Genomic DNA, 224,046 nt, shown 5'->3' with positions numbered 1-224,046 from the left:
CGTGTCCTTTTCGATCCGCTCGACCGGCTGGCCGGTGGCGTCGGCAAAGATCTGGTTCAGCCGGTCGCGCATCAGGCGCACCTGTTCGGCCTGGATCATCATGTCCGACGAGGTGCCGCCGATCCCGCCCGAAGGCTGGTGGATCAGGAAGCGCGTGTTGGGCAGGCAGTAGCGGTTTTCCTTTTTCGCCGCGACAAAGATCAGCGCGCCGGCGGAGGCCACCCAACCCGACCCGATGGTGCGGACATTGGGGCGGATGAACTTGATCACGTCATGGATCATGTCGCCCGATTCCACATGCCCGCCGGGGGACGAGATCAGCATGTTGATGGGCTTGTCGCTGTCTTCCGCCAAGGCCAGCAGATGCGCCACGGTGCGCTGCGCCAGCTTGTCGTTGATGGTGCCCGCGACGATCACCGTGCGCGACTTGAAGTACAGCTTGCCGATCTTGTCGCCTTCGGGCAGGCCCAGGCCGCCGTCCTTCTCGCCCTCGTGGCGCCGGTCGTCTTCCTCGGGTTCGTCGTCGTCGTCATCGTCCAGCCACTGGTGACGCATCGGCCTGCTCCTTTTATTCCTCATGGCGACGGCGGGACCATGGTCCCGCCGTTCCTTTACCTATGCAGGGATGAACGATCAGTAAAGGACGACCGAGCGGATCGACTCGCCCTTGTGCATCAGGTCGAAGCCCTTGTTGATGTCCTCCAGCGGCATGGTGTGGGTGATCATCGGGTCGATCTCGATCTTGCCGTCCATGTACCAATCGACGATCTTCGGCACGTCCGTGCGCCCCCGCGCGCCGCCGAAGGCCGTGCCCTTCCAGACCCGGCCCGTGACCAGCTGGAACGGACGCGTGCTGATTTCCGCGCCTGCCGCCGCCACGCCGATGATGACCGACTGGCCCCAACCCCGGTGCGTGCATTCCAGCGCGTCGCGCATCACCTTGGTGCTGCCGGTGGCGTCAAAGGAATAATCCGCGCCGCCGATCTGGTCGAAGGGGGTCTTGGTCATCTCGACGATATGAGGGACGATGCCGCCGTCTATTTCCCTGGGGTTGACGAAGTGGGTCATGCCGAAGCGTTCGGCCATTTCCTTCTTGTCGTTGTTCAGATCGACGCCGATGATCATGTCCGCGCCCGCCAGCCGCAGGCCCTGGATCACGTTCAGCCCGATGCCCCCCAGGCCGAAGACCACCGCCTTGGCGCCGATTTCCACCTTGGCGGTGTTGATCACCGCGCCGATGCCGGTGGTCACGCCGCAGCCGATATAGCAGATCTTGTCGAAGGGCGCGTCCTCGCGCACCTTGGCGACCGCGATTTCCGGCAGCACGGTGAAGTTCGAGAAGGTCGAGCAGCCCATGTAGTGATGGATCGGCGTGCCGTCCAGCATGCTGAACCGGCTGGTCCCGTCGGGCATCAGGCCCTGGCCCTGGGTCGCGCGGATCCGCGTGCACAGGTTCGTCTTGCCCGACAGGCAGGACGCGCATTCGCGGCATTCCGGGGTATAAAGCGGGATCACGTGGTCGCCCGGCCTGACCGAGGTGACGCCCGGCCCGACCTCGACCACGACGCCCGCGCCTTCATGGCCCAGGATCGCCGGGAACAGCCCTTCGGGGTCGTCGCCGGACCGGGTGAATTCGTCGGTGTGGCAGATGCCGGTGGCCTTGATCTCGATCATCACCTCGCCCGCCTTCGGGCCTTCGAGGTTCACCTCCATCACTTCCAGCGGTCGGCCAGCCTCAAGGGCCACGGCGGCACGGGTTCTCATCGTCAGTCTCCTATCCGTTCGGGCATTCTGTAAAGCCACAGGGGCCGCAAGGCGGCCCCCTGGTTGTGCGTGGGGTTCGCTTGTCCCGTCAAGCCGCCAGCTTGCCCGACCGCTTGGCGACATGGGTCGCGATGGCGTCCATCAAGGGCGGCGACAGCGCGTCATAGGGTTCCAGCCCCAGTTCGCGCAACCGCGCCCGGATGCCGTCCATCCGGGACGGATCGACGCCCGATTCGATGACGCTGCTGACGAAGGCCGCGAATTCCGGGGCCGACCAGCCGGCTTCGTCCGACAGTTCGGTGTGGACGAAATCTAGGCCGTAGAACGGGTGGTCCTTGTTCTCGATCCGGCCATACATGTGGACGCCGCAGCCCGTGCAGGCGTAACGTTGGATCGGCGCGTCCTTGTTGACCACCTGCAGCTTGTCGCCGTTTTCCAGAACCTGGACCGCGTCGCGCGACACGACGGCCACCTGGCTGAAGACCGCCCCGTCGGGCTTCCAGCATTTCGTGCAGCCGCAGACGTGGTTGTGCGCCGTCTGCGCGCCGACCCGGACCTTGACCGGGTTGGTCGCGCATTTGCAGGTCAGAACCCCGCCTGAAAAACTGGGATTGCCTTGCTTGATGCCGTTGTCCACGGCGGGGTGTATCTTCACCCCATCAGTGCTGGCCATGGTCCTTCCCCTCCCGATGAACCGAACGTGATGTCACCGTCGCGCCATCGGGAGTTTTCGGCAAGTCAGCGGAAGGTTGTAGCAGCCGCTTCAGCCGGCAGGCGTGGACGACACGCCGACCTTGGCCGGGCGCAGCAGCCGGTCGTGCAGGCGGAAGCCGTTGTCCATCACCTGGATGATCTCGCCCCGGTTGGTGCCGGGAACGGCGGCCTCGAACATGGCCTCGTGTTCGGACGGGTCGAACCTGTCGCCGGGCTTGGGGGTGATCACGGTGATGCCGTGCCTGGCAAAGACGTTGGACAGCTCGCGCAGGGTCAGTTCCACCCCCTCGATCAGGGCGGCGGCCGCGGCGCGCTGTTCGTCGCCCGCCGCATCCAGCGCGCGGGTCAGCGCGTCATGGACCGGCAAAAGGTCGCGGGCCAGGCGCGATCCGCCATATTGCTCGGCCTCGCGGCGGTCCTTGTCGGCGCGCTTGCGGGAATTCTCGGCATCGGCCAGGGCGCGCATGAACTTGTCGCGGAATTCGTCGCGCTCGGCCTGAAGCGCGGCGATCTCGTCCGCGGGATCGGCCAGCGGATCCGCCAGGATGTCGTCAAGGGGCTGTTCGTTTTGCTCGTTCATGGTCTTTCATCCTTTCCGGCCGGACAGAACCCGCCCGACCAGTTGCGCCGTGTAATCGACAATCGGCACGATCCGGCCATAGTTCAGCCGCGTCGGACCGATGACGCCCACCGCGCCTACAATCTTCCGGTCGGCATTCATATAGGGGGAAACCACCAGAGCGGAACCCGAAAGCGAAAAAAGCTTGTTTTCCGACCCGATGAAAATGCGCACGCCGTCGCCCTTTTCCGCCAGTTCCAGGAATTCCACGATGTCGCGCTTGCGTTCCAGGTCGTCGAACAGCACCCGGATGCGGTCCAGATCCGCGGCCTCCTGGTCCAAAAGGTTGGCGCGGCCCCGCACGATCAGGCGCGGATCGGTCGATTCGCCGTCCCACAGCGCCAGCCCCGACTGCACCAGTTCGGCCGCCAGCACGTCCAGTTCCTGTCTGCGCGCCGCGATTTCCCGCCCGATATGGCCGCGCAGTTCCGACAGGGTCTTGCCTTCGGCCATGGCGTTGAGGAAATTCCCGGCCTCTCGCATGGACGACGGCGTCTGGCCCACGGGCGGGGTGAACAGGCGGTTTTCCACATGCCCGTCGGCAAAGACCAGCACCACAAGCGCGCGGTCGGGACCCAGGCTCACGAATTCGATATGGCGGATCGGCGCCTCGTGCCGGGGCATCAGCACCAGCGACGCGCCGCGCGTGATCGTGGACAACGCCGTGCTGACCCGGTCCAGCAGCACGCCGGTGTCGGGATCGTCGTTGCCCAGCGTCTGGTCGATGGCGGCGCGGTCATGGGCGCTGACGGTATCGACCTCCATCATGCCATCGACGAACAGCCGCAGCCCCTGCTGCGACGGCATCCGCCCGGCCGAGGTGTGCGGGCTGTCCAGCAGCCCCATCAGTTCCAGATCCTGCATGACGTTCCTGACGGTCGCCGCGCTCAGCTTTTCGGACAGGGCGCGGGTCAGGGTCCGGGACCCCACGGGTTCCCCGGTTTCCAGATAGGTTTCGACCACGCGGCGAAAGATCTCGCGCGAGCGGTCGTTCATGTCCTGCAGGGGCGTCTTGTGGTCCATGTCCCTCGCGGGGTTGCGTGATGGGCCGCTGGGGCGGTATGGGGCGGGGGTCTTCGCGAAAAGGAAAACCCATGCGCCCGTCTGGCCGGAATCTAAGCCAAATGCGTCCGATTTCAATCGAAACCGGCGTGATGGCCCATGCCGAAGGGTCGTGCCTGATCCGCGTCGGCAAGACCCACGTCCTGTGCACCGCCTCATTGGAGGAAACGCCGCCGCGCTTCCTGAAGGGCACCGGCCTTGGCTGGGTGACGGCGGAATACGGGATGCTGCCGCGCGCCACCAACACCCGCAACCGGCGCGAGGCCGCCCAGGGCAAGCAATCGGGCCGCACCCAGGAAATCCAGCGCCTGATCGGGCGGTCCCTGCGCGCGGGCGTGGACCGCAGCGCCCTGGGCGAACGCCAGATCACCATCGACTGCGACGTGATCCAGGCCGACGGCGGCACCCGCTGCGCGTCCATCACCGGGGGATGGGTCGCGCTGCGGCTGGCGGTGAACAAGCTGCTGAAGGCGGGCGCGATCACCAGCGATCCGATCATGGATCATGTGGCGGCAGTCAGCTGCGGCATCTATGCGGGCCAGGCTGTCCTGGATCTGGACTATGCCGAGGACAGCGAGGCCGGGACCGACGGCAACTTCGTGCTGACAGGCGCGGGCCGTCTGATCGAGGTGCAGATGTCGGCCGAAGGCGCGACGTTCTCGCGCGACCAGATGGGGCAGCTTCTGGACCTGGCCGAGGGGGGCATGGCCGACCTGGTCGCGGCCCAGAAGGCCGCCGTGGCATGAGGCGCTTTGACGGCACCCGCCTGCTGGTCGCCACCCACAACGCGGGCAAGCTGGACGAGATGCGCGCCTTGCTGGCCCCCTATGGCGTCGAGGTCGTGGGCGCGGCGGATGCGGGCCTGCCCGAGCCGGAGGAGACCGAGACCACCTTCGTCGGCAACGCCCGCATCAAGGCCCGCGCCGCCGTTCAGGCGACCGGCCTGCCCGCCCTGTCGGACGACAGCGGCATCTGCGTGGATGCGCTGGACGGCGCGCCGGGCGTGCATACCGCCGACTGGGCGGAAACCGGCCAGGGCCGCGACTTCCGCATGGCGATGAAGCGCACCTGGGACGAACTGGAGGCGAGGGGCGCCCCCGCCCCCAGGACCGCGCAATTCCGCTGCACGCTGGTGCTGATGTGGCCCGACGGCCATGACGAGGTCTTCGAGGGCGTGTTGCCCGGTCAGGTCGTCTGGCCGCCGCGCGGGGTTGAAGGCCATGGCTACGACCCCATCTTCATGCCCGACGGGCACGGCGTGACCCTGGGGGAAATGCCGCCCGCGATGAAGAACAGCCTCAGCCACCGGGCGCGGGCGGTGGAGCGGATGATAAGGGGCAGCTTTGCATAGGATCTCGACCGGATCGCCTTTCGAGGCGGCCATGGGCTATAGCCGCGCCGTTGTTAAGGGCGGTTGGTGCTTCGTGTCGGGCGTTACCGGTTACGATTACGCCACCATGACCATGCCCGAGGATCCGGCCCGGCAGGCGCGCAACTGCTTCGCCACCATCTTCAAGGTTCTAAAGGAAGCGGGCTTCGTCCCGGACGACATCGTGCGCGTGCAATACACCGTCACCGACGCCGCCCTTGTGGACGCGATCACCCCCGCCCTGGGCGAGGCCATGGGCGCCATCCGCCCCGCCGCCACCATGGTCGTCGCGGGCCTGATCCGGCCCGAGATGAAGGTGGAAATCGAAGTCACGGCGATGCGCGCATGATGATGCCGGGGCCGGACAGCTTTGCCGAGGACTGGCGGGCGGGGGGTTTCGGCCTTTACGTCCACTGGCCCTTTTGCGCGGCCAAGTGCCCTTATTGCGACTTCAACAGCCATGTCGCGCCCGCCGTTGACCAAGCCCGCTGGGCTGCTGCCCTGTCGTCGGAAATCGCCCGGCTGGCGGGGGAAATGCCGGGGCGGCACCTGGGCAGCATCTTCCTGGGCGGCGGCACGCCGTCGCTGATGGAACCCGAAACGGTGGATGCCGTGCTGCGCGCCGCCCGCGCCGCCTGGGGATTTGCCAACGACATCGAGATCACGCTGGAAGCCAACCCTACCAGCGTCGAACGGGGCCGCTTCCAGGGCTTTGCCGAGGCGGGCGTGAACCGGCTGTCCATGGGGATCCAGGCGCTGAACGACGCCGACCTGCGCCGTCTGGGGCGGATGCATTCGGTGGCCGAGGCGCGCGCGGCCTTCGATGTGGCGCGGTCTTGCTTCGACCGGGTCAGCTTCGACCTGATCTATGCCCGCCAGGTCCAGACGCGGGACGCCTGGCGCGCGGAACTGCGCGAGGCTCTGGCAATGGCCGTGGATCACCTGTCGCTGTATCAACTGACCATCGAGCCGGGCACCGCCTTCGGCGCGCGCGCTGCGGCGGGCAAGCTGCGGGATCTGCCCGACGACGATCTGGCCGCGGACATGTATGGGGAAACGCAGGACATCTGCGAGGCGGCGGGGATGGCGGGCTACGAGACCTCGAACCACGCGCGTCCGGGTTCGGAAAGCCGCCACAACCTGGTCTATTGGCGTCAGGGCGATTGGGCGGCGGTCGGTCCCGGTGCGCATGGGCGCGTCACCCTGCCCGGCGGGCGTTACGCCACCGAGGCGCACCGGGCGCCGGGCGCCTGGCTGGATGCAGTCGAACGCCAGGGAACGGGCGAGTCGCTGCGCGAGTTGGTGCCGATGGACGAACAGGCGACCGAATATCTGCTGATGTGCCTGCGATTGAGCGAAGGTCTGGACGAGGCCCGCTATGCCCGCCTGTCGGGCGCCCCCCTGGATGAAGGCGCGATCACCCGGTTGGCCGAGCTGGGCATGGTGGAACGGCAAAATGGACGGCTGCGCACTACCCGCGCGGGCCGCCCGCTGCTGAACGCCATCCTGCGCGAACTGGCGGCCTGAGATGCGTCCCTTGTGGTATGCCGCCGGACTGATCGCCCTAGCCCTGGGCATCATCGGCATCGCCCTGCCCGTCCTGCCCACCGTGCCCTTCCTGCTGCTGGCGGCGGCGGCCTTCGCGCGCAGCAGTCCGCGCCTGGAACGGCGGATCCTGAACCACCCGACCTATGGACCCCCCGTGCGGGCCTGGCGCGAACGCGGCGCGATCAGCCGGCTGGCGAAGATCTGGGCGACAGTGGCCATGGCCTGCGGGGTGGGCTTCAGCCTGTTCGTCGGAATGCCGCTGTGGGTCGTTGCCATGCAGGCCATGATCTGCACCGCCATCGCCGCCTTCGTGGTGACGCGGCCGGAGGCCTGACCCATGACCCCCCTCCCCCTCGCCGACCAGATCGCCGGCCTGGACGCCGTCGCTCTGGCCCGCCGCCTGATCGGCGCGACGCTTCTGGTCCGCGGCGCGGGCGGCACCATCATCGAGACCGAGGCCTATGGCCGCGACGACCCGGCCTCGCACAGCTTTCGCGGCCCGACAGTGCGCAACGCCTCGATGTTCGGCCCGGCGGGGCACGCCTATGTTTATCGCTCCTACGGCATCCACCTGTGCCTCAACGTCGTTGCCCGCCCGGGCGAAGCGGTGCTGATCCGCGCCCTGGTCCCCACGACCGGCGTGGATCTGATGGAAGAACGACGCAACAGCACCCTGCTGTGCAACGGTCCCGGCCGCCTGACCCAGGCCTTGGGCATCCGGCCCGAGGATGACGGCGCCCCCTTCGACGGCACGGACCTGTCCATCACCCTGTTCCCGGCCATCCCCGCCCTGCTGGCAGGCCCGCGCATCGGCATCAGCCGGGCGCAGGATCTGCCCTGGCGCTTCGGCCTGGCGGGCGCCCGGGGCCTCAGCCGCCCCTTTCCCCCGCAGGCGGTCAACCCGTGACGGGCCGGTCCACCATCACCAGCCCGTCATCGGCCAGGGGCCGCTGCAATGCGCGGGCGACGGACCAGTCGGCCGACATCCACATCTCGATCTCGTCCGGCTCCGTCAGGATCACCGGCATGGCCTTGGGGTGGATGGGTTCCACCACCCCGTTCGGCTCGCAGGTGAGAAAGGCGAACAGCTGATGCGCGCCCGGGCGCGGGGTCTTCATCGACCCGCGGGTGCCATGCCACGGCGTCCAGATGCCCGCGAAGAAGAACAAGGGCTGCGTCTCGTCCGTGGCAAACCAGTGCAAGGGCTTGCGCTTCGTCGCCGGGTCGGGCCTTTGCGCGTATTCGGAAAAGGCCGTCGCGGGCACCAGGCAGCGGTTCCCCACCCCCAGCCAACGCCGCCAATGCGGGCTGGCGGTGTTGCGGATGTTGGTCACGCCCGTGTCGGGCGCGTCCCGCCCCTTCAGGAACTGCGGCGGCGTGGGCATTCCCCAGGTCAGCCGGGCCAGTTCGCGCCCCTGGGCCGTGTTGCGCACCACCGGGGCGGGACGGTCGGGATAGATGTCGAGACCGGGTTCCAGGTTGCCCAAGGCATCGCGCAGGACGCCGGCGATGTCCCGGATCGCCTGCTGGTTGGTGGTCAGGTTATACAGGTTGCACATGGCCGGACTCCTTGGGTTGCGACCCCATAACGCGGGCCGTCCCCTGTGCGTGCCGCGCCCGCCGCAGGATCAGTCCGCGGTCTGGAAGCTCAGCAGATCCGCGCTGATGGTGCAACGCAGGCCGTCCGGCGCATAGTCCGTCACCACCTCGCAATCGGCGGTGCCCGACAGGCCCGCCTCGATCAGGCGCGAACCCGACCCGAAGCTTTCGGGCTGGCAGACCGGGGGACCGCCCTCCTCGGTCCAGGTCAGCACGAAGCGGTCGGTGCCGCGGGCGGAGCGGGCGGTTTCCCAGGCGATGCGGACGGTTCCGGTGTCGCCCGACAGCGCGCCGTATTTGGCGGCGTTTGTCGAAAGCTCGTGCAGGATCAGCGACAGCGACAGCGCGGGGCGCGCGGCGACGGCCAGGGCCGGTCCCTCGGCCCGCAAGCGCGTCCCGCCATGGTCGTGCAGCACCAGGACCTTCTGGACGATCTCCTCGACCGTGGTGCTGCTTGTGCGCCCTTCGATCAGGATGTCGTGGGCGCCCGACAGGACCCGGATCCGCTCGCTCAGCACCCTGGTGGCCGAGGCGAGGTCGTCGGCCGACCGCAGCGTCTGGTTGACGATGGCCTGGATCATCGCCAACTGGTTCTTCATCCGGTGGCTCAGCTCGCCCAGCAGCATCTGCCGCCGCTGATCCTCGTCCACGCGTTCGGTGACATCGATGGCCTGGACGAAGATGCCGTTGATCGTCCCGGAATCGTCGCGGATCGGGTGATACAGGAAATCCAGGAAATGCTGCCGGGGCGTGGCCTCGGGATGGCTTTGCAGCGCGATCGGGATATGGCGCCCGACATGGGATTCGCCGGTCCGGTAAACCCGGTCCAGGATGTCGATGAAGCCCTGGCCCACCACCTCGGGCAGGGCCAGCCGCACGGGCTTTCCGATCACGTCGCGGTTGCCGACAAGCCGCAGGTAATCGGAATTGGCAAAGCGGAAGATGTGGTCCGGCCCGCTGAGAAGCGCCACCGCGCCAAGCGCCACCTCGAAGATCTGCAGGAATCCGCTGCGCTCGACCCGTTGGGCGTCGCGCAGGGCGACGGCGCGGGTGGTTTCGGTGCAGGGGCAGAACATGCCCAGCACGGCGCCGGACCGGTCGCGCACGGGCGTATAGGAAAAGGCGAAGTTCGCCTTTTCGGGATAGCCGTTGCGGTGCAGCGTGAACGCGATGTCCTCCATCGAGGTGCTGATGCCGTCATAGGCCGCCGCGATGATCGGCTCGATCCGGTCCCAGACATCGAACCACAATTCCCGGAAGGGCCGGCCCAGGGCGGCGGGATGGCGCTGCCCGCACATGGCCGCATAGGCGTCGTTGTACAGCGTGATCCGCTGGGGTCCCCAGACGATCAGCATCGGCTGGGCCGACACCAGGGCCATGCCCACCAGCACGGCCAGTTCGTCCGGCCAGCCCGACGGGAGGCCAAGCGGATTGCAGGCCCAGTCCAGCCCGCGCAGCAGCGCACCACATTCTCCGCCGCCTTGCAGGATCGGCTCTTTCTCGGCGTCCGTCATGTCACACTGGAAATCGAACGTTTTCCGTTTCCTAGACGGGGTTTCGGCCCGCCGCCACTAAACTTTTCTTAGCGGGACCTTGGCCCTGGCGGGATGCCGCCCCGGCGGCCCGGAAAGGACCGGTCCGAAAGGGGCGCCGGCGGCCCGCCGCGGTCTTTGCGGCAGCCGCCCTTTCCCGGCACGGCCGGGCGGACCGGTCGAAGGGGAAAACCGCCGGCAGGCAACCCGGATCTTGCGCGCGCATGACGATAACGCCGATGTCAGGGAACGCTTGGTCCGGACTCTCGTTGTGTTGCGCAGGCTACGGGGGAAAGACATGCCCGAGGATCAGAAAACCACATTCCTTCCGATCATCGAGGAGACGGTGTCTCTGACGACCCGGAAGGTTGCGACCGGACGGGTGCGCATCGCCACCCGGACCGAGTCCGTCGACCAGGTCCTTCCTGCCCACCTGTCCAGCCTGGATGTCGAGGTGGTCAGGGTTCCTGTCGGTCGCAAGATCGAGACGGTGCCGCAAACCACAACCGAGGGCGACCTGACCATCATCCCCGTGGTCGAGGAGCGGCTTGTCGTCACGCGGGAACTGTATCTTCTCGAGGAGGTTCATGTTCGCCGCGTCGAAAGAACGGAAACCGTCGAGATACCGGCGACCACCCGTCGCCAGACCGTCCAGATCGACCGTCTTCCGCCCCAGGGCGAGGACGCAGATCCGGCCCAATCCCAAAACAAGGACGATCAAGATGACCTATGACAACGAAGTCGGCACCACTGGAACGACCTCCGTTTCGGCCCTCTTTGACAGCGAGGCGGATGCGCAGCGTGCCGTTGACAGGCTTGTGCAGGCAGGCATTTCCCAGGGCAATATCCGCATGGTGGCGGGCGGGTCCGGCACGGGCGCGACCACCGGCATGGGCACGGCGGCCATCACCGGCACGGACAATCGCGACAAGGGCTTCTGGGACAGCCTGGGTGACTTCTTCTTCCCCGACGAGGATCGCTATGCCTATGCCGAGGGGCTGTCGCGCGGCGGCTATCTGGTGACGGTGACGGGCCTGTCCGCGTCCCATTACGACACCGCCCTGGACATCCTGGACGACGAGGGCAGCATCAACCTGGACGAGCGCGAGCAAAGCTGGCGTTCGGAAGGCTGGGGCGGCTACGAATCCAGCACCTATGCCGGCGGAGCCAGCACGCCCACGATGACCGGCTATGAAGGCGCAAGCCTGCAGACCGACCGCGATGTCACGCGCGATCTGGACACCACGCATGGCGACGAGACGATCCCGATCATCGAGGAACGCCTGCGGGTCGGCAAGCGCGAGACCGCCCATGGCCGCGTCCGCGTCCGTGCCTACACGGTCGAGCAGCCGGTCAATGAAAGCGTCGATCTGCGCGAGGAGCGCGTCGAGATCGAGCGCCGCCCCGTGGACCGCCCGCTCGAGGCCGGGGACGTGGCCTTCCAGGACCGCACCATCGAGGCCGAGGAATACCGCGAGGAAGCCGTGGTCCAGAAGGAAGCCCGCGTGGTCGAGGAGATCGGGTTGCGCAAGACCAGCGACACCCATCGCGAAACGATCTCGGACACGGTCCGCCGCACCGAGGTCGAGGTCGAGGATGACCGGACGGCCCTGGATCGCACCGATCTGGACCGCAACAAGACCTGACGGCCTTCTTGCCGCATTCACGGATCCCCGCGCCTTGGCGCGGGGATTTTTCATGTCTTGCCGTTGTCCAGGCCCGCGACCGGACAGCCGCGCCGGATCAGGATCAGCCCAGGCCCAGCTTGCCGCGCAGGGTTGCCAGATCCTCGGCCAGCGTGTTGACCTTGGCCGACAGGATGTTGCGGTCGCTGTCGGTCAGCTCCTCATAGGACACGAAGCCGCCCTCGGGCGTCTCGTACTTGGCCAGCACCTCCCTGACCGCCTGGAAGTTGCCGTCCACCTTGGCGACGAAATCGGCCTCGCCGTCCGCGATCAGGGGGCGGAACAGCGTGTAGATCTTTTCCGCGCCCTCGAAATTCGCGTCGAAATCCCACAGGTCGGTGCGGCTGTAGCGGTCTTCCTCGCCCGAGATCTTGGTGGCCGCGACCTCCTCCATCAGCACGGCCGCGCCGCCCACCACCACTTCGGGCGGAAAGGTCAGCGCGGTGATGCGGCTGTCCAGTTCGCGGATGTCGGCCAGCAGGCGGTCGGCATGACCCTCCAGCCCCTGTGTCGAGCCTTCGGACCACAGCCCGTATTCGATGCGGTGAAAGCCGGTAAAGCCCGGGTCCTGTTCGGCCTTTTCATAGTCGTCGGCGCGGGCGTCGATCGACACGTCCAGATCCGAGAACAGCTCGGCGATGGGTTCGACCCGCTCATAGCTGGTGCGGGTCGGCGCGAACAGCGCCTTGGCCTTGTCCAGGTCGCCCGCCTTGATCGCGGCCGTGAAGGCCTCGGCATCGCTCACCAGTTGCGCGGTGTTTTCGGCCACGAAGATCTTGTAGTCGGACAACGGCCCGACAAGGTCCAGCGACGGGTCTGCCGCCAGCGCGGGACCGGCAAGCGCAAGGCCCAGGGCCGTGCTGCGAAGGAAGGGGGAGATCATGGCGTGTTCTCCGGTTGGGATCGTCCAGGGGGTTGGCTGGGCGGTCAGGTCCGCCGGGCTGCATCGACAAGCGCCCGGCCCAGATAATCCGCCTTGTCGCGGACCCCGGGCAGGGCAAAGAAATACCCGCCGCCGACGGGCTTGACGTACTCCTCCAGCGGCTCGCCGTTCAGGCGGTTCTGGACGGCGATGAAGCCCGCTTCCAGGTCGGCCTGGTAGCAGATGAACAGCAGGCCCTGGTCCAACTGGCCGTTGGGCAGCACGCCGCGCGAATAGTTGAAGGGACGGCGCAGCATCAGGTGGCGCTGGCTTTCCGCATCGCGCGGGTTGGCCAGCCGGATATGGGCGTCATGCGGGATCGCGCGCCCTTCGGGATCGGCGGCATAGTCGGGCACGTGGTGTTCGGTGGCGTCGGGGTTGTCCAGCGGCGCGCCCGACATCTTGGTGCGGCCGAAGATGCGTTCCTGTTCGACCAGCGGCGTGCGGTCCCAGCGTTCCACCATGTTGCGGATGATGCGCACGGCCTGATAGCTGCCGCCTTGCGCCCAGCCGGGTTCATGCGGCCCCGTGGTCCAGACGATCCGGTCCATCAGCGCCGCATCGTTTGAATCGGGGTTGGCCGATCCGTCGCGGAAGCCCAGGAAGTTGCGCGCGCTTGGCGTGGCGCCACGGGCGTCGGCGAGGACGGGGGGCACGTCGCCCTCGACCATCCAGCGCAGGACCAGGAATTCCGACAGGGTCTTCACAATGTCGCGCAGGGCGTGGATGGTGCTGTCGGGGTGATTGGCGCAGAACTGGATCGACAGGTCGCCATGGCACAGATCCGGGTCCAGCGCGTCGTTCGGAAACTGCGCCATGCGCTGCAACCGGGCGGGCTTCAGGCCGGCAAGCCAGGGCCGGTTCTCGAAGAGGGACGCGCCCAAGGCCACGGTGATCGTCAGGTTGTCGGGCTGGATCACCGGTCCCAGCAGGCCGGAATCGGCGGGGGGCAGGGCCGGATCCAGGTCGGGGACCGGGCCGCCTTCCGTCAGGAACCGCGCCCGGTCGGTCAGAAGCCGCAGCATCCGTTCCAGATCGTCCAGCGAGGTCGCCACCACGTCGAAGGACGCCACCAGCCCGTTTTCCGGGCGCGGCGTGGTGATGCCCGCCTGATGCGGCCCGTGGAACGGCACGCGGCGGGCGGTGTCGCGGGGTTCCGCCGCGGGCGCGTCGCTGACCTGGGGCACGGGGCCTTGCGCCCGCGCGGCCAGGGCAAGGCCGCTGGCGCCCAGGGCCAGAAGAACGGCGCGGCGGTTGGGGGCAAGGTGGCGCATCTCAGTTGATCCCGATCACCGGCTGCATCCGGTCCAGCGCCGTTTGCAGCGCGGTCAGCGACCCGGCCAGTTGCTGCCGCCGGTCATCCGTCACCTGGTCATAGGCGGGCCAAGCGTCGCCCTGCTTCAGGCTGGCCAGATCCCGTTCCGCCTTGTCCTGCGCGGCGCCGATGTCGCCTTCCAGGCCCGGATCGACGCCCGCCAGGACCGGCCGCAGCAGGCCGGTCAGCTTGCCGATCCCGTCCAGGCTGGCCTGCAATTCGTCGAGGTCGTTTCCGGCATAGCGGTTCTCGCCCGCGGGAACGTGGGCGGTGGCAAGCTGGCCCGCCATCGCGCCGGGCAGGCCGATCAGCAAGGCCGGGTCGATCTCCACCGCCTTCAGGCGGGCGGACAGATCCGTCAGGTCGGCCACCAGCCGGTCGGCAACGGGTGCCAGGCCGTCGGTGCTGTTCTGCCCGAACAGCCCGTATTCCAGCCGGTGATAGCCGGTAAAGCCCGGGTCGCCTTCCTGCCCCGCCAGATAGACCGCGTTCGGGTCGATGGCGTTTTCCAGATCCGCCATGCGCGAGGCCAGCGGCTCGATCTGGCGATAAGGGATGCGGGCGGCCTTCCACGCGGCCTGCGCAGCGGCCAGATCGCCCGCCGCGATGGCCTCGCGCAGCGCCTCGGCCGCCTTCACGGCCTTGGCGGACTGCAGGACCAGATAAACGCGGTATTCCGACAGCGGCCCCAGGAACTTGCGCAACGTTACCTCGGACGCGGCCACCGCCGCCTCGTCCGAGGGGGTGACGTGCAGCGTGCCGCGCGGGTTCGACAACAGCCCGCAGGTGATGGCGTAATCGCCGGGCGCAAGCTGCACGGTCAGGGTCTGGCGAAAGCCGGGGGCGATGTTCTCGCGCTCGGCCACGACCATCACGCCGTCGAGGATTTCCCATTCGATCGGGCGGTCGGACGCGTTCACGATCCGGAAGCTGCGGTTGCCGCCGGGGACCGTGATGTCCCGCGGATCGCAGGTCTCGGCGCCGACGCTGACGGTCATGTCGGCCGGGGCCTCGGGGTTGGCGGCGGCATTGCGCTGCGTGGCATACCAGAAGGCGCCGCCGCCCGCGACGACCAGCATGGCGGCGGCTGCGACGGCAAGGCCAAGGCCCGTGCGGGGGGGATGCGTGTCGGTCATGATCAGGTCTCGGCCGGTTGGCGCCGTGGCGCGGCGCGGGGCGCATCGGGGCGCAGGAACAGGAACAGGGTCACGGCCAGAAAGACGGCATAGACCGCGGCCTCGCCCAGGGTGGGCGCCTCGCGATAGCCCAGGATGCCCGCCAGCACCGTGCCCAGCGGGCCGGTTTCGGGCAGGACATGGCTGATGTCATAGGCGCGCGCCTGCAGGCCGTTCCAGATCCCGGCCTCGTGCAGGGCCTTCAGCGACCCGGCCAGCAGCCCGCCGGCGACCAGCAGGATGAAGACGCCCGTCCAGCGGAAGAAGCGCCGCAGATCCAGCCGCAGCGCGCCCGCATAGATCGCCCAGCCGATCCCGGCGGATGCAAGCACCCCCAGCAACGCCCCCAGCGGCGCCATGGCGTCGCGGCTTTGCTGGAAGATCGCCAGCAGGAAGAAGACCGATTCCAGCCCCTCGCGCGCGACGGCCAGGAAGACCATGCCGATCAGCGCCCAGGCACCGCCCTGCACGGCGGCATCGACCGAATCGTGCAATTCGCCCTTGATCGACCGCGCGGCGCGGCGCATCCAGAAGACCATCCAGACCAGCACCGCCACGGCCACGAAGCCGATCACGGCCTCGATCAGTTCCTGCGCCTTTTGCGGGAAGGACGCGCTGGCAAGCTGCAGGGCGGCGCCCGCGAACAGGGCGGTGGCGACGGCCAGGAAGATGCCGATCCAGACGGCGGGCAGCCAGGCGGCGCGGCCGGTCTGGCGCAGGTATCCCGCGATGATGCCCACGATCAGCGCGGCCTCCAGCCCCTCGCGCAGCATGATGAGAAAGGGTGCGACCATGGCGTCTCCTCCGCTGTGTCGCGGCGGCACCGGGGCAGATCTCCGGCGGCGCCGTGTCGCGGCATTATCCTGACGGGCCAAGGCTGCCCGCCCGGCGTTCACTATGCGATCTGTCGCACAAGTCAATCCAGATTGATTGCATCAGGTATTGAATGGCGCGGGCTTGCGTCCTTTCGACGCAGGCTGCGGCAGTCCGCGGCGGATCAGTCCCCTGCCCCCGGACCCTGCAGGCCGGGCGGCGGCACGGAATCGGCATCCGGGTCCCTGCCCTGCCTGCGGTCCAGAAGGCGCATGATGGGCGTCACCGTCAGCCCGTGCATCAGGACGGACAGAAGGACCACCAGACCCACGATGGCCCACAGCCGCTCGGCCCCCGCGACCTCCATGTGGTTCAGGCCATAGGCCAGATAGTAGAAGGATCCCACCCCCCGGATGCCGAAAAAGGCGATGGTCAGCTTTTCGGCCCGCGCGGCGGGGAAGCCCCAGAGGCCCGCCAGCCCCGTGACCGGCCGGATCACCAGCAGGATGACCCCCGCCGCCGCGACATCCGCCCAGGACAGCCCCTCCAGCAGGCCCCGGGCCAGCGCGCCCCCGAACAGCAGCAGCAGCACCATCATCGCCAGACGCTCGATCTGTTCGGTAACGTCGTGCATCTCGCGGTGGAAATCATGGCTGCGATGGGCATGGCGGAAGGTCAGGGCGGTGACGAAGACCGACAGGAAGCCATAGGAATGGATGATCTCGGTCAGGCCATAGGACACGAAGGTGGCCGCCAGCGCGATCAGCCCGTCGCCGGTCTGCGCAAGCTTGGTTTCGGCCGGGATGCGGAAGGTGACCCAGCCGAAGGCCCGGCCGATCAGCCAGCCGCCCGCGACGCCCGCGCCGATCTCCCACAGGACGTTGTAGGACAGCCATTTCGCGGCCCAGGGTTCGCCCGTGGCGGCGGCCAGGGCCAGGGCGATGGCCAGATGGACAAAGGGAAAGGCCGCGCCGTCGTTCATGCCCGCCTCGGAGGTGAGGCCGAAGCGCACTTCGTCCTCCTCGCCGCTCTTGGGCGGGCCGACCTGCACGTCGGACGCGAGGACCGGATCGGTCGGCGCCAGCACCGCGCCCAGCAGCAGCGCCACGGGCCAGGGCAGGCCCAGCCATGTCCCGGCCAGAACCGTGATGGCCACGATGCTGAGCGGAAGCGTGACAAGGATCAGCCGCCAGGTCACCTCCCAGCGGCGCAGTCCGAACACCCGGTCCAGCTTCAGCCCCGCCCCCATCAGCGCGATGATCACCACGAATTCGGTGAAGCGTTCGGTGAACTCGGGCCAGTCCAGGGGCGAGGGGTCCAGCCCCACCCCCGGCCACGAGAACAGCGCCGCCCCCAGGCCGATGCAGACGATGGGCAGCGACAAGGGAAGCCGCCGCAGCGCCAGGGGCAGCCAGGCCACCAGGGCGATCAGGAAGCCTGCGCCGGTCAGGACCAGAATGTAAGGGTCGGGCTGGAGAAAGCTTGCCATCGCCATCAACGCGGGCCGGCGGGTTTTTGCTCCCGCCGGGAAAAGCCGGCCATGCCGATCCTGGTGCCGGAGGCGGCCGTCTCGCCAAACTGTGACCGCTCGTGGCGTGACTTGCGGCCTTGCGCGCCGTTATCTCGGATCGTCATGACATCCTGCGTGGAGAGCCGATGGACGACCCCCTCGCGACGGCAGACCGTTCCGGCGACCGCTATGCGCGGGAACTGGAACGGCATCTCGATTGGCTCGATACCTTCAGCTCGACCGCGCTTGGCGTGCTGGCGGCGGCATCGGGGATCTATACCTATCTGGGGGTGCGCACGCTGCTGGACGATCCGGGCGTCTGGACGACCTTCGCGGCGCTGTCCTATTCCATCGCGGTGTCCGTGGGGATCTTCGTCTTCTGGTCCTACATGCTGCGGCTTTTGCCCGCCGTGCGGACGGCCTCGGCGCGCGGCGGGCTTTTGCTGACCATGGCGCTTGGCTGCGTCGCCATCATCGCCATGTCGTCCTGGCTGAACGCCGCCGCCCTGGCCGGGGGCGCGGCGGTGGAAACGCACATGGCGGCCACCGTGCAGCAGTATCAGGCCGCCCTGGAACGCGCCCATGCCAATGCGGTCGCGGGCCAATCGCTGTCGCGCGACGTGGCCCGGGTGCGCCAAAGCTTTTCCGACCTGTCGGAACAAGAGGCGGGCGGCACCCTGTCGGGCTTTTCAGGGCGCGGCGCGGTGTTCCGCGTGCTGACCCAGAAGGGGTCCGAGCTTCAGGCCCTGGAAGACCAGATGACCGGCGTGACCCAGCCGATCGAGGAGGCCTTTGCCCAAGGCAACACCGTCCTGGCCCGGATGCGCAGCCTGTCGGTGGAACCCGGCGGGATCGAGGCCCGCACCGTCCGCTTTTCCGAGGATGCCGTGCAACTCTCCGGCCTGATCACCCAGATGCGCCAGTTGAACCCCGCGCCGCTGGTCGCGCGGGCGGCGCAGGATCTGGCCGACGCGGTGGTCCTGCCCGAACTGGACGGCGGCACGGCCGACGTGCGGGCGGGGCAGAACAGCACCATCAGTTCCGTCCTGTCGCTGGTGGAACAGCGGGCCGCCACCCTGACCACGGCGGCGAACGAGGTCCTGGCCCTGCCGCAGCCGTCCGAGGCGATCTATGCGCCCATGTCGGCGGCGGATGCGGTGATCGCCTATGCGGGCAATTTCATCCCGGCCTGGGCGGGCGCGATCTCCATCGACCTGCTGCCGGCGGTGCTGGTCTTCATCATCATGGTGGTGCAATCCGCGATCCGCGGCGGGCGGGGCGAGACGCTGACCGACGACCGCATGACGGTGGGCGAATTGCGCGCGGCCCTGGCGGCGGCGGATCTGCTGCGCCAGCCCGCCGGACCCGCACCCGCCGATCCGCCGCGCGCGCTGATCCGGCCGGGGGAATAGCCGTGGGGCTGTTCTCGACCCCGCAGGGGGCGATCCGGGCCGTGCTGCTGTCGCAGGTGCTGATGGGGGGCGCGATCGTGGCGCTGGATCTGCGGGGCACGCCCGGCACGCCCGCGCCGGGCCTGTTCGCGCCGCCCGCCCAGGGACCGGCGGTCCGCCCTTATCGCCCCGACCTGCGCGCCCCCGAACCCGGCGCGCCGGCCATGCGGCCCATGCCCGAGGCGCTGGAGTTTGCCGCCGAAGGGGACGCGATCCGCATCGCGGGCCAGATCGCACCGGGCGATGCCGACCGCTTCGCCACATGGCTGGACCGGAACCGGCCTTCCGGGACGCGGGTGTCGCTGGACAGTTCGGGCGGGTCGGTCGGCGATGCCCTGGCCATCGGCCGCACGATCCGCGCGGCGGGATACGATACCGAGGTCGCGGACGGCGCGGTCTGCCTGTCGGCCTGCCCCTATATCCTGGCCGGCGGCACGAACCGGCAGGTCGCGCCGACCGGGGTGGTCGGCGTCCACCAGCACGATTTCGGCAAGAACACGATCCTTCCCGCCTTCATGGCCATCCGCGACGTGCAGCGCGGACAGGCGGGGGTCATGGATTACCTGGCGGACATGGGCGTGGACCTGCGGCTGATGTCATACGCCCTGCGCACCCCGCCCGAGGAGATCAACATCCTGACCCCGGACGTGATGGCCGACTTGGGGCTGGTCAGCGGCTAGGGTGTTGCGCGCAGCGGCGGCGCGGGATGGTTCCGTGCCGTCCCGTTGTCCTACCCCATGACCTTTGCCAGCGCCCCGTCGATGGCATCGGTGATGCGGTCGATGTCGTCCGGGGTGGCGATCAGGGCGGGCGACAGGCACAGCGTGTTGTTCAGCCCGGGCAAGGACCGGTTGGTGGCGCCGATGATCACGCCTTGCGCCAGGCACTCGGCCACCACCGCCTGCACGCGGCGCTCGTCCAGCGGTTCCTTGCTGGCGCGGTCCGCCACCAGCTCGGCCCCGCAGAACAGCCCCTTGCCGCGCACGTCGCCGATCACCGGATGCTTGTCCTGCAAGGCCCGCAGGTTGGCCAGCACCCGCGCGCCCATGGCGGCGGTGTTCTCCAGCAGCCCCTCGTCCTCGATGATGCGCATGTTTTCCAACGCTGCCACCGGACCCGCCGTGCAGCCCCCGAAGGTCGAGATGTCGCGGAAGTAGCCCATCGGGTCCGAGGCGTCGTCCTTGAACTGCTCGAACACGGCTTCCGTCGTCACCGTGCAGGAAATCGCCGCATAGCCCGAGGCCACCCCCTTGGCCATGGTCACGATGTCGGGCCGAATGCCGTAGTGCTGGTATCCGAACCAGGTGCCGGTGCGGCCAAGCCCGCAGACCACCTCGTCGAGGTGCAAAAGGATGCCGTACTTGCGGCAGATCTCCTCCACCCGCGGCCAATAGCCCTCGGGCGGCACGATCACGCCGCCGCCCGCGGTGATCGGCTCCAGCACCAGGGCGCCCACGGTGTCGGGACCCTCGCGCAGGATCACCTCCTCGATGGCGTCGGCGGCCCGCTCGCCATAATGTTCCACGTCCCACTGCGCCCGGTATTCGAGGCAATGGGGCACCCGCACGAAGCCGTCGGGGTATGGCCCGTATTGCGCCGCCCGCTGGTCCTGCCCCGAGGTCGCCAGCGTGCCGATGGTGGTGCCGTGATAGTCGCGGTCGCGATACAGGATCTTCCACTTGCGCCCGCCGTGCTGGCGGTGGGCGATCTGGCGGACCATCTTGTAGGCCTTCTCGTTGGCCTCGGAGCCGGAGTTCGAGTAATACACCCGGCTCATCCCCGGCATCTTCCGGGTCAGCCGTTCCGCGAACAGCGCCGCCGGCACGTTGCCTGCCGCCCCCGCGTAGTAGTTGAGTTTCACGAGCTGGTCGCGCACCGCATCGGCGATGGAGGTGCGGCCGTAGCCCACGTTGACCGTCCACACGCCGCCCGACACCGCGTCCAGGTATTCGCGCCCGGTCACGTCCCACAGCCGCATCCCCTTGCCTTCCACGAAGACGCGCGGATCGGCGGTCTCGTATTGCTTGTGCTGGCTCAGGTGGTGCCAGACATGCGCGCGGTCGGCCGCGACAACGTGGGACAGGTCGTTCGGGGGAAGGTCGAGGGACATCGGAAAGCTCCGGGGGTGAAGGCGCGGGTGGGCCGGGCGGTGCGAGGCAGAATCCACGAAACCCCGTTCCCCCGCAAAACGCAAGAACCCTTGGCAGGACAAGCCCCCCTTGAACGCTCATCCGGCCGGGTCCGCGTCGCGCAAGGCCGCGATCACCTCGGCGTCGGCGACCTGCGCGAAATCGCGGTAATGCAGCCCGACCGCCCGGAAAGGGTCGGGGATGCGCAGGCAGATCACCTCGTCGGCGGCGGCCCGCAGGCTGTCCAGGGCCTCGCGTGCCGCCACGGGGACGGCCACCACGATGCGGGCGGGATTCTGCCGGGCCAGTCCCAGCAAGGCCGCCCGCATGGTGGCACCCGTGGCGATGCCGTCATCGACCACGATCGCCAACTTTCCCGCGACCGGAACGGGTTTCCGCCCGCCCCCGTAAAGCCGCCTGCGCCGCTTGATCTCCTCCAGCAGGCGCGGCACCTCGGTCTCCAGATAGCTGTCGGGCGCGGCAAGGCGGGGCGGCACGTCGCGGTTCATCACCACCTGCGGCTTGTCCCCGTCCACGACCGCGCCGATGGCGAATTCGGGATTGTCCCGCGCCCCGATCTTGCGCACGAACAGCAGATCCAGCGGCGCGGCCAGCATCCGCGCCACCGGCAGCGCGACCGGCACGCCCCCGCGCGGCAGGGCCAGGACCACGCAATCCTGCCCCTGACAGGACATCAGGCGGTGGGCCAGCAGCGCCCCGGCCTCGGCGCGGTCGGCAAAGAGGCGGTCGTCCAGCCCACCCATCCTACAGGCCAAAGGGCCAGGTGTCGGGCACGTCGTCATGGCGGCCCCCGTCGCCCGCGCCGGCCAGCGCCTGCGTCCGGTCGAACCAGATCCAGCCGTCGTATTGCCGCCCGGCTTGGGCCTGCATGTAGTGGCTGAGCCGTTCGCTTTCGGGGCGGTAGATCACGCCGATGAAGCGTTGCAGCAAGGGCTGCGACAGTCGCGCGGCCAGATCGCCGTCGCGCCGGAAATCCAGCAGGAAACGCGAGGTCCCGCTGTCATGGCACAGCCGCTCGAAACTGTCGGGGCGCGAGGGCCGGACGGTCTTGACCTCGGCGTCCTCGTCCCAGTCGGATGCGGCGGTGACCGTGCCATGGTCGGTGCCAAGGCCCACCAGCGCCACCTGGTCGCCCCAGCGTTCGCGCGCCAGCTGGCCCAGGTTGTGTTCGCCCAGGCGGCTGCCCATCTCGGTCTGGCGGGCGTCGCCGACATGCGAGTTGTGCGCCCAGACCACCGCCCTGGTTCCTGCCCCGCCCGCCTGCAGCAGATGGTCCAGCGTGTCGGCCATGTGGCTGTCGCGCAGGTTCCAGGATTCCGCCCCGCCCCCGTACATGACGCGGTAATAGCGTTCGGCCGTCGCGACAAGCCGGGCGTTCTGCGCCGCATCCAGCTGGTCCCGCCCCTCCAGGGCGCGGGCCAGCAGATCGCGGCATTGCTGGACGACCGCCTGTTCGCACTTGTGATAGCCCGATCCTGCCAGGCGGCCATAGGCGGCAGGCTGTTCCGTCCAGGGTTCCAGGCAACCATAGCGCCCGCGCGCAACCGCGGCGGCCTCGGGGTCGGTGTTGTCCAAGTAGTCCAGCACCGCCCGGATCGAGGCGGAAAGGTTGTACATGTCCAGGCCGTAAAAGCCGACCTGATCCCCGGGGTCGCGGCCCCGGTTCCAGTCGCGCATCCAGTCCACCAGCCCCGCGACCGGGGCATTGCGCCACATCCAGCGCGGAAACCGCTGAAAGGGTTCCTCGGCGCCCTTGCGCGGGGGAAGGCCGCGGACATGGCGGTCCAGGACCGCCGCGTCGGGCCAGTCGGCCTCGACCGCGACGATCCTGGTGCCGTGCCGTTCGATCATGCGGCGGGTGATGGCGGCGCGGGCCGCGTAGAATTCCGCCGTGCCGTGGCTCGCCTCGCCCAGCATCAGGATGCGGCAATCCGCCCATCGGTCGGCGAATGCCGCAAAGCCGTCATCGTCGGGCGGCGGCAGCGGGATGCAGCCGCCGGCGATGGCCTGGGCAAGGTCCCCTGCGGGCATCTAGCCCTGGCCTGCCTCGTCCTCGTCCTTTTGCGCCTCGCGCTTGTCCGAGGCCTTCAGGTCGGGGCGCGGGTCGAAATCGGGATCCGCATTGGTGGTGTCCACGCGCTTTTCGATGATGCGCTGCTGCTGGTCCTTGGTCTTCCTGCCGACCATGGGTTCCTCCTCTGCGCTACGTGTTGGTGCGGCCGCGCTGGTTGGGATCGACGCCGCCCTGCGGGGTGGTGTCGTTCAGCACGTCGCCTTCGACGGTGTTGTCGCCGCCGATGGGCGGATCGCCGGGACCCGGCAGGCCCTTGGACTGGCCGATGCCCGGATCCTCATGCAGATCCTTGTCGGTGGGCTGGTGGGTCTTGGGATGCTTGTTGGACATGGCCTAGTCCTCCGCATCGCCGTCGCGGTTGCCGACGTGGTCGTGCAGCTGCTCGGTCTCGACATGGCGGGAATCGAGGCCCCGCTGGTCGGAATGGCGCGACTTGTCGCGGTTCGACAGGATCTCGTTGTCGGGCAGCTGGTCGGGCATGTCGGGGGCCATGCCGCCGGTGCCGTCGCCCTTGCCCTGGTCCTGCTGGCCCGCGCCGAATTTCTTCTTGCTTGCATGTGCCATTCCGGGTCCTCCGTTTCGTGTCCGTGGTGGCGTCAGGGAAAACCGGCTGGCGCGGGGATTGTTCCACGGCCGGGCGGAACCCGGGCCTTTGCCCGCCGTTACCGAGGCATGTCACACCTGCCCCACCAGACCGCCCCCGACGACCCCGCCGCCCAGACCGAAGGGCTGGAGCGGATGGACATCGACGCCGCCAAGGCCGCCGCCCGGCATCGCCATCACCCGGTGGTCAGGACCCTGGGCACCTTCAGCGAACTGGCCGACCAGATGCAGCTGACGGCGCTGTGCGGGGCCGTGGTCGCGGGCGGCGTGCTGAGGGGGCGTGCGGATGTCGCGCGCACCGGGCTGCGGATGATGGCCGCGCATGTGCTGGCCAATGTCGTCAAGCGCCGCATCAAGAACCGCTTGCGCCGCACCCGCCCCGAAAAGATGGTCAAGGAACGCGATTACCAGTTCGAGGTCGGCGAGGCCGAGGGCGGGCACGAGACCTCGTTTCCGTCCGGGCACACGGCGGGGGCGGTGGCGGTGGCCCGGATCGTCGCCCGCGACTGGCCCGCGCTGGCGCTTCCTGCCGCCGGCTGCGCCGCGCTGATCGCGGCGGTGCAAATCCCCCGCGCCAAGCATTACCCCGTCGATGTCATGGCAGGCGCGGCCCTGGGTCTTGCGGCAGCCTGGGCCGTCGATCGCCTGCTGCCCGGCACCACCTATCATTCGCAACGCAAGGAGGATTGAATGTCCGACAACGCCACCACGTCCGTCTCGGCCCTGTTCGAGACGCGGGAAGCCGCCGATTACGCCATCGAGCATCTGGTCCAGCAGCACGGGCTGAACCGCGCCGACATCTTCGTCGAACCCGCGGGCGACGACAACACGGCGGGCAACCGGATTTCGGGCGGGGATGCCAACAAGGGGGATGATGCGGGCGACGACGCCCCCCTGCGCGGCGCGCTCAAGGTTTCGGCCGACGTGGCGCAGGACCACGCCGGGATCGTGGAAGGCACCTTCCGCGAGATGGGCGGGCAGGACATCGCGCGGCGCTGACGGGCGCCGCGCGCTGCCCCCTTGCTTGTTCCCGGACTTACTTGTCCCCCGACACGAACCTGTTGAACCGGCTGGTGTCGCCCCCGGCCGTTTCCTCCTGATACAGGAAGCTCAGCCCGTTCTCGTCGAAGATCTCGAAGAATTCTTCCCACGAGATCTGCGTCAGCCCTTCTTCCGGCTCTCCGAAATCGATGCGCAGGATGCCGCCTTCGCCCTTGGTGTCCACCATGGCGGGGTGGCCGTCGCGCGCTTCGGCCCATTCGCGGATCGTGTCGTGGTCCTGGGTGGTGTTCGATGTGGACATGCCATCCTCCTTGGGTTTGCGTCGCGGATCGAACGCCCGGGGTCCGCAGCCGTTCCGCCGGCCGAAAGCGGGGCTGACAGGGAACGCGGCGCGGCCTTGGTCGTTGAGGCACAGCCAGCCGCCCTGCCAGCACGGGAATCTCATGCAGATCACGCTTCACCTAAACGGCACGTCCCATCCCCTGGACGTGGATCCGCGCACCACGCTTCTGGATGCGCTTCGCCATCACCTGGGCCTGACCGGCACCAAGAAGGGCTGCGACCACGGCCAATGCGGCGCCTGCACGGTGCTGATGGACGGGCGGCGGATCAATGCCTGCCTGACGCTGGCCTGCATGGCGGAAGGTCACGACATCACCACCATCGAAGGCCTGGGCACGCCCGGCAACCTGTCGCCCCTGCAACAGCAGTTTCTGGACCATGACGGCTTCCAGTGCGGCTATTGCACGCCCGGCCAGATCTGCTCGGCCACGGGAATGCTGGACGAGATCGCGGCGGGCTGGCCCAGCCATGCCTCCGACACGCTGGACGGCCCGTTCGCGCTGACCCATGCCGAGATAGCCGAACGGATGAGCGGCAACCTGTGCCGCTGCGCCGCCTATTCCAACATCGTCGCGGCCATCCGGCAGGTCGCCCAGGGCACCGGGCGCGAGGACGCGGCATGAGGGAATTCGCCTTTCACCGCGCCGCGTCAGTGGCGGATCTGCCCGCCGGGGCCACGATCATCGCGGGCGGCACGAACCTGCTGGACCTGATGAAGCTGGAGGTGATGGTCCCCGAGGCCCTGGTGGACATCACCCGCCTGCCCCTGGACCGGGCCGAACCCGAGGGCGAGGACCTGCGCATCGGCGCCCTGGTCAGGAACAGCGACCTGGCGGCGCATCCGACCGTCCGGCGCGATTACCCGGTGCTGTCGCGCGCGCTGCTGGCAGGCGCCAGCGGGCAGTTGCGCAACATGGCCACGACCGGCGGCAACCTGATGCAGCGGACGCGCTGTCCCTATTTCTACGACCGCCGCATGGCCTGCAACAAGCGCGACCCCGGCGCGGGCTGTTCGGCCATCGGCGGCGTGACGCGCAACCACGCGATCCTGGGGGCATCCGACCACTGCATCGCCACCTATCCCGGCGACATGGCCGTGGCGCTGCGCGCGCTGGACGCGGTGGTGGAAATCGACGGTCCCCGTCCCCGCCGCGTTCCCCTGGCGGATTTCCACCTGCTGCCGGGCGACACCCCGCATGTGGAAACCGTCCTGCAACCGGGCGAGATCATCACCGCCGTGATCCTGCCCGCCCCGGTCGGCGGCCAGCAGCGATACCGCAAGGTGCGGGACCGGGCGTCCTATGCCTTCGCGCTGGTGTCCGTGGCGGCGATCATCGGCATGGAGGGGGGCCGCATTGCCCATGCGGCGCTGGCCTTTGGCGGGGTCGCGCACAAGCCCTGGCGCGACCCGGAGGCCGAGGCCCTGCTGATGGGCCGGGAACCGTCCGACGCGCTGTTCCATGAGGCCGCCGAGATCCTGCTGCGCCCGGCGCAGGCGCAAGGCGAAAACCGGTTCAAGATTCCCCTGCTGCGCCGGACGCTGTTGGCGACGCTGCGCGATGCGACCGGAATGGAGACCCAGGCATGACACGGCACCTGCGGGTCGATGGCCCGAACCACGACGACCGGCTGGACCACATGGCGCAAGGCGTGATCGGCCAGCCCCTGAACCGGCTGGAAGGCCCGCTGAAGGTGACGGGCCGCGCCACCTATGCCGCCGAGGCCCGGCCCGAGGGCATGATTTACGGCGTGCTGGTCCAGGCCGCGATTCCGGCAGGCAAGGTGCTGGAGATCGGCGACGCGCCCGGCGCCCTGGCGGTGATCCAGGACAAGCGGATGATCCGCTACGGCGCGCAGGGCATGGACGAGAAGGGACCGACCTCGGGGCCGAACCAGGTCGAATACATGGGCCAGGCCATCGCCCTGGTCGTGGCCGAAACCTTCGAGGCTGCCCGCCATGCGGCCCAGAACCTCGCCATCCGCTACAAGGCCAAAACCGTCCCGGTGAACCCCGAGGCGGTCACGCCCGAATTGCCGCCGAAAAAGCAATCGGCCGTGGGCAACGTGGACAAGGCCATGCGAAAGGCGGCCTTTTGCGTCGATCAGGTCTGGCACACGCCCGCGCAGGTGGCCGCCGCCATGGAACCCCATGCGGCGATTGCCGAATGGGACGGCAACAGCGTCACCATTCGCGCGGGGCTGCAGATGCTGTCGTCGAACCGCAAGCAGATGGCCGACGCCCTGGGCATCCGGGAAAGCAGGGTGCGGCTGCTGGCGCCCTATGTCGGGGGCGGCTTCGGGTCGAAACTGGGCATCAATGCCGAAGCCGTCGCTGCCGCCATCGCCGCCAGGGAACTGGGCCGTCCGGTGATGGTCGCCATGACGCGCCAGCAGGTCTTCGATCTGGCGCATCGCCGGTCGGAAACGCGCCAGCGGATCCGCCTGGCCTGCGACGCGGACGGGCATCTGTCCGGCATCGGACACGAGGCGCTGGTGTCCAGCCTGCCCGGCAGCGAATTTTCCGAACCCGTGACCCAGGCCACGCCCTTCACCTATCAGGCCGCGCATCGGCAGATCGTCCACGCCGTCGCCCGCATCCACCGCAGCCCCGCCGGATCGGTCCGCGCGCCGGGCGAGGCCGTGGGCGTCACCGTCTTCGAATGCGCCATGGACGAACTGGCCGAAGCGGCAGGCATCGACCCGGTGGACCTGCGCCTGAAGAACATCCCCGATGTCGAACCCACCACGGAAAGACCCTTTTCCAGCCACAAGCTGGCCGAGGCCCTGCGCGAAGGGGCGCGGCGCTTTGGCTGGGCGGACCGCCGGCCCACCGGCCAGCGGGTCGAGGGCGAATGGCTGATCGGCATGGGCATGGCGGCGGCCGTGCGGGTCAACATGCTGGTGGAATCGCGCGCCCGGGTGACGCTGGTGCAGGACGGCCATGCCATCGTCGAAACCGACATGACCGACATCGGCACCGGCACCTACACGATCCTGGGCCAGCTTGCCGCCGAGATGCTGGGCCTGCCCGCCGACCGGGTCGAGGTCCGGCTGGGCGATACCGATTTCCCGCCCGCCGCCGGGTCGGGGGGATCCTTCGGGGCGGCGTCCAGCGGCAATTCGGTCTATCTCGCCTGCGAGGAGATCCGCAGCCGGATCGCCAAGGCCATGGGCTGCAACGAGGCCGACCTGACCCTGCAGGACGGCATGGCGCGGGCGGGCAATGTGGTCCGGTCCCTGGCGGAACTGGTCGATGGGACCATCACCGCCGAAGGCCATCTGGAACCCGGCAAGACCGAAAAGTCGCACCGCCAGGCCACCTGGGGCAGCCACTGGGCCGAGGTCGCGGTGAACCGCTGGACCGGAGAGGTCCGCGTCCGCCGCATGATGGGCGTTTTCGCCTGCGGGCGGGTGCTGAACGAAAAGACCGCCCGGTCGCAATGCCTGGGCGGCATGACCTTCGGCATCGGCATCGCCCTGACCGAGGCCATGGAGCATGACCCGCGCGATGGCCACGCCGTCAGCCACGACCTGGCGGAATACCACATCCCCACCCACGCCGATGTCCCCGCCTTGGAGGTGCATTTCCTGCCCGAACGCGATGCCTATGTCGGTCCCCTGCAGGCCAAGGGATTGGGCGAACTGGGCATCTGCGGGGCCGGGGCGGCGGTGCTGAACGCGATCCACAATGCCTGCGGCGTCCGGGTCCGCGAATTGCCGGCCACGCCCGACAGGATCATCGCCGGTCTGGATCCCTGATGCGGACCGAGCCTGCGCCTTGCACCCGAAAGACGGGGCTGTCCGACGATCCCCTGGCGGCCGCGCTGGACTGCCCCGATCCCGTGCTGGCGATCATCACCGGCATCACCGGCCCGTCCTATCGCCCCCTGGGCGAGATCATGGGCTTTTGCGGGGACCGGCAGGTCGGTTCTCTGAGTTCGGGTTGCATCGAAACCGACCTTGCCCGCCACGCCCGGCAATCCTTGCAAGACGGGCCGCAGGTGGTCCGCTATGGCGAGGGTTCGCCCTGGTTCGACCTGCAACTGCCCTGCGGCGGCGGGCTGGAGATCACGCTGGTCCCCCGCCCCTGCCCCGGGCTTCTGGCCGACATCGCCAAGGCCCGGGCCAGCCGCCACCCCGTCGGCTTGTGCATCACGCATGACCTGATGCTGCGCCGCTGCGATCCCGGTCCGACCGGACCCATGGCGGAGGGATTTCGCATCCTGCTGGTTCCCCCGCCGCGCTTCCTGATCTTTGGCCAAGGTCCCGAGGCGGTCGTCTTCGCGGGCCTTGTCCGGGCCGCGGGCTATCCGCATCTGCTGCTGGCCCCCGACCAGCAGACCATCGCGCAGGCCGAGGCCGCAGGCACGCTTGCCCGGCTTCTGCATTGGCCTGCCCTGCCGACGGACCTGGACATCGACGACCGCAGCGCCGTGGTGCTGTTCTTTCACGACCACGATTGGGAACCGCCGATCCTGGCCCGCGCCCTGAAGTCGCCGGCCTTCTATATCGGCGCCCAAGGGTCGCAGCGCGCGCGGGACAGGCGACTGGCAAGCTTGCACGATCACGGCGTCCGACAGGGGTTGGAGCGTCTCAGGGGACCCATCGGCCTGATCCGCTCGGCCCGCGATCCACGGACCCTGGCGGTCTCGGTCCTGGCCGAGGTGCTGGAGGCGGCTGCGTGACCACGGTCGTGCTGCTGGCGGCGGGGCGTTCAAGACGGTTCGGCCCGGATTGCAAGTTGCAGGCGCCTTATCGGGGAAAGCCGCTGGTCCGTCACGCGGCCGAGGCCATTCTTGGGACGGGCCTGCCTGCCGTCGCGGTGATCGCCGATCCGGCTGTCGCGGGACTGCTGCCCGAATTCAGGCTGGTTCATGGCCGCGGGGTTCAGTCGGACTCGGTGCGGCTTGGGCTGCGGCATGTGGCAGACGAGGCTGCGCTGATCGTTCTGGCGGACATGCCGCATGTCACCGCAGACCTTTTGCAACGGATTGCCACCTCACGCGCGCCTGCCGCCGCCACGGACGGACACCGGATCTGTCCCCCGGCCCTGCTTCCGCGGTCCCTTTTTCCACAGGTGCAGGCGCTGACAGGCGACCAAGGCGCCGGCGCGCTGTTGCGATCCCTGCCCGGCTTGCACCGGATCCATGTGAAGCCCGAGTTCCTGAGGGACGTGGATGTCCCTGACGATCTGCTTTCCAGTCAGGACCGGCTGGCACCGCCCAGGATCTGACAAAGCCTGTCCAGCTGTTCCAGGTCGCGGTAGCTGATGACGACCGTTCCGCTGCCGGAAGGCATGTGCTTGATCGTCACCGCCATCTTCAACTGCGCCGCCAGATCGGCCTCGAGCGCACGCGTGTCCGCATCCTTGGTGTCCCTGTGCAAGGTCTTGGCCTGATCTCCAGAATTTGGGTCCTTGGCCTGTTTGCGCACAAGATCTTCTGTTTCGCGGACGGAAAGACCGTTGTCGATGACCCGTCTTGCCAGCGCCGCCGGGTTGTCCGCAGTGATCAGGGCGCGGGCGTGACCGGCGGACAGTTTTCCGTCCTTCAGGTATTCCTGGACCTGATCGGGCAGGTTGAGAAGACGAAGCAGGTTCGCGATATGACTGCGGCTCTTGTTCAGGGCTTCGGCCAGCTTTTCCTGGGTATGCCCGAATCGGTCCATCAGCTGGCGATAGGACGCGGCTTCCTCGATGGCGTTCAGGTCGGCGCGCTGGATGTTCTCGATGATCGCGACTTCCAGCACCTCGGTGTCGGACAGGTCGCGCACGATCACCGGAAGTTCGTGCAGCTGGGCCATCTGCGCCGCGCGCCATCGCCGTTCACCCGCGACGATCTGGTAAAGCCCTTCGTCCTTCGGATGCTTGCGCACGATCAAGGGCTGCAACACCCCCCGCTGCCGCAACGATTCGGCCAGTTCCTGCAAGGATGCCGCATCGAAACTGCGCCGGGGCTGATCGGGGTTCGCGGTGATCTGCTCGATCGGGATCAGGGTCCGATCCTTTGCCGGCTTCGTGTCCGCTGGTCCGTCCAGATCCAGATCCGCCATCAGGGCGGAAAGCCCGCGCCCCAAGCCGCGCTTGGCAAGTTTGCTGTCGGACATCAGGCTTCCTCTTTGACGAGTTTCAAGCGGGCCGCGAATTCGCGTGCGAACTGGCGATAGGCGGCGCTGCCCTTGGACGCGGGGTCATAAAGCAGCACCGGCTGCGCGAAGGAGGGTGCCTCGGACACGCGGACGTTGCGGGGAATGATCGTGGGAAAGACCAGATCCCCCAGGGTCGCGCGGGCATCGGCCTCGACCTGCTGGGACAGATTGTTGCGGGAATCGGACATCGTCAGAAGAACGCCGTTGACGCGCAAATCCGGGTTTCCGCCTTGCCGGACATGCTTGATCGTGGTCAACAGTTGCGAAAGCCCCTCGAGGGCGTAGAATTCGGCCTGCAGCGGCACCAGAACCCCATCGGCAGCGACCATGGCATTCAGCGTCAGAAGCCCCAGGGCCGGGGGGCAATCGATCAGGATGATGCTGCCTTTCGGCGCATCCTGAAGCTTGCGGTGCAAGAGCCTGGTGCGGTCCCTGGTCTGTGCCAGATCCACATCGGCCGATGACAGGTCGGAGGTCGCGGGAACGATGCTGAGGTCGGGAATATCCGTGGCCATCAGGCAATCGGTCAGGGACTCTGACCCGGCCAGAAGGTCGTAAACGGTCCTTTGACGCTGCTCGACACCGATCCCCAGACCTGTCGAGGCATTGCCCTGCGGGTCCAGATCAATCAGGATCGTCGGATGACCATCCATCGCCAGGGCCGCGCCCAGATTGATCGCGGTTGTGGTCTTTCCGACCCCACCCTTCTGGTTGGCGATGGCAACGACGCTATTGTGCGCCATGAGAGACTCCGCTTACTTCCAAGATCGCCGCGCCTTCCTGAGTCCGGCTGGGATGGGCAACACAGTCAAAGACCCACTCGGTCCGGGCATCTTCGACTTCGCCCTGCCATTGACGGCCCTTCATCAGAAAGGCCGTTCCCGTCGGCGCAAGATGCAGGTGAAGGTATGCCATAAGCTGCCGCAGGGGAGCAAGGGCTCTGGCGCTGACATGGGCAGCATTCAGTGGCGGCAAGGTCTCAACCCGCCGAGAGACCACCTTCACCCTGGTCAAATCCAGTTCGCGGACAACCGTGCGCAAAAAGGCAGCCTTCCGCTGGTCGCTTTCGACAAGAGTGAAGGAGATGTCCGTGTCGGCCTTCGCGATGGCCAGCACAAGGCCAGGCAATCCCCCTCCGCTGCCCAGATCGACCCAGTGTCCCGTGCCGTCCTGGATCAGATCCGCGACCTGAAGACAATCGTCGATATGCCGTGTCTGCAGCTCGCTCAGCGAGCCTGGCGCAACCAGATTGATGCGGCTGTTCCAATGGCGCAGCAGTTCTGCATAGGCCTGCAACCGAGAGGATGTTTCACGTGAAACACTCATGCCCGTTTCTTGCGGGCTGATCGCGTGGCCGCCAGCAGAAGGGTGAGGGCGGCCGGTGTCATCCCCTCGATCTTGGCGGCGGCTGCCACCGAGGCCGGTCGTGCGGCGACAAGCTTTGTCTTCAGTTCGTTGGACAGTCCAGGCAAGCCGGCATAGTCGAAGCCATCATCCAGAAGAATGGCCTCATCGCTGCGAAGCAGAGCAGCATCCCTGGCCTGGCGATCCGTGTATTGATGATAAAGCGCATCATTCCGAAGCTGTTGCATCGTGTCCCGAGAGATATGGCCCATCGACGGAACAAGCCGCGCCAGGGCTTCGGAAGACATGTCCGGCTGCCCCAACAGCGCGAAGGCCGATCGGGGCTGGCCGTCCTGACGGACGGCGATTCCGGCCTTGATCAACGCCGTGGGCGTAAAGGTTGTCGCCTCCATCACGGCCCGGGCTTTTTCATAGTTCTGCTGCCGGGTCACGAACATCTCTCGCCGTGCGTCTCCGACACAGCCCAGACGAATGCCAAACGGCGTCAGCCGCTGGTCGGCATTGTCCGCACGCAGGCTCAGACGAAACTCTGCCCGGGAGGTGAACATGCGATAGGGTTCCGTCACCCCCCGTGTCGTCAGGTCATCGATCATCACGCCGATATAGCTGTCGGCCCTGCTGAAAACCGCAGGTTCTTGGCCCTTGGCGGCCAAGGCAGCATTGATCCCTGCCACCAGACCTTGTGCAGCCGCTTCCTCATACCCCGTGGTGCCATTGATCTGTCCGGCCAGATACAGACCCGGAACGGTCTTCAGGCGCAGCGTGGGTTCAAGCGCGCGCGGATCGACATAATCGTATTCCACCGCATAGCCGGGCTGCAGGATCTCGGCACGTTCCAGGCCAACGATGCTTCTCACGTAATCCAGCTGCACGTCCGCGGGCAGGGATGTGGAAATGCCGTTCGGATAGACGGTATCGTCATCCAGCCCTTCCGGTTCCAGGAAGATCTGATGAGACTCCTTGTCCGCGAACCGCAGCACCTTGTCTTCGATCGACGGACAATACCGAGGTCCCCGCCCCGCGATATGCCCGCCATACATGGCGGAACGGGACAGGTTCTGCCGTATGATCTCGTGCGTCCGGGCGTTCGTATGCGTGATGCCGCAGGAAATCTGCCGGGCCTGGACCCCTGTGCTGAGATAGGAGAACAGCGTGGGGTCCTCATCGCCTGGTTGGACCTGAAGGCTGTCCCAGTTGATGGTCCGGCCATCCAGACGTGGCGGCGTTCCCGTTTTCAGGCGGCCCAACAGCAGATCATATCGTTGCAGAGAGGTGGCCAGACGATTGGACGCCTGGTCTCCCCACCGTCCTGCCGCTCGGCTCACGTCGCCGATGTGGATGACGCCGTTCAGGAATGTCCCGGTCGTGAGGACGACCGCAGAGGCCGTCATCACCGAACCATCCGCAAGTTCGACGCCCGAAGCTGCCGCATCGCTTCCGGTCAAGGCCGCGACTTCGCCTTGAATCAGGTCTAGACCGGGACTGTTGGAAACGGCCTTGAAGGCTGCCGCGCGATACAGCTTGCGGTCCATCTGGGCACGGGGTCCCTGCACGGCAGGACCCTTTTTCCTGTTCAGCAGCCGGAACTGAATGCCGGCCTGATCGGCAATGCGCCCCATTAGGCCATCCAGCGCGTCGATCTCGCGCACCAGGTGCCCTTTTCCCAATCCGCCAATGGCAGGGTTACAGGACAGGGTCCCGATATCCTCCTTGCGCATGGTCACCAATGCTGTCCTGGCCCCCAGGCGAGCGGAAGCGGCAGCCGCCTCGAGACCCGCATGACCTGCGCCAATGACGATCACATCATAATGTTTCACGTGAAACACCTATTTCCCGATACAGAAGGAGGTAAAGATGACCTCCAGATAATCCTCGGCGCCGATTCTGCCAAGCAAATGATCGAGAGACGCCGCCGCCTGGCGGATCGCTTCGGCAAGCAGTTCCGCTTCAAGGCCATGAACATCCTCAATTACTGCCCGTGCCGCCAACAGGGCGTTCAGTTGCCTTTCCCGACTGATCAAGGCGGCACCCGCTGCCTTTTGTGACAGGATGTCGAAGATCCCGTCCAGGACCTGATCAAGTCCTGTCCCCGTCACCGAGGACACCGAAAGGCCGTCCACATGCGGATGCAAGTCGGCCTTGCTTGCGACGACCAGATCGCCGTCTTGCCAAAGGCTGCTGTCGGCCTTTCCATGTGGCGACAGGTGCAAGCGCAGATCCGCGGCCTCTGCCCGATGGCGCGCCCGGTCGATGCCGCGGCTTTCCAGTTCATCCCGGGCATCTCGCAAGCCTGCCGTGTCCAGCAGCGTGACGGCCAGCCCGCGCAGATCCAGGCGCAGTTCGATGATGTCCCGCGTCGTGCCTGCGATGTCCGACACAAGGGCGACCTCGCGACGCGCTATGCGGTTGATCAGGCTGGACTTTCCGGCATTGGGAGGACCGATGATGGCGACTTCAAAACCGTTGCGGACGCGTTCGGCCGCGGCATAGCCGCCGATCTGAAAATCCAGTTCGGCCTTGAATTCGTCCAGCAGTCCAAAAACCTCGTCCGGCACCTTCTCGGGAACGTCTTCGTCGGCGAAATCGACGCTGCTTTCCACCAGGGCGCTCGCCCGGATCAGCAACGAGCGCCAGCCATCGGCCTTGCGCGCCAGTTCCCCATGGCTCATCCGCAAGGCGGCAAGGCGTTGCGATTCGGTTTCGGCGGCCAGAAGATCGCCCAATCCCTCGACCTCGGACAGATCCATCTTGCCGTGCAAGAAGGCGCGCCTGGTGAACTCTCCGGCTTCAGCCATCCGCAGACCCTGCGCCCTCAGCACCTGTCCCAATCGCCTGACGATGACCGGGGCGCCGTGCAGGTGGATTTCCACGACCTCTTCGCCCGTGAAGCTGCGTCCGGCCTCGAACCACATGACCAGGGCGCGGTCCAGAAGATCGTCGCCATCCAGGATTTCGCGCAGATAGGCATGGCGCGCCTTTGGCAAGGGTCCCGCCATGCGTTCGGCCACGGACTTCGCACCCTCTCCGCTGATGCGGACAACGGAAACGCCACCCCGTCCCGACGGGGTGGCTTCGGCATAGATCAGGTCCATGGCGGTCCCGTCAGGCGTTCATCGAATCGAAGAATTCCGCATTCGACTTGGTCTGCTTCAGCTTCGAGATCAGGAACTCGATCGCATCCGTCGTGCCCATGGGGTTGAGGATGCGGCGCAGCAGATAGGTCTTTTGCAGATCCTTCGAATCGACCAGCAATTCTTCCTTCCGGGTGCCGGACTTGAGGATGTCCATCGCCGGGAAGACGCGCTTGTCGGCGACCTTGCGGTCCAAGACGATCTCGCTGTTGCCGGTGCCCTTGAATTCCTCGAAGATCACCTCGTCCATGCGCGATCCGGTGTCGATCAGCGCGGTGGCAATGATGGTCAGCGATCCGCCTTCCTCGATGTTGCGCGCCGCGCCGAAGAACCGCTTGGGCCGCTGCAAGGCATTCGCATCGACGCCGCCCGTCAGCACCTTGCCGGAGCTGGGCACGACCGTGTTGAAGGCCCTACCAAGTCTTGTGATCGAATCCAGCAAGATCACAACATCTCGTTTGTGTTCCACAAGACGCTTGGCCTTTTCGATCACCATCTCGGACACGGCGACATGGCGGCTGGCGGGTTCGTCGAAGGTGGACGACACCACCTCGCCCTTGACCGACCGCTGCATGTCGGTGACTTCCTCGGGGCGTTCGTCGATCAGCAGCACGATCAGATAGCATTCCGGGTGGTTGCGCGCGATCGAATGGGCGATGTTCTGCAGCAGCACCGTCTTGCCCGTGCGCGGCGGGGCCACGATCAGCGACCGCTGGCCCTTGCCGATGGGCGACACCAGGTCGATGATCCGGGCGGAGCGGTCCTTCAGCGTGGGATCCTCGATCTCCATCTTCAGCCGCTCGTCGGGATAGAGGGGCGTCAGGTTGTCGAAGGCCACCTTGTGGCGGGCCTTTTCGGGATCCTCGAAGTTGATCTTCTCGACCTTGGTCAGGGCGAAGTAACGCTCGTTCTCGCCGGGGGCGCGGATCACGCCTTCGACCGTGTCGCCGGTGCGCAGGGCGTGCTGGCGGATCATGTCGGGGCTGACATAGATGTCGTCGGGACCGGGCAGATAGTTGGCAGCCGTGGACCGCAGGAAGCCGAAGCCGTCCTGCACGACCTCCAGCACGCCGTCGCCGCCGATGTCGAAGCCTTCCTCGGCATGTTCTTTCAGGATCGAGAACATCATCTCGCCCTTGCGCATGGTCGAGGCGTTCTCGATCTCCCATTCCTCGGCCAAGGACAAGAGTTCGGCCGGGCTTTTGGCCTTGAGTTCGGACAGGTTCAGGCGTTCTTCGGTCATGGTGTCACCGCGGATCCCGCACGGGCTGGCCGCGCGGCTGGATGGAATGGGAATCGGGAATCCCCGTGCCGGACGGCCGGGCTTGCTGCCCACATAAGCGGCGGCGACCGCCGAGTCAACGACGGCCCGTCAGAACTTGACGATCACCGACAGCACGATGCCCGCCATCAGCAGCGTCGGCACCTCGTTCATCATGCGATAGCGCCGCCCGGGATGGCCCCCCCCGGCCAGCAGGACGCGCCGCTGGCCCGCGCACCACATGTGGAACCAGGTCATCCCCAGCACGCAGGCAGCCTTGGTCCAGGGCCAGACCATCGACCAGTCCACGATGCCGGGCGTCAGCACCAGGGTCAGCCCGCTGATCCAGGTCGCGATCATGGCCGGGTTCATGATCAGACGCAGAAGCTTGTCTTCCATGATGACGAAGCTGCCCGATGGCTCGGGCGCCTGTCCCCGTTCGGCGTGATAGACGAACAGCCGGGGCAGATAGAACAGCCCGGCCATCCAGGAAATCACCGCCATGACATGGAACGCCTTGGCATAGGGATAGAGCGGCGCAAGCCAGTCCGTCATCGGCACCCTTCTTAATAATAAAGAGAAGAATAAAGGATGATGTTGATGTAGGGCCTGTGGACAAAAGGATAAAGAAGAAATCCCCCGATCCGCCCACGATGACCGGCCTTGTGGATAAGATCGGGATTAAGGCCCCGAATAATACGAAAATTACATGAAATCAACAGCATGATATGTGGATAAATATGGGGATCGTCAGCCTGCTGGTGACTTCTCCACAGATCTGCCGTTTGCAGCCTTCGGGTTATCCACGTGTGGGCCGAACGTCCGCGTCCGGGGGGAGTTCCGGGCCGGTTTTCCTGGCGCCTTGCGGCGTGGCCTGCTGCCCCCATGATTCGACCCGATTCCCCCCGGATCTTGTCCACAGGCCCGCCAGACCTGCTTAATTGTCGCAAAAGACTGCTTTTTTCCGCCGCCCTGCCGCCCTAGTCTGCCTCCAAGGACAAGGACGCATCATGACCGACGAACAGCCAAGCCGCCCCGCCCATGTTCCGCTTGCCGGGGTTATCGGGATGCCGATCGCGCATTCCCGCTCGCCGCGCCTGCACGGGCACTGGCTGCGGCGCCATGGCATCGCCGGTTATTACATCCCCATGCCCGTCATGCCCGAACATCTGGCCGAGGTGCTGCGCGCCCTTCCCCGTCTGGGCTTCGTGGGCGTCAACGTGACCATCCCGCATAAGGAGGCCGTGCTGACGCTCGCCGATGCCGTGACCGACCGCGCGGCGCTGATCGGGGCGGCCAACACGCTGATCTTCCGCCCCGACGGCAAGATCCATGCCGACAACACCGACGGCTACGGCTTCATCGCCAACCTGCGCCAGAACGCGCCCGACTGGCAGGCCGATGCCGGTCCTGCCGCCGTGATCGGCGCGGGGGGTGCGGCGCGGGCCGTGGTGGCCTCGCTTCTGGACAGCGGCGTCAAGGAACTGCGCATCACCAACCGCACCCGCATCCGGTCCGAACAGATCAAGGCGGAATTCGGCGCGCGGCTGGTCGTCTATGACTGGGCGCAGGCGGGCAACATGCTGGAAGGGGCGGCCACCGTGGTCAACGCGACCTCGCTGGGGATGGAGGGCAAGCAGCCCCTGCGCCTGCCGCTGGACGCGCTGTCGCCCGACGCCCTTGTCACGGATCTCGTCTATACGCCCCTGATGACGCCCTTCCTGCTGGACGCGCAGGCGCGCGGCTGCCGGGTGGTCGATGGCCTGGGCATGTTGCTGCACCAGGCCGCGCCGGGGTTCGAGCGCTGGTTCGGACGCCGCCCCGAGGTGGACGACGACCTGCGCCGGGCCGTGCTGGAATGACCTTCCGCCTGGGCCTGACCGGCAGCATCGGCATGGGCAAATCGACCACCGCGCAGATGTTCCGCACCCTTGGCCATCCGGTCTGGGACGCGGACGGGGCGGTCCACCGCCTCTATGCGCCCGGCGGCGCGGCGGTAGGGCCGGTGGCCACGGCCTTCCCAACGGCGCTGCGGGACGGCGGCATCGACCGGGATGCGCTGAAGGCCGCGATTGCCGGGGATCCGGCCGCGCTGGACCGCCTGTCGGCCATCGTGCATCCCATCGTCGCGGCCGACCGCGAGGCCTTCGTGGCCCGCCATGCCGATGCGCCCCTGGTCGTTCTGGATATTCCGCTGCTTTACGAAAACGGCTATCAGGCGCAGATGGATGGCGTGGCGGTCGTGTCCGCCGATGCGGACACGCAGCGGCGGCGGGTCCTGGCGCGGCCGGGCATGACGGAGGACCTGCTGGCCCTGATCCTGTCGCGGCAGATGCCGGATGCCGACAAGCGGGCGCTGGCCGACTGGATCATCCCGACCGACAGCCTGGACGCCGCCCGCCAGGCCGTGGACCGCATCGTGAAGGAGATTGCCCATCGTGCGTGAGATCGTGATGGATACCGAGACCACCGGCTTCGATGCCGACAAGGACGACCGCATCGTCGAGATCGGCGGGATCGAGCTTGTGAACCACCTGCCCACGGGGCGGACCTTTCACGTCTATATCAACCCCGAACGCCCCATGCCCAAGGAGGCGTTCGAGGTGCATGGCCTGGGCGACGACTTCCTGCGCGACAAGCCGAAATTTGCAGACATCGCCCAAGGCTTCGTCGATTTCATCGGCGACGATGCCCGGCTGGTGATCCACAATGCCAGCTTCGACATGAAGTTCCTGAACGCCGAACTGCGCCGCATGGGCCGCCCCCCCCTGCCGTGGTCGCGCGCCCTGGATACCCTGGCGCTCGCTCGCGAGAAATTCCCAGGCTCTCCGGCCACGCTGGACGCGCTGTGCCGCCGCTTCGGCGTGGACAACTCGAACCGCCAGCGGCACGGCGCGCTTCTGGACAGCGAACTGCTGGCCGAGGTGTATCTGGAGCTGATCGGCGGCCGCCAGCCGGACCTGGTGCTGGACCAGCCCGGACGCGGCGCGACCGCCGGCCCGCAAGGCGCAGGCAGCGGTCCCCGCGCCCCGCGTCCCGCCCCCCTGGCCCCGCGCCTGACCCCCGCCGAGGCCGAGGCCCATGCCGAATTTGTCGCACGGCTTGGCGAAACGGCGGTCTGGGCGCGCTATACAGGTTGACAGTTCCGCCCGCCGGTGACGCCATAAGGGCCAGTCCGGCCACAAGGGCGCCATCACAAGGGCGAAGGTGCGATGCTGACCCTCCTGCGCGAGATCTGGGCCTTCGTGGCGGCGGTTCTGGAACGCATGGACAAGATCCACATGGGCCTGATCGCCGCGGGCGTGGCCTTTTACGCCATGTTCGCGGTCTTTCCCGCCCTGGCCGCCATTGTCGCGCTGTGGAGCCTGTGGTTCGATCCCGCCGTGATCATGACCTATCTGGACGTGGCGCATGAATTCCTGCCCGAGGGCGCGGCCGACCTGATCGACGCGCAGGTGCTGTCGCTGACGGCGGCGGGGCGGACCTCGGTCGGCTGGGCATCCTTCGTGTCCTTCATGGTGGCGACCATCGCCGCGCGCGCGGGGGTCGAGGCGGTGGTGGGCGGGCTGAACGCCGCCTATGGCGTGCGCGGCCATTCCACCATCTTCAGCTTCGTGCTGGCCTATGCGCTGACCCTGGCCATCGTGGGCATCTCGCTGGCAGGGCTGGCGACCATCGTCCTTGTGCCGATCCTGCTGAATTTCCGGGTCTTCGAACAGGTGCGCGGCTGGCTGGTGGCCGGCCTGCCCTGGGGGGCGATGTTCCTGATCGTGATCCTGGGGATCGGCATCCTGTACCGATACGGTCCCAACGTGAAGACGCCGCGCACCCCGGTCTTTACCTGGGGCGCCTTTTTCGCGGCCTTCCTGTGGGCCGCGGCCTCGGTCGCCTTTTCCGCCTATCTCAGCAGCTTCAACAGCTACAACCGCATCTACGGATCCATCGGCACGGTGGTGGCGCTGCTGATGTGGTTCTATCTGGCCGGGTTCTCGGTCCTGCTGGGCGCCTTGATCAACGTGGAACTGGCCCGCCGCCGCCGCGTCCGCGCCGCGCGCGAGGCCCGGGCGTCCTTGATGACGGATGTGAAAAAGGCGGCGGAATGACCCGCCGCCCCCATCCGCAGGAACGCCGCCTTACGCCGCGTCCAGCCCCTCGGTCGAGGCGAAGAACATCGCCTGGCTGACGGCGGACCGCACCTGTTCCTCGTTGTAGGGTTTCGAGATCAGGAAGGCCGGTTCGGGCCGTTCGCCGGTCAGCAGCCGTTCGGGGAAGGCTGTGATGAAGATCACCGGGATGTCGCCCAACTCGCGCAGCAGCTCGTTCACGGCGTCGATGCCCGACGATCCGTCGGCCAGCTGGATATCGGCCAGGATCAGGTCGGGGCGGGACTGGCTTGCCAGTTCGATCGCGGCGGAATGGGTGCGGGCCACGCCCGTGACCTCGTGGCCCATGGCCTGCACGATGCCCTTCAGGTCCATGGCGATGATCATCTCGTCCTCGATCACCATGACCTTGCCGCGCAAGGACGCGCTCATCTCGGACATCGCGATCCCGACCAGCTCCTCGGCCTCGGCCGCGTCGATCTGCATCACGCGCCCGATCTGGTCATAGCGCAGTTCCTCGATCGTGCGCAGCAGCAGGGCCTCGCGCGAATTGGCGGTCAGGCCGCGCAAGTGGTCCTGGGCGCGCATCTCGCGGGCGCTGCGGTCGCCGTCGTCCACCGGCTGGCCCGAGCTTTGCCAGATCGCGTGGAAGGTGCGGAACAGCCCGATGCGGGTATCGTCTTCTTCTTGCAGGATCGACCGGTCAGACAGGATGGCTTCCAGGGTGGCTGCGGCATAATTGTCACCGGCGCGCTGGCTGCCGGTCAGCGCACGCGCATAGCGGCGCAGATAGGGCAGCTCGCGCCCGATGGATTGGGCCAGGTCGGCTGACGACATATCTCTCATCCTTCGCATTTCGCATATTGCGCGGAACCTATCCCAACCCCTACAGGTTGGACAACGTGCGCACAAGATTTCCGGGACTAACAAAGTAATGACATCGAAGCGAGATGATCGCCGCAAGGCGGCAGTCGAGAAGCAGATCGACGAGAATCTGCGCCGCGTCTATGAACAGGACGTGACCGAGCAGATTCCCGACCGTTTTCTTGCCCTTCTTGACCAACTGCGCGAGCAGAAGTGACTTCCTTGCAAACCCGACGGCGCGACGGTGGACGGTGACAGTATGAAGAAATCCGCGATGACGGATCCGCGCGACCAGCTGGTGGACCACCTGCCGGCGCTGCGCGCCTTTGCCTTGTCCTTGACGCGCGAAGGGGCGGCCGCCGACGATCTCGTCCAGGACACCATCGTCAAGGCCTGGACCAACATGGACAAGTTCCAGGCCGGCACCAACCTGCGCGCCTGGCTGTTCACGATCCTGCGCAACACCTTCTATTCGGCCCGCCGCAAGACCAAGCGCGAGGTCAGCGACAGCGACGGCATCCATGCCGCCCGCCAGGCCACGCGCCCCGAACATGACGGGCGTCTTGCTCTCAAGGATTTCCGGGTGGCCTTCGCACAGCTGCCCGACGAACAGCGCGAGGCGCTGATCCTGGTGGGCGCGTCCGGCTTTTCCTACGAGGAAGCGGCCGACATGACCGGGGTCGCCATCGGCACCGTCAAGTCGCGGGCCAATCGCGGGCGCCGCAAGCTTGCGGAACTTCTGCATCTGGAAAACGGTGAGGAACTGGACATGACCGATCAGGCGACCCTGGCCGTGATGGCGTCCAGCCACACCATCGCCCGCTAGGGCCTGCCGGTGTTCCGGCGGATCAGCGACCGTCTGGACTTCACGCGCAAGCTGGGATTCCGGCTGGGCGCCCTGCTGTCGGTGGCCATCCTGCCCCTGGGCCTGATCTCGCTGATCCAGAACTTCAACCTGGTGGCCGAGGCCGAGCGCGGGGTCGAGATCGCGCTTCTGGGCCGCACCGCCTCGACCGCGGCGGGGGAACGGGCGCTGTTGCAAAGCGCGCTCGGATCGGCGGACGCGCTTGGTCCCGCCGTGCTCGAGGCGCTGGACCGCCCCGAGGTCTGCTCGGACCTGATGCGCAACTTCATCGAACGCAGCGCCACCTATGTCTTCGCGGGCTTCGTGCCCCTGGACGGGATCAGCACCTGCAATTCGGCAGGGCTGGCGGAACCGCTGGATCTGCGCGGGTCCGAGGGCTTCAGGACCTTCATGTCCCAGCCGGGCGTCCGCATCACCGCCATCGACCGGGGCACGGTCAGCCGCCGCCCGGTGGTGCTGGTGATGCAGCCCTTGTATCGCGACAGCCGGATGCTGGGCTATATCGGCCTGTCGCTGACCAACGAATTGCTGCGCTCCACCCACAACATCAGCTTCGGCAGCGACGGCGCCCGGATCGTCACCTTCAACCAGCAGGGCGAGATCCTGACATCGGACACCGACGCCCAGACCAGCGTCCAGGACATCCTGCCCCAGAACGTGGAACTGGTCAGCCTGCTGTCGCGGACCGAGACGACCTTCCGGGCGCGCGCCGGCAACGGCCAGATGCGCATGTTCACCGTGGTGCCCGCCATCCCGGGGCTGGTTTACGCGCTTGGCAGCTGGTCGCCCAAGACCGCAGGCGTCGGGCTGTTCCAGTTGTCGCGCTTCGGGGCGGTGACGATCCCCATGGCCTTGTGGCTGGTATCGCTGGCCGTGGCCTATTTCGCGGTGTTCCGCATGGTCTTGCGCCACATCACCGTGCTGCGCAGCCAGATGCGCCGCTTTGCCATCGGCAACCGCACGGAACCGCCCCCCGTCCTGACCGATGCGCCCACCGAGATCTGCGATGTCAGCCAGACCTTCCACAACATGGCCCGCATCCTGATCCGCGACGAGGAAGCGATGGAGGAAGCGGTCGCCGAAAAGACCGTCCTGCTGAAGGAGGTCCATCACCGGGTCAAGAACAACCTCCAGCTGATCGCGTCCATCATCAACATGCAAAGCCGGGTGATCGACGATCCCGACGCGAAACGGGTGCTGCGGTCCGTCCAGGACCGCGTGGCCGCCCTGGCGACCATCTATCGCAACCTTTACCAGGCCGAGCATCTGGACGCGGTCGAGGCCGGGCGCCTGATCTGCGACATCATCGGCCAGATGGTCAATGCCTCGGTCGAACCCGGCAGCCCCCTGCGGATCGACACCCGTATCGAAACCCTGATCCTGCTGCCCGACCAGGCGGTGCCCTTGTCGCTGCTGGCGACCGAGGCCTTCACCAACGCGCTGAAATACGCAGGCACCGCGCCGGGCGAGGACGCGCCATGGGTCAGGGTGGATCTGGCCGCCGTCGCGCCGGGCAAGGCGGTTCTCGAGGTCGCCAATTCGATCGGCCAGGATTCCTCCCGCTCCGAGGGGACCGGCCTGGGCAGCCAGCTGATCGAGGCCTTCACCACCCAGCTTGAAGGCGAAGCCAGCGCGGGGGTCGAGGGGAACAGCTTCGTCCTGCGCCTGCACTTCGCCATCGAGCGCGCCAGCACCCTGGCCGAGGGGCGCAACGTGGTCCTGACATCGGCGGCCCGGCCGGGGGCGCGCCATTAGGGGGATAGCCTGCGCCGCCACGATGCCGCTTGCACGGAGCGGCGGGGTCATTATCTTGCAGGACATGGATGCGCAGGGCAGCTTCGATCTGACGACCGGCCGGGGGCTGATGGCCTGCCCGCGCTGCGATGCCCTGCATGTCGAGGAAGAACTGCAACCCGGAGAAACCGCGCGCTGCATCCGCTGCGGCGGCGTGCTGGCCAGGCCCCGGGGCGGGGCCTTCGGCCAGCTGATCGCGCTGGCCTTCACCGCGATGGTGCTGATGATGGGGGCGGTGTTCTTTCCGTTCCTGGAAATCTCGCGCATGGGGTTCGGCAACGCCACCTCGCTGTTCGGCGTCGCCATGGCCTTTGCCGACGGGGTGCTGCTGCCGCTGGTGCTGGCGGTGCTGACGATGATCGTGGGCCTGCCGGTACTGCGGTCCTTTCTGCTGGTCTATACGCTGGCCCCCCTGGCCCAGGGCCGCGCGCCTTATCGCCACGCCGCCCGCGCCTTCCGCTGGTCCGAGGAACTGCGCCCCTGGTCCATGGCCGAGATCTTCGTGATCGGCACGGCGGTGGCCCTGGTCAAGGTGGCGGGGCTTGCGACCGTTCATCTGGGTCCCGCCTTCTGGGCCTTTTGCGCGCTGATCCTGGTTAACCTCGCCTCGCGCGGGTTCATGTGCCAGACGACCATCTGGGACGCCATCGAGGATGCGGGCCTGAAGACCGACGGGCGCGAAATGGCCAAGGGCCGCGCCCCGTGACGGATGCCGCGCCGACCGCCCCCGTGATGACCGCGCATCGCGCAGGCCTGGTCGGTTGCCGGTCCTGCGGCCGCGTCTGGCCCGAGGATCAGGAAACCTGCAACCGCTGCGGCGCGGATCTGGTGCCGCCCGACCGCCGCGGGCTGCAAAAGGTCTGGGCCTGGTGGCTGGCGGGCCTGATCATGTATGTTCCGGCGAACCTGTTCCCGATGATGCGGACCCAGACCTTTGCCGGGCTTCAGGGCAGCACCGAGGCGACGATCCTGGAAGGTGTGGTCGAGCTGATCCATTACGGCAACTACGACATCGCCGCCATCGTCTTTGTCGCTTCGATCATCGTGCCGATCGCCAAGTTCCTGTCGATCGCCTGGCTGGCGCGGGTCGCCGGCCAACCCGCGACGGTCGAGCAGGCCCATACGCGCCTGAAGATCTACGAGGTGGTGGAATTCATCGGCCGCTGGTCGATGATCGACGTGTTCGTGGTGGCGATCCTGTCGGCCCTGGTGCAGCTGGGCTTTGTCGCATCCATCCATCCCGGACCTGCCGCCGTGTCCTTCGCGCTGTCTGTTGCCTTCACCATGCTTTCCGCGCAAAGCTTTGATCCAAGACTGATCTGGCGCGGCTTGCCGCTGCGCAGCCGGACGGACACGGACGACAAGGGGCAGGACTAACCAGACGATGACCGATCAGCCGCCGCCGCCGAGACCGGCAAGTCCCGCGCGAAAGACAGCCGTGCGTGCAGCCCAGGCCGGGATCAACGTGATCTGGCTGGTGCCGATCATCGCCCTGATCGTGACGCTGGGGATCGCCTGGAACGCCTATGCGGGCCGGGGCACGACCATCAAGGTCGAATTCGCCGATGCGACCGGCGTGACGCCGGGCGAAACCGCCCTGCGCTTCCGCGAGATCACCGTGGGCCAGGTGGAATCCGTCACCTTTACCCCCGATCTGGCCCGCGTGGTGGTCGAGATCCGCGTGGACAAGGACGTGGCCCCCTATATCGACAGCGACGCGGCCTTCTGGATCGTCCGCCCCCAGGTCTCGGCCCAGGGGGTGACGCGGCTGGATACGGTGCTGACCGGCTCCTTCATCGAGGGTTACTGGGACGCGGCGGTGTCCGCCCCGCAGGACCGTTTCGTGGGCCAGGAACGCCCGCCCCTGGTGCGCAGCGACACGCCCGGCACCTGGGTCACGCTGGCCATGGACAATGCCGACGGCATCAGCGAGGGCGCGCCGGTGCTGTATCGCGGCGTGCAGGTGGGCCGCATGGAAAACCTGCGCCTGGCCGAGACCGAGGATCAGGTCATCGCCGACGCCTTCATCGAGGCGCCCCATGACAGGCGGCTGACCACCGCGACGGTCTTCTGGGACACCTCGGGCTTTTCGCTGTCGCTGGGCGCCTCGGGCGTGTCGCTGAACGTGAACTCGCTGTCGTCTGTCCTTCAGGGGGGCGTGGCCTTCGACACCCTGGTCAGCGGCGGCCAGCCGGTCGAGCCGGGCCACGTCTTCGCCCTGCAATCCGACGAGGACACCGCCCGCAACGACATCCTGGCCAGCGACAATGCCGAACCGCTGCGCATCGCCATGCTGATCGACGATTCCCTGCGCGGATTGGAAAAGGGCGCGGACGTGCAGTTCCAAGGCCTGCGCGTGGGCCAGGTCACGGATCTCGCGGTCACCCTGGACAATGGAACGGACAAGATCCGCCAGGTCGTGACCATGGCGATCTCGCCCTTCCGGCTGGGCCTGGCCGCGGACGCCACGCCCGCCGACGCCCTGGCCTTCCTGCAGGAGGCGGTGGCCGGCGGCTTGCGCGCGCGGGTCGCCAGCCAGGGCTTTCTCGGGACCTCGCTGATGGTCGAACTGGTGGACATCCCGGATGCCCCGCCCGCCGTCATCGACACCAGCGCCGAACCGAACCCGATCATCCCCTCGGTCCCGGGGGATCTGGAGGATTTCACCGCCAGCGCCCAGGGCGTCCTGTCGCGCATCGGCAACCTGCCGCTGGAGGAAGTGCTGCGGTCCGCGACCGACATGATGAACAGCATCACCGCCATCGCCAGTTCCGATGACACCCGCGCCATTCCCGAAAGCCTGCGCGAAACGCTGGACCAGGCCCGGGGCGCCGCGACCGACATCGGCGGCATGGCCCGCGAGTTGCGCGAAGGCGGCACGGCCGAAAACCTGGCCCGGCTGATCGACGAGGCCGCCGCCGCCGCCGAGGCGGTCAAGCTGGCCGCCGCCGACGCGCCCGCCATGGTCGAGCAGATCGACGCCGCCGCCAATGCGGTCGAGGAATTCGGCTTTGCCGAAATCAGCGCCCAGGCCGAGGGGATCCTGGCCGACCTGCGCGCCATGCTGGGCAGCGAGGATGCCGAGCAATTGCCGCGCAACCTGTCCGACACGCTGGAGGCGGCTTCGGGCCTGCTCAACGACCTGCGCGACGGCGATGCGGCGGGCAGCCTGAACGGCGCGCTGGACAGCGCCAGCACCGCCGCCGACCAGGTCGCCGCATCCGTCCAGCGGCTGCCGCAGCTGATCGGGCGGCTGGAAGCCACGGCGGCGCGGGCCGATTCCGTGCTGGCCTCCTATGGCGACCGATCCGCCTTCAACACCGAGGCCGTGAACATGCTGCGCGAACTGCGCCGCGCGACCGAGGCCTTCGGGTCGCTGGCACGCCTGATCGAACGCAACCCCCGTGCCTTCATTCTGGGACGATGACATGACCCGCAGCCTGCCTCTTGCCCTTGCCTGCCTTGGCCTTCTGGGACTGTCCGCCTGTTCCAACCCGGAAAGGACCGCGCGTTACCTGATCGACCCGCCAGCGGGCGAACAGGTGCCCAACCGCCTGGGCAGCGCGGAACTGAAGGACGTGTCCCTGCCCGAATACGCGTCGGGGCAAGAGGTCGCCTTCCAGACGGAAGACGGCGCGGTCCGGTCGAACCCCCGCAACGTCTGGGCCGACAACCCGCAGCGCGCCTTCACGCAGGCCTTGGCGCGCGCGATTTCCGACGCCTCGGGCGCGACCGTGATCGGGGAACCCTGGCCCCTGGCCGAACCCCCGCAGCGCCGGCTGGAGGTGCGGGTGGAAAAGGCCCTGGCCCAGGCCAACGGCACCTATCGCCTGTCGGGGCGCTATTTCGTGTCCGACGAGGGCAGCGGGGGTGCCAACCACGCCCGCAGCTTCGACATCGCCGTGCCCCTGGGGGGAACCGGGGCGGCGGCCTCGGCCGCGGCGGCGTCCCGGGCCATCGCCCTTCTGGCGCGCCAGATCGCCACCCTGTCGGGACCGGGCCGCACCATCGCCACCACGGCGCCCGCCGATCCCTTTGCGCTGGATCCGCTGTTCTGAGCGCAACGGATTTGGCGGACGGGCTGAAACCCGTCCGCCAAACACCCGCAGGCAAAAGAAGCACTGGTTACGCCAGGGAACCCGACGGGTCGGCCCGGTCCCGGTAATCGCCGGGACGGGAAACGGGATCGTCGCAGGGGTCGGCACGTCCCATCACGCGGACAATGACCGGCAGGACATAGTGGTCGAAACAGCGGCGATCCGGGGCGAAGGCACCGGGCTTGCCGATGCCTCCGCAATCTTCGCAATCCTCGATGCTGCCCCAGCAATTGGGGCAGGCACCCAGGGCGCAGGCCAGCATCTCGACATGATCGACGAGAAGCCGGTTTTCCTGCTCGAGCCGCCGGAACGCGGCCCAGCTTGGGCGGTCGGGGTCAGCGAGAGGAGCACCGCCCCCTGACCGCCCGGTTATTGCCGTTCTCAGGTCCTGCTGCATGTCGTGGTCCGGTACATTCTGCACACCCCCCGGTCCACCGCCCAAAAGCTGAAGCGCGGCAATCACGTCGTTGAAATTCGGAATTGTGTCACCCGGCATGTCCGTCTTCCCCGTTGCTGCCTTTGTAAGCCGTCATCCCGTGCGACCGATGATCGCTTGCAATGGACTCACTATCGGGCAAGGCCGTGAAACGGGCGTGAATCCGCAGGCGCGGTTTCCGTGAAAAAGATGTCCCGAGGGGGCTAGAAATCGCGAAAATGCGCGGCAAGGGGCAGGATGGGCGGCTGGCCTTGCGTCCCGAACTGCTGCTGGGCCTGGTTGCGAATCGCCTGGCGACCCTCAAGCGCCGCTCCGCCGGACAGCTGCACGGCCAGCCAGCGCGCCAGCTGCGGCGCCGCCAGCGAGGTGCCCGATGCCAGTGCAAAGCTGCCGCTGCCTCGCCCGCGCACGATCATCGAGTCGCTGTTGACGCTGCGGTCCACCGGGGCCAGGCAGTCGCCCGGCTGCCCGTCGTTCAGCAGCGCCCCATAGGCGGTGTCCTGTTCCGTGTGCCGATAGATCGCCCCGGCGCGCAGCGTCCGGCTGCCGGTCGCATAGCTGTTGACCGTGCCCTTGCGGATCACCAGGGGATCGCCGCCGTTTTGCGCGTCCGTCAGGATCGGAAAGCCTGCCTCGGTATGGCTGCGATAGGCGGGATCGCGGAACCAGCTTTGCCGCGCGCCCCGGCGAAAGCCGCGGATCACCTCGTCGCGCTGCGCCGTCACGTCATAGATCGCGTCCCCGTGGCTGCCCGCGATCTCGACCCGCCATTCGCCGGGCGGGGCAAAGGGTTCGCCCAGCCTTTCGGGGCAGGTGGGCGTCGCGATCACCGCGATGCCGTCGCGCCAGCGCCCGTCGGGCAGCAGATGCGGCGTGTAATAGGCGCGCGCCAGGGGCATTCCCTTCCCGTCGGACAGGACCGAGAACTGCCAGGGCAGCGTGAAGGCGGTGGTCGCGGGCGCATGGCCCGGCAGGGTCAGCGTCACCTGCAACGCGCCCTTTGGGGGATGGTCATGGGGCGGACCCCAGATCTCGATGGCGTTGATGGTGGTGTCGTCGGGGGGCAGGCGCCAGCCGACCTGTTGGCCCCGCCGCAGCCTGGCGCGCAGGCGGCTCTGGCGGTGGTTGCCCATGGGCAGCACGAACTGCACCGGTCCCAGATCGGCGGCCTGGGTGGCGGACACCGCGTCCATGAACCGCTCCAGCAGGGTCGAGCCGTCGCGCGGCCCCGCCGTCAGCCCCAGGCTGAGATTGATGACCACCGGCAGGCGGACATCGCCGGTCGAAAGGCCGCGCCGCGCCTCGATGAAGCGGCACAGCCGGCGGGCGCGGTGGATGATGAACAGCATCCCCGTCAGGATCGGGACCGGCGCCAGCACGCCCATGGAATCGGCGATGATGCGCGGCGGCAGGCAGACCGCGATCACCGGATGGTTGCGGGCCTGCGGATCGGCCGGATCGAAGCCCGCGGCCAGGGGCGCCACGGCCGCGCCATGGCCCGTCTCGAAGGCGCCGGACGGCGGGCCGGGGCGGGTCAGGTCCACGGCGCCGGTCAGGCGATAGATCGCATCCTCGTTCCTGGTCTCTCCGCTGGCGGCCCCGGCCAGCAGCGCCGACAGTTCCGCCCCCCGCCATTCCGCGCCGGATGGCAGGTCGTCCCCCACGCCCGGCCGGAACCGCGCGTCCTGCATCCAGACAGAGGCCATCCGGCTGACATGGCCCGGCAGGGTGAAGCACTGGTGGACGAAGGGGATCCCGTCGTCGATGACCCCGATGATGCAGCCCTTGCCGGGATCGGGCAGGGCGCTGTCCGAAAGATAGGCCAGCGCCGGGTCGGCCAGGTCGTCGTCGCTTGCCATCCGGCGGTCGGTATTGGCCGCATCCCCGGACAGGACGCCTGCCGGATCGTTCAGGAAATCCTCGAACGCGGTGACGATGCCGTTCGCAAGCGCCATCATCGGAAGCTCTGCTCGATCAGGTCGCGCAGCGCCCGTTCAAGCTGCCGGGGCAGGTCGGCGCCGTCGTCCGGGCCATGGGGGTCGCGCGCGGGAACCTGTTTCCGGCTGGCGCGCAGGTCATAGAGATAGTGCAGATAGGGTGAAAGGCCGGGGCGGTATTCGTCATGGGCCGCCCGTGGCTCGGACCAGCGCGGGGGGTCTTGGGGTGTCAGCTCCATCGTGTCTGCCATTCCTGCTCGGCGCGCCGGCACAGCGATTGCCACAAGGGCGCCGGGCGCACCGCCGAGCCGTCGGCGGGAAATTCCGCCGCAGGATCGCCGCCCTTCACCATCTGGTCCAGGATGCCGTAATGAAAGTCGCGCGGCTGGTCCGCGTCGCGGAACGCCGTGCCGTCGAAGCCGGCCGAGCCGACCGTGCCGCCCTGCCCCCGCGCCATCAGATAGCGCCCCAGCTGGATGCCCAGCACCGCGCCCGCGGCGCTGTCGGCGGGGAAATGCACGCCCGCCACCGTCCGGTTGATGGCGATGCGGCAGGCCAGCCGGTAAAGCTGGCTGTCGCTGATCACGGCGGCGCCCGGATCCATCAGCTGCGCCAGCATGGTCGCCACCGTGAACAACTGCGTGGCATGGCCGCTGGGCAGGGCGGGGTGGCCCGGCTCGGCGATCATCGGCTGGATGAGGGGGCTGAACTGCGAGGGCCGGGGGCAGCCAAGCGCGATCTTCACCCGCATCACCACCGGCGTCACGATGTCGAGACCCGTTTCCAGCATCTCGATCACCGCGGGGGCACGGGCCGGGGTGAGGGGCAGGATGCTGGCGACAAAGGGGATCAGAAAGGCGCGCTGCACCAGGATCTCGGCCAGGCGGTCGGCGCGCAATTCGGCATAGGCCGCGACCAGGGGCGCGGCATGGCCGAGATCGGCGACCTCGGGGCGGGCGATCCGGGCCAGGGGCAGGTGCTTGATCGCGCCGCCCCCGGCCTTGCGCCGCAGCACCGTGACCGCGCGTGCGGTGGCGCGCTTGGGGCTGTAATCCTCGACCTGGAAGGCGATGTCCTCCAGCAGTTCGGACAGCAGGACGGCGCGGCGGAATTCGGGGTCCATCCGCCGCAGCCGCTCGGCAGGTTCCAGCGTCGCCTCCTGTCCGGCCTGGGGGGCGATGGTTTCGGTGCCGACGATGGCATCGCGGCTTCGCATCAGGGCGGCGGCCATCAACCCGTCATTGGCGGATCGGCCCGATGCACCCTCGCCGTGCTCGCCATGCTCGCCGTGTTCACCGTGCTCGCCGTGTAGCAGGGACATGGCTCGACCTCGTTGACCAAAGGAATCGAAAACAGTGTATCTTTGCCGCAAGGGAAAGCGTAACAACGAGTTCGGAATTTACCTACAGCTTTGTTTTGATGCAGTCGCTGACGCTTCGCCTCATGGGGCCGGTCGAACTGGTCGGGCCGGGAAACGTGCGCCTGACGCCGCGCGGGATGCGCGCACGCGGGGCGCTGGCGGTCATGGGCAGTGCTGTGGCCATGCGGGTGTTGCGCGCGCGGCTGCAGGATCTGCTGTTCAGCACGCGCGAACCGGACCATGCCAATGCCAGCCTGCGACAGGTCCTGCGCGAAATCCGCATCGGCCTGGGCGACGCGCGCGAGGCATTGGTCAGCGGGCCGGGATGGGTGGGGCTGGACGCGCGCATGGTGCGGCTGGACATGACAGCCCGGCCCGGTCCCGACGGGCAGATGCCGGAATTCGCCGCCGACCTGGACATTCCCGACCCCGAATTCGAGGACTGGCTGCGCGACGCGCGGATGCACGCCGAACAGGCCGTGACGCCTTCCGCCCCCGAGCCGTCGCTGCTGCCGGTCCTGCTGACCGCCGAGCCGGTGTCAAGCGATCTGGAAGCCGGCGTGATCGCGGCCATGGTGATGGGCGAGGCTGCGGGCCGGGTGTGTGACCTGGTGCCCATGGTCGCCATGCCCGACCGCGCCGATCCGGGACAGGCCGCCATCGTGCTGTCCTCCGTGGCCAATCGCCTAGGCCGGGACATTCACCTGCTGGTCAAGCTGAGCCACCGGCCCAGCGGCCGGCTGTTCTGGTCGCACAAGTTCGTGCTGGACGCGGACAACCTTTCTGCCTCGATGAACGATTGCATGGCGCAGATCTGCGTGGGCGTGATGCGCGTGCTGGAGGCCGTGCGAACCCTCGATGCGGCGCTTGGCGTGTCCTTCGCGGATGTGTTCAGCTTCAGCCAGGCGCGGTTGCACCGCGCCGAGCAGGCGCTGGCGGGGATGAACGACGGTGTCAGCGCGTCCCTGACCATGGCGCTGCGAGCCTGGGTGCTGACCACCCAGGTCTTTGAACGCCTGGTCCCCGATCCTCAGGGCAGCATCCAGCAGGCGCAGGAACTCGCGGTGAAGGCGCGCGAGGCCGATCCCTACAGTGCCACCGCCCTGGGTGTCGGTTCGGTCGTCGAGGGGTATATGAAGCACGGCCAGGTCAGCTTCTGGCTGGCACAGCAGGCCGTGCAGATGGACGGGCGCAACCCTCTGGCCCGCTATGCCTATTCGCGGGCGCTGACCGACCTTGGGCGCCACAAGGAAGCGCATGGCGAAGCGCAGGCGGGCCTGGCCGAGGCGCTGTCGGTCCTGAACCCCGCCACCTGGCAGATGCGCATGGGCATTGCCCTGACCCGCCTGGGCCGCTTCGACGAGGCCGAGCAGCGGTTCGACGCCGTCCAGCAGTTCGCCCCGGAAAACCGCCCCTCGCTGCGCTTCCTGGCCGCCCTGCGCTATCACCGCCATGACGAGGCGGGCGCCTTGGCGGCCCTGCAGGCCCTGCGCAAGGTCGAGCCGGGGTTTTCGCTGGATCTGATGGCCAGCGACACCTATCCGGTCGCCACCCTGCGCCAGGGCGGGTTGCTGGGCATCACCCGGTCGGGGCTGATCTAGGTCCCCGGGCCTTCCTCGGCCAGGATCCTTTCGGCCTCCTCGACCATCGGATTCCAGTCGAAGCGCGCCACGATGATCCCGTGGTCGTTGAAGCCAAGACGCGTCCGTTCGGCCTCGGTCGCGGTCAGGTGGTCGTTCAGGACGCGCATTTCCCGGAAGGACCACCGGCGGATCGCCGAATGGTCGTAAAAGGCATCCGACACCAGGATGTGGTCGAGCGACTCCATCTGGTTGCGGAAGACATAGGTGTAATAGACGTGCCGGAACGACCGCAGCTGTTGCAGCTTTTCGACCGTGTAAAGGCCCCGGTCGGATTTCCGGCCCGCCGTGCTTTTGGCAAAGAAGCGATAGCCCGGGTTTCCCGTCAGCAGTTCGGTCGAAACCGATGTCGTGCCGTCGTTCAGGTCGCCCAGCACCACCACCGGATCGTCGTTCCCGCGCATGGCGTCGTCCAGGATGGCGCGCAAGGCCCCGGCCTCGACCATGCGGCGGACGTGCGAAACCACGGTCTGCGCGATGAACCGGTGCCGGCGCATCACGGGGTTGTCGTCATCGCCCCGCAGCGTCGTCGGTCCCTTGGATTTCAGGTGCGCCACAAGAACGGTGATGTCGGGCGTGCCGGGGGCCTTGTTCACCAGGACGCGCAGCAGCGGGCGCGAAAAGCGGCGGATCGTGACGCTGACCGATTCGGCGGCGTCGCGCGCTTCGCGCAGATCGACAAAGCGGGCGTCGGCGGGCAGGTCCTCGATCCATTCCGGTGGGCCTTGCAGCATTCCCCTGCGCACCGCCAGGGCGACCTGGATGCCCGGCGGATCGGTCGTGCGGGCGACCAGGTCATAGCGGTTCTTCAGGGCGGGACGGTCGAAGATCTCGGCCAGGGCCTGCGCGTCCCAGCATTCCTGAAAGCCGATGATGTCGGCGTCGATGTCGTCCAGGACGCGTTCGGTGAATGCGATCTTCGCGTCGTATTGATCCCGGGTCCAGCCGTCGCCGTCATGGATCGGCTGGCCGGGCAGGTTGAGGTTCAGAAGGTTGAAATTGGCGATGCTGATGTCTTTTTGCGCCATCGGGATGCCCGTTCGCCGAAGAATGGTCTGAGCATACCATGAAATCATGCCGTAGGGTGCGTGCTCGCACGCACCGCCCGCGCCTCTGGTGCGTGCAAGCACGCACCCTACACCATTGCCGCCTCAATCTCCCCATGCAGCCGCGGCCCCGCGACAATCATCCCGTCCACCATCGCGCGCGGGCTGTTGAAGCGCATCGGGTGGCCGTGCCGGTCGGTGGCGACTGCCCCCGCGCGTTCGGCGATCAGGCTGCCCGCGGCGATGTCCCATTCCCAGACATGGCGCACCGACAGGGCGGCGTCGAACCGCCCCTCGGCCACCAGGCACAGCCGCCAGGCGAGCGAGGGGCGGAACTCGCGGCGGAAGGGCGGCGTCCGGCCGTTCTTCCAGTGCTCGGGTTCCGTCGCGGACTTGTAGGTCAGCACGCGCGCGCCCGCCATGCCCTGAGCGGTGGGGCGGATCGGCTTGCCGTTCAGCAGTGCCGGGCCGTCCGCATGGGCGGTGAAGGTCAGGTTCATCGCGGGCAGATGCACGACCGCGGCGGTGATCCGGTCGCCCTGGGCCACGGCCAGCGAATGGGCGAAACCCTCCTGCCCGGCGATGAAGGCGCGGGTGCCGTCGATGGGGTCGATGATGAAGCAGCACCGGGCGTCCAGGCGCGAGGCATCGGCCTCGCTTTCCTCGGACAGCCAGCCGTATTCGGGGCGCGCGCCCGTCAGCAGCGTTCGCAGCGCGTCGTTGACGGCCAGATCCGCCTCGGTCACGGGACCCGCGTCGTCGGGCTTGTCCCAGGCCTTGGGCTGCGCGCGCCAGAAGGACAGCGCGATGGGTCCGGCGGCCTGCGCCGCCCGGACCAGCAGCGCCAGATCCGCCTCAGGCCCCGGCAACGGTCATCCCCCCGACCAGAAGGCTGGGCACCTCGGCCGCGCGCCAGGGCAGGGCGTCGTTAGCGGCCACCAGCGTCATCAGCATCTCGCGCAGGTTTCCCGCGATGGTGCATTCGTTGACCGGATAGGCAATGCGGCCCCCTTCCACCCAGAACCCCGCCGCGCCCCGCGAATAATCCCCCGTGGTCCCGTTGATCGAGGCCCCCAGCATCGACGTCACGATCAGCCCCGTCCCCATCCGCGCGATCATGTCGTCGGGGGTGGCGGACCCCGGCGTCAGGATCACGTTGCTGTTCGTGGGCGAAGGCGCGGACGACATGCCCCGCGCGGCGGATGCGGTGCTGTCCATCCCCAGCTTGCGCGCGGTGGCCAGATCCAGCGTCCAGCCTTGCAAGACGCCGCCTTCGACGATCTTTCGGGGACGGGTCGCCAGCCCCTCGGCATCGAAGGGGCGGGACGAGGGATAGCGCGGGCGCAGCGGATCCTCGATGAGGTCGAAGCCCTCGGGCAGCACCGGCTGGCCCAGATCCTTGCGCAGCCAGCTTGCGCCGCGCGCGACCGCCGCGCCGTTCACTGCCGACAGCAGGTGCCCGATCAGCGAGGACGCCACGCGCCGGTCATACAGGATCGGAAAGGCCCCGGTCGGCGGCTTCCTGGACCCCGCGCGGGCCAGCGTCCGTTCGGCGGCAAGGCGCCCGATCTCCTCGGGGGCGGGCAGGTCCTCGGCCCAGACCCGCGATTCCCCGGCATAGTCGCGTTCCATCCCCAACCCCTCGCCGGTGATGGCGACGGTCGAGATCGCGTGCGTCGTGCGCCCGTAACCCCCCGAAAACCCGTTCGAGGCCGCAAGCCACAGATACCGGCGGCTGAAGGCGGCGTTCGCCGATTCGACCTGGGAAATGCCCGGCATGTCGCGCGCCGCAGCCTCGGCCCGCAGCGCCAGGTCCTGCAGGTGGTCGGGCGAGGGGTCGGGCCGGTCATCGGCGATCTGCAATCCTTGCGCATCGCGTTGCCGCGCCAGCTGGTCGGGATCGGCCAGGCCCAGGGTGTCATCGACCGGCGCCTCGCGCGCCATGGCGACGGCGCGTTCGGCCATTTCGATGATCGTGGCCGGGCTGTAGTCGGATGCCGAGACGCTGGCCTGCCGCCCGCCGACCAGCACGCGCAGCCCGATCTCGATTCCCTCGGCCCGGTCGGCATGTTCCAGGACGCCGCCGCGCATGTCGATGCTGGTGGACTGGCCGCTCATGGCCAGGGCGTCGGCCCCGTCCGCCCCGGCCCGCCGGGCCGCATCGACCAGCGATTCGGCCAATGGTTGCAAATCCACGGGTGACATCGCTTCTCCTTCAACTCGTCCGTCTGTTGTGCGGCGCATCAGGGCGGGCCGCAAACGAAAAAGGCCGGGACATGCGCCCCGGCCCAAGCCGTGTGGGGCGAAGGCCCTACTTGACCTGCTGGCCGTTCACAAAGATCGAACCGCCCTCGCGGAACTCAACTTCCGAACTCAAACGGTCGGCGTTGCCTTCGGCGGGCTTGGCGAACAGTGCCAGCATCATGCGAATATTCATCATGACTTCACCTGAAACCCGCTTAGAGCGACACACTGTAGTGCTGCCAGTAGTTTCGCACTTGGTTTCAACTTCATCGGTGCCTTCAGGGACAACGACCTCCATTGCCTCAAGTTTTTCCAGCAGACCATTCACCCCTTCAAAACTGCCGTTCAGCTTGCCCACGGGCTCGTTGGGGTTGTCGCCGAATTCCAGCGCGCCGGTGATGTCGGCCCTGGCGCCCACCGCATCCAGCGCGACCTTGTTGACGGTCAGCGTCCGCGGGGTGAAGGGGGCATCCGGCGGCGTGGCGGCATCGGGTTGAGCGGTGGCCGGGTCGAACAGATCCTGCGCCACCACCGCATCGCCCGACAGATCCACGGTCAGGCTGGCCGGGTCGCGCGGCAGCTGGCTGTCGGGGTCGAACAGGTTCCAGATGCCGTCGGCGAAGGTCAGCCCTTCCAGCGCATAGGCGAACCGGAAGGGCTGCGCCGCGTCCGCCTTGCTGACCGGGATCAGCAGGTCGAAGCTGGTGCGCTCGGTCCCGTAGCTGAGGGGAAAGGGCAGGCTGCTGACGGTCATCTCGACCTGGGTCCCGGCGACGGCGCCCTTGTAGCCAAGGCCCTGCCGCGACATCTGCAGCGCGGCATTGCCTGCCCCCAGGCTGGCCTTGCCCTGGCCGGTCTGGTCCTGGCCTTCCTCATCCTTGCCCGCGAAGTCGAAATTGGCCTCGGCCGCCTCGAACCCGAAGTTGCCCTGGAAATCCAGGCCAGCCGCCAGGGCCTGCGCCATCTGCGTGCCCAGATCAAAGCGTTCCGCGGGCGTCCTGGCGGTGCCGGTGCTGGACAGGCCCGTCAGCCTGGCCTGCACGTTGACCTTGCCCCCGCCGGTGCCGTCCGCTTGCGCAGGGGCATCGCCGGCGATCCGCATCGCCGCCTCGGATGCCTTGATGTCGAAGCTGGTCTCGGCCCCCTCGCCCGCCGCGGCATGGCGCTGGCTGCCGGTGACACCGGTCAGGGTGCCGGTCACGGGCATCGTCGCGCCGGTTTCCGGGTCAACCGGCATCGTCAGGTCGAAGGCCACGGACGGATAGCTGAACTCGTACAGCATGTCCCCGGGCGTGCCGGACACGACCGTCTCGTTGCCGGGAACCTTGATGGTGCCGGTGGCGGTCATCTCGACCATTTCGGGCGCGGCAGGGGCGGTCTCGGCCCCGGTGCCATCGGCAGGGGCCTCGGCCGCCTCGTCCTCGGCCGGGACGCTGAAGGTGCTGTCCAGCGCCACGTCGCCCCCGATCGCCATGCGCACCTTGGCATCGCCGGTTTCCTGGAAGGTCAGTTGCGGAACGGTGATGGTGGTCGCGCCGCCCTCGTTCCGCATCGAGAAGACGGCGTCCCGGACGGTCAGCGTGCCGCCCGCGTCCTCGGTCTTGCCGGTCACCTCGTAGCCAAGATCGGCATAGGTTTTCTGCAGGTTTTCCCAGACCTGGGCCGGGGTGACATCGGCCAGGGCGGGCGCGGCGATGCCGAGCGCCAGGACCGAGGTTGCGAGCGTGCGGAACATGCCAGGGACCTTTCGGAAAAACCGTTGCTTGCGGGATTTGTGGCACAGCCGCCCCCGAACGCCAAGGGAGCAATCGCGTGATCGGCTTGGCCCGGGCGCGGAACATTGTTCCGCCCTGGCCGTTTCCCGGCATCTGCCGTCCCGGACCGGGTGCCGGCGCATCCACGCCATGAAGATCAAGGAGTTCTTGCCCATGCGCGCCACCATCCTGTCCGCCGTCCTTGCCGTGACGACCGCCCTGCCCGCCGCGGCCGACACGATCCGCGTGGGCATGTCGGGCGGATACTTCCCCTTCACCTTCACGCGCGCCGACGAATTGCAGGGCTTCGAGGTGGACCTGATGAACGCCGTGGGCGCCATCACCGGGGATCAGATCGAGTTCGTCACCATGTCATTCTCCGGCCCGATCGGCGCGCTGGAATCGGGCCGCATCGACACGGTCGCGAACCAGATCACCATCACCCCGGAACGCGAGGCGAAGTTCGCGTTCACGCAGCCCTACGTCTATGACGGCGCGCAGGTGGTGGTGAAGGCGGGCAACGAGGGCGCGATCACCGGTCCCGAAAGCCTGCGCGGCAAGTCGGTCGCCGTGAACCTCGGCTCGAATTTCGAGGAACTGCTGCGCGCCCTGCCCTATGCGTCGGAAATCGACATCCGCACCTATGAATCCAACATCGAACAGGACACCGCGCTTGGCCGGGTGGACGCCTTTGTCATGGACCGCGTGTCCTCGGCCCAGGTGATCAAGGAAAGCCCCCTGCCCCTGGCGCTGGCGGGCCAGCCCTTCAGCGAGATCCGCAATGCCCTGCCCTTCCGCAAGGACGAGGCCGGGCTGGCCCTGCGCGACAAGGTCGATGCGGCGATCACCACGCTGAAGGACAACGGCACGCTTTCCGAAATCTCGCGAAAGTGGCTGGATGCGGACGTGACGAAGCCCCTGGCCGCCGCTGAATGAGGGGGCTTGATACCGCCTACATGGGGGACCTGGTGCCGGTCATCCTCGGCTATGTTCCCCTGACGCTGGGCATGGCGCTGGTCGCGATGGCGGCGGCGCTGGTGCTGGCGGCGGCGCTTGCCATCGTGCGCGTGCTGCGCGTGCCGGGGCTGGACCAGGGGGTGGCGGTGTTCATCAGCTTCTTTCGCGGCACGCCGCTGCTGGTCCAGCTGTTCCTGTTCTATTACGGCCTGCCGCAGCTGGTTCCGGCGCTGACCAGCATCGACGGGGTCACGGCGGCGGTGATCGGCCTGACGCTGCATTTCTCGGCCTACATGGCCGAAAGCATCCGGGGCGCGATCCTGGGCGTGGACCGCAGCCAGTGGGAAGCCGCGCAGTCGATCGGCATGACGCAGGGCCAGCTTTTGCGCCGGATCGTGCTGCCGCAGGCGTCGCGCGTGGCGGCGCCGACCCTGATGAACTATTTCATCGACCTGATCAAAAGCACCTCGCTGGCCTTCACCCTGGGCGTGACCGAGATGATGGGCGCGGCGCAAAAGGAAGCGGCGGGCAGCTTCCTGTATCTGGAAGCCTTCCTGGTCGTCGCGCTGATCTACTGGATCATGGTCGAGGCGCTGTCCGTCGGGCAACGCTGGATGGAACGCCGTCTGGGACGGGCAGTGGCGCGATGAAATGCGAGATCGACATCAAGGGCCTGGTCAAGCGGTTCGGCGCGAACACCGTCCTGGACGGCATCGACCTGTGCCTGAAGCCGGGCGAGCGGGTGGCGATCATCGGCCCTTCGGGGACCGGCAAATCGACGCTGCTGCGCTGCCTCAACTGGCTGGACCGGCCCGAGGGGGGGCGCATCACCCTGGGCGACCTGTCGGTCGATGCGGCGCGCGCCACGCGCGCGCAGATCCTGGGGCTGCGGCGGCGGACGGGGTTCGTGTTCCAGAACTATGCGCTGTTCGCCAACAAGACCGCGCGGCAGAACATCACCGAGGGGCTGACCACCGTGCGGGGCTGGTCCAGGGCCAGGGCCAATGCCCGCGCCGATGAAATCCTGGCCCGGATCGGGCTGGCGGACCGGGGCGACAGCTATCCTGCCGCGCTGTCGGGCGGCCAGCAGCAGCGGGTGGGCATCGGGCGCGCCATGGCGCTGGACGCGGATCTGCTGCTGTTCGACGAACCGACCAGCGCGCTGGATCCCGAATGGGTGGGCGAGGTCCTGGATCTGATCCGCGCCATCGCCGACGGCCGCCAGACCATGCTGATCGTCACGCACGAGATGCAGTTCGCGCGAGAGATCGCCGACCGCATCGTCTTCATGGAAGGCGGGCGGATCGTGGAACAGGGACCGCCCGCGCAGATCTTCGGCGATCCCCGGGACGACCGCACCCGCGCCTTCCTGCGCCGCGTGGGCTAGCGCAGGCCCGCCGTCCGGTAATACACGTCCACGTCGCGGGCGGTGTCATAGCCGATGCCCGAGGCGATGATGCAGCTCGTGTCGTCCTTGCGCGGCGCGACCAGCGTCCAGGTGCCCATCTGGTCCGAGGCCCACAGCTCGGTCGCCGCATGGCCGTCGCCCGGGACGGGGGCTTCGTTGAAATCGTGTCGCAGGGTCTGGCGGATTTCGGCATCGTCGGCGCAATAAGGCTGGTCGCCGACCGCCATGTCCGAGGTGGGCAGATCCTGCGCCTGTTCCAGCAGCGTGGCGGTATCGACGCCGGCCATGGCGGACCAGGCCTGGACCGGCTGGTCGGGGCGGGTCGCCGCAGCGGCGGGCATGGCCATCGCGGCCACGACGCTGCCGGCCATGGTCAGGCAGGCGATGCGGTTGGCGATGCGGGTCATGATCAAGGCCTCTCATCCAGTATTTGCTGGGGGAAAACGTGTGATCACAGCGCAAGGTTCCCCCCTTGCCCGTGACGCGGCGTTGCGCCGCCCCCGGAAACCGGGCATTTCTGTCGGGGAATGAAGGACTAAGACGACAGGAAGGACGGTCTGACAATGGCGATACTTCTGGGCGATGTGGGGGGCACGAACGCCCGCCTGGCCATCGCGCGGGGCGGCAGCATCGACCCGCAGACGGTGACGCGGTTTCGCGGCGACGATTACGCCAGCTTCGACGACGTGGTCCGCCAGTTTTTGCAGGAACAGGACCAGCCGCGCATCCATGCGGTCTGCGTGGCCGTGGCAGGCCCGGTCAGCGGCGGGCGGGCGCGCCTGACCAACCGGGACTGGGATTTCGACGGGGACCGGCTGGCGCGGCTGACGGACGCCGACCATGTCCGGCTGATCAACGACCTGACCGCGCTTGGCTATGCCACCCCTTCGCTGGGGAATACGGGGGTGGCGGCCTTGCGTCCGGCGCCTGCGGACCGGGCGCGCAACGGGCAGGCGCTGGTCGTGAACCTGGGCACCGGCTTCAACGTCTGCGCCGTGCGCAAGCTGCCCGGCGGCGCCATCGCCGCGATGGAGGCCGAGGAAGGCCATACCCACCTGCCCGCCAACATCTATCGGCGGCTGCTGGACATCGTCGGTCCCGATGCCGCCGGGGGCTTCACCTCGACCGAGGAAGCCTTTGCCGGGCGCGGGCTGTCGCGCCTGCACGCGGCGCTGACGAACACGGTCCCCGTCCCTGGTGAACAGATCGACCGCGCGGCGGACGCGGGCGACCCGGCGGCCAACGCGACCTATGACCTGTTCACCGAACTGGTGGGGCTTTTGTGCCGCGAACTGGCGCTGCGCTTCATGCCGCTGGAAGGGCTGTTCCTGGCGGGCAGCGTGGGCCGCAGCATCGCCGACCGGATGGACCGCTTCGAGGCCGCCTTCCTGGCAGAACCCTTCATGCGCCACATCCCTGAAAACACGCCGATCTTCCTGATCCGCGACGACATGGCGGCCTTGCAGGGCTGCCTGGCCGCGCTGTCCTGACGGCAACAGGTCACGGAAAGCTGATCCGCTGCCGCTTTTTTGCCCATGATTCGCTGGATTTGCAGGGGCGATCCTGTTCAAATGCCCCAAAGCAAGAATACACAGGGCAGGAACGATGCGGGCATATCTGCGGGCGGCGCTGGTGGCATCCACGGTCGCAGGCTTCGGAGGCGCGGTCTGGGCGCAGTCCTCGAACCCCTTCTCGGGGCTGTTCGGCGGCCGGGACGAAACCGAAGGCCCCGTGTCCCTGCGCTTCCAGGTCCAGGGGGACGAGGGTCTTGACCGGACGCTGCGCAACACCTCGCTGATTTCGGGGGCGCTGTCGGAAGGACGCACCACCGGCCAGGACGTGCTGGCCGCGGCGCGGGCCGATTACGCGCGGATCCTGGGCAACCTGTACGACCAGGGCTATTATTCCGCGATCATCAACATCACGCTCGACGGGGTCGAGGCGGCGGAAATCGCGCCCCTGGACGCGCCCGCGACCGTGGGCCAGGTCGTGGTCGCCGTCCAGACCGGTCCCCGGTTCCGCTTTTCCCGCGCGGCCATCGCCCCCCTTGCGCCCCGGACCGATCTGCCCGGCGAATACCGGCAGGGCCAGGTCGCGGGCACCGGCACGATCCGCGCCGCCGCCACCGCAGGCGTCCAGGGGTGGCGCCAGGTGGGCCATGCCAAGGCCGAGGTCGCGGGGCAAGAGATCACCGCCGACCACGTCGCCAACGCGGTGGACAGCCGCATCGACCTGGCCCCCGGTCCAGGCGTCACCTTTGGGCGGCTGAACATGCGCGGCTACGACCGCATGAAGCCCCGCCGCCTGGCCAAGATCGCCGGCCTGCCCGAAGGCGAACGCTTCGATCCCGACGAGGTCGAGGATGTGCGCAAGCGCCTGCGCCGGTCGGGTGTCTTTTCCGCCATCACGCTGGAAGAGGCCGAGACGCTCAACCCCGACGGCAGCATGGACATCAACCTGACCGTGGTCGAACAGAAGCCCCGCCGGATCGGCGCGGGGTTCGAGATCTCGACCAGCGACGGGGCGATGCTGTCGGCCTATTGGATGCACCGCAACCTGCTGGGCGGCGGCGAACGGCTGCGGGTGGATGCGCGGGTCAAGGACATGGGGTCCGACACCAGCGGCCGGGACGAGGAGGTGACGGTGCGCATCGACCGCCCCGCGACCGTCACGCCCGACACCACGGCTTACGTCCTGACAAGCCTCGCCCGGATGCGCGAGGAGGATTACGACGAGGATACCGGCGCCATCGGCCTGGGCTTCAACCACATCTTCAGCGACCGCTTCACCTTCGACACGGCGGTGCAATACCAGTTCTCGCGCGTCTATGACGAAGGCGGCGAGGAAACCGACTTCAAGGTCCTGGCCTTTCCGACCAGCGTGATGTGGGACGCCCGCGACAACGAGAACAACGCCCGGCGCGGCTATTACCTGCAGGGCGATGCCACGCCTTTCAAGGGCTTCGACGGCACTGATTCCGGCCTCCGCGTCCTGGGCGAGGGCCGCGCCTTCCATTCCCTTGGCGCCGGGGACCGCTTCACCCTGGCAGGCCGCGCCCGCATCGGCAGCGTCCTGGGCAGCGACATCGAGGACACGCCGCGCAACTACCTGTTCTTTTCGGGCGGCGGCGGCACCGTGCGCGGCCAGCCCTACGAATCCCTGGGCGTCGAGGAAATCCAGGGTCCGAACGGTCCCATCAAGACCGGCGGCATGAGCGTGGCGAGCCTGTCGGCCGAGGTCCGCTTCCAGGTCCGCGAAAGGATCGGCCTCGTGGCCTTTGCCGATTACGGCGAGGTCTGGGCCGAGGACGCGTGGTCCGGCACCAGCGAAGGACACTCGGGCGCGGGGATCGGCGTTCGCTACGATACGCCCATCGGGCCGCTGCGCTTCGACGTGGCGGGACCCACCGGCGGCGACACCGGCGAGGGCGTGCAGCTTTATCTTGGACTGGGGCAGGCTTTCTGATGCGCACACTCTGGCTGATCGTCTTCGCGATCCTGTTCCCGCTGTCGGTGATGGCGCAGACCGCCGCCGAGATTTCCGCGCAGGAAAGCGACGACCGGGGCTTCCTGACCCGACTTCTGGAACGCAACCTGTCCGGCGCGGGGCGCGAGGTCGTGATCGACGGGTTCAATGGCGCGCTGTCGTCCCGCGCGACCTTCCGCCGGATCACCATCGCCGACGGGCAGGGCGTCTGGCTGACGCTGAACGACGGCGCGATCCAGTGGAACCGCTCGGCCCTGCTGCGCGGCCGGATCGAGATCGCGGAACTGTCGGCCCGCGAGATCCTGCTGCCCCGCCTGCCCCAGGGCGAAGAGCAGGTCCCGACCGCCGAGGCGCGGGAATTCACCGGCTTTGCCTTGCCCGAACTGCCCGTGGGCATCAACATCACCCAGATCCGCGCCGACCGGGTGGAACTGGGCGAACCCGTGATCGGCCTTGCCGCCGCGATTTCCATGCAGGGCGGCATGAGCCTTGCGGGGGGCGAGGGGCAGGCCAAGCTGGCGATCCAGCGGCTGGACGGGCCGCGCGGCACCTTCAACCTGGACACGGGTTTTTCCAACGCCTCGCAGATCCTGCGGGTGAACCTGACGCTCGACGAGGCCGCCGACGGGCTGCTGGTCAACCTGATCGACCTTTACGACAAGCCCTCGATCGTGGCCGAGATCAGCGGCGAAGGCCAGATCAAGGATTTCGGCGTCGACATCAAGCTGGCGACCGACGGCCTGCCCCGCGTGACGGGGCGCGTCAGCGCATCGGGCGCACCCGATGCCGCAGGCAATCCGGGCACGAATTTCCGCCTGCAACTGGGCGGCGACGTGGCCTCGCTTCTGGCGCCGGAAAACCGCACCTTCTTCGGTCCCGACGTGCAACTGCTGGCCGAGGGCTGGCGGGGCGAGGATGGGCGTCTGGCGATCCCCACCCTGAACCTCGCGACCGAGGCGCTGACCCTGGACGGCGATCTGGCCGTCAACGCCCAGGGCGCGCCGCAGAACGCGAACCTGCTGATCACGCTGGGATCGGACGCGGGCGCGGCCCAGGTGCCGGTCCCCCTGCCCTTCGCGGGCGAGGATACGACGGTCGAATCGGGCCGTCTGGAACTGCAATACGACGCGGCCCGGGGCCAGGGCTGGACGCTGAGCGGCCGCGTGGGCGCGCTGGATCTGGGCCAGGTGTCGCTGGGCGCAGTGCAACTGGACGGATCGGGCGCGGTGGTGCTGGACGGCGGCAGCCTGCGATCCGTGAACGGCGGCATCCGCTTCGGCTCGCGGCAGATGGTGTTCACCGATGCGGGGCTGGCCCAGGCCATCGGCCCGGAAATCACCGGCAGCACCAGTTTCGACTTCACCCCCGGCAACGCGGTGGAATTTTCCGACCTGTCGCTCAGCGGTCCCGATTACGGGTTGCAGGGCATGTTGCAGCTGTCGGGCCTGAGCACCGGCTTTGTCCTGTCGGGCAACATGCAGGCGCGCTATGACGACCTGAGCCGGATGTCGACCCTCGCGGGCCGCGACCTGTCCGGGCGGGCCGATGCCAGCGCCATGGGCTATTTCAACTTTCTGGGGGGTGACTTCGCCATCACCTCGACCGTTGCGGGGACCGACATCACGGCCGATCAACCCCAGCTCGACCGTCTTCTGGCAGGCCGGTCCACCATAAACCTGCGGGCACGGCGCGACCGGACCGGGATCAGGCTGACCGAACTGTCCGTCAACGCGCAGCGCCTGACCGCGCAGGCCCAGGGCTTCGTGAACAGCCTGTCCAGCGACGTGACCGCGACGATCTCGATGCCGTCGCTGCAGGACGCCGATCCGGCCTTCTCGGGGGCGCTTGAAGCCCAGGCGAAACTGTCGGGACCGTCCGACGCCCGCCAGCTGACCGTCAGCGGAGAAGCCGCCGACCTGCGCATCGGCATCGAGACCCTGGACAACGCCCTGGAAGGCCAGACCACCCTGACGGTCCTGGCCGCCGAGAAGCCCGAGGGGTTCGCGGTCGAGGTGTTCCGCATCGCCAACCCGCAAGTCCGCGCCGAAGGCCGGGGCAGCTTCGCGGCAGGCGCGCTGGATGCATCCGTCGATCTGTCGGTGCCCGACCTGTCGGCGATCCGGCAGGGCTGGACCGGCGGGTTCGATGCCATGGCGCGGCTGTCCGAACAGGACGGCACCCGCTTCATCGACATGACCGGATCGGGGCAGAACCTGTCCCTGGGCGTCCAGAACGCGGATGCCGCCCTGACCGGCACCACCCGCCTGCGCGTCCAGGCCGAGGAAAGGGACGGCACCGTCACCCTGCGCGACGTGGAACTGGTCAACGACCAGATGAACGCCCGGGCGCGGGGGGTTTACGGTCCCGGCGTGACGGACATCTCGGGCGATGTCCGCGTGGCCTCGCTGGCCCCCTTCGGTCCCGGCTGGCGGGGCGCGCTGAACCTGACCGGCAGCTTCCGCGAGGCGGGCGACGGCGTCCGGCGGCTGGACGTGTCGGGCACCGGGCGCGACCTGGCCTTCGGGCAGGCGCAGGTGGATGGCGCGCTTGCGGGCGAAACCCGGCTGGCGGTGACGGGCACCGAGAGGGGCGGCGTCTTCACCATCGGACAGGCCCGCATCGACAACCCCCGCCTGAACGCCACGGCGACGGGAACGGTCGGCGGCGACCGGACGGACGTGACGGCGCAGGTGAACGCGCAGGACCTGCGGTTCCTGGGTAACGGCATCAGCGGCGCGCTGAACGCGAACACGCGGCTGGTCCAGCAGGCAGGCACCCGGCGCATCACCGCCACCGGAACGGCCAACGGGCTGTCCCTGGGCCAGCCGCGCGTCGATCCGCTGCTGCGGGGCCAGACCGGCTTCGATGTCGCGGCCACGCAGGGGCAGGCCGGGATCTCGTTTCAGCGGCTGAATGTCCAGAACCCGCAACTGTCGATCCAGGCGGATGGCGACACCGCCAGCGGCATGAACGTCACGGCGCGGCTGGCCGACCTGGGCCTGTTGCAGCCCGAATTCCCCGGTCCCGTGCAGGCCAGCGGAACCATCCGGGAAGACGGCGCGAATTTCGCCGTGAACCTGACCGCCACGGCACCGGGCAGCACGCGGTTGCAGGTCTCGGGTCGCGCCGCGCGCGATTTTTCCACCCTGGGCCTGCGGATCAACGGCAGCAGCGACGCCTCGATCGCCAATAGCTTCATCCGCACCCGCAGCATCGAGGGGCCGTTGTCCTTCGACCTGGCCATCGACGGCGCGCCGTCCCTGCAGGCGGTCAGCGGGCGGGTCCGGCTGACGAACGGGCGGATCGCGGATCCCGGCGTCGGCATCCGGCTGGAAGGCGTGAATGCCACCGCCGATCTGGCAGGCGGGCGCATCACGGTGGATGCCGGGGCCGATGTCGCAAGCGGTGGCCGCGTGCAGGTCAGCGGGCCGGTCGATCTGGCGGGCGGCACGCTGGATCTGGCCATCGTGCTGGACCGCGTCGTCGCGCGGGACCCGAACCTGTATCAGACCGAGATCAACGGCCGGTTGCGCATGTCGGGCCGCAATGCCGACGGCCCGCTGATTTCCGGCACCATCGACCTGGGCGAGACCGAGATCCGCATCCCCTCGACCGGGCTTGGCGGGGCCAAGGCGATCCCCGACATCAATCATGTCGGCGACACGCGGCCCGTGCGGTCCACCCGCGCCAAGGCGGGGCTGGAGCCTTATCCCAGCACCGCCTCGCGCGAGGCGGGACTGGCCGGGCCGCCCTCGACGCCGCCCGCCGCCCCGCCGCGGCTGGATCTGGTCATCAACGCGCCGAACCGGGTCTTCGTGCGCGGGCGCGGGGTGGACGCGGAACTGGGCGGATCGCTGCAGGTGCAGGGCACCACGCGCAACGCCATTCCCATCGGGCACCTGGAACTGATCCGGGGCCGCGTGGACCTGCTGGGCAAGCGGTTCGACCTGACCGAGGGGCTGGTGGAACTGCAGGGCAGCCTGATCCCCGTCATCCGGCTGGTGGCCGAAACCGAACAGGGCGGCATCACCACCCGCGTCATCATCGACGGAGAGGTCCGCGACCCCGAGATCACCTTCGAATCATCCCCCGAACTGCCCGAGGAGGAGGTGCTGTCCCAACTGCTGTTCGGTCAGGGTCTCGACAACATCAGCCCGTTGCAGGCCGCCCAGCTTGCCAATGCCATCGCCGTCCTGGCCGGGCGCGGGGGCGCGGGGATCATCGGCAACCTGCGCAACCAAGTGGGCCTGGACGACCTGGATCTGGCCACCGACGACGAAGGCAACGTGCAGGTCCGCGCGGGCAAATACCTGTCCGAGAACCTTTACACGGATGTCCAGGTCGGCGCGGACGGCAAAAGCTCGTTGAACCTGAACCTCGACGTGACGAATTCGCTGACGGCGCGCGGATCGGTGGGGACCGAAGGCGACAGCACCCTGGGGATCTATTTCGAGCGGGATTACTGACGGGGGCGGGCAATCGCGAAAGGAACTTTTCACCTTTTTCGCGTTAGGATTGCATGACCTGCCCTTTTTCGCCACCTGCCGAGGTCCGCCATGTCCCATGCCAGCGCCGACGAGCGTTACTTCGCCACCCTGGTCAACCAGGCCCGCCGGGCCGAGGGGCTGGCGCCGCTGACCCTGGAAAAGCGCCTCAACGATTCCTCGGGGGCGCATAGCCGCTGGATGCTGAACGCGGATGTCTTTTCCCACACGGGGCAGGGCGGATCCTCGGCGCGCGAACGGATCGAGGCTGCGCGCTTCGATCTGGCCGGGTCGTGGATGACGGCCGAGAACATCGCCTATGTCAGCATCCGGGGCGAGGGCGACCTGCGCGACGAAATCCGCCAGCTGCACCAGAACCTGATGAACAGCCCGGGCCATCGCGCCAACATCATGGGCGACGCGGCCTTTGTCGGCATCGGGCTGGAGGTCGGCTTCATGACCGTCGGAGGCCGCGACTACAAGGTGCTGATGGCGACGCAGAACTTTGCCGACACCGACGGGCAGCTGCGCCTGGACAACGGCAGCTTCCTGCGGGTGGCCGAGCCGCAGCCGAACACGGCCATGCAGACGCGGGCGGCCTGGGAACAGGGCTTCGACGGCCGGGCCTTTGCGGCCGACGCCCCGGGTACGGCGCGCAATGACGATTACCGGCTGGGCGCAGGGAACGATTCGGTTGCCGCCGGGGATGGCAACGACTGGGTGGCGGGCCGGGCGGGCAACGACATCCTGCGAGGTGCGGCAGGGCATGACCGGCTGATCGGCGCCGGGGGGTCCGATGTCCTGGACGGCGGCCCGGGGAACGACACCCTGCAGGGCGGCGACGGGCTTGATCGTCTTTCCGGCGGGACCGGAAACGACATGCTGTGGGGGGATGCGGGCAATGACAGCCTGTGGGCGGCGGATGGCAGCGACCGCCTGCTGGGGGGCTTGGGCAACGATGTCCTGGCCGGCGGGACCGGCAATGACTGGCTGAGCGGCGATGCGGGCCACGACACCCTGTCGGGCGGCGAGGGCAACGACATGCTGCGGGGCGGCGCGGGCCGTGACCTGCTGAACGGCGGGGCAGGGGCGGACAGCTTCGTCTTTTCCATCGGCAGCGGGGCCGACACGGTCCAGGGCTATCAGCACGGCATCGACCGGCTGATCATCGACGCCGACCGGCTGGACGCCGATCCGGCCGTCTTCATGCGCGATCACATGGCCCGGACCGCGGCAGGCATCGTTATCGACCTTGGCGGCGGCGACCGGATCCTTGTCGCGGGCCAGACCCTGACGGTGGAGGGAGTGGCCAACGACATCTTCGGGTTCTGACATCGCCCCGCTGCATGGGCGAAATGCCCGCCATGACGATGGCGGGCAGACTCGTTAAGCCGTTGCACGGAAGCGATTTCACTTCGCGCAGCCAACGTGTGACGACTTGCCGGGTTCCGGCGGATCCGGCGGGCTGACGAAAACGTCAACCCCCTGGCAACCGTCCCGCGAATTGACAAGCGCAGGCCGCCGGGGCCTGTTGCGGGCACATGCCACGACAGATCAGGACAAGCCCGATGAGCATCGAACCCGGCAGCACCGGCCACTTCGCGACCCGCAACGCCCAAGGCTACATGACGCAGCTTTGCAAGCATTTCGCCCACAAGATCCCCGCCACGGTTCAGGGGAACGAGGGCCTCATCACCTTCGAGATCGGCCAGGCGCGGCTGGTCGCTCGGGACGGGGATCTGCAATGCACCGTCGCGGGCGCGGATGCGGCGGCCGTGGAACGCCTGCAAGGCATCATCGACAGCCATCTGGCGCGCTTCGCCTTTCGCGAGGCGTTCACCCGGATGGACTGGCAGCCTGCAGCCTGAAGGCCATGTCCGGCTGCCGCCGGCCCGGTTCCCGAAAGGCAAAGGGGCACCCGGCGGGTTCTGCCGGATGCCCCTTTTGCCTGCGGGAAAGCCGCGCCTCAGCCTTGGGACAGGATCGCCTCGACCACGCGGTCGGCGGCTTCCTCGGCCGAGAGGGCCACGGTGTTGACCACCAGCTCGGCCTGTTCGGGCGCCTCGTAGGGGCTGTCGATGCCGGTGAAGTTCTTCAGCTGGCCGGACCGCGCCTTCTTGTAGAGGCCCTTCACGTCGCGCTGCTCGGCCACCTCCAGGGGCGTGTCCACATAGACTTCCAGGAATTCGCCGGGGGCCATCATGTCGCGGACCATCCGCCGTTCCGCCCGGAAGGGCGAGATGAAGGCCGTCAGCACGATCAGGCCCGCGTCCGTCATCAGCTTCGCGACCTCGCCCACGCGGCGAACGTTTTCCACCCGGTCGGCATCGGTGAAGCCCAGGTCGCGGTTCAGCCCGTGGCGCACGTTGTCGCCGTCCAGCAGGAAGGTGTGCTTGCCCATCGCGTGCAGCTTGCGTTCCACGATATTGGCGATGGTCGATTTGCCCGAACCCGACAGGCCGGTGAACCAGACGACCTTGGCGCGCTGGTTCTTCTGCGCCGCGTGGGCGTCACGGTTCACGTCGGTCGATTGCCAGTGGATGTTCTGCGACCGGCGCAGCGCGAAATGCAGCATCCCGGCGGCGATGGTGGCGTTCGTCATCCGGTCGATCAGGATGAAGCCGCCCAGGTCGGGGTTGTCGCCGTAAGCCTCGAACGGGACGGGCCGGTCGGTCGAGATGTTGACCACGCCGATGGCATTGAGGCCCAGCGTCTTGCTGGCCAGATGTTCGGTCGTGTTGACGTTCACCTCGTATTTCGGCTCGGTGATGGTGGCGCTGACGGTCTGCGTGCCGATCTTGAGCAGATAGGGACGGCCCGGCAGCATTTCGGATTCCGCCATCCAGACCAGGGTGGCCTCGAACTGGTCGGCGACCTCGCAAGGCGCGTCGGCCTGCACGATCACGTCGCCGCGCGAACAGTCGATCTCGTCCGTGAAGGTCAGGGTCACGGACTGGCCCGCGACGGCCTGGGGCAGGTCGCCGTCGAAGGTCGCGATGGACTTGACGGTCGTGACCTTGCCCGAGGGCAGGACGCGCACCGGATCGCCGGGATGGACGGCGCCCGCGCTGATCTGGCCCGCGAAGCCGCGGAAATCCAGGTGCGGGCGGTTCACCCATTGCACGGCCATGCGGAACGGGCGGTCCTGCATCGCCGTGTCGTTGACCGGCGCTTCCTCCAGATGGCCCAGCAGCGTCGGTCCCTGGTACCAGTGCATGTCCGGGCTTTTGCTGACGATGTTGTCGCCCTTCAGCCCGGAAATCGGGATCGGCAGGAAGCTGTCCATGCCGATCTGCTTGGCGAAATGGCTGTATTCGGTGACGATCTCGTAGAACCGCTCGGCCGAGTAATCGACCAGGTCCATCTTGTTGACCGCCAGCACGACATTCTTGATGCCCAGCAGGTTCACCAGATAGGAATGCCGCCGGGTCTGGGTCAGCACGCCCTGGCGCGCGTCGATCAGGATTACCGCCAGGTCGGCGGTGGATGCGCCCGTGACCATGTTGCGGGTGTATTGTTCATGGCCCGGCGTGTCGGCCACGATGAACTTGCGCTTGTCGGTGGCGAAGAAGCGATAGGCCACGTCGATGGTGATGCCCTGTTCGCGTTCCGCGGCCAGGCCGTCGACCAGCAGGGCGAAGTCGATTTCCCCGCCTTGCGTGCCCGACACCTTGCTGTCGGCTTCCAGCGAGGCCAGCTGGTCCTCGAAGATCATCTTGCTGTCGTAAAGCAGCCGGCCGATCAGCGTCGATTTGCCGTCATCGACCGACCCGCAGGTGATGAAGCGCAGCATGGTCTTGTGCTGGTGCTTCAGCAGATAGGCGTCGATGTCCTGGGCGATCAGGGCATCGGTGACGTAAACGGGATCCTGCGCGTTCATCAGAAATACCCCTCTTGCTTCTTCTTCTCCATGGACGCGGCCTGGTCCTTGTCGATGGCGCGGCCCTGGCGTTCGGACGTGGTGGTCAGCAGCATTTCCTGGATCACCTCGGGCAGGGTGCTGGCCTCGGATTCCACCGCGCCGGTCAAGGGATAGCAGCCCAGCGTGCGGAACCGGACCGACCGCATCTGCGGGGTCTCGCCGTCCTTCAGCGGGAAGCGGTCGTCATCGACCATGATCAGCAGCCCGTCGCGTTCCACCACCGGGCGGGGTTCGCTGAAATACAGCGGCACGATCTCGATGCCTTCCAGGTGGATGTATTGCCAGATGTCCAGTTCCGTCCAGTTCGACAGCGGAAAGACCCGGATCGATTCGTCCTTGGCCTTGCGGGTGTTGTAAAGCTTCCACAGCTCGGGCCGCTGGTTCTTGGGATCCCAGCGGTGGTTCGCGGACCGGAACGAGAAGATTCGTTCCTTGGCGCGGGACTTTTCCTCGTCGCGCCGCGCGCCGCCGAAGGCCACGTCGAAGTTGTATTGGGTCAGCGCCTGCTTCAGCCCCTCGGTCTTCCACATGTCGGTGTGCATGGGGCCGTGGTCGAAGGGGTTGATGCCCTGTTCCATCGCCTCTGGGTTGTGGTGGACGATCAGGTCCATGCCCGCCGCCCGGGCCGCGCGGTCGCGCAACTCGTACATCGCCCGGAACTTCCAGGTCGTGTCCACGTGCAGCAGCGGAAAGGGGGGCGGCGCGGGGTAAAAGGCCTTGCGCGCCAGGTGCAACATGCAGGCGGAATCCTTGCCCACCGAATACAGCATCACCGGGTTTTCGGCATTCGCCACCACCTCGCGCATGATGTGGATGCTTTCGGCTTCGAGACGCTGCAAATGCGTCAGGGTCGCCGGGGCAAGGCCGGTGCTGGAATGGCTGTTCATGGCATCAACTCTCTTTGCATGGCGGCACGTGCTGCCCGAGTCAGGTCGGGCCACGCTATCGGCCAGCCCCGCCCCAGATGCAAGTTTAGAGTGTATTGCAAATCAGCATTTCCTGCAGATTTGCCGTCGTCAGGAACACTGTTCTGCCGCCGTGCCCAATGCCAGACCATCGACCACGGCGGTGAAGGCCTCGGACCGGCGGATCCGGGCGCCGGGCAGGTGCCGGGCGGCCAGATCGGACACGAGTCCCATCAGGCTGGACCCGCCGACCAGCACCACGCTGTTGATGTCGCCGGGCGACAGGCCCGCGCGGGCCAGCGTGTGGGCCAGGGCCTGGTCCAGGGCGCGGCCATGGTCCTGCAAGGCGTCGCTCAGGGAGGTGCCGCTGATCGGCGCGGCCAGGCCCGGCTCGATGAAGCCCATGGCGATCCGCGTGCCGGTGCCGCCGTTGGCCGCGATCTTGCCGCGTTCCACGGCGAATGCCAGGTCATGGCCCAGCTCGTCCCGCAGCACCGCGACCAGCCGGGCCAAGGCCGCCGGATCCTCGGCCAGCCGCGCCATCTGCTGGGCCTGCCTGCGGTTTTCGGGCGTATAGGCAAAGGGGATATGCGCCCAGGACGCCAGTTCGGCATAGATCGCGTTGGGCACCGGCAGCAGGCCCGGTCCCATCTCGCGCCGCAGCTGCGATCCGTGTCCCAGAAGCGGCATGGCATGGGTCAGGGACAGGGCCTGGTCGAAATCGGTGCCGCCCAGCCGGATGCCGTGGCTGGCGAGGATCCGCACCCGCCCGCCCTCGGCCCGATAGACGGAAAAATCCGAGGTGCCGCCGCCGATGTCCACGATCAGCCCGGTTTCACCCAGGGCGCCCCCGCCGTGGCAGGCCAGCGCGGCGGCCTCGGGTTCGCGCAGGAAGGCCACGTGGTCGAAGCCCGCGGCGTGATAGCAGGCGCGCAGGTCGGATTCGGCCCGGGCGTCGCGGGCGGGGTCGGGATGGAAACGGACCGGCCTGCCGGACAGGGCATGGGTGAAGGTCCGGCCTGTCGCGGTTCCAGCCCGCTGGCGCAATTCGGCTAGAAAGGCGGTGATCACCTGCGCCAGGCTGCGCCGTTTGCCGCCGATCAGGCGGGATTCGTGCAGCAAGGGCGTGCCCAGAACGCTTTTCAGCGCGCGCATGTAGCGGCCTTCCTCGGCCCCGGTCAGGGCCTGTGCCGCGGCTTCGCCGATGCGCATCGCCCCGCCGCGTGCGGGAAAGAAGACCGCGGTGGGCAGCGTGTCCGCCCCGGCCTCGATCGGAACGCGCCGCACCGCGCCGTCCTCCAGGATCGCGGCGGCGGAATTCGAGGTTCCGAAGTCGATGGCAAGGATGGACATGCGGCGGTCCCCGGTCAAAGCCCGGTGGGCTAGCCCGTCGCACCCCTGCCTGCAAGGGCCGGCCGGTCGATTTCCCGCAAGACGGGTTGACGCGGCGATCAACAATGCAACAGTCAGGCACACAGCGGCTAACCGAAGGAACGGGCGCCAAGGCATGATCGAACCCCATCACGCAACCCCAAGGCGTGACGCGCCCGAGCCGGACGAGCCGGTGACGCCCTTTCCGCTGATCAGCGACATTTCGGCCGCGCGATGGCTGCTGGTCTTCATCATCGCCGCGGCGGCCTATTTCTTCCACGGCTTCCTGGTGCCGGTGCTGGCGGCGACGATCATCGCCTTTGCGAGCTGGCCCCTGTCGCGCAGCGTCCAGCGCGGCCTGGGCATCGACCGCACCACGACCGCGGCGCTGTTCGTCCTGGTGATCGTGCTGTTCCTGGTCGTGCCGGTCGCGATGGCGCTGCTGTACGCGTTCCGCGAATTGCAGCAATGGATCTGGTGGGTGTTCGCCGTGAACGCCAACGGCGCGCCCACGCCCTCGTGGATGGTGGACCTGCCGCAGATCGGCGACTGGATCGACGAACAATGGTCCCGCCATATCGGCCGCCCCGGCGCCATCGCCGAACTGGTGCAGCTGACCAGCGGGAACACCATCGCATCCATCTATCGCAGCGTGCTGGCGGCGGGGAACGTGGCCTTCCACCTGGCGCTGAACCTTTTGTTCATGCTGATCGCGCTGTTCGTGTTCTATCGCGACGGCCACAAGATCGCGGGCCAGATCGACATCGTGGGCGCGCGCATCCTGCCCCGCCGCTGGGAACGGCTGTCGCGGGTGGTGCCGCTGACCATCAGCGCCACCGTCACCGGCATGGCCCTGATCGCCATCGGCGAGGGGGTCGTCCTGGGCATCGCCTACTGGATCGCGGGCGTGCCCTCGCCGGTGACGCTGGGGGTGATAACCGGCGTCATGGCGCTGATCCCGGGGGGCGCGCCCTTGTGCTTCACGCTGGTGTCGATCTACCTGGCGGCCAGCGGATCGCCCCTGGCGGGCGTGTTGCTGTTCGTCTGGGGTTCGGTCGAGCTGTTCGTCGTGGACAAGACCATCCGCCCCGTGCTGGTCGGCGGCCCGGTCAAGATGCCCTTCCTGCCCACGTTCTTCGGGCTGGTGGGGGGCGTCAAGACCATGGGCATCGTGGGCCTGTTCGTGGGTCCGGTGCTGATGGCGCTGCTGGTCGCCATCTGGCGCGAATGGCTGCGCGAAATCCGCACCCCTCCGCAAGGCCCTTGATCGGCGGGCCGGGCTGAATATGATCCCGGCCATGGCGTGTGCTGCGTGCGCCCAGGGACCACCCCTGAATACGGAGACTGGTCGCAACCGTTTCTGACAAGGGGGCTTTCATGGCAGGCCGCATTCAAAACACCATCCGCAAGTTCCTGGACAACGGCACCGCCGGGGGGCTGCTGCTGATCGCGGCGGCGGTGCTGGCGCTGGTCGTCGCCAACTCGCCGCTGGCGGGCGGCTATTTCCACGCGCTGCACGCTTATGTCGGGCCGCTGTCGGTCGCGCACTGGATCAACGACGCGCTGATGGCGCTGTTCTTCCTGATGGTGGGCCTGGAGATCAAGCGAGAGATGGTGGACGGCCACCTGTCGTCCTGGCCGCGCCGCATCCTGCCCGGGGTCGCGGCGGCGGCGGGCATGGCGGTGCCGGCGCTGGTCTATCTGTTCTTCACCGCGGGGACCGAGGCCACGCGGGGTTGGGCGATCCCGTCGGCCACCGACATCGCCTTCGCGCTTGGCGTGATCTCGCTTCTGGGGTCGCGGGTGCCCACCTCGCTCAAGGTCTTCCTGGCGGCGCTGGCGATCATCGACGACCTGGGCGCGGTGGTGGTGATCGGGCTGTTCTACACCACCGGGCTGTCGCCGGTCGATCTGGGCGTGGCGGCGGCGATCTTCGCGGTCCTGGTGATCCTGAACCGCGCGGGCGTCTGCCGCCTGTGGCCCTATCTGATCCTTGGCGCGGTCCTGTGGTTCTTCGTCTGGCGGTCGGGGATCCACGCGACCATCGCGGGCGTGGCTCTGGCCCTGACCGTGCCCCTGAAGCGCACCCCCGCCACGCCCGAGGCGCGCGGGTCCGAAAGCCCGCTGCACCAGCTGGAACATGCGCTGATCGTGCCGGTGTCATTCGTCATCATCCCGGTCTTCGGCTTTGCCAATGCGGGCGTCAGCTTCGCGGGCGTGGGGGCGGACGCGCTGCTGGCGCCAGTCACGATGGGGGTGGCCGCGGGCCTGGCCCTGGGCAAGGTCGTGGGCATCTTCGGCGCGGTGGCGATCCTGGTGCGGCTGGATTGGGCGGATCTGCCCGCAGGCGCAAGCTGGCTGCAGATGCTGGGCACCGCGCTGTTGTGCGGCATCGGCTTCACCATGAGCCTGTTCATTTCGCTCCTGGCCTTTGCCGACCCGCTGTTGCAGGACGAGGCCAAGATCGGCATCCTGCTGGGATCGCTGATTTCCGGGCTTGCAGGCTATGCGGTGCTGCGCTTCGCGAAACGCGAGGCGCCGCGCCGGATGCAGCCCGCGCGCTAGGGCCGGAAGGGCAGTCACTCCAGGACAGGAACATCATCGACACGGGCGGGTGCCACCAGAGACGGTGCAGCCCGCGACCACGAGAGGCCAGCGCCCGACCTGGTGGGCGTGAAGCGCCCGCCTGGGGCGGGGCGGGCGCTGGCCGGGCTTTTGAAGCCCGGCGGTTCAGGCGGCAACGTCGCGAGGTGGCGAAGGCGATGGCCTTCGCCAATCGGGGTCGGGGTGCCGACAAGGATGTCGATCCGTCTAGACCGGCCAGACCGCCAGGATCAGCGGCACCCCGGTCAGCACCACCAGCACCGACAAGGGCAGGCCCAGCCGGGGATAGTCGCTGAAGCGGTATCCCCCCGGCCCCATCACCAGCGTGTTGCACTGGTGCCCGATGGGTGTCAGGAAATCGCAGCCCGCGCCCACGGCGACGGCCATCAGGAAGGCCTCGGGCGCATAGCCGAGCGTCCCCGCGAAGGTCACGGCGATCGGAGCCATGACCAGAACGGTGGCCGCGTTGTTCAGGAACGGCGTCACCGCCATGGCCGCCACCATGATCAGCGCGACCGCCCCCCAGACCGGCAGGCCGGTCGCCACGTCCGACAGCCAGGCGCCGATCAGGTCGGTGCCGCCGGTGGTCTGCAAGGCCCCGCTGACCGGGATCAGCGCGCCCAGCATGATCAGCAGCGGCCATTCGACGGCCTCGTAGGCGCGTTCCGGGCTGATCGCGCCGGTCACGATCATCAGCACCGCCGCGCCGAAAAAGGCGATGGCCACCGGCACGAGGCCCGCGGCGGTCAATGCCATGGCCGCGCCCAGAATGATCAAGGGCAGCAGTTCCTTGCGCACGCTGCCGATCTGCAGGCTGCGTTCCGCCAGGGGCAACAGGCCCAGCGTGCGGATGCGGTCGGGCAACAGCTCGACCGGGCCTTGCAGCAGCAGCACGTCGCCCGCCTGCAGCCGGGTCTTGGACAGCCGTTCCGTCATCCGGTGGCCCGACCGCGACACGGCCAGCAGGCTGATGCCCTGTTCGTCGAACAGCCGGATGCTGCCCACGCTTTGGCCGACCATGGACGATTGGACGGTGGTCACCGCCTCGATCACGCCGATCTTGCTGGCGGGCAGTTCCAGCTTGGACGCCGTGTCATGCCCGGTCAGTTCCAGCCCGCCCCGGGTGACGGCGCGTTCCAGCCCGTCCGGCTCTCCGCGCAACAGCAGGATGTCGCCCGATTCGATGGCGGTGTCGAACAGCACGACCTTGCGCCGCTCTCCGCCCCGGATCAGGCCGGTCACGGTGATCTCGGCATCGGCCATGCCGATCAGCGCGCCGACCGTCACGCCCACCGTGGCCGATCCTTCCGGCACCCTTGCCTCGGTGTTGTAGTCGCTGATCTTCACCGCCTCGCCCAGGGACGCGGTGGCCCGCCTGTCGGACGGCAGCAGGCGCCAGGCGAACATCAGGAAGAGGACGCCCACCGCCGACAGGCCAAGGCCCACCGGGGCGAAGTCGAACATGCGGAAGGGCTGGCCGGTCATCTCCTCGCGCACCCCCGACACGATGATGTTGGGCGACGTGCCGACCAGCGTGATGAGACCCCCCAGAAGCGAGCCGAAGGACATGGGCATCAGGTACAAGGACGGCGACTGGCCGGATTTCCGCGCCATCTTCAGCGCGGCGGGCATCATCATCGCCAGGGCGCCGATGTTCTTGACCAGCGACGACAACAGCGTGACCGTGCCCACCAGCACCAGAAGCTGCACCCCCATGGTGGTGAACTTGCGCACCAGCCAGCGCAGCACCGCCTCGATCAGGCCCGACCGCGACACGGCGGCGCTGACCACCAAGGCGCTGCCCACGATGATGACGATGTCGTCGGAAAAACCGGTAAAGGCGTCGTCGGGCGAAACCGTTCCCGCCAGCAGGGAGGCCAGCAGCGCCAGCATCGCCACCACGTCGTATCGAAGCCTGCCCCAGATGAACAAGACCATCATCACGCCGACGATGGCGAAGGCAAGCATCTGCTGTGTTGTCATGGAAAGCCCTTCCTTGCGCCCCTTGCGCAAAAGGGCCACCGCAAAACCGATCCGGGAAAGGATTGGTTGCCCCGCGGAGGGGCGCGAACGGCAAGATTTTTCTCCCGGGCGCCGGGGACCGGGAAAGACGCCGCCCCCGTTTCCAGGGGCGGCGGTCCGGCGTCATGCGACCAGGGGCTTGCGGTTCCGGTGGTGCCTGATGGCCAGCTTGCGCCCCATCCGTCCCGAGGTCAGCATCCGGGCGCCGGGCCGTTCCGTGCCTTCGCGCAGTTCGGGGAAGATCGCCAGGATCTCCTCGCGCGCGGCCGGCCCGACCGAGTCCAGCGCCTGCGCGCCGGTGTGCAGGGATTCGGTCTCGGCCCCGTTCGAGATGACGATCTGGTGGTCGTCGAACAGGAAGTGGACATAGGTGACGCGGTCCAGGTCATCGGCGATGTCGATCCCGTCCAGCGTCAGCAACTGCTTGGCCGCGACCAGCACCTCGGGGGCGCCGAACATCTTCTGCGCGATCCTGGACCGGACCAGGATGCGGTGCTGGGGCGACACGACCAGATCGGCCTGCGGGATGCCCGCGCCAAGCGCGCCCTTGCGGATGCGGACGGGCCGCAACTGGGGCCGGGCGGCCAGGTCGGCGCCGTCCAGGGTGCGCCGCCCGATCCAGCGGATCGGCTGAAGCCCGGCATCGCGCGTTTGCACCAGGGTGCCCACGGACAGATCGCCCGCGCGGACCGGCCCGCCCTGCGTCTCGATCAGGACATCGTCGGCAAAGCAGACGACGTTGACGGTTTCCAGCGTCAGTGCGGTGCCCGCGACAGCCGCGCCGCCATTCTGGATCCGCAGCGTGAAGGTGCTGCCGAACCCGTTGGCGGTGTTGATGTCGTTCAGCGTGCCGTCGGCCTGGTCCGCCCGCAACCAGCGCAGCGGCGTCTTGTAAGGCTGCTCGCCCGCCGCGGTCCGCGCCGCGTTGATGATCGCCAGGTTCGCCACGTTGTAATAGCCCGACAGATCGGCGGTGTCGGTGCCGCTGCCGGGATTGCCGCCCGTCGTGCCGAAGTCCGAGATCAGATCTCCGTTCCCGACGATGAAGCGGTCGAAGCCATCGCCGCCCGTCAGCGTGTCGGCGGTGTCGTCATCGGCAAAGGTCCCGCCCGACAGCGCGCCGCCGCCCAGCACGTCGTTTCCGGCGCCGCCATTGACCGTGTCGCTGCCCGTCCCGCCGGCCAGGCTGTCGGTCCCGAAGCCGCCGAAGACCCCATCGGCATCGGCGCCGCCGTCGATGGTGTCCGCGCCGCCTGCGGTGTTCGTGCCCAGGCTGTCATCGCCGTAAAGCGTGTCGCTGCCCGCGTCCCCGGCAATGGAGTCCGCGCCCAGGCCGCCAATGACCGTGTCGTTTCCGACACCCGCCAGCACCCTATCATCGCCCGCGCCCGCGTCGATGGTATCCGCGCCGCCCGTGGTGTCCGTGCCCAGCGTGTCGTCGCCGAAGATCCGGTCGGTCCCGTCGCCGCCGCTGATGCTGTCGCCACCCGCGCCGCCGACCAGGATGTCGGCATCGGCGCCGCCCAGAAGAACATCGGTCCCGGCGCCGCCCAAGAGCGTGTCCACACCGGTCCCTCCATCCAGCGAGTCATTGCCGGTGCCGCCATCCAGCGAGTCATCGCCTGCATCGCCCAGGATGCTGTCGTCGCCGCCGCCGCCATAGGCGGAATCGTTTCCGGCCCCGCCTTCGAGCGAGTCGTTCGCCCCGTCGTCCCCGGTCGCCTGGCCGTAGCCGTAAAGAAGGTCGTCCCCGTCACCGCCCCGCACGCTGTCGGCGCCGTTGCCGGCATAGACCGTGTCGTTGCCCAGTCCGGCGCGAATGAAGTCCTGGTTGCCGGTCGTCCCCGGCAGGATCGCGTCATTGGCGTCGATCCGGTCGCCCGAGCCGTCGATATAGCTGTCGCCGATCAGATCGTTCCCGTCGCTGCCATCGACATAGCCATCCTCGAAGGGCAGGGCGACGCGGGAGGTCGAAATGCCGGTGAAGCTCGTGTTGTATGTTCCGTTCGCGGGAATCGTGATGTTCGAGATCGGATATTCGACCAGCTGTGCCTCGCCCGGCTGCTGGTTCGTGGAAGCAGGGGGCAGCAGGAACGTGTCGCCGTTGGCCGCCTGGAAGATCCGCAACGTGACGTTGTTCAGCGTGCGGGTGCCGCCGCCGTTCAATGTCTGCACGATGCTGGCATTGGTCACGAAGAAGATCGAATCGGCCGGCTGCGTATAAGTCGTGTCGCCGATCCGATAGGTGACATCGTCGGTCGTGGCCGTATTGTTCAGGGAGACCGCGGCGTCATTGTTGTAGTCGTTCAGGGTAACCCGCGTGCTTTGTGCAAAGATCGGATTTGCCGATGTCCCGAAGGTCCTGCCGTTCATGATCGCGGCGTTTTCGGGCGCGGTGTTCGTTTCGTTGGGATCGGCATCGGGCAGCCTGCCGAGATAAAGCGCGGTGTAAGTGACGCTGGCCATTCTCTACTCCTGATCCTGGGATTGAATGAAGCTGCGATGGCCCTCGTGGCGGGGCGCAAGCACGGGGCAACCCGTTCGGTTGCCGGACTGAATGGGGTTGAATGCGTTAAGCATCGAACGATCCTTTGATGGAGGTCGAGGTGACAGATGCGGAGAATGGCGAGAGCGTGTCTGTACCATGGAAGCGGCAGAAATTAACCTTTTACACATCCTGAAGAGGAAACAAGGCAAAATTTCGCTCAAGGGTTGCGTTACTCTGCGTAAAACATGCGCTGGTCCGCCATTTTCCGGCCTGGCCCCTGCAGCTTTTCCCCTCGAACACCGCATTGATTCCCGCCCTTGCGGGTTCTATGCCGTCGCTGCAAGGACCCCTGCCGCTTGCGGAGCGCCCAAGGCCCGCCGCCACCGCGGATCCAAGGAGAATGACATGGACGACAAGACCCCCGGTGCAGGCGCGCTCTGCCCCATCCAGGCCAGCGGCAACCGCAACACGCGGGCCAAGGCGCGGTCGCATCGCGACTGGTGGCCGGAACAGCTGAACCTGAAGATCCTGCACCAGAACAACGAACAGTCCAATCCGCTGGGCGCGGATTTCAACTATGCCGAGGCGTTCCGCACGCTGGACCTGGACGCCGTCAAGGCCGACCTGCGGGCGCTGATGACCGACAGCCAGGACTGGTGGCCCGCCGACTGGGGGCACTATGGCCCCTTGTTCGTGCGCATGGCCTGGCACAGCGCGGGCACCTATCGCACCGCGGACGGGCGCGGCGGCGCGCGGTCGGGGGCGCAGCGGTTCGCGCCCTTGAACAGCTGGCCCGACAACGTGAACCTGGACAAGGCCCGCCGCCTGCTGTGGCCGATCAAGCGCAAATACGGCAATGCCCTGTCCTGGGCCGACCTGCTGATCCTGACGGGCAACGTCGCGCTGGAATCGATGGGCTTCAGGACCTTCGGGTTCGGCGGCGGGCGTCCCGATGTCTGGGAACCGGCCGAGGACATCTATTGGGGATCCGAGACCGAATGGCTGGCGACCTCGGACAAGGAAAACAGCCGCTACAAGGGCGACCGGGAACTGGACAGCCCGCTGGCCGCCGTGCAGATGGGCCTGATCTACGTGAACCCCGAAGGTCCCGACGGCAAGCCCGACCCGGTGGCCGCCGCGCGCGACATCCGCGAGACCTTCAAGCGCATGGCGATGAACGACGAGGAAACCGTGGCCCTGATCGCCGGCGGCCACACCTTCGGCAAGACCCATGGCGCGGGCGAGGCCAGCCATGTCGGCGCCGATCCCGAAGGCTCGGCCATCGAGTTGCAGGGCCTGGGCTGGACCAGCAAGCACGGCAAGGGCCATGGCGCGGATGCGATTTCCTCGGGGCTGGAGGTCGTCTGGACGCAGACCCCGACGCAGTGGAGCATGGGATTCTTCAGGAACCTGTTCGGATACGAATGGGAACTGACCAAGTCGCCCGCAGGCGCCTGGCAGTGGAAGCCCAGGGACGGCGCGGGCGAGGGCACGGTGCCTGACGCCCATGACCCGGACAAGCGCATCGCCCCGTCGATGCTGACCACCGACCTGTCGCTGCGCGAGGATCCGGTCTATCGCGAGATCTCGCTGCGCTTCTTGGACAACCCCGACCGGTTCGCCGATGCATTCGCCCGCGCCTGGTTCAAGCTGACCCATCGCGACATGGGTCCGAAGGTGCTGTACGAAGGTCCCGAGGTTCCCGCCGAAGACCTGATCTGGCAGGATCCGGTTCCCGCGCCTGACCATCCGCTGATCGACGCAGGCGACGTGGCGGCGCTCAAGGCGCAGGTGCTGGCGTCCAGCCTGACCGGGCCGGAGCTGATCGCGACGGCCTGGGCTTCGGCGTCCACCTTCCGGGGTTCGGATTATCGGGGCGGCGCCAACGGCGCGCGGATCCGGCTGGCCCCGCAAAAGGATTGGGAAGCGAACCAGCCCCAGCAGCTGGCCCGCGTTCTGGCGGTGCTGGAGGGCATCAAGGCCGGATTCGACGCCCAGGGCGCGAAGAAGGTCTCGATGGCCGACCTGATCGTGCTGGCGGGCGATGCGGCGGTCGAGGCCGCGGCCAGGGCCGCGGGCTTTGATCTGTCGCTGGACTTCATCCCCGGCCGGGGTGATGCCACGCAGGACCAGACCGACGTGGAAAGCTTCGACTGGATGGAGCCGCTGGCCGACGGGTTCCGCAACTATCAGCGCCAGCAGTTCAACGTCCCCGCGGAAGAACTGCTGGTGGATCGCGCGCAACTGCTGACCCTGACCGCGCCCGAGATGACGGTGCTGGTGGGCGGGCTGCGCGCGCTGGACGCCAACTGGGACCACACCGATCATGGCGTGCTGACGACCCGTCCGGGGCAGCTGACGAATGATTTCTTCGTCAACCTGCTGTCGATGGACACGGTTTGGAAGGCCCGGGACGACACGCAGATGGTCTTTGACGGCACCGACCGCCGGACGGGCGCGCCGCGTTGGACCGCCACGCGGGTGGACCTGATCTTCGGGTCGAATTCGCAACTGCGCGCGATTGCCGAGGTCTATGCCCAGGACGATTGCCAGGGCAAGTTCGTGCGCGATTTCGGCAAGGCCTGGTCCAAGGTGATGAACGCGGACCGCTTCGACGCACGGCGCCAGTTGGACCCGGCGTGACCGGACCGGGCGGGATCAGGAAACGCATCGCGTTTCCCCCGCCCGCTTCCCGACCTTGCCACCAAGGACGGTGCAGCCCCGCGACCACGGAAGGCCAGCGCCCGCCTCGGGGCGGGGCGGGCGCTGGCCGGGCCTTGAAGGCCCGGCGGTTCGGGTTGAAATGGCATCGCGTGGCGAAGGCGATGGCCTTCGCCAGCCAAACCTGCCCTATTCGGCCGCCATCCTGTGCCGCCCGATGGGCAGCATCATCGGCCGCCCCGAGATCGGGTCGGGAATGATCCGGCTGTCCAGCCCGAACACCGCCCGCACGTTCCCCTCGGTCAGCACGTCCTCGGGCGTGCCCTGGGCGTGCAGGGTGCCATTCGCCATCGCCACCAGATGGTCGGCATAGCGCGCGGCCAGGTTCAGGTCGTGCAGCACCATCACCACCGTGGTGCCCCGCCGGTGGTTGAGGTCGGTCAGCAGGTCCAGAACCTCGACCTGGTGGCTGATGTCGAGGAAGGTCGTCGGCTCGTCCAGCAGCAGCAGATCCGTTTCCTGCGCCAGCGCCATGGCGATCCAGACCCGCTGGCGCTGCCCGCCGGACAGTTCGTCCACGGCGCGCTCGGCCAGGTCCAGGGTCCGGGTGACCTCCAGTGCGGCGGCGACGGCCTCGTCATCCCCGCGCGACCAGCGGGACAGGAGGCCGTGATGCGGGTGGCGGCCCCGGCTGACCAGATCGGCCACGGTGATGCCTTCGGGGGCTGTGGGCGATTGCGGCAGCAGGCCCATGACCTGCGCGACCCGCCGGGGGGCCATCCTGTGGATCGCCTTGCCGTCCAGCAGCACCTGGCCCGCGCGCGGGGCCAGCAGCCGCGACATGGCGCGCAGCAGCGTCGATTTCCCGCAGGCATTGGCGCCGACGATGGCCGTGATGCGGCCCGGCAGCACCTCCAGATCCAGGCCTTGCAGGATCGTCCGGTCGCCATAGCCCGCGGTCAGGTTCCGGACGGAAAGGGTATGATGGCTCACAACGATCCTCCGGCACGGTTCGCGCGCACGATCAGGTAAAGGAGATAGGGCGCACCCAAGGCGCCGGTGACGACACCCACCGGGAACCGCGCGGGCAGCAGGAACTGGCCCGCGTAATCGCCCCCCAGCACCAGAAGCGCGCCGACCAGCCCCGCCGGGATCAGCACCGACCCGTTCGGTCCCAGGATGCGCCCGGCGATGGGACCGGACAGGAACGCCACGAAGGCCACCGGCCCGGTGATCGCGGTGGCCACCGCGATCAGCCCCACGGCGGCGATGATCACCAGCATCCGCGTCAGGGCGACATGGGTGCCAAGCGCGGCGGCGGTGTCGTCGCCCAAGCGCAGCGCCTCCAGGTCGCGGCTGCGGCTGACCAGCAGCCCGCCGAAGACGGCCAGCGACACCAGCAGGGGCAGGGCCTGCGACAGTTGCGCGCCATTGACGCTGCCGGTCAGCCAGCGCATCGCCTCGGCCAGGTCCCAGGACGGGGCGCGCGACAGGGTATAGGCGATGAAGCTGTCCAGCATCGCCGACACGCCGATGCCCACCAGGATCAGCCGCGTGCCCGCGACGCCGCCCTTGGAGGACAGGCCATGGATCGCCAGCGCCACGGCCAGTCCGGCGGCGACGGCCAGGACAGACAGCATCGGCCCGTCGATCCCCAAGACCACGATGCCGAAGACCGCCGCGGCACTGGCGCCCCGGCTGATGCCGATGATGTCGGGGCTGGCCAGCGGGTTGCGCAGCATGATCTGGAAGGCCGCGCCGCCCAGGCCGAAGGACAGCCCGGCCAGGACCGACAGCACCGCGCGCGGCAGGCGCAACTGGCCCACGGTAAAGGATGCGCCGGGTATCTCCTGACCCGCCAGCACGCGCAGCACGGTGTGCGGCGGCACGAAGGACCGGCCCAGCATCAGGGTCAGCGCGAAGCCCGCCAGCAGCAGGGCCAGCGCGCCCGCGATGGCGGCGCTGCGGCGGCGGGCGCGCTGCCTGCGGCCCGTGGCGACAAGGCCGATGGCGCTCATAGGTCCCGCACCCGGGCGCGGCGCACGATCCAGATGAAGAAGGGCGCGCCGATGAAGGCGGTGACGATGCCCACGTCAAGCTCGCCCGGGCGGGCGATGATGCGGCCCGCGATGTCGGAGCCGACCAGCAGGCAGGCCCCCGCGAGGGCCGAGAACGGCAGCAGCCAGCGGTGATCGACGCCCATCAGCAACCGGCACAGATGCGGCACGATCAGGCCCACGAAACCGATCGGCCCGCAGATCGCCGTGGTCGCCCCGCACAGCAGGACCGCCCCGACCGCCGCTATGCCCCGCGCCACGGCCACCCGTTCGCCCAGGCCCGCCGCCATCTCGTCCCCCAGGGCGAGGGAGTTCAGGGTCCTCGCGCAGCCCAGGCCGATGGCGAAGCCCACCGCCAGGAAGGGCAGGACATGGGCCATGCGCCCGAAGGTCGCCCCGCCGACGCCGCCGATCTGCCAAGCGTGCAGCCCGCCCGCGATGTCGCCGCGCGACAGCATCACCGCCAGCACCAGGGACGCGAAGGCCACCGAGGTCGCCATGCCCGCCAGCGCCAGCTTCAAGGGCGTCGGTCCCCCGCGGCCCAGCGATCCGACGGCATAGACAAAGACCGCCGTTCCCCCGGCGCCCGCGATGGCCACCCAGACATAGGCCTGCATCGAGGCGATGCCGAACCAGGCCACCGCCACGGCGACCGCCAGGGATGCGCCCAGGTTCACCCCCAGGATCCCCGGATCGGCCAGGGGATTGCGCGTGACGCCCTGCATGATCGTCCCCGCCACTCCGAGCGCCGCGCCCGCCAGAGCCGCCAGCACCGTGCGGGGGATCCGCGCGGCGACAGTGGCCTGGCCGATCGTGTCCACCTGCCCCCGCAGCGCGCCCGCGATGTCATCCCACCCCACGTCCCGCGTGCCGACGGCCACCGACAGGACGCACAGCGCCGAAAGCCCCGCCAGCATCACGGCCAGCCACAGCCAGCGGACACGCTCCGGACGCCGCGCGGAACCGGGGCTGGCCGCGGCCACCGTCACGGGGATTTCCGCGCGGCCTCGGCCAGCAGCGCGACATAGGCGTCCAGCACATAGGGCAGCGACAAGGGCGTGGGGTTGGCGGCATTGCCCAGGGGATCGTTGCCCAGCATCACGACGGCGCCGTGCGCCACGGCGGGCATGTGCGCCATCAGCGGATCGGCCTTCATCGCCGCCAGCAGGTCCGGCCCGCCATAGGTCACGACGATGTCCACGTCGTCGAAGGCGTCGATCCGCTCGGCGCTGACGGAGCCGAAGAACTGCCCCGGCCGGGTGGCCTCGGTCACGCTGCGGGGCATCGCCAGGCCCAGATCCGCGAAGAACTTCACCCGCGTGTCATGGGCGCTGTAGAAATTCACGACCGACAGGTTGGTGGTGTCCAGGTGCGTCACGAACATCGCCGTCTTGCCCCGCAACTGCGGGTGACGGGCGACGGCATCGGCGATCCGCGCTTCCATCCGGGCGACCAGGGCTTCGCCTTCGGCGGCCATGCCCATGCCGGCGCCGTTCATGCGGATCATCTGGCGCCATTCCGTCGTCCAGGCGCCATCGGGATAGGCCACCACCGGCGCGATCCGGGACAGCGTGTCGTAATCGGCCCGGGTCAGGCCGGAATAGGCGGCCAGGATCACGTCGGGTTCCGTCGCGGCCACCGCCTCGAAGTCGATGCCGTCGCCCTCGTCGAACAGCACCGGGGTGCCGGCGGCCAGTTCGGCCAGCCTTTCCTCGACCCAGGGCAGCACGCCGTCGCCGTCGTCATCGCCGTAATTCGCCGCCGCCATCCCGACCGGCACGACGCCAAGCGCCAGCGGAACCTCGTGGTTGCCGGAATTGACGGTGGCGATGCGCTGCGGCTTGTCCGCGATGGTGGTGGTGCCGAAGGCGTGGGGGATGACCAGGGGATAATCCTGGGCCAGGGCGATGCCCGCGCCAAGAAGCCAGGCCAGCAGGGCGGCAAATGGGCGAAAAGGGGTCGGCATGGGATCTCCGATCGCGGCAGGACTGCGGATTGCCCGGCGCCCCGCCGCGCCGTCAAGGCTGTCGGGCAAGGGGGCGAGGGTTGCCTGGCAGATTTCCATGGAATCTGACAAAAAACCTTGGAATATACAATACAGCCCTGGCCGCGCCGCATAAGACGCGCCTCGGCACCTCCGCCGGGCCAGTCCCGGCGGCCGTTTCCGCAAGCCATCCGCATCCCGGACAGCCAGCGTTCCGACGACATCTCAACCTTGTGGAACCAGTCCCATGTCCATCGACAAGATCGCCGATCCCGGCGCCTGCCGCACCCTGACCGCCCTGCTGCTGGGCTGCACGGCGCTGATCGCATCCCCGGCCCTTGCCCAGGACAGCGGAACCGGGGATGCCCCCTATCGCCTGTCCCCGATCCTGATCAATGCCGACGCCCCGGCGGATGACGACGCGAATTCGATCGTGGCGACCGAATTGTGGACCGGGGGCAAGGTGGCGACCAGCATCCTGGACACCCCGGCCTCGGTGTCCGTGATCACCGAAAAGGAAGTCCGCGACCGCCGCGCCACCACGCTGGAGGAGGTGCTGAGCTATTCGGCGGGCATCCATACCGACTATTACGGCACCGACGACCGCAACGAATACTTCCTGGTGCGCGGCTTCCAGGCCACGACCTATCGCGACGGGTTGACGCTGGGTTCCATGCGCAGCGCGCGCGAGGAACCCTATGCGTTCGAGCGGACCGAGGTGATCCGGGGCGGCAACTCGACCCTGTTCGGCACGTCCGATCCCGGCGGCACGATCAACTTCGTGACCAAGCAGCCGCGCTTCGAGCGGTTCGGAGAGGTTTACGGATCCGTGGGATCGCCGCGCAACGCGGAATACGGCTTCGACGCGGGCGACGTGCTGAACGCGGACGGGACGCTGGCCTATCGCCTGACGGGCAAGGTTCAGGACGGTGAACGGGATTACGACCATTCGCGCAACGATAGCCGCTTCCTGATGGGCGGGTTGTCCTGGCAGCCCACGACGGCGACCAAGCTGAGCGTGGTCGCCGATTACCTGAAACGCGAGAACACCCCCAACAGCGGCGGCTATCCCAAGGATCGCGAATACGACCGGGACGAGTTCTTTGGCGAGCCGGACTTCAATTATCAAAACGTCGAACGCGCCAGCATCACCGGCCTGCTGGAACACGACTTCGACAACGGCCTGAACCTGCGCGCGAACCTGCGCTACAGCGACCTCCAAAGCGACTTTGGCTATGTCTATCTGTCGGACACGGCCGACCGGGTCGGAACGGTCGTGGACCGCTTCTATTTCGGCGGCGACAACACTGCCGAGGAACTGATCGGCAACGTCATCCTGCAATACGACCGCAGCTTCGAGCGGTTCGACACCAGCACCCTGGCCGGGCTGGAGTTCCGCGACGCGACAACCACCAGCGCGCCGTTCTTCGGGACCTATACCCCGATCGACATCGCGAACCCGGTCTATTCCGGCGCGCCCGGCAGCCTGGCGGCGCCCTATGAACTGCGCGACAACGACTACAACACCCGATCGCTGTTCGTGCAGCAGAACCTGTCCTTCGACGACCGTTTCATCGCGACGGTGGGCCTGCGCCACGACTGGCTGGACATCACGGAAACGCTGAACGGCCTGCGCTCCAGCGACGATTTCTCGGAAACCTCGATCCGCGGCGCGCTGACCTGGAAGGTCAACACCGAGGTCTCGGCCTATGCCAGCTATGTCGAATCCGTCGCCCCTCCGGGCGTGGGGGTCGAGCCGGAACGGGGCGAGCAGTATGAACTGGGCGTGAAGTATCAGCCGCTTGGAACTGATGCGCTGCTCTCGGCCTCGGTCTATGACCTGCGCAAGAACAACGTCACCGTGGCCGTGGTCCAGCCCGACGGCACCATCACCCGCGAACTGGTGGGCGAACAGCGGGTGCGCGGCATCGACCTGGAAGCCAAGGCGGAACTGGCCAGCAATGTCGATGTGATCGCGTCCTATTCCTGGATGAAGTCCGAGGTCGTGCGGTCCGGACCCATCCGGGGCGTCGAGGTGGAAGGAAACGAGTTTTCCGAGGTGCCCCGGCACATGGCCTCGCTGTGGCTGACCTATACCCTGCCGGGCAACGAGGCGCGCGGCGACATGACCTTCGGCCTGGGCGCGCGTCATGTCGGGTCGTATTACTTCGCGATCTCGAACGACACGGGCAAGGCTGATTCGTCGGTCACCCTTGACGCGGCGTTCAACTATCAGGTGCAGGACAACACGAACCTGGCCGTGAATGTCGGCAACCTGCTGGACGAACAGCATGTCGTCGGCAGCGGCACGGCGGATTACTACAATCCGGGCCGCAGCGTCGCTGTGACCCTGCGCCACACCTTCTGAAGGCGCGCGTCACCCCGCCATCCGCATCCGCCGCCACGCGGCGGGTGTTTCGCCCGCGACCTGCCGGAAGGCGCGCGTCAGGTGCGCCTGGTCCGAAAAGCCCAGGCGGGCCGCGACTTCGGCCAGGGTCAGGCCGGTTTCCGCCAGCAGGCGTTGGGCCTGGGCGATCCGCTGGCCCCGTTGCCATTGCAGGGGCGTGTGGCCGGTCGTCTGCTTGAAGACCGCCGCGAACCAGCTTTCCGACAACCCGACCGTCGCGGCCATCTCGGCCACGGTCATGCGCCGGTCGGGCCGGGCCGTCAGCGCCGCCGTCAGCCTGCGCATCTGCGCGGGCGTCAGCCCGCCCGAGGCGCGGTCCCGGCCTTGGGCGGGGATGTCCAGAAGCCCGGTCGCGATGCTGCCCGCCAGGCTTTCGGCAAAGACCGGATGGCGCGCGGGCCGCGTCACCTCGTCCACCAGCAGCCCGGCCAAGGCCGCCAGGGCGGGAACATCCTGGACCTCGACGGGGCGGCGCAGCACGGACAGCGCGTCGGACGCGCCCAGCGACGGAGACAGCAATCGCAGCAGCCGGTCGCGGTGGACATGCAGGTCGAGATGCGAAAACCGGTGCGCCCCGGTAAAGCGCGACCATAGCGGCACGCCCGCCGGGACATACAGCGCGCGCATCATCGGCCTGCCGTGGCCCGCCATGGCGTTGTCGCGGTTCGACATCAGGATATGGGACGACACGTCGTCCAGGAAGAACACGATGCGCGGATCGGGCGACAGGTAATAGCCCCGGGCGCCCGCCTGCCCCTCGGCCTGCCAGAAGACGCCTACCATGCCGTCGAGGCCCCGCCAGCGGACCGGCACGGTCGCCCGGATGCCCTCGGTCCGGCAGGTCATCCTGTGCAGATAGCTCATGGGCGTGGACGGTTTCCGTATTGTTGACTGAATTTGTTCAGTATAAGAAAACCCCGATCATGGAAAGGCCCGTGTCATGTCGCACCTGCGCAGCCACCGCAATTTCGGCACCATCCCGCGCGCCTCGGGCGCGGCTGCGGCGGCGCTCAAGGCCCGCGCCGCCGCGTGGGAGGTGCCGCTGGTGGAATCGCCCGAGGCGCTGAGCCTGTTCGTCTGGGGCTGCGAACTGCGCCTGGTGCCGGGGGGCGACGAGGTGCGCATCGAACTGTCGGCCCCCGAGGCGCGGCTGATCGGCAATCTTCAGGACAGCGCCACCGAACTGTTCGCCGAGGCCGGGCTGGAGGTCGCCTGGGACCGCGTCGATGCGGGCGCGTTGGCGCCGGGCCTGTCGCCGATGCGCGTGCGGTCGGTGACGCAGCGGTCGCCGGGCTTCATCCGGGTGCGGCTGGCCGGGCCGGATGCGGCGCGCTTCGGAGCCGGCAGCCTGCATTTCCGCCTGCTGCTGCCCCCGGCGGGGCGACCGGCGGTCTGGCCCCGGACCGGCGCCTCGGGGCGGACGGAATGGCCGGGCGGGGCGGATGCGCTGCACCGGCCGGTCTATACGGTGGCGGCGCAGGGGGACGACTGGCTGGACTTCGACATCTTCCGCCATGCGGGCAGCCCGACCTGCGATTGGGCGCTGTCCGGGCCGGAAGGGGCCGAGGTCGCCATCATCGGTCCCGGCGGCGGCTGGTGCCCCGAGGCGGACCGGCTGCACCTGTTCGGGGACGAAACCGCGCTGCCCGCCATCGCCCGGATGCTGGATCTGGCAAGGGGCGAGGTTTCGGCCCATGTCCGTGCGGGCTTTCCCGACCTGGGACCGCTGGCCGCCGATCCGCGCGTGACCCGCTGCGACGACCTGCTGGCGGCCCTGGCCGGGGCCGACCTGGGCCAGGGAAGCTTCGTCTGGTTCGCGGCCGAGGCAGGGCAGGCCCGTCAGGCGCGCCAGCACCTGATCGCGCGCGGCATCGACCGCAAGGATTTCATGGCCGCCGCCTATTGGGGTTAGGCCGCCAGCCGGGCGTAGATGCCGCCCCGGGCGATCAGGTCGGCGTGGCTGCCCACCTCGGCAATCCGGCCCGCCTGCATGACCACGATCCGGTCCGCGTTGCGGATGGTGCCCAGCCGGTGCGCGATCACCAGCGTGGTGCGCCCCACGGCCAGCGCGTCCAGCGCCGCCTGGATCTCGCGTTCCGTCTGGCTGTCCAATGCGCTTGTCGCCTCGTCCAGGATCAGGATCGGGGGGTTCTTCAGGAAGGCCCGCGCGATCGCCACACGCTGCTTCTGCCCGCCCGACAGCATCACGCCCCGTTCGCCGACGATGGTGTCCAGCCCGTCGGGCAGGCTTTCGATCATCTGGGTCAGCTGCGCCTGCGCGGCGGCCTGGCGGATCTCGTCGTCGCTCGCGCCCAGGCGGCCATAGGCGATGTTCTCGCGCAGGGTGCCGCCGAACAGGAACACGTCCTGCGACACAAGCCCGATCTGCCGGCGCAGGCTGTTCAGCCGCATCGCGGGCAGCGCCAGCCCGTCCACGGTGATCCGGCCCCGCGTCGGTTCGTAAAACCGCGGCAGCAGCGCCAGCAGCGTGGTCTTGCCCGCGCCCGAGGGGCCGACAAAGGCCACGGTTTCGCCCGCGCGCACCTCCAGGTCGATCCCGTCCAGGATGGTGCGCCCCTCGTCATAGGCGAATCCCACGTCCTCGAACCGGATGTCGCCGCGCAGGGCCGGGGCCTCGACGGCATCCGGGGCGTCGGCGATTTCCGGCTCGGTCGCGAGCAACTCCTGATAGCGGCGGAAGCCTGCGATGCCGCGCGGATAGGTTTCGATCACGGCGGCGATCTTTTCCAGCGGGCGATAAAAGACGCCCACCAGCAGCAGGAATCCCACGAAGCCGCCGGTGGTCAGCTCGCCCCCCAGCACATAGCCCGCGCCGACCACCATCACGATCACCTGCACCAGCCGCAGGCCCATGTATTGCAGGGCGCTGGACGCGGCCATCACGCGATAGGCGTCCAGTTTGGCCTGGCGGTAACGGGCGTTGTCGGCGGCGAACAGGTGGTTCTCGTGCGCCTCGTTGCCGAAGGCCTGGACCACCCGGACGCCGCCCAGCGTTTCCTCCAGCCGGACGTTGAAATCGCCCACGCGGGCATAGATCGCGCGCCAGGTCTGGGTCATCCGCCCGCCATAGACGATCACCAGGGCCAGCATCGCGGGCACGATCAGCGCCACGATCACCGCAAGCTGGGGGTTCACCCAGAACATCAGCGCGAAGGCGCCGACAAAGGTCATGATGGCGATGAAGGCGTCCTCGGGGCCGTGATGGGCGACCTCTCCGATCTCCTCCAGATCGCGGGTCACGCGGGCTGTCAGCTTGCCGGTGCGGGCGCGGTCGTACCAGCGCCAGGACAGCCGCGTCAGGTGGTCGAAGGCGCGGGCGCGCATTTCCGTCTCGATGTTGATGCCCAGCTTGTGGCCCCAATAGATCACCACCGTCAGCAGCCCCGCGTTGATCGCATACAGGACCAGCAGCCCGATGGCGGCGGCGACCGTCAGGGTCCAGTCGCCCTGCGGCAGCAGGTGGTCGATGAAGGCGGTGACGGCCAGGGGAAAGGCCAGCTCCAGCAGGCCCGACAGGACCGCGCAGCCGAAATCCAGCCAGAACAGGCCCATGAAGGGGCGGTAATGGGAAAAGAACTGCCGCAGCATCGGGGTTTCCTTCGGGCGGGAATGGCCGGGGCCGGGCGGCCGGGATGCCGCGCGCCGCGTCATGCCACACGGTGCCGCCAAGCGCCAGACGCCTGCCCTTACGCTAGGCCGTGCAGCGCCTTGGGCCTTGGCCCGCCGGTGGCCCAGTCCAGCAGTTCGGCCGTGTGGACGACGGGAACGCCGGTGCCCGATCCGATCTGCATCATGCAGCCAATGTTCCCGGCGCTGATGACCTGGGGCTTGGTGGCCTCCAGCGTCGCCACCTTGCGGGCCTTCAGTTCGGCGCTGATGGCGGGCTGCATGAGGTTATAGGTGCCGGCCGATCCGCAGCAGATATGGCTGTCCCTGGGTTCCAGCACGGTGAAGCCCGCATCCGCCAGCAACTCCTTGGGCGCGGCCTTGATCCCTTGGCCGTGCTGCAAGGAACAGGCGGCGTGATAGCCGACGCGCAAGGGCGGGGCGTGGGTCGCATCCGTCAGGCCCAGGTCGGCCATGACCTCGGTGATGTCCTTGGCCAGGCGCGCCACGCGGGCGGCGTCGGCTTCCAGCGGGCCGCCCGCGAACATGGGACCGTAGTCCTTGACGGTCGTCCCGCAGCCCGAGGTGTTGATGACCAGGGCGTCCAGGCCGTCGCCGTTCACCTCGGCCATCACGGCGCGGATGTTGGCCGCGGCGAAGGCGTGGCTTTCGCCCGTGCGGCCCATGTGATGGGTCAGCGCGCCGCAGCAGCCCATGCCGCGCGGGATCACCACGTCGCAACCGTGGCGGCGCAGCAGGCGGACCGTGGCGTCGTTGATGTCGGTGTTCAGCGCCCGCTGCGCGCAGCCCGTCAGCAGCGCCACCCGCTTGCGGCGCGGTCCCTGGGCCGGAAAGACCTGCGGGCGGTCGTTGAGGCTGGGGGGCGGGACGCTGCGCGGGGCCATGTCGAGCATGGCCCGCAGCCGCGGGTCGGGCATCAGGCGGCGCAGGGGGCGGCCCAGCTTGGCCCCCCGCAGCGCCAGCCGGAAACGGCCGGGATAGGGCAGGATCTTCGCCAGGAGCCAGCGCAGAACGCGGTCGGGCAGGGGCCGACGATAATGGGTTTCGATGTATTCGCGCGCGTGATCGACCAGATGCATGTAATGCACGCCCGAAGGGCAGGTAGTCATGCAGGACAAACACGACAGGCAGCGGTCGATATGCTGGACGGTCTTGGGATCCGGCACCCGGGCGTTTTCCAGCATGTCCTTGATGAGGTAGATGCGCCCGCGCGGGCTGTCCAACTCGTCGCCCAGAACCTTGTAGGTCGGGCAGGTGGCCGTGCAGAAGCCGCAATGGACGCAGGTGCGCAGGATCTCGTTGGAACGGGCGGTCAGCGGGTCGGCAAGCTGTTCGGCGGTGAAGGTGGTTTGCATCTTACGCGTCCATCAGGCCGGGGTTGAGGATGCCCGCCGGATCAAACGTCCGCCGCAGCCCGTCGTGCAGGCGCGCGACGGCCCCAGTCAGCGGCGGGAAGGCCGGGCCGGTCGCGCCGTCGCGGCGGACCAGCGTGGCATGGGGGGCAAGGCCGCGCGGGTTGCCGGGGCCGCGATACCAGATCAGCCCGCCGCCCCAATCCAGCGAGCAGTCCCCGCCCATCGCCCGCAGACCCTGGCAAAGGCTAGGGGCATCGGTCGGCTTGCACAGGATCCGCCACAGCGGCCCGCCGCCCGCGAAATGCGCCACGTCGCGGATGGCGTCCCACGGGGCACCCTCCATCACCTGCGGCTGCCAGTCGGCCAGCAGCGCCAGCAACCGGTCGCGGCGATAGGCAAGCTGGCCTTCCAACCCCTCGACCCGCAGATAGGCGGTGCCGCCGACATGGGCCGCGCCCGAGACCTCGAAGGGGGTGGACAGCGCCGCCGTGAAGATGCGCAAGGCCGTGGTCTCGGTCACGCCGGGGAAAACCAGCGTGGTTCGGGCGGGAGACAGGGGCAGGGTCTTCAGCACCACCTCGGTCAGGACGGCCAGGGTGCCATGCGATCCGGCCAGCAGCTTGGACAGGTCAAGGCCGGTCACGTTCTTCATCACCCGCCCGCCGTTCTTCAGCACGCGCCCCCGCCCATCGACAAAGCGCACCCCCAGCAGGTGGTCGCGGCAGGCGCCCGTCAGCAACCGGCGCGGGCCGCTGGCATTGGCGGCGACCACGCCGCCCAGGGTGGGCGTGCCGTTGCCGCCCAGGACGCCGCGCAGGTCGGGCGGCTCGAAGGCCAGCGCCTGGCCCTCGGCGGCCAGCATTTGTCGGACTTCGGGCAAGGGGGTGCCGGGGCGGGCGATCAGGGTCATCTCGCCCGGGGAATAGGTCACGACGCCGGACAGGCGCGACAGGGACAGGGTTTCCGCGAGAAACGGATTTTCAATCCGCGTGCCGCCGCCCGCGATGCGCAAGGGGGTGCGGCGGGCGTGGCAGTCGGCCAGGATCTCCGAAACCTCGGCCTCGGACGTGGGCGCAAGATCCAAAGCGACGGTCATTCGGCGGCCCTCGCCCGGTGTGCCGCGCTGGCCTCCAGCGGAAAGACCTTGGCCGGGTTCAGCAGCCATTGTGGATCGAACACGTCCTTGACCTGCATCTGGATCGCCAGGTCGCCCGGCGCATACTGGTCGCCCATCAGGTCGCGCTTTTCGACGCCCACGCCATGTTCCCCGGTCAGGCAGCCGCCGACGGCGACGCAAAGGCGCAGGATGTCGGCCCCGAAGGCCTCGGCCCGTGCCAGATCGCCCGGCTTGTTGGCGTCGAACAGGATCAGCGGGTGCATGTTGCCGTCGCCCGCGTGAAAGACGTTCGCGACCTCCAACCCGTGCTGGCGCGACAGCTCGCCGATGCGGCGCAGGGTATGGGGCAGTTGCCCCACCGGCACGGTGCCGTCCAGGCAGATGTAATCGCCCAGCCGGCCCATCGCGCCGAAGGCCGACTTGCGGCCCTTCCAGATCGCCAGCGCCTCGTCGGCGTTGCGGCTTTCGCGGAACTCGACGGGGTGCAGCGCGTCCGCGATGGCGCGGATTCGGGCGATCTGGTCGTCGATCTCGGCGCGCGATCCCTCGACCTCGACGATCAGGACGGCGGGGCAGTCGGGATAGCCCGCCTTGGCGAAGGCCTCGACCGCGCGCAGGCAGGGTTCGTCCATGTATTCGATGGCGACCGGCAGAACGCCCGAGCGGATGATCCGGGCCACGCATTCGCCCGCCGTTTCCGCCGAATCGAAGCCGATCAGCACGGGGCGCGCGCCTTCGGGGCGGGGCAGGATGCGCAAGACGGCCTCGGTCACGACGCCAAGCTGGCCCTCGGACCCGCACAGGATGCCCAGCAGGTCCAGGCCCATCGGTCCCATCTCCGGCCCGCCCAGTTCGACGACCTCGCCCGTGGTCAGAACCACCGTCGCGCCCAGCAGGTTGTTGGTGGTGACGCCGTATTTCAGGCAATGCGCCCCGCCCGAGTTCATGGCGATATTGCCCGCGATGGTGCAGGCCAGTTGCGAGGACGGGTCGGGCGCGTAGAAGAAGCCATGCGGTTCCAGTTCCGCGCTGACCGACAGGTTGGTGACGCCCGTCTGCACGCGGATGAAACGGTTGTCCGTGTCCACCTCCAGCACCTGGCAAAGGCGCATGGTGCCCAGGATCACGCAATCGGCGGTGGGCAGCGCGCCGCCCGCCAGCGATGTCCCCGCCCCGCGCGGCACCACCGGCACGCCCATGTCGCCGCAGACGCGCATCACCGCCGCGACCTCCTCAGTGGAACGCGGCAGGACCACGGCCAGCGGCGGGCAGCGATAGGCGGTCAGCGCGTCGCATTCATAGGCGCAGGTTTCCCGGGGATCGTCGATCACCGCATCCGGAGGCAGCACCGCGCGCAGCGCCGCCACGATCTGCGAAGCCTGCGCAAGGACGCGCGGATCGGGCGCCGGCATGGCGATGGACATGTCTCGTGCCTCCCTGTTCCCCAACCGTGGTAAATTAAATTGACCAAGCCTGTCAATTGCGATGAGATGGCCGCGACAACAAGGGCACGTCCATGACCGATTTCTCCATCCGCCCCGAACGCGCGGCCGAGGCCGTGGCCCGCCATGTCGAGACGCTGATCCTGGAAGGCTCGCTTGCCCCCGGCGAAGGCTTGCTGCCGGAACGCGATCTTGCCGCGCGGCTGAACGTCTCAAGGCCCACGCTGCGAGACGGCTTGAGGCTGTTGCAGGACCGCGGGCTGCTGGTGGGCGAAAAGGGCCGGGGGTTGCGCGTGGCGGCCCTGGGGCGGGCGGCGATCACCGATCCGCTGCTGGCGCTGCTGGCCCAGCGGCCCGAGGTCGAGGACGATTACCTGGATTTCCGCGACGTGATGGAAAGTCATGCGGCGGGTCTGGCCGCCGCCCGCGCGACGCCGCTGGACCGCGACCGCATCCGTGCCGCCCTGGACGGGATCGAGGCCGCCCATGCCGCCGCCAACCCCGACGACGAGGCCGGGGCCGACGCCGCCCTGCACCAGGCCATCTACGAGGCCAGCCACAACCTGGTCCTGCTGCAGATCATGCGGGCGCTGTCGGACAGCCTGCGCAGCAACGTGGCCGCCAACCGGGCGCGGATGTTCACCCTGCCGCAGATGCGCGACCATCTGCGCGACCAGCATCGCGGCATTGCTGCGGCGATCCTGGCGGGCGATGCCGATGCGGCCCGGGCGGCGGCCCATGCGCATCTGGCCTATGTCCGCCAGGCCGCGCGCGACCTGGCCTGCGCGCAGGCGCATGGCGAAACCGCCCGCCGCCGCCAGTCGGGCGGGGGCCTGGGCCAGCGGGGTGCATGATGGAGGCGCATGACGATCCTGCCGCCTTCCTGCGCGCCCTGTTCGACCGTGCGGTCGGGGCCGCCGACCCGATGCGGATGCTGGCCGCGCATCTGCCGCCGCGCCCCGAGGGCCGGGTGGTGGTCATCGGCGCCGGCAAGGCCAGCGCCCGCATGGCCGAGGCGGTCGAGACCGCCTGGGGTCCGTGCGAAGGCCTGGTCATCACCCGATACGGCCACGCGCGCTCCTGCAAGGGCATCGAGATCGTCGAGGCTGCCCATCCGGTCCCCGATGCGGCCGGGGCCGGGGCGACGGCGCGGATGCTGTCGCTGCTCGGGGGTCTGGGGCAGGGGGACTTCGTGCTGGCGCTGATCTCGGGCGGGGCCTCGGCCTTGCTCTGCGCGCCGGTCCCGGGCGTGACGCTGGCGGAAAAGCAGGCGGTGAATGCGGGCCTTCTGGCCTCGGGGGCGCCGATCGGGCAGATGAACACGGTGCGCAAGCACCTGTCCCGCGTGAAGGGCGGTCGACTGGCGGCGGCGGCCTGGCCCGCGCGGATGCTGGCGCTGATGATTTCCGACGTGCCGGGCGACGATCCGGCCTTCATCGGGTCGGGACCGACGGTGGGCGATGCATCCATCCCCGCCGACGCGCTGGCGGTGCTGGATCGCTGGCAGGTTGCGGTGCCCCCCGGCGTGATCCGCGCGCTGCAAGGGCGCAGCGGCGTCGTCCCGCCGGGCGATCCGCGCCTGTCGCGGGTGGACAACCGCGTCATCGCCGCCCCCGCGCAGTCGCTGGCCGCCGCAGCCGAACTGGCCCGTGCGGCAGGATGCCAGGTCGAAACCCTGGGCGACGCGCTGGAGGGCGAGGCGCGCGAGGTGGCCGCCGCCCATGCCCGGCTGGCCCTTGACCGGCAGGCCGCGCGCAGGCCGGGCGATCCGCCCCTGGTGATCCTGTCGGGGGGCGAACTGACCGTGACCCGCCGGGGCGAGGGCAGCGGCGGGCCGAATGCGGAATATTGCCTGGCGCTGGCCCTGGCGCTGGACGGTGCTGCGGGGATCCATGCGCTGGCCTGCGACACCGACGGCATCGACGGCGCGGCCCCTGTCGCGGGCGCCGTGATCGGTCCCGACACGCTGGTCCGGGCCACGCGCGCCGAGGCTGCCCAAGCCCTGATCCGCAACGACGCCCACGGCCTTTTCGACCGGATTGCGGCTCAGGTCGTCACGGGACCCACCTTGACGAATGTGAATGATTTCAGGGCGATCCTGATCCTGTAATCGCCGTCTGACCGGTCAATGAAAAACTTTCGATCTTTCCTTGGGGAAATGTCGCCTGCTTGACACTTCGCCCGCGGCAAAGGGTTTATCGGTCGGGTGCGCAGTCGTGGTGCGTAAAAATCTGGGTTGAGTACGAGTTCAGGCTATCCCGCCGCATCCTTGATGCGATGGCCCTTGCAGGCTCGGGATAGCCATTTTCGTTGTTCCCTCGGCATCCTTTCTTGGTTTACTTCAGCGTAAACTGGCTGTGGATGGACCGATTTTAACGATGACCGACGTTTCGGATTATGCCCACCTGCTCGACGCGCCGATCCTGTCCGGCCTGTCGCGGGATCGGAAACACGCGCTGCTGGCATCCTGCACGGTGCGCGTCCTGAAGACCCCCGGCTATCTCCTGCGCCAGGGGGAACCCACGACCGGCAGCTATTTCATCGCCTCGGGCCGGGTCGAGGTCTGCTATGTCGATGCGTCCGGCAACCAGGTGATCGTCCACATCGCCACCGCAGGCGAGATGCTGGGCGAGGTCGAGGCCCTGTCGGGCAGGCCCTGCGCGGCCAGTTGCCTGACGCTGACCGAAACGACGGTGCTGTTCTGCCCGGCCAAGGCGCTTTATGCCCATATTCCGCCGCAGATCCTGATCCCGAACCTGTGCACGCTGCTGCATGACCGTCTGATGCGCGAGAACCGCAACCGGATGGCGGATCATTATTACAGCGCCGATCAGCGGATGCGGCTGTATCTGCGCCAGCTGACCAGCGATTCGGACAATGCCGTGCGCATCAGCCAGTCGCAGCTGGGCGTGGTCATCGGCTGTTCGCGCCAGACCGTGAACAGGATGCTGGGCGACTTGCGCGACGAGGGCATCATCGAGCTGGGCCGCAACGCCGTGCGCGTGCTGGACCGGGCGCGCCTGGCCGACGGCGCCCCGGCATTGGAGTAATCAGCGCAGGTCAGCGATGACGCGGCCATCGTTGGGCAGGCTGCCGGGCGCCACCACCTCGACCGAGCCTTTGAGGCGGGTGATCTCGGCCAGCTTGTCGGCCAGGGGGGCGGCGGCATGGCTGTCGGGGTGTTCGGCCAGCAGGTGCATCCGGTCCTGTTCGCCCGCCCGGGTGATTTCCAGCCGCAGCCTGTGGCAGCCGGGGACGGCGCGCCCGATGGCGGCAATCTGTTCGGGGCGCACGAACATGCCCTTGACCTTGGCGGCCTGGTCGGCCCGGCCCATCCAGCCCTTGATGCGGCGCGCGCCCGTGGCGCCGGGGATGATCGCCGACATGTCGCCCGTGGCGAAGCGCAGCAGCGGGTAATCGGCGTCCAGGCGCGTGACCAGGATCTCGCCCACCTCGCCGTCGGGGACGGGATCGCCGGTGCCGGGGCGCACGATTTCCACGATCGCGCCGTCGTTCAGCACCATGCCTGGCCCGCCGTCCTCGAAGGCCACGATCCCCAGGTCGGCGGTGCCGTAGCATTGGCTGACCGCCACCCCGCGCGCCGAGAGTTCCGCGCGCAGGGATTCCGGCAGGGCCGCGCCCGTGACCACCCCGACCTGCAGGCAGGAACGGTCCATCCCGCCTTCGTCCGCCTTGTCCAGGATGATCTTCAGGAAATCAGGCACGCCCACATAGACGCGCGGGCGGTATTGCCGGATCGCCACCAGCTGATCGGCGGTGTTGCCGGGACCGGCGGGAATGACGGGGCAACCCAGGGCCTCGGCCCCGGCCTCGAAGATGAAGGCGGCGGGGGTCAGGTGATAGGAGAAGGTGTTCAGGATCACGTCGCCCGCCCGCACCCCCGCCGCCGACAGCGCCGCCGCCGACCCCCACCAGTCGCGGCCCCGCCCCTCGGGGTCGAAGATCGGGCCGGGCGACACGAACAGGCGCCGCAGCCCCGAGACCTGTCCCCCGGTCAGCCCGCCGAAGGGCGGCTGCGCGGCCTGCATGGCGACCAGATCCGACTTGCGCAGCACCGGCAGGCGCGCGAGATCCGCCAGGCTGTCCAGGGGCGCGTCCGGCAGGTCCGCCCAGCGGTCTTGCGTCGCGCGCATCCGCGCCAGTTGCGCGTTCAGGCGGGCCAGCGGGCCGCCCGCGTCGGGAAGATCGGCAGTCATGGGTTTTCCTCAGGCCAGCCAGCGTTTGCGCCGGCGATAGTGTTTGACGTTGCGGTAATCGGTATGCCCCGCCCCGCCCAGATAGAAGTCCTGCACGTCGGGGTTCGATTTCAGCGTTTCGGCGGATCCCGACATCACGACCTGTCCCTGTTCGATCAGATAGGCGCGGCTGACGATGTCCAGCGTGGCCGCCGCGTTCTGTTCGACCAGCAGGACCGACATGCCCTGTTCCGCATTGATCGTGCCGATGATGCCGAAGATTTCCTGCACCAAGAGCGGCGACAGGCCCAGCGACGGCTCGTCCAGCATGATGAGCCGGGGTTCCGTCATCAGCGCCCGGCCAATGGCCAGCATCTGCTGTTCGCCGCCCGACAGGTATCCGGCCTTGGACTTGATGCGTTCCTTGAGGCGCGGGAAATAGGCATAGACCTGTTCGCGCAATTCGTTGAAGCGCGCCATGCTGCGCCCGCGATAGGCGGCGATCAGGTTCTCGTCGGGCGTCAGGTGGCCGAAGATGCGCCGGCCTTCCAGCACATGCACCAGGCCCCCCGCCACCCGTTCCGGCGCGCCCAGGGGCAGGATGGATCGGTCGCCCCAGCGGATCTCGCCCCGCGTGACCAGCCCGCGCTCGGGACCAAGCAGCCCCGAGACGGATTTCAGCGTCGTCGATTTGCCCGCGCCGTTCGATCCCAGAAGGGCGACCATCTCTCCCTCGCCCACTTCCAAGGACACGCCCTTGATGGCCAGGAAGACCTTGTCATAGATGACCTCGACGTTTTCCAGGATCAGCGCGGGCATGGCGTCAATGCTCGGCCGCGTATTTGGCGGCCGATTCCTTGATCACCTGGCGGATCAGGTCGGGGTATGACGCCTTCCATTCGCTGACCGGCACCCATTTCTCGCCGTCCCATTCCGACACGCGGCCCGCGCCGCCGCCCTGGTGATCCTCGGCCGTGTAGGTGACGGGGGGCATCAGGCCCTCGGCATCATAGCCCGCGATCTTCTCGAACCCCGCCTTCAGCGTCTCGCCCGTCAGTGGCCCGCCGCTTTCCAGGCCAAGCCGCGCGGCCTCGACCGCGACGGCCATGGTCGCCACGCCCAGGTTGTAATAGCTGTTGCCGACATTGGCCTGATCGCCCGCGCCCTTGCCCGCGTCGATGACCTTTTCCTGGATGCGCTGGATGATCGGGTGGTCGGTGCCCGCCGCCGTCGCCTCGAACCGCTTCACGCCCTTCATCTGCGGGCCGACGTTGGCGGCGTCGGTTTCGGCCAGCCAGATCACCGAATGGATCTGTTCGGGGGCGATGCCGTTCTGGATCGCGGTGCGGACCGACACGGCCTGCCCGCCGCCCGCGCCCCAGATCAGGACGTAGTCGGGGCGGTAGCGCCGCACCTCGGACCAGGCGGCGGACTGTTCGTTGCCGGGCGAGGCATAGGGGAAGGCCTGGAACTCGAACTTTTCCTGTTCGGCCAGCGCGGTCAGGATCGGGCCGGGTTCGCGTCCGAAGGGGCTGTCGATATGGACGATGGCGATCTTTTTCCCTTCCAGCCCGCCGGTGGTCTTCATGTGTTCGATCAGGGCCGCGGCCTGCGCCCAATAGGTGGGCAGCATCGGGAAGACATAGGGAAAGACCGTCCCGTCGGATGCGTCGCCGCGCCCGTGGGCGGGGGTGATGACCACGTTCCTGTCGGCCTGGGCCTGGTCCAGGATGGCGGCGGAGACCGGCGTGGACAGGAAGTCGAACAGGATCGCGCCTTCCTCCTTGGCGCGGTTATAGGCCTCGATCCCGCGCTGCGGCTGGTTGCCGGTGTCGCGCACGATGGCCGTCACCGTGTTGCCATCGCCCAAGGCGCCTTCGGCGTTCGCCAGCGCCAGGTAATCCTGCTGGCCCTGGTTGTACTGCCCGGTCACGAAGGTGTAGACCGCCGTGAAGTCCTGAAGCAGCCCGAACTTGACGTCCTCGGCCGCCACGGGGGCGGACAGGCCAGCGACCAGGGCCGTGGTCAGCGCCAGCTTGCGCAGAAAGGTCATGTGTCTTCCTCCCATCATTTTCCCCCTCCCCAGGGGTTCAGCTTCTGGCGTGGCGGAACGGCCAGACCAGGAAATACTTGCGGATGTTGTCGTAGATCTTCGCCAGGCCCAGCGGTTCCAGCAGCAGGAAGCCGATGATCATCGCGCCGTAGATCATCAGGGGCAGGTGCGACAGGAAGTTCTGGCTGACCGGCACCCATCCCCCGGCGGCCAGGCCGGACACCAGGTTCGTCAGGAAGATCGGCGCCAGCAGCACGAAGCCCGCGCCCAGCCAAGCGCCGATCACCGATCCCAGGCCCCCCACCAGCACCATGGCGACAAGCTGGATCGACACGTTGAAGCCGAACTGTTCCGGCGTCACCGCGCGATAGAAGCAGAAGGCCAGGACCGCGCCCGTCACCCCGCCCATGAACGAGGACGTGAAGAAGGCCATCAGCTTGGTCTTGAAGGGATCCACCCCGATCACGGCGGCGGCGAAGTCCTTGTCGCGGATCGCCACCAAGGCGCGGCCAAAGGACGTGCGCTTGACGTTCATGAAGAACACCGTCAGCAGCACCGCCCAGGCCAGCGCCAGCCAGTAACGCGCGGCGAGGCTTTCGATTGGCAGGAACAGGAAGCTGACGGCGGGCGTGCGCAAGGTCGCGTGCGCCCCGCCGGAAATGGCGGGGATGTTCACCACGACCCAATCGACCAGATACTGCATCGCCAGCGTCGCCATGACCAGATAGAGGCCCTTGACCCGCAGCGCCGCGCCGCCGAAGACCGCGCCGATCACCGCCGCGATCAGGCCCGACAGCAGCAGCGCGATCTCGAACGGGATGCCCGCCCGGACCAGGTGGATGGACGCATAGGCCCCGATCGCCATCACCGCGGCAAAGCCGAAATGCAACTGCCCCGCCAGTCCCATCAGAAGCGTCAGCGACAAGGCGGCGGCCGACCAGATCACCCAGGGCAGGACATAGCTGCCCAGATACAGCGGCGAGACGTAAAGCGGCGCCAGCAACGCCAGCACCAGAAGCCCGATCACCAGCCAGCGGTCCGTGGGGATCTTCCACAGCCTGCGGTCGGCTTCGTAGCTGGTGTGGTATGTCCCCGAGAGGCGATAGAACATGGCGTCAGATCCTCTCGATGTCTTCGCGGCCAAAGATGCCGAAGGGGCGGACCATGATGGTCAGCAGGATGATGAGGGACGTGACCACGTCGCGCGTCGATCCGCCCGCAATGCTGTCCAGGTATCCGGGGATCACCGTGCCCAGCACCCCCACCAGGATGCCGCCCACGATCACGCCGGGCACGGAATCCACGCCCCCCAGGATCACCACGGCCACGGCGGGGAACAGCAGCGTGGACAGCGTCCAGTCCACCCCCTGCGACGATCCCCACAGCGCCCCTGCCACCACGGCGGCGATGCCCGCAAGGCCCCAGGAAATCCCGATGGCGCGTTCCACGGAAATGCCCACCGCCCAGCTGGACACATGATCGTCGGACACCGCGCGCAGCTTGGTCCCCAGCCTGGTGCGGAAGAACAGCAGCGAGGCGCCGACCAGAGCCAGCGCGACGATGCCGCCATAGAGCGAGGTGCGGTTGATGAACACGTCGCCGATGATGATGGGCGCGAAGCCGATGCCGAGGTCGATGGGCTTCGGCGTCGATCCCAGGATGCCGGGGACAAGCCCGCGCAGCAGGATCTCCAGGCCCAGCGTCAGCATCACCACCATGATGACCGGCTGGCCCACCATCCGGCGCAAGAGCAGGCGTTCGACCACCAGGCCGAAGCCGAACATGATCGCGGCGGCCAGGGGGATGGCGATCCAGACGTTCAGGCCCCAGGACATGACCATCCAGACGGCGTAGCCGGCGGTCATCACCAGCGCGCCCTGCGCCAGGTTCGGCACGCCCGCCGACTTGTAGATCAGCACGAAGCCCAGGGCCACCAGCGCATACATCAGCCCGGTCAGCGCGCCGCTGATGAACAGTTCGATGAAATACGCCATTCAACCGGCCCCCTTCACGTCGGACAGCCGCAAGACCCGGTCCAGCGACCCGGTCTGGCCGTTCTCATAGGTGATGCGCGCCTTGAAGTCGATCTGGCCGTCGCCCCGGTTCAGCGCCTCGATGATCGGGCCGTAACGGTCGTCGATCACGTTGCGCTTGAGCTTGCGGGTGCGCGTGACTTCCCCGTCGTCGGGGTCGAATTCCTTGTGCAGGTTCACGAAGCGGTCGATGGACAGCCCGTGCGGCAGATGGGCGTTCACGTCGGCGATCTGGCGCGCGATCAAGTCATAGACGGGGGTGGCTTGGGACAGTTCGGCGTAGGAGGTATAGGACACGCCATGTTCCTGCGCCCATTGGCCCACCGCCTGGAAGTCGATGCAGACGATCGCCACCAGCATGTCGCGGCCCTGGCCCACCACGGCGGCGTCCTTGATAAAGGAACTGAACTTCAGCCGGTTCTCGATATAGGTCGGGATGAATCGGGTGCCGTCGCGCTTTTCCACCACCTCGGACACGCGGCCCAGGACGACAAGCTGCCCGTCCGGCTCGATCTGGCCCGCGTCGCCCGTGTGCAACCAGCCGTCCCGCAACGCCTCGGCGCTGGCCTTGGGGTTTTGGAAATAGCCGTCGAAGATGTTGTCGCCGCGCAGCAGGATTTCGCCCCCTTCGTCGATCTTCATCTCGACGCCGGGGAAGGGGCGGCCGACCGTGGTGAGGGATATGTCGGCGGGGTTCTGGGCCACGGCCAAGGCGCAGTTTTCCGTCTGGCCATAGAACTGGCGCAGGTTCAACCCGATGGCGCGGAACCACAGGAACACGTCCTCGCCGATGGCCTCTCCGGCGGTGTAGGCGCGTTTGACTCGGCCCAGGCCAAGCTGGTCGCGGATCGGGCCATGGATCAGCCATTCGCCCAGGAACCGCGTCAGCCCGCCGCCCGCGGGCTTGCCGTCCAGCCGCGCCCGTTCCGCGGCCATGGCGCGCGGCATGAAGTAATCATACAGCCTGCGCTTCAACCCGGTGGTTTCCGCGATCCCCACCTGCACCCGCGTCAGCATGGCCGACCAGGCGCGGGGCGAGGCGAAATAGAGCGTGGGCGCGATTTCCCGCAGGTCGTGCAGGGCGGTCTCGTTCGCCTCGGGGATGTTGACGGTAAAGCGCAACTCGGTCGCGGCGCCGACCGAGAAGATGAAATCGCCCACCCAGGCCATCGGCAGATAGGCCATGTGGACCTCGCCCGGCCCGAAATACCCGGCGGCGGCGGCATTGCGGACGCCCGACAGGACATGGCCGTGCTTCAAGGGGATGCCCTTGGGCGCGCCGGTGGTGCCGGACGAATGCATCAGAACCACGATGTCATGCACGGTCGGGCGCGCGATCAGCGACTGCGCCAGCCCGGGTTCGGCGGCCAGACGCGCCGCGCCCTCGGCCCGGATCGCGTCGAACCCCGCCACGCCTTCGGGTTCCTGCCCCGCCAAGCCGCGCGGGTCGTCATAGATCACCAGGTCCAGATGCTGCCAGCGGCCCTTGGCCTCAAGCATCTTGTCCACCTGCTCCTGATCCTCGGCCACGGCGACGCGGATGTCCTCGCGCTCCATCTGGGCGGCCAGTTCCTCGGTCGGCGCGTCGGCATAGGCGGGGGACGGGATGGCCCGCAGGCAGGCCGCGCCCAGCATCGCGAAATACAGGTTCGGGCGGTTGTCGCCGATCACCATCACCACGTCGCCGGGCTTGACGCCCCGCGCCTCAAGGCCTGCCGCAAATTCCACCACGGCGCGCAGGTAATCGGCCCAGGTGTATTCCTGCCAGATGCCATGGTCGCGTTCGCGCATCGCCACCTGGTCCGGCACCTCGGCGGCGTTCTGCGCCAGACGCGCCAGGATGGTGTCGCCCGCCCGCCAGTTCGGATGCAGGGCCTGGGCGCGGCTCATGTCCACCGGGTCATGCTGCATAGCGGGGCTTTCCGATATAGGCCTCGACCACGCGGGGATCGGCAATGGCTTCGCGCGCGGGGCCCTGGGCGATTTCCTGGCCGTTGTTCAGGACCAGCACCCGGTCGCAGAGCGCGGTGACCACATCCATGTGATGCTCGATGATCAGCACCGTCAGGCCCAACGCCTCCTGCGCGTCCAGGATGAAGCGGACCATGTATTCCTTTTCCTCCTGGTTCATCCCCGCCATCGGCTCGTCCAGCACCAGCAGCTTGGGTTCGGCGCAGAGCGCGCGGGCCAGCTCGACCCGCTTTTGCAGCCCCAGGGGGATCACGTCGACATGCTCGTCGCGCGCGGGCGCCAGTTGCAGAAGGTCGATCACCTCCTCGACATGGCGGCGGTGCGCGACTTCTTCCTTTCGCGCCCACCAGGGATAGAAGAAGGACGCCAGCGGATTGGGCTTCATGAAGATGTGCCGGCCCATCAGGATGTTGTCCAGGACCGACATCCCGTGGAACAGCGCGACGTTCTGGAAGGTGCGCGCCACGCCCATGGCGGCGATGCGGAACGGCTTCAGCCCGTTGATCTGCCGCCCGTCCAGCGTGATGCGGCCGATCTGCGGGGGATAGAAGCCGGTGATGGCGTTGACCAGCGTGGTCTTGCCCGAGCCGTTGGGACCGACCAGGCCGAAGATTTCGCCCCGCCGCACGGCCATGGACACGTTCTTCAGCGCGACCACCCCGCCGAAGCGGCGAGTGATGTCGTCGCAGACAAGGGTGTGATCGCCACTCATGCAGGCAGGCGTCCGTTCGGTCCGCGCATGACCTGTCCTCCCAAACAGTCGTGCTGGCCGGTTCCTCCTCCGGCCTTGGATCAGGAAAGGCTAGCATCAGATCGGTTTTTCGGTAAACCGAAAAGAATGGCAAAACCCTTTCGGGATTTTGGAAATGCACCCGAACCTGGTCGATCACCTGCGCGCCTTCTGCGCCATCGCCGACACGGGCAGCCTGACGGCGGCGGCCAAGGACCTGCGGCGGCCCATCTCATCCGTCAGCTATTCCCTGGCGCAACTGGAGCAACAATGCGGCTTCCCCCTGCTGGGCCGCGGCGCCAACCGGGCCGAACTGACCGAACGCGGACGCGTCCTGCTGGCCGAGGCGCGCAGCGTCGTGGACCGCGCCCGGAGTTTCGCGACCCACGCCGAATCGCTGCAAAAGGGCGAGGAAACGCGTGTGCGCGTGCTGGTGGACGTGCTGTTCCCGCGCGCCGACCTGAACGCCGCGCTGCGGGCCTTTGCGGGCGATCACCCGCACGCGCGGTTCCAGTTCTTCAACTCGTCGCTGGCGACCTTGTGGGACGACCTGCGAAACGGGAACTTCGACTTCGCCCTGACGCTGGCCGCCGCGATCCCGTCCGACATTTCCGCCCGCCACCTGGGATCCGAAACCCTGGGTCCGGTCTGCGCCGCGGGCCACCGGCTGGCCCGCCTGCCGCAGCCCCTGGCGATGCGGGTCTTCGACCGGGAACGGCAGATCTATTACGTCGGATCGCCGCAGATCGACATGGAGCGGGTGGGGCGGCTCTTTTCCACCGATGTCTGGACCGTGAACGACGTGGAATCCATCAAGTCGATGGTCGCGGCGGGGCTTGGCTGGTGCTTTTCCGCCAGCCGCACCTTCGAGGCCGAGATCGCGCGGGGCGAGATCGTGCCGCTTGTCTGCGAGGACATGCAGTTCCACCCGGTCCGCACGGTCGTGGTGGCCTGGCCCGCGCATCGCCGCCCCGGTCCCCTGGGGCGGCGGATGGTGCAGGCCCTGGCCGACCGGTTCGGCCAGGAGGAAGCGGTCAGGCCAGAAGCCCGGTAAAGCGCAGCATCGCCTTGAGGCTGTCGATGGGCCGCGAGGGCTGGAACAGATGCGGCGACCAGCGGTGCCCGGCGATCCGGGCGTTCCAATAGGAACCGGCGTCGTTGATCACCAGCCCCGCCAGGGTGTTGGCGACCAGATGGCTGCCAAGCGCGCCCAGGTGGTTGCCGCCGACCAATTCGGCTTCCCGCAGCACATAGAACCACAAGGGCGTGGCCGCATCCAGGCCGGGGGCTGTCAGGAAATCGCGCCCTTCGGCCACCTGCTCGGGCGTCAGCACCGGGATGGGGCGGTAAAGGCCGGTGGCGTTGATCGCCTCGATCACCCCCTGGGCGGACGGGATGTTCAGCCGGTATCCGCGCCGCAGGTTGCGCCCGGCCAGGCGCTTCATCACCGCGGGGTTGGCGGGCTGGTTGATCATGTCGTCCAGCGGCGGGGCCAGATGCGTGTCGATCTTGCGCGACGACCGCAGGGGCGTTTCCGCATGAACGAAGCGGTCCCATTCGATCACCCAGTTGCCGGGCAGCGAGGTCTTGGGATCCGCCGTCAGGGGCGAGGGCATCTTGCCGCTGCCGGTGAACTGGAACAGCTGCACGAAGCTGGCAAAGGGCGCCAGTTGGCCAGACCCCGCCACCGCCCTGCCGAAGAAGCGGTTGTGGTCATAGCCGCCGCGCACCATGGAATGCCCGAAGCGGAAGCCCGCGACCGAGAATTCCAGCGGCATCGGCATCCTGGCCGGATCGGCGGGCGGATGGTCGGCCAGGAATTCGGCATAAAGGGGCGCGCCGGTCGCCAAGACCTCGTCCACGACATCGTTCGCGCAGATCGCGGGCAAGAAGGCGTTCAGGACCAGCCATTGGTAATGAAAGCGGGTCAGCCGGCGGGCTTCCTCGAAGTCGTTGCCCAGGTCGACAAGGCGGTTGTGCAGGCGCAGGAAGGCCACGTGAAGCTGCGCCACCAGCAGGTTTTCGTCGTTGCGCCCGTCGCCGATGATCGCGCGCGTGCGGATCGGGCCGTCGGCATCCACGAAATTGGCGCGCAGGTCCGGGGGCAGGGCGTTCAGCTCGGCCTCGGTGATGTCGCCCCGGTCCATCAGGAAGCCAAGCCGCAAAAGGTCGGCTGCGGGATCGGCGGGCAGGGGCGGGCGGCCGTCGCCGGAATCGGCGGTCAGGCCAAGGCGCATCTTGTCGGTGAAGGTCGGATGCCGCATCAGCCCCGCGAGCTTGGTGGCAAAGGCCCCCTGGCCGGGCGAATCGCCGTAAAGGCTGTCCAACGCCAGCGTCCCTTCGCGCAGGTTGTCCAGCCCGTTCTCGACCTGCACGCGGTCCATGGGAGCGATGTCGCCCGCGATTTCCGACAGTCCTGCGACCTCCCGGTCGGTGTTGGCGGTGATGTCGTGGTCGATGAACTGGCCGAAATAGGTGACGATGGGCGCGACCGACCCGTCGCCGGGACCCGCAACCTCGGTCGCCATGCTGTCGGCCAGCTGGTCCAGCGCGGCCAGCGTGGCGGGGCCTTCGGGCAGGCCGGGTGCGTCGCGGAACAGATAGCGGAAGGTCCCCGGCGCGGTGGCCATGGCCTGTCGCGTCCTCGCATCGGGTCCGGGGGCGGGCGCGCCGTCCACCACGGCGGACAGGGGCTTGGCGTCCAGGCGGTCCAGTCGGGCGGGATTTTCCAGAACCGCCAGGGCGCGTGCCGGGGCGGCGTCCGCGGCGGGCTGCGGGACGGCGGTGTCTTGGACGATCCGCGTTCCGTGGCTGAGCGAAAACAGCATGTTCATCTCCAGGCAATCGTGATCACACCGGCGCAGGGACCCTGCGCCGAACTTGATAATCCGCGGCGATGCTGCGGGTGGGATAATCCGGCGCCGTCTTGTTTCAGCGCCGATAATCTGCCCTTTGAATGAATAACATTAAATCTTAATTAAAACCACAGTTAAATAATGCGGCATATTATGGATTTATTTTCCCAATAAGCCGCATTAAATAACAGGTAATCCGGCCCGTTTGATCACGTGCCGGATTCAGGCCGTGCGTTCGGTTCCGTCCTCGCGCCGCAGGGCGGGCAGGCCGACGCCCGTCGCGTCGAATCCGCCATCCACGGCCAGGGTCTGCCCGCTGATGAAGCTGGCCTTGTCGGAACACAGGAACACGATGGCCTCGGCGATCTCGCGCGCCTCGCCATAGCGGTTGAGCGGGATCGCGTCGTAATAGGCGCTGATGATTTCGGGCGCGTGGACGGCCATGGCGAGCTTGGTCTTGACCGGGCCGGGGGCCACGCAGTTGACGCGGATGCCCTGTTCGCCCAGTTCGGCGGCGAATTGCTTGGTCAGGTGGATCACCGCGGCCTTGGACGTGCCATAGGCCACCCGCAGCGTCGATGCCCTGAGGCCGGAAATCGAAGCGATGTTGACGATGGCGCCCCGCGTCTTCGCCAGTTCCGGGATCGCCGCCTGGGTGCACAGGAACACGCCGTCCAGGTTCGTGGCCATCACCTCTCGCCATTGCTCGAAATTGGTCTGGCCCGCGCGGGAAAACAGCGCCACGCCCGCGTTGTTGACCAGCGCATCGACGCGGCCCCACTGGCGGACGACCTGCCGGATCACGCCATCGACGGCCTGGGGGTCGGAAATGTCGGCCTCGACGGGCAGGACGTTCGCGATGGGGTCGCAGGCGCGGTGCAGTTCTTCGGTGTCGCGGTCCACGGCGGCGACGCGCCAGCCTTGTTCCAGGAAGATTTCCGTGGCGGCCAGGCCGATGCCCCGCGCGCCCCCCGTCACGATGGCAACCTTCGCGTCCGTCATGGGTCCGTCCTTTCGATGATGAGTTCCAGCGTCACGCCGACCGGGTTCGCCCCGCGTTCCAGCCTGCCGCGCATGATGGTGCCGTTGATGTCCACGGCCTCGATCGGGACCGTGGCGCGGCCTGCCGTCAGGGTCGCCCCGTCCAGCCGCAGTTCCGTGGCGTGGCAGTCCATGCGGTGGCCGTCGGTGAAGCGGATGTGGTCGATGCTGCCCACGCCGTGCAGGCGGGCGTCGGCGATGCCGTGGCGGGCGCATAGGGTTTCGATGGCCGTGACCGCATCCTCGCCGGGCAGGATCCGGACCAGCAGGCCGGGGCCGCTGCCGGTGCCTTGCGGGGTGAACAGGGTGAAGGCGGTTTCCGGGTCGGGCAGGGCCTCGAACCAGGCATCCGGCGCGCCGATGCCGGTGACGGGGGTGTCCGCCGCCAAAACGCTGTCCAGCGGCAGCAGATGGCCCATGCTGTCGCCCCAAGTGCCGTGGCAATGCAGGAACGGCGCGCCGTCCTTCCAGCCGACCGTGGCCGTCGCGCGGCGGATCGTCACCGGCCCATCCGGGGCGTGGATGTCCGAATACCAGGCCGCATGGATGCCGTCGGTCGAGGGCGCGGGCAGCACGAAGCGGATGGGATCGCAGACAACATTGTCCAGCCAGACCACGCCGCCCTTGCAGCCCGCATCCGCGAACAGCCGCGCCACCGCCGTCATCACCGTCCGCCCCGCAGGCAGCACGCCCGCGACGGGCCGCAGGGACGCGCGCACCGCCGCCGCGCGCACCGCCGCGCGCGGGCCGGGATGAATCATGCGGCGGTTCATGCGATCATGCCGCGGGCTTCCAGTTCGGCGCGGATCATCTTCTTGGTGATCTTGCCATAGGCCGATTTCGGAAGCGCGTCCCAGAACAGGAACCGCTTGGGCATCTTGTAGCGCGACAACTTGCCGTCCAGGAAGGCGGCCAGGTCTTCCTCGGCCACCGGGGCGTTCGCCACGCAGACCGCCCAGCCGATTTCCCCCCACAAGGGGTCGGGGACGCCCAGCACCGCGACCTCGGATATGGCGGGGTGGGTGAGGATCTTTTCCTCGATTTCCCGCGGATAGACGTTCGACCCGCCCGAAATGAACATGTCCGACTGCCGCCCGGTGATGTAGACGAAGCCCTGATCGTCCATGTGGCCCAGGTCGCCCGTGCGGAACCAGCCGTCGCGGAAGGATTTGGCGTTCGCCTCGGGGTTCCGGTAATAGCCCGCGAAGACGGCCGGGCCGATGCAGCAGATTTCCCCCGTCTCGCCCGGCGCGACTTCGCGGCCCTGATCGTCCTGGATCTGGATCTCGATCCCCGTGCGGGCATGGCCGCAGGTGCCGATGCGGGCCTGGGGGCTGTCCTCGGTCTGGTGCAGATGGGCGGGCAGGACGGTGATGTTGCCCGTGACCTCGCCCAGCCCGAAATACTGGACCAGCACCGGACCCAGCGTTTGCAAGGCCTTCTGCTGATCTACCCGGTACATCGGCGCGCCGGCATAGATGACGTATCGCAGCGAGGACGTGTCGGCCCGCGCGGTCGAGGGATGTTCGACCAGCAGCTTCAGGATCGTGGGCACCGTGAACATGGTCGAGACGCGCCAGTCCCGCACCAAATCCCAGACCTGCGCCACGTCGAACCGTTCGGTCGGCAGCAGGATCGTCTTCACCCCCCGCGCCACCTGGGTCAGCTGATGCACGCCTGCGCCATGCGAGAGCGGCGCGACCACCAAGGACGCGTCGTCCCCCGTCAGTCCCGGCATCAGGTCGGCCAGGTGGTTCGTCACCACGAAGGCCATCTGCCCGTGGGTCAGGACGCTGGCCTTGGGGCGCCCGGTGGTGCCCGAGGTGAAGAAGAACCAGCAGGGATCGTCACGGTCAACCGCGGCCACCTGCGGGCGCTGGCCCATGTTTTCGGCTGTGATCACATCGACCGAAGGCCCGAACTCTGCCGTTCCAAAAGCCAGCGTCGTCACGCCGCAGGCCGCCGCGTGGTCGGGGAACCCGGCGTTGCAAAACATCAGCGAGGCGCCGGACGCCTGGGTCAGATACGCGACCTCCTCGGGCGTCTGGCGGAAGTTGGCGGGCACCCAGACCCCGCCCGCGCGCCAGACGGCGAACATCGCCTGCATCATCTCGGTGCAGTTCTGCGACTGGCACATCACCCTGTCGCCCTTTTGCAACCTAAAGCGCGTTTGCAGCGCATGGGCCAGGGCGTCGGCGCGGGCGTTCCACTGGCCCCAGGTCCAGCGGACATCGCCCATGACCAGGGCGATGCCGTCCGGGTCGCGCCGGGCGGACTGCGCCAGGAATGTCGCCAGGTTCATCACGCGGGTGGACACCGGGGTCAGTCCGCCGACAGGATCGGTCATTTCTCGCGTTCCAGGATCGAGCAGTAGTTGGCGACCGCCGTGCCGCCCATGTTGAAGACGCCCGCCAGGGTGGCCCCCGGCACCTGCATCGCGCCCGCGTCCCCGGTCAGCTGCATCGCGGCCATGACGTGCTGGCTGACGCCGGTCGCACCGATGGGATGGCCGCGCGACTTCAACCCGCCCGAGGGGTTCACGGGCAGCTTGCCGTCCATGCGCGTGGTGCCCTCGCGGATCACGCGCCAGCCTTGGCCGCGCGGGGCAAGGCCCATGGCCTCGTATTCGATCATCTCGGCGGTGGTGAAGCAGTCGTGGGTTTCGACCAGCGACAGGTCGGTGATCGCCAGCCCCGCCTGGTCCAGCGCCTGCCGCCAGACCCGGTGCGCGCCCGCGAATTCGGTCGGGTCGCGGCGCGACAGGGCCAGCATGTCGCCCGCCTGGGCGCGCGCGCGGAAGCGGATGGCGCGGTTGAGCGTCTCGGCCACCTCGGGCGCGGCCAGCACGATGGCGGCGGCGCCGTCCGACACCAGCGAACAATCGGTGCGCCGCAGCGGCCCCGCCACCAGCGGGTTCTTGTCGGACGGCGTGTTGCAGAAGGCCAGATCGAAGGCCTTCTGCATGTGGGCATAAGGGTTGCGCGTGCCGTTGTCGTGGTTCTTGGCGGCGATCATCGCCAGCTCCTCGGACCGGTCGCCGTTGCGCTGGAAATAGCTGTCGGTGATGCGGCCGAAGACGCCTGCGAAGCCGCCGGGGGTGTCGCCTTCCTCGGCCACGAAGCTTGCCGACAGCAGGACGCCGCCCACGTCGCCGATGGGAATGGCCGTCATCTTCTCGGCCCCGATCACCAGGGCCACCTTGCCGCGCCCGGATGCGATGAAGTCAGCCGCCGCGTAAAGCGCCGCCGATCCGGTGGCGCAGGCGTTTTCCGTGCGCATGAAGGGCACGCCCGCCAGTTCCGGGCTGCCCATGGCGACCAGCGCGCCCTGGAAATCCTGGCGCTGGAAGCCGTTGTTGTAAACGCCCGTGAAGATGCCATCCACGGCATCGGGGGTCAGGCCCGCGTGCTCCAGCGCGGGCAGGGCCACCTCGGCCATCAAGGCGAGGGTGTCGGGCGCCTCGGAACGCCCGAACTTCGTATGCGCCCAGCCGACGATCAGGGGATCGGTCATTCGCTTTTCCTTTCAAGATCGGCAAGGCGGGCGGCGATCGCCTGCGCCTCGCGGTGCAGCGCGGCGGCGAGATCCGCTTGCCGCGCGGGGGTCATGCGGTTCTCGATGGCGGCGATGGACAACGCGCCCGCAGGCCGCCCGTCGGGCCAGAGTATCGCAACCCCAAGGCCCCAGGAACCCGCCACGACGCGGCCGGGGTTCAGGGCATGGCCATGCGTTCGGGCATAAGCCAGGTCCTCCAGCAGGCCGGGCATCAGATCGCCCACCAGCGGCACCACGCGGGCCAGCAGCGCCGCCGCTTCAGCCTCGGGCAGCGCGGCCAGGATCGCCAGCGCCCCCGCGCCGACGCCTGCGGGCTTGCGGTCGCCGCGCATCAGGGCATGGGTGCGGACGGGGAAATCGCCCTCGATCCGTTCCAGGCACAGGGTATGGTCGTCCTGCGGCACGGTCAGCAGCACCGTGTCGCCGGTCTGTTCGGCCAGCCGGACCATGGCATCGCGCGCGTGGTGTGCGATGCCGTGGCGTTCGGTAGCGAAGCCCGCCAGCAGATAGGTTTCCGGCCCTAGGTGGTATCGCCGCGTCACCCGGTCCTGTTCGACCATCCGCGCCGCCCCCAGGGCCAGCAGCAGCCGCCGCGCCGTGGGCCGGGCAAGGCCCGAGGCTTGCGCCAACTGCGCCAGCCCCAGGCCCTGCGCGCCGCCCCGCCCCACCAGCGACAACAGCGACAGCGCGCGCGCCACCGCCTGCGTGCCGCCGGTATCCAGGGGGGCGGCGTCGCGCATCAGGCAAGCTGCCTGCCGATGGCGGCTTCCAGGATGGCCCAGGCCTCGTCGCCATAGGTCTTCTTCCATTCGGCATAGAAACCCGCCTCGCGCAGCTTGTCCTCGAACGCCTTGGGATCGGCGTCGTTGAAGACGAAGCCGTTGGCCTCCAGCTCGCCGCGCAGGGTGGCGTTCATCTGGGCGATGTCGGCGCGCTGCTTGAGGGCGGCGGCGTTGAAGCTGTCGGCCACGGCCTGCTGCACGTCCTCGGGCAGGGCGTTCCAGGCCCGGCGGTTGCCCAGCATCCAGAACCCGTCCCACATGTGGTTGGTCATGGAACAGTACTTCTGCACTTCCCACAGCTTGGCGGTCTTCATGATCGCCAGCGGGTTTTCCTGCCCATCGACGATGCCGGTTTGCAGGGCGGTATAGACCTCGGCGAAGTTGATCGACGCAGGGGCGGACCCGAAGGCCGTGAACAAGGATGTCCAGAGCGGGCTGACCGGCACGCGGATCTTGAAGCCCTCCAGGTCGGCGGGCGTGGCGATGGGCTTGGTCGAGGACGTGATCTGGCGGAAGCCGTTGTCCCAGATCCTCTCCATCACCACCAGGCCCGCGCCTTCGATCTGGCCGCGTTCATAGGCGCCCAGTTCGCCGTCCATGGCCTTCCAGACGGTGTCGTAGTCGGGGAAGGCGAAGCCCACGCCGTTGATGGATGCGTTCGGGACCAGCGTGGACAGGATGATCGGCGACAGCTGGAAGAATTCGACCCCGCCCGCGCGCAGCTGGCCCAGCACGTCGGTGTCCGCGCCCAGCTGGTTCGACGGGAAGATCTGCAGGTCGAACCGGCCGCCGGTGGCCTCCAGGATGGCGGTCTGCGCCTCGGCCAGGCGGACGTTGCTGGGGTGGTCCAGCGGCTGGTTGTTCGCCACCTTGTAGCTGAACTCGGCGGCCATCGCGGGGCGCACCCGGATGAAGGGCGCGGCAAGCGCGCAGGCAGAGGCGCCCAGCAGGATGGCGCGGCGGTTGATGGTCATGGAATTCCTCCTCCCAAGGATAAGACGTGTTTACAGCAAGGCGGTCGAGAACCAGGGCACGGCGGCGATGAACAGCAGGCCCACCATCAGCGCGGCCAGATAGGGCCAGATCCTCGCCATGACCTGTTCGGCGGGCACGCCCGCGATCTTGCAGGCGATGTAGAAGCCGATGCCGATGGGGGGCGCCATCAACCCGATGTTCATCGCGGTGACGATCACCATGGCGTAATGGATGTCGTGGATCCCCAGGCCGCGCGCGATGGGGAACATGATCGGCGCCAGCAGCACGATGGCGGGCAGCCCTTCCAGCACGCAGCCCAGCACCAGGAAGATCGCGATCGAGGCCAGCATGAACACCAGCCAGCCGCCCGGCAGGCCGGTGACAAGCACCATCAGGTCGCGCGCGAAGCCCGATTGCGTCAGCGCCCAGGCCATGGACGACGCGGCCCCCAGGATCAGCAGGATCGCCCCCGACATGGCGGCGGTTTCCACCAGCATCCCACCCACGCGCTTCAAGGGGATGCCGCCGTAAAGGACCGCGCCGATGATGGAGGCGTAAAGGGTGGCGATGGTGGACACTTCCGTCGCGGTGGCGACGCCACCGCCGACCAGGCTGCGGATCATGAAGGGCAGCACCAAGGCGGGCGCGGCGATCAGGGCGGTCTTGCCGATCACCGACAGGGACGCGCGGCGCACGCCCTCCATCCGCTCGCCCCGCGCCTTCCAGCGGGCGAGGATCGCCAGCACCACCAGCAGCACCATGGCGATGGCGAAGCCGCTGGTGAACAGCCCCGCGATGGACACGCCCGCGACCGATCCCAGCACGATCAGCACGATGGAGGGCGGCACGGTGTCGGCCATGGCCGCGCCCGTCGCCAGCAGCGCGGTCATTTCCGGCGCGGAATGGCCCCGGCGGCGCATCTCGGGGAACAGCGCGGGGGCGACGGTCGCCATGTCCGACACCTTGGACCCCGAGATGCCGGACACCAGGAACATGGATCCCAGCAGCACATAGCTCATCCCCGCCTTGACGTGCCCGAACAGGGACGCCAGGAAACCCACGATGGCGCGGCCCATGCCGGTCGCGTCCAGGATGCAGCCCAGCAGCACGAAGACCGGCACCGACAGCAGGATCAGGGACGACATCCCCTCGTCGATCCGCCCCATCATCACGAAGACCGGGGCATGGGTGGCGAAGGTCAGGTATCCCAGCGTGGCAAGGGCGAAGCAGAAGGCGATGGGAACGCCGATCACCAGCAGCCCGCCCGCGAACAGGCCCAGGCCCAGGAACAGGGGCAGGTTCCAGTTGCCGAAGGCGAGGACGGCGGGCTTGGCGAACCACAAGGCGGCGGCGGCAATCCCGGCCACGGCCAGCGTGCCAAGGATCGCCCCCCATTCGCGGGTGCGCACGACCGACAGGATCATCAGCAGCGCCATCAGCCCGATCCCCGCAGGCAGGGCGGACGCGCGCCAGGACATCGGCAGCCCGAGCGCGGGCGAGGTGATGAAGGATTCCTCGTAGGCGTATTCGATGGCGACGGGCAGCAGACGCAGCAGCAGCACGCAGACCAGGACGCTGCCCGCGACTTCCACTGCGCGGGCCAGACGGTCGGGCAGCAGCGGCAGGAAGACCGTCAGCTTCATGTGCTCGTGCCGGTCAACGGCCAGGGCCGCGCCCAGCATCGCCATCCAGATGAAGGAGATCGAGGCGACCTCGTCCCCCCAGATCAGGGGCTTGGCCAGGACGTAGCGGAAAAAGACGTTCGCCAGCACGGTGACGATCATCGCCACCAGCAGGCTCGCCGCCGCGACCTCGACCGGGCGCATCCAGCGTTCGGCGCGCTTCGGTTCGGCCAGCGCCTCGATTCCGCCCAATGCCAATTCGGCACCGGCATGTGCATCCGTCTGGTGCATCCTGTCCCCCGTCAGGCAGCAGCGGCCTCCTCTTGCCGCTTTCCCCGTCCACATGGTGGATTTGGAAACTGCCCCCTCCGCCATAAGGGATAGAAGGGAAAATGCCGGATTGGCAACTGGAAACTGCAGGATCGCGCGATCAGGCCGGGAATTACGGTCAACCTGCGTTCCACATCATAGAACGCAGACAAGCCGAGAGGCAGGCTTCGCGTCTAGACCGCCGTTCCCGCCGCCAGAAGGCGCTGCTCGGCAGGCAGGGGCTGTGTCGCGGGGTCGGGCAGGCGAAAGCGGACCATCTGCCGCCCGGCGGGAAGCCGGGTCACCGACCAGCCCAGCAACTGCCCCCCCGGACCCTTGACCAGCCCGCTGTCGCGCAGGGTTTCCCCGGATCCGGCCAGCCGGGCCTGAAGCGCCTCGAGTCCCGGACCGGCCTCGGCCCCGGCCTGCCAGCAGGCCAGCGCGTCCCTCAGGCTGTCGGGAACGTCAGCCCACAGGTCGCGGTAAACCTGGTTCGTCAACGCCACCTGCCCCTCGGCGGAAAAGACCGCCACCGCCTCGCCGATATTGTCTAGGATGTTGTGGCCGAGCGACATCTCGGCCCGGAACTTGCGGGTCAGGCTCATTTCCGAGGTGATGTCCTCGAACAGGAAGGCCACGGCGCCGTCGGGATGGGGGCGGCCCGTCACGCGATAGGTCTGGCCGCCGGGCAGGGACCATTCCTCGACATGGTGGCCGGTGGCGGCGGCGCTTTCCAGGTTGCTCATCTGCTGGCGCCAGCTGCGGAAGTCCTTGGGTTCGGGGACCATCCGCAGTTCCCGCAGCTTGTCCAGCAGGTCGAACAGCGTGGGCCGCGCGGTCAGGAAACCGGTGGGCAGGTTGGTCAGGTCGATCAGCGCGGGGTTGAACAGCTGCAACTGCCGCTGGCGGTCGAAGATGGCAAGGCCGATGGGCAGGTCGGCAAAGGTCTTGGTCAGGGTCTGCACGAATTCGCGCAAGGACCGTTCGGCGCTGACGGCCGCGTCGGCGGGCAGGGCGAACATCATCACCTGGTCCCCCGCCTGGTGGCTGTGGCAATCGTACCAGGACACCGCGCCGTTCTGGTTCAAGGACGCCCGGCGCGTCCGGGTGCCTGCGCCGGGCACGGGGCGGGGCGAATCCAGCAGGCGTGGCAGGGGCCAGCCGATGGGTTCGTCCCCCTGCGCCTCGGCGCGGCGCAGATAGGCGGCATTGGCCCAGGTCACGCGTTCCTCGGCATCCTGGCGCCAGACCAGCATCGGCGTCTGGTCCAGCGAGCGGCGCAGCAGGTCCAGTTCCTCCTCCATCGCCTGCTGGGACATGGAATCGACGATGATGCCCGCATATTCCGCCTGCGGGTCGGTGATGGTGATGCGCAGAAGGCCCGCGTCGATCTGTTCGGCCACCAGCCGCAGCGCCGCGCTGCCCGATCCCGCCTGGCCCAGGAATTCGACCCGTCCGGCGCGGTCGATGCGGCCCAGGGCCTCGATCGCGTCGGGAAAGCGCGGGCCGATCCATTGCAGAAGGCGCGTCCAGTCTCCTTCGGGCGCGGAAAAGCGGTCCAGAAGCGCGCGGGCGGGCGGCGTCGCATCGACCAGCACCTGATTGCGGAACAGCATCACCATGGGCTTGAGGCTGCTTTCCAGCCCCTGCGGCAGGCGCGGCCGGTCGCGGCCCGGACCCCGGTCCCACCACCGGACCAGCACGATCGCCAGCAGGACCGAGGCGGCCCCCGTCAGGACCACCATCAGGATCAGCGCGGCGCCATGCAGGGACATCCCTTGCTCCTTCACGTTTGGCGCAACCATAGGAGGGGCGGGATTAAGGAACAGTTAAAATGTCAGGCATCCTGCGCGGGATTGTCGCCCAGTGGCGCGCGCGCGTCAGCGGCGATCCGGTCCAGCGGCCAGCGCACCGTCACCACCGCGCCCGGACCCCCGTTGGCAAAGCCGAGCCGCGCGCCGGACCGTTCCAGCAGCGTCTTGGCGATGAACAGGCCAAGGCCCATCCCCTCGTATCCCTCGCGCTGCGCGCCGCCGCGCCGGCTGGTCAGGTAGGGATCGCCGATCCGCGACAGAAGTGCTGCGGGATAGCCGGGGCCGTCGTCGCGGATCGTCACGCAAAGCCAGCCGTTGCCGATCTGCGATTCGACCACCACCTCGCTTGCCGCGAAATCGACGGCGTTCTGGATCAGGTTGCGCAGCGCGTGGATGATCGCGGGGTCGCGGCGGATGTCCAGGCTGTCGGCCTGGATGCGGACGGCGGGGCCGCGTCCGGCATGGGGTTCGGCGGCATCCTCCAGCACCGCGCGCAGGGGGGCCGCGCGCAGGTGCAGGTCGTCCTTGCCCGCCCGGCCCATCGACCGCAGGATCTGCGCGCAGCGCACCGCCGAATCGCGCAGCGCGATGGCGTCGGCCTGCAGGTCGGGGCGGTCGTCCAGTTCGTCCGCAAGCTCGGCCGCGATCAGCTTGATGGTGGCGAGCGGCGTGCCCATCTCGTGCGCGGCGGCCGCCACCACGCCGCCCAGGTGCTGGAGCCGCTGTTCGCGCGCCAAGGCCATCTGCGTGGCGAACAGCGCGTTCGAGGTCGCCTGCAATTCCGCCGTCACGCGGTGGGCATAGCCTGCAAAGAACACCACCCCGATCATCAGCGCCGTCCAGTGGCCAAGCGCCAGCGTGGGCGCCAGGGTCAGTTCCTGCCCGTCCGCGCCATGCAAGGGCAGCGCAATCAGCGCCGTGATCGAGATCAGCGCCACCGTGGCCACGCCCAGGGCCACCGTTTCCCGGGCATCCAGCGAGGTCGCGGCCACCGTCACCGGCGCCAGGACCAGCAGCGCGAAGGGGTTGGCCAGCCCCCCGGTCAGCGCCATCAGCGCGGAAATCTGGATCACGTCGAAGGTCAGCTGCACCACCGCCCCCCGGGCCGAGGTCCGGCGCGGCGGCGACACCACCTGCCACAGGTTCATGGCGATGGCCGCCGCGATCAGCGCCAGCACCGGTTCCAGCGCAAAGCCGATGCCCATGATGCGGGCCACGATCACCGCCGCCAACTGGCCTGCGATGGCGAACCAGCGCAGCAGGACCAGCGTGCGCATCCGGATCGGCTCGGCCTCGGGCGGGTCCTGGGGACCGATCGGACCGGAAGGGGGAAAGGGTGGATCGGCCATGCGTGCCCCGCTGCGACGATGCGGACCTTGATACGCGGCGCCGGATGGGCGATCAATGCGCCGCTTGCGCCCGTTGGAGGAGACGACCATGGCCGACCGGAAAATCCTGCTGATCGGATGCGTTGCCGCCGTGGCCCTGCTGGCGTCGGGCGGGGTCTACCTGGCCAGCCGCGGGGGGGACGACCAATTCGCCGGATGCGGCGGCAGCGCGGTGGCGGGCGGCATGGACGCCTTCGGCACCGATTTCACCCTGACGCGGCAGGACGGGCAGCGCGTCACGGCCCAGCAGGTCTTCGCCAAGCCCTCGCTTCTGTATTTCGGCTATACCTCCTGCCCCGATGTCTGCCCGATGGACAGCGCCCGCAACGCCGAGGCCGCCGCCCTGTTGCAGGAAGGGGGCAAGGACGTGCAGACCGTCTTCGTCACCGTCGATCCCAAGCGCGACACCCCCCAGGTCGTGGCCGATTTCACCAGCCTGTTTCCCGGCGACATGATCGGCCTGACCGGGACCGAGGAGGAGATCGCCGCCGTCAACAAGGGCTGGCGCAACTATTACAAGGCCAACGACGCGGAAGACGGGGAATACTACCTGGTCGATCACATGACCAACACCTATCTGGTCCTGCCCGGCAACAGGACGGTCGATTTCTTCAACCGCGACACCCCCCCCGAGGTGATGGCCGAGCGCGTCGGCTGCTTCGTCGATGCCCTTGGATAAGAAGTAATTGCCCCTGTCCCGCCGTTGCGGCACTGTTACCGTTCACGCAAGCTGGGACCTGCCCATGGAAGTCGAACCCCCCGTCCGCCTGTATCCGGGTCCCGATCCGTCGTTGATCCTGGTCGATGACGACGAAGTCTTCGTGACTCGGCTGGCGCGGGCCATGGAAAAGCGCGGCTTTGCCCCCCGCACCGCCGTCAGCGTCGCCGATGCCCTGGCCATGATCCGCGAGGCGCCGCCCGCCTATGCCGTGATCGACCTGCGGCTGGAGGACGGCAACGGCCTGGACGTGGTCGAGGCGCTGCGCGAGTTGCGCGCGGATGCGCGCATCATCGTCCTGACGGGATACGGCGCCATCGCCACGGCTGTCGCGGCGGTCAAGATGGGGGCGACCGATTATCTGGCGAAGCCCGCGGATGCCAATGACGTAACGTCCGCGTTGCTGTCGGATGGTGAATCGCTGCCGCCCCCGCCCGACAACCCGATGTCGGCGGACCGGGTCAGGTGGGAACATATTCAACGGGTTTACGAACAATGCGACCGCAATGTCAGTGAAACCGCCCGCCGCCTGCATATGCACCGCCGCACGCTTCAGCGCATCCTTGCCAAGCGCGGGCCGCGCTGAATAATGAAACGTCTTGTAATTCCCTTTGCGTGATATAACATTAGTTTCATCAATTCATGATGGATGAAAAAGAAATGAACTTCGACCTGGACAAGATGACGCTCAAGGAACTGCGTGATCTTCGGGGAAGACTGGACCGCGCGATCAGTTCCTATGAAGACCGCAAGCGCCGCGAAGCATTGGCCGCGATCGAGGAAGCCGCACGCGAGCATGGTTTCAACCTTGCCGACCTGACCGGGTCGAAACCGCGCCGGACGGGAACGGTCGCGCCCAAATACGCAAATCCCACGGATCCGACGATGACGTGGACAGGCCGCGGCCGCAAACCGCGGTGGGTCCAGGAAAATCTTGAAGGCGGCAAGCAGCTGGACGACCTGCTGATCTGACGGGATTTTTTGCAAGGGGCTGTCCCGTCGGGGCAGCCCTTTCCTATGCGGATCCGTCCGCAGCCTCGTTCAGCATCCTGAAGCGGTCCAGGAATGCCTCTCGTGCTTCTGCCGGGGGGCGTATTCGAATATGCAATACGGACAAAATCAATTCGTTTTGCAGCGGAAACAGGCGTTTCGCCTCGGACAGGCTGAAGCCGGCGATTTGAACGGCCTCGAGCCGCGCCGAAATCCGGTCGGCTGCCTTGATTTTAACCTTTATTGACGACGGTATTGTCGCGGGCAATCCGAAGCGGCGATGAATGGCCGCCGTCAGCCGTTCGTCCATGCGGCCGTATTCCGCGCCAAGCGCCGCCTTGACCGGGGAAATCATGTCGCCGATCACATATTCCGGCGCATCGTGCAGCAGCGCGGCCAATCGCCAGCGCGTCTCTATCCCGGGATTGAGACGGGTCAGGATATCCTCGACCAGCAGGGAATGTTCGGCCACCGAATAGGGCCAGTCCCCCCGGGTCTGGCCGTTCCAGCGGGCCACGAAGGCCAGGCCATGGGCGATGTCGGTGATCTCGATGTCCACCGGCGTCGGATCCAGCAGATCCAGACGGCGGCCCGACAGCATCCGCTGCCAGGCCCGGCGCGGTCGTGCCGCCATGGCGTGTCAGGACAGGCGCTGGTCGGCGGGCGCGCCCTGCTGCGCCTGCGCGCGGCGCGCGAGTTCCTGGCGGTACAGCGCCACGAAATCGACCGGGTCCATGTTGAAGGGCGGAAAGCCCCCGTCCCGCGTCACGTCCGAGATGATGCGCCGCACGAAGGGAAACAGCATCCGCGGGCATTCGATCATCAGGAAGGGGTGCATCTGGTCCTCGGGCACGCCCTCGATCAGGAAGACCCCGCCGTAATCCAGTTCGGCCAGGAACAGGGTGGCGTTGTCGCCCTTGTTGGTCGAGGTGACGCGGAACTTGGAAATCACCTCGTACTGGTTGTCGCCGGCGCGCTTGCGGGCGTCCAGGCTGACCTGGACGGTGATCTCGGGCTGGACCTCGCCCTGGGGGGCGCCCTTGGTGGCGACGGCGTTCTCGAACGACAGGTCGCGGATGTATTGCGCCAGGATCTGCATCCGCACGGAGGGGGCGGCAGAGGCCGCGCCGTTGGGGGTGGTTTCGTCGGCCATGGGATTTCCCTTGAAGGATGACACTTGGCCCCGGTTCTATCAGGCGCGGGTCACGGCCTCAATGGCGCGTCCAGCCCGATCCGCCGCGCCGGGCAGGCCGGTCGCCCGTCCCGTCCTCGGGCAGATCGAGCGGCGGGCGCGGACGCGGGGGCGTGTCCTCGACCACGAAATCCGCGTCGATCACCCCGTCGGCATAGGGCGGGCGATGCGACTCGCGCCGGGCGACGTGAACGGACCGGACCCGCATCCGCCGCCCCGCCTGCCGCATCACGAGATCGCGCACCGGCGGGATCAGCAGCAGCAGGCCGATGGTGTCGGTGAAAAAGCCCGGCACGATCAGCAGCGCGCCCGCGATCATCAGCATCATGCCATGCGCGAGCGGCCGCGACGGATCGCGCAACTGCGCGAGGCTCTGCTGCGCTTCCATCCAGGCATGGGCGCCCTGGCTGCGGATCACGGCCATGCCCAAGACGGCGGCCAGCACCACCAGCCCCAGCGTGGCCCAGACCCCGATCAGTCCGCCCACCTGGATGAACAGCGCGATCTCGACGATCGGCAGCGCCACGAACAGCCACAACAGTCGCATTCCCGTTCCCTTCCCGGCCAGGGGATAACTGGACTTGCCCCGGCGCAATCCCTACATAATGACGCAGATCGCAGATACCAGCCAAGACCACATGAGGCCAATCGCATGAACAACCCGTTGCTGCAGTTGCTTGTCCTGGGCGGGATCGCGATTTTCCTTATCCTCCGCCTGCGCAACGTCCTGGGCACCCGCGACGGGTTCGAGCCGCCGCAGGTCGAGGCCCCGGACCATCCCCGCCCCCGCTTCGACGTGATCGAGGGCACCGCCGGGGAACCCGACCACGACATCCTGGACCATGCCGAGGCGGGCAGCGCCACCGCGCGCGCCCTGGCCGCGATGAAGGCGGCCGAGCCGTCCTTCGGCGTGATGGATTTCCTCAACGGATCGAAATCCGCCTACGAGATGATCCTGATGGCCTTCGAGCGCGGCGACCTGTCCGAGGTCCGGCCCTTCCTGGCGGAACCCGTCGCCGCGGCCTTCCAGTCGGTCATCGACGCCCGCACGGCGAATGGCCAGACGGTCACGGCGCAGTATATCGGGACGCGCGAAACCTCCCTGGCAGGGGCGGAATTCGACCCTGCCACCGGAATGGCCGAGATTTCCGTCCGGTTCGTGGGCGAACTGATCGCGGCCACCCGCGACAGGGCGGGCCATGTGGTCGAGGGCGATCCCAAGGCCGCGCGCAAGCAGCGCGACATCTGGACCTTTGCCCGCCGCATGGGTCAGGACGACCCGAACTGGCAGCTTGTCGCGACCGGCTGAGATGGCCCGGCGACGGGACCTGACGCCCGAGGACAGGGATCTGTGGGCGCGCGTCGCCCGCACGGCGGCGCCGATGCACCCCGAACGGCCAAGGCTTGCCGATCCCGAGGCAAGCCCATCCTTCAAGCCGAAGCCAGCCCCGCCCCCGTCGCTGTCGCTGCTGGATTTCGCGATCGGCCACAAGGCGCCGCCCCGCCCCCCTGCCGCGCTGTCCGCCGCGCCCACCCCCGCGCAACGGCTTGCGCAACACCCCCTGCGCATGGATCACAAGGTTCACCGCCGCATGGCGCAGGGCAAGCTGGCGCCCGAGGCGCGGCTGGATCTGCACGGGCTGACCCTGGCCGCGGCCCACCCCGAACTGACCGGCTTCATCCTGTCCTGCCATGCCCAGGGGCGGCGGCTGGTCCTGGTCATCACCGGCAAGGGCCGGGGCGATCACGGTCCCTTGCCGACCCGTCCCGGCGCCCTGCGCCATCAGGTGCCGCACTGGCTGCACATGCCGCCGTTGTCGGCGGTCGTCCAGCAGGTCACGCCCGCCCATTACCGCCACGGCGGCGAGGGGGCCTATTACGTCTATCTGCGCCGCAGCGGCTAGAACGCCGGCGCCAGCACCACCTGCACCGCCTGCTCGACCCGGCTGACCGCGCCGCCGATCAGGCCGGGATCGGCGCCGCCTTCCTCGGGCAGGATCCGGTCCAGGTCGCGCATCCGCGTCAGGATCCGCTGCAGGGCCGGGGAATCGGCCACGTTGAAATGCCCGTAGCCGGTGTTGAAGGCGCCGGTATCGACGACAACGACATCCAGGTCCGCCACCGGCTGCGCATCGGGAATGTTGCCCAGCCGAAGCGGCTCGTCCGAGATCAGCGCCGACAGTTGCAGCGCCCGGTCGCGGGGCGAGGTGATGATCACGAAAGGCTGCGGCAGCGGCCCGATGGCGCGGACCTGCGACCGGAACAGCCGCAGGTCCAGGTCGGGCGATATCAGGATCACGCCGTCGATCTGGCCGATCAGGTCGCGCCGCCCGGACAAGGCCATCTGGCGCAACGCCTCCATCAGCAGCTGGCCGCCCATCGAATGGGCCATCAGCACGATCTTGCCCCGCCCCTTCGCCTGGGCCAGCAGGTCGATCGTCTGCACCAGCCCGTCGCGCGAATACAGCGCGCCGTCCCGGTCGCCCGAATAGGCATAGGGCTTCATCCGCGAGGGCCACGAGAAATGCGCGTGGATTCCCGGCAGTTGCAGGTCATGGGCCAGTTGCGCGGTGCGGTAAACGCCTTCGGCGAAGCTGTAGTTGTAGCCATGCACGAACAGCATGATGTCGCGGTTGCCCGGCGCGCGGCCTGCCAGGTCCCGCTCGATGGCGCGGCGGAAGGCCCCGGCATCGGCAAGCCGCCCGCCGTCTGTCACCAGGAACTCCCGGTCGGGATCGCCGCCGGGCCGGGGATAGGCCAGATCGCCCGGCGCGCGGTCGGGCGGGACCGACACGTCGATGCGCGAAAACCAGGGCTGCGGCACATGGTCGCCGGACAGGTCGCGCTGCGCGGCGACCCAGATCGGCTCGGCGATGCGGGGCCGGTATCCGGCGGGGGCCATCACCAGGGCGCCGCGCGGGCCACAAGCCGCAAGCACAAGGACGAGACAGAAAAGGAAATGCCGCAAGCGTCACCTTACAGGGAAACGGTCGCGGCAAGCCTGTCAGAGAAACCGGTCCCAGGCCAGCCCCGGCGTCAGGCCCGCCCGCCGTAATTGGCCTTGGGTCCCATGAAATACCACAGGATCAGGCCAAGCACCGGCAGGATCGCGATCAGGGCGATCCACAGGATCTTGGTGCCCGTGCTGACATTCGTGTTGATGACCGAGGCAATCGCCCAGACATCCAGCACGAAGACGATGATTCCGAAGACATAACCCATGACCAGTCCCCTTTCCTGCCAGGCCAACCCGGATGCGTGCCGGACGGTTCCTTACAGCACGTAACGCGACAGATCGGTGGACCGCGCCAGGTCGCCCAGGTGGCGTTCGACATAGGCCGCATCGACCTGCACCGTCTCGCCGTCCTTGTCGGGGGCGCTGAAGGACAACTCCTCGAAGACGCGCTCGATCACGGTATACAGGCGGCGCGCGCCGATGTTTTCGACCGATGCGTTCACCTCGGCCGCGATGCGGGCAAGCGCCGCGATGCCGTCGGCGGCAAAGCCCACGGTGACGCCCTCGGTTGCCATCAGGGCGGTGTATTGGCGGGTCAGGGCGTTGTCGGTCTCGGTCAGGATGCGGATGAAGTCGTCTTCGGTCAGGGCGCGCAGTTCCACCCGGATCGGCAACCGGCCCTGCAGTTCCGGCAAAAGGTCGCTGGGCTTGGCGACGTGGAACGCGCCCGAGGCGATGAACAGGATGTGGTCGGTCTTCACGGGGCCGTATTTGGTAGAAACCGTCGTGCCCTCGATCAGGGGCAGCAGGTCGCGCTGCACCCCCTCGCGGCTGACATCGCCGCCGCGCGCGTCGGCCCGCGCGCAAACCTTGTCGATCTCGTCGATGAAGACGATGCCGTTCTGCTGCACGGCGTCCAGGGCTGCGGCCTTGACGGCGTCGTCCTCCAGCAGCTTGTCGGCTTCCTCGGCGATCAGCAGGTCATAGCTTTCCGACACCGTCATCTTGCGGCGCACCCGCCGCCCGCCAAAGGCCTTCATCAGCCCCGACAGATCCATCATGCCGCCCAGGGACTGGCCGGGCTGGCCGGGGATTTCCATCGCGCCCAGGGGGTTGGACGTGTCCTGCACCTCAAGCTCGATGGCGGTGTCGTCCAGCTCGCCCCGCTTCAGCTTGTCGCGGAACATCTGGCGGGTGCCTTCGCGCGCGTCCTTGCCGGCCAGGGCCTCGATCACGCGGTCCTCGGCCGACTTGTGGGCGCGGGCCTTGACCGCCTCGCGCATCCGCTCGCGCGTGTCGATCATGGCGGCGTCGGTCAGGTCGCGGATGATCTGTTCCACGTCGCGGCCGACGTAACCCACCTCGGTGAACTTGGTCGCCTCGACCTTGATGAAGGGGGCGTTGGCCAGTTTCGCCAACCTGCGGCTGATCTCGGTCTTGCCGACGCCGGTCGGGCCGATCATCAGGATGTTCTTGGGATACACCTCGTCGCGCAGGTCGTCGCCCAGTTGCTTGCGGCGCCAGCGGTTGCGCAGCGCCACCGCCACGGCGCGCTTGGCGTCCTTCTGGCCGATGATGAAGCGGTCCAGTTCGGACACGATTTCGCGCGGGGTCAGGTCGGTCATGGGTCTGCCTTCTGTCGGTTCACCCGCAGATAAACAGTCGGGGCGGCGATTTGAAGGGATGTGCCGACCAGATGCTTGTCGTCTATACAACGGCGCGGATCATCACGGCACGAAAGGCGTGGCGATATGAGCGAGAAGATTTCAGGGCCTTGCACGCTGGAGGAACTCCGGCAGATGAAGGGCAGGACTGACTGGGACCGCCTTGCCCGCGAAGGCGACTTCGAGGGCGAGGATGATTTCGAGGTGGACTGGTCCACCGCGCGTCTGGTGATTCCCGAACCCAAGAAGGCGGTATCGCTTCGCATCGACCCGGACGTGCTGGATTTCTTCCCCTCGCAGGGCAAGGGCTACCAGACCCGGATGAACGCGGTCCTGCGCGCCTACATGGAGGCGAAGAAGGCGGGCTGAGGTCCGTTCGGAACAATCCGCCGGGCGCCACGTTGGCACGGGAGCCTGATATCGGAGGATTCGACATGCCCACGCCCGACGAACTGAAAGCCCGCCTGTGGAAGGCCCTGCGGTCCGACATGACCGTGATGCTGGGCCTTATCGGCGGCGAACACGGCCATACCCGGCCCATGACCTCGCAGGTCGAGGACGGGGACCACGGGCCGCTGTGGTTCTTTACGTCCAGGGACAATGCCCTTGTGGAAAGGCTGGCGGGCGGCGCGCAGGACGCCGCGGCGCAGTTCGTGTCCAAGGGCCATGACCTTTGGGCCTCGATCGAGGGGTCTCTGACCGAGGACACCGACCGGGCCGTCGTGGACCGGCTGTGGAACAGCCATGTCGCCGCCTGGTACGAACACGGCAAGGACGATCCCAAGCTGGCCTTGCTGCGCTTCGATCCGCAAAAGGCCGAGATCTGGCTGGATGCCTCCAGCATCGTCGCCGGCGCCATGGTGGCGCTTGGCATCAGCGATCCCAAGGAAAGCTACAAGGACAACGTGGCGACCGTCCGGCTGTAGCGCCTTGCCGGTGATGCCGGGCCTGTGCGGCCCGGCATCCGTGCGCGCTCAGGCGCCGATGATCTCGACCGTCAGGTTGCCGTTGGTATAGACGCAGATGTCGGCCGCGATCGCCATGGCCTTGCGGGCCACGGTTTCGGCATCCCCGTCGCCTTCCAGCAGTCCGCGCGCGGCGGCCAGGGCGAAGTTGCCGCCCGATCCGATGGCGGCCACGTCATGTTCGGGTTCCAGCACGTCGCCCGCGCCGGTCACGACATACAGTTCCCGTCCGTCGGTGACGATCAGCATGGCTTCCAGGTTGCGCAGGTACTTGTCCATGCGCCAGTCCTTGGCCAGATCGACGCAAGCGCGCTGCAACTGGCCAGGGGCAGATTCCAGTTTCTTTTCCAGCCGTTCCAGCAGGGTGAAGGCATCGGCCGTCGATCCGGCAAAGCCCACCACCACGTCGCGCCCGCCGGGGTTCAGGCGGCGCACCTTGCGGGCCGTGCCCTTCATCACCGTCTGGCCGACGCTGACCTGCCCGTCGCCCGCGACCACCACCTTGCCGCCGCGCCGCACCGCCAGGATCGTGGTGCCGTGCCAGCCGGGAAATCTGTCATCCGCCATGAGGGTCTTTCCTTCCGTTTCCGGGTTGCAGATATGGGCACGGTCCCGGCCTTGCAACCCGCAGGTCCCTTGTGCAGCGTGGCGCGCATGGACCAGCCCCGCATCCTGCGCATCTACCTGCATCCGCCGATCTTGCAGACGGCGCAGGCGGGCAAGCTGGGTTTCCTGAACCGGATGTCCCGCCTGCTGGAGGAACGCGGCTGGCAGGTCGCCGTCCAGCGGTCGGGCGAGGCCGCGCGCCAGGCCGCCCCCGGCCTTCCCGGTTACGCGCTCTATCACATGGAACGCCCCACCCATGACCGCGCGCTGACCTTCCGGCGGGCGTATCATTATCCCTTCTGGCGGCTGGAACGGCACGCCGAACGCTGGTCCTGGCCGGTCGCCCGGGCGCGCTTCGATCCCCTCGCGGTCGATGCGCAAGCGGCGCGCGATTTCGCGGACAGGCTGCGCCGGCGCGTGCTGCCGGGACCCGATCCGGTCCGCGGCGATCACGTGCTGATCCCCTTGCAGGGCCGGTTGCGCGAATGCCGGTCCTTCCAGACCATGAGTCCGGTCGACATGGTCGAGAGCGTCGCCCGCACCGGCCGCCCGGCCATTGCCACCTTCCACCCCAAGGAACCCCCTGACGCCGAAGACCGCCGCGCCCTGGACGGCCTGGCCCGGCGATACCCGAACCTGACGATCGGCGGCGACACCGCGAAACTGCTGCGCGGCTGCGCCCTTGTCGCCACGCAAAACAGCGCGGTGGGCTTCGACGGGCTGATCCTGGACAAGCCGCTGGTGCTGTTCGGGATGGCGGATTTCCACCACGTCGCGCTGAACGTGGCCGACCTGGGGGCGGACGCGGCCCTGGCCCGCGCGGACCGCCACCGCCCCGATGTCGCCGCCTATCTGGACTGGTTCCTGCGCCGGACGAGCCTGGACATGATGGCGCCCGATGCCGACGACCGGATGCTGGCCGCCATGAAGAAGGGCGGCTGGCCCGTGTAAGGCCGCCGCCCTTCGACCGTCACGAAGGACAGGTCAGATCGATTCCTCGATCCAGTTCTTCAGCGCGGCCTTGGGGGCGGCGCCCATGCGGTTCGACACGACCTCGCCGCCCTTGAACATGAACAGCGCCGGGATGCCGCGCACGCCCAAGGCCGCGGCCTGTTCCTGGTTCTCGTCGATGTTGACCTTCACGATCTTGATCTTGCCGGCATATTCCTCGGACAGTTCTTCCAGGGCGGGGCCGATCTGCTTGCAGGGACCGCACCATTCGGCCCAGAAGTCCACGATCACGGGGGTGTCGGACTGGCGGACCTCGGTGTCGAACTGGCTGTCGGTGACGGGCTGAGTGGCCATTCTATCGCTCCTTGCAAGGGACATGCCGGCGGGATGCGGCAAGGCTTCGTTCCAACAGCTATGAAGCCAGGGCCTTCGGGTCAAGGGCGGCCATGACGCGGTCCAGGATGGGATCGGGGATCGGCATCAGGCTGCGCGTGGCGGTCCACAGGACGCGGACCTCGACCGCGCGGGCGGGCCAGATCATCCGCAGCGCCGCGCGATAGGCCGCCATCTGCCGCAGGATCCCCTCGGGCGTGTCCTCGGGGCGACCGGGGACCACCGCATTCGACTTGTAGTCCACGGCGATGATCCGCGCGTCCGTGATGATCAGCCGGTCGATGGCGCCATGGACCGGACCAAGGCCCGGCAGGGGGGCGGTCAGCGCGACCTCGGTCAGCACCTGGGCCGAGGGGTCGGGCGTCATCACTTCGGCCAGGTCGGGGGCGTTGATCACCGCTGCGGCCTCGGCCAGCAGGTCGGCCAGCTCGTCGGCGCCCGGCAGGCCGCCCTCGGCCCCGGCCAGCAGGCCCCGGGCGATGCGCGGCCAGTCGGTCGCGGGCTGGCGGGGCAGGTGTTCCAGCAGCAGGTGCAGCCGCGTGCCGCGCAGCATGGCGGCGGCAGGGTCGGCGTCCTCGGTCCCTTCGCCGATGACCTTGGCGCCGCCAAGCGCGGTCGCGGCGATGGCCAGCATCTTGGGCGGCGGCGCGGGGGCGCGGCGATGCGCCCATTCGGGCGCGCGGGCAGGGGGCGCGAAGGTCGCGTCCAGCGCCACCGCCTGATCGGGCCAGGCGCCGAAGAACAGCCGTTCCGCCGTGCCGATGCCGTCGATCTCGACCGTGGTGCGTTCCAGGCTGCTGCACCGCACGGCGCCGACCGCGATCATCGAATGCCAGGATTCCAGCCCCACGCCGCAATCGCCCGCCGCGGCCACGATCAGCCAGCTTTCGGCCCGCGTCATCGCCACATACAGCAGGCGGCGGCGTTCCTCTTCTTGCCGCTGTTCGTGGTCGGCCACGGCCAGGGCCACCGGGTCCGGGCGGTCGGCGGCAAGGCCGCGCCAGGCGGGCCGGTCGTCCAGCCGGATCAGCGGCTGGCCGCGCCCGGGCTTGCGCTTCTTCGTCTCGGGCAGGATCACCACGGGGCTTTCCAAGCCTTTCGAGCCATGCACGGTCATCACCCGGATCAGCCCGCCCGCGCCGCCGGGCAACTGCCGCTTGATCTGCACGTCGTCGCTGCCCAGCCAGACCAGGAACCCCGTCAGCGAGGGCGTTTCCACCGTGTCATAGGCCAGGGCCTGCGACAGCAACTCGTCGATGCCGTCCTCGGCCTCGGGACCGAGGCGCGAGAGCAGGGCTGCGCGGCCCCCGTGGCGGACCAGCAGGCGCGAGATCAGGTCATAGGGGCGCAGGTAATCGGCCTGGTCCATGAGGTCATAGAGAACCTCGAACGCCCCGCGATAGGGCGATTCGCGCAAGCGTTCCCACAGGTATTGCCGCCCGCGCCCGGCGGCCAGGCGATACAGGTCATCCTCGGACAGGCCGAACAGGGGCGATTTCAGCACGGCGGCAAGGCACAGGTCGTCCTCGGGCGTGGACACGACCGACAGCGTCGCGGTGATGTCGCGCACGGCCAGTTCGGCGGCCAGCTTCAGCCGGTCGGCCCCGGCCACGGGCAGGCCCGCGGCCTTCAACTCGCGGATCAGGTCGTCGAACAGCCCCGCCCGCCGCTGGACGAGGATCTGGATGTCGCCCGGCCCGATGGCGCGGACCTGGCCGGTCTTGCCGTCGCGGATCGGGGTGCCGATGATCTGGCGCACCTGGCGGGCGACGGCGCGGGCCAGCTGCGTGTCGGCGGCGTTTTCCGCCGGCGCATCGACGGGCCGGGTCCAGTCGCCGTCCTCGAGCTTTTCGGGTTCGGGCAGGGGCGGCCAGATGTCGATGCGGCCGGGCATGGTGTCACGAAAGGCAATGTGGCGGGGCGGATCGCCCAACCCCTGCGCCCCGTCGCCGGAAAAGACCGTATCGACCAGCGACAGGATCGCGGGCGAGGATCGGAACGAATGAGCCAGTCCGCGCTGCTGCATGGGCTGGCGCACGGCCTCGAAATCCTGGCGGAAGCGGTCGCGCATCGCCTCGAAGACGGCGATGTCGGCGCCCTGGAAGGAATAGATCGACTGCTTGGGATCGCCCACCACGAACAGCGTGCGGGGCCGGTCATGCGCCCCCGCGCCGCTGGTGAATTCGTCGGTAAGCCGCCGGATCACGCGCCATTGGTCCGGGCTGGTGTCCTGCGCCTCATCGACCAGGATGTGGTCGATGCCGCCGTCCAGCCGCCACAGCACCCATTGCGCCATGGAGGATTCGTCCAGCAGGTCGGCGGTGCGGCGGATCAGGTCGTCGAAATCCAGCCAGCCATGGGTGGCCTTCTCGATCGCCAGCCTGCGGGTGAATTCGTGGCCGAAGCGGTGCAGCGCCAGCGTCTTTTGCGCCAGCGCCAGGCCCATGCACAGCGGGCGGGCATCGGCCACGCGTTGCATCAGCGCTTCAAGGTCCGCCATGAAGGGCGCGCAGCGACCCTCGCGCAGGGCCTTGGTGGGGATGTCGCCGATCTTGGGACCGAAGGGCACGCGGGCATCCTTGCCGAACAGCAGGCACTTGCACAGAAGATGCAGCTCGTCCGGGCCGGGATCGGCCCAGTTGCCCTGCGACAGCTGGTCGGCCAGCCTGCAGTCCTTGGGACCGCTGGCCCGCAGGATCGGCGCCAGGGCCGCGAACAGGTCGCCTTCGCCGCCCGCGAAGACCCGGGCCAGCAGCGCGGGTTCGTCCAGGCCGGGGGGCAGGCCCATGGACCCCCAGATCGGCGCGGGATCGGGTTCGCGGGGGTAATCCGCATCCGACAGCCCCGCCAGGAAGGCGTCCAGGTTGTCGCCCGACACCAGCGCCGTCAGGTCGCGGATGGCGGGCGCGCCTTCGGCGGCCATGTCCTCGACGATCTGGGCGCGCAGCGCGCGGGCGGACCGGTCGTCCAGTTCCATGAAGCCCATCGGCACCTGGGCTTCCAGCGGAAAGCGCCGCAGCAGGGCCGCGCAGAAGCTGTGGATGGTCTGGACCTTCAGCCCGCCCGGCGTCTCGATGGCGCGGGCGAACAGGCGGCGGGCCTGAGCCAGATCCGGGTCGCCCCCTTCGCCCAGTTCGGCCAGTTCGCGCCGCAACTCGGGTTCGGGCAGCATCGCCCATTGGCCCAGGCGGCGCAAAAGGCGGTTCTGCATCTCGGTCGCGGCGGCCTTGGTATAGGTCAGGCACAGGATGCGTTCGGGCGCGGTCCCCGCCAGCAGCAGGCGCGCCACGCGGTCGGTCAGCACGCGGGTCTTGCCCGACCCGGCATTGGCCGTCAGCCAGGTAGACCGGGCGGGATCGGCCGCCGCGATCTGGTTGAGGCTGGCTTCATCCATGATCACCCACCCTTTCCACGCGCGGCGCATCGGCCAGCGACCATTCGCCATAGCGCGCCAGATGATCGTAGTCGCCCGCATAGCTGGTCTGTTCGGGCGCCCGCATCGCGGTGAACCCGATCTCGCCCCCCAGATAGGCCGCGACCAGGCGCAGGAAGCCGTCCCAGTTCTCGGCCTCCAGTTGCGGGGAATAGCTGCGGGGATGCGTCTCGCCCTCGCCGCCCAGCTGGATATAGCTGATGCCCGCGACATCCGCCGGGCCAAGCGCGTCGAAACCCCCGCGCCGGACCATCGCGGCCTCCAGGATCAGCTGCTTGTCGAAGGTGGCGATCTGCTTGTCGGAGGGGGGCTTGCCGGACTTGTAGTCATAGATCATCACGGACCCGTCATGCAGCAGGTCGATCCGGTCGGGCCGGGCGGTCAGGACGAAATCCATCCCCGACAGCGCCACGCGGCCGCGCTTTTCCACGACCACCGGGCGGCCCTGCGCCAGCCGGGCCAGCTCGTCCGCGACGAGGCGGTCGGCGATCTTTTCCATCCGCGCGGCCCAGAAGGCGCGGGCGGCGGGCCAGGGCACGTCGCGCAGCAGGATCTCGGCCGTCAGGCGCAGGAACCGCGCCTTCAGCACCGCGGGGGGCGTGTCGGGCGCGGGTTTGGACGCCACCAGCGCCTCGACAATGGCGTGCAGGGTCTGGCCGCGCAGGGATGCATCCGGTTCGGGCCGCAGCGAGGGCAGCGGGCGCAGGCCCAGGACGCGCTTGGCATAGACCGCGTAAGGGTCGCGGATCAGCAGCGACACATCCGTGACCGGCAGTTCCCGGAACGGCGGCACGGGCGGGATGGGCGAGGGGCGGGCGGCGGGCCTGACCGCCACCGGGGGCCGCGACAGGGCGGCGGCGCGGGCCAGCCAGGCATTACCGCGCGCGCGCATCGCGGCCAGGGCCTGCGGGCCGTTCCGTTCGGGCAGGCCGGTCATCAGGTTGGTCAGCCGGTTCAGCCAGCGCGACGGGATCGTCTCGGCCTCGGCGTCGCGGCGGGCGCGGGTCAGGACCACCTGGTCCAGCCCCATCACCTGCTGGAAATCGTGCGCCGCCAGCCCGATCAGGGTTTCCGGCAGGGGCAGGCCCGCCGCCGCCCGCATCTGCCGCGACAGCCACGGATCGGGCGCCAGGGGCTGCGGCCAGCCGCCCTCGTTCAGGCCCGACAGGATCACCGTGCCCTCGCCCACGATGCGGGCCTCGCGCGGGCCGCGGATATGGATCAGGTGATGGGCGCCGCCCTCGATCCGCACGGATTGCTGGCGCATTTCGTCCAGCAGCAGCGAACAGAATTCGGTCGGGCCAAGGCTCGGCCCCTCGGCCGCGTGTTCGGCCAGGTGGTCGATGGTGGTGCGCAGCAGCGTGCCCGCCTTGTCCTCCCACAGCTTCGAGGCCGCGGCGCTGCCCCCCGGTCCCGCCGCCCAGGACTCGGCCAGGGCGATCAGGTCGTGCAGCCGGTCGGGCAGGGGACGCGGCGCGCGGTCGCGCGCCAGGGGCGTGATCCGGTCCAGCAGGTCGGCCAGCCATTCGGCCCAGATCTTGCGGGCGGGGTCGCCGCGCGTGGCCCAGGTGCGCAGGCAGTCGCCGTCGGGAAAGGCCGGGCCGTTGCGGCGCAGGTGCAGTTCCAGGTCGCGGGCCAGCCTGCGCGCGTCGTTCAGGGCCAGCAGCGGCGATCCCGTGACCGTCATCGGATGCTTGAGCAGGATCAGCAGGCGGTCGATGGCCAGCGCCTGTCCGAACAGCGCGGCGATCTGGCGCAGGAACAGGCCATGCGCGGTCAGCGACAAGGGCTGGCCCGCGCCTTCGTCGGGCCGCAGGTGCCAGCGGTCCAGTGCGGCGTTCACGCGCCGGATCAGGTTGCCGTCCGCCGCGATCAGCGTGGCGCGCGCCTCTCGTTCGGCGGCGTCGCGCAGGATCAGGGCGATCACTTCGGCCTCGGACCCGGGCTGGTCGGCCTCGATCAGGGTCAGGCCTTGCGTGGGGGCGATCAGGTCGGGCAGGCGCGGGCCTTCGGCGATCCACTGGTCGGTCACGGGCGCGGGCCGCAGGGCCAGGGACAGCAGCCGGTTGCGGTCGGGCACCGGCGGGGGCGTGTCGGTCCAGCGGGCGGGGCGGCCCAGGGCGCGGACCAGCGGCGCGAAGCGCGACTGCGGATGATCCTCGGCCCCCCGCTCCAGGCTTTCCCAGACCGGCAGGGGCTGGTCGAAGTCGAAGCCGGGCAGGATCACCGCGCCCTCGGGCAGGGCGGCCACGGCCTCCATGAACAGGCGCGTGGCACCGTGCGATCCAGTCGATCCCGCGACGATCACCGGCCCGGGCGGCAGGTTGATGCCCTGCGCCCAGTCCTGGACCAGGGTTTCCGCCGCAAGGCGCTGGCGCGCAGGGCGGTCCACCGGCGGGCCGTCCAGGTGGAACCGTGCAGCGATGCGCAGGAAGGCCAGGGCGTTTTGCCAATGGCGGGCGTGATCGCCGGTGTCGATGCCTTCCAGCGCCTCGGGCGTCAGGCCCTCGGTCTGCATCTCGTGCATCAGGGTGGCCAGCGACCGCGCCAGAAAGGCGATGGAATGGCCCGCCGCCAGGTCGCGCCGCGCATCCAGCAGGCGCGCCACCAGCCGGGCCAGTTGCAGCCGCCGGGCCAGGGGCGCGGATGTGGGCTGGCCCAGCAGGGCAGGCGTGTCCAGGTTCGTGACCGGCAGCAGGCGCGGCAGCAGCAAGGGGCCGCGCCGGTCGAAGCCGCATTTCAGTTCGGACAGGGTGCGCGAGGCATTGGCATAGATGGTGACGCGGGCCATCGCCTCGGGCGGCTGGCCTTTCATGCGGTCGAGGAACCCCGCCACGAATTCATGGGCGAAATCGACGCCGGGCGGCAGGGCGTAAAGGCCGCGGAACACAGGCTCAGCCATGCAGCATCCTTTCCGCCAGGGGGATCGCGTCCGGATAGCCCACGTCGCACCAGCCGCCGGGGTGGACGATGCCATGGGCGCGCCCGTCGGCGATCAGCAGATCCCACAGGTGGTTGAGGGAAAACACCCGGTCGGGAATCTGGGCCAGCCGGTCGGGGCGGATGATCTGCGCGCCGCCATAGACGTGATCGCCCCAGCGGCTGATGCGGCCTTGCGTGTCCATTGCAAAATCCCCCGCCCCCTGCCGCGCCGTGGCCCGGGCCAGCGGCACCAGCATCAGCAGCGCCTCCATGTCCTCGCGCCAGGCGGCGTTGAGCGCCGTCAGCGGGTTCGGCCCGGTCCAGACCACGTCGGGGTTCAGCGTCATCACCGGACCTTGGCCTAGCAGCGGCAGGGCCTGACGCAGCCCGCCGCCGGTGTCCAGGATCGTGCCGGGTTCGTCGCTGATGGCGACATCCTGCCCCGCCAGATGGGCGGCGATCCGGTTGCCCAGGTAATGCGTGTTGACCACGATCCGCCCCGCCCCGGCATCCCGGCCCAGATCCAGGGCGCGGTCCAGCAAGGTGCGGCCCGCCACCGGGATCAGCGGCTTGGGGCAGGTGTCGGTCAGGGGCCGCATCCGCGTGCCCAGGCCTGCGGCAAAGATCATCAGCGGGCGCATCGGGCACGGATCCTTTCGATGACGGCACCGTCGGGGGCGGGCAGGGCGGCCACCGCCCGCGCCAGGGGGACCAGCGCCGGATGGGCGAGGTTGCGCCGGACGTAACCCCAGACCCGAGGCATGAAGTCCAGGTATCGCCCCTTTCCGTCGCGCAGGCACAGCCGGGTGAAGATGCCCAGGATCCGCAGGTTCCGCTGCGCCCCGAGCAGGGCATAGGCCGCGCGGAAGCGGTCCGGGTCCAGCCCGGTCGCGGCCAGATAGCGGCTGACGCAGGCGGCCTCGATGCCGGGGTCCACGTCACGGCGCGCGTCCTGCAGGGCGGACACGAGGTCATAGGCGGGATGGCAGGCCACCGCGTCCTGATAGTCGATGAGGCCCAAGGGGGCCTCGCCCCGCCAGAGGAGGTTCTCGGCATGGAAATCGCGCAGGGCCAGGACAGGGGGGACATCGGCGGCCAGATCCGCGTGCAGCGCCGCGATCAGGGGGGCGATGTCGTAGCCGCCCGCCCCGCCTGCCGCCTGCGGATACCATTCGGCGAACAGGCCCACCTGTTCGGCCAGGGTCGGCCCGTCCAGCGGCGCCACGAAGTCGGGGACCGGATGGCGGTGCAGATCGACCAGCAGATCCGTGATCCGGTCATAGACCCCTGGCGCCATCGCAGGGTCGCGCTCCAGCACGCGGGCGACCAGATCGTCGCCCAGATCCTCGACCAGCAGCAGCCCCGCCGGATCCTGGGCCAGGATCGCGGGCGCGCCGAAGCCGTGGCCCCGCAGCCAGTCCGTCATGGCCGCGAAAGGCCCGCAGCCGCCCGAGGGATCGTCCATCAGCACCGCGCTGCCCCGCACGCCCGTCAGCCGGAAATACCGCCGCGCCGAGGCATCGCCCGCCAGGGGCAGCACCCGCGCATCCCCCCATCCCGCGCCCGCCACGAAAGCCGCCCGTGCCGCGATGCGCGCGGCGTCCGGCGCGATCAGGGTGATCTCGCGCAGATCGGGATCGGCATGACCGGCAATGCTGACGGTGATCGCGCCATTCGGCAGCCGCTCCAGCCGGTCGGGCCATTCGATCAGGCAGATGGCGTCCTGCAAGGCTTCGTCCAGGCCCAACTCGGCCAGTTCGGACGGATCGGTCAGGCGGTAAAGGTCGGCGTGCCAGATCTCGGTCCCCAGGGGGTCGTCATAGGTCTGGACCAGGGTGAAGGTCGGGCTTGGCACGTCCTCGGCCCGCTCGCCCTGCCGCGCCCGGATGAAGGCGCGGGCGAAATGGGTCTTGCCCGCCCCCACCGGCCCGTCCAGCAGCACCGTCTGGCCGGGCCGCAGGGTGGCGGCCAGCATCCGCGCCAGGGCGGCGGTCAGGGTTTCATCGGCGGTCAGGCGCGTCGTCATGGGGTGTTTCTAGCGGCTTCGTCGCGCGGGGGGAACCATCCGTGAACCGACCCGCTGGCATGTGGCGCCGAAACGGCTAGACTGAGACCAGGAGGCTACACCCATGTTCCGCACAACCCTTGCCCTTGTTCTGGCCCTGTCCAGCCCCGCCCTGGCCACGCAGGAATACATCCTGCCCACCCTGTTCGACGTTTCTGGAGTGGCCGCCAACGATGTCCTGAACATCCGTGCCGAACCGGATGCCAAGGCCGCGATCATCGGCACCCTGGCCCGCGACGCCAAGGCGATCGAGGTGGTCGAGGAACGCGAAGGCTGGGGCCGGGTGAACACCGCCGGGCAGTCAGGCTGGGTGTCGATGCGATACCTTTCCTATCGCACCGATGTCTGGCAGCCGGACGCGGTGCCCGCCGCGTTCCGCTGCCTGGGGACCGAGCCGTTCTGGGACGCCAAGCGCGAGGGCGGCGATCTGGTCCTGCGCACACCCGAGGATCAGGCGGGCGACCGCCGCCCCGTGCAGGCGGTGCTGGACACGGGCGTCTTCCGCGATCCGTCTCGGGTGGTGGTGGCGCGGGACATGACGCTGTTTGCGCATCCGCAGATCTGTTCGGACGGCATGTCGGACCGGCTGTTCGGCCTGTCCGCGACGCTGGTGATCCATGGGGACAGCCCGAGGATGCTGTCGGGCTGCTGCACGATCCAACCGTGAGGGTAAGTGGTGGGGTGGAACCCCACCCTACGGTGCCTTGTAGGGTGGGGTTCCACCCCACCACTCATCACCACATCCTCTATAGGCCGACCAAGGCATCCTTGGCGAAGGCCATCGCCTTCGCCACCCGATGCCCTATCCACCTGCACCGCCGGGCCTCAAAGGCCCGGCCAGCGCCCGCCCCGCCCCTGGCGGGCGCTTCACGCCCACCGGGTCGGGCGCTGGCCTCTCGTGGTCGTGGGATTGCGCCGTCTTTGGTTGCACTGTCGAATTGCGTGCGGGGGAAATGCAGTGCATTTCCTGATCCCGCCCGGCAAGCGTAGGGTGGGGTTTCACCCCACCATCACGCCCTCAATTCAACCCCAGCACATCCTGCATGTCGTATTCCCCCGGCCCCTTGTCCTGGCCCCAGATCGCCGCGCGGATGGCGCCGCGCGCGAAGATCGCGCGGTCCGTCGCCAGGTGGCGCAGCACGATCCGTTCGCCGGCGCCCGCGAAGATCACGTCATGCTCGCCCACCACGTCGCCGCCGCGGATGGCGGCAAAGCCGATGGACCCCGGCACCCGCGCGCCGGTGATCCCCTCGCGGGCGGGCGTGCGCACTTCGGCCAGGGTCCGACCCCGCCCTTCGGCGGCGGCCTCGCCCAGCATCAGCGCGGTCCCGGACGGCGCATCGACCTTCATGCGGTGATGGGCCTCGACCACCTCGATGTCCCAATCGGTCCCCAGGGCAGCGGCGACCTTGCGCGTCAGGCCCACCAGCAGGTTCACCCCCAGGCTCATGTTCCCCGCGCGGATGATGGGCGCATGGCGGGCGGCGGCCTTGAGGCGGTCCAGATGCGCCGCCTCCAGCCCCGTGGTGCCGATCACGTGCACGGCACGGGCCTGCGCGGTCAGTTCGGCGAAACCTACGGTCGCGGCGGGCGCGGTGAAGTCGATCACCGCCTGCGCCTGCGCGATGGCCGCCACCGCGTCGTCGCTGACCGTCACGCCCAGGGGCGCCCCGCCCATCGCCTCGCCCACGTCGCGGCCGATCCACGCATGGCCCTGCCGCTCCAGCGCACCCGCCAGCCGCACGGCGGGGTTCTCCGCGATCAGCCGCACCAGCATCCGCCCCATCCGCCCCGAGGCGCCGGTGACGACGATCCCCGGCAGGGCGGGCGCGTCGGTGTTCTGCAAGTCGCTCATGCGGGCCTCCACTCTTTGCCCGCGTCATATCCCGTTGCGGCGCGGCCCGCGACCCCCTACATCGGGACGCATGGCACAGAACCGTTATTCCCATGGCTCCGGCCCCTCGCAGCGCCAGCTCCGCGTGGGCGAGCTGATCCGCCGCACCCTGTCCGACGTGCTGGCGCGCGCCGATGTCCACGACCCGGACCTGAACCGCCATTCCATCACCGTGGGCGAGGTTCGGATGTCCACCGACCTCAAGGTCGCCACGGCCTATGTCCTGCCCCTAGGCGGCCATGGGGCCGAGGAAGCCTTGGCCGCGCTGCGCCGCAACACGCCCGAATTGCGGCATCTGGTCGCCAAGGCCATGACGCTGAAATACGCGCCGCAATTGCGGTTCCAGCAGGACGAGACCTTCGACCGCATGGACGACACCCGCCGCCTGTTCGCCGACGAGCGCGTCCGCCGCGACGTGGAAGGCGCGGACGAGGGTGACGATGCCAATTGACTGGCGCTCCTTGGGCGTGGCCCTGGGGATGCTGCTGGCCTGGGCGATCCCGGTGGCGGCGGACGGCTGCGGGCGCATGAGCCATGACGGGCAGGGCTATGTGGTGTGCGAGGTCACTGCCGCGCAGGAACCCGCGCTGCGCTTGTGGCAGGACGGGCCGGACGGCCAGCCCCTGCGCAACTTCGCCAATGTCCGCGCCACGCTGGCGCAGGGCGAAAGCCTGGCCTTCGCGATGAACGCGGGCATGTATCACGCCGACTATCGCCCCGTGGGCCTGCTGGTGATCGACGGGGTGGAACTGCAGCCCATCGTCACGGGGGCCAGCCGCGACAACTTCGGGATGTTGCCCAACGGGGTTTTCTGCACCGGTGGCGCGCGTCCCTTCCAGGTGATCGAAAGCCGCGCCTTTGCGGATGCCCGTCCCCCTTGCCGCCTGGCCACGCAATCCGGGCCGATGCTGGTGATCGACGGCGACCTGCACCCGCGCTTCCTGGTCGATTCGGACAGCCGGTACGTGCGGAACGGCGTCGGCGTCTCGCCCGACGGGCAGACGGCGTGGTTCGCGATTTCCGACCGCGCGGTGACCTTCCACGAGTTCGGGCGGCTGTTCCGCGACGGGCTTGGGGTGCGCGACGCCCTTTATTTCGACGGCTCCATCAGCAGGCTTTACGCGCCGGGGGTGAACCGGGCGGATTTCGGGCGATCCTTGGGACCGATCATCGGGCTGGTGGACGGCGCCGGTTGACGCTATGCCGCCGCCTTTGCAAGGCGAGGGTTCGACATGGCACGCAAGAAGGGCCGCGACATCAATGGCTGGCTGATCGTGGACAAGCCCGCGGGCGTCGGCTCGACGGCCGTCGTGGCCAAGGTCCGCTGGGCGCTGGACGCGAAAAAGGCGGGCCATGCGGGCACGCTGGACCCCAACGCGACGGGCGTCCTGGCCGTGGCCTTGGGCGAGGCGACCAAGACCGTCGCCACCGTGACCGACGCGCTGAAATGCTATGACTTCACGGTCAACTGGGGGGCCGAGACGGCGACCGACGATGCCTCGGGCGAGGTGCTGCGCCGGTCGGACGCTCGCCCCGACCGCGCCGCCATTCAGGCCGCATTGCCCGCCTTCACCGGCGACATCATGCAGGTTCCCCCGGCCTTTTCCGCCGTCAAGGTGGATGGCGAGCGCGCCTATGACCTGGCGCGCGAGGGCGAGGAACTGGATCTCGCCGCCCGCCCCCTGTGGGTGGAAAGCCTGACCCTGCTGGATTGCGATCGCGACACCGCGCGGCTGGAGATGGTCTGCGGCAAGGGCGGCTATGTCCGCTCCATCGCCCGCGACCTGGGGCGTGCCCTGGGCTGCCTGGGCCATGTCGCCCATCTGCGACGCACCTGGTCGGGGCCTTTTGACGCCGAGGACGCGGTGCCCTTCGACAGGATCGACCGCGAGGCGCAGGACTGGCTGGACGCGCGGCTTTTGCCGCTGGAGGTCGCGCTGGCCGACCTGCCCATGCTGCGCGCCACGCCCGAGGGCGCGGTGCGCATCCGCAACGGCAATCCGGGGCAAGTGACGGGCGCGGCGGAGTGGGGCGATCTGGTCTGGGTGTCGGACGCCAAGGGACCGGTCTGCATCGGGCGGTACCAGGGCGGGTTGGTGCAGCCGGAGCGGGTGTTCAACCTGTGATGCCGACTGGCAAAGGCCATCGCCTTTGCCACCTCGTGACCTATCCACCTGAACCGCCGGGCCTCAAAGGCCCGGCCAGCGCCCGCCCCGCCCCCAGGCGGGCGCTTCACGCCCCCCTCGGGTCGGGCGCCGGCCTCTCGTGGTCATGTGGTTGCACCGTTTCCGATTGCACCGTCACATCGCGGACGGGGGAAACGTATACGTTTCCTTTTCCCGCCCGGCAGCCGTCGGGATCACCCCAGATAAGCCCGCAATCCCGGCGGCGGGTCGTCCAGCAGCGGCCCCGTGGGCACCGGGGGATGGGCCACGCCGCCCTCGACCAGGATCGTCTGCGGCGCGAAGCTGCGGGCATCATCCGGGTCATGGGTGACCATCAGCACCGTGGCCCCGGTCTGGTCCGCAATGCGGCCCAGCAGGGCCAGCATCTCGGCCTTGAGCGCGGGGCCAAGCGCCGCGAAGGCCTCGTCCAGCAGCAGCAGGGGCCGGGCGCGCAGCAGGACGCGCGCCAGCGCCACGCGGCCCTGCTGTCCGCCCGAAAGGTTCGCGGGGCGGCGGTCCTCCATCCCTTCCAGCCCCACCTCGTCCAGAACCTGCGCCACGCGGGCGCGCTGCGGATCGGACAAGCGCCCGTCGGGGCGCAGGCCAAGGCCCACGTTCTGCGCCACCGTCAGGTGCGGAAACAGGTTCTGGTCCTGGAACAGCATCGACACCGGGCGCTGCCCCGGCGGCAGAACGGTGATGTCGCGCCCCTCCACCCGGATCCGCCCCCGGTCTGGCGCCAGGAACCCGCCCGCCAGCGACAGCAGCGTGGATTTTCCCGACCCCGACGGGCCGATCACCGCTACCCGCGCGCCCTTGGGCACGCTCAGGTCGGCGGACAGGGTGAAGGGGCCGCGCGTGACGCGGACGGCGTCGAACTCAAGCAAGGCGGCCCCCCTTGTCGAAGGCCCAGAACAGGCCGAAGCTGATCGCCATCAGCAGCACCGCGCAACCCGCGGCCTCGTCCATGCGATAGGAATTCATCAACTGATACAGCTGCAAGGGCAGCGTCGGCCGGTCGCCTCCGAACAAGGTGATCACGCCCAGATCCCCCATGGCCAGCGCCGCCGCCAGCCCGCCCGCAAAGCCCAAGGGCCGGGCCAGGCGCGGCAGGGTCAAGAGCCGCAGCCGCGCGAAGCCCCGCAGGTCCAGCGAATCGGCCAGCCGCCCGTAATCGCCGTGCAGCGTCCGCGCCGCCGGGATCAGCGCGCGCAACCCGAAGGGCAGGGCCATCACCGCATTGATCGCCACCGTCACCGGCAGGGCCAGCGCCTGCGGCCCGACCCAAGGGCGCAGGATGATGAACAGCCCCGTCCCCAGCACCAGCGGCGAGGCGATCAGCGGCAGCATCCCCGCCGTTTCCACCCACCGCATCCGCCCCCGCGCCAGCGAGAGGGCCAGGGTCAGCGACAGCACCAAGGCCAGCGTGGCCGAGATCAGCGCCATCGCCACGGACCGCGCTGCCGCCTCCCAGACCTCGGGCGGCAGGGCGGGGATTCGCGGCAGCCCGCGCAGGGTGACGGCGGCCATCGGCCAGAGGAGGAACCCGGCGGCGCCTGTGATCACAAGCGCATCGCTGACCCGGCGCCACCCCCCTGGCGCGGTAGGCCTGTGGTCCGCGTCCAGTCCCGCGCCGAACGCTGCCGGGATCGCGATCCAGCGGGCCAGCGCCATCGCCGCAACGCAGATCGCGATCTGGATCAGCCCCAGGCTCGCCGCCCGGCCCAGGTCGAAGTCGAAGCGGAAGGCCTGGTAGATCGCCAGTTCCACCGTGGTCGCGCGCGGCCCGCCGCCAAGCGCCAGGGCCACGGTGAAGCTGGTCAGGCAAACCAGGAACACCGCGAGCCACACGCCCGGCAACACCGCCCGCAGCATGGGCCGTTCCAGGTGGCGCGCCACGTCGCGGGGGCCAAAGCCCAAGGATGCGGCCAGGCGGAAGCGTTCGGCGGGGATCGCCTGCCAGCCTTGCAGAATCAGCCGCACCGACAAGGGCAGGTTGAAGAACACATGCGCCAGGATCACCCCCTGCCAGCCATAGATCGAGATCTCGGGCAGGCCCAGGGCGCGGGCTGCGTCATTCACCGCGCCATTGCGGCCAAACACCGCAACCAGCCCCATGATCGCCACGATCACCGGCAGGATGAAGGGCGCGCCCAGCAGTGTCACCAGCGCCGAGCGCCCGACAAAGCGCCGCCGTGCCAGGGCGCGGGCCACGGGAACCGCCAGCATCGCCGACAGTGTGGCCGACACCGCCGCCTGCCACAGCGTGAACCGGACCGCCCGCCAGTCCCACGGGCCAAGCCCCGCCAGACCCTGCGCCTGCCACGCCACGGCGGCCAGCGTGCCCCCGATCAGGACCGCAAGGCCGGTGGCGGCAGCCGCGCCCCCCGCCTCGGCCCGCGTCAGCCCGAGAATGCCCGCAGCCATTCGTCAAGCGCGGGTTGGCGCAGCGCCTCGGCTTCGTCCTCGGAATAGAACAGGGTCTTTTCGGGGCGCGGCAACTCGCGCATGACCTGCGGCCATTCGTCTTGCGGCAGCTTGGCGGGCAGGGACCAGTTGGCCAGGGGGATGGTCGTTTGGAACTCGGGCGTCAGGATCCAGTCCATGAACTTCTGGGCCAGCTCCGGCTGGTCGGTGGTGCGGACCTGGGCCGCGACCTCGGCCATGAAGTAATGGCCTTCGGGAAAGATCGCGGCCTTCTTGGTCGGGTCATCCTCGGCCGAGACGTGATAGGCGGGCGAGGTGGTGTAGGAGAGCACCATGTCGGCCTCGCCTTCGGTGAACATGCCGTAGGATTCGGACCAGCCCTTCGTCACGGTCAGCACCTTGGGGGCGAGCTTGGCCCAAGCCTCGGGCGCGTCGTCGCCATAGACTGATTTCACCCACAGCAGCAGCGCCAGGCCGCTGACCGAAGACCGCGAATCCTGGATCACGATCTTCAGGTCGTCGGGCGCGTCCAACAGTTCGGCAAAGCTTTTCGGCGGGTTTTCCAGGCGGGTTTCGTCATAGACAAAGGCCGTCTCGCCCCAGTTGTAGGGCAGGAAAATGTCGTCCGTCCATGCGATCGGCAGCGACAACCCGGTCGTGTCCTGCCCGTGCGGCGCGAACAGGCCGGACGCGCGGGCGCGGGCGGTCACGTCGGTGTTCAGGCCGAAGACGATGTCGGCTTCGGTCTTTTCGCCCTCCATCAGGATGCGCGACAGCTCGTCGCCGGTGACGAAGCGCAGGTCGCAGGCGCAGAAGGCCTCGAATCCTTCCTCGATCTTGGGACCCGGACCCCATTCGCTGGTGATGGATTCGCCCGCGTAGACGGTCAGGACGGGCTTGTCCTGCGCCATCACAGGGGTCGCGGCCAGCAGGGCCAGGATCAGGGGATACTTCATCGCTGTCTCCTTTCGATAAGGGTCACGAAAGAAAGGACAGCGTCACCTTCCCTCCGCCGGTGTTAGCCGGATCAGGTTCAACGGGTCCGCTTTCGCGTCTCAGCCACATGGCCCCCCGAGGTGGGGTCGAATGTAGGGATTTCGCAGGCGCGCGCAAGCGGCTAGAAACGCCGCCATGACGAAGGACATGACCGATCAGCCCACCCCGATGATGGCGCAATACCTGGCGATCCGGGACGCCAATCCCGGCGCGCTGCTGTTCTATCGGATGGGCGATTTCTACGAGATGTTCTTTGACGACGCGGTCGCCGCCGCCGCCGCGCTGGACATCGCGCTGACGAAACGCGGCACGCATGAAGGCCAGCCGATCCCGATGTGCGGCGTGCCGGTCCATTCCGCCGAATCCTATCTGCTGACGCTGATCCGCAAGGGGTTCCGCGTGGCCATCGCCGAGCAGATGGAGGATCCGGCCGAGGCCAGGAAGCGCGGGTCCAAGTCGGTGGTGGCCCGCGACGTGGTGCGGCTGGTGACGCCCGGCACCCTGACCGAGGAATCGCTGCTGGAAGCCCGGCGGCACAACTATCTGGCGGCCTTTGCGCAGGTGCGCGAGGAGTGCGCGCTGGCTTGGGTGGACATCTCCACCGGCGCTTTCCAGGTGATGGACTGTGCCCTGGCGCGGCTGTCCCCGGAACTGGCGCGCCTGGCCCCGCGAGAGGTTCTGGCGGCGGGCCACGATCTGCGCGACCTGGTCGAGGAGGCCGGGGCGGCGCTGACCGACCTGCACGCATCCGCCTTCGACAGCGCGGCGGGGGCGCGGCGGCTTTGCGCGCTTTACGGCGTGGACACGCTGGACGGGTTCGGCACGTTCACCCGCGCCGAACTGGCGGCGATGGGGGCCATTGTCGATTACCTGGACCTGACGCAGCGGGGAAAACTGCCCCTGCTGCGCCCGCCGGTGCGCGAACGCGCGGGCGGAGCGATGGGGATCGACGCGGCCACCCGGCGCAACCTGGAGCTGACGCAGGCGCTGTCGGGCGGGCGCGAGGGGTCGCTGCTGGCGGCCATCGACCGCACGGTGACGGCTGCGGGCGCGCGGCTGCTGGAACGCCGCATCAGCGCGCCCTCCCGCGATCTGGCGCTGATCCATGCGCGGCAGGACGCGGTGGCGATGCTGGTCGATGACCCGCGCCTGATGGCCGACCTGCGCAGCGCGCTGGCCCGCGTGCCCGACATGGACCGAGCGCTGTCGCGGCTGGCGCTGGACCGGGGCGGGCCGCGCGATCTGGCGGCAATCCGGGCGGGGCTGGCGCAGGGCGCGGCCATCGCGGCGCGGTTGCCGGAGGATGCCGCGCCGGTGCTGCGTGAGGCTGCGCGCGACCTGACCGGGCACGACGCCCTGATCCGCCTGCTGGACGACGCGCTGGTGGCCGAACCCCCGCTGCTGGCGCGAGACGGTGGTTTCGTGGCTGCCGGTTATGACGAGGATCTGGACCAGACCCGCCGCTTGCGCGACGAAGGCCGGGGCGTGATCGCCGGGATGCAGGCGGATTACGCCGCGCTGGCCGGCGTCCAAGGCCTGAAAATCAAGCACAACAACGTGCTGGGCTACTTCATCGAGACGACGGCCACCCATGCCGAACGCATGATGGCCCCGCCGCTGAACGCGACCTTCATCCATCGCCAGACCACCGCCAACCAGATCCGCTTCACCACGGTGGAACTGTCAGAGCTTGAGACGCGCATCCTCAACGCCCGCGACCGCGCGTTGGAGATCGAGCGCGGCATTTTCGACCGACTGCGTCTGGCCGTGCTGGACCGGGCCGCGCCCATCGGCCAGGCCGCCCGCGCCCTGGCCGAGATCGACCTGGCCACAGGTTTCGCCGACATCGCGGCGGGCGAGGGTTGGACGCGCCCCCTGGTCGATGACAGCCGTGCTTTTGTCATCGAGGGGGGCCGCCATCCGGTGGTCGAACGCGCGCTGCGGCGCAAGGCGGAAAACTTTGTCGCCAACGACTGCGCGCTGACCGAAGGCGGCACCCCCGCGATCTGGCTGCTGACCGGCCCGAACATGGCGGGCAAATCGACCTTCCTGCGCCAGAACGCGCTGATCGCGGTGCTGGCCCAGGCGGGGGCCTTCGTGCCTGCCCGCCGCGCCCATATCGGCCTGGTCAGCCAGCTTTTCTCCCGCGTGGGCGCCGCCGACGACCTGGCGCGGGGCCGGTCCACCTTCATGGTGGAAATGGTCGAAACCGCCGCGATCCTGAACCAGGCCGACGACCGCGCCCTGGTGATCCTGGACGAGATCGGGCGCGGCACCGCCACCTGGGACGGCCTCTCCATTGCCTGGGCGGTGATGGAGCATCTGCACGCTACCAACCGCTGCCGCGCGCTGTTCGCCACCCATTATCATGAAATGACGGCCCTGTCGGCCAAGCTGGACGGCGTGGAAAACGCCACCGTCGCGGTGCGCGAATGGGACGGCGAGGTGATCTTCCTGCACGAGGTGCGCAAGGGCGCCGCCGACCGCAGCTATGGCGTGCAGGTCGCGCGGCTGGCCGGGTTGCCCGCGTCCGTGGTCGAACGCGCCCGCGCCGTGCTGGACGCGCTGGAATCGGGCGAACGCGAAGGCGCGGCCCGCCCCGCCGCGCTGATCGACGACCTGCCGCTGTTCCGCGCGGTGCCGCCTGCGCCTGCCGCGCCGAAGGCCAAGCCGTCGCCGCTGGACGCGCGCATGAAGGACATCCACCCCGACGCCCTGACCCCGCGCGAGGCGCTGGATCTGATCTATGAACTCAAAGCCCTGAGCAAGGACACCGCATGAGCTTCAACACCTTCGGTCGCGCGTTCCGGTTCACCACCTGGGGCGAAAGCCACGGTCCCGCCCTGGGCGCGACCGTCGATGGCGTGCCCCCCGGCGTGGCCCTGGACGAGGCCTGGATCCAGCAATTCCTGGACCGCCGCCGCCCCGGCACGTCGAAACACACCACGCAGCGCCGCGAGGCCGACCAGGTGCGCATCCTGTCCGGCGTCTTCGAGGGGCGCACTACCGGCACGCCGGTACAATTGATGATCGAGAACACCGACCAGCGGTCCAAGGACTATGGCGAGATCGCCCAGGCCTTCCGCCCCGGCCACGCCGACATCACCTATCACCTGAAATACGGCCATCGCGATTATCGCGGCGGTGGCCGGTCAAGCGCCCGCGAAACGGCGGCGCGGGTCGCGGCGGGCGGCGTGGCGCAGGCCGTGCTGCGCGACCTGCTGCCCGATCTGCGGATCACCGGATACATGGTGCGGATGGGCGCGCTGCATCTGGACCGGGCGCGGTTCGACGCGAATGCCATCGGGGAAAACCCGTTCTTCCTGCCGGATGCGACGGCGGTGCAGGAATGGTCCGACTACCTGGACGCCATCCGCAAGGACCAGAACAGCGTCGGCGCGGCCATCGAGGTGCTGGTCGAGGGCTGCCCCCCCGGCCTCGGCGCGCCCATTTACGCGAAGCTCGACACCGACCTTGCTGCCGCGATGATGTCGATCAATGCCGTGAAGGGCGTCGAGATCGGCGAGGGGATGGGTGCCGCCGCCCTGACCGGCACCGACAACGCCGACGAGATCCGCATGGGCAACGACGGTCCCCTCTATCTGTCCAACCACGCGGGCGGCATTCTGGGCGGGATCAGCACCGGCCAGCCGATCGTGGTGCGCTTTTCCGTCAAGCCCACCAGTTCCATCACCACCCCGCGCCGCACCATCGACCGCCACGGGCAACAGATCGACCTCATCACCAAGGGCCGCCACGATCCCTGCGTGGGCATCCGCGCCGTCCCCGTGGCCGAGGCGATGGCGGCTTGCGTGATCCTCGACCACCTGCTGATGGACCGCGCCCAGACCGGGGGCCAGCGGGGCCGGATCGGCGGAGCGCCGGAAAACTGACGCGGAACTTTCAAAAAACCGCCGCTTGTCATAAAAGGGTCATGCTTCTTTCGCACAAGCGTCACCTGTGGCGCTTAGGTCACGCACAGCCCCCAGCTTGGGCGTGAAAGATTTAGGAGAGATCCATGTCCACCGTGAAATTCACCGTCTCGGCCCTGGCCGTGATCGCCGCCTCGGCCACGGCCGCTGCCGCCCGCGATCAGGTCCAGGTGTCGGGTTCGTCCACCGTGCTGCCCTATTCGACCATCGTGGCCGAAGCCTTTGGCGAAAACATGGACTTCCCGGTTCCGGTCGTGGAATCCGGCGGCACCGGCAGCGGCTTGCAGAAATTCTGCGAAGGCGTGGGCGAGAACACCATCGACATCGCCAATGCCAGCCGCCCGATGCGCGACGCCGAACGCGAGACCTGCACCGCCAACGGCGTGACCGACATCATGGAGGTGCGCATCGGCTATGACGGGATCGTCTTCGCGACCGCCGCCGCCGCGCCGGATTTCGCCTTCACCCCCGCCGACTGGTTCAATGCCCTGTCCGCGAAGGTGGTGCGTGACGGCCAGGTCGTCGATAACACGGCGGCCAACTGGAACGAGGTGAACCCAGGATTGCCCGCGCAGGAAATCCTGGCCTTCATCCCCGGCACCAAGCACGGCACCCGCGAGGTCTTCGAGGAAAAGGTCATCCTGGCCGGCTGCGAGGAATCGGGCGCCATGGAGGCCTTTGTCGCCTCGGGCATGGACGAGGACGCGGCCGAGGAAGCCTGCACCACCCTGCGCACCGACGGGAAGGCCGTGGACATCGACGGCGATTACACGGAAACGCTGTCCCGGATCGAATCCTCGCCCAACGGGATCGGCGTGTTCGGCCTGTCCTTCTATGAAAACAACACCGACAAGCTGAAGGTCGGCACCATCGGCGGCGTCACGCCGTCCACCGAGACCATCGCCTCGGGCGAATACCCGGTGTCGCGGCCGCTGTTCTTCTATGTGAAGGCCGCGCATTTCGAGGTGATCCCCGGCCTGCCCGAATTCGTGCAGTTCTTCGTGGCCGACGAGATCGCCGGTCCCGATGGCCCGCTGGCCGAATACGGCCTGGTCTCGGACCCCGAACTGGCCGCGACCCAGGAAGCCGTGGCCGCCGGGACCACCATGCAGTAATGCCAAGGGGGCGGCACGGGAAAACCGTGCCGCCCGCCGCCTTTCCGTTTCTCGCAAGGGACCGCCCGAATGCCGCTGTCATGGGCCTTTTTCGCAAGTTTCCTGCTGGCCGCCGCCGGTTACATCCTGGGCCGCAGCCGCGCCTTCGCGACTGCCGGGCCGGATGCCCGCGCGCTGCACAGCCGTCCCACCTATCACGGCACCAGCGTCGGGCTGATGGCGCTGCTGCCGTCGCTGGGGGTGCTGGCCGTCGCGGCCATCCTGCGCATGGCGGGCGTGCTGACGGACGAGACCGGCCCGGTGGTCGGCATCCTGGCCCTGGTCGCCGCCGTGATTGGCCTGGGCCTTGGCGTGACGCGCATCGGCCGGCAATACCAGGCCCGCAACGCGGTCGAGCGCATGGTGCTGGGCCTTCTGATGCTGTGTTCGCTGATCGCCATCGTCACCACGCTGGGGATCGTCCTGTCGCTGGTCTTCGAGACCGGGCGTTTCTTCCAGGTCTATGACTGGAAAACTTTCTTCTTCGGCACCGAATGGACGCCGCGCTTTCAGGGCAATTCGCAACTGGGCATCCTGCCGCTGCTGTGGGGCACGCTGTATGTCTCGGCCATCGCGCTGCTGGTGGCGGTGCCCATCGGGCTGTTCGCTGCCGTCTACATGTCGGAATACGCGTCCCGCTGGGTGCGGGGTTTCGTGAAACCGGCCATCGAGGTTCTGGCGGGCATCCCCACAATCGTCTATGGCCTGTTCGCGCTGATCACCGTGGGGCCGCTGCTGCGCGATTACTTCGCGCAGCCCTTGGGCTTGGGCAATTCGGGAACGTCCGTCCTGACGGCCGGTCTGGTGATGGGCATCATGCTGATTCCCTTCGTCAGCTCGCTGTCCGACGACATCATCAACGCGGTGCCGCAAAGCCTGCGCGACGGGGCGCTTGGCCTGGGGTCAACGCCGTCGGAAACCGTGCGCCAGGTGGTGCTGCCCGCCGCGCTTCCGGGCATCGTCGGCGCCGTCCTGCTGGCCGCCAGCCGCGCCATCGGGGAAACGATGATCGTGGTTCTGGGCGCGGGCGCGGCCGCGCAGATGAGCCTCAACCCGCTGGAGGCGATGACCACCATCACCGTCAAGATCGTCAGCCAGCTGACCGGCGACAGCGACTTCAATTCGCCCGAAACGCTGGTGGCCTTCGCCCTGGGGCTGACGCTGTTCGTCATCACCCTGGCGCTCAACGTGGTCGCGCTGATCATCGTGCGCAAATATCGCGAGCAATACGAATGACCGATGATCCCGACCACAAGCCCGCATCCCTGTTGCAGCAGGACGCGCGCACCAAGGCCCGCAACGCCGCCGAGAAACGTTTTCGCTGGTATGGGATCATCGCCATCGCGATTTCCATGATCGCGCTGGTGGTGCTGCTGGCGACCATCCTGACAGCCGGGGCGGGGGCCTTCCGCCAGACCTATCTGAACATCCCCGTGACCCTGGACCCGGCCGTGCTGGACCCCAAGGGCAACCGCGACCCGGCGGAAATGGCCAAGGTGCTGACCCTGTCCTATGGCCGCGTGCTGGATGCCGCAGTCGAGGCCACCGTCGCGCGCCACGGCATCCGGATCGAGGGGCTGTCGGACAAGGACATCGACGGCCTGATTTCCAAGGAAGCCTCGGCCCAGGTGCGCGACCGCGTGCTGGCCGAACCGGACCTGGTCGGCCAGACCGTCGAATTCGACGTGCTGACCGGGGGCCGCATCGACGGGTATTTCAAGGGCCGCGTGACGATGGACAGTGCCGCGCGCGACAGCAACACCTCGCCCGCCCAACTGCAACTGGCGCAAGAACTGGCTAATCGGGGCGAGATCGTGACCCGCTTCAACTGGAACTTCCTCAGGCTTGCCGACGCGTCCGACCAGCGCCCCGAAGCCGCGGGCGTGGGCGCGGCCATCGTGGGGTCGTTCTACATGATGCTGGTGGTGCTGTTCCTGGCGGTGCCCATCGGCGTCGCCGCCTCCATCTACCTGGAGGAATTCGCCCCCAAGAACCGCTGGACCGACATCATCGAGGTCAACATCTCGAACCTTGCCGCCGTGCCGTCCATCGTCTTCGGCATCCTGGGGCTGGCGGCCTTCATCAACTTCGCGGGCCTGCCGCAATCGGCGCCCATCGTGGGGGGCCTGGTGCTGACGCTGATGACGCTGCCGCGCATCATCATCCCGACCCGCGCCGCGCTGAAGGCGGTGCCGCCGTCGATCCGCGACGCGGCCCTGGGCGTGGGCGCGTCCAGGATGCAGTCGGTGTTCCACCACGTGCTGCCGCTGGCCACGCCCGGCATCCTGACCGGCATGATCCTGGGCCTGGCGCAGGCCCTGGGCGAAACCGCGCCCTTGCTGCTGATCGGCATGGTGGCCTTTATCCGCGACATTCCCTCGGGGCTGCCGCAGGGGTTGTTCGACCCGGCATCCGCCCTGCCGGTGCAGGTCTATAACTGGACGCAGCGGTCCGACCCGGCCTTCATCGAGCGGGCCTCGGGCGCGATCATCGTGCTGCTGGTTTTTCTTTTGTGCATGAACGTGCTGGCCATCTGGCTGCGCCGCAAGTTCGAGCGCCGGTGGTAATTGCCTCAAAGGAGTCCACATATGTACGATACGAACCGCCGCGTGGAGAATGCCGTGACCCCCAAGGACATCAAGATCCAGGCCCGCAAGGTGCAGGTCTTCTACGGCGACAAGCACGCGCTGAAGGACGTGGACGTGGACATCCTGGACAAGACCGTGACGGCCTTCATCGGCCCCTCGGGCTGCGGCAAGTCCACCTTCCTGCGCTGCATCAACCGCATGAACGACACCATCCCCATCGCGCGCGTCGAGGGCGAGATCCTGCTGGACGGCGAGGATGTCTATGACCGCCGCGTAGACCCCGTGCAGCTGCGCGCCAAGGTCGGCATGGTCTTCCAGAAGCCCAACCCCTTTCCCAAGTCGATCTATGACAACGTGGCCTATGGCCCGCGCATCCACGGACTGTCGCGCAACCGCGCGGAACTGGACGGCATCGTCGAAGGCGCCTTGCGCGGCGCGGCCCTGTGGAACGAGGTCAAGGACCGCCTGTCCGAACCGGGCACCGGCCTGTCGGGCGGCCAGCAGCAGCGGCTGTGCATCGCCCGCGCGGTTGCCACCAGCCCTGAGGTGCTGCTGATGGACGAGCCTTGCAGCGCGCTCGACCCCATCGCCACCGCCCAGGTCGAGGAGCTGATCGAGGAATTGCGCGAACAGTTTTCCGTGGTGATCGTGACCCATTCGATGCAGCAGGCGGCACGGGTCAGCCAGAAGACCGCCTTCTTCCACCTGGGCAACCTGGTCGAATACGGCGACACCGACGACATCTTCACCAGGCCGAAGGACAGCCGGACCGAGGCCTATATCTCGGGCCGGATCGGCTGAGGCAGCAAGGGGCAGCCATGATGAACCGCGAAAAGCATATCTCCTCGGCCTTCGACCGCGACCTGGAAACCATCCAGGCCCTGGCGGTCAAGATGGGCGGCATGGTCGAGGCCGCCATCAGCGACGCCGCCACCGCCCTGGAAACCCGCGACGAGGAACTGGCCGAACAGGTCCGCCGCCGCGACAAGGCCATCGACGCGCTGGAAATGCAGCTAAACGAGGACGCGGCCCGGCTGATCGCGCTCCGCGCCCCCACGGCCACCGACCTGCGCATGGTCCTGGCGGTGATGAAGATCGCTCATTCGCTGGAACGCGTGGGCGATTACGCCAAGAACATGGCCAAGCGCACCCATGTCCTGTCGCAGATGCCGCCCATCGAGGGCGCGGGCCTGGCGCTCCGCCGGATGAGCGGGGCGGTCGGCAAGATGGTCCAGGACGCGCTGGACAGCTATATCCGCCGCGATGCGCAGCTGGCCGAGGACGTGCGCCAGCGCGACCTGGAGGTGGACCAGATGTACAACGCGCTGTTCCGCGAGTTCCTGACCCACATGATGGAGGATCCGCGCAACATCACCGCCTGCATGCACCTGCATTTCATCGCCAAGAACGTGGAACGCATGGGGGATCTCGCCACCGCCATCGCCGAGCAGGTGATCTATCTGGTCACCGGCGAGATGCCTGACGAAAGCCGCCCCAAGGACAACGGCGTGCCGGGCATGGACCCGGCCGCAGGCGCAAGGGCCTAAGCGGGATGGCACGCCAATCCCCCTGCGTCCTGGTGGTCGAGGATGAGGGCGCGCAGCGCGAGGTGCTGCAATACAACCTCGAGGCCGAGGGCTTCGCCGTCGTCGTCGCCGACAACGGCGAGGATGCGCTGCTGCTGGTGCAGGAGGAACAGCCCGACCTGATGGTGCTGGACTGGATGCTGCCCAAGGTGTCGGGGATCGAGGTCTGCCGCCAGGTCAAGGCCGATCCCGCCACCCGGTCCATTCCCATCATCATGCTGTCGGCGCGCAGCGAGGAAACCGACCGCGTGCGGGGCCTGGAAACCGGGGCCGACGATTACGTTGTGAAGCCCTATTCCGTGGTGGAATTGATGGCGCGCCTGCGCACGCAGCTGCGCCGGACCCGGCCTGCCAGCATGGGCGAGCGGCTATCCTATGGCGACATCATCCTGGACGCGGCGGAACATCGCGTCTTTCGCGCGGGCCAGGCACTGCACCTGGGTCCGACCGAGTTCCGCTTGCTGTCCACGCTGATGGAAAAGCCGGGCCGGGTCTGGACGCGCGAGCAGCTGCTGGACCGGGTCTGGGGGCGCGACATCTATGTGGATACCCGCACCATCGACGTTCATGTGGGGCGCCTGCGCAAGGCCTTGATGCAGAACGGCGGCACCAACCCGGTGCGCACCGTGCGCGGAACGGGCTATTCGCTGGGCTAGCTCCGGTTGGCGATGAAGGCGATGACTTCCTCCAAGCCCGGGATGGCCTCGCCCGCGCCATGCCGCGTGACCTTCAGGGCGGCCGCGCCCGCCGCCAGCCGCAGGGCCGCCGCGATCTGGTCCCCGCGATCCAGGCTTGCCGCGAAATAGCCCGTGAAGGTATCGCCCGCGCCCGTCGTATCGGCCGGGTTCACCGCGAAGGCCGCCTGGCGATGGACGGCGCCTGTGGTCAGATCGCGATATTCGGCCCCCTCGGCCCCGCGCGTGATCAGCAGGCCCTGCACGGGCAGGTCGTCCGGGATGGCCGCGAACAGCGCCTCGGCCTCGCCCGCGTTCATGGCCAGGATCGTGGCATGGGGCAGGATGGCCCGGACCGCCGCGATGTCGAAGGGCGCGGCGGAATAGATCACGCGGGCGCCCGCGTCGCGCGCCATCCGCGCGGCCTCGACCTGGCAACTGGTCTCGTTCTGGACCAGCAGCGTGTCCCGGGGCCTGATGGCCGACAGGGGCTTTTCCAGCATGGCGGACGTGATGGCCCGGTTGGCGCCCGGGTGGATGACGATGGCGTTCTCGGCCTCGCGGTCCAGCAGGATGACGGCGTGGCCGGTGACCTCGCCCGGCAGGCGGACGATGTCGGCGGTGCAGATGCCCCGGTCCGCCAGCCGTTCAAGGATCCAGTCGTCGCCCGTGCCCATGGCCCCCAGGTGATGCGTGATGGCCCCCGCGCGGGCGGCGGCGATCGACTGGTTCGCCCCCTTGCCGCCCAGACCCTGCGCATGGCTGCGGGCGGCCAGCGTCTCGCCCGGGCGGGGCAGGTGGTCCAGCCGATAGACATGGTCGATGTTGATCGAGCCGAGATTCCAGATGGCCATGAGATGCGCGCTCCCTTTGCGGTTGCGATGTTGCCGGAAGCGGGCGGCTTGTCCAGCAATGAAAAACGCGCCCCGCAGGGGGGCGCGTCCGGTTCTGTGAAGATGTCGATCAGTGCTTTTGATGCAACTTTCGCTTGTGGGGCGCCCACAGCCGCTTGTTCGTCAGATACAAGAGCGAGGTCAGCGCGACCAGCAGCAGCACCGACACGAGGCCCACTTGCTTGCGATAGGTCAGCTTGGGTTCGGCGGTCCACATCAGGAAGGCCGACACGTCGCGGGCCATCTGATCGACCGTCGCGGGCGTGCCGTCCTCATACGTCACCAGGTCGTCCGACAAGGGCGGGGGCATGGCGATGTTGCCGCTGGCAAAGGCGGTGTTCTGGTACAGAACGGTGCCCGCCTGCTCGACCTCCTCGCCCGTGTAGCTGGTCAGGATCGCGTGGATGTATTCCGGCCCGCCGATGCCGTTCACCAGCTGGCTGATCCCGGTGCCGTAGGGACCGTGGAAGCCCGCGCGGGCCTTGGCCATCAGCGACAGATCCGGACCCATGCCCTCGCCGGTAATGGTGGGGAAGTGATCCGTCGGCAGGCGGGGGCGTTCCTCGCCGGTCTCGGGATCCAGGATCGGGTTCATGTTGGCGGCATAGGCGCGGACCTGATCCTCGGGCAGGCCGGGGCCGCCGTCGTCGTGCAGCGTGCGGATCGGCACGAACTTCATGCCGTGGCAGGCCGAGCAGACCTCGGTATAGACCTGCAACCCGCGCTGCAACTGGAACTGGTCGTACTTGCCGAAGGGACCCTCGAAGCTGAAGGCGATGTCCTCGATATGGACCGCGCCGTGGCTGTCGGCGTGTTCTTCCTCGCCCTCGATCGCGGTTTCGCCTTCGGCGGCGCTGGCATCATCCTCGGGCGTGCCCTCGATGTCGTCATGGCCTTCCTCGGCCACGACGCTGCCGGTGGTCTCGGCGGGAACGGCGGCCTCGTCGCCGGGGGTAACCTGGACGGCGTCGCCGGCAGGCTCGCCAGCGGCGTCGGCCGCAGGATCCTCGGCAGGCGCTTCCCCGGCCGGGGCCTCGGCGGCAGGCGCTTCGGCGGCCGCGGGGGCAGTCTCGGTCGTGCCTTCCGCCGTGGCGGCCCCGTTGCCCTCGGCGGGCGCGGTCGTCACGGTGGGGGCGGACGGCGCCTCCATCGGGGTCTGTTCGCCCGCGCTTTGCGGCGAGGTCGAGGTCGGCTCGGACGATTGGGTGGGCGCGGTCGCGCGCTCTCCGGTGGGGGACAGGCCCGATCCGGCCTCGACCGTGGCGTCGGGCGAGGTGGCCGGGGCGGTGGTGGCATCCGTCTGCCCGGCAGGGGCCGGGGCCGCCGCCGGTTCGGACGATTGCTGCGTCCCGGTCCCCTGGGGGGCGGGGGCAGGCGTCGCCGCGTCCTGCGCAAGGGCCGCGCCCCCGGCAGAGATCGCCAGGGCCAGGGCAGCCGAGAGCGTCTTGGTTCTGAGCATCATTCTGTGGCTCTCCTTACTCGGCCATGCGCGTGGGCGAATCGTAATGCGCAAGGTAGTCTTCCTCGATCGTGGCGGGCATCGGCTCGGGCTTCTCGATCACGCCAAGCAGCGGCAGGATGACCAGGAAATAGGCGAACCAATAGGCCGAGGCGATCAGCGAGATCGTGGCATAGGGTTCCTCGGCCGGCATGGCGCCGCACCACATCAGCAGCACGAAGTCGAAGGCCAGAAGCCAGTACCACCACTTGAACTGCGGGCGGTACCGGCCCGAGCGCACGCGGCTGGTGTCCAGCCAGGGCACCAGCGCCATGACCAGGATCGCGCCGAACATTGCCAGAACGCCGAAGAACTTGGCGTCGATGATGCCGAAGGACAGGAACTGGACGATCTGCACGATCCAGACATCGGCCGTGAAGGCGCGCAGGATCGCGTAGAAGGGCAGGAAGTACCATTCCGGCACGATATGGGCGGGCGTCGCCAGCGGGTTCGCCTCGATGTAGTTGTCGGGGTGGCCCAGGTAGTTGGGCATGAAGCCCACGACCGCGAAGAACAGGACCAGCACCACGCCCAGCGCGAACAGATCCTTCATCACGAAGTAAGGCCAGAAGGGCAGGGTGTCCCGGGCCGCTTCCTCCTTGCTGCCGCGCCGCACCTCGACCCCGGTGGGGTTGTTGTTGCCGGTGGTGTGGAAGGCCCAGATGTGGACGATCACAAGCGCCGCGATGATGAAGGGCAGCAGGTAATGCAGCGAGAAGAAGCGGTTCAGCGTGGCATTGTCCACCGCCGGCCCGCCCAGCAGCCATTGCTGGATCGCCCCGCCCACGCCCGGCACCGCGCCGAACAGGCCGGTGATCACGGTCGCGCCCCAGAAGGACATCTGGCCCCAGGGCAGCACATAGCCCATGAAGGCCGTGGCCATCATCAGGATATAGATCAGCATCCCGATGATGTAGGTGACCTCGCGCGGGGCCTTGTAGTTGCCGTAATACAGGTTGCGGAACATGTGCAGGTAAACCGCCACGAAGAACAGCGAGGCGCCGTTCGCGTGCAGATAGCGCAGCATGTAGCCGCCGTTCACGTTGCGCATGATGTGTTCGACCGAGGCGAAGGCCATGTCCACATGCGGCGTGTAGTGCATCACCAGGACGATGCCGGTGACGATCTGCAGCACCAGGCAGAACATCAGGACGATGCCCCAGATCCACATCCAGTTCAGGTTCTTGGGCGTCGGGATCATGATCGTGTCATAGATCACCCCGGCGATCGGCAGGCGGCGGTAAAGCCATTTTTCGAAGCCTGTCTTCGGCTCGTAGTGATCGTGCGGAATTCCGGCCATCGAGATCCCTCCTCAGCCCAGCTGGATGGTGGTGTCGTCGAGGAACTCGGCGACGGGGATATGCAGGTTCTGCGGGGCGGGGCCGCGGCGGATGCGCCCGGCGGTGTCGTAATGGCTGCCGTGGCAAGGGCAGAACCAGCCGCCGAAATCGCCCGCGCCGTCGCCGATGGGCACGCAGCCCAGATGGGTGCAGACGCCGATCTGGACCAGCCATTCGCCGGCCTCGTCCAGGGTGCGGTTCTGGTCGGTGGCTTCCAGCGTGGGGTCGTTGGCGTTCTGCGCGCTCTGGTCGATGAGGTCGGTCAGGGGGACGGCGCGGCCGGCCTCGATCTCCTCGGGGGTGCGGCGGCGGATGAACACGGGCTTGCCCAGCCACTTGACGGTCAACTGGGTGCCTTCCGCGACCCCGCTGACATCGACCTGGATCGAGGCCAGCGCCTGGACATCGGCCGAGGGGTTCATCTGGTTCACGAGCGTCCAGGCGGCGGCACCGGCGGCCACCGTGCCTGCGCTCGCCGTGGCATAATAGAGGAAATCCCTCCGGGTGCCTACGTGTTCGTCTGCGTGGGACACGGGTCATTCTCCAATTCGGGCCGGGGACCGGCCGATACGACAATCCGGGCCGCGCATTGTCGCAGCCTTCGCGCGGCGGTTCTAGCCTTCAATTCCCTGTCAGTCCAGCCGGTAAGCCCGCCTGCCCCGGGCCATGGCCCAACCCATGTTGGAAAATTGCCGCGGGCATTTCGTCGCAGGCGGGGGCAGGCAGGGGGCTTTCAGCCCCCTCGGTCGCTGGCGCGACCTTCACCCCCAGGGTATTTGAGCAAAGAAGAAGTCATAAAAGGCCCTGGCTGCGGAACGACAGTTCGCGCGACTTGCCGATGATCAGGTGGTCGTGGATGGTGATTCCCATGCTGTCGGCGGCCTGGGCGATGCGGGCGGTCATGGTGATGTCGGCGTCCGAGGGCGTGGGATCGCCAGACGGGTGGTTGTGGACCAGGATCAGCGCCGAGGCGTTCAGTTCCAGCGCCCGGCGGATGATCTCGCGCGGATAGACGGGGACGTGATCCACCGTGCCGCGCGCCTGTTCCTCGTCCGCGATCAGCACGTTCTTGCGGTCGAGGTAAAGGACGCGGAACTGTTCGATCTCGCGGTGCGCCATGGCGGTGTGGCAGTAATCCAGAAGCGCGTCCCAGCCGGACAGGATGGGGCGGTGCATGACCTTGGCCCGCGCCATGCGCTGCGCCGCGGCCTCGACGATCTTCAGTTCGGTCACCACGGCGGGACCGACGCCCGCGACCTGTTCCAGGCGCGCGGCGGGGGCGGTCAGGACGCGGTTGAAATCGCCGAAGGTTTCGATCAGCAGCCGTGCAAGGGGCTTCACGTCCTGGCGGGGGATGGCGCGGAACAGCACCAGTTCCAGCAGTTCGTAATCCGGCATGGCGGTGGCGCCGCCCTGCATGAAACGGTCGCGCAGCCGGGCGCGGTGATCGGCCAGATAGGACGGCGCCTTGCCCGCGGGTATCGGGATCGGCGCGGCCTCGTCGGCGGCGGGCTGGAACAGCGGCAGGGGCATTTCGCCAAAGGTGCGATTCGGGTCCATGGCGCCAGCATGGACCCGCAGGGTGAAGGAATGGTTAACGCGTGGGCGTCAGCCCCGCATCCCGTCCCAGAAACCCTTGACCTTGTTGAAGAAGCTGTCCGATTGGGGGCTGTTGTCGGCCTGTTCGGACTCGAACTCGCGCAGCAGTTCCCGCTGGCGGGCGGTCAGGTTCACGGGGGTTTCGACAACCAGCTCGATCAGCATGTCGCCCGCCTCGCCCGCGGCACCGGGACCGTGGCGCAGGGGCGGCATTCCCTTGCCGCGCAGGCGCATCTGGCGGCCGGACTGGCTGCCCGCCGGAACCTTGACGCGCGCCCGGCCGCCGTCGATGGTCGGCACCTCGACCTCGCCCCCAAGGGCGGCGGTGGCCATGCTGACCGGCACCTGGCAGGCCAGGATCTTGCCGTCGCGCAGGAAGATGGCGTGGTCCTGGACCTCGATGAAGATATAGAGATCGCCCGCAGGCCCGCCGCGCAAGCCCGCCTCGCCCTCGCCCGCCAGGCGGATGCGGGTGCCGGTTTCGACGCCTGCCGGGATGTTCACCGACAGGGTGCGTTCGCGTTCGATGCGGCCCGCGCCGTGGCAGGCCTTGCAGGGGTTCTTGACGATCTGGCCCTGGCCGCCGCAGGTGGGGCAGGTGCGTTCGACCGTGAAGAAGCCCTGCTGGGCGCGGACCTTGCCCATGCCGGCGCAGGTCGGGCAGGCGGAAGGCTGGGTCGCGCCCTCGGCCCCGGTGCCCTCGCATTCCTCGCAGGCGACCGATCCGGGAACGGTGATGGATTTCTTCAGGCCGACATAGGCCTCTTCCAGGGTGACGCGCAGGTTGTAGCGCAAGTCCTGGCCACGCTGGGCGCGGGACCGGCCGCCGCCGGCGCCGCGCCGGCCCATCATGTCGCCGAACAGATCCTCGAACACGTCGGCGAAGGCGGTGCCGAAATCGCCCGGATGGGCGCCGCGTCCGTTGAACCCGCCACCGCCGCCCTCGAAGGCCGCGTGGCCGAAGCGGTCATAGGCCGCCTTCTTCTGGTCGTCCTTGAGGCAGTCGTAAGCCTCGTTCGCTTCCTTGAAATGGGCTTCGGCCTGGGGGTTGTCCTTGTTGCGGTCGGGGTGAAGTTCCTTCGCCTTCTGGCGATAGGCCTTCTTGATTTCCTCGGCCGATGCCCCGCGCGTCACGCCCAGAACCTCGTAATAGCAACGCTTGGCCATCTTTCGTCCTGTCTGGTTCCCCAACGAAACGGCCGGCCCGCGTCATCCCGCGGACCGGCCCGAAAGGGTGCGGCCCGGATCAGCCGCGCTTCTTGTTCTCGCCGAGATCCTCGAAATCGGCATCCACGATGTCGTCATCGACGTTGCGGGGCTGATCGCCATCGTCGCTGCCTTCGGCCGTGGCCTGGGACGACTTGTAGATGGCCTCGCCCAGCTTCATCGACGCATCCATCACGTTCTGGATGCCGCCACGGATCTTGCCCGCGTCGTCGGATTTCAGCGATTCCTCCAGCGCGCCGATGGCCAACTCGATCGCCTCGACCGTCGATCCATCGACCTTGTCGCCGTGTTCCTCCAGCGACTTGCGGGTCGAATGGATCAGGCTTTCGGCCTGGTTGCGCGATTCGACCAGTTCGCGGCGCTGCTTGTCGGCGTCGGCATTGGCCTCGGCGTCCTTCACCATCCGCTCGATATCCTCGTCGGTCAGGCCGCCCGAGGCTTGGATGGTGATGTTCTGCGTCTTGCCGGTGCCCTTGTCCTTGGCGCTGACGGACACGATGCCGTTGGCGTCGATGTCGAAGGTCACCTCGATCTGCGGCAACCCGCGCGGCGCGGGCGGGATGTCTTCCAGGTTGAACTGGCCCAACAGCTTGTTGTCGGCCGCCATTTCCCGTTCGCCCTGGAACACCCGGATCGTCACGGCGTTCTGGTTGTCCTCGGCGGTCGAGAAGATCTGCGACTTCTTGGTCGGGATCGTGGTGTTGCGGTCGATGAGCCGCGTGAACACGCCGCCCAGCGTCTCGATCCCCAGCGACAAGGGCGTCACGTCCAGCAGGACCACGTCCTTGACATCGCCCTGCAGCACGCCGGCCTGGATGGCCGCGCCAAGCGCCACGACCTCGTCGGGGTTCACGCCCTTGTGGGGTTCCTTGCCGAAGAATTCGGTCACGGCCTCGATCACCTTGGGCATCCGGGTCATGCCGCCGACCAGGACCACCTCGTCGATGTCGGATTTCGACACGCCGGCGTCCTTGATCGCGTCGGCGACCGGCTTCATGGTGCGCTTGATCAGGTCGCCCACCAGGCTTTCCAGCTTGGCGCGGGTCAGCTTGATCACCAGGTGCAGCGGGGTGCCGCTGTTCTTGTCCATGCTGATGAAAGGCTGGTTGATCTCGGTCTGGGAAGACGACGACAGCTCGATCTTGGCCTTTTCCGCGGCTTCCTTCAGGCGCTGGAGCGCCATCTTGTCCTTGGTCAGATCGACCCCGTGTTCCTTCTTGAACTCGTCCGCCAGGTAATTGACGATCCGCATGTCGAAGTCTTCGCCGCCCAGGAACGTGTCGCCGTTCGTGGACTTCACCTCGAACAGGCCGTCGTCGATTTCCAGGATGGTGATGTCGAAGGTGCCGCCGCCGAGGTCATAGACGGCGATGGTCTTGCTGTCCTTCTTGTCCAGGCCGTAGGCCAGCGCGGCCGCGGTGGGTTCGTTGATGATGCGCAGGACTTCCAGGCCCGCGATCTTGCCCGCGTCCTTGGTCGCCTGACGCTGGGCGTCGTTGAAATAGGCGGGAACCGTGATGACGGCCTGCGTCACCGTCTCGCCCAGATAGGATTCGGCGGTTTCCTTCATCTTCTGAAGGATCATCGCGCTGACCTGCGCGGGGGAATACTTCTCGCCCTTCACCTCGACCCAGGCGTCGCCGTTGCCGCCGTCCACGATGTTGTAGGGGACCAGCTTGCGGTCCTTTTCGACGGCCTCGTCGCCGATGCGGCGGCCGATCAGGCGTTTCACGGCAAAGACGGTATTGGTGGGGTTCGTGACCGCCTGGCGCTTGGCCGGCTGGCCGACAAGGCGTTCGCCATCCATGAAGCCCACGATCGAGGGCGTGGTGCGGGCGCCTTCGCTGTTCTCGATGACCTTGGGCTGGCTGCCGTCCATGATCGCGACGCAGCTGTTCGTGGTGCCGAGGTCGATGCCGATGACTTTTGACATGCTTGTTTCCTTCTTGCGGCGATTACACTGGACTTCGGGTCCGTTTCGGCCCCCGAGGCCCGATCCCAAAAACACGTTTCCAGGTCCGGCTGCCCGGACGCTTCGGGGTGTATATAGGCATGGTTTCAACCCCCGCAAGCGCCCGATGCGGGCAATTTGCAGGGCTTCAGCCGGCCGCGCTCCAGCTCAGCGATTCGTACTTGCGGGTGGTGAAGTTGATCAGAAGCCCGATCATCATCGCGGCCAGCGAGAACCACAGCGCATAAAGCGGATCGGTCTTCAGGGGCGTGTAGTTGATGAACACGAACCCCCGCTGCTGGTCGATGACGTGAAACAGCGGGTTCCACAGAAACCAGGGCAGCATGGCATTGGGCACCACGTTGGCCACGAACATCTTGCCGGACGCGAACATGTTGATTCGCTGATAGGCCGTGGTCACCAGCCTGGATCCGCGCGGCGACCAGGGCCTGATGCCCAGAAAGACCAGCCCCGTGCAGCCGCCCGAAAACCAGGCCAGCAGGTACATCGCCAGGCTGCCCGGCCAGAAGTCGAAATGGATGGGCGCGATGACGACGTGATACAGCCCCAGGATCGCGATGCAGCTGACCGTCTGGCGATACAGCACCGCCAGCGCCGCCGAGGCGATCAGGATCGCGGGGTTCAGCGGTTCGTGCTTGACCAGCCCGCCCGACACCGAATGGCTGCCCGCCACCGCGCCCGAGGCCTGGGTATGGGCCATGAACATGAAGACGCCCGACAGCATGTACAGGATGAAGTCGCCCCGGATCGGAGACGTGCGCACCTTGAAGAACAGGAAGAACAACATGAAGGCGGCGACAAAGATCAGCGACTGCAGGATGGTCAGCAACAGGCCCACGATCGCGTTGCGATGGTCGTTGCGCAGGTTGTAGACCGTCTGGTGATAGATCAGGCCAAGCGTCGTTCCCGCGGCCTTGATGATCGTGTCGTTCTTCCGCTGGTTGAACACGCCCGCGCTTCCCTTTCGCCTTCCGGCCCGCGGGCGCTTGCCCAAGCCGTCAGCCCCGATCATAAGGAAGCTTCGCTCCCGTCACAATCGGCAGGGTTGCGCTGAACCGGCCGTCGCGGAAGGAAACTGGATGCAATTTGAACAACTGACCATCGAAATGCGGCGCCTGGCGTTGCAGGCCGGGGCGCGCATCATGGAGATCTACGAGGCCGAGGATTTTGATGTCCGCGCCAAGTCCGACGAATCGCCCGTCACCGCCGCGGACGAGGCGGCCGATGCCCTGATCTCGGCCGGGCTGCGCGCGGCCTTTCCCGACATTCCCCTGATCACCGAGGAACAGGCCGCCAGCCACGCGCAGACGGCACGGACCTTCCTGATCGTCGATCCGCTGGACGGCACCAAGGAATTCGTGCAGCGGCGCGGCGATTTCACCGTCAACATCGCCTATGTCGAAGACGGCGTGCCCCTGCGCGGCGTCGTCTATGCCCCCGCCAAGGGGCGGCTGTTCTATACCACCGCCGACGGGCGTTCGGTCGAGGAGCATGGTCCCTTCGGCGACACGCCCGGCCAGACCGTGCCCATCGGCGTCAACCCGATCCCCGACAACCGGGGGTTGATGGTCGTGGCGTCGAAATCGCACCGGGACGCGGCGACCGACGCCTATATCGCGCGATACGGCGTGCGCGACATGACCAGCGCCGGTTCCTCGCTGAAGTTCTGCCTGGTGGCCACCGGCGAGGCGGATCTGTACCCGCGCCTTGGCCGGACGATGGAATGGGACACGGCGGCGGGCGACGCGGTGCTGCGCGGCGCGGGCGGAGAGGTCGTGCGCTTTGACGACCACACGCCCCTGGCCTATGGCAAGCCGGGCTTCGAGAACCCCTTCTTCATCGCCTTCGCGCCGGGCGTCCTGCTGGTGAAGGGCTGATGTCGGTCCTGATCGTCATTCCCGCGCGCCATGCCTCGACCCGCTATCCGGGCAAGCCGCTGGTGGACTTGCGCGGCGCGTCCGGCCAGGGGCGCAGCCTGATCCGGCGCAGTTGGGACGCGGCGGTGGCGGTGTCGGGCGTGGACCGGGTGGTGGTGGCCACCGACGACGACCGCATCCGCGATCATGCGGCAGGCTTCGGGGCCGAGGTCGTGATGACCTCTACCGCCTGCCGCAACGGCACCGAACGCTGCGCCGAGGCGGTGGCCAACCTGGGGATCTCCCCCGAGATCGTGGTGAACCTGCAAGGCGACGCGCCCTTGACCCCCGCCTGGTTCGTCGAGGATCTGGTCGCGAACCTGCGCGCCGATCCCGCGTCGGACGTGGCGACCCCGGTGCTGCGCTGCACCGGGCGGATGCGCGCGGATCTCATCGCCGACCGCCATGCGGGCCGCGTCGGCGGGACCACGGCGGTCTTCGGCCATGACCGGCAGGGGCTGTATTTTTCCAAGGAAGTGATTCCCTTTGCGGTGGGCGATTTCGGCCCGGACGATCCAAGCCCGGTCTTCCACCATGTCGGCGTCTATGCCTATCGGCCTGCGGCGCTGGCGGAATACGCCACCTGGGACGAAGGCCCGCTGGAGCGCCTGGAAGGGCTGGAGCAGCTGCGTTTCCTGGAACGCGGCCGCCGGATCCTGTGCGTCGAGGTCCAAGCGCGCGGCCGCCGGTTCTGGGAGCTGAACAACCCCGAGGATGTCCCGCGCCTGGAAGCGATGATGAAGGACATGGGCCTGGATTGAAGGCATCTTGCCATTTGGCCTCATCTGCTGGAAATGAGGGTCGGTTTTCACGATGTGCTGGGCGTCAAATTGCCGATGCCCCCCTGATTCGGCTTGCAGAGTGAAACGTTTGCAGGTGATTTGGCGTTATGCTCCGTTCAGCCTCCGGCTGCCGCAAGGATCGAACAAAGGTGTCAATTCATGACTCGTAAGGTAACCAAGGCCATCTTCCCCGTAGCTGGTCTGGGCACGCGCTTTCTTCCAGCCACGAAAAGCATCCCGAAAGAGATCATGACGCTGATCGACCGGCCGCTGATCCAGTACGCCATCGACGAGGCGCGGGCCGCGGGCATCACCGAGTTCATCTTCGTCACCTCGCGCGGCAAGGGCGCGCTGGAAGACTATTTCGACCATGCGCACGAACTGGAAAGCAGCCTGAAGAAGTCCGGCAAGACCGATCTTCTGGAAGTCCTGCGCAGCACCAACATGGAATCGGGCGCCATCGCCTATATCCGCCAGCACAAGGCGCTTGGCCTGGGCCACGCGGTCTGGTGCGCGCGCCGGCTGGTGGCCGATGACGAACCCTTCGCCGTGGTGCTGACCGACGATGTGATCATGGGCGATCCGCCCTGCCTGCAGCAGATGATCGAGGCCTATGGCGAGACCGGCGGCAGCATGGTCGCCACCATGGAAGTCTCGCCCGAAAAGGCGCAATCCTACGGTGTCCTGGACGTGGCCGAGGACATGGGCGCCATCGTCAAGGCGCGCGGCATGGTCGAAAAGCCCAAGCTGGGCACCGCGCCGTCGAACCTGGCGGTGATCGGGCGCTATATCCTGGCGCCGACCGTCATGCGGAACCTCAACAAGCTGAAGGCCGGGTCCGGCGGGGAAATCCAGCTGACCGACGCCATCGCCGACGAGATCGAGGCCGGGCGCGGCGTTTACGGCCTGCGCTTCCGCGGCCAGCGGTTCGACTGCGGGTCCAAGGCGGGTTTCCTGCAGGCGACCGTGGCCTTCGGCCTGGAGCGGGACGAGCTGAAGGAAGAATTCGCCGAATACCTGCACGACATCATGTCGCTGCGCCGGGCGGCCGAATAAGCCCATGTCGCAGACGGTTCTGGTGACCGGGGGTGCGGGCTATATCGGCTCGCACGCCTGCAAGGCATTGGCGGCGGCGGGCTATGTGCCGGTGACGCTGGACAACCTGTCCACGGGCTGGCGCGATGCCGTCAAGTTCGGCCCCTTCGTCGGGGCCGACCTGATGGACCGCGCGGCGCTGGATGCGGCATTCGCCGAACATCGTCCGGTGGCGGTGCTGCATTTCGCCGCCCTGAGCCAGGTGGGCGAGGCCATGGCCGAACCCGGCAAGTACTGGCGCAACAATGTCGGCGGATCGCTGAACCTGATCGAGGCCGCCATCGACGCGGGCTGTCTGGATTTCGTCTTCAGTTCGACCTGCGCGACCTATGGCGACCGCGACGGCGAGGTGCTGGACGAGGAAACCCCCCAGGCCCCGCTGAACGCCTATGGCGCCTCCAAGCGCGCGATCGAGGACATGCTGGCCGATTTCGGCGCCTCGCACGGGCTGCGCTCGGTCATCTTCCGCTATTTCAACGTGGCGGGCGCCGATCCCGAGGGCGAGGTGGGCGAACACCACCGCCCCGAGACGCATCTGATCCCGCTGATCCTGGACGCGGTCGATGGCAAGCGCGCGGCGCTGACGGTGCATGGAACCGACTATCCCACGACGGACGGCACCTGCATCCGCGATTACGTTCATGTCATGGATCTGGTCGATGCCCATGTGAAGGGGCTGGAATGGCTGCGCGCGGGGCAGGGCAGCCGGGTCTTCTGCCTGGGCACGGGATCGGGCTTCTCGGTCCGCGAGGTGGTGGATGCCACGCGCCATGTCACCAACCGATCCGTGCCGATGGTCGATGGCCCGCGCCGGGGCGGCGATGCCGTCAAGCTGGTCTGCGGCAGCACGCGGGCCAAGGCGGAACTCGGCTGGCAGCCGCATCGCTCCACCATGCCCCAGATGATCGCGGATGCCTGGCGCTGGCACCAGAACGGCGCCTATCAGGCGTGAGCGGCGACGGGCCAAGCGCCATGCGGCGGGCCTGGTCGGCCTATCGCCAGCGCTGGAAGCGGCGCAAGCTGTTGTGGCGCAGCCTGCGCGCGGGCCAGGCCCTGACGCCGCTGGCGGACCGGACGGCGGCGATCCGGCCGGGCGACATCCTGTGCTTTGCCACCGTCCGCAACGAGATGCTGCGCCTGCCGCAGTTCCTGGACCATTACCGCCGCCTGGGCGTTGCCGCCTTCCTGATCGTGGACAATGCCAGCACGGACGGCACCGACGCCTTCCTGCGCGGCCAGGCGGACGTGTCGCTGTGGCGGGCGGCGGGGGGATACCGGGCCTCGCGCTTCGGGATGGACTGGCTGGGCGCGCTGCTGATGCGCCACGGCCACGGTCATTGGTGCGTGACGGTCGATGCGGACGAATTGCTGATCTATCCCGATTGGGACTGCCGCGCGCTGCCGCAGCTGGTGGCCCATCTGGATGCCGCCGGCCGCCCGGCCATGGGCGCGATGATGCTGGACCTGTATCCGCGCGGCCCCCTGGGCCAGGCCGAGGCCGGACCAGAGGCCCCGCTGACCGAACAACTGCCCTGGTTCGACGCCGCCCCTTATCGCTGCGAAGTTGTTCCCCCCAAGCGCAACCGCATCCTGCGGGGCGGGGTGCGCGAGCGGGTGTTCTTTCCCGACGCGCCCGAACGCGGACCCACGCTGAACAAGCTGCCGCTGGTGCGCTGGAACCGGCGCCATGTTTATGTCAACTCGACCCATTCCATGCTGCCGCCCCGCCTGAACGACGAATATGACGGCCCCGGCGATCCGCGCCTGTCGGGCGTCCTGCTGCACGGCAAGTTCCTGCCCGACAGCGCCGCCCGCGCGGCCGAGGAACTGCGCCGCAGCCAGCATTTCATCGACCCCAAGCCTTATCGCCCCTATCACCAGGCCATCACGCGGGCGCCGGTCCTGTGGCACGAAGGCTCGGTCCGCTATCGCGGCTGGCGGCAGTTGCTGGATCTGGGGCTGATGGGGGCGGGGGATTGGCTTGCGACCGCTGATTGACGAACACCGGACGCCCTTGCCAAATACGTGCAAGCGTAGCATTGCGGACATCATGACGGACGAAGGATGTGGTTTCGACAGGCAGGGATGGCAATGCCGGGGCTAGGCACGCACCCGATCATGAAACGTCTGCGCCGCCGCGTGGAACGCCAGCGCCTGATCGGCCGGGCGGTCCGGCGCAGGCGGGCGCTGCGGTCCCTGTCCGACCGCACCCGGCAGATCGCGCCGGGCGACATCCTGTGCTTCGTGACCCTGCGCGACGAACGCATCCGGCTGCCCTATTTCCTGGACTATTACCGTGCCCTGGGCGTGCGGCATTTCCTGATGGTGGACAATGCCAGCACGGATGGCAGCGCGGATTACCTGCGCGGTCAGCCCGACGTGTCGCTGTGGTGGTCCGACGGCAGCTACAAGGGCGCACGCTTCGGCATGGACTGGATCAACTGGCTTTTGCTGCGGCATGGCCGGGACCACTGGTGCCTGACGGTCGATCCCGACGAATTCCTGGTTTATCCCCATTGCGACCAGCGCCCCCTGGCGGCGCTGACCAGCTGGCTGGATGCCTCGGGGCGCCGGTCCTTTCCCGCCATGCTTCTGGACATGTATCCCAAGGGTCCCGTCGAGGAGGCGGTCTGCGCCGAGGGCGAGGATCCCTTCCGGGTCGCCCGCTGGTTCGATCCCGCCAACTACTCGATCCAGAAGAACCCCGTCTTCGGCAACCTGTGGATCCAGGGCGGACCCCGGACGCGGGCCTTCTTTGCCCAGGATCCGCTGTCCGGGCCGGCATTGAACAAGATCCCGCTGGTCAAGTGGCACTGGCGCTATGCCTATGTCAGTTCCACCCACATGCTGCTGCCGCGCGGGCTGAACCTGGTCTATGACGAGGACGGGGGCGAACAGGTTTCGGGCTGTCTTCTGCACGCCAAGTTCCTGTCCTCCTTCGCCACCAAGTCGGCCGAGGAACTGGACCGCCGCCAGCATTACGGCAACAGCCAGGAATACCGCGCCTATCACGCGGGCCTGCATCGCGGCGTGCAGCTGTGGTGCAGCGAATCGTGCGAATACGAGGGCTGGCAGCAGCTGGAGGATCTGGGCCTGATCTCTCGGGGAAACTGGGCATGACGGGTGCCGTGCGCCTTGGCGTGGTGCTGATGTGCCATGGGGACATGGGCATGGTGGCGCGGCTGGCGCGCATCTGGACCGATGGCGGCGCGCGGGTGGCGATCCATGTCGATGCCAAGGTGCCGGCCACGCGCGTCTCGGTGCTGCAGGAGGCGCTGAAGGACTGCGACCGCATCGTCTTCAGCAGGCGCCACCGCTGTTCCTGGGGCCGCTTCAGCCTGGTCCGCGCCACCCAGGACGCGGCGGCCGAGTTGCTGGCGCGGTTTCCCGACACCACCCATGTCTACCTGGCCTCGGGGTCCTGCCTGCCGTTGCGGCCGGTCGCGGATCTGGTCGCCTATCTGGGGGCCGATCCCGACCGCGACCATATCGAAAGCGTCAGCACTCATGATGTCGGCTGGACCGTGGGCGGGCTGAACGAGGAACGCTTCACGCTGTTCTTTCCCTTCGACTGGAAGAAGCACCGCTGGCTGTTCGACCGCTTCGTCGCCTGGCAGCGGCGGCGCGGCATCCGGCGGCGGATGCCCGGCGGGCTGTCGCCGCATCTGGGGTCGCAATGGTGGTGCCTGACCGCCCGGACCCTGCGCGCCATTCTGGAGGATCCGCGCCGGGCCGAATTCGACCGCTTCTTCCGATACGCCTGGATCCCCGACGAAAGCTATTTCCAGACGCTGGTGCGGCGCCATTCGACCCGCATCGAAAGCTGGTCGCTGACCATGGCCAAGTTCGACCATACGGGCCGGCCCTACCTGCTATATGACGACCATATCCCGATGCTGGCCGAATCGCGCTGCTTCGTGGCCCGCAAGGTCTGGCCCGGCGCCTCGCGCCTGTTGTCGCATTTCCCGCTGGCTGCCGACGGCCCTGCGCAGGTCGATCCGCCGCAGCCCGCGCGGATTTCCCGCATCATCAACCAGACCGTGCGCCGCCGGGTGCTGGGACGGCCCGGCCTTTACATGCAAAGCCGCTTTCCCCGCAAGGACGCGGAAAACGGCAAGACCTCGGCCCCCTATGCGGTCATCCAGGGCCTGAGCGACATCTTTCCGGGGTTCGAGGACTGGCTGCGCCAGCACCTGTCCTGCGATGTCCACGGCCATCTTCTGGGACCGGAAGGGGCCGAGTTCGCGGGTCGCCCGCGCACCGGGCCGGGGGCGATCTCGTCCAATCCGCAGGTGCGCGACCACGATCCGCAGGGATTCCTGACATCCCTGATCCGCATCACGAACCGGATGCAGGTGTTCCAGTTCAGCCCGCGTGACAACCAGGCGCTGAACTGGTTCATGGCGACCGATCCCAACGCGCATATGCTGGTCGTCACCGGCGCCTGGAAGCTGCCCTTGCTGCATTCCGGGATGCCCTTCGACGACGTGCGCCGGATCTTCGCGCAGTTGCAGCGGATCGAGCTTGACCATCTGGACGTGCTGAACTCGGTCTGGGTGCGCGCCCGGCTGCATCATCACGACCTGGGCGAGTTCCTGATGAACCCCAAGCCGATCCTCCAGGACTTCATGCTGCAGATCGACCCCCATTCCGCGCCCATGACCACGCTGCCCGCGATGCGCGACCTGACGGGGCTGGACCAGATGCTGCGGCGGCTGCGCAATTCCGGCCTGCGCCCGCGCCTGACGGGCGAGGATCTGCCCCCCATCGAACGTCTGACCAATGAAAGGGCGGCCGCAGAATGACGCAAGGCTTCCGCAGCTTCGTGATCTTTGCCGAGATGCGCACCGGGTCGAACCTGCTCGAGGCGACGCTGAACGCCGTCAAGGGCGTCACCTGCTTTGGCGAGGCGTTCAACCCCTACATGATGGGCTGGCCCGACAAGGACGAGATGCTGGGCATCACGCGCGCCGAACGCGAGGCCGATCCCCTGCCGCTGCTGGCGAAACTGACCGACAAGCCGGGCCATCTGCCGGGCTTCCGCTATTTCCACGACCACGATCCCCGCGTGCTGGAACCCATCGTCCAGGACCGGGCCTGCGCCAAGATCATCCTGACGCGCAACGCGCTGGACAGCTATGTCTCGACCCGGCTGGCCTGGGAAACGAACCAGTGGAAGCTGAACGAGACGGAAACCCCGATCCCCGCCCGCATCACCTATGACGGGGCCGAGTTCCGGCAGATGCTGGGCGCTGCCGAGGAATTCCGGCGCGGCCTGATCAACCGGCTGCAGGTCATGGGGCAGGCGGCCTTCTGGCTGGACTATGACGATCTGCGCGACGCCGACGTGATGACCGGGATGCTGCACTGGCTGGGCCGCCATGATCTGGAGCGGGTCGAACCCGGCCGCGACCAGGTGCCGCAGAACCCGCAGGAACTGGCGCAGAAGGTCGCGAATTTCGAGACCATGCAGGACGATCTGCGAGACATGGACCCGTTCCTGGTGCATCGCGTGCCGGTGTTCGAGCCGCGGCGCGGCCCGGCGGTGCCCAGCTTTGTCGCGGCGGATGCGGGCCGGGGCCTGCTGTTCATGCCGGTCAAGGGGGGACCGGAGCAGGCGATCCGGTCCTGGCTTGCCGGACTTGGCCCGCTGGAAACCGGCCTGACCCAATCCACCCTGCGCCAATGGAAGCGCGCCCGCCCCGGCCACCGCAGCTTTGCCGTGCTGCGCCATCCCCTGCTGCGGGCATGGGATGCCTTCGATCAGCTGCTGGCGCGCGGCAATCCCGAACAGCGCGAGGTGCTGCGCCGGCTGCACCGCGTGGCCCTGCCGCCCGAGGACGGGCTGGCCGACCTGACCGGCGACCGGCGCATCGCCGTCTTTGCCGAGTTCCTGGCCTTTTTGCGGCGCAACCTGAACGGTCAGACATCGCTGCCCACCCATCCGATATGGGCCAGCCAGACCGAGGTCCTGTCGGGCTTCGCCCGCTTCGCCGTGCCCGACCTGCTGGTGCGCGAGGATCGGCTGGCCGAGGATCTGGGCCATCTGGCCCGCGCGGCAGGGATCGAGGATGCCGGGCTGGACAAGGTGGCGGCGGTCCCGGTGCCGAACGCGCTGCGCGATCCGAAACTGGCCGAGGCCGCCCAGGCGGCATACCTGCGCGATTATGTGACCTTCGGGTTCGACCTGATGCCGTAGATTTTTGGATGCCGCTGACCGGGCGGGATCGGGAAATGCGACGAGCATTTCCCCCGACCGCCGTGCGACGGTGCCACAAGAAACGGTCCCGCCAAAGACCACGAAAGGCCAGCGCGCGGGCGCTGGCCGGGCCTTTGAGGCCCGGCGGTGTTCATGGATATGTCGCGACGTGGCGACGGCGATGGCCGTCGCCAGTCAGACCTTATCCCTGCAACAGCGCTGCCAGTTCCGCCTGCTTTTCCTTGACCAAAGCGGCATCCCCGTCCGATTCCAGGTTCAGCCGCACAACGGGTTCCGTATTCGACTTGCGCAGGTTGAAGCGCCAGTTTCCGAAATCCAGCGACACGCCGTCCAGGTCGTCGCGGCTGTTGGCCTGCGGTTCATACTTCTCGATCAGCCGGGCAATGGCCGCGTCGGGGTCGGCGATGTGATAGTTCGTCTCGCCCGAGGACGGATACAGCCGCATCCGTTCCTCCAGCAGTTCGGCCAGCGTCTTGCCCTTCCTGGACAGCAGTTCCACCATCAGCAGCCAGGGGATCATGCCGCTGTCGCAGTAATAGAAGTCGCGGAAATAGTGATGCGCCGACATCTCGCCGCCATAGATCGCGCCCACGTCGCGCATCTTGCGCTTGATGAAGGCGTGGCCGGTCTTGCTGACCACCGCCTCGCCGCCAGCCTCCTGGATCATGGCCCGGGTGTTCATGATGACGCGGGGGTCGTGGACGATCTTCTCGCCCGGGGATTTTTCCAGGAATGCCGCGCCCAGCAGGCCCACGATGTATTCGCCGGGAATGAAGCGGCCGTTCTCGTCGAAAAAGAAGCAGCGGTCGAAATCGCCGTCCCAGGCCACGCCCAGATCGGCCTTTTCCGCCTTCATGCGTGCGACGGTAGGGGGCTGGTTTTCGTCCAGAAGGGGGTTCGGGATGCCGTTGGGGAAGCTGCTGTCCACATCGTGGTGCATCCGCACGAAGGTCAGCGGTGCGCCGCGGCGTTCCAGTTCCGCCGCGATGGCGTCAAAGGTCGGGCCTGCCGTGCCATTCCCGGCATTGACTAGGATCTTCATCGGCTTCAACGCCGACACATCCACGAAATCCGCCATCGCCTTGGCGTATTCGGCGCGGGCGTGGCTGAAATCGGTCACGCTGCCCTTGGTGGCAGGCGCGAAGCGGCCCGAGGTCGCCAGTTCGATGATCGGCGGCAGCTCCGTCGCCGGATCCAGCGGCGCGGACCCCCGGCCCACGATCTTCATGCCGTTGTAGTTGATCGGGTTGTGCGACGCCGTGACCTCGATCCCGCCGTCGGTGTCGTGAAAGCCCGTGTGGAAATACACCTCCTCGGTTCCCGCCAGGCCAAGATCCAGCACGTCGGCGCCGCCATCCGTCAGCCCTTCGATCAGCGCGGCGGCCAGTTCCGGCGAGGTTTCGCGGCTGTCGCGCCCCACCACCACGCGCTTGGCCCCGCGCGCCTGCGCGAAGGCGCGGCCGATGCGATAGGCCACGTCGGCGTCCAGGTTCTTGCCCAGTTCCCCGCGCACGTCATAGGCTTTGAAGCAGGTGATCTCTCGGGGACCAAGGTTGCTGCGGTCAGACATGGGCGCGACTCCTTTATGCGCAAGGGTGGGTTCAATCGCTAACAGCTTGGCCCGGGATTTCAAGGCAATGGTCCCTTCGGACCACATGACGCCGGGCGCGTGCCGCGATAAGACAAGGCAAACGCATGTGAGGGCCAAATGGACACGAAATCCCTGATCGCCGCCTATTACGACGCCTTCAACGCGGGCCGCACCGACGACATGCTGGCCCTGCTGCATGACGAGGTCGAGCATCACGTGAACGAAGGCGGCATCCGGCGCGGCAAGGCGCTGTTTGCCCAGTTCAACGCGCACATGACGGAAAGCTATCGGGAAAACCTGACCGACATGGTGATCTTCGCCAACGAGGCGGGCGACCGCGCTGCGGCGGAATTCGTGGTGAACGGCACCTATCTGAAAACCGACGAGGGCCTGCCCGAGGCCAGGGGCCAGACCTATCGCCTGCCCGCGGGCGCCTTCTTCACAGTCCGCGACGGCAGGATCGCGCGGGTGACGACCTATTACAACCTGGCCGACTGGATGCGGCAGGTCGGCCAATGACCGTCACGACGCGCGTCCTGACAGGCGAGGCCCTTGCCGCCGTCCTGGAGGATGTCGCGCGTCTGCGCATCCGCGTATTCCGGGACTTTCCCTATCTTTACGACGGGGATGCCGATTACGAACGCGATTACCTGCGCGCCTATCAGTCGCCGGGCGCGGTGGTCGTGGCGGCGATGGACGGGGCGCGGGTGGTGGGGGCCGCCACCGGCGCGCCCATGGCCGATCACGCCGCCGATTTCGCCGCGGCCTTTGCCGACCGCCCCGAGCCGCTGGACCGGATCTTCTATTGCGCCGAATCGGTTCTGCTGCCCGACTATCGCGGCCAGGGCATCGGCCACGCCTTTTTCGACGCGCGCGAAGCCCATGCCCGCGACCTGGGGCTGACCTTCAGCGCCTTTTGCAGCGTGATCCGCCCCGCCGACCATCCGGCGCGGCCCGCCGATTACCGCCCGCTGGACGCCTTCTGGCGCAAGCGCGGATACGCGCCGCTGCCCGGCGTCATCGCGCATTTTTCCTGGAAGGATCTGGGCCAGGCGTCCGACACCGAAAAACCCCTGCAATTCTGGATGCGCCCCCTGTGAAGATCGCCGCTGCCGCCTATCCGATCGACTGGTTCGACAGCTTCGCCGAGTACGAGGCCAAGCTGTCGGCTTGGGTTGCTGACGCAGGCGCCGATCTGCTGGTGTTCCCCGAATACGGCGCGATGGAGCTTGCCTCGCTGGGCGGGCGCGACGCGGCGGGCGATCTGGAAGCGTCGCTGCACGAGGTGGCGCGGCACTGGCCGCAGGTCCAGGCGCTGCACCTGCAGCTGGCGGCGCGATACGGTTGCCACATCCTCGGCGCCTCCGGCCCGGTTTTCGATGGCGCCCGCCCGGTCAACCGCGCGGTGCTTTACGGTCCCCAAGGCATCATCGGCCATCAGGACAAGCAGATCATGACCCGGTTCGAGCGCGAGGATTGGGACGTGACGGGCAACCCTGGCCTGCGGGTCTTCGACACCGCGCTGGGCCGGATCGGGATCCTGATCTGCTATGACGGCGAATTTCCGCTGCTGGGCCGGGTGCTGGCCCAGGCGGGGGCCGAACTGCTGCTGGTGCCAAGCTGCACCGACACGGTCGCGGGCTTCAACCGCGTGCGCATCGGCGCCATGGCGCGCGCGCTGGAAAGCCAGTGCGTCGTGGTGCAGGCGCCCACGGTGGGGATCTGCGACTGGATGCCCGCGCTGGATGAAAACCGGGGCCGGGCGGCGGTCTATGGCCCGCCCGACGGCTTCTGGCCGGAAACCGGGATCATCGCGGAAGGGGACATGGACCGGCCCGGCTGGGTCGTGGCGGATGTCGATCTGTCCCGCGTGGCCGACAGCCGCCGGAACGGCGCGGTCCTGCCCTTCGCCCATTGGCCAGAAAGCGAAGGCGCAAGGCTGACGCAAGCGGAAACCATTTCTTAACCATTCCGTTTTATCACTCATCCGCGCTGTTCGCGGCGCCCTTTCGTGCCATAATCCGCGGCCATGCTGCATATCACGAACACCATCACCATCGAGGAGTGGGAGCTGACCGAACAGTTCACCAGATCCCAGGGACCGGGCGGGCAGAACGTCAACAAGGTCGAGACCGCGGTCGAGCTGCGGTTCGAGGCCGCGCGGTCCCCGACCCTGCCTGAAGCCGTGAAACGCCGCCTGGAACGGCTGGCGGGGCGGCGCTGGACGCGCGACGGCGCGGTGGTGATCCTGGCCCAGGAAACCCGCAGCCAGGCCCGCAACCGCGAGATCGCCCGCGAACGGCTGGCCGACCTGATCGGACGCGCGGCCGAACCCGTCAAGCGCCGGGTCGCGACCAAGCCCACCTGGGGCAGCCAGCAGCGCCGCCTGAAGGCCAAGTCCACGCGGGGCGAGGTCAAGGCGATGCGTGGCAGGGTGGAGGATGGCGAATGAAGCCGTGGGGCCAATCGCTGCGGCTGCTGCTGGGATGGCGCCCCGCCGCCATGCAGGTCGGCGCGGTCTGCCGCTGTCCGGAAAACGGCGATGTCCTGCTGATCACCAGCCGGGGCACCGGCCGCTGGGTGATCCCCAAGGGCTGGCCGATGGAGGGCAAGACCCTGCCCGGCGCCGCCGCCACCGAGGCCTGGGAGGAAGCGGGCGTCGAGGGCCATGTCCACGAGGCCGAGATCGGCCGCTATCGCTATGACAAGGAACAGGACCGGGGCTGGTCCGTCCCGGTCGAGGTCCGCGTCTTCCTGATGGATGCGGGTCCCCTGCGCCCCGACTTCCCCGAGGCCGGGCAGCGCAAGCGCCGCTGGTTTTCGCCGCAAGAGGCCGCGCAACGCGTGGTTGAACCCGGTTTGAAGAAGATCCTGCTTGCATTGCCGAAGGGGTCCGGCTGACATGGGCGGATGACCCGGCCCGACCGCGATTACCGCACGCTCGACAAGGATCTGGGGCGGATCACGGTTGTCGAATCCGCCCAGTTCCATGCCCTCCGCCCCGTCCTGCAACTGGGCGCGGGCATCCTGCTGGTGATTTCGCTGATCTTCCTGGCCCTGGGCGTGACCGGCCACCAGCCCGGCCTGATCGCCGTCGGCGCGGGCTTCATCGTGGCGGGCTGGCTGGGCCTGTCCATCGGGGCCAACGACATCGCGAACTCGTTGGGGCCTGCGGTCGGCGCAGGGGCCATCGCCATCGGCCCGGGCCTGGTGCTTGTGGGCCTGGCGGAAATCGCGGGCGCGGCCCTGGCGGGCCATGCCGTCACGCATCGCCTGGCCGAGGGGATCGTGGACATCGCCGTCCTGACCGGGGCGGCCGGGCAGATCGTCATGCTGGCCGCTCTGGTCGCGGCGGCGGCCTGGATCACGATCGCCACGGGGGCGAACCTGCCGGTCTCGACCTCTCATTCCATCGTGGGGGCGATTGCCGGGGCAGGGCTGGCAGCGGCGGGGTCGGCGGCCGTGTCCTGGGGGGGCATCGCCGCCATGGCCCTGGCCTGGATGCTGACGCCCCTGCTGGCGGCGGCGCTGGCCGGGGCGCTGCTGGCGCTGCTGCGGCTCAAGGTGGCCGAGGCGGCGGATCGCGGCGCTGCGGCCCGCGCCTGGCTGCCGCCGCTGATCGGCGCCATGGCCGGGCTGTTCGTCGCCTATATCGCGACCCTGCTGCCCGCGCTGCCGTTGCGCCTGCCCCTTGCCCTGCTGCCGGGCGCGGCCGCGGGGCTGGCCGTGGCGCTGCTGATGCGCTGCCGCGTCAACCGCCTTCTGGCCGAGGCCGGGGGCGACAAGCCCGGGATGAAGCGCCTGCTGCGCCAGCCCCTGCTGTTTGCCGCCGTGATGATGGCCTTTGCCCATGGCGCGGGCGACGCGGGCAATGTCGCGGGGCCATTGCTGGTGATCCTGACGCCCGGCCACCACGGCCCGCTGCCCGTGCCGCTGCTGCTGCTGACGGTGGCGGGGGCGGCCATCGCGCTTGGCGCCGTCCTGTTCGGGCGCCGCCTGGTCGGCATGGTGGGCGAGGGGATCACCCGCCTGAACCCGGCCCGCGCCTTTTGCATCACGCTGTCCACCGCGATGATCGTGCTGGTCGCCTCCGGCTGGGGATTGCCGGTCTCGTCCACCCATGTGGCGGTGGGGGGCGTCTTCGGCGTGGGCTTCGTGCGGGAACTGCTGGACCGCCGCGCCGACCGCCAGCGCGCCGAGCTGCCGGTCGAGGAACGCCGCCGCCGCCAGCTGATCCGCCGCAGCCATGTGGCGACCATCACCACCGCCTGGGTGGTCACGGTGCCGGTCACGGCGGCCTTGGGCGGATTGTGCTGCCTGGCGATGCTGCGGCTGGCGGGAATCCCGGGCGGCTAGACCACCACCTCCAGCCGCGATTGCTGGCCCGCCTCGAAGACGCGGCGATAGCGCGCGACTTCCTCGGCAGGGCCGGTGGCCTTGGCGGGGTTGTCGGACAGCTTGACGGTCGGGCGTCCGTTGGCCGACACCGCCTTGCAGACCAGGCTGAAGGGCGCCAGCCCGTCGCCCGCGACCAGCCCCCGGAAATCGTTGGTCAGCAGCGTGCCCCAGCCGAAGCTGACCTTGACCCGGCCGTGGAACTGGCGGTGCAGTTCCATGATCTTGGCGACATCCAGCCCGTCCGAGAAGATGACCAGCTTGCGGCGCGGATCCTCGCCGCGGTCTTTCCACCAGCGGATCGCGGTTTCGGCTCCGGTCGCGGGGTCGCCGCTGTCGATGCGGATGCCGGTCCAGCCCGCCAGCCAGTCGGGCGCGCCCGCCAGGAACCCCTCGGTCCCGTAGGTGTCGGGCAGGATCATGCGCAGGTTGCCGTCGTGTTCCTCGTGCCAGTCGGCCAGAACCTCGTAGGGTGCGCGGCGCAATTCCTCGTCGGTGTCGGCCAGGGCGGCATAGACCATGGGCAGTTCGTGGGCATTGGTGCCGATCGCCTCGATGTCGCGGCGCATGGCGATCAGGCAGTTCGAGGTGCCGGTGAAGCGTTCCCCCAACCCCTCGATCATGGCCTGCACCGCCCAGTCCTGCCACAGGAAGCTGTGGCGTCTGCGCGTGCCGAAATCGGCGATGCGCAGGTCGGGCAAGGTGCGCAGGGTTTCGATCTTTTCCCACAGGCGCGTCATGGCGCGGGCATACAGCACCTGCAACTCGAACCGGCCCAGGGTTTCCAGGACCGCGCGGGACCGCAATTCCATCAGGATCGCCAGCGCGGGAATTTCCCACAGCATCACCTCGGGCCATTTCCCCTCGAAGGTCAGTTCGTACTGGCCGTCGCGCTTTTCCAGGTGATAGGGGGGCAGGCGCAGGTTTTCCAAAAACTCCATGAAATCGGGGCGGAACATCTGGCGCTTGCCGTAGAACGTGTTGCCGCGCAGCCAGGTGCCCTCGCCGCGCGACAGCCGCAGGCCGCGGACATGGTCCAGCTGTTCGCGCAACTCGCCCTCGTCGATCAGGTCGGCCAGGCGGATGGATTTGGTGCGGTTGATCAGGCTGAAGCGGACCACCGTGTCGGGCCGGTTGCGGAAGATCGACTGGCACATCAGCAGCTTGTAGAAATCCGTGTCGATTAGCGACCGGACGATCGGGTCGATCTTCCATTTGTGGTTGTAGACGCGGGTGGCGATGTCGGCCATCGGCTTACTCCAGGGTGACGCCGGCGGCACGCATGGCGGCGCGGGCGCGGTCGCGGCTGCCGTCCAGGTCGATGGCGCGAGTCGCCCCTTCGATCACGGTGGCGGAAAAGCCCAGGCGGGCGGCGTCGATCGCGCTCCACGCGACGCAGAAGTCATGGGCGAGGCCCACGAAGGACAGATCCAGCAACCCGCGCTCGCGCAGGTATCCGGCAAGGCCGGTGGGGGTGGCGTGGTCGTTCTCGAAAAAGGCGGAATAGCTGTCGATCCGCGGACGGAACCCCTTGCGGATCACCAGGTCGGCGCGGGACAGATCGAGGCCCGGGTGGAAATCCGCCCCCGGCGTGCCGATCACGCAATGGGCGGGCCACAGCACCTGGGGACCATAGGGCATGTCCGTCAGGCTGAACGGTTCCGTGCCCGGATGGTTGGCGGCAAAGCTGGCGTGGTCCGCTGGATGCCAGTCCTGGGTCAGGATCACCGCGTCGAAACCGGCCATCAGCGCGTTGACGGGACCGACGATCTGATCGCCGCCCGCCACGGCCAGGGCGCCGCCGGGGCAGAAGTCGGCCTGCATGTCGATCACGATCAAGGCGCGCGGCATCCTGTCCTCCTTGTCCCCGGATGACCATGCCTAGAAACTGCCGGGCGCAGGGTCAATGCCTTGCAAGATCGGGCATTGCTGGCTAAGGCCGCGCCCATGCTGACTGTCGCCGCGCTGTATCACTTTGCCCGTCTTGACGATCCCGCCGCCCTCAAGGCGCCGCTGGCCAGGATCGCCTGCGCGAACGGCGTGCGCGGCACGCTGCTGCTGGCGGCCGAGGGGATCAACGGCACCATCGCCGGGACGCGGGCGGGGGTGGACGCGGTGCTGGCCCATATCCGCGCCCTGCCGGGATGCATGGGGCTGGAGTGGAAGGAAAGCACCGCCGAGACGATGCCCTTTGGCAAGATGAAGGTGCGCCTGAAACGCGAGATCGTGACCATGGGCCAGCCCGATGTCGATCCGACGGCATCGGTCGGCCATTACGTCGATCCCGCCCAATGGAACGCCCTGATCACCGCGCCCGATGTCGCGGTGATCGACACCCGCAACGATTATGAGGTGGCCATCGGCACCTTTGCCGGCGCGGTCGATCCCGGCACCCGCAGCTTTCGCGACTTTCCCGCCTGGTGGCAGGCCAATGCGCATCGCTTCGCGGGCAAGCGCGTGGCGATGTTCTGCACCGGCGGCATCCGCTGCGAGAAATCGACGAACTGGCTGCTGTCGCAGGGCGTCAGGAACGTGTTCCACCTAAAGGGCGGGATCCTGAAATATCTCGAGGAGGTGCCGCAGGCCGACAGCCTGTGGCAGGGCGAATGCTTCGTCTTCGACGGCCGCGTCAGCCTGACCCACGGCCTGCGCCAAGGCCGCCACGGACTGTGCCACGCCTGCCGCCGCCCCCTGGCCCCCGAGGACCGCGAAAGGCCGGAATTCGAGGACGGCGTCTGCTGCCACCGCTGCACGGGCGAGTATGACGAGGCCGACCGCGCACGGTTCCGCGAACGCCAGCGGCAGGCCGCGCGGGGCGAGTTGACGTTCCAGGAATATTCCCCCTCGTCAGAAGGGTAACGACGGGATAAACGCAAAAAGCGATTTTGCATTCGGGGTTTGCAATGGCAATTGTTTACAAGGGCACTACGGGAAACAACCGTCTCAAGGCAGACGATGTGTTTCCTTATGACGATGTCATCCAGATGCACGGCTATGCCGGCAATGACGAGCTGACAGGCGCATTTCTGCACCGCAACGAAATCTTCGGAGGTGCCGGGAATGACACGCTGTCAGGGGGAGCCGACTTTAACCTTTTGGATGGTGGAGATGGCAATGACGTCCTAGATGCTTGGATCGGCGACTATGCCATTCTTCGTGGAGGCGCCGGCAATGACCTTCTAACTGGGGGTGATGGTGGCGGCCTGCTGGATGGCGGCGTGGGTATGGACACCATGACAGGCGGCGATGGTGGCGACACTTATGTCGTCAATCATCTGCGCGATGTAGTGGCCGAGTCCTACCAGCCCTATTACGACAATGACCCGAACCCTGCCGATCAGGTGAATGCCTGGGTCACCTGGACGCTGGGCGCCAACCTGGAAAACCTTGTCCTACAGGGAAAGGCCGCGATCAACGGCACCGGCAACGGGCTGTCCAACCTGATCGTCGGCAATGCGGGCAACAACATCCTGTCCGGCGGCACCGGGGCCGACACGCTGGAAGGCGGCTTGGGCAACGATACCCTTGACGGCGGATCAGGGACGGACACGATCCGCTTCACAGCCAGCACGGCCGTTTCGGTCAATCTTTTAAAAGTTGCTGCCCAGAACACCGGCTCGGGAACGGACACGATCCGCAATGTCGAAAACGTCGTGACCGGAGCGGGCAATGACCGGATCATCGGCAGTGCCGTTGCAAATATCCTGACAGCGGGATCGGGCAACGATGCCTTGTCGGGCTTGGCGGGCAATGATCGCCTGACGGGTGAGACAGGCAATGACCGCCTGCAAGGGGGAACCGGAAACGATCTCTTGACCGGCGGGATCGGTGCGGACCAGTTCCTCTTTTCCAAGGGCGACGGCACCGACCGGATCACCGATTTCGCTGATGGCATGGACCGGATCGTCATCGACAGCGGGGTCGAGGCATTTCGCCAGATCAGGATCGCCGATCTTGGCGCCGATGCCCGGATCACCTTCGGCGACGTGACCGTCATCCTGTCGAATGTCGATCACGCCCGGCTTGATGCCGAGGATTTCATCTTCGTGTGACGGCCCTACCGGGCCGTCCCCAACCCGCCCGCCGAAATCGCCGCCATGTTGAGGATGTCGTTCACCGTCGAGGTCGTCGAGCAGATCTGGATCGACTGCGGCACGCCGGTCAGGATCGGGCCGATCACGGTCGCACCCGCCATTTCCTGCATCAGCTTCACGCTGATGGATGCCGAATGCCGCGCGGGCACCACCAGCACGTTGGCAGGCCCGGTCAGGCGGCTGAAGGGATAGCGCGCGGCCGATTCCATGTTCAGCGCCACGTCCACGGTCATCTCGCCCTCATACTCGAAATCGACACCGCGGCGGTCCAGGACCTTGGGCGCCTCGGCCATCTTGATGGCGCGTTCGCTGACCGGATAGCCGAAGTTCGAGAACGACAGGAAGGCCACGCGGGGTTCCAGGCCCAGGCCGCGGGCCACCGCCGCCCCGCGGACCGCGATGTCGGCCAGATCCTCGGCTTCGGGCCATTCGTGGACAAGGGTGTCGCCGATCAGCACGATGCGGCCCTTGTGCAGGACGGCGGTGATGCCCACCGCGCCGTCCTGCGGGCGCAGGTCGAAGACGGTGCCCAGTTGCGCCAGCACCGGGGCGTTCTTGCGGGTGGCACCCGTCACAAGCCCGTCGCCATGGCCATGCGCCAGCATCAGGGCGGCAAAGACATGGCGGTCGCGGTTGGCCAGCTTGTACGCATCCTCGCGGTCCACGCCCTTGCGCTGCAGGCGCGCGTAAAGGAATTCGTGATAGGCATCCAGGTGCCGGGAATTGGCCGCGTTCACCACGGTCAGTTCGCGCACCGCATCGGCAAGCCCTGCGGCTTCCAGCTTTTCCTTCACGTCCGCCTCGCGCCCCACAACCAGGGCCTGGCCCATGCCGCCGCGTTGCCAGGCGACGGCCGCGCGCAGCACGCGGGGATCGTCGCCCTCGGCGAAGATCATCCGGGCCTGGCTTTGGCGGGCGCGGGCGTGGATGCCCTGCAGGATGGCGGCGGTCGGATCCATGCGGTTCTTCAGCGACTGGACGTAACCCTCCATGTCGATGATCGGGCGGCGGGCGACGCCGGTGTCCATGCCCGCGCGCGCGACCGCAGGCGGGATCACGTGGATCAGGCGCGGGTCGAAGGGCGTCGGGATGATGTAGTCGCGCCCGAACTGCAGCTTGCGCCCATAGGCCACGGCGACCTCGTCAGGGACATCCTCTCGCGCCAGGGCCGCCAGGGCCTCGGCGCAGGCGATCTTCATCTCGTCGTTGATGGCGCGGGCGTGGATGTCCAGCGCGCCCCGGAACAGATAGGGAAAGCCCAGGACGTTGTTCACCTGGTTCGGGTAATCGCTGCGGCCGGTGGCCACGATGGCGTCGGGGCGGACGGCATGGGCGTCCTCGGGCGTGATCTCGGGGTCGGGGTTGGCCATGGCGAAGATCACCGGGTTGTCGGCCATGCTTTCCACCATCGCCTGCGTCACCGCGCCCTTGGCCGAGACGCCCAGGAACACGTCGGCCCCCTTCATCGCGTCCTCCAGCGTGCGGGCCTCGGTCACGACCGCATGGGCCGATTTCCACTGGTTCATCCCCTCGGTCCGGCCCTGCCAGATCACGCCCTTGGTGTCGGCCATGATGCAGTTGTCATGCCGCGCGCCCATGGATTTCAGCAGTTCCAGGCAGGCGATGCCCGCCGCGCCCGCGCCGTTCAGGACGATCCTTACATCCTCGATCCGCTTGCCCGACAGCTCCAGCGCATTGAGCAACCCCGCCGCGCAGATCACCGCCGTGCCGTGCTGGTCGTCGTGAAAGACGGGGATGTCCATCATCTCCTTCAGGCGGCTTTCGATGACGAAGCATTCGGGCGCCTTGATGTCTTCCAGGTTGATGCCGCCGAAGGTCGGTCCCATCAGGCGCACGGCATTGATGAATTCGTCCGCGTCCTCGGTGTCCAGCTCGATGTCGATGGCGTTCACGTCGGCGAAGCGCTTGAACAGCACCGCCTTGCCCTCCATCACCGGCTTCGAGGCCAGCGCGCCGAGGTTCCCCATCCCCAGGATGGCCGTGCCGTTCGAGATCACGGCGACCATGTTGCCCTTGGTGGTGTAATCATAGGCCGTCTCGGGCCGGTCGGCGATGGCCTGCACGGGGACCGCCACGCCCGGCGAATAGGCCAGCGACAGGTCGCGCTGCGTGGCCATGGGGGTCGATGCCACCACGTCGAACTTCCCCGGACGCGGCTCCATGTGATAGGCCAGGGCCTCCTCGGGGGTGATGCGGGCGCTGCGGGGGGTCTTGTCGGTCATCGCTTCCTCCGAGGATGGTGGACCCCTTTAACGTCGCGTCACGCGCGGCTCAACCGCTTTGCGGGCAAATCCGTGTTGCCGGAACGCGCGGGTCAGATCGAGATGTTGACGAAGCTGTCGCGCAGGGCGGCGGACCAGGCCGCGCTCATCCGGGCGAAATCGGCATCGCCTTCCCCGATGCGGCGGCGGGTGGTGACGGCGCAGGCATCGCGCGCGATGATCGCCAGATCCAGCGGCATCCCGACCGACAGGTTCGACCGCAGCGTCGAATCCATCGACAGCAGCACGGCCTTTTGCGCGTCGGCCAGGCTGGTCGCGGGCGTCACCACGCGGTCCAGGATGGGCTTGCCGTACTTGTGTTCGCCGATCTGCAGGAAGGGCGTGTCCTCGGTCGCCTCGATGAAGTTGCCTTCGGGATAGATCAGGTACATGCGCATGTCGCCGCCCCGGCGCTGGCCCGCGACGATCATGGAGGCCGAGGCCTGCTGGCGCAGGTCGCGGCATTGTTCGGCGATCTCGCGCCGGGTGCGCGACAGCGTGTCGCCGATGATCGTGGCGACCTGCAGCATCGTCTGGGCCTTCATGATCGAGGTCGTCTCGTCCGCCATCTCGTCATGGATCGCCTCGTTCAGGCGCGCCAGCGTCGTTTGCGTGACCGACAGCGATCCCGCCGTCATCACCACGATGGCCCGTTCGCCCCGTTCCTCGAAGAAGAACATCTTGCGATAGCAGGCGATGTTGTCCAACCCGGCATTGGTGCGCGTGTCCGACAACAGCACAAGTCCGGCATTCAGCTTCAAGCCGACGCAATAGGTCATGGCCGCGTCTTTCCCGTCAGGATCGCGCCGCAATCTAGACGGCGCACGGATCAGTCGCAATCCGTCCTTTCCATTCACCTTGGCTCAAATATCCGCCGGGGTGAATTGGCCACAGGCCAAGAGGGGGCGGCAGCCCCCTTTCTTTCAGCTTTGCGTCTGGCTCTGGCTCTGGTTCTGGAACCGCTCCACCTCCTCGACGTTCACCGCGACATGCAGGGTCTCGATTCCCTGACCCGCCGCGATCCCGCGGATCGGCGCGGCATCCGACGCATCCAGCCCCGATCCCAGCCGGACATAGCGTTCGTCGGGGCAGCAGCGGTTCGCCGGATCGAAGCCGACCCAGCCAAGCCCCTGGACATGGATTTCGGTCCAGGCATGGGCGGCCTCGTGCGCCTCTCCTTCCGCCCTGCTGTGCAGATAGCCCGACACATAGCGCGCAGGCAGGTCGCGCAGGCGGGCCACGGCGGCCAGCGCATGGGCATGGTCCTGGCAGACGCCTTGGCCCTGCGCCAGGGCCTCGGCGGCGGTGGTGTGGAATTCCGTCTGGCCGGGGGCATAGGCGATGGCATCCGACACCGCGGCCGACAGCCGATGCGCCAGATCCAGCGCATCCGCGGGATCCGTGACCGTGGCCGCCAGTTCCCGCAGCCCCGCATCGGGCTTCGTCGCCGCCGTGTCGCGCCCATAGGCAAGCGGATGGATCAGCTCGCGATGCCCGCGCAGCACGCCTGCGGCATCGCGCGTCTCGACCCGGCCGGTGACGGTGACGGTGACCTCCTCGGTCGGGCCGCGCACGGTCCAGCCCTCGATCCAGTCCCCCGCCCCGTCGCGGAAACCGGGACCGCGGATGCCGCCCGACACGTCGATCGCCCAGTCATGCGCCCGCTGCCCTTCAAAGACCGAGGGCGTCAGCCGCAGGCTTTGCACCAGGTTCCGGACCGGCCGGTCATAGCGATAAACGGTCTGATGAAAGATGCGCAGCTTCATCACGATCCCCCCAGAAGGTAGTCTTCATGCACCAGGCCCGAGATGGTGCCGATCTCGGTAATGAACCAGGTCAGGAATTCGTGCAGCCCTTCGTCGAAGATCATGTCGATGTCATGGGCCTGCAGGCGGGTCAGCACCTCGCGTGCCTTGTCGCGGGCGTTGGTCGGCACCGTGTCGCCGTAACGCTTGGCAAGCCCTTCCAGGTTCCAGACCGCCTCGTACAGGGACGTGATCAGCGACCGGGGGCTTTCGCCGTTCAGGATCAGGAAATCCGCGACCCGCCCCGCCGTGATGTCGCCACCGTAAGCCCAGTGATAGGCCCGGTGCGCCGACAGCGCCCGCAGGATCACCTGCCATTGATAGGTGTCCAGGCCCGATCCCACGAACTCGATCCGGGGCAGCAGGACGTAATACTTCACGTCCAGCAGGCGCGCGGTGGCATCCGCGCGTTCCAGGCCATAGCCCAGGTTCATGAAATGCCAGCCGTCGTTGCGCAACTGCGTGGCGTTGATCGCGCCGCGCACGGTCGAGGTGTGGCTGGTCGTGACATCCGTCAGCGAGGCCGTGTGCAACGTGTCGCGCGGCGTCCTTTCGATCCGGCGCAGATCCTGGTAGGCCACGTTCAGCGCGTCCCAGACCTGGCTGGTCAGGGCGGTGCGCACGATGCGTCCCGCCTCGCGCGCCTTTTCGATGCAGGACATCACCGACGACGGGTTCTGGCGGTCGAAGAAGATGAATTCCTCGATGTTTTCCTGGCTGATCTCGCCGTATTTCTCGGCGAACAGGTCGGCCGACCCGGAGGCCTGCAACAGCGAATTCCATTCGTTCTGATAGCCCGAGGCGGTGTTGGGCAACAGCGTGATGCGCTGGCCCACGTCCAGCAGGCGGGCGGCGGTGTCGGCGCGTTCCAGGTGGCGGCCCATCCAGAACAGGTTTGCGGCAGTGCGGCTGAGCATGAGCGTCCCCCCTTATTCCGACAAGACCCAGGTGTCCTTGACGCCCCCGCCCTGCGACGAGTTCACGACAAGGCTGCCTTCGCGCAACGCCACCCGCGTCAACCCGCCCGGCACCAGTTCGATCCGGTCGCCGCACAGGCAATAGGGCCGCAGGTCCACATGGCGCGGCGCCAGTCCTTCGGCGACGAAGGTGGGGCAGGTGGACAGCGCCAGCGTCGGCTGGGCGATGTAGTTGCCGGGATCGGTCTCGATCTTGGCGCGGAAGGCCTCGATCTCGGCCTTGGTGGATTTCGGGCCGACCAGCATCCCGTAGCCGCCCGAGCCATGGACCTCCTTCACCACCAGGTCGGCCAGGTTCTCCATGACGTACCGGTAGTCGTCGTCCTTCCACAGCGTCCAGGTCTGGACGTTCTGCAACAGCGGCTCCTCGCCCAGGTAAAAGCGGACCATCTCGGGGACGAAGGTATAGATCGCCTTGTCGTCGGCCACGCCCGCGCCCGGCGCCGAACAGATCGACACCCCGCCCGAGCGATAGACATCCATCAGCCCCGGCACGCCCAGCAGCGAATCGGGGCGGAAGCACAGGGGATCCAGGAAGGGATCGTCGATCCGGCGATAGATCACGTCCACGCGCCTTGGTCCCTGGGTGGTGCGCATGTAGACGAATTCGCCGTCCACGAACAGATCGGCGCCCTCGACCAGTTCCACGCCCATCAGATTGGCAAGGAAGCTGTGTTCGTAATAGGCGCTGTTGAAATGGCCGGGCGTCAGGATCACGCAGGTGGGCCGGTCGTGGCATTTGGCGGGGGCGACCGATTCCAGCGTGCGGCGCAGCAGGTCGGGATACTGGTCCACAGGCTCGATCCGGTTGGCGCGGAACAGGCCGGGGAACATCCGCATCATGATCTCGCGGTTTTCCAGCATGTAGCTGACGCCGGACGGGGTGCGGCAGTTGTCCTCCAGCACATAGAACTCGTCCTTGGCGGTGCGCACCAGGTCGATGCCGATGATGTGGGAATACACGCCGCGCGGCGGCACGACGCCCACCACGGCCTTTTCATAAGCCTCGTTCTGATAGATCAGGCGGGCGGGGATGCGGCCCGCGCGCACGATCTCGGCCCGGCCATAGACATCGCGCAGGAAGGCGTTCAGCGCGCGCGCCCGCTGCTTGATGCCGCGTTCCAGGCGGCGCCATTCGGCCTGCTCGAAGACGCGGGGCATCATGTCGAAGGGGATCAGCCGGTCGGGGTCGCCGCCCTCGCCATAGACGGCGAAGGTGATGCCGATGCGGCGGAACAGGGCCTCGGCCTCGGCCTGCTTCATCTGCCGGAAATCGGCGGGCATCGTCTCGACCCATTGGCTCAGCCGCGCATAGGGTTCGCGGACCCGCGATCCCTCATACATCTCGTTGTAATACGTCATAAGTCCACCCGCTGACACCGGACCCTTCACGGGCCTTCTTTCTCCGTGATGATCGGAGACGGTTTTTGCCAAGTCCACAGAGGAATGGCGGTTCTTGCGCGAAAGTTCCGCAGGGGCAGATCGGAGGATGGGCATCCCCCGGCGGCACAGGACGATTATGCCGAAGTTTTAGGCAAGACCAAGGAGACCGGCAGGGCGGGGATCGCCGGGTCATGAATCGGGGCGGCGCTTACCGGATGGTAATCTTTTTTCCCTAAGCCTGATGGCGGATGCGCAGGGGAACAGAATGCCGAAACTGACCGTCACCGATACCGAAGCCCAACTGCTTGTTGCCATCGAGGAGGCGCGCATCGACGCGGCCATCGCCACCCGGTTCAAGGACCGGTTGCGCGACATCGTGCTGCGGGGGCGCAAGCCCGTGCGGCTGGACATGCGCCGCGTCGATTTCATGGACAGTTCCGGCCTGGGCGCGATGATCGCCGTCCGCAAGGCCCTGCCCGAAGCCCTGCCGCTGGTTCTGGAAGGGCTGACCCCCAACGTGGAACGCGTGTTCCGCCTGACGCGGATGGACACGGTCTTCGACATCCCCCCCGCCGCCACGCAACAGGAGTAAAGTCACGATGCCCCATACCGAACGGCAGAATGCCGGGCCGGCTCCGCGCCGGGCAGCCCGGGTGCAACCGATGTTTCACCGCGTGCTTCAGGCCGATCCCCGGGATGTCCGGCAGGCGCTGACGGACTTGCGCGGCCGCTTTGCTGGCGCGGTCAGCGCCGATGCCATGGGCCGGCTGGAACTGGTCCTGGCCGAGGTGATGAACAACGTGGCCGAACATGCGGCCACCCAGGGCGTCGGGTCGGGCTGCATGCACCTGTGCATCGTGATGCAGGACAGCGGCCTGTCCTGCGCGATCACCGATGACGGCAGCAGGTTGCCCGCCGATTGCCTGAAGCCGCGCGGTCTGCCCGCGCTCGATCCGCTGGATCTGCCGGAAGGCGGCTTCGGCTGGTTCCTGATCCAGGGGCTGACGCAATCGCTGTGCTATTACCGCGAAGGCCACCGCAACTGCCTGGCCTTCACCGTGCCCTATACCCAGGTCAGTTGAGCACGCCCATCAGCGGATAGCGCCCGTCCTCGAAATCGCCGAACATCTCGACCACCTCGGGGTGGTCCAGGGGTTCTCCCGACTGGTCGGGCATCAGGTTCTGTTCCGAGACATAGGCGACGTAATAGGTCGCCTCGGTTTCGGCATAAAGGTGATAAAAGGGCTGGTCCTTGGCCGGGCGCGCGTCTTCGGGGATCGAATCGTACCATTCCTCGGTATTCGCGAACTCGGGGTCCACGTCGAAGATCACCCCGCGGAACGGACGGTTGCGATGACGGACGACCTGACCCAGGCCGTATTTGGCGATTCGATGATGTGCCTGCATGAATGTTCCGCTGCGCTTGGGGGACAAGGCTGACGGGCGTTCTAATCCCGCCGGGCGATTCTGTCCACCAGATCACCAGCATTTGCACGATTTCGGGAAAGGGCCGCGACTAGCGGGCCACAGCGTCTGGCCTTACCGGGCCGGCCCGCCGCCCGTGTCCTCGGCCAGCAGGGGCACGGTGGACATCGACATCTTGGCCGACCCTTCGCTCAGTTCGCTGGCATGGGCCAGATAGACCAGCACGCGGTTTTCCGCGTCATAGATGCGCTTGACCCGCAGCGACTTGAACAGAAGCGAGCGTCCTTCGCTGAACACGTCCTGGGGGCTGCCCGGTTGCAGCCTGCCCACGTCGATGGTCCCGGTGCGGGCGCACTGGATGGCGCTGTTCGAGGGATCCTCGAACCAGTTGCCCTGGCTGAGGCGATCCAGGACGGACCTTTCGAAATAGGCCAGATGGCAGGTCACGCCGCCCACGTCGGGATCGGCGATGGCCTCGATCACGATGTCGTTGCCGATCCAATCGACGCCCACCTGGGCGATCTCCTCGGCCCGGGTCGGAACGGGGACCAGGGTGGGCAGCATCAGCAGCGCGGCGGCGATCATTCGCATGGCAGGGTCTCCGGTTGCAGGGGGACGCGGCCCCCGTCGGTCAGAAGATGCACCGCGCCGTCCTCGATCACCACGGCGCAAAGGGGCCGGCCATAGGCCGCGCCGCCATCGACGTTCAGGCGGTTGCCGTAATGGGTCGCGGTCCGGATCGCGGTATGGCCATGGACGACCAGCGTGCCATGGTCCTGCGGGTTGTCGAGGAAACCCTGCCGGATCCAGACCAGATCCTCCTCGGCCTGGTCCTGCAGATCGACGCCGGGCCGGATGCCGGCATGGACCACCAGGGCCAGCGGATGCAGGAAATACAGGGGCAGCGAGGCGAGATAGGTCACATGGCTGGCAGGCACCGCACGTTTCGCCTCGGCCAGCATCCGCTCGGGCGGCAGGGCGGTATCCACGCCATAGGACCGCAGCGTCTCGGGCGCGCCCAGGCCGGAATGCAGGGTCCAGTGCAGCCTGGAACTCAGCCCCGGATCGACCCAGTCGGGTTGCAGCAGGTATTGCGGCAGGAAGCGGTCGTGGTTGCCGCGCGTCACGATCCAGGGGCGCCCCTGCGCCTGGCCGGTTATCAGGTAATCCACGACGCCGCGAGAATCCGGCCCCCGGTCGATCAGGTCGCCCACATGGGCGATCAGCGCATCGGACCCGCCGTCGCGGAAGATGCGGTCATGCGCGGCCTTCAACTGGTCCAGATGTCCGTGGACATCGCCAATGACGTAAAGCCGCATCATCGCCCCGCTGTATGGAAAAGCCGCGCCCCCTGCCTAAGGGGGCGCGGCGGGATCGTCAAACCTCGAACTGCAAGCGGCGGGCCTGCAGGAACTTGCCGGTGGCCTGCAACGCGGCCAGGGCGGCGTCGCTGATCGGCTCGTCCAGGTACAGGATCGCGATGGCGTCGTTGCCCTGCGCCGACCGGCCCAGGGTGAAGTTCGCGATGTTCACGCCCAGATCGCCCAGCGTCGTGCCAAGCGCGCCGATCACGCCCGGCACGTCCTTGTTGCGGGTATAAAGCATGTGCGCCCCCACCTCGGCATCGACGGTGATGCCGCGGATCTGGATGAAGCGCGGCTTGCCGTCGCTGAAGACCGTGCCGGCGATCGACCGTTCGCGCGTGTCGGTGACGACGGTCAGCTTGATGTAACCCTCGAACACGCCGGCCTTGTCCTGGGTGGTGGTGGCCACCTGCACGCCGCGTTCCTTGGCCATGACGGGGGCGGACACCATGTTCACGTCCGGGTTGGTGGCCTTCATCACCCCGGCAATGACAGCCGCGTTCAGCGCGTTCAGGTTCATGGTCGAGGCAACGCCGTCATACAGCACGTTGATCGCCTTGATCGGCTCGTCCGTCATCTGGCCCACGAAGGCGCCCAGGTGCCCCGCCAGCTTGATCCAGGGTCCCATGACGGCGGCTTCCTCGGCCGTGACCGAGGGCATGTTCAGCGCGTTCTGCACCGCGCCGGTCAGCAGGTAGTCCGACATCTGCTCGGCCACCTGCAGGGCCACGTTCTCCTGCGCCTCGGTGGTCGATGCGCCCAGGTGCGGGGTCACGACCACGTTGGGCAGGTTGAACAGCGGGCTGTCGGTCGCGGGTTCCACCGCGAACACGTCGAATGCGGCGCCCGCGACGCGGCCGTCCTTCAGCGCCTCGGCCAAGGCTTCTTCGTCCACCAGGCCGCCGCGGGCGCAGTTGATGATGCGCACGCCGGGCTTCAGCTTGGCGATGGCCTCGCGCGACAGGATGTTCTTCGTCTTCTCGGTCAGCGGCACGTGGAAGGTGATGAAGTCCGACTTGGCCAGCAGGTCGTCCAGTTCGACCTTGGTCACGCCGATCTCCTTGGCGCGCTCGGGCGACAGGAAGGGGTCATAGGCCAGCACCTTCATGTGCAGCCCCAAGGCGCGGTCGATCACGATGGACCCGATATTGCCTGCGCCGATCACGCCCAGGGTCTTGTTGAACAGCTCGACCCCCATGAAGCGGTTCTTTTCCCACTTGCCCGCATGGGTGGACGCGCTCGCCTCGGGCAATTGGCGGGCCACGGCGAACATCATGGCGATGGCATGTTCGGCGGTAGTGACGCTGTTGCCGAAGGGCGTGTTCATCACGATCACGCCCTTTTTCGACGCCGCCGGGATGTCCACGTTGTCCACCCCGATGCCGGCGCGGCCGATGACCTTGAGGTTGGCGGCGTTCCCCAACAGCTTTTCCGTGACCTTGGTCGCGGACCGGATGGCAAGGCCGTCATACTGCCCGATCACTTCGGCCAGCTTGTCCTTGTCCTTGCCCAGGTCGGGCAGGTAATCGACCTCGACCCCGCGGTCGCGGAAGATCTGGACGGCGGTTTCCGACAGCTTGTCGGACACGAGAACCTTCGGCATGTCAGTTCATCCTTCATGTGCGGCATCCGGGCACAGCCTCGCGGATGCCATTTCACCTTGGTTTAAATATCCCGGGGTCTGGGAGCAGCGCCCCCAGCCTTCAGCCCTGCGCGGCCAGTTCCGCGCGGTAAGCCCATTCGATCCACGGCATCAGCGCCGCGACATCAGAGGTCTCGACCGTCGAGCCGCACCAGATCCGCAGCCCCGGCGGGGCGTCGCGATAGGCGCCGGCATCCAGCGCCACGCCCTCCTTCTCCAGCCGCTTGGCGACGGCCTTGGCAAAGGCCGCGCCGTCCTTGATGGCCGGATCGGTGAAGCGCAGGCAGACGCTGGTGTTGGACGCGGTGGCCGGATCGGCGGCCAGATCGGCGATCCAGTCCTTGTCCGCGATGAAGTCGCGCACGGCGGCGGCATTGGCATCGGCCCGCGCGATCAGGGCCTTCACCCCGCCCAGGGATTGCGCCCATTTCAGCGCGACCAGGTAATCCTCGACCGCGAGCATCGAGGGCGTGTTGATCGTCTCGCCCTTGAAGATGCCCTCGATCAGCTTGCCGCCCTTGGTCATGCGGAAGATCTTGGGCAGCGGCCAGGCGGGGGTGTAGGTTTCCAGCCGTTCCACGGCGCGCGGCGACAGGATCAGCATCCCGTGCGCGCCTTCGCCGCCCAGCACCTTTTGCCAACTGAAGGTGACCACATCCAGCTTGTCGAAGGGCAGGTCCATCGCGAATGCGGCGCTGGTCGCGTCGCAGATGGTCAGGCCCGCGCGGTCCGCCGGGATCGCGTCGCCGCTGGGCACGCGCACGCCGCTGGTGGTGCCGTTCCAGGTGAACACGACATCCTTGTCGAAATCGACCTGGGCAAAGTCCACGATCTTGCCGTAATCGGCCTTGCGCACCGTGGCGTCCAGCTTCAGCTGCTTGACGGCATCCGTGACCCAGCCTTCGCCAAAGCTTTCCCAGGCCAGCATCTCGACGGGCCGTGCGCCCAGCAGCGACCACATCGCCATCTCGACCGCGCCGGTGTCGGAGCCGGGGACGATGCCGATGCGGTAACCTTCGGGAACGCCCAGGACTTCGCGCGTCAGGTCGATCGCCTCGGCCAGCTTGGCCTTGCCGACGGCGGCGCGGTGCGAGCGGCCCAAAGGGGCGTCCGACAGCATGTCCAGGGTGTAATGGGGGATCTTGGCGCAGGGGCCAGAGGAAAAGCGCGGGTTTGCCGGGCGCGCCACCGGGGTCGTCAGATCTTTCATGACTAGCCTTCCAGCTATATGGCCCTTCGTTGGGGAAGGGTGTCCCGCTGCCGGGAATACGCGGGACCGCCGCGTTTCGCAAGAAGAATCAGCCGTAATCGCGCGCGCCGAAGATGGCGGAACCCACGCGCACATGGGTCGCGCCCTCGGCGATCGCCGCCTCGAAGTCCGCGCTCATCCCCATGGACAGGTTCGGCAAGCCGTGATCGGCGGCCAGGGCGCGCAGCAGGCGGAAATGGGGCAAGGGATCGCAGTCCTCGGGCGGGATGCACATCAACCCTTGGGGCGACAGGCCCAGGTCGCGGCAGGAGGACAGGAAGACCGGCAGTTCGTCGGCCAGGATCCCGGCCTTTTGCGGCTCGTCCCCGGTGTTGACCTGGATGAACAGCTGCGGGATGCGGCCCTGTTCGGCGATCTGCTGGGCCAGCTTGCGGGCCAGGGTCATGCGGTCCAGGGTGTGGATGGCGTCGAACAGGTCCACCGCCGCGCGGGCCTTGTTCGATTGCAGCGGGCCGATCATGTGCAGCTCCACCCCCGGCCAGCGGTCGCGCCAGCCGGGCCACTTGCCCTGCGCTTCCTGCACGTAGTTTTCGCCGAAGACGCGATGGCCCGCGTCCAGCACGGCGGTCACGCGGTCCTCGGGCTGCACCTTGCTGACGGCGATCAGCGTGACGCTGCCGGGCGCGCGTCCGGCGCGGTCCTCTGCCGCGGCAATGCGGCGCTTGATGTCATCCAGTCCCATGACGCGACAAGACAAAAAGAAAAGAGCGGGCGCAAGGCCCGCTCTCCAGTTTGACATCCGATCCGGGGATCAGAAGTCGAAGCGCACGCCCATGTCGGCGGTCACGCGCTCTTGGTAGTCGCGCTGCAGCGAGGCGCCCAGGCGGGCACCGCCCAGGTCGTAGTTGACGCCGATACCGAACGAGTTGTCGGTCTGCTTCGCCGCCCAGTCACCGCTGTTGTTGGCGATATAGGCTTCGATGTTGGTCAGGCCGTCGGCCAGGGTATAGTCGCCGTACAGGGCGACGGTGCTGCCCAGGTCATCGGTGATCGGATCGAAGTCCGGATCGCTGGAGGACTGGCCTTCGTAGTCGCCGGCATCGCCGTTGTCGATCCAGTTCAGGCCGATGCGGGCATTTTCCATGACGGCATAGCGGGCACCGACGAAGTACACGTCGTGATCGTCATTGCCGGCGCCGTTCAGCGCGAAGCCGCCCGACAGTTCCAGACGCTCGTTCCAGGTGTAATCGACCGAGAAGCTGTATTCTTCTTTGACATCACCGAACAGCTCTTCGTCCTCGACAGTGCCGGTCTGGTCCGGGTCGATGTACGAAGCGCGAACTTCGAGGTTGTCGAGCGCATAGGACGCAAAGACGCCCAGGCGGTTCTCATTGGTATAGGCTTCGCTTTCGTAGGCGAAGAAGGCGCCCAGAGAGTTGCCGCCAACCGAACGGTCATAGGAGCCGAGTTCGGTCGCATAGAGCAGGCCGGCCGAGTCCAGAGCGGTTTCGGTGTTGCCGACTTCAACGGTCAGGCCGCTGGAGGTCACATACAGCTTGCCGGCGTTCAGTTCACCGTTGTTGTCGCTGTTCTGGTCCCACTGGATGCGGAAGCGGGCACCGAAGTCCACGCCCTGGTCGGTCGAGGTCGCGGCGTCGATGTTCATCCGCAGGCGCGAAATGACCTGGGTGTCGCTGCCTTCTCCGCCGAACGCATCAAGGCCGGTCTGGACCGCATCTTCGTAATAGATCACGCCGGTCCGGCCGTAACCCGAGATGGTCACGTCGGCGGCGGCGGCACCGGCGGTCAGGACCAGCGCGGTGGAGGCGATAAGAGCCTTTTTCATGGTCAAGTTCCCTCTTGTCTCTCTGATGCCCAAACCGGCATTACCGCCTTGGGTATGCTGCCTTGTTTCCCCCGTCCGCATCCACGATGCAACGGAATCGCGTAAGGCCCCCAGCCTTGGCGGATCCTGTGATGCACAAGGGCCACACCTTTGCGTGATGGCGGGAACCGCTCCCAGACCCCCCTTGGCCCAAGGCGCTTGTGGGGCGGGGGCGATCCGGGCTAAAGCTGCGACCAATGCCGAAAAACGGGGGACCGCATGAAAACCGCACACGCCGCGCGCCTTGTGATCGCAGCGACGCTTTGCGCCGGATTGGCTGGCTGCGGCGGCGGGCCGAATGCCGGGCCGAACGAAAGCCCCGACATGCGCCCCGAGGTTCGCCGCACCACCATCTGGGACGCCTTCCGCAGTTCGGAAAACCCCAACACCGCCGTGGGCGTGAACAAGTACCTGTGGAACGCCAGCCTGGAGGTGCTGAACTTCCTGCCGGTGCAGACGGTCGATCCCTTCACCGGCGTGATCCAGACGGGCTACGGCACGCCGCCGGGCGGCGGTCGGTCCTATCGCGCCACCATCAAGATCGCCGACCCCGCGCTGGACGCGCGCAGCCTCAAGCTGTCGCTGCAAGGGCCAGGGGGCGCGGCGGTGGAACCCGGCACGGTGCGCGCGGTCGAGGACGCGATCCTGACGCGGGCGCGGCAGTTGCGGATCCAGGACGGGCGGTTGTAAGGGCGGTGGGGTGAAACCCCACCCTACGGGCTGGACCCGATGGGGGGCGGCGTATAAACCCTGCGGCAAATGACGCCAAAGGTCCGCCCCGATGCCCTATGATCCCTCCAGCCTTGAACCCCGCTGGCAAGCCGCCTGGGAACAGGCGGGCAGCTTTGCCGCCGTGCGCGACGAACGCCCCAAGTATTACGTGCTGGAGATGTTCCCCTACCCCTCGGGGCGGATCCACATGGGGCATGTGCGCAACTACACGATGGGCGACGTGGTGGCCCGCTTCAAGCGCGCCCAGGGGTATTCCGTTCTGCACCCGATGGGATGGGACGCCTTCGGGATGCCTGCGGAAAACGCCGCGATGGAACAGGGCGGCCATCCGCGCGACTGGACCTATGCCAACATCGCCACGATGCGCGAGCAGCTGAAGCCGCTGGGCCTGTCGATCGACTGGTCCCGCGAATTCGCCACCTGCGACGACGATTACGTCCACCAGCAGCAGGCGATGTTCCTGGACATGCTCGATGCCGGTCTCATCACCCGCAAGTCGGCCCAGGTGAACTGGGATCCGGTGGACATGACGGTGCTTGCGAACGAGCAGGTGATCGACGGCAAGGGCTGGCGGTCGGGTGCTGTGGTCGAACGGCGCGAACTGACGCAATGGTTCTTCCGCATCTCGGATTATTCGGACGAATTGCTGTCGGCCCTGGACGGGCTGACCGGCTGGCCGGACAAGGTGCGGCTGATGCAGGCCAACTGGATCGGCAAGTCGCGCGGGTTGCAGTTCCGGTTTCAGACGGTGGACGCGCCCGAGGGGTTCGAGGCGATCGAGGTCTATACCACCCGCCCCGACACGCTGATGGGGGCGAGTTTCGTGGCGCTGTCGCCGGATCACCCGCTGGTGCGCGATCTCGCCGCCGCCGATCCGCGCGTGGCCGCATTCGTCGAGGAGTGCCGCAAGATCGGCACGACCGAGGAAGCCATCGAGACCGCGCCCAAGCTGGGCTTCGATACCGGCCTGACCGTGAAACACCCGCTGGATGCGGACTGGCACCTGCCGATCTGGATCGCGAATTTCGTGCTGATGGATTACGGCACGGGGGCGATCTTCGGGTCGCCCGCGCATGACGAGCGCGACCACGAGTTCGCCACGAAATACGGGCTGCCGATCCGCGCGACCTTCGGCGAACGCGGCATGTCGCTGGAGCAGGCCGACGCGCTGGTCGCCAAGGCGCCGTTCGTGCCGCTGAAATCGGAAACCGTCACCTATGTGCGCGGTTTCAGCGGCGCGGCGGACCAGACCGGAGAGGCCGCCGTGGACGCGGCCATCGCCCATGCGGAAAGCGCGGGCTATGGCGAGGGCGTGACGAAATTCCGGCTGCGCGATTGGGGGATTTCTCGCCAGCGTTACTGGGGCTGTCCGATCCCGGTGCTGCATTGCGACACCTGCGGCACGGTGCCCGAGGCCAAGGAGAACCTGCCGGTGCTGCTGCCGCAGGACGTCAGTTTCGACGTGCCGGGCAACCCGCTGGACCGCCACCCGACCTGGCGTCAGGCCACCTGCCCGAACTGCGGGGGCGCGGCGCTGCGCGAAACGGACACGATGGACACCTTCGTCGACTCGTCCTGGTATTACGCGCGCTTCACCTCGCCCCATGCCGCCACGCCGACCGACCGGGCGGACGCCGATTACTGGATGAACGTGGACCAGTATATCGGCGGCATCGAGCACGCGATCCTGCACCTGCTCTATTCGCGGTTCTTCGCCCGGGCGATGGTCAAGACGGGGCATCTGCCGGAATCGGCGAAAGAGCCGTTCGACGCGCTGTTCACGCAAGGGATGGTGACGCATGAGATTTACAGTAATGCTCTGGGCGGGGAGATGATAACTGGTTCAGACGCAGTTGCTGAAAATGCTTTAGAAGAAGATCGCCTTAAAAATCGCATAAAATATTACTTCCCCGAAGATGTTGTAATCTACGAACATCATGGTCGGCGCCGGGGAATTACCAAACAGCAAGTAAAAGACGCGAACCTGTATCCATTGAAGCAGGAGGACTTGTCCTTTGCACTTGTTGAAGGGAAAATAAAATTTGACGTTGTAGTTAGTTCTTCGGCCAAGATGTCGAAGTCCAAGAAGAACGTGGTCGATCCGGTCAACATCGTCGCCAACTTCGGCGCAGATACCGCCCGCTGGTTCATGCTGTCGGACTCCCCGCCCGAGCGCGACGTGGAATGGACCGCTGCCGGGGCCGAGGCCGCGAACAAGTTCCTGGCCCGCGTCTGGCGGCTGGCCGACGAGGCGGGTGAGGGCGGGGACGATCCCGACCTGACCCGCGCCGCTCATCGGGCCATCGCCGACGTGACGAAGGCCATCGAGGGCTTTGCCTTCAACAAGGCCGTCGCCAAGATTTATGAACTGGCGAACGCGGTCGGCAAGTCCAAGGCGGGCGGCGAGGCCCGCCGCGCCGTGCTGCGGATCATGGCGCAGTTGATGGGGCCGATGGTGCCGCACCTGGCCGAGGATGTCTGGGCCATGGCGGGCGGGCAGGGGCTGCTGGTCGATGCGCCCTGGCCCAAGGCGGACCCGGCGATGCTGGAGGATGACACGGTCGTCCTGCCGATCCAGATCAACGGCAAGCGCCGGGCCGAGATCAGCGTCGCCCGCGACATGCCCAAGGACCAGATCGAGGCGATGGTGCTGGCCGACGAAACCGTGCGCCGCTTCCTGGAGGGTGCTGCCCCGAAAAAGCTGATCGTCGTGCCGGGGCGGATCGTCAATGTGGTCGCCTGACCGCCGGACCGCGTTTCTGGGGCTGCTGGCGGTTTCCGCCTGCGGGCTGACGCCGGTCTATGGCCCGAACGGGGCGGGCCGGCGGCTGTTCGGCAAGGTCCGCCCGCGCGATCCCCGGACCTATCAGGACTTCGCCTTCAATCGCCGCCTGGGGGAACGCCTGGGGGGCGAGGGGACGGATTACGACCTGGATTACCGCATCACCGTGGGCGTCGTGCCGCAGGCCATCACCACGGACGAGGTGACGAACCGCTATTCCCTGAACGGCACCGCCGATTTCGCGCTGACCGACCGGGCGGGCCGGGTGCTGGCGCAGGGGCGGGTCAGCAACTTCACCTCCTATTCCACGACCGGCACGACCATCGCCACCTTGTCGGCCGAGGGCGACGCGCGGTCGCGTCTGGCGGAAATGCTGGCCGATCAGGTCGTCACGCGGCTGCTGGCGGCGTCCGCGCAATTGCCCGAATGATCCTCAAGGGCGCGGAAATCGCGCGCTATCTGGCGCGGCCCGATCCCTCGCGCCCGGCGCTGCTGATCCATGGGCAGGACGCCATGCGCGTCGCGATGAAGCGGGCCGAGGCGGTCAAGGCCTTGGTCGGCGAGAAGGCCGACGAGGAGATGCGCCTGACCCGGATGCCCGGCGCGGCCCTGCGCAAGGATCCCGCGCAGCTTCTGGATGCGGTCAAGGAGGTGGGCTTCTTCCCCGGCCCGCGCGTGGTGCTGGTCGAGGATGCGCCGGACCTTGCCGCGGATGCGATTCGCGCGGCGCTTCTGGACTGGAAGCCGGGCGATGCGGCGATGGTGGTGACGGCGGGGGCCTTGGGCAAATCGTCCGCCCTGCGCAAGCTGTTCGAGCCGCATCCCACCGCCGTGACCGCCCCCGTCTATGACGATCCGCCGGGCGAGGAGGAGGTCGCGCGCTGGCTGTCTGATGCCGGCCTGCGCCAGGTGCCGCCGCCCGCGATGAAGGACATGATGGCGCTGGCCCGCGCGCTGGATCCGGGCGACCTGCGCCAGACGATCGAGAAGATCGGGCTTTACAAGCACGGCGACGACACCCCCCTGACGGGGGACGAGATCGCCCTGATGGCCCCCGCCACCATCGAGGCCGATCTGGACGAGCTGATCCACATCGTCGCCGAACGCCGCGAAGCCGAGTTCGGCCCCATGATGCGCCGCATCGAGGGGCAGGGGGTGAACCCGGTCACGCTGTGTATCGCCGCGCTGCGCCATTTCCGCGCGCTTCATGGGGCCGCAGCCGATCCCGCCGGGCCGGGCGTCGCGCTGTCGCGGATGCGCCCGCCGGTCTTCGGTCCCAGCCGCGACCGCATGGCCCGGCAGGCGCAAGGCTGGGGCATGGGTCCGCTGGAGGACGCGGTGCGGTCGCTGCTGGATTGCGACCTGACCCTGCGCAGCGCCACCCGCGCGCCGCAGATGGCGCTGGTCGAACGCGCGCTGATCCGCCTGGCGATGACGCGGGGACGGCGGTGACGGAAACCGTCGATGCGCTGATCATCGGCGCGGGGCCTGCGGGGCTGATGGCGGCCGAGGCCCTGGCCGCGCCGGGCCGCACGGTGGTCGTGGCCGAGGCGATGCCCACGCCCGCGCGAAAATTCCTGATGGCGGGCAAGTCGGGGCTGAACCTGACCAAGGACGAGCCGTTTCCGGCGTTCGCGCAAAGGTTCACCCTTGGAACCGGGGCGCTGCCCCGGACCCCGGGATATTTGAGCAAAGGTGAAAGCCGGTTCGGGCCTGCCGAGGTGATGGCTTGGGCACAGGGGTTGGGGGTTGAACTGTTCACCGGTTCCACGGGACGGGTGTTTCCGGTGGGGATGAAGGCCTCGCCGCTGCTGCGGGCCTGGCTTTCGCGGCTGCGCGGCGCGGGGGTCGAGGTGCGGACCCACTGGCGGTGGATAGGGGAGGGGTTCCGGTTCCAGACGCCCGATGGACCGCAGGTGATCCGGCCGCGCGTGGCGGTGCTGGCGCTTGGCGGGGCGAGTTGGCCTCGGCTGGGATCGGACGGATCTTGGGTGCCGTGGCTGCGGGCCGCGGGGGTGGCGGTCGCGCCCTTCCGGCCTGCGAACATGGGGTTCCGGGTCGCCTGGTCCGAGCCGATGGCGCGGCATTTCGGATCGGCGGTGAAGGGGACCGCGCTGTCGGCGGGCGATCTGGCCAGCCGGGGCGAGTGGATCATCGGCAGGCAAGGGGTCGAGGGTGGCGGGATCTATGAGATCTCGGCCGCGCTGCGGGACGGGGCGGCGGGGTCTGTGGATCTGGCGCCCGATCTGGATCACACGGCGCTGGCTGCGCGATTTGCCAAGGCCAGGGGCAAGCTGTCGCTGGGCAACTGGCTGCGCCGGGTGCTGGACGATCCGGTCAAGGTCGCGCTGCTGCTGGAATGGGGCAGGCCCTTGCCGGACGATCCCGGTGGCTGGGCCGCGTGGGCCAAGGCCTTGCCCCTGCGCCACGACGGGCCGATGGGGCTGGAAACCGCGATCTCCAGCGCCGGCGGCGTCACCTGGGATTCGCTGACCGAGGACCAGGAACTGCGCGCCATGCCCGGCGTCTTCGCCGCGGGCGAGATGCTGGATTGGGAAGCGCCGACCGGCGGCTATCTTCTGACCGCTTGCCTGGGCAGCGGGTTGCACGCCGGACGGGCAGCCGCCGCACGGCTTGCCGCCCTGAGACCGGGTTGACCGGCTGCCACCTTTGGCGCGCTTGATGGGGCATGAGGCATGACCTATGTTGCCTGCATGGGAGGAAACCATCCGCTGTCAAGGAAAGGGTTTCCGATGGCTTACACGATCACCCATTTCGCGCCCGAGACGCGCGGCCGCATCGACGCCTTCTTCAACCGCTTCGGCCAGGGCATGAACGCCTATCTCGAATCGCGGGCACGCTGCGCCGAGATCGAGGCGCTGGAGGCGAAGACCGACGCCGAACTGGCCGGAATGGGCCTGACCCGCGACCGGATCCCCGCCCATGTGTTCCGCGACACCTACTGGCTCTGACCGCCCTTCCAGTCCATCACCATCTGCGTTTGCGTGACGATGGCCGCGACCTTGCCGTCGCCGCGGGTGATGGTGGTCTGCCAGATCTGCGTCGTCCGGCCCACATGCAGCGGCAGGCTGACCGCGCGCGCGACATCGCCCAACCGGATCGGGCGCAGGAAGTTGGTCTTGCTTTCCAGGGTCGTGGTCGAACGCCCCTCGGGCAGGTTCAGGAAGGTGCCGGTGCCGCCCGCGTTGTCGGCCAGGCCCATGATCGCGCCGCCGTGCAGCACGCCGTTGCGGTTGGCGAGCGCCTGCGTCACCGGCATCTCGAATTCGACGCGCTCGGGCGTGGCGGATACCAGGCGCGCGCCGATATGGATGGCGAATTCGGGCTGGTCGTCGGCGTCGCGCTTGATGTGGTCGTCCATGGGATGTCCCTTCCGCTGCCCGGCCATATCAGCAAAGCCGGGTGCCAAGGGCAAGCCGTCACCCCTTGCGGCAGGACACCAGTTGCGCGCGATACATCTGCGCGCGCGCGCCCACCTGGTTCGCGACCCGCACCAGCCAGGGCTTGCCCAGATAGGATTGGCGCGCGAACCCCGACCGCCCTTCGTGATAGGCCAGGTATTGCGCCGTCGCGTCCCCTTTCGAGATGCCCAACCTGCGCGAGGAATTGTGCATGTACCAGCCCATGAAATCCGTGGCATGGCGGATGTTGTCGCGCTTGGCCCGGCGGTTGCCGGTTTCCTTCTGGTATTCCTCCCACGTGCCGTCGAGCGCCTGCGAATAGCCATAGGCGCTGGACTGGCGGCCGATGGGGATCACGCCCAGGGCATATTGGTGGGGGGTGCGGGCGTCGCCGATGAACTTCGATTCCTGGTGGATGGCGGCCATCTGCACATGGATGGGGATGCCCCACCTGCGCTCGGTCGCCTTCATGGCGCGGTAATAGGCGGGCCGTTCGGCCACGATGGCGCAGGCGTTGTCCAGCTGGCGGGGCGCCGAATAGTTGCCGCCGCCGCAGGACGCGACCAGCCCGACAATCGCGAGTTTCAGAAGCCTGCTCATCCTGCCCTCTTGTCGTTTTGGGGCGATCTTACGGAAAACCGCGCGGGGGTGAAATCACAAAGCCGGAAGATCAGACCGACAGCACCGCCTGCACCGCCCGTTGCCAGGCAGCGTATCGCCGATCCCGATCCTCCTCGGACATCCGCGGCTCGAACCGGCGGTCCAGTTGCCAGGCCTTGGCGTATTCGTCGGGCGCGGGGCACAGGCCCGCGCGATAGCCTGCAAGCCAGGCCGCGCCCTGGGCCGTCGTTTCGGTGTTCCGGGGCCGGTCCACGGGAGCGCCCAGGATGTCGGCCAGGAACTGCATGGCCGGTTCGCTGGCCGTCATGCCGCCATCGACGCGCAGCACGGCGTCACCGGCCTGCGGCCAGTCGGCGCGCATGGCTTGCAGCAGGTCGCGGGTCTGGAAGCCCACGCTTTCCAGGGCGGCGCGGGCGAATTCGGCGGGACCGGTGTTGCGCGTCAGGCCGAAGACCGCGCCCCGCGCATGGGGCGCCCAATGCGGCGCGCCAAGCCCCGTGAAGGCCGGAACCATGATGACCTGCTGGCTGTCGTCGGCACGCGCGGACAGGGCCTGCGTCTCCTTGGCCTCGCGGATCAGCTTCAGCCCGTCGCGTAGCCATTGCACCACCGCGCCCGCGATGAAGATCGACCCTTCCAGCGCATAGGTCGTCCTGCCGTCCAGCCGATAGGCGATGGTGGTCAGCAGCCGGTTTTTCGACCGCACCGCCTGGTCCCCGGTGTTCAGCAGCGCGAAGCAGCCCGTGCCATAGGTCGATTTCATCATCCCCGGCGTGAAGCAGGCCTGTCCCACGGTCGCGGCCTGCTGGTCGCCCGCCACCCCGGTGATGGGGATCTCGCGCCCGAACAGATCGGGGCGGGTGGTGCCGAAATCGTCGGCGCTGTCCTTCACCTCGGGCAGCAGGGCACGGGGGATGCCGAACAGGCGGCACATGTCGTCGGACCAGTCCCCCTTGCGGATGTCGTAAAGCAGCGTGCGGCTGGCGTTGGTGGCGTCCGTCACGTGCGACCGCCCGCCGGTCAGCTTCCAGATCAGGAAGCTGTCGATGGTCCCGAAGGCCAGATCGCCCGCTTCGGCGCGGGCGCGCGCGCCCTCCACATGATCCAGCAGCCAGGCGATCTTGGTGGCGCTGAAATAGGGGTCCAGCAGCAGGCCGGTGGTGTCGGTCACTTGGTCCTCGGTCCCTTCGTCGCGCAGCCGGGCGCACAGGTTGGCGGTGCGGCGGTCCTGCCAGACAAGCGCGCGGTGGATCGGCTGGCCGGTCTTGCGGTCCCAGATCACCACGGTTTCGCGCTGGTTGGTGATGCCGATGGCGTCGATGCGGGGGGCGCCCGCCTTTTCGATGGCGGCGCGGGCGGTGCCGGCGCTGGAGGTCCAGATGTCGCCGGGATCGTGTTCGACCCAGCCGGATCGGGGGAAATGCTGCGGAAATTCATGCTGCGCGGTGGCCTGCACCGTCAGGTCGTCGCTGAACACAAGCGCCCGGGACGAGGTCGTCCCCTGGTCCATCGCCAGTATCGTCATGGTTCCCCCCTTTTCATCAGCGCCCCGATGGCGCCCAGGTCGGCCGCCCCCGTGTCGCGCAACAGCCGTTCCAGCGATTCGTAATGGCGCAGCACCGCCTGTCCCGTGGCCGTGACGGTGGCCCCGCCCCCGCCCGGCCCGCCCCGGCTGCTGTCCACCAGGGGCGTGGCGAAGGCCCCGTTCATCTCCTCGACCAGGGACCAGGCGCGCTTGTAGCTCATCCCCATCGCGCGCCCCGCGGCCGAGATGGATCCGTGCTGCCCGATCAGCCGCAACAATTGCGCCTTGCCCGGACCCAGCACCAGCGGCGTGTCGTATTCCAGCCGCAGCTTGATCCGGGGGCCGTCCCTGTCCATCGCGATTCGCTTCCTGTCCTTGCAACAGGTTAGCCCCGGTCCCCGTGCGACGCCACGGCGCGCTTGGCCCGGATGGCGTCCCGCGCCTATGCTGGCCGGGCAACCAAGGGAAGGGGTTCACCATGTCCGATATCGTCATCCTGTCCGGCGTCCGCACCGCCATCGGCACCTTCGGCGGCAGTCTGGCCGCCATTCCGCCGATCGAGCTGGCGACGGTCGTGACCCGCGCCGCGATGGAACGGGCCGGCGTGGCCCCCGAGAAGATCGGGCAGGTGGTCTTTGGCCATGTCATCAACACGGAACCCCGCGACATGTATCTGAGCCGCGTGGCGATGCTGGAGGCAGGCATTCCCGACACCACCCCCGCGATGAACGTGAACCGGCTGTGCGGATCGGGCGCGCAGGCCATCGTGTCGGCGGCGCAGGCGCTGATGCTGGGCGACGCCAATTTCGCGGTCGCCGGCGGGGCCGAGAGCATGAGCCGCGCGCCTTATGCCGTCCCGTCCGCCCGGTTCGGCGCGAAGATGGGCGACCAGAGGATGCTGGACATGATGACCGGCGCCCTGACCTGCCCGATGGGCACCGGCCACATGGGCGTGACGGCGGAAAACGTGGCGGCGGAACATGGCATCAGCCGCCAGGCCCAGGACGAGTTCGCCATGGAATCGCAGCGCCGGGCGGCGGCGGCCATTGCCGCGGGGAATTTCAAGGACCAGATCGTGCCGGTCGAGGTGAAGGGCCGCAAGGGACCGGTGGTTTTCGACACGGACGAGCATCCCAAGGACACCAGCCTGGACAAGCTGGCGGGGCTGAAGACGGCGTTCCAGAAGAACGGCACCGTCACGGCGGGCAACGCCAGCGGCATCAACGACGGCGCGGCGGCCCTGGTACTGGCGCGCGCCGATGCGGCCAAAGCAGCGGGGCTGACGCCGCGCGCGCGGATCCTGGGCTATGCCGTGGCGGGCGTGCGGCCCGAGGTGATGGGCATCGGCCCGATCCCGGCGGTGCAGAAGCTGCTGGAGAAAACGGGCCTGTCGGCAGGCGATTTCGACGTGATCGAATCGAACGAGGCCTTCGCGGCGCAGGCCCTGGCGGTGAACAAGGAACTGGGGCTGGATCCGGCCCGGGTGAACCCCAACGGCGGGGCCATCGCGCTCGGCCATCCGGTTGGCGCGACGGGGGCGATCATCACCGTCAAGGCGCTTCATGAGCTGGAACGCACCGGCGGCAGGCGCGGGCTGGTGACGATGTGCATCGGCGGGGGGCAAGGGATCGCGCTGGCGATCGAGCGGGTGTGACATCGCGGCCACCCTTCACGTCCGGCAGGAACGGCAGGTTTCGGCGCGATTGACGCAGGCGATTTCCCGAACTAGGCGGTCTGCGTCATTCATGGGATCACGCAATTGAAATCGTTCGTTTATGCCGCCGCGGTCAGCTTGTGCGCCAGCGGCTCGTTTGCCGGTGGGTATGTCAGCACGGGGGGCAAACCCCTGGCGGGGGTTTCACAGCCGAGTGCCCAGGCCTGGACCGGCTTTTATGCAGGTCTGCATTATGGTTCCGGTTCGGTCACGGCGGCGCTTGGATCCATCAGCCGCGATACCGATATGGACGCCTTCGGCCTTCATGCCGGATACCAGCACGACTTCGGCCAATATGTCCTGGGCCTGGAACTGGATCACAACCGCCTTGACGGAGATGTCGGCGAATCGGCCGATCTGACCCGGTTGCGCGCGCGTGCAGGCAAGGGCTTCGGGCGCGTGCTGCCTTATCTGACCGTGGGCGGCGCTTACTACACGGAACCCGGCTATTCGGATTTCGGCGTCACCTACGGGCTTGGCGCCGAGGTTCTGGTGACGGACCGGTTCGTGGCGGGACTGGAATACACGCGGCAAGAAGTCGCCAATGTCGATGGCACGGGCGTCGATCTGACGGCGAATATCCTTCAGGCCCGCGCCTCGTTCCGTTTCTGACGCGCTGGCCCCAAAAGGAACGGGCCGCCTAGACAGGGCGGCCCGCGAGATCCACGGAGATGGTCCGGTTAGGGATGGCGGATGTTCCGGTCCCAACCAGGGTTTACGACCCTTGGGGCTGCCCTCAGGCCACGGCCCCCCTGACTGTTCCGACACCTCTCTCCAATATCACTCTAGACACTGGACCACCTCCTTTCAATTGGTTGCCGTTGTAAGGAGGATGGTGCCACAGACCGGATTCAAGTCAATCAGATTGTTCGCTCGGCCCGCAACAAATTGCGCACGATCAGCCGGAAAGGCACAAGGGCCAGTATCGCCAGGCTCATCTTGACCATCCAGTCGGCAGTTGCCAACGAAACCCACAGGGCGGTGACCGGTCCTTGACCAAGCAGCGGAACGGGTTCGTTTGCCCAGCCGGTGTTGGCGTCGGGGGGCAGGGCGGCGGTGAAGGCCACCGCAAAGAAGATCGCCGTGTCCAGCACCGATCCGACCGAGGACGACATCAGCGGCGCGACCCACCAGCGGCGCTGCCGCAGCGCGTTGAAGACCACGATGTCCACCAGTTGCGCCACCAGGAAGGCCGCGCCGGACCCGACCGCGATTCGCACCGTGGTCTTGTCCAGACCCGCGGCGATGACGGAGCACGCAACGCCCACGACGAAGCCCGCCAGCACCACGCGACGGGCGGCTGCGGGACCATAGACGCGGTTCATCACCTCGGTGACAAGGAAGGCGAAGGGATAGGTGAAGGCGCCCCAAGTCAGCCAGGAACCGACCGTGAATTGCACGAGGATGTTCGAGGCCACGACGATGATGGCCATGGCAAGGATGCCGGGCAGATAGCGGGTCATTGATGGTTTCCGTTTTACAAGGTCGCGGAACAACTCGGCCCTGCGGCGTGCAGGACAGCGCGGCCCTTACGCGGCAGGGCGGGCGATTGTCAATCGCGCAGCCGGTATTCCACCAGTTCCGTGCGCTGCACGAACAGGAAGTTGTCGTCGGCGATCATCGTCAGCCGGATCCCCTGCCCGTCGTGCCAGACCGACAGTCCTTCCAGGTTGTCGTATTGGAGGGGACGGGTGGTCAGCAGGATTTCCTCGTTCCGGGGGCCGTCGTCGGTCAATTGCATCCGGCGCACGCGCGCGGCAAAGCCCAGGATGCCCTGGAAATCGCGTTCCAGCAGATAGAACCAGCCATCCGGGCCGAAATCGGCGCCCACCGCCAGCCACCGGGGGTCGCGCCGGATCTCTCCGGCCCGGTTCCATCGGTTGTCGCGAAAGGTCAGGATCGGGAACGGCTGGTCCTCGCCCCCCGACCGTTCCGGCACGGCGTAAAGGGTGCCGTCCCGGATCGCCAGGGCTTCCAGCCCCGAATTGATCCACATGCCCGGCACCTTGGGCGGCGGGAGCAGCGCCGCCGCCGTTGCATCGGCATCGTCATAGCGGGCGATGCGGTCCAGCCCCTCGAAGCTGACCCAGATGCGGCCATCGTCGCCGATGGCCAGGCCTTCGCTGTCGCCGGTATAGCCGGGGGGCAGGGGGATGCCCTTGCTGTCCTTCAGATGCGCGCGCCCGGCGATGTTCATGGCCCGGATCACGCCCTGCGAATCGCGGTCGATGCTGCCCCAATACAGATGCGCGCGGTCGGTCAGGGCATGGAAGCCGCTGCCGTCGGGGCTGATCTCGAGGCCGGAAAAGCCGCCGAAGCTGTCGTCGTCGCCCGACCAGACGAAGGTTCCGACATGATCCAGCGATGCGGCCGGCGCAGGGGTGCCGGCCGCGATCAGCAACAGCACGGACAGCGCGCCTAGGGCGCGCCGGCGACGGATCGGCATTGGGCGGGCAATTCGGAAAGACGGAAGGTCCGGGGATGGCGGTAATCGGGATCGGGCGGCACGGGTTCGACCCGGCCGGGGTCGATGCGGTTCCGGATCCATTCGGCGGCTTCCGCGCAGCCGTCGCCCGGCGGGGGCGCGGGCTGGCGGTCGCAGATCGACCCGCGCGGGCAGGACAGGCGGACGTGGAAGTGGTAATTGTGGGCGTTGATGGGGCGGATCTTGCGCAGCCAGGCGCGGTCGCCGCGCTCCATCTGGCACATCGCCACCTTGGCGACCGGATCGACCAGGATGCGTTCGACGCGCGGATCGCGGGCGGCGGCGCGCATGATCGCCATGTGCCCGGGGTTCCAGGCATTCGTCAGCCCGACCCCGCGCTTGTCGGTGATCGACACCGAGGACAGGTTTTCGCGTTGCTGCGGCGACAGGTTCAGCGAGGATGGCGGCAGCATCCAGATGTCCGCGTCCAGGCCCAACTGGTGGCTGGCATGGCCCGAGGTCATCGGCCCGCCGCGCGGCTGGCTCATGTCGCCGATGTAAAGGCCGCGCCAGCCCGCCTGTTGCGCGGCCTGCGACAGGCCCATCAGGAAGTTCACCAGAGCCGGGTGGCCCCAGTTGCGGTTCCTGGACAGGCGCATCGCCTGCCAGCTTGGCCCGCTTTCGGGCAGTTGCACGAAGCCCTGCCCGCAGCCCTTGGAATAAAAGCCGATGGATACCGCCGGTCCCTGGGCTGCGGCGCGGAAGCTGCCGAAGACATCCTTGGCCAGGGGGTCGGCGGATGCGGGCAGGACAAGGCCTGCCACGATGGCGGCGGCGGTCAGGATTTTGCGGATCACTGCTTTCCCTCTCCTTCCGGGTTCACCCAGACTAGCAGGATCAGCGAAAGGATGAACAGCGCGATCAGCGGGGAAATGCCAAGACGCTGGTTGCCGGAAAGGTCGGTGACAAGGGCGATCAGAAAGGGGGCCAGGAAGGCGGTGGCCTTGCCGGACAGGGCGTAAAGGCCGAAGCCCTCGGTCGCGCGCGCGGGGGTTGTGTGGCGCACCATCAGGGTGCGGCTGGCGGCCTGCATGGCGCCGCCCGCCCCGCCGATCAGCGCGCCGCACAGGAAGAACACCAGGTCGGGGACGTACAAGCGCCCGAAGACAGGGGTTTGCGGCAGGCCCAGGCCGAACAGCGTTTCCCGGTCCATGCCGACCACGACCATGCAAACGGCGGTCAGGATCAGGATGGTGGCGACGATCACGGGCTTGGGACCAAAGGCGCGGTCGGCCCGCCCGCCCGCCCAGCTGACGATGGCGGCGGCGATGGCGCTGACGACGCCGAAGACGCCCGCCAGGAACACGGGCCAGCCCAGCACGGTCCCGGCATAAACCCCGCCGAACCCGTAAAGCGCGTTCAGCGCGTCCCGCGACAGCATGGACGACGCCAGCCAGGCCGCCAGGCTTCGGCGGTGACGCAGGCTGCGGATCAGCGCCCACAGATCGGCCAGGGCCGCGCCGATGCGGAGGGGCTGGCGCGGCCCGCGCGGTTCGCGCACCCACAGGAAGAACGGAATCATGAAAAGGGCATACCACACCGCCACGAAGGGACCGACAAAGCGCGTCCCTTCCCGCGCGGCCGGGTCCAGGCCGAACAGCGGGTCCAGCCCGAACATCGTCTTGCCCGACGGCGTTTCCTGGAACAGCGCCAGCATCACGGCCAGCGAGACGACGCCGCCCAGATAGCCGAAGGCATAGCCGGACCCGGACAGCCGCCCGATCTCGTCGCGCGGGGCAAGCCCCGGCAGCAGGGCGTTGGTGAAGATGGTGGCGAATTCGACCCCGATCAGGCCGATGCCGAACAGCACCACCGCCTGCACCAGCGGCGGCTGGTCGGGCACCAGCCACCACAGGCCCGCCGAGCCTGCGACATAGAGGACCGAAAAGAACCAGATCCACGGCATCCGCCGCCCGGACGTGTCGGCGATGGCGCCCAGGACCGGCGCGCAAAGGGCGATGATGATGCCGGTGGCCGACAGCCCGTATCCCCACAAGGCCTGCGCCTGCGCGCCTGCCAGCCTCAGGTCGCCGCTGATGTTCAGGAAATGGCGCTGCGCGACCTCGGCGAAATAGACCGAGAAGATGAAGGTCAGCAGAAGCGTATGAAAAGGCTGGCTGGCCCAGTCGAAGAACCACCAGCCCCAGATCCGTTTGCGGTCCATCCGCCCCCCGAGCGCGCTTTGGCGTCATAAGGCCCAAGGGCCGTCAGGCTGGCAAGTGGGCTTTTGCGTCAGGGGAAAGCCGGGGCGGCCAGGGGCGCAGGGCATCCGCCTCGGCCCAGGCGGCGATCCAGGGGGGCAGGGGCGGGCTGTCGGGCGACGCGCCAAGCGCCGCCATCACCTGCGCGGGTGGCACGATGCCGTTCGCGGACGTGATGGCCGACCGGATCAGCGCCTGGTTGCAGCAATCCGCGCCCTTCCACATGGACTGGTCCATGTAGAGGAAGCGGCTGTCCCAGCCTGCCAGGCGCGACATCATCGTGAAACGGTCGAAGGCCCGGATGCGGCGGCGGTAGCGGACCGAACTGCCCGCCACCGTGATGCCCCATTTGCGGTCCCGCAGGACCGGGATCAGCCCGCTGCGCTGCGCCATGGGGATGCGGCCGAGGTCGAACAGGGTCAGCGTCCGGCCGTTGTTCAGCTCGATCCAGGGATCCAGATCCCAGGGCCAGCAGACATGGGTCGAGACATGCGTGTCCGTTACCCCAAGGCGCGGGGCGTTGCGGAACTTGACCATCTCCTTGGCGAAGCGGAACAGGGGATACATCGCGCCTCCTTCGGTTGCCCGGCAGGGGTGGCCGCGCCCCACGCGATCGTCAACGGGGAACGCTGCGGCAACTTGCTTGCGAAGGGGGGCGCGCATCCCCATAACAAGCCCGAACACGAGACGAGGGGCATGATGGGAACGCTTTACGAGGCCTTGCAACTGATCCTGCAAGTGGTGTGGTTCGTGATGATCGTCCACATCATCATGTCCTGGCTGATCAACTTCCAGGTCCTGAACCTGCGCCAGCCGCTGGTCGGGCAGTTGTGGGACGGTCTCAACCGCCTGCTGGAGCCGATCTATCGCCCGATCCGGGGCGTGCTGCCCAACACCGGCGGGCTGGATCTGGCGCCGCTGATCGTCTTTATCATCATCATCATCCTGCAACGCGCCTTGGCCAACAACGCCGGCTTCTTCTACGGGATGTGATGCCCACGGATTTGCTGCGACAGGTCTGGGGCTTCGACGGTTTCCGCCCCGGCCAGCAAGAGATCGTCGAAGCCGTGGCCCAGGGCCGCGAGGTGCTGGCGATCATGCCCACGGGCGGCGGCAAGTCGCTGTGCTTCCAGCTGCCCGCCTTGATGCGCGACGGGGTGACGGTGGTCATCTCGCCCCTGATCGCGCTGATGCGCGACCAAGTGCGCGCCCTGCGCGAGGCAGGGGTGGCCGCGGGCGCGCTGACCAGCGGCAACACGGACGAGGAAACGGACGCCGTCTTTCAGGCCCTGTCTCGGGGCGAGCTGAAGCTGCTCTACATGGCGCCGGAACGCCTTGCCTCGGGCGGGACGCTGACGCTGCTGCGCCGGGCGGGCGTGACGGCCATCGCGGTGGACGAGGCGCATTGCGTCAGCCAGTGGGGCCATGACTTCCGCCCCGACTACCTGCGCATCGGCGATCTGAAGCGCGCCCTGGACGTGCCGCTGGCGGCCTTCACCGCGACGGCGGATGTTGAGACGCGGGCCGAGATCGTCACGCGCCTGTTCGACGGCCAGGCCCCCGTCACCTTTTTGCGCGGCTTCGACCGGCCGAACCTGCGCCTGGCCTTCCAGCCCAAGGACAGCCCGCGCAAGCAGGTGATGGCTTTCGTTGCCGCCCGGCGCGGCCAGTCGGGCATCATCTATTGCGCCAGCCGCGCGCGCACCGAAACGCTGGCCGACGCGCTGGTGCAGGCGGGCCATGCGGCGGTGGCCTATCACGCGGGGCTGGAGGCCGAGACGCGGCGGCAGGTCGAGGCGCGGTTCCAGCGCGAGGACGGGCTGATCGTGGTCGCCACCATCGCCTTCGGCATGGGCATCGACAAGCCCGACATCCGCTGGGTGCTGCACGCCGACCTGCCGAAATCCATCGAGGGTTATTACCAGGAAATCGGCCGCGCGGGCCGCGACGGCGATCCGGCGGACACGCTGACGCTCTATGGTCCCGACGACATCCGCCTGCGCCGCACCCAGATCGACGAAGGGCTGGCCGACCCCGCCCGCAAATCCGCCGACCACGCCCGGCTGAACGCGCTTCTGGGCCTGGCCGAGGCGACCGGCTGCCGCCGCCGCCAACTGCTGGCCTATTTCGGCGAGGAATTGGCGCAGGACTGCGGCAACTGCGACCTGTGCCAGGCGCCCCCCAAACTGTTCGACGCTACGCAGGCCGTGCGCAAGGCCCTGTCGGCCATGGTGCGCACCGGCGAATGGTTCGGGGCCACGCATCTGATCGACATCCTGACCGGCACCACGACGGAAAAGGTCCGCGAACGCGGCCATGACCGCTTGCCGACCTTTGGCGTGGGCCGCGACCACAACCGGGCGCAGTGGCAGGCGATCTTCCGGCAGATGATGGGCCGCGACCTGTGCCGTCCCGATCCCGAACGGCACGGCGCCCTGCACCTGACCGAGGCCGCCCATCCCGTCCTGCGCGGCGAGGAAAGCGTGACGCTCCGCGTTGATACCACCGCGTCGAAACCCGCCACCGTGCTGCGCACCCAGGTCAGCGAGGAGGACGAGCCGCTGCTGTCCGCCCTCAAGGCCAAGCGCCGGGCGCTGGCCGAGGCCGCGCGCGTGCCCGCCTATGTCATCTTTCCCGACCGCACCCTGATCGAGATGGCCGAAAAGCGTCCCGCGACCCTGGACCAGATGGCCCAGGTCGGCGGCGTGGGCGCCAAGAAGCTGGAAAGCTATGGCCGCGCCTTCCTGGCGGTGATCGCGGGCGAGGTGCCGGACATGCACCCCCAGCGGCGCAAGCTGGCAGGCCGCCCGGAAGGCGCGCTGTTCGACCGGCTGGTCGCGGTGCAGGCCGATCTGCTGCGCGGGCCGGATGGCACGGAAAAGCCCTTGTCCTGTTCCACGGCCCAGATCCGCCGCATCGCCGAGGCGAGGCCCACCGATCAGGCAGGGCTGGCACGCCACCTGGACCAGGCGCGGCTCGACCGTTTCGGCGCCGCCTTTCTGCGGGAAATCGCGGCCGCCTGATGTCCTTCAGGCTAATGTGAACGAATATCGCGGCGCGGCGGCCCTATAGTGCGCGTTGCGCCTGTGCCTGATGGGGGAGGAAGCCATGACGCTTCGCTGGTCCGACGTGACGCCGAAGAAAGACTATCTGAACCGCCGCGCCTTCATTGCCGCCGGTGCCGCCGCGATGGCGACGCCCGGTTGGGCGCTGACCGGCAAGCCCTCGGCCCTGTCCACGGACCAGGCGCCGAACACGCTCGAGGAAATCACCAACTACAACAATTTCTACGAATTCGGCATGGACAAGACCGACCCCGCGCGCCACGCAAGCGCCCTGGTCACGGACCCTTGGGCGGTCGAGATCGGCGGCATGGTGGACCGTCCCGGCAATTACGGCGTGGACGACCTTGCCCCCGCCAACGCGCTGGAGGAACGCATCTACCGCCTGCGCTGCGTCGAGGCCTGGGGAATGGTGATCCCCTGGATCGGCGTGCCCCTGGCAGGCGTGCTGGACCGCGCGGGCGTGCAGCCCGGTGCGAAGTTCGTGGCCTTCGAGACGCTGTATCGCCCCGAACAGATGCCGGGCCAGAACCGCCCGATCCTCGACTGGCCCTACAAGGAAGGCTTGCGCCTGGACGAGGCGATGCATCCGCTGACGATCCTGGCGACCGGCCTTTACGGCGACGCTTTGCCCAACCAGAACGGCGCGCCGATCCGGCTGGTGGTGCCGTGGAAATACGGCTTCAAATCCATCAAGTCGATCGTCAGGATCACCCTGACCGACCGCCAGCCGGTGGCGACGTGGCAGGCGATGCAGCCGTCGGAATACGGCTTTTATGCCAACGTGAACCCCCGGGTCGATCACCCCCGCTGGTCCCAGGCCACCGAGCGCCGCATCGGCGCGGGCCTGTTCGGCGGGCGCGAGGAAACACTGATGTTCAACGGCTATGGCGACCAGGTGGCGCAGCTTTACGCCGGGATGGATCTGGCAAAGGACTATTGATGCGCGCGGCAGTGAACGGCTGGCTGCGCCGCATCCCCGTCTGGGCCGTGTGGCTGGGCGGGCTGGTCCCCCTGGCGCTGCTGGTGTGGGACACCCTGACGGGGGGCCTCGGGATCGACCCGATCCGCGACATCGAACACCGGCTGGGACGCACGGCGCTTTATTTCCTGATCGCCAGCCTGGCGGTGACGCCCGTGCTGCGCATCCTAGGCGTCAGCTTCATGCGCTTCCGGCGTGCCCTGGGCTTGCTGTGCTTCACCTATGCAGGGCTGCATGTGCTGGCCTGGGTGGTGATGGACATGGCGCTGCTGTGGGGCGCGATGGCGCGGGATGTCGTGAAGCGGCCCTATCTGGTGTTCGGGATGGGGGCTTTCGTGATGCTTCTGGCATTGGCGATCACGTCGAACAACGCCTCGATCCGCCGGATGGGAGGCGCTGCCTGGCGCAGGCTTCACAAGCTGGCCTATGTCGCAGCCCCCTTGGTCACGCTGCACTGGATCTGGGCGCTGAAGACCTTCCCGCTGGAGCCGGTGCTGTGGCTGACGGCGATTCTTCTGCTTCTGGCGCTGCGAGTCGTCGTTCCCCGGCCAATCCGCTGGGGCAATGCCGCGACAGCGAATTAATAAGACAACATTATCAGCATGTTGCGTAAAAAATGACGGTTCCGCGAAAAAAGTTGCGGATACCCTCTTGCCCCTGCCGTTTCTCCTCCGTAAATACCGCTTCACCGAAGGCGGGAACGCTGGAGGGGCCGGACG

The 224,046-nt window shown here is 67.9% G+C and carries 212 protein-coding genes, 1 pseudogene and 1 riboswitch (1 of these 214 only partly in view); of the genes and pseudogenes, 97 read left to right on the top strand and 116 right to left on the bottom strand.

Going from position 1 to position 224,046, the window contains the following annotated elements:
* The 5 genes from GIY56_RS10960 to hrcA all read right to left on the bottom strand — a co-directional run.
* Positions 1 to 555 carry the 5' portion of an ATP-dependent Clp protease proteolytic subunit gene (locus tag GIY56_RS10960; protein ID WP_154764872.1) on the bottom strand. It extends 87 nt beyond the left edge of the window, so 555 of the gene's 642 nt are visible here — the first part of the coding sequence; it begins with the start codon at positions 553 to 555; its stop codon lies beyond the left edge, outside the window.
* 78 nt (positions 556 to 633) lie between these two features.
* The gene (locus tag GIY56_RS10955; RefSeq protein WP_154764871.1) at positions 634 to 1,764 is read right to left on the bottom strand and encodes an S-(hydroxymethyl)glutathione dehydrogenase/class III alcohol dehydrogenase; all 1,131 of its coding nucleotides are present in this window, start codon (positions 1,762 to 1,764) and stop codon (positions 634 to 636) included.
* Positions 1,765 to 1,852: 88 nt separating this feature from the next.
* Positions 1,853 to 2,437: an S-(hydroxymethyl)glutathione synthase gene (gene gfa, locus GIY56_RS10950; RefSeq protein WP_154764870.1), complete on the bottom strand. Its 585-nt coding sequence runs from the start codon at positions 2,435 to 2,437 to the stop codon at positions 1,853 to 1,855.
* A 90-nt stretch (positions 2,438 to 2,527) separates the two neighbouring features.
* A complete protein-coding gene (locus GIY56_RS10945) occupies positions 2,528 to 3,058 on the bottom strand; it encodes a nucleotide exchange factor GrpE (protein WP_154764869.1) in 531 nt (176 codons plus the stop codon).
* A gap of 6 nt (positions 3,059 to 3,064) precedes the next feature.
* Complete coding sequence (gene hrcA / locus GIY56_RS10940) at positions 3,065 to 4,120, bottom strand: heat-inducible transcriptional repressor HrcA (RefSeq protein WP_154764868.1); 1,056 nt, start codon at positions 4,118 to 4,120, stop codon at positions 3,065 to 3,067.
* Positions 4,121 to 4,191: 71 nt separating this feature from the next.
* Between hrcA and rph the strand changes: the two genes are divergently transcribed.
* From rph to GIY56_RS10910, 6 genes are read left to right on the top strand one after another with little or no spacing between them, the layout of a single operon-like run.
* Positions 4,192 to 4,905: a ribonuclease PH gene (rph, locus tag GIY56_RS10935; RefSeq protein ID WP_154764867.1), complete on the top strand. Its 714-nt coding sequence runs from the start codon at positions 4,192 to 4,194 to the stop codon at positions 4,903 to 4,905.
* Positions 4,902 to 5,510 (top strand): RdgB/HAM1 family non-canonical purine NTP pyrophosphatase, encoded by a 609-nt coding sequence (gene rdgB / locus GIY56_RS10930; RefSeq protein WP_154764866.1) that lies wholly within the window; start codon positions 4,902 to 4,904, stop codon positions 5,508 to 5,510. Before rph ends, rdgB begins: the two co-directional genes overlap by 4 nt.
* Positions 5,503 to 5,877, top strand: a complete 375-nt coding sequence (locus GIY56_RS10925; RefSeq protein ID WP_154764865.1) for a RidA family protein — start codon at positions 5,503 to 5,505, stop codon at positions 5,875 to 5,877. The genes rdgB and GIY56_RS10925 overlap by 8 nt, the downstream gene beginning before the upstream one ends.
* A 2-nt stretch (positions 5,878 to 5,879) precedes the next feature.
* A complete protein-coding gene (gene hemW, locus GIY56_RS10920) occupies positions 5,880 to 7,055 on the top strand; it encodes a radical SAM family heme chaperone HemW (protein ID WP_196053610.1) in 1,176 nt (391 codons plus the stop codon).
* Position 7,056: 1 nt separating this feature from the next.
* The gene (locus GIY56_RS10915) at positions 7,057 to 7,410 is read left to right on the top strand and encodes a YbaN family protein (RefSeq protein ID WP_154764863.1); all 354 of its coding nucleotides are present in this window, start codon (positions 7,057 to 7,059) and stop codon (positions 7,408 to 7,410) included.
* A 3-nt stretch (positions 7,411 to 7,413) separates the two neighbouring features.
* On the top strand, positions 7,414 to 7,983 hold the full coding sequence (locus tag GIY56_RS10910) for a DNA-3-methyladenine glycosylase (protein ID WP_154764862.1): 570 nt from the start codon (positions 7,414 to 7,416) through the stop codon (positions 7,981 to 7,983).
* On the opposite strand, the gene GIY56_RS10905 is transcribed toward GIY56_RS10910, so the two are convergent.
* Together GIY56_RS10905 and GIY56_RS10900 are read right to left on the bottom strand one after the other, a co-directional pair.
* The gene (locus GIY56_RS10905) at positions 7,973 to 8,635 is read right to left on the bottom strand and encodes an SOS response-associated peptidase (RefSeq protein ID WP_154764861.1); all 663 of its coding nucleotides are present in this window, start codon (positions 8,633 to 8,635) and stop codon (positions 7,973 to 7,975) included. The two genes, GIY56_RS10910 and GIY56_RS10905, sit on opposite strands and share 11 nt — an antisense overlap.
* Positions 8,636 to 8,704: 69 nt before the next feature.
* Complete coding sequence (locus tag GIY56_RS10900) at positions 8,705 to 10,189, bottom strand: PAS domain-containing protein (protein ID WP_154764860.1); 1,485 nt, start codon at positions 10,187 to 10,189, stop codon at positions 8,705 to 8,707.
* 316 nt (positions 10,190 to 10,505) lie between these two features.
* Between GIY56_RS10900 and GIY56_RS10895 the strand changes: the two genes are divergently transcribed.
* A complete protein-coding gene (locus GIY56_RS10895) occupies positions 10,506 to 10,940 on the top strand; it encodes a YsnF/AvaK domain-containing protein (RefSeq protein ID WP_154764859.1) in 435 nt (144 codons plus the stop codon).
* Positions 10,930 to 11,853 carry a YsnF/AvaK domain-containing protein gene (locus tag GIY56_RS10890; protein ID WP_154764858.1) on the top strand — a complete coding sequence of 308 codons (924 nt, stop codon included), beginning with the start codon at positions 10,930 to 10,932 and terminating at the stop codon, positions 11,851 to 11,853. Before GIY56_RS10895 ends, GIY56_RS10890 begins: the two co-directional genes overlap by 11 nt.
* 103 nt (positions 11,854 to 11,956) lie before the next feature.
* Here GIY56_RS10890 and efeO (GIY56_RS10885) read toward each other — a convergent pair whose 3' ends face one another.
* From efeO (GIY56_RS10885) to GIY56_RS10860, 6 genes are all read right to left on the bottom strand, one after another.
* Entirely contained in the window at positions 11,957 to 12,775 is an 819-nt protein-coding gene (gene efeO / locus GIY56_RS10885; protein WP_154764857.1) for an iron uptake system protein EfeO, read from the bottom strand.
* A 44-nt stretch (positions 12,776 to 12,819) separates the two neighbouring features.
* A complete protein-coding gene (gene efeB, locus GIY56_RS10880; RefSeq protein ID WP_154764856.1) occupies positions 12,820 to 14,088 on the bottom strand; it encodes an iron uptake transporter deferrochelatase/peroxidase subunit in 1,269 nt (422 codons plus the stop codon).
* A gap of 1 nt (position 14,089) precedes the next feature.
* Positions 14,090 to 15,265 carry an iron uptake system protein EfeO gene (efeO, locus tag GIY56_RS10875; RefSeq protein WP_154764855.1) on the bottom strand — a complete coding sequence of 392 codons (1,176 nt, stop codon included), beginning with the start codon at positions 15,263 to 15,265 and terminating at the stop codon, positions 14,090 to 14,092.
* 2 nt (positions 15,266 to 15,267) lie between these two features.
* A complete protein-coding gene (gene efeU / locus GIY56_RS10870; protein WP_154764854.1) occupies positions 15,268 to 16,098 on the bottom strand; it encodes an iron uptake transporter permease EfeU in 831 nt (276 codons plus the stop codon).
* Between the two features lie 203 nt (positions 16,099 to 16,301).
* Entirely contained in the window at positions 16,302 to 17,612 is a 1,311-nt protein-coding gene (locus tag GIY56_RS10865) for a cation:proton antiporter (RefSeq protein ID WP_230312442.1), read from the bottom strand.
* Positions 17,612 to 17,752, bottom strand: a complete 141-nt coding sequence (locus GIY56_RS10860; protein ID WP_154764853.1) for a hypothetical protein — start codon at positions 17,750 to 17,752, stop codon at positions 17,612 to 17,614. The genes GIY56_RS10865 and GIY56_RS10860 overlap by 1 nt, the downstream gene beginning before the upstream one ends.
* Before the next feature lie 21 nt (positions 17,753 to 17,773).
* Here GIY56_RS10860 and GIY56_RS10855 point away from each other — a divergent pair, with 21 nt between their 5' ends.
* Positions 17,774 to 19,039 carry a hypothetical protein gene (locus GIY56_RS10855; protein ID WP_230312440.1) on the top strand — a complete coding sequence of 422 codons (1,266 nt, stop codon included), beginning with the start codon at positions 17,774 to 17,776 and terminating at the stop codon, positions 19,037 to 19,039.
* A gap of 2 nt (positions 19,040 to 19,041) precedes the next feature.
* Positions 19,042 to 19,758: a COG3904 family protein gene (locus GIY56_RS10850; protein ID WP_328288513.1), complete on the top strand. Its 717-nt coding sequence runs from the start codon at positions 19,042 to 19,044 to the stop codon at positions 19,756 to 19,758.
* 50 nt (positions 19,759 to 19,808) lie between these two features.
* On the opposite strand, the gene tpa is transcribed toward GIY56_RS10850, so the two are convergent.
* The 6 genes from tpa to GIY56_RS10820 all read right to left on the bottom strand — a co-directional run bounded on the left by tpa (position 19,809) and on the right by GIY56_RS10820 (position 23,866).
* Positions 19,809 to 21,188: a hypotaurine--pyruvate aminotransferase Tpa gene (tpa, locus tag GIY56_RS10845; RefSeq protein ID WP_154764852.1), complete on the bottom strand. Its 1,380-nt coding sequence runs from the start codon at positions 21,186 to 21,188 to the stop codon at positions 19,809 to 19,811.
* Between the two features lie 117 nt (positions 21,189 to 21,305).
* A complete protein-coding gene (locus GIY56_RS10840; protein ID WP_154764851.1) occupies positions 21,306 to 21,971 on the bottom strand; it encodes a phosphoribosyltransferase in 666 nt (221 codons plus the stop codon).
* Position 21,972: 1 nt separating this feature from the next.
* Complete coding sequence (locus GIY56_RS10835) at positions 21,973 to 23,259, bottom strand: erythromycin esterase family protein (RefSeq protein ID WP_154764850.1); 1,287 nt, start codon at positions 23,257 to 23,259, stop codon at positions 21,973 to 21,975.
* Positions 23,260 to 23,415, bottom strand: a complete 156-nt coding sequence (locus GIY56_RS10830) for a hypothetical protein (protein WP_154764849.1) — start codon at positions 23,413 to 23,415, stop codon at positions 23,260 to 23,262. It abuts the gene before it with no gap.
* Positions 23,416 to 23,431: 16 nt separating this feature from the next.
* Positions 23,432 to 23,632, bottom strand: a complete 201-nt coding sequence (locus GIY56_RS10825; RefSeq protein ID WP_154764848.1) for a hypothetical protein — start codon at positions 23,630 to 23,632, stop codon at positions 23,432 to 23,434.
* Between the two features lie 3 nt (positions 23,633 to 23,635).
* Entirely contained in the window at positions 23,636 to 23,866 is a 231-nt protein-coding gene (locus GIY56_RS10820) for a hypothetical protein (protein ID WP_154764847.1), read from the bottom strand.
* 108 nt (positions 23,867 to 23,974) lie between these two features.
* Between GIY56_RS10820 and GIY56_RS10815 the strand changes: the two genes are divergently transcribed.
* Positions 23,975 to 24,595 (top strand): phosphatase PAP2 family protein, encoded by a 621-nt coding sequence (locus tag GIY56_RS10815; RefSeq protein ID WP_196053606.1) that lies wholly within the window; start codon positions 23,975 to 23,977, stop codon positions 24,593 to 24,595.
* On the top strand, positions 24,596 to 24,904 hold the full coding sequence (locus GIY56_RS10810; protein ID WP_154764845.1) for a hypothetical protein: 309 nt from the start codon (positions 24,596 to 24,598) through the stop codon (positions 24,902 to 24,904).
* Positions 24,905 to 24,941: 37 nt separating this feature from the next.
* Here GIY56_RS10810 and GIY56_RS10805 read toward each other — a convergent pair whose 3' ends face one another.
* Positions 24,942 to 25,208, bottom strand: coding sequence for a hypothetical protein (locus GIY56_RS10805; protein ID WP_154764844.1), 267 nt, complete (start codon positions 25,206 to 25,208; stop codon positions 24,942 to 24,944).
* Positions 25,209 to 25,350: 142 nt separating this feature from the next.
* Between GIY56_RS10805 and GIY56_RS10800 the strand changes: the two genes are divergently transcribed.
* The 5 genes from GIY56_RS10800 to GIY56_RS10780 are packed head-to-tail and all read left to right on the top strand — an operon-like array spanning position 25,351 to position 30,482.
* The gene (locus tag GIY56_RS10800; protein WP_154764843.1) at positions 25,351 to 25,872 is read left to right on the top strand and encodes a 2Fe-2S iron-sulfur cluster-binding protein; all 522 of its coding nucleotides are present in this window, start codon (positions 25,351 to 25,353) and stop codon (positions 25,870 to 25,872) included.
* Positions 25,869 to 26,837, top strand: coding sequence for an FAD binding domain-containing protein (locus tag GIY56_RS10795; RefSeq protein ID WP_154764842.1), 969 nt, complete (start codon positions 25,869 to 25,871; stop codon positions 26,835 to 26,837). Before GIY56_RS10800 ends, GIY56_RS10795 begins: the two co-directional genes overlap by 4 nt.
* Complete coding sequence (locus GIY56_RS10790; RefSeq protein ID WP_154764841.1) at positions 26,834 to 29,008, top strand: xanthine dehydrogenase family protein molybdopterin-binding subunit; 2,175 nt, start codon at positions 26,834 to 26,836, stop codon at positions 29,006 to 29,008. The genes GIY56_RS10795 and GIY56_RS10790 overlap by 4 nt, the downstream gene beginning before the upstream one ends.
* Complete coding sequence (locus GIY56_RS10785; protein ID WP_154764840.1) at positions 29,008 to 29,934, top strand: XdhC family protein; 927 nt, start codon at positions 29,008 to 29,010, stop codon at positions 29,932 to 29,934. The genes GIY56_RS10790 and GIY56_RS10785 overlap by 1 nt, the downstream gene beginning before the upstream one ends.
* Before the next feature lie 8 nt (positions 29,935 to 29,942).
* On the top strand, positions 29,943 to 30,482 hold the full coding sequence (locus GIY56_RS10780; protein ID WP_154764839.1) for a nucleotidyltransferase family protein: 540 nt from the start codon (positions 29,943 to 29,945) through the stop codon (positions 30,480 to 30,482).
* On the opposite strand, the gene GIY56_RS10775 is transcribed toward GIY56_RS10780, so the two are convergent.
* The 7 genes from GIY56_RS10775 to GIY56_RS10745 form a co-directional block, all read right to left on the bottom strand.
* Positions 30,452 to 31,354, bottom strand: a complete 903-nt coding sequence (locus GIY56_RS10775; protein ID WP_154764838.1) for a ParB/RepB/Spo0J family partition protein — start codon at positions 31,352 to 31,354, stop codon at positions 30,452 to 30,454. The two genes, GIY56_RS10780 and GIY56_RS10775, sit on opposite strands and share 31 nt — an antisense overlap.
* Positions 31,354 to 32,139, bottom strand: coding sequence for a ParA family protein (locus GIY56_RS10770; protein ID WP_154764837.1), 786 nt, complete (start codon positions 32,137 to 32,139; stop codon positions 31,354 to 31,356). Before GIY56_RS10770 ends, GIY56_RS10775 begins: the two co-directional genes overlap by 1 nt.
* Positions 32,126 to 32,722 carry a 16S rRNA (guanine(527)-N(7))-methyltransferase RsmG gene (gene rsmG / locus GIY56_RS10765; RefSeq protein WP_154764836.1) on the bottom strand — a complete coding sequence of 199 codons (597 nt, stop codon included), beginning with the start codon at positions 32,720 to 32,722 and terminating at the stop codon, positions 32,126 to 32,128. The genes GIY56_RS10770 and rsmG overlap by 14 nt, the downstream gene beginning before the upstream one ends.
* A complete protein-coding gene (gene mnmG, locus GIY56_RS10760; RefSeq protein ID WP_328288512.1) occupies positions 32,719 to 34,578 on the bottom strand; it encodes a tRNA uridine-5-carboxymethylaminomethyl(34) synthesis enzyme MnmG in 1,860 nt (619 codons plus the stop codon). The genes rsmG and mnmG overlap by 4 nt, the downstream gene beginning before the upstream one ends.
* A gap of 9 nt (positions 34,579 to 34,587) precedes the next feature.
* Positions 34,588 to 35,853, bottom strand: coding sequence for a tRNA uridine-5-carboxymethylaminomethyl(34) synthesis GTPase MnmE (gene mnmE, locus GIY56_RS10755; RefSeq protein ID WP_154764835.1), 1,266 nt, complete (start codon positions 35,851 to 35,853; stop codon positions 34,588 to 34,590).
* A gap of 10 nt (positions 35,854 to 35,863) precedes the next feature.
* Positions 35,864 to 37,135, bottom strand: coding sequence for a transcription termination factor Rho (gene rho, locus GIY56_RS10750; protein WP_154764834.1), 1,272 nt, complete (start codon positions 37,133 to 37,135; stop codon positions 35,864 to 35,866).
* Positions 37,136 to 37,264: 129 nt separating this feature from the next.
* Complete coding sequence (locus GIY56_RS10745; RefSeq protein ID WP_154764833.1) at positions 37,265 to 37,708, bottom strand: CopD family protein; 444 nt, start codon at positions 37,706 to 37,708, stop codon at positions 37,265 to 37,267.
* 455 nt (positions 37,709 to 38,163) lie between these two features.
* Here GIY56_RS10745 and GIY56_RS10740 point away from each other — a divergent pair, with 455 nt between their 5' ends.
* The 4 genes from GIY56_RS10740 to GIY56_RS10725 all read left to right on the top strand — a co-directional run bounded on the left by GIY56_RS10740 (position 38,164) and on the right by GIY56_RS10725 (position 41,256).
* A complete protein-coding gene (locus GIY56_RS10740) occupies positions 38,164 to 39,015 on the top strand; it encodes a shikimate dehydrogenase (RefSeq protein ID WP_154764832.1) in 852 nt (283 codons plus the stop codon).
* Positions 39,012 to 39,599 carry a dephospho-CoA kinase gene (coaE, locus tag GIY56_RS10735; protein WP_154764831.1) on the top strand — a complete coding sequence of 196 codons (588 nt, stop codon included), beginning with the start codon at positions 39,012 to 39,014 and terminating at the stop codon, positions 39,597 to 39,599. Before GIY56_RS10740 ends, coaE begins: the two co-directional genes overlap by 4 nt.
* On the top strand, positions 39,592 to 40,293 hold the full coding sequence (gene dnaQ / locus GIY56_RS10730) for a DNA polymerase III subunit epsilon (protein ID WP_328288511.1): 702 nt from the start codon (positions 39,592 to 39,594) through the stop codon (positions 40,291 to 40,293). The genes coaE and dnaQ overlap by 8 nt, the downstream gene beginning before the upstream one ends.
* Before the next feature lie 72 nt (positions 40,294 to 40,365).
* Positions 40,366 to 41,256: a YihY/virulence factor BrkB family protein gene (locus GIY56_RS10725; RefSeq protein ID WP_154764830.1), complete on the top strand. Its 891-nt coding sequence runs from the start codon at positions 40,366 to 40,368 to the stop codon at positions 41,254 to 41,256.
* A 30-nt stretch (positions 41,257 to 41,286) separates the two neighbouring features.
* Here the strand turns inward: GIY56_RS10725 and GIY56_RS10720 are convergent, their stop codons facing one another.
* Positions 41,287 to 42,093 (bottom strand): response regulator, encoded by an 807-nt coding sequence (locus GIY56_RS10720; protein WP_196053605.1) that lies wholly within the window; start codon positions 42,091 to 42,093, stop codon positions 41,287 to 41,289.
* Between the two features lie 97 nt (positions 42,094 to 42,190).
* Between GIY56_RS10720 and GIY56_RS10715 the strand changes: the two genes are divergently transcribed.
* The 7 genes from GIY56_RS10715 (at position 42,191) to GIY56_RS10685 (ending at position 48,837) form a co-directional block, all read left to right on the top strand.
* On the top strand, positions 42,191 to 42,337 hold the full coding sequence (locus GIY56_RS10715) for a NepR family anti-sigma factor (protein WP_154764828.1): 147 nt from the start codon (positions 42,191 to 42,193) through the stop codon (positions 42,335 to 42,337).
* A 42-nt stretch (positions 42,338 to 42,379) separates the two neighbouring features.
* Positions 42,380 to 42,946 carry an RNA polymerase sigma factor gene (locus GIY56_RS10710; RefSeq protein ID WP_154764827.1) on the top strand — a complete coding sequence of 189 codons (567 nt, stop codon included), beginning with the start codon at positions 42,380 to 42,382 and terminating at the stop codon, positions 42,944 to 42,946.
* Positions 42,947 to 42,955: 9 nt separating this feature from the next.
* Positions 42,956 to 44,740: a sensor histidine kinase gene (locus GIY56_RS10705; RefSeq protein ID WP_328288510.1), complete on the top strand. Its 1,785-nt coding sequence runs from the start codon at positions 42,956 to 42,958 to the stop codon at positions 44,738 to 44,740.
* A 64-nt stretch (positions 44,741 to 44,804) separates the two neighbouring features.
* Positions 44,805 to 45,485 (top strand): paraquat-inducible protein A, encoded by a 681-nt coding sequence (locus GIY56_RS10700; protein ID WP_154764825.1) that lies wholly within the window; start codon positions 44,805 to 44,807, stop codon positions 45,483 to 45,485.
* Between the two features lie 26 nt (positions 45,486 to 45,511).
* On the top strand, positions 45,512 to 46,156 hold the full coding sequence (locus GIY56_RS10695; RefSeq protein ID WP_154764917.1) for a paraquat-inducible protein A: 645 nt from the start codon (positions 45,512 to 45,514) through the stop codon (positions 46,154 to 46,156).
* Positions 46,157 to 46,217: 61 nt separating this feature from the next.
* Entirely contained in the window at positions 46,218 to 48,206 is a 1,989-nt protein-coding gene (locus tag GIY56_RS10690; RefSeq protein ID WP_328288509.1) for a PqiB family protein, read from the top strand.
* Between the two features lies 1 nt (position 48,207).
* Entirely contained in the window at positions 48,208 to 48,837 is a 630-nt protein-coding gene (locus GIY56_RS10685) for a PqiC family protein (RefSeq protein ID WP_154764823.1), read from the top strand.
* Between the two features lie 67 nt (positions 48,838 to 48,904).
* Here the strand turns inward: GIY56_RS10685 and GIY56_RS10680 are convergent, their stop codons facing one another.
* The 4 genes from GIY56_RS10680 to GIY56_RS10665 all read right to left on the bottom strand — a co-directional run bounded on the left by GIY56_RS10680 (position 48,905) and on the right by GIY56_RS10665 (position 52,570).
* Complete coding sequence (locus GIY56_RS10680; RefSeq protein ID WP_154764822.1) at positions 48,905 to 49,372, bottom strand: hypothetical protein; 468 nt, start codon at positions 49,370 to 49,372, stop codon at positions 48,905 to 48,907.
* A 143-nt stretch (positions 49,373 to 49,515) separates the two neighbouring features.
* Entirely contained in the window at positions 49,516 to 51,270 is a 1,755-nt protein-coding gene (locus GIY56_RS10675) for a S8/S53 family peptidase (RefSeq protein WP_154764821.1), read from the bottom strand.
* Positions 51,267 to 51,488 (bottom strand): hypothetical protein, encoded by a 222-nt coding sequence (locus tag GIY56_RS10670; protein WP_196053604.1) that lies wholly within the window; start codon positions 51,486 to 51,488, stop codon positions 51,267 to 51,269. Before GIY56_RS10670 ends, GIY56_RS10675 begins: the two co-directional genes overlap by 4 nt.
* Positions 51,479 to 52,570, bottom strand: coding sequence for a phosphatase PAP2 family protein (locus tag GIY56_RS10665; protein WP_154764819.1), 1,092 nt, complete (start codon positions 52,568 to 52,570; stop codon positions 51,479 to 51,481). The genes GIY56_RS10670 and GIY56_RS10665 overlap by 10 nt, the downstream gene beginning before the upstream one ends.
* Before the next feature lie 122 nt (positions 52,571 to 52,692).
* On the opposite strand from GIY56_RS10665, the gene GIY56_RS10660 reads away from it, so the two are divergent.
* On the top strand, positions 52,693 to 54,210 hold the full coding sequence (locus GIY56_RS10660) for a tetratricopeptide repeat protein (protein WP_230312438.1): 1,518 nt from the start codon (positions 52,693 to 52,695) through the stop codon (positions 54,208 to 54,210).
* Here the strand turns inward: GIY56_RS10660 and GIY56_RS10655 are convergent.
* The 4 genes from GIY56_RS10655 to GIY56_RS10640 all read right to left on the bottom strand — a co-directional run bounded on the left by GIY56_RS10655 (position 54,207) and on the right by GIY56_RS10640 (position 59,274).
* On the bottom strand, positions 54,207 to 55,277 hold the full coding sequence (locus GIY56_RS10655) for an endonuclease/exonuclease/phosphatase family protein (protein ID WP_154764817.1): 1,071 nt from the start codon (positions 55,275 to 55,277) through the stop codon (positions 54,207 to 54,209). The two genes, GIY56_RS10660 and GIY56_RS10655, sit on opposite strands and share 4 nt — an antisense overlap.
* A 107-nt stretch (positions 55,278 to 55,384) precedes the next feature.
* Positions 55,385 to 56,164, bottom strand: a complete 780-nt coding sequence (locus GIY56_RS10650; protein WP_154764816.1) for an inositol monophosphatase family protein — start codon at positions 56,162 to 56,164, stop codon at positions 55,385 to 55,387.
* Positions 56,151 to 57,500: a TldD/PmbA family protein gene (locus GIY56_RS10645; RefSeq protein ID WP_154764815.1), complete on the bottom strand. Its 1,350-nt coding sequence runs from the start codon at positions 57,498 to 57,500 to the stop codon at positions 56,151 to 56,153. The genes GIY56_RS10650 and GIY56_RS10645 overlap by 14 nt, the downstream gene beginning before the upstream one ends.
* A gap of 106 nt (positions 57,501 to 57,606) precedes the next feature.
* Entirely contained in the window at positions 57,607 to 59,274 is a 1,668-nt protein-coding gene (locus tag GIY56_RS10640) for a hypothetical protein (protein WP_154764814.1), read from the bottom strand.
* 193 nt (positions 59,275 to 59,467) lie between these two features.
* On the opposite strand from GIY56_RS10640, the gene GIY56_RS10635 reads away from it, so the two are divergent.
* The 3 genes from GIY56_RS10635 to GIY56_RS10625 are packed head-to-tail and all read left to right on the top strand — an operon-like array spanning position 59,468 to position 61,637.
* Complete coding sequence (locus tag GIY56_RS10635; protein WP_154764813.1) at positions 59,468 to 60,229, top strand: amino acid ABC transporter substrate-binding protein; 762 nt, start codon at positions 59,468 to 59,470, stop codon at positions 60,227 to 60,229.
* Positions 60,226 to 60,900: an amino acid ABC transporter permease gene (locus GIY56_RS10630; protein ID WP_154764812.1), complete on the top strand. Its 675-nt coding sequence runs from the start codon at positions 60,226 to 60,228 to the stop codon at positions 60,898 to 60,900. Before GIY56_RS10635 ends, GIY56_RS10630 begins: the two co-directional genes overlap by 4 nt.
* Positions 60,897 to 61,637, top strand: coding sequence for an amino acid ABC transporter ATP-binding protein (locus GIY56_RS10625; RefSeq protein ID WP_154764811.1), 741 nt, complete (start codon positions 60,897 to 60,899; stop codon positions 61,635 to 61,637). Before GIY56_RS10630 ends, GIY56_RS10625 begins: the two co-directional genes overlap by 4 nt.
* Here the strand turns inward: GIY56_RS10625 and GIY56_RS10620 are convergent.
* The gene (locus GIY56_RS10620) at positions 61,634 to 62,065 is read right to left on the bottom strand and encodes a hypothetical protein (RefSeq protein ID WP_154764810.1); all 432 of its coding nucleotides are present in this window, start codon (positions 62,063 to 62,065) and stop codon (positions 61,634 to 61,636) included. The two genes, GIY56_RS10625 and GIY56_RS10620, sit on opposite strands and share 4 nt — an antisense overlap.
* A 156-nt stretch (positions 62,066 to 62,221) precedes the next feature.
* Here GIY56_RS10620 and GIY56_RS10615 point away from each other — a divergent pair, with 156 nt between their 5' ends.
* The 5 genes from GIY56_RS10615 to GIY56_RS10595 all read left to right on the top strand — a co-directional run bounded on the left by GIY56_RS10615 (position 62,222) and on the right by GIY56_RS10595 (position 71,496).
* Positions 62,222 to 63,148 (top strand): glucokinase, encoded by a 927-nt coding sequence (locus GIY56_RS10615; RefSeq protein ID WP_154764809.1) that lies wholly within the window; start codon positions 62,222 to 62,224, stop codon positions 63,146 to 63,148.
* Positions 63,149 to 63,263: 115 nt separating this feature from the next.
* Positions 63,264 to 65,123, top strand: coding sequence for an autotransporter assembly complex protein TamA (locus tag GIY56_RS10610; RefSeq protein ID WP_154764808.1), 1,860 nt, complete (start codon positions 63,264 to 63,266; stop codon positions 65,121 to 65,123).
* Entirely contained in the window at positions 65,123 to 69,610 is a 4,488-nt protein-coding gene (locus GIY56_RS10605; RefSeq protein WP_154764807.1) for a translocation/assembly module TamB domain-containing protein, read from the top strand. The genes GIY56_RS10610 and GIY56_RS10605 overlap by 1 nt, the downstream gene beginning before the upstream one ends.
* Before the next feature lie 90 nt (positions 69,611 to 69,700).
* Positions 69,701 to 70,960: a CAP domain-containing protein gene (locus GIY56_RS10600; RefSeq protein WP_154764806.1), complete on the top strand. Its 1,260-nt coding sequence runs from the start codon at positions 69,701 to 69,703 to the stop codon at positions 70,958 to 70,960.
* Between the two features lie 236 nt (positions 70,961 to 71,196).
* Positions 71,197 to 71,496 (top strand): DUF2218 domain-containing protein, encoded by a 300-nt coding sequence (locus tag GIY56_RS10595; protein ID WP_154764805.1) that lies wholly within the window; start codon positions 71,197 to 71,199, stop codon positions 71,494 to 71,496.
* A 98-nt stretch (positions 71,497 to 71,594) separates the two neighbouring features.
* On the opposite strand, the gene cysN is transcribed toward GIY56_RS10595, so the two are convergent.
* The 3 genes from cysN to GIY56_RS10580 all read right to left on the bottom strand — a co-directional run bounded on the left by cysN (position 71,595) and on the right by GIY56_RS10580 (position 75,808).
* Entirely contained in the window at positions 71,595 to 73,508 is a 1,914-nt protein-coding gene (cysN, locus tag GIY56_RS10590) for a sulfate adenylyltransferase subunit CysN (protein WP_154764804.1), read from the bottom strand.
* Positions 73,508 to 74,437, bottom strand: a complete 930-nt coding sequence (gene cysD, locus GIY56_RS10585) for a sulfate adenylyltransferase subunit CysD (RefSeq protein WP_154764803.1) — start codon at positions 74,435 to 74,437, stop codon at positions 73,508 to 73,510. Before cysD ends, cysN begins: the two co-directional genes overlap by 1 nt.
* Positions 74,438 to 74,566: 129 nt before the next feature.
* Entirely contained in the window at positions 74,567 to 75,808 is a 1,242-nt protein-coding gene (locus GIY56_RS10580) for an Hsp70 family protein (protein WP_154764802.1), read from the bottom strand.
* Between the two features lie 154 nt (positions 75,809 to 75,962).
* Here GIY56_RS10580 and GIY56_RS10575 point away from each other — a divergent pair, with 154 nt between their 5' ends.
* Positions 75,963 to 77,093, top strand: coding sequence for an AI-2E family transporter (locus GIY56_RS10575; RefSeq protein WP_154764801.1), 1,131 nt, complete (start codon positions 75,963 to 75,965; stop codon positions 77,091 to 77,093).
* Positions 77,094 to 77,203: 110 nt separating this feature from the next.
* A complete protein-coding gene (gene nhaA, locus GIY56_RS10570; protein WP_154764800.1) occupies positions 77,204 to 78,391 on the top strand; it encodes a Na+/H+ antiporter NhaA in 1,188 nt (395 codons plus the stop codon).
* Positions 78,392 to 78,637: 246 nt separating this feature from the next.
* On the opposite strand, the gene GIY56_RS10565 is transcribed toward nhaA, so the two are convergent.
* Together GIY56_RS10565 and GIY56_RS10560 are read right to left on the bottom strand one after the other, a co-directional pair.
* Positions 78,638 to 80,413: an SLC13 family permease gene (locus GIY56_RS10565; RefSeq protein ID WP_154764799.1), complete on the bottom strand. Its 1,776-nt coding sequence runs from the start codon at positions 80,411 to 80,413 to the stop codon at positions 78,638 to 78,640.
* Between the two features lie 162 nt (positions 80,414 to 80,575).
* Positions 80,576 to 82,918, bottom strand: a complete 2,343-nt coding sequence (locus GIY56_RS10560) for a Hint domain-containing protein (RefSeq protein ID WP_154764798.1) — start codon at positions 82,916 to 82,918, stop codon at positions 80,576 to 80,578.
* Positions 82,919 to 83,345: 427 nt separating this feature from the next.
* Here GIY56_RS10560 and katG point away from each other — a divergent pair, with 427 nt between their 5' ends.
* Positions 83,346 to 85,583, top strand: a complete 2,238-nt coding sequence (gene katG / locus GIY56_RS10555; RefSeq protein WP_154764797.1) for a catalase/peroxidase HPI — start codon at positions 83,346 to 83,348, stop codon at positions 85,581 to 85,583.
* 207 nt (positions 85,584 to 85,790) lie between these two features.
* Here katG and GIY56_RS10550 read toward each other — a convergent pair whose 3' ends face one another.
* The 4 genes from GIY56_RS10550 to GIY56_RS10535 form a co-directional block, all read right to left on the bottom strand.
* Positions 85,791 to 86,594, bottom strand: a complete 804-nt coding sequence (locus GIY56_RS10550) for an ABC transporter ATP-binding protein (RefSeq protein WP_328288508.1) — start codon at positions 86,592 to 86,594, stop codon at positions 85,791 to 85,793.
* A complete protein-coding gene (locus GIY56_RS10545) occupies positions 86,591 to 87,619 on the bottom strand; it encodes a FecCD family ABC transporter permease (protein WP_154764796.1) in 1,029 nt (342 codons plus the stop codon). The genes GIY56_RS10550 and GIY56_RS10545 overlap by 4 nt, the downstream gene beginning before the upstream one ends.
* The gene (locus GIY56_RS10540; RefSeq protein ID WP_154764915.1) at positions 87,616 to 88,575 is read right to left on the bottom strand and encodes a FecCD family ABC transporter permease; all 960 of its coding nucleotides are present in this window, start codon (positions 88,573 to 88,575) and stop codon (positions 87,616 to 87,618) included. Before GIY56_RS10540 ends, GIY56_RS10545 begins: the two co-directional genes overlap by 4 nt.
* A 68-nt stretch (positions 88,576 to 88,643) precedes the next feature.
* On the bottom strand, positions 88,644 to 89,624 hold the full coding sequence (locus GIY56_RS10535) for an iron-siderophore ABC transporter substrate-binding protein (RefSeq protein WP_154764795.1): 981 nt from the start codon (positions 89,622 to 89,624) through the stop codon (positions 88,644 to 88,646).
* Between the two features lie 265 nt (positions 89,625 to 89,889).
* Between GIY56_RS10535 and GIY56_RS10530 the strand changes: the two genes are divergently transcribed.
* On the top strand, positions 89,890 to 92,010 hold the full coding sequence (locus GIY56_RS10530) for a TonB-dependent siderophore receptor (protein ID WP_154764794.1): 2,121 nt from the start codon (positions 89,890 to 89,892) through the stop codon (positions 92,008 to 92,010).
* A gap of 9 nt (positions 92,011 to 92,019) precedes the next feature.
* Here the strand turns inward: GIY56_RS10530 and GIY56_RS10525 are convergent, their stop codons facing one another.
* On the bottom strand, positions 92,020 to 92,913 hold the full coding sequence (locus tag GIY56_RS10525) for a helix-turn-helix domain-containing protein (RefSeq protein ID WP_154764793.1): 894 nt from the start codon (positions 92,911 to 92,913) through the stop codon (positions 92,020 to 92,022).
* A gap of 76 nt (positions 92,914 to 92,989) precedes the next feature.
* Here GIY56_RS10525 and GIY56_RS10520 point away from each other — a divergent pair, with 76 nt between their 5' ends.
* Entirely contained in the window at positions 92,990 to 93,961 is a 972-nt protein-coding gene (locus GIY56_RS10520; protein WP_154764792.1) for a siderophore-interacting protein, read from the top strand.
* On the opposite strand, the gene GIY56_RS10515 is transcribed toward GIY56_RS10520, so the two are convergent.
* The 4 genes from GIY56_RS10515 to GIY56_RS10500 form a co-directional block, all read right to left on the bottom strand.
* The gene (locus GIY56_RS10515; RefSeq protein ID WP_154764791.1) at positions 93,958 to 95,658 is read right to left on the bottom strand and encodes an ABC transporter ATP-binding protein; all 1,701 of its coding nucleotides are present in this window, start codon (positions 95,656 to 95,658) and stop codon (positions 93,958 to 93,960) included. The genes GIY56_RS10520 and GIY56_RS10515 overlap by 4 nt on opposite strands.
* A gap of 98 nt (positions 95,659 to 95,756) precedes the next feature.
* Positions 95,757 to 97,052, bottom strand: a complete 1,296-nt coding sequence (gene glcF / locus GIY56_RS10510) for a glycolate oxidase subunit GlcF (protein WP_154764790.1) — start codon at positions 97,050 to 97,052, stop codon at positions 95,757 to 95,759.
* 1 nt (position 97,053) lies between these two features.
* The gene (locus GIY56_RS10505; RefSeq protein WP_154764789.1) at positions 97,054 to 98,148 is read right to left on the bottom strand and encodes an FAD-binding protein; all 1,095 of its coding nucleotides are present in this window, start codon (positions 98,146 to 98,148) and stop codon (positions 97,054 to 97,056) included.
* Positions 98,145 to 99,587 (bottom strand): FAD-binding oxidoreductase, encoded by a 1,443-nt coding sequence (locus GIY56_RS10500; RefSeq protein ID WP_328288519.1) that lies wholly within the window; start codon positions 99,585 to 99,587, stop codon positions 98,145 to 98,147. Before GIY56_RS10500 ends, GIY56_RS10505 begins: the two co-directional genes overlap by 4 nt.
* A 98-nt stretch (positions 99,588 to 99,685) precedes the next feature.
* Here GIY56_RS10500 and GIY56_RS10495 point away from each other — a divergent pair, with 98 nt between their 5' ends.
* The 3 genes from GIY56_RS10495 to GIY56_RS10485 all read left to right on the top strand — a co-directional run bounded on the left by GIY56_RS10495 (position 99,686) and on the right by GIY56_RS10485 (position 102,661).
* Complete coding sequence (locus GIY56_RS10495) at positions 99,686 to 100,465, top strand: FCD domain-containing protein (protein WP_154764787.1); 780 nt, start codon at positions 99,686 to 99,688, stop codon at positions 100,463 to 100,465.
* On the top strand, positions 100,462 to 101,721 hold the full coding sequence (locus GIY56_RS10490) for a glycerate kinase type-2 family protein (protein ID WP_154764786.1): 1,260 nt from the start codon (positions 100,462 to 100,464) through the stop codon (positions 101,719 to 101,721). The genes GIY56_RS10495 and GIY56_RS10490 overlap by 4 nt, the downstream gene beginning before the upstream one ends.
* 268 nt (positions 101,722 to 101,989) lie before the next feature.
* A complete protein-coding gene (locus GIY56_RS10485) occupies positions 101,990 to 102,661 on the top strand; it encodes a Crp/Fnr family transcriptional regulator (protein WP_154764785.1) in 672 nt (223 codons plus the stop codon).
* Here the strand turns inward: GIY56_RS10485 and GIY56_RS10480 are convergent, their stop codons facing one another.
* The 7 genes from GIY56_RS10480 to GIY56_RS10450 are packed head-to-tail and all read right to left on the bottom strand — an operon-like array spanning position 102,662 to position 110,576.
* Positions 102,662 to 103,828 carry a phenylacetate--CoA ligase family protein gene (locus GIY56_RS10480; RefSeq protein ID WP_154764784.1) on the bottom strand — a complete coding sequence of 389 codons (1,167 nt, stop codon included), beginning with the start codon at positions 103,826 to 103,828 and terminating at the stop codon, positions 102,662 to 102,664.
* A 9-nt stretch (positions 103,829 to 103,837) separates the two neighbouring features.
* Positions 103,838 to 104,626, bottom strand: coding sequence for an ABC transporter ATP-binding protein (locus GIY56_RS10475; RefSeq protein ID WP_154764783.1), 789 nt, complete (start codon positions 104,624 to 104,626; stop codon positions 103,838 to 103,840).
* 4 nt (positions 104,627 to 104,630) lie between these two features.
* The gene (locus GIY56_RS10470; protein WP_154764782.1) at positions 104,631 to 105,860 is read right to left on the bottom strand and encodes an ABC transporter substrate-binding protein; all 1,230 of its coding nucleotides are present in this window, start codon (positions 105,858 to 105,860) and stop codon (positions 104,631 to 104,633) included.
* Positions 105,861 to 105,897: 37 nt separating this feature from the next.
* A complete protein-coding gene (locus GIY56_RS10465) occupies positions 105,898 to 106,971 on the bottom strand; it encodes a branched-chain amino acid ABC transporter permease (protein ID WP_154764781.1) in 1,074 nt (357 codons plus the stop codon).
* Positions 106,972 to 106,975: 4 nt separating this feature from the next.
* Positions 106,976 to 107,854, bottom strand: a complete 879-nt coding sequence (locus tag GIY56_RS10460) for a branched-chain amino acid ABC transporter permease (RefSeq protein WP_154764780.1) — start codon at positions 107,852 to 107,854, stop codon at positions 106,976 to 106,978.
* Positions 107,855 to 109,804 (bottom strand): AMP-dependent synthetase/ligase, encoded by a 1,950-nt coding sequence (locus GIY56_RS10455; protein WP_154764779.1) that lies wholly within the window; start codon positions 109,802 to 109,804, stop codon positions 107,855 to 107,857.
* A complete protein-coding gene (locus GIY56_RS10450) occupies positions 109,794 to 110,576 on the bottom strand; it encodes an ABC transporter ATP-binding protein (RefSeq protein WP_154764778.1) in 783 nt (260 codons plus the stop codon). The genes GIY56_RS10455 and GIY56_RS10450 overlap by 11 nt, the downstream gene beginning before the upstream one ends.
* A 154-nt stretch (positions 110,577 to 110,730) precedes the next feature.
* Between GIY56_RS10450 and GIY56_RS10445 the strand changes: the two genes are divergently transcribed.
* A complete protein-coding gene (locus tag GIY56_RS10445; RefSeq protein WP_154764777.1) occupies positions 110,731 to 111,648 on the top strand; it encodes a LysR family transcriptional regulator in 918 nt (305 codons plus the stop codon).
* Here the strand turns inward: GIY56_RS10445 and GIY56_RS10440 are convergent.
* The 10 genes from GIY56_RS10440 to GIY56_RS10395 all read right to left on the bottom strand — a co-directional run bounded on the left by GIY56_RS10440 (position 111,629) and on the right by GIY56_RS10395 (position 124,896).
* Positions 111,629 to 113,428: a peroxidase family protein gene (locus tag GIY56_RS10440; RefSeq protein ID WP_154764776.1), complete on the bottom strand. Its 1,800-nt coding sequence runs from the start codon at positions 113,426 to 113,428 to the stop codon at positions 111,629 to 111,631. The genes GIY56_RS10445 and GIY56_RS10440 overlap by 20 nt on opposite strands.
* A 243-nt stretch (positions 113,429 to 113,671) precedes the next feature.
* The gene (locus tag GIY56_RS10435; RefSeq protein WP_154764775.1) at positions 113,672 to 114,451 is read right to left on the bottom strand and encodes an SDR family NAD(P)-dependent oxidoreductase; all 780 of its coding nucleotides are present in this window, start codon (positions 114,449 to 114,451) and stop codon (positions 113,672 to 113,674) included.
* The gene (locus GIY56_RS10430) at positions 114,448 to 115,263 is read right to left on the bottom strand and encodes a PCC domain-containing protein (RefSeq protein ID WP_196053603.1); all 816 of its coding nucleotides are present in this window, start codon (positions 115,261 to 115,263) and stop codon (positions 114,448 to 114,450) included. Before GIY56_RS10430 ends, GIY56_RS10435 begins: the two co-directional genes overlap by 4 nt.
* On the bottom strand, positions 115,260 to 116,837 hold the full coding sequence (locus tag GIY56_RS10425; protein ID WP_154764774.1) for an acyl-CoA synthetase: 1,578 nt from the start codon (positions 116,835 to 116,837) through the stop codon (positions 115,260 to 115,262). The genes GIY56_RS10430 and GIY56_RS10425 overlap by 4 nt, the downstream gene beginning before the upstream one ends.
* Positions 116,834 to 118,003 (bottom strand): acetyl-CoA acetyltransferase, encoded by a 1,170-nt coding sequence (locus GIY56_RS10420; protein WP_154764773.1) that lies wholly within the window; start codon positions 118,001 to 118,003, stop codon positions 116,834 to 116,836. The genes GIY56_RS10425 and GIY56_RS10420 overlap by 4 nt, the downstream gene beginning before the upstream one ends.
* Complete coding sequence (locus GIY56_RS10415) at positions 118,000 to 118,785, bottom strand: IclR family transcriptional regulator (protein WP_154764772.1); 786 nt, start codon at positions 118,783 to 118,785, stop codon at positions 118,000 to 118,002. The genes GIY56_RS10420 and GIY56_RS10415 overlap by 4 nt, the downstream gene beginning before the upstream one ends.
* A complete protein-coding gene (locus tag GIY56_RS10410; protein WP_154764771.1) occupies positions 118,785 to 119,801 on the bottom strand; it encodes a TRAP transporter substrate-binding protein in 1,017 nt (338 codons plus the stop codon). The genes GIY56_RS10415 and GIY56_RS10410 overlap by 1 nt, the downstream gene beginning before the upstream one ends.
* A gap of 30 nt (positions 119,802 to 119,831) precedes the next feature.
* Positions 119,832 to 121,715, bottom strand: a complete 1,884-nt coding sequence (locus tag GIY56_RS10405; protein ID WP_154764770.1) for a TRAP transporter large permease — start codon at positions 121,713 to 121,715, stop codon at positions 119,832 to 119,834.
* Positions 121,716 to 121,927: 212 nt separating this feature from the next.
* Positions 121,928 to 123,508, bottom strand: a complete 1,581-nt coding sequence (locus GIY56_RS10400) for a PAS-domain containing protein (RefSeq protein WP_230312436.1) — start codon at positions 123,506 to 123,508, stop codon at positions 121,928 to 121,930.
* Between the two features lie 62 nt (positions 123,509 to 123,570).
* Positions 123,571 to 124,896, bottom strand: a complete 1,326-nt coding sequence (locus GIY56_RS10395) for an ActS/PrrB/RegB family redox-sensitive histidine kinase (RefSeq protein ID WP_154764769.1) — start codon at positions 124,894 to 124,896, stop codon at positions 123,571 to 123,573.
* Positions 124,897 to 124,984: 88 nt separating this feature from the next.
* Between GIY56_RS10395 and GIY56_RS10390 the strand changes: the two genes are divergently transcribed.
* From GIY56_RS10390 to GIY56_RS10380, 3 genes are all read left to right on the top strand, one after another.
* Positions 124,985 to 125,614 carry an SCO family protein gene (locus GIY56_RS10390; protein WP_154764768.1) on the top strand — a complete coding sequence of 210 codons (630 nt, stop codon included), beginning with the start codon at positions 124,985 to 124,987 and terminating at the stop codon, positions 125,612 to 125,614.
* A gap of 64 nt (positions 125,615 to 125,678) precedes the next feature.
* Complete coding sequence (locus GIY56_RS10385; protein ID WP_154764767.1) at positions 125,679 to 126,239, top strand: ActR/PrrA/RegA family redox response regulator transcription factor; 561 nt, start codon at positions 125,679 to 125,681, stop codon at positions 126,237 to 126,239.
* A gap of 74 nt (positions 126,240 to 126,313) precedes the next feature.
* Entirely contained in the window at positions 126,314 to 126,625 is a 312-nt protein-coding gene (locus tag GIY56_RS10380) for an H-NS histone family protein (protein ID WP_154764912.1), read from the top strand.
* 43 nt (positions 126,626 to 126,668) lie between these two features.
* Here GIY56_RS10380 and GIY56_RS10375 read toward each other — a convergent pair whose 3' ends face one another.
* From GIY56_RS10375 to GIY56_RS10365, 3 genes are read right to left on the bottom strand one after another with little or no spacing between them, the layout of a single operon-like run.
* Complete coding sequence (locus tag GIY56_RS10375; RefSeq protein ID WP_154764766.1) at positions 126,669 to 127,277, bottom strand: HD domain-containing protein; 609 nt, start codon at positions 127,275 to 127,277, stop codon at positions 126,669 to 126,671.
* Between the two features lie 6 nt (positions 127,278 to 127,283).
* Complete coding sequence (gene secB, locus GIY56_RS10370; protein WP_154764765.1) at positions 127,284 to 127,796, bottom strand: protein-export chaperone SecB; 513 nt, start codon at positions 127,794 to 127,796, stop codon at positions 127,284 to 127,286.
* 58 nt (positions 127,797 to 127,854) lie between these two features.
* Complete coding sequence (locus tag GIY56_RS10365; RefSeq protein ID WP_154764764.1) at positions 127,855 to 128,382, bottom strand: FxsA family protein; 528 nt, start codon at positions 128,380 to 128,382, stop codon at positions 127,855 to 127,857.
* 105 nt (positions 128,383 to 128,487) lie between these two features.
* Here GIY56_RS10365 and GIY56_RS10360 point away from each other — a divergent pair, with 105 nt between their 5' ends.
* Both GIY56_RS10360 and GIY56_RS10355 read left to right on the top strand, forming a co-directional pair.
* Complete coding sequence (locus GIY56_RS10360; protein ID WP_154764763.1) at positions 128,488 to 129,144, top strand: Tim44/TimA family putative adaptor protein; 657 nt, start codon at positions 128,488 to 128,490, stop codon at positions 129,142 to 129,144.
* Between the two features lies 1 nt (position 129,145).
* Positions 129,146 to 129,739, top strand: coding sequence for a Smr/MutS family protein (locus GIY56_RS10355; protein WP_154764762.1), 594 nt, complete (start codon positions 129,146 to 129,148; stop codon positions 129,737 to 129,739).
* Here the strand turns inward: GIY56_RS10355 and GIY56_RS10350 are convergent.
* The 3 genes from GIY56_RS10350 to hslU form a co-directional block, all read right to left on the bottom strand.
* A complete protein-coding gene (locus GIY56_RS10350; RefSeq protein WP_154764911.1) occupies positions 129,736 to 130,737 on the bottom strand; it encodes an alpha/beta hydrolase in 1,002 nt (333 codons plus the stop codon). The genes GIY56_RS10355 and GIY56_RS10350 overlap by 4 nt on opposite strands.
* 134 nt (positions 130,738 to 130,871) lie before the next feature.
* Positions 130,872 to 131,057 (bottom strand): PLD nuclease N-terminal domain-containing protein, encoded by a 186-nt coding sequence (locus tag GIY56_RS10345; protein WP_154764761.1) that lies wholly within the window; start codon positions 131,055 to 131,057, stop codon positions 130,872 to 130,874.
* Positions 131,058 to 131,108: 51 nt separating this feature from the next.
* Entirely contained in the window at positions 131,109 to 132,416 is a 1,308-nt protein-coding gene (gene hslU / locus GIY56_RS10340; protein ID WP_154764760.1) for an ATP-dependent protease ATPase subunit HslU, read from the bottom strand.
* A 126-nt stretch (positions 132,417 to 132,542) separates the two neighbouring features.
* Between hslU and GIY56_RS10335 the strand changes: the two genes are divergently transcribed.
* Entirely contained in the window at positions 132,543 to 132,824 is a 282-nt protein-coding gene (locus GIY56_RS10335) for a BrnA antitoxin family protein (RefSeq protein ID WP_154764759.1), read from the top strand.
* A gap of 65 nt (positions 132,825 to 132,889) precedes the next feature.
* Positions 132,890 to 133,381, top strand: a complete 492-nt coding sequence (locus GIY56_RS10330) for a pyridoxamine 5'-phosphate oxidase family protein (protein WP_154764758.1) — start codon at positions 132,890 to 132,892, stop codon at positions 133,379 to 133,381.
* 48 nt (positions 133,382 to 133,429) lie between these two features.
* Here the strand turns inward: GIY56_RS10330 and hslV are convergent, their stop codons facing one another.
* A complete protein-coding gene (hslV, locus tag GIY56_RS10325) occupies positions 133,430 to 133,987 on the bottom strand; it encodes an ATP-dependent protease subunit HslV (RefSeq protein ID WP_154764757.1) in 558 nt (185 codons plus the stop codon).
* 87 nt (positions 133,988 to 134,074) lie between these two features.
* Between hslV and GIY56_RS10320 the strand changes: the two genes are divergently transcribed.
* Complete coding sequence (locus GIY56_RS10320) at positions 134,075 to 134,977, top strand: capsular polysaccharide export protein, LipB/KpsS family (protein WP_154764756.1); 903 nt, start codon at positions 134,075 to 134,077, stop codon at positions 134,975 to 134,977.
* Between the two features lie 33 nt (positions 134,978 to 135,010).
* Here GIY56_RS10320 and trxA read toward each other — a convergent pair whose 3' ends face one another.
* Genes trxA through tsaE form a run of 5 tightly spaced genes read right to left on the bottom strand, consistent with a single transcriptional unit; the run spans position 135,011 to position 143,751 of the window.
* Positions 135,011 to 135,331 (bottom strand): thioredoxin, encoded by a 321-nt coding sequence (gene trxA, locus GIY56_RS10315; protein WP_154764755.1) that lies wholly within the window; start codon positions 135,329 to 135,331, stop codon positions 135,011 to 135,013.
* 58 nt (positions 135,332 to 135,389) lie between these two features.
* Positions 135,390 to 138,764, bottom strand: coding sequence for a double-strand break repair helicase AddA (gene addA / locus GIY56_RS10310; RefSeq protein ID WP_154764754.1), 3,375 nt, complete (start codon positions 138,762 to 138,764; stop codon positions 135,390 to 135,392).
* Complete coding sequence (gene addB, locus GIY56_RS10305; protein WP_154764753.1) at positions 138,757 to 141,705, bottom strand: double-strand break repair protein AddB; 2,949 nt, start codon at positions 141,703 to 141,705, stop codon at positions 138,757 to 138,759. Before addB ends, addA begins: the two co-directional genes overlap by 8 nt.
* Positions 141,698 to 142,366, bottom strand: a complete 669-nt coding sequence (locus tag GIY56_RS10300; protein ID WP_230312435.1) for a nucleotidyltransferase family protein — start codon at positions 142,364 to 142,366, stop codon at positions 141,698 to 141,700. The genes addB and GIY56_RS10300 overlap by 8 nt, the downstream gene beginning before the upstream one ends.
* The gene (gene tsaE, locus GIY56_RS10295; RefSeq protein WP_154764752.1) at positions 142,354 to 143,751 is read right to left on the bottom strand and encodes a tRNA (adenosine(37)-N6)-threonylcarbamoyltransferase complex ATPase subunit type 1 TsaE; all 1,398 of its coding nucleotides are present in this window, start codon (positions 143,749 to 143,751) and stop codon (positions 142,354 to 142,356) included. Before tsaE ends, GIY56_RS10300 begins: the two co-directional genes overlap by 13 nt.
* A gap of 103 nt (positions 143,752 to 143,854) precedes the next feature.
* Here tsaE and GIY56_RS10290 point away from each other — a divergent pair, with 103 nt between their 5' ends.
* A complete protein-coding gene (locus GIY56_RS10290) occupies positions 143,855 to 144,457 on the top strand; it encodes a COG3650 family protein (RefSeq protein WP_154764751.1) in 603 nt (200 codons plus the stop codon).
* A 351-nt stretch (positions 144,458 to 144,808) separates the two neighbouring features.
* Here the strand turns inward: GIY56_RS10290 and dapB are convergent, their stop codons facing one another.
* The gene (gene dapB / locus GIY56_RS10285; RefSeq protein ID WP_154764750.1) at positions 144,809 to 145,645 is read right to left on the bottom strand and encodes a 4-hydroxy-tetrahydrodipicolinate reductase; all 837 of its coding nucleotides are present in this window, start codon (positions 145,643 to 145,645) and stop codon (positions 144,809 to 144,811) included.
* Between the two features lie 70 nt (positions 145,646 to 145,715).
* Here dapB and rbfA point away from each other — a divergent pair, with 70 nt between their 5' ends.
* Genes rbfA through truB form a run of 3 tightly spaced genes read left to right on the top strand, consistent with a single transcriptional unit; the run spans position 145,716 to position 147,810 of the window.
* Positions 145,716 to 146,135: a 30S ribosome-binding factor RbfA gene (gene rbfA / locus GIY56_RS10280; RefSeq protein ID WP_154764749.1), complete on the top strand. Its 420-nt coding sequence runs from the start codon at positions 145,716 to 145,718 to the stop codon at positions 146,133 to 146,135.
* Entirely contained in the window at positions 146,125 to 146,880 is a 756-nt protein-coding gene (locus tag GIY56_RS10275) for a phosphodiester glycosidase family protein (protein WP_154764748.1), read from the top strand. The genes rbfA and GIY56_RS10275 overlap by 11 nt, the downstream gene beginning before the upstream one ends.
* 36 nt (positions 146,881 to 146,916) lie before the next feature.
* A complete protein-coding gene (gene truB / locus GIY56_RS10270; protein WP_154764747.1) occupies positions 146,917 to 147,810 on the top strand; it encodes a tRNA pseudouridine(55) synthase TruB in 894 nt (297 codons plus the stop codon).
* 233 nt (positions 147,811 to 148,043) lie between these two features.
* On the opposite strand, the gene GIY56_RS10265 is transcribed toward truB, so the two are convergent.
* The 3 genes from GIY56_RS10265 to GIY56_RS10255 are packed head-to-tail and all read right to left on the bottom strand — an operon-like array spanning position 148,044 to position 151,232.
* The gene (locus GIY56_RS10265) at positions 148,044 to 148,736 is read right to left on the bottom strand and encodes a thiamine ABC transporter ATP-binding protein (RefSeq protein WP_154764746.1); all 693 of its coding nucleotides are present in this window, start codon (positions 148,734 to 148,736) and stop codon (positions 148,044 to 148,046) included.
* Positions 148,729 to 150,276 (bottom strand): thiamine/thiamine pyrophosphate ABC transporter permease ThiP, encoded by a 1,548-nt coding sequence (locus tag GIY56_RS10260; protein WP_154764745.1) that lies wholly within the window; start codon positions 150,274 to 150,276, stop codon positions 148,729 to 148,731. The genes GIY56_RS10265 and GIY56_RS10260 overlap by 8 nt, the downstream gene beginning before the upstream one ends.
* Positions 150,252 to 151,232 carry a thiamine ABC transporter substrate-binding protein gene (locus GIY56_RS10255; RefSeq protein WP_154764744.1) on the bottom strand — a complete coding sequence of 327 codons (981 nt, stop codon included), beginning with the start codon at positions 151,230 to 151,232 and terminating at the stop codon, positions 150,252 to 150,254. Before GIY56_RS10255 ends, GIY56_RS10260 begins: the two co-directional genes overlap by 25 nt.
* A gap of 31 nt (positions 151,233 to 151,263) precedes the next feature.
* Positions 151,264 to 151,360, bottom strand: a riboswitch (TPP riboswitch).
* Positions 151,361 to 151,419: 59 nt separating this feature from the next.
* Here GIY56_RS10255 and mutS point away from each other — a divergent pair.
* The 8 genes from mutS (at position 151,420) to phoB (ending at position 161,188) form a co-directional block, all read left to right on the top strand.
* Positions 151,420 to 154,053, top strand: a complete 2,634-nt coding sequence (gene mutS, locus GIY56_RS10250) for a DNA mismatch repair protein MutS (protein ID WP_154764909.1) — start codon at positions 151,420 to 151,422, stop codon at positions 154,051 to 154,053.
* A complete protein-coding gene (gene aroC / locus GIY56_RS10245; protein ID WP_154764743.1) occupies positions 154,050 to 155,165 on the top strand; it encodes a chorismate synthase in 1,116 nt (371 codons plus the stop codon). The genes mutS and aroC overlap by 4 nt, the downstream gene beginning before the upstream one ends.
* A gap of 125 nt (positions 155,166 to 155,290) precedes the next feature.
* Positions 155,291 to 156,319 carry a substrate-binding domain-containing protein gene (locus GIY56_RS10240; RefSeq protein WP_154764742.1) on the top strand — a complete coding sequence of 343 codons (1,029 nt, stop codon included), beginning with the start codon at positions 155,291 to 155,293 and terminating at the stop codon, positions 156,317 to 156,319.
* Positions 156,320 to 156,388: 69 nt separating this feature from the next.
* Complete coding sequence (gene pstC, locus GIY56_RS10235) at positions 156,389 to 157,594, top strand: phosphate ABC transporter permease subunit PstC (RefSeq protein WP_154764741.1); 1,206 nt, start codon at positions 156,389 to 156,391, stop codon at positions 157,592 to 157,594.
* Entirely contained in the window at positions 157,591 to 158,925 is a 1,335-nt protein-coding gene (pstA, locus tag GIY56_RS10230; protein WP_154764740.1) for a phosphate ABC transporter permease PstA, read from the top strand. Before pstC ends, pstA begins: the two co-directional genes overlap by 4 nt.
* A gap of 21 nt (positions 158,926 to 158,946) precedes the next feature.
* Positions 158,947 to 159,747, top strand: coding sequence for a phosphate ABC transporter ATP-binding protein PstB (gene pstB / locus GIY56_RS10225; protein WP_154764739.1), 801 nt, complete (start codon positions 158,947 to 158,949; stop codon positions 159,745 to 159,747).
* A gap of 20 nt (positions 159,748 to 159,767) precedes the next feature.
* Positions 159,768 to 160,493 (top strand): phosphate signaling complex protein PhoU, encoded by a 726-nt coding sequence (phoU, locus tag GIY56_RS10220; RefSeq protein WP_154764908.1) that lies wholly within the window; start codon positions 159,768 to 159,770, stop codon positions 160,491 to 160,493.
* A 5-nt stretch (positions 160,494 to 160,498) separates the two neighbouring features.
* Positions 160,499 to 161,188: a phosphate regulon transcriptional regulator PhoB gene (gene phoB / locus GIY56_RS10215; RefSeq protein WP_154764738.1), complete on the top strand. Its 690-nt coding sequence runs from the start codon at positions 160,499 to 160,501 to the stop codon at positions 161,186 to 161,188.
* On the opposite strand, the gene GIY56_RS10210 is transcribed toward phoB, so the two are convergent.
* The 8 genes from GIY56_RS10210 to GIY56_RS10175 form a co-directional block, all read right to left on the bottom strand.
* Entirely contained in the window at positions 161,185 to 162,060 is an 876-nt protein-coding gene (locus GIY56_RS10210) for a ribokinase (protein WP_154764737.1), read from the bottom strand. The genes phoB and GIY56_RS10210 overlap by 4 nt on opposite strands.
* A 109-nt stretch (positions 162,061 to 162,169) precedes the next feature.
* Positions 162,170 to 162,931 carry a cytochrome c1 gene (locus tag GIY56_RS18520; protein WP_328288518.1) on the bottom strand — a complete coding sequence of 254 codons (762 nt, stop codon included), beginning with the start codon at positions 162,929 to 162,931 and terminating at the stop codon, positions 162,170 to 162,172.
* A 643-nt stretch (positions 162,932 to 163,574) separates the two neighbouring features.
* Complete coding sequence (gene petB, locus GIY56_RS10200) at positions 163,575 to 164,897, bottom strand: cytochrome b (RefSeq protein ID WP_154764735.1); 1,323 nt, start codon at positions 164,895 to 164,897, stop codon at positions 163,575 to 163,577.
* Positions 164,898 to 164,909: 12 nt separating this feature from the next.
* Entirely contained in the window at positions 164,910 to 165,470 is a 561-nt protein-coding gene (gene petA, locus GIY56_RS10195) for a ubiquinol-cytochrome c reductase iron-sulfur subunit (RefSeq protein WP_328288507.1), read from the bottom strand.
* A 259-nt stretch (positions 165,471 to 165,729) separates the two neighbouring features.
* Positions 165,730 to 166,497 carry a RadC family protein gene (gene radC, locus GIY56_RS10190; protein ID WP_154764734.1) on the bottom strand — a complete coding sequence of 256 codons (768 nt, stop codon included), beginning with the start codon at positions 166,495 to 166,497 and terminating at the stop codon, positions 165,730 to 165,732.
* A gap of 48 nt (positions 166,498 to 166,545) precedes the next feature.
* Entirely contained in the window at positions 166,546 to 167,703 is a 1,158-nt protein-coding gene (gene dnaJ / locus GIY56_RS10185; RefSeq protein WP_154764733.1) for a molecular chaperone DnaJ, read from the bottom strand.
* Between the two features lie 79 nt (positions 167,704 to 167,782).
* On the bottom strand, positions 167,783 to 169,696 hold the full coding sequence (gene dnaK, locus GIY56_RS10180) for a molecular chaperone DnaK (RefSeq protein ID WP_154764732.1): 1,914 nt from the start codon (positions 169,694 to 169,696) through the stop codon (positions 167,783 to 167,785).
* Between the two features lie 166 nt (positions 169,697 to 169,862).
* A complete protein-coding gene (locus GIY56_RS10175; protein WP_328288506.1) occupies positions 169,863 to 170,684 on the bottom strand; it encodes an ABC transporter permease in 822 nt (273 codons plus the stop codon).
* A gap of 130 nt (positions 170,685 to 170,814) precedes the next feature.
* Between GIY56_RS10175 and cysQ the strand changes: the two genes are divergently transcribed.
* The 8 genes from cysQ (at position 170,815) to GIY56_RS10135 (ending at position 179,727) form a co-directional block, all read left to right on the top strand.
* Positions 170,815 to 171,612: a 3'(2'),5'-bisphosphate nucleotidase CysQ gene (gene cysQ / locus GIY56_RS10170; protein WP_196053602.1), complete on the top strand. Its 798-nt coding sequence runs from the start codon at positions 170,815 to 170,817 to the stop codon at positions 171,610 to 171,612.
* Positions 171,612 to 172,412: a 3-deoxy-manno-octulosonate cytidylyltransferase gene (locus GIY56_RS10165; RefSeq protein ID WP_154764731.1), complete on the top strand. Its 801-nt coding sequence runs from the start codon at positions 171,612 to 171,614 to the stop codon at positions 172,410 to 172,412. Before cysQ ends, GIY56_RS10165 begins: the two co-directional genes overlap by 1 nt.
* A 180-nt stretch (positions 172,413 to 172,592) precedes the next feature.
* Positions 172,593 to 173,489 (top strand): UTP--glucose-1-phosphate uridylyltransferase, encoded by an 897-nt coding sequence (locus GIY56_RS10160; RefSeq protein WP_154764730.1) that lies wholly within the window; start codon positions 172,593 to 172,595, stop codon positions 173,487 to 173,489.
* A 4-nt stretch (positions 173,490 to 173,493) separates the two neighbouring features.
* Positions 173,494 to 174,480 carry a UDP-glucose 4-epimerase GalE gene (gene galE / locus GIY56_RS10155; RefSeq protein WP_154764729.1) on the top strand — a complete coding sequence of 329 codons (987 nt, stop codon included), beginning with the start codon at positions 173,494 to 173,496 and terminating at the stop codon, positions 174,478 to 174,480.
* Complete coding sequence (locus tag GIY56_RS10150; RefSeq protein ID WP_328288505.1) at positions 174,477 to 175,526, top strand: glycosyltransferase family 2 protein; 1,050 nt, start codon at positions 174,477 to 174,479, stop codon at positions 175,524 to 175,526. The genes galE and GIY56_RS10150 overlap by 4 nt, the downstream gene beginning before the upstream one ends.
* A 120-nt stretch (positions 175,527 to 175,646) precedes the next feature.
* Positions 175,647 to 176,648, top strand: coding sequence for a glycosyltransferase family 2 protein (locus tag GIY56_RS10145; protein WP_230312434.1), 1,002 nt, complete (start codon positions 175,647 to 175,649; stop codon positions 176,646 to 176,648).
* Complete coding sequence (locus tag GIY56_RS10140) at positions 176,645 to 178,333, top strand: DUF5927 domain-containing protein (protein ID WP_154764728.1); 1,689 nt, start codon at positions 176,645 to 176,647, stop codon at positions 178,331 to 178,333. Before GIY56_RS10145 ends, GIY56_RS10140 begins: the two co-directional genes overlap by 4 nt.
* Positions 178,330 to 179,727 carry a hypothetical protein gene (locus GIY56_RS10135; RefSeq protein WP_154764727.1) on the top strand — a complete coding sequence of 466 codons (1,398 nt, stop codon included), beginning with the start codon at positions 178,330 to 178,332 and terminating at the stop codon, positions 179,725 to 179,727. The genes GIY56_RS10140 and GIY56_RS10135 overlap by 4 nt, the downstream gene beginning before the upstream one ends.
* Before the next feature lie 202 nt (positions 179,728 to 179,929).
* On the opposite strand, the gene GIY56_RS10130 is transcribed toward GIY56_RS10135, so the two are convergent.
* Entirely contained in the window at positions 179,930 to 181,318 is a 1,389-nt protein-coding gene (locus tag GIY56_RS10130; protein ID WP_154764726.1) for a phosphohexomutase domain-containing protein, read from the bottom strand.
* 138 nt (positions 181,319 to 181,456) lie between these two features.
* Here GIY56_RS10130 and GIY56_RS10125 point away from each other — a divergent pair, with 138 nt between their 5' ends.
* From GIY56_RS10125 to GIY56_RS10100, 6 genes are all read left to right on the top strand, one after another.
* Positions 181,457 to 181,858 (top strand): ketosteroid isomerase-related protein, encoded by a 402-nt coding sequence (locus GIY56_RS10125; protein ID WP_154764725.1) that lies wholly within the window; start codon positions 181,457 to 181,459, stop codon positions 181,856 to 181,858.
* Positions 181,855 to 182,439 (top strand): GNAT family N-acetyltransferase, encoded by a 585-nt coding sequence (locus GIY56_RS10120; RefSeq protein ID WP_154764724.1) that lies wholly within the window; start codon positions 181,855 to 181,857, stop codon positions 182,437 to 182,439. Before GIY56_RS10125 ends, GIY56_RS10120 begins: the two co-directional genes overlap by 4 nt.
* Positions 182,436 to 183,305: a carbon-nitrogen hydrolase family protein gene (locus tag GIY56_RS10115; protein ID WP_328288504.1), complete on the top strand. Its 870-nt coding sequence runs from the start codon at positions 182,436 to 182,438 to the stop codon at positions 183,303 to 183,305. The genes GIY56_RS10120 and GIY56_RS10115 overlap by 4 nt, the downstream gene beginning before the upstream one ends.
* 63 nt (positions 183,306 to 183,368) lie before the next feature.
* A complete protein-coding gene (gene arfB / locus GIY56_RS10110; protein WP_154764723.1) occupies positions 183,369 to 183,791 on the top strand; it encodes an alternative ribosome rescue aminoacyl-tRNA hydrolase ArfB in 423 nt (140 codons plus the stop codon).
* A complete protein-coding gene (locus GIY56_RS10105) occupies positions 183,788 to 184,240 on the top strand; it encodes an NUDIX hydrolase (protein ID WP_230312433.1) in 453 nt (150 codons plus the stop codon). Before arfB ends, GIY56_RS10105 begins: the two co-directional genes overlap by 4 nt.
* 9 nt (positions 184,241 to 184,249) lie before the next feature.
* On the top strand, positions 184,250 to 185,695 hold the full coding sequence (locus tag GIY56_RS10100) for an inorganic phosphate transporter (RefSeq protein ID WP_154764722.1): 1,446 nt from the start codon (positions 184,250 to 184,252) through the stop codon (positions 185,693 to 185,695).
* Here GIY56_RS10100 and pncB read toward each other — a convergent pair.
* Positions 185,692 to 186,984: a nicotinate phosphoribosyltransferase gene (gene pncB, locus GIY56_RS10095; protein ID WP_154764721.1), complete on the bottom strand. Its 1,293-nt coding sequence runs from the start codon at positions 186,982 to 186,984 to the stop codon at positions 185,692 to 185,694. The genes GIY56_RS10100 and pncB overlap by 4 nt on opposite strands.
* Before the next feature lie 4 nt (positions 186,985 to 186,988).
* A complete protein-coding gene (gene pncA, locus GIY56_RS10090) occupies positions 186,989 to 187,585 on the bottom strand; it encodes a bifunctional nicotinamidase/pyrazinamidase (protein ID WP_154764720.1) in 597 nt (198 codons plus the stop codon).
* 96 nt (positions 187,586 to 187,681) lie between these two features.
* On the opposite strand from pncA, the gene trhO reads away from it, so the two are divergent.
* Together trhO and GIY56_RS10080 are read left to right on the top strand one after the other, a co-directional pair.
* The gene (trhO, locus tag GIY56_RS10085; protein ID WP_154764719.1) at positions 187,682 to 188,593 is read left to right on the top strand and encodes an oxygen-dependent tRNA uridine(34) hydroxylase TrhO; all 912 of its coding nucleotides are present in this window, start codon (positions 187,682 to 187,684) and stop codon (positions 188,591 to 188,593) included.
* 44 nt (positions 188,594 to 188,637) lie between these two features.
* Positions 188,638 to 189,786, top strand: coding sequence for a calcium-binding protein (locus GIY56_RS10080; protein WP_154764718.1), 1,149 nt, complete (start codon positions 188,638 to 188,640; stop codon positions 189,784 to 189,786).
* A gap of 5 nt (positions 189,787 to 189,791) precedes the next feature.
* Here the strand turns inward: GIY56_RS10080 and GIY56_RS10075 are convergent, their stop codons facing one another.
* The 5 genes from GIY56_RS10075 to GIY56_RS10055 form a co-directional block, all read right to left on the bottom strand.
* Entirely contained in the window at positions 189,792 to 192,071 is a 2,280-nt protein-coding gene (locus GIY56_RS10075; protein ID WP_154764717.1) for an NADP-dependent malic enzyme, read from the bottom strand.
* A 92-nt stretch (positions 192,072 to 192,163) separates the two neighbouring features.
* Complete coding sequence (locus tag GIY56_RS10070) at positions 192,164 to 192,889, bottom strand: peptidase (RefSeq protein ID WP_154764716.1); 726 nt, start codon at positions 192,887 to 192,889, stop codon at positions 192,164 to 192,166.
* 144 nt (positions 192,890 to 193,033) lie between these two features.
* Positions 193,034 to 193,876, bottom strand: a complete 843-nt coding sequence (locus GIY56_RS10065) for a transglutaminase family protein (protein ID WP_154764715.1) — start codon at positions 193,874 to 193,876, stop codon at positions 193,034 to 193,036.
* Positions 193,876 to 194,832, bottom strand: coding sequence for an alpha-E domain-containing protein (locus tag GIY56_RS10060; protein WP_154764714.1), 957 nt, complete (start codon positions 194,830 to 194,832; stop codon positions 193,876 to 193,878). Before GIY56_RS10060 ends, GIY56_RS10065 begins: the two co-directional genes overlap by 1 nt.
* A gap of 12 nt (positions 194,833 to 194,844) precedes the next feature.
* Positions 194,845 to 196,254, bottom strand: coding sequence for a circularly permuted type 2 ATP-grasp protein (locus GIY56_RS10055; RefSeq protein ID WP_154764713.1), 1,410 nt, complete (start codon positions 196,252 to 196,254; stop codon positions 194,845 to 194,847).
* Positions 196,255 to 196,540: 286 nt separating this feature from the next.
* On the opposite strand from GIY56_RS10055, the gene GIY56_RS10050 reads away from it, so the two are divergent.
* A complete protein-coding gene (locus GIY56_RS10050; RefSeq protein WP_154764712.1) occupies positions 196,541 to 196,867 on the top strand; it encodes an STAS domain-containing protein in 327 nt (108 codons plus the stop codon).
* 70 nt (positions 196,868 to 196,937) lie between these two features.
* Complete coding sequence (locus tag GIY56_RS10045) at positions 196,938 to 197,357, top strand: ATP-binding protein (protein ID WP_230312432.1); 420 nt, start codon at positions 196,938 to 196,940, stop codon at positions 197,355 to 197,357.
* Here GIY56_RS10045 and hspQ read toward each other — a convergent pair.
* The 7 genes from hspQ to GIY56_RS10010 all read right to left on the bottom strand — a co-directional run bounded on the left by hspQ (position 197,350) and on the right by GIY56_RS10010 (position 203,762).
* Positions 197,350 to 197,682 carry a heat shock protein HspQ gene (gene hspQ, locus GIY56_RS10040; protein WP_154764710.1) on the bottom strand — a complete coding sequence of 111 codons (333 nt, stop codon included), beginning with the start codon at positions 197,680 to 197,682 and terminating at the stop codon, positions 197,350 to 197,352. The genes GIY56_RS10045 and hspQ overlap by 8 nt on opposite strands.
* A gap of 132 nt (positions 197,683 to 197,814) precedes the next feature.
* Entirely contained in the window at positions 197,815 to 198,291 is a 477-nt protein-coding gene (locus GIY56_RS10035) for a CreA family protein (RefSeq protein ID WP_154764709.1), read from the bottom strand.
* A complete protein-coding gene (locus GIY56_RS10030) occupies positions 198,282 to 199,019 on the bottom strand; it encodes a metallophosphoesterase (protein WP_154764901.1) in 738 nt (245 codons plus the stop codon). The genes GIY56_RS10035 and GIY56_RS10030 overlap by 10 nt, the downstream gene beginning before the upstream one ends.
* Positions 199,020 to 199,077: 58 nt before the next feature.
* Positions 199,078 to 200,667: a phosphoglycerate dehydrogenase gene (gene serA, locus GIY56_RS10025; RefSeq protein ID WP_154764708.1), complete on the bottom strand. Its 1,590-nt coding sequence runs from the start codon at positions 200,665 to 200,667 to the stop codon at positions 199,078 to 199,080.
* Between the two features lie 100 nt (positions 200,668 to 200,767).
* Complete coding sequence (locus tag GIY56_RS10020; RefSeq protein WP_154764707.1) at positions 200,768 to 201,916, bottom strand: phosphoserine transaminase; 1,149 nt, start codon at positions 201,914 to 201,916, stop codon at positions 200,768 to 200,770.
* An 88-nt stretch (positions 201,917 to 202,004) separates the two neighbouring features.
* On the bottom strand, positions 202,005 to 202,658 hold the full coding sequence (locus tag GIY56_RS10015; RefSeq protein WP_154764706.1) for a YggS family pyridoxal phosphate-dependent enzyme: 654 nt from the start codon (positions 202,656 to 202,658) through the stop codon (positions 202,005 to 202,007).
* 69 nt (positions 202,659 to 202,727) lie between these two features.
* Positions 202,728 to 203,762, bottom strand: coding sequence for a porin (locus GIY56_RS10010; protein WP_196053601.1), 1,035 nt, complete (start codon positions 203,760 to 203,762; stop codon positions 202,728 to 202,730).
* 258 nt (positions 203,763 to 204,020) lie between these two features.
* Between GIY56_RS10010 and GIY56_RS10005 the strand changes: the two genes are divergently transcribed.
* The 7 genes and pseudogenes from GIY56_RS10005 (at position 204,021) to GIY56_RS09980 (ending at position 210,287) form a co-directional block, all read left to right on the top strand.
* Positions 204,021 to 204,491, top strand: a complete 471-nt coding sequence (locus GIY56_RS10005; protein ID WP_154764704.1) for a DUF3576 domain-containing protein — start codon at positions 204,021 to 204,023, stop codon at positions 204,489 to 204,491.
* A 91-nt stretch (positions 204,492 to 204,582) separates the two neighbouring features.
* Positions 204,583 to 206,673, top strand: a pseudogene (gene leuS, locus GIY56_RS10000) (leucine--tRNA ligase); the annotation flags it as partial.
* 81 nt (positions 206,674 to 206,754) lie between these two features.
* Positions 206,755 to 207,276: a class I tRNA ligase family protein gene (locus GIY56_RS18930; protein ID WP_407946966.1), complete on the top strand. Its 522-nt coding sequence runs from the start codon at positions 206,755 to 206,757 to the stop codon at positions 207,274 to 207,276.
* Entirely contained in the window at positions 207,263 to 207,745 is a 483-nt protein-coding gene (lptE, locus tag GIY56_RS09995) for an LPS assembly lipoprotein LptE (RefSeq protein ID WP_154764702.1), read from the top strand. Before GIY56_RS18930 ends, lptE begins: the two co-directional genes overlap by 14 nt.
* Positions 207,742 to 208,767, top strand: a complete 1,026-nt coding sequence (gene holA, locus GIY56_RS09990) for a DNA polymerase III subunit delta (protein ID WP_154764701.1) — start codon at positions 207,742 to 207,744, stop codon at positions 208,765 to 208,767. Before lptE ends, holA begins: the two co-directional genes overlap by 4 nt.
* Positions 208,764 to 209,972, top strand: a complete 1,209-nt coding sequence (locus GIY56_RS09985; protein WP_328288503.1) for a BaiN/RdsA family NAD(P)/FAD-dependent oxidoreductase — start codon at positions 208,764 to 208,766, stop codon at positions 209,970 to 209,972. The genes holA and GIY56_RS09985 overlap by 4 nt, the downstream gene beginning before the upstream one ends.
* A 96-nt stretch (positions 209,973 to 210,068) precedes the next feature.
* Positions 210,069 to 210,287 carry a hypothetical protein gene (locus tag GIY56_RS09980; protein WP_154764700.1) on the top strand — a complete coding sequence of 73 codons (219 nt, stop codon included), beginning with the start codon at positions 210,069 to 210,071 and terminating at the stop codon, positions 210,285 to 210,287.
* On the opposite strand, the gene GIY56_RS09975 is transcribed toward GIY56_RS09980, so the two are convergent.
* The 4 genes from GIY56_RS09975 to GIY56_RS09960 all read right to left on the bottom strand — a co-directional run bounded on the left by GIY56_RS09975 (position 210,275) and on the right by GIY56_RS09960 (position 213,239).
* Entirely contained in the window at positions 210,275 to 210,697 is a 423-nt protein-coding gene (locus tag GIY56_RS09975; protein WP_154764699.1) for a PaaI family thioesterase, read from the bottom strand. The two genes, GIY56_RS09980 and GIY56_RS09975, sit on opposite strands and share 13 nt — an antisense overlap.
* Positions 210,698 to 210,755: 58 nt before the next feature.
* Positions 210,756 to 211,337 carry a transglycosylase SLT domain-containing protein gene (locus tag GIY56_RS09970; RefSeq protein WP_154764698.1) on the bottom strand — a complete coding sequence of 194 codons (582 nt, stop codon included), beginning with the start codon at positions 211,335 to 211,337 and terminating at the stop codon, positions 210,756 to 210,758.
* Between the two features lie 70 nt (positions 211,338 to 211,407).
* Positions 211,408 to 212,883: a glycerol kinase GlpK gene (gene glpK / locus GIY56_RS09965; RefSeq protein WP_154764697.1), complete on the bottom strand. Its 1,476-nt coding sequence runs from the start codon at positions 212,881 to 212,883 to the stop codon at positions 211,408 to 211,410.
* Positions 212,880 to 213,239, bottom strand: a complete 360-nt coding sequence (locus GIY56_RS09960; RefSeq protein ID WP_154764696.1) for a winged helix-turn-helix domain-containing protein — start codon at positions 213,237 to 213,239, stop codon at positions 212,880 to 212,882. The genes glpK and GIY56_RS09960 overlap by 4 nt, the downstream gene beginning before the upstream one ends.
* A gap of 122 nt (positions 213,240 to 213,361) precedes the next feature.
* Between GIY56_RS09960 and GIY56_RS09955 the strand changes: the two genes are divergently transcribed.
* Positions 213,362 to 214,537 (top strand): acetyl-CoA C-acyltransferase family protein, encoded by a 1,176-nt coding sequence (locus tag GIY56_RS09955; RefSeq protein ID WP_154764695.1) that lies wholly within the window; start codon positions 213,362 to 213,364, stop codon positions 214,535 to 214,537.
* 105 nt (positions 214,538 to 214,642) lie between these two features.
* Positions 214,643 to 215,209 (top strand): outer membrane protein, encoded by a 567-nt coding sequence (locus GIY56_RS09950; RefSeq protein ID WP_154764694.1) that lies wholly within the window; start codon positions 214,643 to 214,645, stop codon positions 215,207 to 215,209.
* A gap of 248 nt (positions 215,210 to 215,457) precedes the next feature.
* Here the strand turns inward: GIY56_RS09950 and GIY56_RS09945 are convergent, their stop codons facing one another.
* The 5 genes from GIY56_RS09945 to GIY56_RS09925 all read right to left on the bottom strand — a co-directional run bounded on the left by GIY56_RS09945 (position 215,458) and on the right by GIY56_RS09925 (position 219,850).
* Complete coding sequence (locus GIY56_RS09945) at positions 215,458 to 216,060, bottom strand: queuosine precursor transporter (RefSeq protein WP_154764693.1); 603 nt, start codon at positions 216,058 to 216,060, stop codon at positions 215,458 to 215,460.
* An 89-nt stretch (positions 216,061 to 216,149) separates the two neighbouring features.
* The gene (locus GIY56_RS09940) at positions 216,150 to 217,043 is read right to left on the bottom strand and encodes an esterase-like activity of phytase family protein (RefSeq protein ID WP_154764692.1); all 894 of its coding nucleotides are present in this window, start codon (positions 217,041 to 217,043) and stop codon (positions 216,150 to 216,152) included.
* Positions 217,016 to 217,879: a penicillin-insensitive murein endopeptidase gene (gene mepA, locus GIY56_RS09935; protein WP_328288502.1), complete on the bottom strand. Its 864-nt coding sequence runs from the start codon at positions 217,877 to 217,879 to the stop codon at positions 217,016 to 217,018. The genes GIY56_RS09940 and mepA overlap by 28 nt, the downstream gene beginning before the upstream one ends.
* A complete protein-coding gene (locus GIY56_RS09930; protein WP_154764691.1) occupies positions 217,876 to 219,246 on the bottom strand; it encodes an MFS transporter in 1,371 nt (456 codons plus the stop codon). Before GIY56_RS09930 ends, mepA begins: the two co-directional genes overlap by 4 nt.
* Positions 219,247 to 219,289: 43 nt before the next feature.
* The gene (locus tag GIY56_RS09925) at positions 219,290 to 219,850 is read right to left on the bottom strand and encodes an acyl-CoA thioesterase (RefSeq protein WP_154764690.1); all 561 of its coding nucleotides are present in this window, start codon (positions 219,848 to 219,850) and stop codon (positions 219,290 to 219,292) included.
* 132 nt (positions 219,851 to 219,982) lie between these two features.
* Between GIY56_RS09925 and GIY56_RS09920 the strand changes: the two genes are divergently transcribed.
* The 4 genes from GIY56_RS09920 (at position 219,983) to GIY56_RS09905 (ending at position 223,911) form a co-directional block, all read left to right on the top strand.
* Positions 219,983 to 220,276, top strand: a complete 294-nt coding sequence (locus GIY56_RS09920; RefSeq protein WP_154764898.1) for a YggT family protein — start codon at positions 219,983 to 219,985, stop codon at positions 220,274 to 220,276.
* Positions 220,276 to 222,306 carry a DNA helicase RecQ gene (gene recQ, locus GIY56_RS09915; RefSeq protein ID WP_154764689.1) on the top strand — a complete coding sequence of 677 codons (2,031 nt, stop codon included), beginning with the start codon at positions 220,276 to 220,278 and terminating at the stop codon, positions 222,304 to 222,306. The genes GIY56_RS09920 and recQ overlap by 1 nt, the downstream gene beginning before the upstream one ends.
* A gap of 85 nt (positions 222,307 to 222,391) precedes the next feature.
* A complete protein-coding gene (gene msrP, locus GIY56_RS09910) occupies positions 222,392 to 223,288 on the top strand; it encodes a protein-methionine-sulfoxide reductase catalytic subunit MsrP (protein ID WP_154764688.1) in 897 nt (298 codons plus the stop codon).
* A complete protein-coding gene (locus GIY56_RS09905; protein WP_154764687.1) occupies positions 223,288 to 223,911 on the top strand; it encodes a protein-methionine-sulfoxide reductase heme-binding subunit MsrQ in 624 nt (207 codons plus the stop codon). The genes msrP and GIY56_RS09905 overlap by 1 nt, the downstream gene beginning before the upstream one ends.
* Positions 223,912 to 224,046 lie beyond the last annotated feature (135 nt).

The sequence above is a fragment of the Paracoccus lichenicola genome, assembly GCF_009708075.1.
Lineage (GTDB): Bacteria > Pseudomonadota > Alphaproteobacteria > Rhodobacterales > Rhodobacteraceae > Paracoccus > Paracoccus lichenicola.
The sequence above is the reverse complement of the archived record's forward strand: the minus strand, read 5'-3'. Positions and strand labels throughout refer to the sequence as shown.

Bases quoted from the DNA above. Each gene is read 5' to 3' on its own strand.
- GIY56_RS10955 (WP_154764871.1), bottom strand. From the start codon at position 1,764: ATGAGAACCCGTGCCGCCGTGGCCCTTGAGGCTGGCCGACCGCTGGAA.
- gfa (WP_154764870.1), bottom strand. From the start codon at position 2,437: ATGGCCAGCACTGATGGGGTGAAGATACACCCCGCCGTGGACAACGGC.
- GIY56_RS10945 (WP_154764869.1), bottom strand. From the start codon at position 3,058: ATGAACGAGCAAAACGAACAGCCCCTTGACGACATCCTGGCGGATCCG.
- hrcA (WP_154764868.1), bottom strand. From the start codon at position 4,120: ATGGACCACAAGACGCCCCTGCAGGACATGAACGACCGCTCGCGCGAG.
- rph (WP_154764867.1), top strand. From the start codon at position 4,192: ATGCGCCCGTCTGGCCGGAATCTAAGCCAAATGCGTCCGATTTCAATC.
- rdgB (WP_154764866.1), top strand. From the start codon at position 4,902: ATGAGGCGCTTTGACGGCACCCGCCTGCTGGTCGCCACCCACAACGCG.
- hemW (WP_196053610.1), top strand. From the start codon at position 5,880: ATGCCGGGGCCGGACAGCTTTGCCGAGGACTGGCGGGCGGGGGGTTTC.
- GIY56_RS10915 (WP_154764863.1), top strand. From the start codon at position 7,057: ATGCGTCCCTTGTGGTATGCCGCCGGACTGATCGCCCTAGCCCTGGGC.
- GIY56_RS10910 (WP_154764862.1), top strand. From the start codon at position 7,414: ATGACCCCCCTCCCCCTCGCCGACCAGATCGCCGGCCTGGACGCCGTC.
- GIY56_RS10905 (WP_154764861.1), bottom strand. From the start codon at position 8,635: ATGTGCAACCTGTATAACCTGACCACCAACCAGCAGGCGATCCGGGAC.
- GIY56_RS10900 (WP_154764860.1), bottom strand. From the start codon at position 10,189: ATGACGGACGCCGAGAAAGAGCCGATCCTGCAAGGCGGCGGAGAATGT.
- GIY56_RS10895 (WP_154764859.1), top strand. From the start codon at position 10,506: ATGCCCGAGGATCAGAAAACCACATTCCTTCCGATCATCGAGGAGACG.
- GIY56_RS10890 (WP_154764858.1), top strand. From the start codon at position 10,930: ATGACCTATGACAACGAAGTCGGCACCACTGGAACGACCTCCGTTTCG.
- efeO (WP_154764857.1), bottom strand. From the start codon at position 12,775: ATGATCTCCCCCTTCCTTCGCAGCACGGCCCTGGGCCTTGCGCTTGCC.
- efeB (WP_154764856.1), bottom strand. From the start codon at position 14,088: ATGCGCCACCTTGCCCCCAACCGCCGCGCCGTTCTTCTGGCCCTGGGC.
- efeO (WP_154764855.1), bottom strand. From the start codon at position 15,265: ATGACCGACACGCATCCCCCCCGCACGGGCCTTGGCCTTGCCGTCGCA.
- efeU (WP_154764854.1), bottom strand. From the start codon at position 16,098: ATGGTCGCACCCTTTCTCATCATGCTGCGCGAGGGGCTGGAGGCCGCG.
- GIY56_RS10865 (WP_230312442.1), bottom strand. From the start codon at position 17,612: ATGGCGATGGCAAGCTTTCTCCAGCCCGACCCTTACATTCTGGTCCTG.
- GIY56_RS10860 (WP_154764853.1), bottom strand. From the start codon at position 17,752: ATGACGATCCGAGATAACGGCGCGCAAGGCCGCAAGTCACGCCACGAG.
- GIY56_RS10855 (WP_230312440.1), top strand. From the start codon at position 17,774: ATGGACGACCCCCTCGCGACGGCAGACCGTTCCGGCGACCGCTATGCG.
- tpa (WP_154764852.1), bottom strand. From the start codon at position 21,188: ATGTCCCTCGACCTTCCCCCGAACGACCTGTCCCACGTTGTCGCGGCC.
- GIY56_RS10840 (WP_154764851.1), bottom strand. From the start codon at position 21,971: ATGGGTGGGCTGGACGACCGCCTCTTTGCCGACCGCGCCGAGGCCGGG.
- GIY56_RS10835 (WP_154764850.1), bottom strand. From the start codon at position 23,259: ATGCCCGCAGGGGACCTTGCCCAGGCCATCGCCGGCGGCTGCATCCCG.
- GIY56_RS10830 (WP_154764849.1), bottom strand. From the start codon at position 23,415: ATGGTCGGCAGGAAGACCAAGGACCAGCAGCAGCGCATCATCGAAAAG.
- GIY56_RS10825 (WP_154764848.1), bottom strand. From the start codon at position 23,632: ATGTCCAACAAGCATCCCAAGACCCACCAGCCCACCGACAAGGATCTG.
- GIY56_RS10820 (WP_154764847.1), bottom strand. From the start codon at position 23,866: ATGGCACATGCAAGCAAGAAGAAATTCGGCGCGGGCCAGCAGGACCAG.
- GIY56_RS10815 (WP_196053606.1), top strand. From the start codon at position 23,975: ATGTCACACCTGCCCCACCAGACCGCCCCCGACGACCCCGCCGCCCAG.
- GIY56_RS10810 (WP_154764845.1), top strand. From the start codon at position 24,596: ATGTCCGACAACGCCACCACGTCCGTCTCGGCCCTGTTCGAGACGCGG.
- GIY56_RS10805 (WP_154764844.1), bottom strand. From the start codon at position 25,208: ATGTCCACATCGAACACCACCCAGGACCACGACACGATCCGCGAATGG.
- GIY56_RS10800 (WP_154764843.1), top strand. From the start codon at position 25,351: ATGCAGATCACGCTTCACCTAAACGGCACGTCCCATCCCCTGGACGTG.
- GIY56_RS10795 (WP_154764842.1), top strand. From the start codon at position 25,869: ATGAGGGAATTCGCCTTTCACCGCGCCGCGTCAGTGGCGGATCTGCCC.
- GIY56_RS10790 (WP_154764841.1), top strand. From the start codon at position 26,834: ATGACACGGCACCTGCGGGTCGATGGCCCGAACCACGACGACCGGCTG.
- GIY56_RS10785 (WP_154764840.1), top strand. From the start codon at position 29,008: ATGCGGACCGAGCCTGCGCCTTGCACCCGAAAGACGGGGCTGTCCGAC.
- GIY56_RS10775 (WP_154764838.1), bottom strand. From the start codon at position 31,354: ATGTCCGACAGCAAACTTGCCAAGCGCGGCTTGGGGCGCGGGCTTTCC.
- GIY56_RS10770 (WP_154764837.1), bottom strand. From the start codon at position 32,139: ATGGCGCACAATAGCGTCGTTGCCATCGCCAACCAGAAGGGTGGGGTC.
- rsmG (WP_154764836.1), bottom strand. From the start codon at position 32,722: ATGAGTGTTTCACGTGAAACATCCTCTCGGTTGCAGGCCTATGCAGAA.
- mnmE (WP_154764835.1), bottom strand. From the start codon at position 35,853: ATGGACCTGATCTATGCCGAAGCCACCCCGTCGGGACGGGGTGGCGTT.
- rho (WP_154764834.1), bottom strand. From the start codon at position 37,135: ATGACCGAAGAACGCCTGAACCTGTCCGAACTCAAGGCCAAAAGCCCG.
- GIY56_RS10745 (WP_154764833.1), bottom strand. From the start codon at position 37,708: ATGACGGACTGGCTTGCGCCGCTCTATCCCTATGCCAAGGCGTTCCAT.
- GIY56_RS10740 (WP_154764832.1), top strand. From the start codon at position 38,164: ATGACCGACGAACAGCCAAGCCGCCCCGCCCATGTTCCGCTTGCCGGG.
- coaE (WP_154764831.1), top strand. From the start codon at position 39,012: ATGACCTTCCGCCTGGGCCTGACCGGCAGCATCGGCATGGGCAAATCG.
- GIY56_RS10725 (WP_154764830.1), top strand. From the start codon at position 40,366: ATGCTGACCCTCCTGCGCGAGATCTGGGCCTTCGTGGCGGCGGTTCTG.
- GIY56_RS10720 (WP_196053605.1), bottom strand. From the start codon at position 42,093: ATGTCGTCAGCCGACCTGGCCCAATCCATCGGGCGCGAGCTGCCCTAT.
- GIY56_RS10715 (WP_154764828.1), top strand. From the start codon at position 42,191: ATGACATCGAAGCGAGATGATCGCCGCAAGGCGGCAGTCGAGAAGCAG.
- GIY56_RS10710 (WP_154764827.1), top strand. From the start codon at position 42,380: ATGAAGAAATCCGCGATGACGGATCCGCGCGACCAGCTGGTGGACCAC.
- GIY56_RS10700 (WP_154764825.1), top strand. From the start codon at position 44,805: ATGGATGCGCAGGGCAGCTTCGATCTGACGACCGGCCGGGGGCTGATG.
- GIY56_RS10695 (WP_154764917.1), top strand. From the start codon at position 45,512: ATGACCGCGCATCGCGCAGGCCTGGTCGGTTGCCGGTCCTGCGGCCGC.
- GIY56_RS10685 (WP_154764823.1), top strand. From the start codon at position 48,208: ATGACCCGCAGCCTGCCTCTTGCCCTTGCCTGCCTTGGCCTTCTGGGA.
- GIY56_RS10680 (WP_154764822.1), bottom strand. From the start codon at position 49,372: ATGCCGGGTGACACAATTCCGAATTTCAACGACGTGATTGCCGCGCTT.
- GIY56_RS10675 (WP_154764821.1), bottom strand. From the start codon at position 51,270: ATGATGGCGCTTGCGAACGGCATCGTCACCGCGTTCGAGGATTTCCTG.
- GIY56_RS10670 (WP_196053604.1), bottom strand. From the start codon at position 51,488: ATGGAGCTGACACCCCAAGACCCCCCGCGCTGGTCCGAGCCACGGGCG.
- GIY56_RS10665 (WP_154764819.1), bottom strand. From the start codon at position 52,570: ATGTCCCTGCTACACGGCGAGCACGGTGAACACGGCGAGCATGGCGAG.
- GIY56_RS10660 (WP_230312438.1), top strand. From the start codon at position 52,693: ATGGGGCCGGTCGAACTGGTCGGGCCGGGAAACGTGCGCCTGACGCCG.
- GIY56_RS10655 (WP_154764817.1), bottom strand. From the start codon at position 55,277: ATGGCGCAAAAAGACATCAGCATCGCCAATTTCAACCTTCTGAACCTC.
- GIY56_RS10645 (WP_154764815.1), bottom strand. From the start codon at position 57,500: ATGTCACCCGTGGATTTGCAACCATTGGCCGAATCGCTGGTCGATGCG.
- GIY56_RS10640 (WP_154764814.1), bottom strand. From the start codon at position 59,274: ATGTTCCGCACGCTCGCAACCTCGGTCCTGGCGCTCGGCATCGCCGCG.
- GIY56_RS10635 (WP_154764813.1), top strand. From the start codon at position 59,468: ATGCGCGCCACCATCCTGTCCGCCGTCCTTGCCGTGACGACCGCCCTG.
- GIY56_RS10630 (WP_154764812.1), top strand. From the start codon at position 60,226: ATGAGGGGGCTTGATACCGCCTACATGGGGGACCTGGTGCCGGTCATC.
- GIY56_RS10625 (WP_154764811.1), top strand. From the start codon at position 60,897: ATGAAATGCGAGATCGACATCAAGGGCCTGGTCAAGCGGTTCGGCGCG.
- GIY56_RS10620 (WP_154764810.1), bottom strand. From the start codon at position 62,065: ATGACCCGCATCGCCAACCGCATCGCCTGCCTGACCATGGCCGGCAGC.
- GIY56_RS10615 (WP_154764809.1), top strand. From the start codon at position 62,222: ATGGCGATACTTCTGGGCGATGTGGGGGGCACGAACGCCCGCCTGGCC.
- GIY56_RS10610 (WP_154764808.1), top strand. From the start codon at position 63,264: ATGCGGGCATATCTGCGGGCGGCGCTGGTGGCATCCACGGTCGCAGGC.
- GIY56_RS10605 (WP_154764807.1), top strand. From the start codon at position 65,123: ATGCGCACACTCTGGCTGATCGTCTTCGCGATCCTGTTCCCGCTGTCG.
- GIY56_RS10600 (WP_154764806.1), top strand. From the start codon at position 69,701: ATGTCCCATGCCAGCGCCGACGAGCGTTACTTCGCCACCCTGGTCAAC.
- GIY56_RS10595 (WP_154764805.1), top strand. From the start codon at position 71,197: ATGAGCATCGAACCCGGCAGCACCGGCCACTTCGCGACCCGCAACGCC.
- cysN (WP_154764804.1), bottom strand. From the start codon at position 73,508: ATGAACGCGCAGGATCCCGTTTACGTCACCGATGCCCTGATCGCCCAG.
- cysD (WP_154764803.1), bottom strand. From the start codon at position 74,437: ATGAACAGCCATTCCAGCACCGGCCTTGCCCCGGCGACCCTGACGCAT.
- GIY56_RS10580 (WP_154764802.1), bottom strand. From the start codon at position 75,808: ATGTCCATCCTTGCCATCGACTTCGGAACCTCGAATTCCGCCGCCGCG.
- GIY56_RS10575 (WP_154764801.1), top strand. From the start codon at position 75,963: ATGATCGAACCCCATCACGCAACCCCAAGGCGTGACGCGCCCGAGCCG.
- nhaA (WP_154764800.1), top strand. From the start codon at position 77,204: ATGGCAGGCCGCATTCAAAACACCATCCGCAAGTTCCTGGACAACGGC.
- GIY56_RS10565 (WP_154764799.1), bottom strand. From the start codon at position 80,413: ATGACAACACAGCAGATGCTTGCCTTCGCCATCGTCGGCGTGATGATG.
- GIY56_RS10560 (WP_154764798.1), bottom strand. From the start codon at position 82,918: ATGGCCAGCGTCACTTACACCGCGCTTTATCTCGGCAGGCTGCCCGAT.
- katG (WP_154764797.1), top strand. From the start codon at position 83,346: ATGGACGACAAGACCCCCGGTGCAGGCGCGCTCTGCCCCATCCAGGCC.
- GIY56_RS10545 (WP_154764796.1), bottom strand. From the start codon at position 87,619: ATGAGCGCCATCGGCCTTGTCGCCACGGGCCGCAGGCAGCGCGCCCGC.
- GIY56_RS10540 (WP_154764915.1), bottom strand. From the start codon at position 88,575: ATGCTGGCGGGGCTTTCGGCGCTGTGCGTCCTGTCGGTGGCCGTCGGC.
- GIY56_RS10535 (WP_154764795.1), bottom strand. From the start codon at position 89,624: ATGCCGACCCCTTTTCGCCCATTTGCCGCCCTGCTGGCCTGGCTTCTT.
- GIY56_RS10530 (WP_154764794.1), top strand. From the start codon at position 89,890: ATGTCCATCGACAAGATCGCCGATCCCGGCGCCTGCCGCACCCTGACC.
- GIY56_RS10525 (WP_154764793.1), bottom strand. From the start codon at position 92,913: ATGAGCTATCTGCACAGGATGACCTGCCGGACCGAGGGCATCCGGGCG.
- GIY56_RS10520 (WP_154764792.1), top strand. From the start codon at position 92,990: ATGTCGCACCTGCGCAGCCACCGCAATTTCGGCACCATCCCGCGCGCC.
- GIY56_RS10515 (WP_154764791.1), bottom strand. From the start codon at position 95,658: ATGCTGCGGCAGTTCTTTTCCCATTACCGCCCCTTCATGGGCCTGTTC.
- glcF (WP_154764790.1), bottom strand. From the start codon at position 97,052: ATGCAAACCACCTTCACCGCCGAACAGCTTGCCGACCCGCTGACCGCC.
- GIY56_RS10505 (WP_154764789.1), bottom strand. From the start codon at position 98,148: ATGACCGTCGCTTTGGATCTTGCGCCCACGTCCGAGGCCGAGGTTTCG.
- GIY56_RS10495 (WP_154764787.1), top strand. From the start codon at position 99,686: ATGACCGATTTCTCCATCCGCCCCGAACGCGCGGCCGAGGCCGTGGCC.
- GIY56_RS10490 (WP_154764786.1), top strand. From the start codon at position 100,462: ATGATGGAGGCGCATGACGATCCTGCCGCCTTCCTGCGCGCCCTGTTC.
- GIY56_RS10485 (WP_154764785.1), top strand. From the start codon at position 101,990: ATGACCGACGTTTCGGATTATGCCCACCTGCTCGACGCGCCGATCCTG.
- GIY56_RS10480 (WP_154764784.1), bottom strand. From the start codon at position 103,828: ATGACTGCCGATCTTCCCGACGCGGGCGGCCCGCTGGCCCGCCTGAAC.
- GIY56_RS10475 (WP_154764783.1), bottom strand. From the start codon at position 104,626: ATGCCCGCGCTGATCCTGGAAAACGTCGAGGTCATCTATGACAAGGTC.
- GIY56_RS10470 (WP_154764782.1), bottom strand. From the start codon at position 105,860: ATGACCTTTCTGCGCAAGCTGGCGCTGACCACGGCCCTGGTCGCTGGC.
- GIY56_RS10465 (WP_154764781.1), bottom strand. From the start codon at position 106,971: ATGTTCTATCGCCTCTCGGGGACATACCACACCAGCTACGAAGCCGAC.
- GIY56_RS10460 (WP_154764780.1), bottom strand. From the start codon at position 107,854: ATGGCGTATTTCATCGAACTGTTCATCAGCGGCGCGCTGACCGGGCTG.
- GIY56_RS10455 (WP_154764779.1), bottom strand. From the start codon at position 109,804: ATGCAGCATGACCCGGTGGACATGAGCCGCGCCCAGGCCCTGCATCCG.
- GIY56_RS10450 (WP_154764778.1), bottom strand. From the start codon at position 110,576: ATGAGTGGCGATCACACCCTTGTCTGCGACGACATCACTCGCCGCTTC.
- GIY56_RS10445 (WP_154764777.1), top strand. From the start codon at position 110,731: ATGCACCCGAACCTGGTCGATCACCTGCGCGCCTTCTGCGCCATCGCC.
- GIY56_RS10440 (WP_154764776.1), bottom strand. From the start codon at position 113,428: ATGAACATGCTGTTTTCGCTCAGCCACGGAACGCGGATCGTCCAAGAC.
- GIY56_RS10435 (WP_154764775.1), bottom strand. From the start codon at position 114,451: ATGACGGACGCGAAGGTTGCCATCGTGACGGGGGGCGCGCGGGGCATC.
- GIY56_RS10430 (WP_196053603.1), bottom strand. From the start codon at position 115,263: ATGAACCGCCGCATGATTCATCCCGGCCCGCGCGCGGCGGTGCGCGCG.
- GIY56_RS10425 (WP_154764774.1), bottom strand. From the start codon at position 116,837: ATGACCGATCCTGTCGGCGGACTGACCCCGGTGTCCACCCGCGTGATG.
- GIY56_RS10420 (WP_154764773.1), bottom strand. From the start codon at position 118,003: ATGACCGATCCCCTGATCGTCGGCTGGGCGCATACGAAGTTCGGGCGT.
- GIY56_RS10415 (WP_154764772.1), bottom strand. From the start codon at position 118,785: ATGCGCGACGCCGCCCCCCTGGATACCGGCGGCACGCAGGCGGTGGCG.
- GIY56_RS10410 (WP_154764771.1), bottom strand. From the start codon at position 119,801: ATGACCATCAACCGCCGCGCCATCCTGCTGGGCGCCTCTGCCTGCGCG.
- GIY56_RS10405 (WP_154764770.1), bottom strand. From the start codon at position 121,715: ATGCACCAGACGGATGCACATGCCGGTGCCGAATTGGCATTGGGCGGA.
- GIY56_RS10400 (WP_230312436.1), bottom strand. From the start codon at position 123,508: ATGTCCCTGCATGGCGCCGCGCTGATCCTGATGGTGGTCCTGACGGGG.
- GIY56_RS10395 (WP_154764769.1), bottom strand. From the start codon at position 124,896: ATGGCCGATCCACCCTTTCCCCCTTCCGGTCCGATCGGTCCCCAGGAC.
- GIY56_RS10390 (WP_154764768.1), top strand. From the start codon at position 124,985: ATGGCCGACCGGAAAATCCTGCTGATCGGATGCGTTGCCGCCGTGGCC.
- GIY56_RS10385 (WP_154764767.1), top strand. From the start codon at position 125,679: ATGGAAGTCGAACCCCCCGTCCGCCTGTATCCGGGTCCCGATCCGTCG.
- GIY56_RS10380 (WP_154764912.1), top strand. From the start codon at position 126,314: ATGAACTTCGACCTGGACAAGATGACGCTCAAGGAACTGCGTGATCTT.
- GIY56_RS10375 (WP_154764766.1), bottom strand. From the start codon at position 127,277: ATGGCGGCACGACCGCGCCGGGCCTGGCAGCGGATGCTGTCGGGCCGC.
- secB (WP_154764765.1), bottom strand. From the start codon at position 127,796: ATGGCCGACGAAACCACCCCCAACGGCGCGGCCTCTGCCGCCCCCTCC.
- GIY56_RS10365 (WP_154764764.1), bottom strand. From the start codon at position 128,382: ATGCGACTGTTGTGGCTGTTCGTGGCGCTGCCGATCGTCGAGATCGCG.
- GIY56_RS10360 (WP_154764763.1), top strand. From the start codon at position 128,488: ATGAACAACCCGTTGCTGCAGTTGCTTGTCCTGGGCGGGATCGCGATT.
- GIY56_RS10355 (WP_154764762.1), top strand. From the start codon at position 129,146: ATGGCCCGGCGACGGGACCTGACGCCCGAGGACAGGGATCTGTGGGCG.
- GIY56_RS10350 (WP_154764911.1), bottom strand. From the start codon at position 130,737: ATGGCCCCCGCCGGATACCGGCCCCGCATCGCCGAGCCGATCTGGGTC.
- GIY56_RS10345 (WP_154764761.1), bottom strand. From the start codon at position 131,057: ATGGGTTATGTCTTCGGAATCATCGTCTTCGTGCTGGATGTCTGGGCG.
- hslU (WP_154764760.1), bottom strand. From the start codon at position 132,416: ATGACCGACCTGACCCCGCGCGAAATCGTGTCCGAACTGGACCGCTTC.
- GIY56_RS10335 (WP_154764759.1), top strand. From the start codon at position 132,543: ATGAGCGAGAAGATTTCAGGGCCTTGCACGCTGGAGGAACTCCGGCAG.
- GIY56_RS10330 (WP_154764758.1), top strand. From the start codon at position 132,890: ATGCCCACGCCCGACGAACTGAAAGCCCGCCTGTGGAAGGCCCTGCGG.
- hslV (WP_154764757.1), bottom strand. From the start codon at position 133,987: ATGGCGGATGACAGATTTCCCGGCTGGCACGGCACCACGATCCTGGCG.
- GIY56_RS10320 (WP_154764756.1), top strand. From the start codon at position 134,075: ATGGACCAGCCCCGCATCCTGCGCATCTACCTGCATCCGCCGATCTTG.
- trxA (WP_154764755.1), bottom strand. From the start codon at position 135,331: ATGGCCACTCAGCCCGTCACCGACAGCCAGTTCGACACCGAGGTCCGC.
- addA (WP_154764754.1), bottom strand. From the start codon at position 138,764: ATGGATGAAGCCAGCCTCAACCAGATCGCGGCGGCCGATCCCGCCCGG.
- addB (WP_154764753.1), bottom strand. From the start codon at position 141,705: ATGGCTGAGCCTGTGTTCCGCGGCCTTTACGCCCTGCCGCCCGGCGTC.
- GIY56_RS10300 (WP_230312435.1), bottom strand. From the start codon at position 142,366: ATGCGCCCGCTGATGATCTTTGCCGCAGGCCTGGGCACGCGGATGCGG.
- tsaE (WP_154764752.1), bottom strand. From the start codon at position 143,751: ATGACGACGCGCCTGACCGCCGATGAAACCCTGACCGCCGCCCTGGCG.
- GIY56_RS10290 (WP_154764751.1), top strand. From the start codon at position 143,855: ATGTTCCGCACAACCCTTGCCCTTGTTCTGGCCCTGTCCAGCCCCGCC.
- dapB (WP_154764750.1), bottom strand. From the start codon at position 145,645: ATGAGCGACTTGCAGAACACCGACGCGCCCGCCCTGCCGGGGATCGTC.
- rbfA (WP_154764749.1), top strand. From the start codon at position 145,716: ATGGCACAGAACCGTTATTCCCATGGCTCCGGCCCCTCGCAGCGCCAG.
- GIY56_RS10275 (WP_154764748.1), top strand. From the start codon at position 146,125: ATGCCAATTGACTGGCGCTCCTTGGGCGTGGCCCTGGGGATGCTGCTG.
- truB (WP_154764747.1), top strand. From the start codon at position 146,917: ATGGCACGCAAGAAGGGCCGCGACATCAATGGCTGGCTGATCGTGGAC.
- GIY56_RS10260 (WP_154764745.1), bottom strand. From the start codon at position 150,276: ATGGCTGCGGGCATTCTCGGGCTGACGCGGGCCGAGGCGGGGGGCGCG.
- GIY56_RS10255 (WP_154764744.1), bottom strand. From the start codon at position 151,232: ATGAAGTATCCCCTGATCCTGGCCCTGCTGGCCGCGACCCCTGTGATG.
- mutS (WP_154764909.1), top strand. From the start codon at position 151,420: ATGACCGATCAGCCCACCCCGATGATGGCGCAATACCTGGCGATCCGG.
- aroC (WP_154764743.1), top strand. From the start codon at position 154,050: ATGAGCTTCAACACCTTCGGTCGCGCGTTCCGGTTCACCACCTGGGGC.
- GIY56_RS10240 (WP_154764742.1), top strand. From the start codon at position 155,291: ATGTCCACCGTGAAATTCACCGTCTCGGCCCTGGCCGTGATCGCCGCC.
- pstC (WP_154764741.1), top strand. From the start codon at position 156,389: ATGCCGCTGTCATGGGCCTTTTTCGCAAGTTTCCTGCTGGCCGCCGCC.
- pstA (WP_154764740.1), top strand. From the start codon at position 157,591: ATGACCGATGATCCCGACCACAAGCCCGCATCCCTGTTGCAGCAGGAC.
- pstB (WP_154764739.1), top strand. From the start codon at position 158,947: ATGTACGATACGAACCGCCGCGTGGAGAATGCCGTGACCCCCAAGGAC.
- phoU (WP_154764908.1), top strand. From the start codon at position 159,768: ATGAACCGCGAAAAGCATATCTCCTCGGCCTTCGACCGCGACCTGGAA.
- phoB (WP_154764738.1), top strand. From the start codon at position 160,499: ATGGCACGCCAATCCCCCTGCGTCCTGGTGGTCGAGGATGAGGGCGCG.
- GIY56_RS10210 (WP_154764737.1), bottom strand. From the start codon at position 162,060: ATGGCCATCTGGAATCTCGGCTCGATCAACATCGACCATGTCTATCGG.
- petB (WP_154764735.1), bottom strand. From the start codon at position 164,897: ATGGCCGGAATTCCGCACGATCACTACGAGCCGAAGACAGGCTTCGAA.
- radC (WP_154764734.1), bottom strand. From the start codon at position 166,497: ATGGACCCGAATCGCACCTTTGGCGAAATGCCCCTGCCGCTGTTCCAG.
- dnaJ (WP_154764733.1), bottom strand. From the start codon at position 167,703: ATGGCCAAGCGTTGCTATTACGAGGTTCTGGGCGTGACGCGCGGGGCA.
- dnaK (WP_154764732.1), bottom strand. From the start codon at position 169,696: ATGTCAAAAGTCATCGGCATCGACCTCGGCACCACGAACAGCTGCGTC.
- cysQ (WP_196053602.1), top strand. From the start codon at position 170,815: ATGCAATTTGAACAACTGACCATCGAAATGCGGCGCCTGGCGTTGCAG.
- GIY56_RS10165 (WP_154764731.1), top strand. From the start codon at position 171,612: ATGTCGGTCCTGATCGTCATTCCCGCGCGCCATGCCTCGACCCGCTAT.
- GIY56_RS10160 (WP_154764730.1), top strand. From the start codon at position 172,593: ATGACTCGTAAGGTAACCAAGGCCATCTTCCCCGTAGCTGGTCTGGGC.
- galE (WP_154764729.1), top strand. From the start codon at position 173,494: ATGTCGCAGACGGTTCTGGTGACCGGGGGTGCGGGCTATATCGGCTCG.
- GIY56_RS10145 (WP_230312434.1), top strand. From the start codon at position 175,647: ATGAAACGTCTGCGCCGCCGCGTGGAACGCCAGCGCCTGATCGGCCGG.
- GIY56_RS10140 (WP_154764728.1), top strand. From the start codon at position 176,645: ATGACGGGTGCCGTGCGCCTTGGCGTGGTGCTGATGTGCCATGGGGAC.
- GIY56_RS10135 (WP_154764727.1), top strand. From the start codon at position 178,330: ATGACGCAAGGCTTCCGCAGCTTCGTGATCTTTGCCGAGATGCGCACC.
- GIY56_RS10130 (WP_154764726.1), bottom strand. From the start codon at position 181,318: ATGTCTGACCGCAGCAACCTTGGTCCCCGAGAGATCACCTGCTTCAAA.
- GIY56_RS10125 (WP_154764725.1), top strand. From the start codon at position 181,457: ATGGACACGAAATCCCTGATCGCCGCCTATTACGACGCCTTCAACGCG.
- GIY56_RS10120 (WP_154764724.1), top strand. From the start codon at position 181,855: ATGACCGTCACGACGCGCGTCCTGACAGGCGAGGCCCTTGCCGCCGTC.
- arfB (WP_154764723.1), top strand. From the start codon at position 183,369: ATGCTGCATATCACGAACACCATCACCATCGAGGAGTGGGAGCTGACC.
- GIY56_RS10105 (WP_230312433.1), top strand. From the start codon at position 183,788: ATGAAGCCGTGGGGCCAATCGCTGCGGCTGCTGCTGGGATGGCGCCCC.
- GIY56_RS10100 (WP_154764722.1), top strand. From the start codon at position 184,250: ATGACCCGGCCCGACCGCGATTACCGCACGCTCGACAAGGATCTGGGG.
- pncB (WP_154764721.1), bottom strand. From the start codon at position 186,984: ATGGCCGACATCGCCACCCGCGTCTACAACCACAAATGGAAGATCGAC.
- pncA (WP_154764720.1), bottom strand. From the start codon at position 187,585: ATGCCGCGCGCCTTGATCGTGATCGACATGCAGGCCGACTTCTGCCCC.
- trhO (WP_154764719.1), top strand. From the start codon at position 187,682: ATGCTGACTGTCGCCGCGCTGTATCACTTTGCCCGTCTTGACGATCCC.
- GIY56_RS10080 (WP_154764718.1), top strand. From the start codon at position 188,638: ATGGCAATTGTTTACAAGGGCACTACGGGAAACAACCGTCTCAAGGCA.
- GIY56_RS10075 (WP_154764717.1), bottom strand. From the start codon at position 192,071: ATGACCGACAAGACCCCCCGCAGCGCCCGCATCACCCCCGAGGAGGCC.
- GIY56_RS10070 (WP_154764716.1), bottom strand. From the start codon at position 192,889: ATGACCTATTGCGTCGGCTTGAAGCTGAATGCCGGACTTGTGCTGTTG.
- GIY56_RS10065 (WP_154764715.1), bottom strand. From the start codon at position 193,876: ATGAAGCTGCGCATCTTTCATCAGACCGTTTATCGCTATGACCGGCCG.
- GIY56_RS10060 (WP_154764714.1), bottom strand. From the start codon at position 194,832: ATGCTCAGCCGCACTGCCGCAAACCTGTTCTGGATGGGCCGCCACCTG.
- GIY56_RS10055 (WP_154764713.1), bottom strand. From the start codon at position 196,254: ATGACGTATTACAACGAGATGTATGAGGGATCGCGGGTCCGCGAACCC.
- GIY56_RS10050 (WP_154764712.1), top strand. From the start codon at position 196,541: ATGCCGAAACTGACCGTCACCGATACCGAAGCCCAACTGCTTGTTGCC.
- GIY56_RS10045 (WP_230312432.1), top strand. From the start codon at position 196,938: ATGTTTCACCGCGTGCTTCAGGCCGATCCCCGGGATGTCCGGCAGGCG.
- hspQ (WP_154764710.1), bottom strand. From the start codon at position 197,682: ATGCAGGCACATCATCGAATCGCCAAATACGGCCTGGGTCAGGTCGTC.
- GIY56_RS10035 (WP_154764709.1), bottom strand. From the start codon at position 198,291: ATGCGAATGATCGCCGCCGCGCTGCTGATGCTGCCCACCCTGGTCCCC.
- GIY56_RS10030 (WP_154764901.1), bottom strand. From the start codon at position 199,019: ATGCGGCTTTACGTCATTGGCGATGTCCACGGACATCTGGACCAGTTG.
- serA (WP_154764708.1), bottom strand. From the start codon at position 200,667: ATGCCGAAGGTTCTCGTGTCCGACAAGCTGTCGGAAACCGCCGTCCAG.
- GIY56_RS10020 (WP_154764707.1), bottom strand. From the start codon at position 201,916: ATGAAAGATCTGACGACCCCGGTGGCGCGCCCGGCAAACCCGCGCTTT.
- GIY56_RS10015 (WP_154764706.1), bottom strand. From the start codon at position 202,658: ATGGGACTGGATGACATCAAGCGCCGCATTGCCGCGGCAGAGGACCGC.
- GIY56_RS10010 (WP_196053601.1), bottom strand. From the start codon at position 203,762: ATGAAAAAGGCTCTTATCGCCTCCACCGCGCTGGTCCTGACCGCCGGT.
- GIY56_RS10005 (WP_154764704.1), top strand. From the start codon at position 204,021: ATGAAAACCGCACACGCCGCGCGCCTTGTGATCGCAGCGACGCTTTGC.
- lptE (WP_154764702.1), top strand. From the start codon at position 207,263: ATGTGGTCGCCTGACCGCCGGACCGCGTTTCTGGGGCTGCTGGCGGTT.
- holA (WP_154764701.1), top strand. From the start codon at position 207,742: ATGATCCTCAAGGGCGCGGAAATCGCGCGCTATCTGGCGCGGCCCGAT.
- GIY56_RS09980 (WP_154764700.1), top strand. From the start codon at position 210,069: ATGGCTTACACGATCACCCATTTCGCGCCCGAGACGCGCGGCCGCATC.
- GIY56_RS09975 (WP_154764699.1), bottom strand. From the start codon at position 210,697: ATGGACGACCACATCAAGCGCGACGCCGACGACCAGCCCGAATTCGCC.
- GIY56_RS09970 (WP_154764698.1), bottom strand. From the start codon at position 211,337: ATGAGCAGGCTTCTGAAACTCGCGATTGTCGGGCTGGTCGCGTCCTGC.
- glpK (WP_154764697.1), bottom strand. From the start codon at position 212,883: ATGACGATACTGGCGATGGACCAGGGGACGACCTCGTCCCGGGCGCTT.
- GIY56_RS09960 (WP_154764696.1), bottom strand. From the start codon at position 213,239: ATGGACAGGGACGGCCCCCGGATCAAGCTGCGGCTGGAATACGACACG.
- GIY56_RS09955 (WP_154764695.1), top strand. From the start codon at position 213,362: ATGTCCGATATCGTCATCCTGTCCGGCGTCCGCACCGCCATCGGCACC.
- GIY56_RS09945 (WP_154764693.1), bottom strand. From the start codon at position 216,060: ATGACCCGCTATCTGCCCGGCATCCTTGCCATGGCCATCATCGTCGTG.
- GIY56_RS09940 (WP_154764692.1), bottom strand. From the start codon at position 217,043: ATGCCGATCCGTCGCCGGCGCGCCCTAGGCGCGCTGTCCGTGCTGTTG.
- GIY56_RS09930 (WP_154764691.1), bottom strand. From the start codon at position 219,246: ATGGACCGCAAACGGATCTGGGGCTGGTGGTTCTTCGACTGGGCCAGC.
- GIY56_RS09925 (WP_154764690.1), bottom strand. From the start codon at position 219,850: ATGTATCCCCTGTTCCGCTTCGCCAAGGAGATGGTCAAGTTCCGCAAC.
- GIY56_RS09920 (WP_154764898.1), top strand. From the start codon at position 219,983: ATGGGAACGCTTTACGAGGCCTTGCAACTGATCCTGCAAGTGGTGTGG.
- recQ (WP_154764689.1), top strand. From the start codon at position 220,276: ATGCCCACGGATTTGCTGCGACAGGTCTGGGGCTTCGACGGTTTCCGC.
- msrP (WP_154764688.1), top strand. From the start codon at position 222,392: ATGACGCTTCGCTGGTCCGACGTGACGCCGAAGAAAGACTATCTGAAC.
- GIY56_RS09905 (WP_154764687.1), top strand. From the start codon at position 223,288: ATGCGCGCGGCAGTGAACGGCTGGCTGCGCCGCATCCCCGTCTGGGCC.